This is a genomic window from Guyparkeria halopsychrophila (assembly GCF_044582135.1).
Classification (GTDB): Bacteria; Pseudomonadota; Gammaproteobacteria; order Halothiobacillales; family Halothiobacillaceae; genus Guyparkeria.
The window spans coordinates 1-196,761 of record NZ_JBDODP010000002.1 but is presented as its reverse complement, the minus strand read 5'-3'; the positions used below and the strand labels follow the sequence as shown (position 1 = coordinate 196,761).

190 protein-coding genes, 5 tRNA genes, 1 other RNA gene and 1 CRISPR repeat array are annotated in these 196,761 nt (G+C 64.6%); of the genes, 91 read left to right on the top strand and 105 right to left on the bottom strand.

What is annotated here, in order from left to right; all coding sequences use genetic code 11:
- From flgA to flgN, 3 genes are all read left to right on the top strand, one after another.
- Positions 1-579: flagellar basal body P-ring formation chaperone FlgA (gene flgA, locus ABGV18_RS01965; protein ID WP_396584575.1), on the top strand; the 579-nt coding region annotated here is incomplete at its 5' end.
- A 183-nt stretch (positions 580-762) separates the two neighbouring features.
- A complete protein-coding gene (gene flgM / locus ABGV18_RS01960) occupies positions 763-1,080 on the top strand; it encodes a flagellar biosynthesis anti-sigma factor FlgM (RefSeq protein WP_396581046.1) in 318 nt (105 codons plus the stop codon).
- Positions 1,081-1,239: 159 nt separating this feature from the next.
- Positions 1,240-1,737 (top strand): flagellar export chaperone FlgN, encoded by a 498-nt coding sequence (flgN, locus tag ABGV18_RS01955; protein ID WP_396584574.1) that lies wholly within the window; start codon positions 1,240-1,242, stop codon positions 1,735-1,737.
- Positions 1,738-1,741: 4 nt separating this feature from the next.
- Here flgN and rsmD read toward each other — a convergent pair whose 3' ends face one another.
- Positions 1,742-2,347: a 16S rRNA (guanine(966)-N(2))-methyltransferase RsmD gene (rsmD, locus tag ABGV18_RS01950; protein ID WP_396584573.1), complete on the bottom strand. Its 606-nt coding sequence runs from the start codon at positions 2,345-2,347 to the stop codon at positions 1,742-1,744.
- 175 nt (positions 2,348-2,522) lie between these two features.
- Between rsmD and ftsY the strand changes: the two genes are divergently transcribed.
- The 4 genes from ftsY (at position 2,523) to rpoH (ending at position 6,679) form a co-directional block, all read left to right on the top strand.
- The gene (gene ftsY / locus ABGV18_RS01945) at positions 2,523-3,767 is read left to right on the top strand and encodes a signal recognition particle-docking protein FtsY (RefSeq protein ID WP_396584572.1); all 1,245 of its coding nucleotides are present in this window, start codon (positions 2,523-2,525) and stop codon (positions 3,765-3,767) included.
- Between the two features lie 237 nt (positions 3,768-4,004).
- The gene (locus ABGV18_RS01940; protein ID WP_396584571.1) at positions 4,005-4,676 is read left to right on the top strand and encodes an ATP-binding cassette domain-containing protein; all 672 of its coding nucleotides are present in this window, start codon (positions 4,005-4,007) and stop codon (positions 4,674-4,676) included.
- On the top strand, positions 4,673-5,635 hold the full coding sequence (locus tag ABGV18_RS01935) for a permease-like cell division protein FtsX (protein WP_396584570.1): 963 nt from the start codon (positions 4,673-4,675) through the stop codon (positions 5,633-5,635). Before ABGV18_RS01940 ends, ABGV18_RS01935 begins: the two co-directional genes overlap by 4 nt.
- Positions 5,636-5,794: 159 nt before the next feature.
- Positions 5,795-6,679: an RNA polymerase sigma factor RpoH gene (gene rpoH, locus ABGV18_RS01930; RefSeq protein ID WP_396584569.1), complete on the top strand. Its 885-nt coding sequence runs from the start codon at positions 5,795-5,797 to the stop codon at positions 6,677-6,679.
- Between the two features lie 257 nt (positions 6,680-6,936).
- On the opposite strand, the gene ccoS is transcribed toward rpoH, so the two are convergent.
- The 9 genes from ccoS to ABGV18_RS01885 form a co-directional block, all read right to left on the bottom strand.
- Positions 6,937-7,191, bottom strand: coding sequence for a cbb3-type cytochrome oxidase assembly protein CcoS (gene ccoS / locus ABGV18_RS01925; protein WP_396584568.1), 255 nt, complete (start codon positions 7,189-7,191; stop codon positions 6,937-6,939).
- Positions 7,192-7,324: 133 nt separating this feature from the next.
- Entirely contained in the window at positions 7,325-8,239 is a 915-nt protein-coding gene (gene htpX / locus ABGV18_RS01920) for a protease HtpX (protein ID WP_396584567.1), read from the bottom strand.
- Positions 8,240-8,535: 296 nt separating this feature from the next.
- Positions 8,536-10,770, bottom strand: a complete 2,235-nt coding sequence (parC, locus tag ABGV18_RS01915; protein ID WP_396584566.1) for a DNA topoisomerase IV subunit A — start codon at positions 10,768-10,770, stop codon at positions 8,536-8,538.
- A 65-nt stretch (positions 10,771-10,835) separates the two neighbouring features.
- On the bottom strand, positions 10,836-11,933 hold the full coding sequence (lptG, locus tag ABGV18_RS01910) for an LPS export ABC transporter permease LptG (protein WP_396584565.1): 1,098 nt from the start codon (positions 11,931-11,933) through the stop codon (positions 10,836-10,838).
- Complete coding sequence (gene lptF, locus ABGV18_RS01905) at positions 11,920-13,011, bottom strand: LPS export ABC transporter permease LptF (RefSeq protein ID WP_396581056.1); 1,092 nt, start codon at positions 13,009-13,011, stop codon at positions 11,920-11,922. Before lptF ends, lptG begins: the two co-directional genes overlap by 14 nt.
- 4 nt (positions 13,012-13,015) lie before the next feature.
- Positions 13,016-14,464 (bottom strand): prephenate-dependent tRNA uridine(34) hydroxylase TrhP, encoded by a 1,449-nt coding sequence (gene trhP / locus ABGV18_RS01900; RefSeq protein ID WP_396584564.1) that lies wholly within the window; start codon positions 14,462-14,464, stop codon positions 13,016-13,018.
- 122 nt (positions 14,465-14,586) lie between these two features.
- Entirely contained in the window at positions 14,587-15,204 is a 618-nt protein-coding gene (locus tag ABGV18_RS01895) for a pyridoxamine 5'-phosphate oxidase family protein (RefSeq protein ID WP_396584563.1), read from the bottom strand.
- A gap of 62 nt (positions 15,205-15,266) precedes the next feature.
- Positions 15,267-15,818, bottom strand: coding sequence for a DsrE family protein (locus ABGV18_RS01890; protein WP_396584562.1), 552 nt, complete (start codon positions 15,816-15,818; stop codon positions 15,267-15,269).
- 210 nt (positions 15,819-16,028) lie between these two features.
- On the bottom strand, positions 16,029-16,448 hold the full coding sequence (locus ABGV18_RS01885) for a hypothetical protein (RefSeq protein WP_396584561.1): 420 nt from the start codon (positions 16,446-16,448) through the stop codon (positions 16,029-16,031).
- Between the two features lie 396 nt (positions 16,449-16,844).
- On the opposite strand from ABGV18_RS01885, the gene hemB reads away from it, so the two are divergent.
- Positions 16,845-17,843 carry a porphobilinogen synthase gene (gene hemB / locus ABGV18_RS01880; protein ID WP_396584560.1) on the top strand — a complete coding sequence of 333 codons (999 nt, stop codon included), beginning with the start codon at positions 16,845-16,847 and terminating at the stop codon, positions 17,841-17,843.
- 48 nt (positions 17,844-17,891) lie between these two features.
- Here hemB and ABGV18_RS01875 read toward each other — a convergent pair whose 3' ends face one another.
- The 4 genes from ABGV18_RS01875 to ABGV18_RS01860 form a co-directional block, all read right to left on the bottom strand.
- Positions 17,892-18,521 (bottom strand): DUF2238 domain-containing protein, encoded by a 630-nt coding sequence (locus ABGV18_RS01875; protein ID WP_396584559.1) that lies wholly within the window; start codon positions 18,519-18,521, stop codon positions 17,892-17,894.
- Entirely contained in the window at positions 18,521-18,958 is a 438-nt protein-coding gene (locus ABGV18_RS01870; RefSeq protein WP_396584558.1) for a VOC family protein, read from the bottom strand. The genes ABGV18_RS01875 and ABGV18_RS01870 overlap by 1 nt, the downstream gene beginning before the upstream one ends.
- Positions 18,959-18,982: 24 nt before the next feature.
- Positions 18,983-19,972 carry a DUF697 domain-containing protein gene (locus ABGV18_RS01865; protein WP_396584557.1) on the bottom strand — a complete coding sequence of 330 codons (990 nt, stop codon included), beginning with the start codon at positions 19,970-19,972 and terminating at the stop codon, positions 18,983-18,985.
- A 74-nt stretch (positions 19,973-20,046) separates the two neighbouring features.
- Positions 20,047-21,414 carry a YcjX family protein gene (locus tag ABGV18_RS01860; protein ID WP_396584556.1) on the bottom strand — a complete coding sequence of 456 codons (1,368 nt, stop codon included), beginning with the start codon at positions 21,412-21,414 and terminating at the stop codon, positions 20,047-20,049.
- Between the two features lie 252 nt (positions 21,415-21,666).
- On the opposite strand from ABGV18_RS01860, the gene ABGV18_RS01855 reads away from it, so the two are divergent.
- Positions 21,667-22,698, top strand: coding sequence for a cation diffusion facilitator family transporter (locus tag ABGV18_RS01855; protein ID WP_396584555.1), 1,032 nt, complete (start codon positions 21,667-21,669; stop codon positions 22,696-22,698).
- Positions 22,699-22,879: 181 nt separating this feature from the next.
- Here the strand turns inward: ABGV18_RS01855 and ABGV18_RS01850 are convergent, their stop codons facing one another.
- Positions 22,880-24,502, bottom strand: a complete 1,623-nt coding sequence (locus tag ABGV18_RS01850) for a methyl-accepting chemotaxis protein (protein WP_396584554.1) — start codon at positions 24,500-24,502, stop codon at positions 22,880-22,882.
- 280 nt (positions 24,503-24,782) lie between these two features.
- Here ABGV18_RS01850 and ABGV18_RS01845 point away from each other — a divergent pair, with 280 nt between their 5' ends.
- The 3 genes from ABGV18_RS01845 to dusA all read left to right on the top strand — a co-directional run bounded on the left by ABGV18_RS01845 (position 24,783) and on the right by dusA (position 26,810).
- Positions 24,783-24,917 carry a hypothetical protein gene (locus ABGV18_RS01845; protein ID WP_396581068.1) on the top strand — a complete coding sequence of 45 codons (135 nt, stop codon included), beginning with the start codon at positions 24,783-24,785 and terminating at the stop codon, positions 24,915-24,917.
- 102 nt (positions 24,918-25,019) lie between these two features.
- Entirely contained in the window at positions 25,020-25,748 is a 729-nt protein-coding gene (locus ABGV18_RS01840) for a sulfite exporter TauE/SafE family protein (protein WP_396581069.1), read from the top strand.
- Positions 25,749-25,802: 54 nt separating this feature from the next.
- Positions 25,803-26,810, top strand: a complete 1,008-nt coding sequence (gene dusA, locus ABGV18_RS01835) for a tRNA dihydrouridine(20/20a) synthase DusA (RefSeq protein WP_396581070.1) — start codon at positions 25,803-25,805, stop codon at positions 26,808-26,810.
- Here dusA and ABGV18_RS01830 read toward each other — a convergent pair.
- Together ABGV18_RS01830 and ABGV18_RS01825 are read right to left on the bottom strand one after the other, a co-directional pair.
- On the bottom strand, positions 26,807-27,334 hold the full coding sequence (locus ABGV18_RS01830) for a hypothetical protein (protein WP_396581071.1): 528 nt from the start codon (positions 27,332-27,334) through the stop codon (positions 26,807-26,809). The two genes, dusA and ABGV18_RS01830, sit on opposite strands and share 4 nt — an antisense overlap.
- A 4-nt stretch (positions 27,335-27,338) precedes the next feature.
- The gene (locus tag ABGV18_RS01825) at positions 27,339-28,004 is read right to left on the bottom strand and encodes a lytic transglycosylase domain-containing protein (RefSeq protein WP_396581072.1); all 666 of its coding nucleotides are present in this window, start codon (positions 28,002-28,004) and stop codon (positions 27,339-27,341) included.
- A gap of 25 nt (positions 28,005-28,029) precedes the next feature.
- Here ABGV18_RS01825 and ABGV18_RS01820 point away from each other — a divergent pair, with 25 nt between their 5' ends.
- The 5 genes from ABGV18_RS01820 to ABGV18_RS01800 all read left to right on the top strand — a co-directional run bounded on the left by ABGV18_RS01820 (position 28,030) and on the right by ABGV18_RS01800 (position 32,149).
- A complete protein-coding gene (locus ABGV18_RS01820) occupies positions 28,030-28,440 on the top strand; it encodes a DUF1249 domain-containing protein (protein ID WP_396581073.1) in 411 nt (136 codons plus the stop codon).
- Positions 28,441-28,548: 108 nt separating this feature from the next.
- Positions 28,549-28,624 (top strand) — tRNA-Gly (locus tag ABGV18_RS01815).
- Positions 28,625-28,630: 6 nt separating this feature from the next.
- Positions 28,631-28,704, top strand: a tRNA-Cys gene (locus tag ABGV18_RS01810).
- A gap of 113 nt (positions 28,705-28,817) precedes the next feature.
- Positions 28,818-29,894 (top strand): lysylphosphatidylglycerol synthase transmembrane domain-containing protein, encoded by a 1,077-nt coding sequence (locus ABGV18_RS01805; protein ID WP_396581074.1) that lies wholly within the window; start codon positions 28,818-28,820, stop codon positions 29,892-29,894.
- Positions 29,891-32,149: a glycosyltransferase gene (locus ABGV18_RS01800; protein WP_396584553.1), complete on the top strand. Its 2,259-nt coding sequence runs from the start codon at positions 29,891-29,893 to the stop codon at positions 32,147-32,149. The genes ABGV18_RS01805 and ABGV18_RS01800 overlap by 4 nt, the downstream gene beginning before the upstream one ends.
- A gap of 41 nt (positions 32,150-32,190) precedes the next feature.
- On the opposite strand, the gene sohB is transcribed toward ABGV18_RS01800, so the two are convergent.
- The gene (gene sohB / locus ABGV18_RS01795) at positions 32,191-33,282 is read right to left on the bottom strand and encodes a protease SohB (protein ID WP_396584580.1); all 1,092 of its coding nucleotides are present in this window, start codon (positions 33,280-33,282) and stop codon (positions 32,191-32,193) included.
- Positions 33,283-33,420: 138 nt separating this feature from the next.
- Between sohB and ABGV18_RS01790 the strand changes: the two genes are divergently transcribed.
- Entirely contained in the window at positions 33,421-33,654 is a 234-nt protein-coding gene (locus tag ABGV18_RS01790) for a DUF2789 domain-containing protein (protein ID WP_396584552.1), read from the top strand.
- A gap of 118 nt (positions 33,655-33,772) precedes the next feature.
- On the opposite strand, the gene ABGV18_RS01785 is transcribed toward ABGV18_RS01790, so the two are convergent.
- The gene (locus ABGV18_RS01785) at positions 33,773-35,020 is read right to left on the bottom strand and encodes a PatB family C-S lyase (protein ID WP_396584551.1); all 1,248 of its coding nucleotides are present in this window, start codon (positions 35,018-35,020) and stop codon (positions 33,773-33,775) included.
- Positions 35,005-37,134, bottom strand: a complete 2,130-nt coding sequence (ovoA, locus tag ABGV18_RS01780; RefSeq protein ID WP_396584550.1) for a 5-histidylcysteine sulfoxide synthase — start codon at positions 37,132-37,134, stop codon at positions 35,005-35,007. Before ovoA ends, ABGV18_RS01785 begins: the two co-directional genes overlap by 16 nt.
- 249 nt (positions 37,135-37,383) lie before the next feature.
- On the opposite strand from ovoA, the gene ABGV18_RS01775 reads away from it, so the two are divergent.
- Both ABGV18_RS01775 and ABGV18_RS01770 read left to right on the top strand, forming a co-directional pair.
- Positions 37,384-37,839, top strand: coding sequence for a methyltransferase family protein (locus ABGV18_RS01775; protein ID WP_396581080.1), 456 nt, complete (start codon positions 37,384-37,386; stop codon positions 37,837-37,839).
- Positions 37,840-38,070: 231 nt separating this feature from the next.
- Positions 38,071-42,063 carry an EAL domain-containing protein gene (locus tag ABGV18_RS01770; protein ID WP_396584549.1) on the top strand — a complete coding sequence of 1,331 codons (3,993 nt, stop codon included), beginning with the start codon at positions 38,071-38,073 and terminating at the stop codon, positions 42,061-42,063.
- Positions 42,064-42,153: 90 nt separating this feature from the next.
- Here the strand turns inward: ABGV18_RS01770 and ABGV18_RS01765 are convergent.
- From ABGV18_RS01765 to ABGV18_RS01735, 7 genes are all read right to left on the bottom strand, one after another.
- Positions 42,154-42,230 (bottom strand) — tRNA-Arg (locus ABGV18_RS01765).
- 76 nt (positions 42,231-42,306) lie between these two features.
- The gene (pgm, locus tag ABGV18_RS01760) at positions 42,307-43,944 is read right to left on the bottom strand and encodes a phosphoglucomutase (alpha-D-glucose-1,6-bisphosphate-dependent) (RefSeq protein WP_396584548.1); all 1,638 of its coding nucleotides are present in this window, start codon (positions 43,942-43,944) and stop codon (positions 42,307-42,309) included.
- 108 nt (positions 43,945-44,052) lie between these two features.
- Positions 44,053-45,018, bottom strand: coding sequence for a bifunctional enoyl-CoA hydratase/phosphate acetyltransferase (locus ABGV18_RS01755; protein WP_396584547.1), 966 nt, complete (start codon positions 45,016-45,018; stop codon positions 44,053-44,055).
- A gap of 54 nt (positions 45,019-45,072) precedes the next feature.
- Entirely contained in the window at positions 45,073-45,681 is a 609-nt protein-coding gene (scpB, locus tag ABGV18_RS01750) for an SMC-Scp complex subunit ScpB (protein ID WP_396584546.1), read from the bottom strand.
- Positions 45,678-46,538 carry a segregation/condensation protein A gene (locus ABGV18_RS01745; RefSeq protein ID WP_396584545.1) on the bottom strand — a complete coding sequence of 287 codons (861 nt, stop codon included), beginning with the start codon at positions 46,536-46,538 and terminating at the stop codon, positions 45,678-45,680. The genes scpB and ABGV18_RS01745 overlap by 4 nt, the downstream gene beginning before the upstream one ends.
- Entirely contained in the window at positions 46,528-47,184 is a 657-nt protein-coding gene (locus ABGV18_RS01740) for a site-2 protease family protein (RefSeq protein WP_396584544.1), read from the bottom strand. The genes ABGV18_RS01745 and ABGV18_RS01740 overlap by 11 nt, the downstream gene beginning before the upstream one ends.
- Positions 47,185-47,191: 7 nt before the next feature.
- On the bottom strand, positions 47,192-47,809 hold the full coding sequence (locus tag ABGV18_RS01735; protein ID WP_396584579.1) for an L-threonylcarbamoyladenylate synthase: 618 nt from the start codon (positions 47,807-47,809) through the stop codon (positions 47,192-47,194).
- Between the two features lie 188 nt (positions 47,810-47,997).
- Here ABGV18_RS01735 and ABGV18_RS01730 point away from each other — a divergent pair, with 188 nt between their 5' ends.
- The 4 genes from ABGV18_RS01730 (at position 47,998) to ABGV18_RS01715 (ending at position 50,604) form a co-directional block, all read left to right on the top strand.
- Positions 47,998-48,576, top strand: a complete 579-nt coding sequence (locus ABGV18_RS01730; protein WP_396584543.1) for a septation protein A — start codon at positions 47,998-48,000, stop codon at positions 48,574-48,576.
- Positions 48,577-48,621: 45 nt separating this feature from the next.
- Positions 48,622-48,927: a YciI family protein gene (locus tag ABGV18_RS01725; protein ID WP_396584542.1), complete on the top strand. Its 306-nt coding sequence runs from the start codon at positions 48,622-48,624 to the stop codon at positions 48,925-48,927.
- A 64-nt stretch (positions 48,928-48,991) separates the two neighbouring features.
- The gene (locus tag ABGV18_RS01720) at positions 48,992-50,074 is read left to right on the top strand and encodes a peptidylprolyl isomerase (protein WP_396584541.1); all 1,083 of its coding nucleotides are present in this window, start codon (positions 48,992-48,994) and stop codon (positions 50,072-50,074) included.
- Positions 50,075-50,115: 41 nt separating this feature from the next.
- Positions 50,116-50,604, top strand: coding sequence for a cyclic nucleotide-binding domain-containing protein (locus tag ABGV18_RS01715; RefSeq protein ID WP_396584540.1), 489 nt, complete (start codon positions 50,116-50,118; stop codon positions 50,602-50,604).
- A gap of 95 nt (positions 50,605-50,699) precedes the next feature.
- Here the strand turns inward: ABGV18_RS01715 and ABGV18_RS01710 are convergent, their stop codons facing one another.
- The 12 genes from ABGV18_RS01710 to hrcA form a co-directional block, all read right to left on the bottom strand.
- Positions 50,700-51,974, bottom strand: coding sequence for an HDOD domain-containing protein (locus ABGV18_RS01710; RefSeq protein ID WP_396584539.1), 1,275 nt, complete (start codon positions 51,972-51,974; stop codon positions 50,700-50,702).
- A gap of 74 nt (positions 51,975-52,048) precedes the next feature.
- A complete protein-coding gene (pnp, locus tag ABGV18_RS01705) occupies positions 52,049-54,133 on the bottom strand; it encodes a polyribonucleotide nucleotidyltransferase (protein WP_396584538.1) in 2,085 nt (694 codons plus the stop codon).
- A 115-nt stretch (positions 54,134-54,248) separates the two neighbouring features.
- Positions 54,249-54,518, bottom strand: a complete 270-nt coding sequence (rpsO, locus tag ABGV18_RS01700) for a 30S ribosomal protein S15 (RefSeq protein WP_396584537.1) — start codon at positions 54,516-54,518, stop codon at positions 54,249-54,251.
- Between the two features lie 113 nt (positions 54,519-54,631).
- Positions 54,632-55,564 carry a tRNA pseudouridine(55) synthase TruB gene (truB, locus tag ABGV18_RS01695; RefSeq protein ID WP_396584536.1) on the bottom strand — a complete coding sequence of 311 codons (933 nt, stop codon included), beginning with the start codon at positions 55,562-55,564 and terminating at the stop codon, positions 54,632-54,634.
- A gap of 18 nt (positions 55,565-55,582) precedes the next feature.
- Positions 55,583-56,017: a 30S ribosome-binding factor RbfA gene (rbfA, locus tag ABGV18_RS01690; protein WP_396584535.1), complete on the bottom strand. Its 435-nt coding sequence runs from the start codon at positions 56,015-56,017 to the stop codon at positions 55,583-55,585.
- Positions 56,018-56,027: 10 nt separating this feature from the next.
- Positions 56,028-58,673 carry a translation initiation factor IF-2 gene (gene infB, locus ABGV18_RS01685; RefSeq protein WP_396584534.1) on the bottom strand — a complete coding sequence of 882 codons (2,646 nt, stop codon included), beginning with the start codon at positions 58,671-58,673 and terminating at the stop codon, positions 56,028-56,030.
- Positions 58,674-58,762: 89 nt separating this feature from the next.
- Positions 58,763-60,256: a transcription termination factor NusA gene (nusA, locus tag ABGV18_RS01680; protein ID WP_396584533.1), complete on the bottom strand. Its 1,494-nt coding sequence runs from the start codon at positions 60,254-60,256 to the stop codon at positions 58,763-58,765.
- An 18-nt stretch (positions 60,257-60,274) separates the two neighbouring features.
- Positions 60,275-60,787 carry a ribosome maturation factor RimP gene (gene rimP, locus ABGV18_RS01675; protein ID WP_396584532.1) on the bottom strand — a complete coding sequence of 171 codons (513 nt, stop codon included), beginning with the start codon at positions 60,785-60,787 and terminating at the stop codon, positions 60,275-60,277.
- Positions 60,788-61,145: 358 nt separating this feature from the next.
- Positions 61,146-62,282, bottom strand: a complete 1,137-nt coding sequence (dnaJ, locus tag ABGV18_RS01670) for a molecular chaperone DnaJ (protein ID WP_396584531.1) — start codon at positions 62,280-62,282, stop codon at positions 61,146-61,148.
- A 205-nt stretch (positions 62,283-62,487) separates the two neighbouring features.
- Entirely contained in the window at positions 62,488-64,413 is a 1,926-nt protein-coding gene (gene dnaK / locus ABGV18_RS01665; RefSeq protein WP_396584530.1) for a molecular chaperone DnaK, read from the bottom strand.
- A gap of 150 nt (positions 64,414-64,563) precedes the next feature.
- Positions 64,564-65,124 carry a nucleotide exchange factor GrpE gene (gene grpE, locus ABGV18_RS01660; protein WP_396584529.1) on the bottom strand — a complete coding sequence of 187 codons (561 nt, stop codon included), beginning with the start codon at positions 65,122-65,124 and terminating at the stop codon, positions 64,564-64,566.
- A gap of 185 nt (positions 65,125-65,309) precedes the next feature.
- The gene (gene hrcA / locus ABGV18_RS01655) at positions 65,310-66,359 is read right to left on the bottom strand and encodes a heat-inducible transcriptional repressor HrcA (RefSeq protein ID WP_396584528.1); all 1,050 of its coding nucleotides are present in this window, start codon (positions 66,357-66,359) and stop codon (positions 65,310-65,312) included.
- A gap of 256 nt (positions 66,360-66,615) precedes the next feature.
- Between hrcA and ABGV18_RS01650 the strand changes: the two genes are divergently transcribed.
- From ABGV18_RS01650 to recN, 3 genes are all read left to right on the top strand, one after another.
- The gene (locus tag ABGV18_RS01650) at positions 66,616-66,942 is read left to right on the top strand and encodes an SMR family transporter (protein ID WP_396584527.1); all 327 of its coding nucleotides are present in this window, start codon (positions 66,616-66,618) and stop codon (positions 66,940-66,942) included.
- A 28-nt stretch (positions 66,943-66,970) separates the two neighbouring features.
- The gene (locus ABGV18_RS01645) at positions 66,971-67,888 is read left to right on the top strand and encodes an NAD(+)/NADH kinase (RefSeq protein WP_396584526.1); all 918 of its coding nucleotides are present in this window, start codon (positions 66,971-66,973) and stop codon (positions 67,886-67,888) included.
- Between the two features lie 187 nt (positions 67,889-68,075).
- Complete coding sequence (gene recN, locus ABGV18_RS01640; RefSeq protein WP_396584525.1) at positions 68,076-69,764, top strand: DNA repair protein RecN; 1,689 nt, start codon at positions 68,076-68,078, stop codon at positions 69,762-69,764.
- A gap of 102 nt (positions 69,765-69,866) precedes the next feature.
- Here recN and fur read toward each other — a convergent pair whose 3' ends face one another.
- Positions 69,867-70,283 (bottom strand): ferric iron uptake transcriptional regulator, encoded by a 417-nt coding sequence (fur, locus tag ABGV18_RS01635; protein ID WP_396584524.1) that lies wholly within the window; start codon positions 70,281-70,283, stop codon positions 69,867-69,869.
- A 512-nt stretch (positions 70,284-70,795) separates the two neighbouring features.
- On the opposite strand from fur, the gene ABGV18_RS01630 reads away from it, so the two are divergent.
- A complete protein-coding gene (locus tag ABGV18_RS01630; RefSeq protein ID WP_396584523.1) occupies positions 70,796-71,317 on the top strand; it encodes an outer membrane protein assembly factor BamE domain-containing protein in 522 nt (173 codons plus the stop codon).
- Positions 71,318-71,391: 74 nt separating this feature from the next.
- Here ABGV18_RS01630 and ABGV18_RS01625 read toward each other — a convergent pair whose 3' ends face one another.
- The 3 genes from ABGV18_RS01625 to ABGV18_RS01615 all read right to left on the bottom strand — a co-directional run bounded on the left by ABGV18_RS01625 (position 71,392) and on the right by ABGV18_RS01615 (position 73,671).
- Positions 71,392-71,730 carry an RnfH family protein gene (locus tag ABGV18_RS01625; protein ID WP_396584578.1) on the bottom strand — a complete coding sequence of 113 codons (339 nt, stop codon included), beginning with the start codon at positions 71,728-71,730 and terminating at the stop codon, positions 71,392-71,394.
- A gap of 35 nt (positions 71,731-71,765) precedes the next feature.
- Positions 71,766-72,230 (bottom strand): type II toxin-antitoxin system RatA family toxin, encoded by a 465-nt coding sequence (locus ABGV18_RS01620; RefSeq protein WP_396584522.1) that lies wholly within the window; start codon positions 72,228-72,230, stop codon positions 71,766-71,768.
- Positions 72,231-72,309: 79 nt separating this feature from the next.
- The gene (locus tag ABGV18_RS01615; protein ID WP_396584521.1) at positions 72,310-73,671 is read right to left on the bottom strand and encodes a sodium-dependent transporter; all 1,362 of its coding nucleotides are present in this window, start codon (positions 73,669-73,671) and stop codon (positions 72,310-72,312) included.
- Positions 73,672-73,847: 176 nt separating this feature from the next.
- Here ABGV18_RS01615 and smpB point away from each other — a divergent pair, with 176 nt between their 5' ends.
- Positions 73,848-74,327 carry an SsrA-binding protein SmpB gene (gene smpB / locus ABGV18_RS01610; RefSeq protein WP_396584520.1) on the top strand — a complete coding sequence of 160 codons (480 nt, stop codon included), beginning with the start codon at positions 73,848-73,850 and terminating at the stop codon, positions 74,325-74,327.
- Positions 74,328-74,529: 202 nt separating this feature from the next.
- Here smpB and hda read toward each other — a convergent pair whose 3' ends face one another.
- From hda to ABGV18_RS01595, 3 genes are all read right to left on the bottom strand, one after another.
- Positions 74,530-75,225, bottom strand: coding sequence for a DnaA regulatory inactivator Hda (gene hda / locus ABGV18_RS01605; protein ID WP_396584519.1), 696 nt, complete (start codon positions 75,223-75,225; stop codon positions 74,530-74,532).
- Between the two features lie 5 nt (positions 75,226-75,230).
- Positions 75,231-76,307: an AI-2E family transporter gene (locus ABGV18_RS01600; protein ID WP_396584518.1), complete on the bottom strand. Its 1,077-nt coding sequence runs from the start codon at positions 76,305-76,307 to the stop codon at positions 75,231-75,233.
- 67 nt (positions 76,308-76,374) lie between these two features.
- A complete protein-coding gene (locus ABGV18_RS01595) occupies positions 76,375-79,305 on the bottom strand; it encodes an insulinase family protein (RefSeq protein ID WP_396584517.1) in 2,931 nt (976 codons plus the stop codon).
- Between the two features lie 145 nt (positions 79,306-79,450).
- On the opposite strand from ABGV18_RS01595, the gene ABGV18_RS01590 reads away from it, so the two are divergent.
- From ABGV18_RS01590 to ABGV18_RS01530, 13 genes are all read left to right on the top strand, one after another.
- Positions 79,451-79,537: transfer RNA gene (locus tag ABGV18_RS01590), tRNA-Leu, on the top strand.
- A 257-nt stretch (positions 79,538-79,794) separates the two neighbouring features.
- Positions 79,795-81,276 (top strand): F0F1 ATP synthase subunit beta, encoded by a 1,482-nt coding sequence (gene atpD, locus ABGV18_RS01585; RefSeq protein WP_449728404.1) that lies wholly within the window; start codon positions 79,795-79,797, stop codon positions 81,274-81,276.
- Positions 81,266-81,655 carry a F0F1 ATP synthase subunit epsilon gene (locus ABGV18_RS01580; RefSeq protein ID WP_396581115.1) on the top strand — a complete coding sequence of 130 codons (390 nt, stop codon included), beginning with the start codon at positions 81,266-81,268 and terminating at the stop codon, positions 81,653-81,655. Before atpD ends, ABGV18_RS01580 begins: the two co-directional genes overlap by 11 nt.
- Entirely contained in the window at positions 81,648-82,025 is a 378-nt protein-coding gene (locus ABGV18_RS01575) for an AtpZ/AtpI family protein (RefSeq protein WP_396584516.1), read from the top strand. The genes ABGV18_RS01580 and ABGV18_RS01575 overlap by 8 nt, the downstream gene beginning before the upstream one ends.
- Positions 82,018-82,332, top strand: coding sequence for an N-ATPase subunit AtpR (locus tag ABGV18_RS01570; protein WP_396581117.1), 315 nt, complete (start codon positions 82,018-82,020; stop codon positions 82,330-82,332). Before ABGV18_RS01575 ends, ABGV18_RS01570 begins: the two co-directional genes overlap by 8 nt.
- Before the next feature lie 2 nt (positions 82,333-82,334).
- Positions 82,335-83,030, top strand: a complete 696-nt coding sequence (locus ABGV18_RS01565) for a F0F1 ATP synthase subunit A (protein WP_396584515.1) — start codon at positions 82,335-82,337, stop codon at positions 83,028-83,030.
- A 25-nt stretch (positions 83,031-83,055) separates the two neighbouring features.
- A complete protein-coding gene (locus ABGV18_RS01560; RefSeq protein ID WP_396584514.1) occupies positions 83,056-83,334 on the top strand; it encodes a F0F1 ATP synthase subunit C in 279 nt (92 codons plus the stop codon).
- Positions 83,335-83,337: 3 nt separating this feature from the next.
- On the top strand, positions 83,338-84,168 hold the full coding sequence (locus ABGV18_RS01555) for a F0F1 ATP synthase subunit delta (RefSeq protein WP_396584513.1): 831 nt from the start codon (positions 83,338-83,340) through the stop codon (positions 84,166-84,168).
- Entirely contained in the window at positions 84,165-85,739 is a 1,575-nt protein-coding gene (locus ABGV18_RS01550; protein ID WP_396584512.1) for an alternate F1F0 ATPase, F1 subunit alpha, read from the top strand. Before ABGV18_RS01555 ends, ABGV18_RS01550 begins: the two co-directional genes overlap by 4 nt.
- Positions 85,736-86,614: a F0F1 ATP synthase subunit gamma gene (locus tag ABGV18_RS01545; protein ID WP_396584511.1), complete on the top strand. Its 879-nt coding sequence runs from the start codon at positions 85,736-85,738 to the stop codon at positions 86,612-86,614. The genes ABGV18_RS01550 and ABGV18_RS01545 overlap by 4 nt, the downstream gene beginning before the upstream one ends.
- A 218-nt stretch (positions 86,615-86,832) precedes the next feature.
- Positions 86,833-87,753 carry a 30S ribosomal protein S6--L-glutamate ligase gene (gene rimK, locus ABGV18_RS01540; protein ID WP_396584510.1) on the top strand — a complete coding sequence of 307 codons (921 nt, stop codon included), beginning with the start codon at positions 86,833-86,835 and terminating at the stop codon, positions 87,751-87,753.
- A 4-nt stretch (positions 87,754-87,757) separates the two neighbouring features.
- Entirely contained in the window at positions 87,758-88,792 is a 1,035-nt protein-coding gene (locus ABGV18_RS01535) for a succinylglutamate desuccinylase/aspartoacylase family protein (RefSeq protein ID WP_396584509.1), read from the top strand.
- 9 nt (positions 88,793-88,801) lie between these two features.
- Positions 88,802-89,263 (top strand): putative ATP-dependent zinc protease, encoded by a 462-nt coding sequence (locus tag ABGV18_RS01530; protein WP_396584508.1) that lies wholly within the window; start codon positions 88,802-88,804, stop codon positions 89,261-89,263.
- Here ABGV18_RS01530 and ABGV18_RS01525 read toward each other — a convergent pair.
- The gene (locus ABGV18_RS01525; protein WP_396584507.1) at positions 89,260-89,694 is read right to left on the bottom strand and encodes a CBS domain-containing protein; all 435 of its coding nucleotides are present in this window, start codon (positions 89,692-89,694) and stop codon (positions 89,260-89,262) included. The two genes, ABGV18_RS01530 and ABGV18_RS01525, sit on opposite strands and share 4 nt — an antisense overlap.
- Positions 89,675-90,895, bottom strand: a complete 1,221-nt coding sequence (locus ABGV18_RS01520) for a cation:proton antiporter domain-containing protein (RefSeq protein WP_396584506.1) — start codon at positions 90,893-90,895, stop codon at positions 89,675-89,677. The genes ABGV18_RS01525 and ABGV18_RS01520 overlap by 20 nt, the downstream gene beginning before the upstream one ends.
- Positions 90,896-90,994: 99 nt before the next feature.
- Here ABGV18_RS01520 and ABGV18_RS01515 point away from each other — a divergent pair, with 99 nt between their 5' ends.
- Both ABGV18_RS01515 and ABGV18_RS01510 read left to right on the top strand, forming a co-directional pair.
- Entirely contained in the window at positions 90,995-91,228 is a 234-nt protein-coding gene (locus tag ABGV18_RS01515; RefSeq protein ID WP_396584505.1) for a hypothetical protein, read from the top strand.
- A gap of 167 nt (positions 91,229-91,395) precedes the next feature.
- Positions 91,396-91,545, top strand: a complete 150-nt coding sequence (locus ABGV18_RS01510) for an entericidin A/B family lipoprotein (protein ID WP_396584504.1) — start codon at positions 91,396-91,398, stop codon at positions 91,543-91,545.
- Between the two features lie 3 nt (positions 91,546-91,548).
- Here the strand turns inward: ABGV18_RS01510 and ABGV18_RS01505 are convergent, their stop codons facing one another.
- Entirely contained in the window at positions 91,549-92,529 is a 981-nt protein-coding gene (locus ABGV18_RS01505; protein ID WP_396584503.1) for an alpha/beta fold hydrolase, read from the bottom strand.
- Positions 92,530-92,670: 141 nt separating this feature from the next.
- Between ABGV18_RS01505 and ABGV18_RS01500 the strand changes: the two genes are divergently transcribed.
- Positions 92,671-93,207, top strand: coding sequence for a macro domain-containing protein (locus ABGV18_RS01500; RefSeq protein ID WP_396584502.1), 537 nt, complete (start codon positions 92,671-92,673; stop codon positions 93,205-93,207).
- A 293-nt stretch (positions 93,208-93,500) separates the two neighbouring features.
- A complete protein-coding gene (locus ABGV18_RS01495) occupies positions 93,501-94,049 on the top strand; it encodes a DJ-1/PfpI/YhbO family deglycase/protease (protein WP_396584501.1) in 549 nt (182 codons plus the stop codon).
- 60 nt (positions 94,050-94,109) lie between these two features.
- Here ABGV18_RS01495 and ABGV18_RS01490 read toward each other — a convergent pair whose 3' ends face one another.
- The gene (locus ABGV18_RS01490) at positions 94,110-95,453 is read right to left on the bottom strand and encodes a DUF2254 domain-containing protein (RefSeq protein WP_396584500.1); all 1,344 of its coding nucleotides are present in this window, start codon (positions 95,451-95,453) and stop codon (positions 94,110-94,112) included.
- A gap of 203 nt (positions 95,454-95,656) precedes the next feature.
- On the opposite strand from ABGV18_RS01490, the gene ilvD reads away from it, so the two are divergent.
- Both ilvD and ABGV18_RS01480 read left to right on the top strand, forming a co-directional pair.
- Entirely contained in the window at positions 95,657-97,345 is a 1,689-nt protein-coding gene (gene ilvD, locus ABGV18_RS01485) for a dihydroxy-acid dehydratase (RefSeq protein WP_396584499.1), read from the top strand.
- A 19-nt stretch (positions 97,346-97,364) separates the two neighbouring features.
- A complete protein-coding gene (locus ABGV18_RS01480) occupies positions 97,365-97,805 on the top strand; it encodes a YtoQ family protein (protein WP_396584498.1) in 441 nt (146 codons plus the stop codon).
- A gap of 207 nt (positions 97,806-98,012) precedes the next feature.
- Positions 98,013-100,175: direct repeats of the CRISPR family, unit length 28 nt; unit sequence GAAACACCCCCGCTCGCGCGGGGAAGAC.
- A 50-nt stretch (positions 100,176-100,225) separates the two neighbouring features.
- Here ABGV18_RS01480 and cas2e read toward each other — a convergent pair.
- From cas2e to cas3, 8 genes are read right to left on the bottom strand one after another with little or no spacing between them, the layout of a single operon-like run.
- Positions 100,226-100,510, bottom strand: a complete 285-nt coding sequence (gene cas2e, locus ABGV18_RS01475) for a type I-E CRISPR-associated endoribonuclease Cas2e (RefSeq protein WP_396582806.1) — start codon at positions 100,508-100,510, stop codon at positions 100,226-100,228.
- Entirely contained in the window at positions 100,488-101,363 is an 876-nt protein-coding gene (cas1e, locus tag ABGV18_RS01470) for a type I-E CRISPR-associated endonuclease Cas1e (RefSeq protein ID WP_396582807.1), read from the bottom strand. The genes cas2e and cas1e overlap by 23 nt, the downstream gene beginning before the upstream one ends.
- A gap of 6 nt (positions 101,364-101,369) precedes the next feature.
- On the bottom strand, positions 101,370-102,068 hold the full coding sequence (cas5e, locus tag ABGV18_RS01465; RefSeq protein WP_396582808.1) for a type I-E CRISPR-associated protein Cas5/CasD: 699 nt from the start codon (positions 102,066-102,068) through the stop codon (positions 101,370-101,372).
- A 17-nt stretch (positions 102,069-102,085) separates the two neighbouring features.
- Positions 102,086-103,177 (bottom strand): type I-E CRISPR-associated protein Cas7/Cse4/CasC, encoded by a 1,092-nt coding sequence (cas7e, locus tag ABGV18_RS01460; protein ID WP_396582810.1) that lies wholly within the window; start codon positions 103,175-103,177, stop codon positions 102,086-102,088.
- Positions 103,178-103,213: 36 nt separating this feature from the next.
- Positions 103,214-103,870, bottom strand: a complete 657-nt coding sequence (gene cas6e / locus ABGV18_RS01455) for a type I-E CRISPR-associated protein Cas6/Cse3/CasE (protein ID WP_396582811.1) — start codon at positions 103,868-103,870, stop codon at positions 103,214-103,216.
- Positions 103,867-104,430: a type I-E CRISPR-associated protein Cse2/CasB gene (gene casB, locus ABGV18_RS01450; RefSeq protein WP_396582812.1), complete on the bottom strand. Its 564-nt coding sequence runs from the start codon at positions 104,428-104,430 to the stop codon at positions 103,867-103,869. Before casB ends, cas6e begins: the two co-directional genes overlap by 4 nt.
- A complete protein-coding gene (casA, locus tag ABGV18_RS01445) occupies positions 104,427-106,028 on the bottom strand; it encodes a type I-E CRISPR-associated protein Cse1/CasA (protein WP_396582813.1) in 1,602 nt (533 codons plus the stop codon). The genes casB and casA overlap by 4 nt, the downstream gene beginning before the upstream one ends.
- A gap of 6 nt (positions 106,029-106,034) precedes the next feature.
- A complete protein-coding gene (gene cas3, locus ABGV18_RS01440; protein WP_396582815.1) occupies positions 106,035-108,641 on the bottom strand; it encodes a CRISPR-associated helicase Cas3' in 2,607 nt (868 codons plus the stop codon).
- Between the two features lie 691 nt (positions 108,642-109,332).
- Between cas3 and ABGV18_RS01435 the strand changes: the two genes are divergently transcribed.
- Positions 109,333-110,121, top strand: coding sequence for a coiled-coil domain-containing protein (locus tag ABGV18_RS01435; RefSeq protein ID WP_396582845.1), 789 nt, complete (start codon positions 109,333-109,335; stop codon positions 110,119-110,121).
- A 486-nt stretch (positions 110,122-110,607) separates the two neighbouring features.
- On the opposite strand, the gene ABGV18_RS01430 is transcribed toward ABGV18_RS01435, so the two are convergent.
- The 3 genes from ABGV18_RS01430 to ABGV18_RS01420 are packed head-to-tail and all read right to left on the bottom strand — an operon-like array spanning position 110,608 to position 112,207.
- The gene (locus ABGV18_RS01430) at positions 110,608-111,321 is read right to left on the bottom strand and encodes a hypothetical protein (RefSeq protein WP_396582846.1); all 714 of its coding nucleotides are present in this window, start codon (positions 111,319-111,321) and stop codon (positions 110,608-110,610) included.
- A gap of 37 nt (positions 111,322-111,358) precedes the next feature.
- Positions 111,359-112,033: a hypothetical protein gene (locus ABGV18_RS01425; RefSeq protein ID WP_396584497.1), complete on the bottom strand. Its 675-nt coding sequence runs from the start codon at positions 112,031-112,033 to the stop codon at positions 111,359-111,361.
- A gap of 48 nt (positions 112,034-112,081) precedes the next feature.
- A complete protein-coding gene (locus tag ABGV18_RS01420) occupies positions 112,082-112,207 on the bottom strand; it encodes a hypothetical protein (protein ID WP_396584496.1) in 126 nt (41 codons plus the stop codon).
- 297 nt (positions 112,208-112,504) lie between these two features.
- Between ABGV18_RS01420 and ABGV18_RS01415 the strand changes: the two genes are divergently transcribed.
- Complete coding sequence (locus ABGV18_RS01415; RefSeq protein ID WP_396584495.1) at positions 112,505-114,109, top strand: hypothetical protein; 1,605 nt, start codon at positions 112,505-112,507, stop codon at positions 114,107-114,109.
- Positions 114,110-114,542: 433 nt separating this feature from the next.
- On the opposite strand, the gene ABGV18_RS01410 is transcribed toward ABGV18_RS01415, so the two are convergent.
- The 7 genes from ABGV18_RS01410 to icd form a co-directional block, all read right to left on the bottom strand.
- A complete protein-coding gene (locus ABGV18_RS01410) occupies positions 114,543-116,156 on the bottom strand; it encodes a DUF3987 domain-containing protein (protein WP_396584494.1) in 1,614 nt (537 codons plus the stop codon).
- On the bottom strand, positions 116,153-116,632 hold the full coding sequence (locus ABGV18_RS01405) for a hypothetical protein (RefSeq protein WP_396584493.1): 480 nt from the start codon (positions 116,630-116,632) through the stop codon (positions 116,153-116,155). Before ABGV18_RS01405 ends, ABGV18_RS01410 begins: the two co-directional genes overlap by 4 nt.
- 274 nt (positions 116,633-116,906) lie before the next feature.
- A complete protein-coding gene (locus ABGV18_RS01400) occupies positions 116,907-117,119 on the bottom strand; it encodes an AlpA family phage regulatory protein (RefSeq protein WP_396584492.1) in 213 nt (70 codons plus the stop codon).
- A gap of 721 nt (positions 117,120-117,840) precedes the next feature.
- On the bottom strand, positions 117,841-119,058 hold the full coding sequence (locus tag ABGV18_RS01395) for a phage integrase central domain-containing protein (RefSeq protein ID WP_396584491.1): 1,218 nt from the start codon (positions 119,056-119,058) through the stop codon (positions 117,841-117,843).
- A gap of 202 nt (positions 119,059-119,260) precedes the next feature.
- Positions 119,261-119,337, bottom strand: a tRNA-Arg gene (locus tag ABGV18_RS01390).
- 51 nt (positions 119,338-119,388) lie between these two features.
- Positions 119,389-119,577, bottom strand: coding sequence for a CPXCG motif-containing cysteine-rich protein (locus tag ABGV18_RS01385; RefSeq protein WP_396584490.1), 189 nt, complete (start codon positions 119,575-119,577; stop codon positions 119,389-119,391).
- 115 nt (positions 119,578-119,692) lie between these two features.
- On the bottom strand, positions 119,693-120,949 hold the full coding sequence (gene icd / locus ABGV18_RS01380; protein WP_396584489.1) for an NADP-dependent isocitrate dehydrogenase: 1,257 nt from the start codon (positions 120,947-120,949) through the stop codon (positions 119,693-119,695).
- A gap of 311 nt (positions 120,950-121,260) precedes the next feature.
- On the opposite strand from icd, the gene ABGV18_RS01375 reads away from it, so the two are divergent.
- The 3 genes from ABGV18_RS01375 (at position 121,261) to ABGV18_RS01365 (ending at position 123,811) form a co-directional block, all read left to right on the top strand.
- The gene (locus ABGV18_RS01375; protein WP_396584488.1) at positions 121,261-121,551 is read left to right on the top strand and encodes a co-chaperone GroES; all 291 of its coding nucleotides are present in this window, start codon (positions 121,261-121,263) and stop codon (positions 121,549-121,551) included.
- Between the two features lie 63 nt (positions 121,552-121,614).
- Positions 121,615-123,258, top strand: a complete 1,644-nt coding sequence (groL, locus tag ABGV18_RS01370; RefSeq protein ID WP_396584487.1) for a chaperonin GroEL — start codon at positions 121,615-121,617, stop codon at positions 123,256-123,258.
- Positions 123,259-123,367: 109 nt separating this feature from the next.
- Positions 123,368-123,811 (top strand): deaminase, encoded by a 444-nt coding sequence (locus ABGV18_RS01365; protein ID WP_396584486.1) that lies wholly within the window; start codon positions 123,368-123,370, stop codon positions 123,809-123,811.
- Positions 123,812-123,835: 24 nt separating this feature from the next.
- On the opposite strand, the gene ABGV18_RS01360 is transcribed toward ABGV18_RS01365, so the two are convergent.
- Together ABGV18_RS01360 and ABGV18_RS01355 are read right to left on the bottom strand one after the other, a co-directional pair.
- Complete coding sequence (locus tag ABGV18_RS01360) at positions 123,836-124,378, bottom strand: TIGR00645 family protein (RefSeq protein ID WP_396584485.1); 543 nt, start codon at positions 124,376-124,378, stop codon at positions 123,836-123,838.
- Positions 124,379-124,456: 78 nt separating this feature from the next.
- On the bottom strand, positions 124,457-125,467 hold the full coding sequence (locus ABGV18_RS01355; protein WP_396584484.1) for an NAD-dependent epimerase/dehydratase family protein: 1,011 nt from the start codon (positions 125,465-125,467) through the stop codon (positions 124,457-124,459).
- Between the two features lie 125 nt (positions 125,468-125,592).
- On the opposite strand from ABGV18_RS01355, the gene hemG reads away from it, so the two are divergent.
- Complete coding sequence (gene hemG, locus ABGV18_RS01350; RefSeq protein ID WP_396584483.1) at positions 125,593-127,014, top strand: protoporphyrinogen oxidase; 1,422 nt, start codon at positions 125,593-125,595, stop codon at positions 127,012-127,014.
- Between the two features lie 36 nt (positions 127,015-127,050).
- Here the strand turns inward: hemG and ABGV18_RS01345 are convergent, their stop codons facing one another.
- Entirely contained in the window at positions 127,051-127,566 is a 516-nt protein-coding gene (locus ABGV18_RS01345; RefSeq protein WP_396584482.1) for an FxsA family protein, read from the bottom strand.
- A 302-nt stretch (positions 127,567-127,868) separates the two neighbouring features.
- On the opposite strand from ABGV18_RS01345, the gene ABGV18_RS01340 reads away from it, so the two are divergent.
- From ABGV18_RS01340 to prmA, 6 genes are all read left to right on the top strand, one after another.
- The gene (locus ABGV18_RS01340) at positions 127,869-128,204 is read left to right on the top strand and encodes a divalent cation tolerance protein CutA (RefSeq protein ID WP_396584481.1); all 336 of its coding nucleotides are present in this window, start codon (positions 127,869-127,871) and stop codon (positions 128,202-128,204) included.
- The gene (dsbD, locus tag ABGV18_RS01335) at positions 128,183-130,537 is read left to right on the top strand and encodes a protein-disulfide reductase DsbD (RefSeq protein ID WP_396584480.1); all 2,355 of its coding nucleotides are present in this window, start codon (positions 128,183-128,185) and stop codon (positions 130,535-130,537) included. The genes ABGV18_RS01340 and dsbD overlap by 22 nt, the downstream gene beginning before the upstream one ends.
- A gap of 324 nt (positions 130,538-130,861) precedes the next feature.
- Positions 130,862-131,323, top strand: a complete 462-nt coding sequence (gene aroQ, locus ABGV18_RS01330) for a type II 3-dehydroquinate dehydratase (protein WP_396584479.1) — start codon at positions 130,862-130,864, stop codon at positions 131,321-131,323.
- 29 nt (positions 131,324-131,352) lie between these two features.
- A complete protein-coding gene (accB, locus tag ABGV18_RS01325) occupies positions 131,353-131,802 on the top strand; it encodes an acetyl-CoA carboxylase biotin carboxyl carrier protein (protein WP_396584478.1) in 450 nt (149 codons plus the stop codon).
- A 58-nt stretch (positions 131,803-131,860) separates the two neighbouring features.
- Positions 131,861-133,204, top strand: a complete 1,344-nt coding sequence (gene accC, locus ABGV18_RS01320; protein ID WP_396584477.1) for an acetyl-CoA carboxylase biotin carboxylase subunit — start codon at positions 131,861-131,863, stop codon at positions 133,202-133,204.
- Complete coding sequence (prmA, locus tag ABGV18_RS01315) at positions 133,204-134,103, top strand: 50S ribosomal protein L11 methyltransferase (RefSeq protein WP_396584476.1); 900 nt, start codon at positions 133,204-133,206, stop codon at positions 134,101-134,103. The genes accC and prmA overlap by 1 nt, the downstream gene beginning before the upstream one ends.
- A gap of 5 nt (positions 134,104-134,108) precedes the next feature.
- Here prmA and ABGV18_RS01310 read toward each other — a convergent pair whose 3' ends face one another.
- From ABGV18_RS01310 to ABGV18_RS01290, 5 genes are read right to left on the bottom strand one after another with little or no spacing between them, the layout of a single operon-like run.
- Positions 134,109-135,008 (bottom strand): ion channel, encoded by a 900-nt coding sequence (locus ABGV18_RS01310; protein WP_396584475.1) that lies wholly within the window; start codon positions 135,006-135,008, stop codon positions 134,109-134,111.
- Positions 134,998-136,188 carry an FAD-dependent oxidoreductase gene (locus ABGV18_RS01305; protein ID WP_396584474.1) on the bottom strand — a complete coding sequence of 397 codons (1,191 nt, stop codon included), beginning with the start codon at positions 136,186-136,188 and terminating at the stop codon, positions 134,998-135,000. Before ABGV18_RS01305 ends, ABGV18_RS01310 begins: the two co-directional genes overlap by 11 nt.
- Positions 136,188-137,411 (bottom strand): FAD-dependent monooxygenase, encoded by a 1,224-nt coding sequence (locus tag ABGV18_RS01300; protein ID WP_396584473.1) that lies wholly within the window; start codon positions 137,409-137,411, stop codon positions 136,188-136,190. Before ABGV18_RS01300 ends, ABGV18_RS01305 begins: the two co-directional genes overlap by 1 nt.
- A 32-nt stretch (positions 137,412-137,443) precedes the next feature.
- Positions 137,444-138,796 (bottom strand): aminopeptidase P N-terminal domain-containing protein, encoded by a 1,353-nt coding sequence (locus ABGV18_RS01295; RefSeq protein ID WP_396584472.1) that lies wholly within the window; start codon positions 138,794-138,796, stop codon positions 137,444-137,446.
- A 36-nt stretch (positions 138,797-138,832) separates the two neighbouring features.
- Positions 138,833-139,381, bottom strand: coding sequence for a UPF0149 family protein (locus ABGV18_RS01290; RefSeq protein ID WP_396584471.1), 549 nt, complete (start codon positions 139,379-139,381; stop codon positions 138,833-138,835).
- A gap of 209 nt (positions 139,382-139,590) precedes the next feature.
- Between ABGV18_RS01290 and ABGV18_RS01285 the strand changes: the two genes are divergently transcribed.
- From ABGV18_RS01285 to ABGV18_RS01265, 5 genes are all read left to right on the top strand, one after another.
- Entirely contained in the window at positions 139,591-139,809 is a 219-nt protein-coding gene (locus tag ABGV18_RS01285) for a hypothetical protein (RefSeq protein ID WP_396584470.1), read from the top strand.
- A 3-nt stretch (positions 139,810-139,812) separates the two neighbouring features.
- Positions 139,813-140,115, top strand: coding sequence for a cell division protein ZapA (locus ABGV18_RS01280; protein WP_396584469.1), 303 nt, complete (start codon positions 139,813-139,815; stop codon positions 140,113-140,115).
- 102 nt (positions 140,116-140,217) lie between these two features.
- A non-coding RNA gene (gene ssrS, locus ABGV18_RS01275) (6S RNA) lies at positions 140,218-140,402 on the top strand.
- A 99-nt stretch (positions 140,403-140,501) separates the two neighbouring features.
- Complete coding sequence (locus tag ABGV18_RS01270) at positions 140,502-141,116, top strand: 5-formyltetrahydrofolate cyclo-ligase (protein WP_396584468.1); 615 nt, start codon at positions 140,502-140,504, stop codon at positions 141,114-141,116.
- Positions 141,117-141,145: 29 nt separating this feature from the next.
- Complete coding sequence (locus ABGV18_RS01265) at positions 141,146-141,607, top strand: EVE domain-containing protein (RefSeq protein WP_396584467.1); 462 nt, start codon at positions 141,146-141,148, stop codon at positions 141,605-141,607.
- A gap of 73 nt (positions 141,608-141,680) precedes the next feature.
- On the opposite strand, the gene ilvA is transcribed toward ABGV18_RS01265, so the two are convergent.
- Positions 141,681-143,204 (bottom strand): threonine ammonia-lyase, biosynthetic, encoded by a 1,524-nt coding sequence (gene ilvA / locus ABGV18_RS01260; RefSeq protein ID WP_449728390.1) that lies wholly within the window; start codon positions 143,202-143,204, stop codon positions 141,681-141,683.
- Positions 143,205-143,379: 175 nt separating this feature from the next.
- On the opposite strand from ilvA, the gene rpiA reads away from it, so the two are divergent.
- From rpiA to aroE, 5 genes are all read left to right on the top strand, one after another.
- The gene (gene rpiA, locus ABGV18_RS01255) at positions 143,380-144,045 is read left to right on the top strand and encodes a ribose-5-phosphate isomerase RpiA (RefSeq protein WP_396584466.1); all 666 of its coding nucleotides are present in this window, start codon (positions 143,380-143,382) and stop codon (positions 144,043-144,045) included.
- A gap of 9 nt (positions 144,046-144,054) precedes the next feature.
- Positions 144,055-144,567 (top strand): putative ATP-dependent zinc protease, encoded by a 513-nt coding sequence (locus ABGV18_RS01250; RefSeq protein WP_396584465.1) that lies wholly within the window; start codon positions 144,055-144,057, stop codon positions 144,565-144,567.
- Positions 144,568-144,662: 95 nt separating this feature from the next.
- Positions 144,663-146,237: an inactive transglutaminase family protein gene (locus tag ABGV18_RS01245; RefSeq protein ID WP_396584464.1), complete on the top strand. Its 1,575-nt coding sequence runs from the start codon at positions 144,663-144,665 to the stop codon at positions 146,235-146,237.
- Positions 146,237-147,217 (top strand): alpha-L-glutamate ligase-like protein, encoded by a 981-nt coding sequence (locus tag ABGV18_RS01240; protein ID WP_396584463.1) that lies wholly within the window; start codon positions 146,237-146,239, stop codon positions 147,215-147,217. Before ABGV18_RS01245 ends, ABGV18_RS01240 begins: the two co-directional genes overlap by 1 nt.
- A gap of 11 nt (positions 147,218-147,228) precedes the next feature.
- Positions 147,229-148,104 carry a shikimate dehydrogenase gene (gene aroE / locus ABGV18_RS01235; protein ID WP_396584462.1) on the top strand — a complete coding sequence of 292 codons (876 nt, stop codon included), beginning with the start codon at positions 147,229-147,231 and terminating at the stop codon, positions 148,102-148,104.
- Positions 148,105-148,203: 99 nt separating this feature from the next.
- On the opposite strand, the gene ABGV18_RS01230 is transcribed toward aroE, so the two are convergent.
- The 22 genes from ABGV18_RS01230 to rsmI all read right to left on the bottom strand — a co-directional run bounded on the left by ABGV18_RS01230 (position 148,204) and on the right by rsmI (position 168,745).
- The gene (locus tag ABGV18_RS01230; protein ID WP_396584461.1) at positions 148,204-148,644 is read right to left on the bottom strand and encodes a DUF2802 domain-containing protein; all 441 of its coding nucleotides are present in this window, start codon (positions 148,642-148,644) and stop codon (positions 148,204-148,206) included.
- Positions 148,641-149,132 (bottom strand): chemotaxis protein CheW, encoded by a 492-nt coding sequence (locus ABGV18_RS01225; protein WP_396584460.1) that lies wholly within the window; start codon positions 149,130-149,132, stop codon positions 148,641-148,643. Before ABGV18_RS01225 ends, ABGV18_RS01230 begins: the two co-directional genes overlap by 4 nt.
- A 36-nt stretch (positions 149,133-149,168) precedes the next feature.
- Positions 149,169-150,071, bottom strand: a complete 903-nt coding sequence (locus ABGV18_RS01220) for a chemotaxis protein CheW (protein WP_396584459.1) — start codon at positions 150,069-150,071, stop codon at positions 149,169-149,171.
- Positions 150,071-150,907, bottom strand: a complete 837-nt coding sequence (locus tag ABGV18_RS01215) for a ParA family protein (protein ID WP_396582161.1) — start codon at positions 150,905-150,907, stop codon at positions 150,071-150,073. Before ABGV18_RS01215 ends, ABGV18_RS01220 begins: the two co-directional genes overlap by 1 nt.
- Positions 150,904-151,980: a chemotaxis-specific protein-glutamate methyltransferase CheB gene (locus tag ABGV18_RS01210; RefSeq protein ID WP_396584458.1), complete on the bottom strand. Its 1,077-nt coding sequence runs from the start codon at positions 151,978-151,980 to the stop codon at positions 150,904-150,906. Before ABGV18_RS01210 ends, ABGV18_RS01215 begins: the two co-directional genes overlap by 4 nt.
- A 3-nt stretch (positions 151,981-151,983) precedes the next feature.
- Positions 151,984-154,119 carry a chemotaxis protein CheA gene (locus ABGV18_RS01205; RefSeq protein WP_396582159.1) on the bottom strand — a complete coding sequence of 712 codons (2,136 nt, stop codon included), beginning with the start codon at positions 154,117-154,119 and terminating at the stop codon, positions 151,984-151,986.
- Between the two features lie 92 nt (positions 154,120-154,211).
- Complete coding sequence (locus ABGV18_RS01200) at positions 154,212-154,982, bottom strand: protein phosphatase CheZ (protein ID WP_396582158.1); 771 nt, start codon at positions 154,980-154,982, stop codon at positions 154,212-154,214.
- A gap of 9 nt (positions 154,983-154,991) precedes the next feature.
- Positions 154,992-155,378 (bottom strand): chemotaxis response regulator CheY, encoded by a 387-nt coding sequence (locus ABGV18_RS01195; RefSeq protein ID WP_396582157.1) that lies wholly within the window; start codon positions 155,376-155,378, stop codon positions 154,992-154,994.
- A 113-nt stretch (positions 155,379-155,491) separates the two neighbouring features.
- The gene (locus tag ABGV18_RS01190) at positions 155,492-156,214 is read right to left on the bottom strand and encodes an RNA polymerase sigma factor FliA (protein WP_396584457.1); all 723 of its coding nucleotides are present in this window, start codon (positions 156,212-156,214) and stop codon (positions 155,492-155,494) included.
- On the bottom strand, positions 156,211-157,104 hold the full coding sequence (locus tag ABGV18_RS01185; RefSeq protein WP_396584456.1) for a P-loop NTPase: 894 nt from the start codon (positions 157,102-157,104) through the stop codon (positions 156,211-156,213). The genes ABGV18_RS01190 and ABGV18_RS01185 overlap by 4 nt, the downstream gene beginning before the upstream one ends.
- Entirely contained in the window at positions 157,101-158,630 is a 1,530-nt protein-coding gene (flhF, locus tag ABGV18_RS01180) for a flagellar biosynthesis protein FlhF (protein ID WP_396584455.1), read from the bottom strand. The genes ABGV18_RS01185 and flhF overlap by 4 nt, the downstream gene beginning before the upstream one ends.
- A 43-nt stretch (positions 158,631-158,673) precedes the next feature.
- A complete protein-coding gene (gene flhA, locus ABGV18_RS01175) occupies positions 158,674-160,704 on the bottom strand; it encodes a flagellar biosynthesis protein FlhA (RefSeq protein ID WP_396584576.1) in 2,031 nt (676 codons plus the stop codon).
- Positions 160,705-160,847: 143 nt separating this feature from the next.
- A complete protein-coding gene (gene flhB / locus ABGV18_RS01170) occupies positions 160,848-161,987 on the bottom strand; it encodes a flagellar biosynthesis protein FlhB (RefSeq protein ID WP_396584454.1) in 1,140 nt (379 codons plus the stop codon).
- 4 nt (positions 161,988-161,991) lie between these two features.
- On the bottom strand, positions 161,992-162,762 hold the full coding sequence (gene fliR / locus ABGV18_RS01165; RefSeq protein WP_396584453.1) for a flagellar biosynthetic protein FliR: 771 nt from the start codon (positions 162,760-162,762) through the stop codon (positions 161,992-161,994).
- 10 nt (positions 162,763-162,772) lie between these two features.
- Entirely contained in the window at positions 162,773-163,042 is a 270-nt protein-coding gene (gene fliQ / locus ABGV18_RS01160) for a flagellar biosynthesis protein FliQ (RefSeq protein ID WP_396582150.1), read from the bottom strand.
- A gap of 313 nt (positions 163,043-163,355) precedes the next feature.
- Complete coding sequence (gene fliP, locus ABGV18_RS01155; RefSeq protein ID WP_396582149.1) at positions 163,356-164,120, bottom strand: flagellar type III secretion system pore protein FliP; 765 nt, start codon at positions 164,118-164,120, stop codon at positions 163,356-163,358.
- Positions 164,113-164,559 carry a flagellar biosynthetic protein FliO gene (gene fliO / locus ABGV18_RS01150; protein ID WP_396582148.1) on the bottom strand — a complete coding sequence of 149 codons (447 nt, stop codon included), beginning with the start codon at positions 164,557-164,559 and terminating at the stop codon, positions 164,113-164,115. Before fliO ends, fliP begins: the two co-directional genes overlap by 8 nt.
- Positions 164,559-164,975, bottom strand: coding sequence for a flagellar motor switch protein FliN (gene fliN, locus ABGV18_RS01145; RefSeq protein WP_396582146.1), 417 nt, complete (start codon positions 164,973-164,975; stop codon positions 164,559-164,561). The genes fliO and fliN overlap by 1 nt, the downstream gene beginning before the upstream one ends.
- Positions 164,968-166,020, bottom strand: coding sequence for a flagellar motor switch protein FliM (fliM, locus tag ABGV18_RS01140; protein WP_396582144.1), 1,053 nt, complete (start codon positions 166,018-166,020; stop codon positions 164,968-164,970). The genes fliN and fliM overlap by 8 nt, the downstream gene beginning before the upstream one ends.
- 57 nt (positions 166,021-166,077) lie before the next feature.
- Complete coding sequence (locus ABGV18_RS01135; protein WP_396582143.1) at positions 166,078-166,602, bottom strand: flagellar basal body-associated FliL family protein; 525 nt, start codon at positions 166,600-166,602, stop codon at positions 166,078-166,080.
- Positions 166,603-166,737: 135 nt separating this feature from the next.
- Positions 166,738-167,682: a GGDEF domain-containing protein gene (locus tag ABGV18_RS01130; RefSeq protein WP_396582142.1), complete on the bottom strand. Its 945-nt coding sequence runs from the start codon at positions 167,680-167,682 to the stop codon at positions 166,738-166,740.
- A gap of 163 nt (positions 167,683-167,845) precedes the next feature.
- The gene (rsmI, locus tag ABGV18_RS01125; protein WP_396584452.1) at positions 167,846-168,745 is read right to left on the bottom strand and encodes a 16S rRNA (cytidine(1402)-2'-O)-methyltransferase; all 900 of its coding nucleotides are present in this window, start codon (positions 168,743-168,745) and stop codon (positions 167,846-167,848) included.
- Positions 168,746-168,883: 138 nt separating this feature from the next.
- On the opposite strand from rsmI, the gene ABGV18_RS01120 reads away from it, so the two are divergent.
- The 12 genes from ABGV18_RS01120 (at position 168,884) to folE2 (ending at position 181,624) form a co-directional block, all read left to right on the top strand.
- Positions 168,884-170,833 carry a penicillin-binding protein activator gene (locus tag ABGV18_RS01120; RefSeq protein WP_396584451.1) on the top strand — a complete coding sequence of 650 codons (1,950 nt, stop codon included), beginning with the start codon at positions 168,884-168,886 and terminating at the stop codon, positions 170,831-170,833.
- A 6-nt stretch (positions 170,834-170,839) separates the two neighbouring features.
- Positions 170,840-171,286, top strand: a complete 447-nt coding sequence (locus ABGV18_RS01115; RefSeq protein WP_396582138.1) for a YraN family protein — start codon at positions 170,840-170,842, stop codon at positions 171,284-171,286.
- Positions 171,287-171,359: 73 nt separating this feature from the next.
- Positions 171,360-171,923 carry a hypothetical protein gene (locus tag ABGV18_RS01110; protein ID WP_396582137.1) on the top strand — a complete coding sequence of 188 codons (564 nt, stop codon included), beginning with the start codon at positions 171,360-171,362 and terminating at the stop codon, positions 171,921-171,923.
- Between the two features lie 5 nt (positions 171,924-171,928).
- The gene (locus ABGV18_RS01105; protein ID WP_396584450.1) at positions 171,929-173,332 is read left to right on the top strand and encodes an FAD-linked oxidase C-terminal domain-containing protein; all 1,404 of its coding nucleotides are present in this window, start codon (positions 171,929-171,931) and stop codon (positions 173,330-173,332) included.
- Positions 173,333-173,405: 73 nt separating this feature from the next.
- Complete coding sequence (locus ABGV18_RS01100) at positions 173,406-174,227, top strand: cytochrome C assembly family protein (protein WP_396582134.1); 822 nt, start codon at positions 173,406-173,408, stop codon at positions 174,225-174,227.
- 169 nt (positions 174,228-174,396) lie between these two features.
- Positions 174,397-175,671 (top strand): CNNM domain-containing protein, encoded by a 1,275-nt coding sequence (locus ABGV18_RS01095; protein WP_396584449.1) that lies wholly within the window; start codon positions 174,397-174,399, stop codon positions 175,669-175,671.
- Between the two features lie 6 nt (positions 175,672-175,677).
- Positions 175,678-177,060, top strand: coding sequence for a DNA repair protein RadA (gene radA / locus ABGV18_RS01090; protein WP_396582132.1), 1,383 nt, complete (start codon positions 175,678-175,680; stop codon positions 177,058-177,060).
- 121 nt (positions 177,061-177,181) lie between these two features.
- Positions 177,182-177,463: an exodeoxyribonuclease VII small subunit gene (locus ABGV18_RS01085; RefSeq protein ID WP_396582131.1), complete on the top strand. Its 282-nt coding sequence runs from the start codon at positions 177,182-177,184 to the stop codon at positions 177,461-177,463.
- A gap of 62 nt (positions 177,464-177,525) precedes the next feature.
- Positions 177,526-178,434, top strand: a complete 909-nt coding sequence (locus ABGV18_RS01080; protein WP_396582174.1) for a polyprenyl synthetase family protein — start codon at positions 177,526-177,528, stop codon at positions 178,432-178,434.
- On the top strand, positions 178,434-180,350 hold the full coding sequence (gene dxs, locus ABGV18_RS01075) for a 1-deoxy-D-xylulose-5-phosphate synthase (protein WP_396584448.1): 1,917 nt from the start codon (positions 178,434-178,436) through the stop codon (positions 180,348-180,350). Before ABGV18_RS01080 ends, dxs begins: the two co-directional genes overlap by 1 nt.
- Complete coding sequence (queD, locus tag ABGV18_RS01070; protein ID WP_396582129.1) at positions 180,347-180,748, top strand: 6-carboxytetrahydropterin synthase QueD; 402 nt, start codon at positions 180,347-180,349, stop codon at positions 180,746-180,748. The genes dxs and queD overlap by 4 nt, the downstream gene beginning before the upstream one ends.
- An 87-nt stretch (positions 180,749-180,835) precedes the next feature.
- Positions 180,836-181,624: a GTP cyclohydrolase FolE2 gene (gene folE2 / locus ABGV18_RS01065; RefSeq protein ID WP_396582128.1), complete on the top strand. Its 789-nt coding sequence runs from the start codon at positions 180,836-180,838 to the stop codon at positions 181,622-181,624.
- A 142-nt stretch (positions 181,625-181,766) separates the two neighbouring features.
- Here folE2 and bamC read toward each other — a convergent pair whose 3' ends face one another.
- Positions 181,767-182,882, bottom strand: a complete 1,116-nt coding sequence (gene bamC, locus ABGV18_RS01060) for an outer membrane protein assembly factor BamC (protein WP_396582127.1) — start codon at positions 182,880-182,882, stop codon at positions 181,767-181,769.
- Positions 182,883-182,923: 41 nt separating this feature from the next.
- Positions 182,924-183,841: a 4-hydroxy-tetrahydrodipicolinate synthase gene (dapA, locus tag ABGV18_RS01055; protein WP_396584447.1), complete on the bottom strand. Its 918-nt coding sequence runs from the start codon at positions 183,839-183,841 to the stop codon at positions 182,924-182,926.
- Between the two features lie 271 nt (positions 183,842-184,112).
- Here dapA and ABGV18_RS01050 point away from each other — a divergent pair, with 271 nt between their 5' ends.
- The 3 genes from ABGV18_RS01050 to ABGV18_RS01040 all read left to right on the top strand — a co-directional run bounded on the left by ABGV18_RS01050 (position 184,113) and on the right by ABGV18_RS01040 (position 187,148).
- On the top strand, positions 184,113-184,616 hold the full coding sequence (locus ABGV18_RS01050; RefSeq protein WP_396584446.1) for a redoxin domain-containing protein: 504 nt from the start codon (positions 184,113-184,115) through the stop codon (positions 184,614-184,616).
- 305 nt (positions 184,617-184,921) lie between these two features.
- The gene (locus ABGV18_RS01045) at positions 184,922-186,349 is read left to right on the top strand and encodes a PhoH family protein (RefSeq protein WP_396584445.1); all 1,428 of its coding nucleotides are present in this window, start codon (positions 184,922-184,924) and stop codon (positions 186,347-186,349) included.
- Positions 186,350-186,578: 229 nt separating this feature from the next.
- The gene (locus ABGV18_RS01040) at positions 186,579-187,148 is read left to right on the top strand and encodes a DUF302 domain-containing protein (protein ID WP_396584444.1); all 570 of its coding nucleotides are present in this window, start codon (positions 186,579-186,581) and stop codon (positions 187,146-187,148) included.
- Between the two features lie 301 nt (positions 187,149-187,449).
- On the opposite strand, the gene ABGV18_RS01035 is transcribed toward ABGV18_RS01040, so the two are convergent.
- Positions 187,450-188,403, bottom strand: a complete 954-nt coding sequence (locus tag ABGV18_RS01035) for a LysR family transcriptional regulator (RefSeq protein WP_396582122.1) — start codon at positions 188,401-188,403, stop codon at positions 187,450-187,452.
- A 233-nt stretch (positions 188,404-188,636) separates the two neighbouring features.
- Between ABGV18_RS01035 and ABGV18_RS01030 the strand changes: the two genes are divergently transcribed.
- Entirely contained in the window at positions 188,637-189,161 is a 525-nt protein-coding gene (locus tag ABGV18_RS01030; protein WP_396584443.1) for a DUF4124 domain-containing protein, read from the top strand.
- Positions 189,162-189,334: 173 nt separating this feature from the next.
- On the top strand, positions 189,335-191,041 hold the full coding sequence (locus ABGV18_RS01025; RefSeq protein WP_396584442.1) for a proline--tRNA ligase: 1,707 nt from the start codon (positions 189,335-189,337) through the stop codon (positions 191,039-191,041).
- An 83-nt stretch (positions 191,042-191,124) separates the two neighbouring features.
- Here ABGV18_RS01025 and ABGV18_RS01020 read toward each other — a convergent pair whose 3' ends face one another.
- From ABGV18_RS01020 to ABGV18_RS01010, 3 genes are read right to left on the bottom strand one after another with little or no spacing between them, the layout of a single operon-like run.
- Positions 191,125-191,913, bottom strand: coding sequence for an HlyD family efflux transporter periplasmic adaptor subunit (locus ABGV18_RS01020; RefSeq protein ID WP_396584441.1), 789 nt, complete (start codon positions 191,911-191,913; stop codon positions 191,125-191,127).
- A complete protein-coding gene (locus ABGV18_RS01015; protein WP_396582118.1) occupies positions 191,910-193,379 on the bottom strand; it encodes a TolC family protein in 1,470 nt (489 codons plus the stop codon). The genes ABGV18_RS01020 and ABGV18_RS01015 overlap by 4 nt, the downstream gene beginning before the upstream one ends.
- Before the next feature lie 51 nt (positions 193,380-193,430).
- Positions 193,431-193,961 carry a thioredoxin family protein gene (locus ABGV18_RS01010; RefSeq protein ID WP_396582117.1) on the bottom strand — a complete coding sequence of 177 codons (531 nt, stop codon included), beginning with the start codon at positions 193,959-193,961 and terminating at the stop codon, positions 193,431-193,433.
- A gap of 325 nt (positions 193,962-194,286) precedes the next feature.
- Between ABGV18_RS01010 and wrbA the strand changes: the two genes are divergently transcribed.
- From wrbA to ABGV18_RS00990, 4 genes are all read left to right on the top strand, one after another.
- Positions 194,287-194,847: an NAD(P)H:quinone oxidoreductase gene (gene wrbA, locus ABGV18_RS01005; RefSeq protein ID WP_396582116.1), complete on the top strand. Its 561-nt coding sequence runs from the start codon at positions 194,287-194,289 to the stop codon at positions 194,845-194,847.
- A complete protein-coding gene (locus ABGV18_RS01000) occupies positions 194,847-195,281 on the top strand; it encodes a DUF2069 domain-containing protein (RefSeq protein ID WP_396582115.1) in 435 nt (144 codons plus the stop codon). Before wrbA ends, ABGV18_RS01000 begins: the two co-directional genes overlap by 1 nt.
- A gap of 2 nt (positions 195,282-195,283) precedes the next feature.
- A complete protein-coding gene (gene galU, locus ABGV18_RS00995; RefSeq protein WP_396582114.1) occupies positions 195,284-196,105 on the top strand; it encodes a UTP--glucose-1-phosphate uridylyltransferase GalU in 822 nt (273 codons plus the stop codon).
- Positions 196,106-196,207: 102 nt separating this feature from the next.
- Positions 196,208-196,690, top strand: a complete 483-nt coding sequence (locus ABGV18_RS00990) for an FKBP-type peptidyl-prolyl cis-trans isomerase (RefSeq protein WP_396582113.1) — start codon at positions 196,208-196,210, stop codon at positions 196,688-196,690.
- Positions 196,691-196,761 lie beyond the last annotated feature (71 nt).

The window sequence follows — 196,761 nt, the reverse complement described above, 5'->3', positions numbered from 1 at the left end:
GAGGGCGGCAACGGTCAGGTCACCCTGCGAGCCGGGCGTCTCGACCCGAGGCTGCGCCTGGGTGTGTGCGACCAGGCACTGGAAATCAACGAGGGGCGCCCGCTCAATCTCAATCGCGGGCACCAGACGGTAAAGGTCAGTTGCCACGGCAACTCGCCCTGGCGCATCTACGTTCCGGTCGAACTCACCCGGCGCCAGCAGGCGGTGGTCGCCGCCCGACCACTGGCTGCCGGTAACGTGCTCAGCCTCGAGGATCTCGATGTGGCAACCGTGGATGCCAACCGCGCCCGACGCCAGTACTACACCGATCCCGCGGAACTTGTCGGCATGAGGGCGACCCAACCGCTACAGTCGGGTCAATTGGTGACCGCGCATAACCTGGGCATCAACGCCGTGGTCGAGCGGGGCGATTTCGTCTCCATCCAGGTCGGCCATGGCGGGTTCGTGGTGGGCTCGACCGGCGAGGCGCAGGCGCGCGCGGGCGTGGGCCAGCGAGTCAAGGTGAAAAACACCGGCTCGGGCATGGTGATCGAAACGGTCGTCATCGACAGTCGCACCGTCGAGGCGATCGGCCACTAAACCGACGACACAAAATCGACGATGATGGCCCGCTTTCAAAAGTATTTAAGTCGGCGCTAAAGTTTTTCGCCAACCGGCCGATGTTCAAGGGCGACAAGACATTTTGAGTTAACCTAGACGCCTGCCAGCCGGGCCCGTGCCAAGGCGCGGACACATTGTCCGAGACAGGAAGGATCAAGCACCATGGCAAACGAAATCAACGGCTTTGGCCCGCGCAATCTGGGCCCGAATGCGTCGCTGGACTCATCCCGCAACCGGGCCGAGTCCAAGGGCGCGAGCCAGCAAGCAACCGGCAACGCGACGACGGGCATCAAGGAGGATGACGCCGTGACTCTCTCCAGTGGGGCTTCCCAGCTCCAGGAAATGGGCCAGGCGTTGGCCGAATCCGCCCCCTTCGATCAGGGCAAGGTCGATCGCATCAAGGACCTGATCAGTCAAGGCGAGTACCAGGTCGATTCCGGTCGCATCGCCGAGAAGCTGCGCCAATTCGAGACGCTGTAATCGCCTAGGCGATCAGGGCGTCGGCTGAACCCGGCACAAGACACCCCGGCGGGATGACCCGAACCGGGGTGCTTCTATTGGGCGCGGACAATTCGTATGCTCACGCTGACTCCACGGCATCCATGAACATCAGGCAGGAACGCCAAGCAGGCTCTCAAAATGACCCAATTCGATACCCGCGCGCCCGCCGATAGAAACACCTCGTCCACCGACTGGCTGGCCGACATGCTCAAGCCGGCCCGGGCCCTGCTTGACGACCACCAGGCACTCGACGCCCTGCTGCGACGTCAGGAAACCCCGTCACTCGACGAGTTCGACCAGGTCTTTGCCCAGATCCGTGACCACAATCAGGCACTGGCCGAGGCCGAGCAGGCTCGACTGGAGTGGTTGGCGGCCGCAGGCGAGACCGACACGCAAACGGCACTGGAACGCGAGGACGCGTCGGCCCGCGCCACCTGGGAAGAACTGAAGGACATCGCCCGCCGCTTCCGTGACCTCTCGGAGGCCAACCTGATGGCGCTGCGGCGCATCGATCATTTCCTCGGTGAACGGATCGACTTCCTGATCCAGCGCGACGAGCCGGCCGGCTCGCTCTACACCGCCGGCGGCACCGAGCGCAACGCCGGCAATCGTGGCCGAACGCTGGGCGACGCCTGAGAGATCAAGCCTCTCGCTCGAGCAATAGCGAGCGGCTCTCACCCGCCCGCGTTTCGCGGCTCACGACAAACCCATCCGGAAGCCTCAGGGACTCGAGCGCCGCCCCCTCGACAAACACCCGCGCATCCTCGGCCAGCCAGGACGCGTCAGCCAGGGCATCCAGTGCCCCCTGCAGCAAATCCGGCTGACGGAACGGCGGGTCGAGAAAGACCAGATCGATCGGCCCGTCCAGCGTTTCGGGCACCGAAGCCAACCAATGCCGGGCATTCATGGCCCACACCGAGAATCGTTCCGGCGAGGCATCGAGGCGGGCCAGGTTCTCTTCCAGTGCCCCGGCCACCCGCGCCGATCGCTCGACGAATCCCACCCAGGCCGCCCCTCGTGAAAGTGCCTCGATGCCCAGCACGCCGCTGCCGGCAAACAGGTCGAGCACGCGCCATCCCGGCACGCTCTGCCCCAACCAGTTGAACAGCGTCTCGCGCACGCGGTCGGGTGTGGGGCGCAAGTCACGCGCCGATGGAAAGCGCAGGCGCCGGGACCGCCATTCCCCGCCGATAACGCGCACCTGCTCGCCGCGCGCCGGACCTCGCCCCTTGGGGGTACTGGGCATGAAGACTCTCCTTGCCGATCACTGATGGATGATGGGCCGAAGCCCTTTGGCCGCTGCCGGTGGCCCGTGACCGGGGCCGCCGAGCAATGGCTGCATGATAAACTCCGTTGGCGCCACGCGGGGCACCGCTGCGCCCTGCCAATCATCGGCCGCGAACCCAGGTACCATCGATTCCATGTTCGGATTTCTCAAACGCAAGAAGCGCAAGAACGAAGCCGCCGAGGTCCAAGACGAAGCCTCCCAGGAGAGCACCGCGGCCACCAAGGCCGGTGACGCCACCCCTGCCCCGGCCGAACCGACTGCCGACACCAACCTGTCGGCCCCGCCCGCACCTGAGCCGCCGCCCGAAATGGCCCGACCGGCCAAGCCCGCCGTGGCCGACGAAGAACCGGCTGCCGAGCCAGAACCGAATGGTGACAGCCTGCGTCAGGAATCCGTCGCCCAGCCGGCACCCCCCAGCAAAGCGCCCGCCGTGGCGACCTCCAAGCCGGAGCAATCCGGCTCGCTGTTCAGTCGACTGGCCAAGACCCGGTCGGGGCTGACCGAGGGGCTGGGCGATCTGTTCCTCGGCAAGAAACAGATCGACGATGATCTGATCGAGGAACTGGAAACGCGGTTGATCATGGCCGACGTGGGTCAGGCGACGACGGCAGCCCTGATCGCCGAGTTGACCGACGAGGTCAGCCGCAAGCACGTCAACGATCCCGAGCACCTGTTCGAAACCCTCCACCGCCTGATGGTCGAGCGCCTTGAGGCGGCTCAGCCAGCCGAGCCACCGGCACGCCGGCAACCGGGGCGGCCACACGTGATGGTGGTCTGCGGCATCAACGGCGGCGGCAAGACCACCAGCATCGGCAAACTCGCGCATCGCTTCAAGGCCGAGGGTCGTGACGTGACACTGGCCGCTGCGGACACCTTCCGCGCCGCCGCGGTCGAGCAACTGATCAGTTGGGGCGAGCGCAATAATGTGCGCGTGATCGGCGAGCCGGGCCGCGGCGATCCCGCCTCGGTCGCCTTCGACGCCGTGAGCTCGGCCAAGGCGCGCAGCAGCGACCTGTTGATCGTCGACACCGCCGGGCGGTTGCACACACAATCGGGCCTCATGGACGAACTCGGCAAGCTGATCCGCGTGATCTCCAAGGCCGAACCCGAGGCCCCCGACGAGGTGCTGCTGGTGATTGATGCGAGCATCGGTCAGAACGCACTGGTGCAGGCCCGGCAGTTCAACCAGGCCGTGAAGCTCACCGGCCTGATCGTCACCAAGCTCGACGGCACGGCTAAGGGCGGCATCGTGTTCGCGATCGCCGACGAACTCGGCCTGCCGATTCATTTCATCGGCGTGGGCGAGAAGGCCGAGGACCTGCGCCCATTCGAGCCGCGCGCCTTCGTCGATGCCCTGCTCGACCGTCAACCGGACTGAGGCACGGGCGCCTCCAAAACCGTCATGAGCAAGTTCGAGTGCCAGTTCAGAGTGCAAGGAGCCGCGCAGTGAGCGACGAGACATATCAAATTGATAGGCGGATGCAGGCCATCCGTGGCCTGCCTGCTTCGCACGCGCCCCGCACGCCCCGCTTTGCTCCCCGCAAAGCGGTAGGAGCGAACGAGCACGCGACGCCGCAATCGAACGGCGCAATAGGTTTTCGAGGTGCCCGCTGTAATGATTGAGTTCGCCAATGTATCCCGCCGCTACGCCAACGGACAATTCGGCCTGCAGGACATCAACTTCCGTCTGCCCGCCGGTCGAATGGCGTTTCTTACCGGCCATTCCGGGGCCGGCAAGTCGACACTGCTGCGCCTGATACCGGCGCTCGACCGCCCCACCTCGGGCAAGGTGCTGATCGGCGGCTACGATCTCAACAAGATGGGACGGCACCAGTACCCAAAGCTGCGCCGGCAGATCGGCGTGGTGTTCCAGGACCATCACCTGCTGACCGACCGGCCCGTGTACGACAACGTCGCCCTGCCACTGCAGGTCTCCGGCTATTTGCCCGGTGACGTCCGGCGGCGCGTCGATGCCGCGCTCGACAAGGTCGGGCTGCTGGGCCGGCAACGCGCCCGGATCGAGGAGCTCTCCGGCGGCGAGCAACAGCGGGTCAACATCGCCCGGGCGCTGGTCAACCGGCCACGCATTCTCTTGGCCGACGAACCCACCGGTAACCTCGACCCCGAGCTGTCACGCGACATCTTCGACCGCTTCTTCGAATTTCACGCCGTCGGCGTGACCGTGCTGATCGCCAGTCACGACATCGAGCTGCTCAAGCAATACCCCGTGCCGCGTATCGCCCTCAACGAAGGGCGCATCAGCGCCTTCGAGGAGGCCGAATCATGAGCGGGCCGACAACCAGCGACGCTCGCGGCAACAGCGAGAAAAGCCGCCGCCCACTCGCGGCCTGGCGGCGCCATCATCGCCAGTGCCTGCGCGGCGCCTTTGCGCGACTGATCCGCCGCCCGGTCGGCGCCTGGGCAACCATCCTGGTACTGGGCGTGGTGCTCAGCCTGCCGGCCCTGGTGATGACCCTTGGCCACCAGGTCGAGCGACTGGGCGCCATCTGGATGAGCGATGCCGCCCGCATGGACATCTACCTCGCCACCGATACCGACGAGGACGCACGCGGGACGCTACGCGACTGGCTCGACCGACAGGCCACCGTGGCCGAGCAGCGCGTCATCCCGCCCGCGGAGGGTCTGGCGGCACTGACCGAACGACTGCACATCGATGGCATGGACGCACTCGAGTCCAATCCGTTGCCCTGGGTGATCGAACTGACCTTGAGCGACGCGCGCACCGACACCCGCCTGGCCTTGGCCGAGGGGCTTCGCGCGCAGCCGGCCGTGGCCGAGTTTTCCTCCGGGGACGACTGGATCCAGCGCCTTGAGCAGATCCGCGCGTTCTTCGATGAATTGGGCTGGTGGCTCCTGGTCCTGCTGGGCCTGACCGTGGTGTTCGTCGTCAGCAACACCCTACGACTGGAACTGCACGAGCGACGCCGCGAGATCGCCCTGATCGCGCTGATCGGTGGCACAGAACGCTACATGCTGCGCCCCCTGCTCTACGACGGCACGCTGAGTGGCCTGCTCGGCGGGGTGGTGGCCAGTGGGCTGGTCGGCGTCGCCCTTTCGGTCACCTCCGGCCCGATCGAGAAGTTCGCCGCCTCCTACGGCGCGGCCATCTCACCCCAGATCGATCCCGCGCTGGTCCTGCTCCTGATGACCGCCGGCGCCCTACTCGGCTGGCTGTCGGCCCAGGTGATCGGCCGTTTCTATATCGGTCGCCTGAGCACGCCATGATTTTTTTCGATCGGTGCATTAACCTGTTTAGCCTAGACGTCGTCCAAGGGAACTTGGTCCGCGCTTAGCACTCTCATTCCGCGAGTGCTAAAATAAGAGGCTACGACACGATTGGGATACTTGCAGCGAGGCGAGCGAATGCAGACAGCAGGCAACCAGATGACAGATAGCAAATCACGGGCTCTCCCCCCGTCCGCCGGCATGACCATGCCGGTGATCGGCGATTCGTTATCGCAGTACCTCAACGAGGTGCGCCGTCTGCCCGTCATCTCCGTCGAAGAAGAACAGGCGCTGGGCCATCGACTGAAGGAAACCGGTGACATCGAGGCGGCCCAAAAGCTCGTGCTCGGTCACCTGCGTTTCGTCGTGCACATCGCTCGCGGTTACCGGGGCTACGGCCTGCCGTTGGCCGACCTGATCCAGGAAGGCAACATCGGCCTGATGAAGGCGGTCAAGCGCTTCGACCCGGAGCAGAAGGTCCGCCTGGTGACCTTCGCCGTGCACTGGATCCGCGCCGAGATCCACGAGTACATCCTCAAGAACTGGCGGATCGTCAAGGTGGCCACCACCAAGGCGCAGCGCAAGCTGTTCTTCAAGATGCGCCAGATGAAGAACTCAATCGGCTGGCTGAGCAAGTCGGAAGCCGAGGCGATGGCTGAAGAGCTCGACGTGCCCGAGCGCGAGGTAATGACGATGGAGGCCCGGCTTTACGGGCGCGACATGGGCCTCGACACCCCGGCATACGATGGCTCGGAAGATGGCGACGGCCCGTCCTACGAGCAGGTCATGGTCGATCAGGACGCGCTCTCGGTCGAAGACATCGCCTCGCAGCGCGATGACAATGATCGGGTCGACGCGATGACCGCCGCGCTCTCGACGCTCGACGACCGCAGCCGGGACATCCTCTCCCGTCGCTGGCTGGACGAGCCCAAGGCGACCTTGCAGACGCTGGCCGACGAGTACGGCGTCTCGGCCGAGCGTATTCGGCAGATCGAGACCGCCGCGCTCAAGAAGCTGCGCACGGCCCTGCCCCAGCCGGCCTGACCCTCAGTCTGGCCTGGTCGGAAACAAAAAAGCCACCGCAAGGTGGCTTTTTTCGTTGCTGATCCGGCGCGTTGTCGCGCAGACGATCAGCCCAAGAAGATGACGCTCAGGAAGCTCAGCCAGGAGAACGCGATTAGGCCGATGATGAACGTGAAGGCGAAGTTGTCGAAGCTGAAGAATTCTTTCATGTCAGGTTCCTCTCGTTGATGGCCGTATCGTAAACCAGCTTTTGGCGGATGTCACTAGTCACGTCAGGGTTATTCCCTGCCTGACCGGGACGGTTTGGCCGAATTCTCGTGATCCGCCTGACCATCCCTCCGAGGCTCGGTGCGCTCCGCTTCCTCCGACGACTGGTTGGTCGGAATCTTCGGGTCGTCATCGTCCATGAGAATGCGATGTGCCGGGCCTTCCAGGTCCTCGTACTGGTTGTTCCGGATCGCCCAGAACGCAGCCCAGACCAGACCGGCAACCACCAACATGCTCAGCGGTACGAACAGAAACAGGACTTCCATCACGTTGCTCCATCGGGGTGTCGTTACGGGGCGCCTATCTCGGCTGCCAAACGACAAGAAGGCCCGCGCGTGGCGGGCCTTCGATTGTCACCCGCCGTCAGCGGGGTTTCAAATCGCGATCACGGGTTGGTGATCAGGCGACCTGCGCGCGACCGCTGGCCGCGCGCAGGGCCGCGATCCGCTCGTCGAGCGGCGGATGCGACATGAACAGCCGACCAAACTTGCCGCCACGGCCGAAGATGCCGAAGGCCTGCATCTGCGCCGGCATGTCCGACGGGCGATCGTAGTTAAGCTTCAGGCGCTCGAGCGCGGCGATCATCTTGTCGCGGCCGGCCAGACGAGCCCCGGCGTCGTCGGCACGGAACTCGCGCTGACGCGAGAACCACATCACGATGGTGCTCGCCAGGATGCCGAAGATGATCTCGGCGACGATGGTGGTGACGAAAAAGCCGATGCCCGGCCCCTCTTCGTTCTTGAGGATCATGCGATCAACGAAGAAGCCGACGATGCGGGCGAAGAAGATCACGAAGGTGTTCACCACCCCCTGGATCAGGGCCAGGGTGATCATGTCGCCGTTGGCGATGTGACCGACCTCGTGACCCAGCACGGCCTCGGCCTCGTCGCGGGTCATGCTGGAGAGCAGCCCCGTGGAGACGGCCACCAGCGCCTTGTTGCGGCTTGCGCCGGTGGCAAAGGCGTTGATCTCAGGCGAATCGTAGATGGCCACCTCGGGCATGCCGATCCCTGCCTCGCGGGCCTGGCGCTGGACGGTCTCGACCAGCCAGCGCTCGCCCTCGGAGCTCGGCTTTTCGATCACCTTCGCGCCGACGCTCTTCTTGGCGAGCCACTTGGACATCAACAGGGAGATCAGCGAACCGCCGAAACCGAACACCGCGGCCAGCACCAGCGTGGACGTCAGGTTGATGGTACCCGCCTGGTAATCCATCGTCCGGCCGAGGCCAAAGACGCTGGAAATCACGAACCAGACGATCATCAGCACGACGATCACGGCCAGGTTAGTCAGCAGGAACAAGCCGATGCGTTTCATCTCTACCTCAGGTATGAGTGGTTGGTCGTCTACAGGTGGATCCAGCGCTCACGCGCCGGCACCGAGCGCCATGACGGCGCGCGTTGAAGCCTAACCCAATCTGGGGTGCCGTGGTGGGTTTTTCAAGCGCCTTTCGCAACGCCGAGCTACTGGTTAGGCAATCTCTGCAGGCATCAATCGTGTGGCTGCCAAGAGGCACACCAGAGGCGATGCCGATTCATGCCCGCGCCGCACCCGCGGTCGGGCGTCAGCTCGATGGGATCAACGCAACCGGCCAGCGGTTCCTGCTCGACCAGTCAACCGTTCGCCGTGGCGGCCGCCATGGCGTCGACGCGGGTCAGCCCCCGCGGCAGGCTGCGCCCCCGGGCGGCGCGCTTGCCGCGATACAGCGCCAGATCGGCCGGCTTGATGGTCATACTGCGCGCCCCGGCGGTCACGCGCAGACCGTCGTCCTCGCCCAGGGCGGCCACGGCGACGATCTCGGCACCCGTCTTCAGTGACACGAGCTTGTTGCCCTTGCCCTTGGCCAGCACCGGCAGTTCGTCGGCATCCACGACGAGCACATGCCCGTCACTAGTCGCCACCGCGAGATAAGCAAAGGCCTTGCTCGGCAGCACCGGCTGCCCGGGGACGGCGCCCTTGGGCAGGGAGAAGACCTTCTTGCCCGCTCGCTGGCGCCCCACCAGATCACCCAGCGAGGTGACGAAACCGAACCCAGCGGGCGACCAGAGGACCACCTGCTGCTCGGGCTCGCCCATCGCCACCGCGGTGAAATGCGCCCCGGACGGCGGCGTGACTCGCCCGGTCACTGGCTCACCCTGTCCTCGCGCCGAAGGCAAGGTGTGGGTGGCCAACGTATAGGCGCGACCGGTGTCGTCAAAGACCACCGTCGGCTGGGTCGAGCGCCCAGCGATGTGCGCCTGGTAGCCATCGCCCGACTTGTACGACAACGATTCGGGGTCCACGTCATGGCCCTTGGCCGCCCGAATCCAGCCGTTATGGCTCAGGACCACGGTCACCGGCTCGGCGGTCATCAGGCGGGTCTCGTCGAGCGGCTGGGCCGATTCGCGCGTGACCAGCCGCGAGCGGCGCACATCGCCGTATTCCTTCGCATCATGGACCAGCTCGTCGCGCATCAGACCGCGCAGCGCCTGCTCGTCGGCCAGCAACGTGCGGATGCCCTCGGCTTCCTCGGCCAGCTCGGCCTGCTCCTTCTTGACCGCGATCTCCTCGATCTTGGCCAGTTGCCGCAGGCGGATCTCGAGAATCGAGTTGGCCTGCAGTTCGGTCAGCTCGAAGCGAGCGATCAGCTCGGCCTTGGGATCCTCGGCCTCGCGGATGATCGCGATCACCTCGTCGATATTGAGGAAGGCGATCAACAGGCCGACGAGGATCTCCAGGCGCCGCTCGATCTTGGCCAGCCGCCATTCGAGCCGACGACGCAGCGTCGTCTGGCGGAAGGCGAGCCACTCGGTCAGCATCTCGCGGAGATTGAGCACGCGCGGCCGACCGTCGGCGGTGATCACGTTCATGTTGATCCGGTAGCTCTTCTCCAGATCGGTGGTCGCGAACAGGTGCGCCATCAGCGCCTCGACGTCGACCTGCCGGCTGCGCGGCACGATCACCAGCCGTGTCGGCGACTCGTGATCCGACTCGTCACGCAAGTCGGTGACCAGCGGCAGTTTCTTGGCATGCATCTGCCCGGCGATCTGCTCGAGGATCTTGCTACCCGAGACCTGGAATGGCAGCGCGGTGACCACGATCTGCCCGGATTCCATCTCGTAGCGGGCGCGCTGGCGCACGTTACCGGTACCCGTCTCGTACATCTTGCGGATGTCCTCGGACGGCGTGATGATCTCGCCCTCGGTGGGGAAGTCCGGTCCCTTCACGTGCTTGCACAGCGCCGCGACGTCGGCCTCGGGATGCTTGATTAGCGCCACGCAGGCGTTGACCACTTCCCTGAGGTTGTGCGGCGGGATGTCGGTGGACAGGCCCACGGCAATACCGGTCGAGCCGTTCAGGAGCACGTTGGGCAGGCGCGCGGGCAACAGCGACGGTTCGGTGAGCGTGCCGTCGAAGTTGTCGACCCAGTCGACCGTGCCCTGGTCGGCCTCGGCCAGCAGGGTCTGGGCGTAGCGGGTCAGGCGCGACTCGGTGTAGCGCATCGCGGCGAACGACTTGGGATCGTCCGGTGAGCCGAAATTGCCCTGCCCGTCGATCAGCGGGTAACGATACGAGAACGGCTGGGCCATCAGCACCATGGCCTCGTAGCAGGCCGAGTCCCCATGCGGGTGGTACTTGCCGAGCACGTCGCCCACGGTGCGCGCGGATTTCTTGTGCTTGGCAAGCGCCGAGAGCCCCAGCTCGCTCATGGCGTAGACGATGCGCCGCTGCACCGGCTTCAAGCCATCGGCCACGTGCGGCAGCGCCCGGTCGAGAATGACGTACATGGCGTAGTTGAGATACGCCTTTTCCGTGAAGGCGCCGATCGACTGGCGCTCGAATTCGTTGCTGCTCTGATCTTCGAACATGCGAGTCCCTTGTGTGCCTCGTAAAGTCGTCGTGCCTCGTAGGCCTCTCGCGGATCGCCCGCCCGTCAGTCGGTCGCCCGGCGGGCGCGAGGGGTGGCCCGATACAATGCCAGCACCCCGGCAATCGAAAACAGGGCCGGCGGCAAAGTCGTGCTCAAAATAGGTGAAATATCGTAGGCCGGCGCCAACGCCGAGACGATCTGGGTCAGCGTCATGTAGGCCACGCCCAGCAGAATGGCGATGAACAGCCAGCGGCCCGCCGAGCCGCCCCGCTGGGCGACGAACACGAACGGCAGGGTCACCAGCAGCATCGCCAGCACCGAGATCGGCTGCACCACGCGTGACCACATCGCCGTGGCATACACCGAGGCATCCAACTGGTTGCGCTCGAGATAGGCGACATACTCGGACAGTTGCATGATGTTCATGTAGCGCGGGTTGAGCGCGGCGATCTCGAGCACCTCGCGGTCGACCAGGCGCATCTCGTCCTCATCCCGTTGCTCGACGCTCACCGGTTTGGCGGGATCGTCGACCGACAGTCGCGTGTCGACCACGTTCTCCAGCCGCCAGCGGTCATCGCCCAGGCTTTCGCCACGCGTGGCCTCAAGCACCCGCTGCGGTCGGCCATCCTCCCCCAGCTCGAACACCCGCAGGCCCAGCAAGTGACCGTCCACCAGCGCACGCTCGACGTTCACGATCCGATCGCCTTCACGCAACCAGAAACCGCTGGCAAGATCCGTACTCACCTGCTTTTCCGTGGCCGCCGCCCGCATTTCGCTGGCCGCCGCCTGCCCCCAGGCACCGATGGTCTCGCCCATCACCGTACCCAAGGCGGCCAGAATGATCCCCGCAATCAAGACCGGGCGGGCCAGGCGCAACAGCGACATGCCGGTCGCCCGCATGACCGTCAACTCGGAATGGGCCGCCAGCGCCCCGAGGCTCAGCAGCCCACCGACCAGCACCGTCACCGGAAAGAGCTCGTAGAGATAGCCCGGCATGCTCATCACCACGAACCGCAACGCATGGAAGGTGGTGTAGCCCGGGCCGATCTTGCTGAACTCGTCGATCATGCCGAAGACGAGGATCAGCACGCCGAAGGCCGCCGAGGCCCCCAGCCCGCCGATCACGACACTACGAATCAGGTAACGATCAAGCGTATTCACGGCGTCCCTTCCACAGGCTGCGCAATCGTCCCCAGCCACCACGCGCCGACCAGAACAGCGCGCCCCACAGCAACAGGAAACCGCCGTGCGCCAGGGCAACGGCCCCGACCAACCCATAATGGCTGGCCTCGATACCATCGGAGGCCAGCGGCACGACATTGAAATACAGGGCGTAGAGCAGGAACGCCCAGAACAGGCGCCCGTAACGCCCGCTGCGCGGCGGCGCCTGCGCCAGCGGGATCGCGATCAGCACCAGCACCAGGGCGATGATGCCCTGCGAGAGGCGTTCGAACAGCTCGGCATGATCGTTCGGGTTGCCGGAAGCCCACAACGATCCTGATGAGCGCACGCTCGCCTCGCCGCCCTCCATCTCGGACTGCCCCGGCAGGCGCATCAGGTGGCGTTCGTAGTCGAGCCGGTTCCAGTCGGCCGTGCCGACGGTCCCGCCGATGCGCCGACCGTCCTCGAGGGCGATATAGCGCTGGCCGTCCTCCTCGACCATCACGCCCGTCGGCGCGCTCTCGACCGCGATCGATCCATCCTCGGCCCGGTCGAACAGGAAGATACGCTGGTAGCCGCCGTTTTCGGACGAGCCCACGTAGGCGACCAGCCGGCCCTCGTTGGCCTCGATGAACCGCCCGACCGGCACCTGCTGACCGATGTAGTCCGACTGCGCGCCCTCGACCATGCGATCACGCGCCTCCTGGGCCATCGGCCAGCCGAACAGCGCGATCCAGCCAGCCAGCAGCGCCAGCGGGATGCCGACGGGCAGCAACGCCCCCGTGATCCGCCACAGGCCGAAGCCGCTCGAGCGCATGATGGTCTGCTCGCTGTCGCGATTGAGCCGCCCGAGCGCGAACATCAGGCCGATGAACGTCGCCACCGGGATGACGTACATCAGCATCTTGACCAGGTTGAAGCCCAGCAGGTTCGGCACCAGGGCGGCCGGCAGGGTGCCCTCGGCGGCCAGCGACAACGCGCGGGCCAACAGGTTGGTGGCCATGATCAGCATCAGCACGGTGGTCACCGCGCCGATGGAGATAAGCGCCTCGCGACGCAGGTAACCGCCGAGTCGCACGCCGTCAACCGGCCAGGTTGCGGGCAATCAGCCCGTAGCGCAGCCGATCGCCGAAGCCTTGTGCCCCGTCGGGCAGGCGCAGGCGCACTTGCCAACCACTGCCGGGCGCCTCGTCGAGCGGCTTGCCCTCCAGCGTCTGCATCTCGACGAGCTGCTCGGCCCGGTTACCGTCCGGCAGCAGGAAGGTGATCTCGTCGCCCACCTTGATCTTGTTCTTGATCTCAACCTGCGCCCAGTCGCCATCGACTTCGCTGATCTCACCGACGAACTGCTGCTGACGGCTCTTGGAGACGCCCTCGATGTAGTTCTGGTATTCCTGCGTGTGGTGGCGCTTGTAGAAACCATCGGTGTAGCCGCGATTGGCGAGGTTGTCGAGATCGGCGATCAACTCCTCGTTGAACGGTCGGCCGGCCATGGCGTCGTCGATCGCCTGACGGTAGACCTGCGCGGTACGGGCGACGTAGTAGTGCGACTTGGTGCGCCCCTCGATCTTGAGACAGTCGACGCCGATGTCGACCAGGGCCTGGATGTGCTCGACGGCCCGCAGGTCGCGCGAATTGAGGATGTAGGTGCCGTGCTCGTCCTCCTCGATCGGCATCTGCTCGCCGGGGCGGTTCTTCTCCTCGAGCAGATAGACCTGATCGGCCAGCGGGTGGCGCTCCTGGTCACCCATCGCCCCGTCCGTCATCGGGTTGGCGGCATTGAGCGCATCCAGCGAGATGGGCTGCTCCTGGGGCTTCTCCTGGGGCTTCTCGTCCTTCTCTTTGGCCGGTTCCGGGCGCACCACGCCCGAGATGTCCTCGCTGGCCCCCTGCGGGGTGTATTCCCAGCGGCAGGCGTTGGTGCAGGTGCCCTGGTTCGGGTCGCGGTGGTTGAAGTAGCCCGAGAGCAGGCAGCGCCCCGAATAGGCGATGCACAGCGCGCCGTGGACGAACACCTCGAGCTCCATGTCCGGGCATTTCTCCCGGATCTCGCGGATCTCGTCGAGCGACAATTCGCGCGAGAGGATCACGCGGGTCACACCGATCGATCCCCAGAACTTCACCGTGGCCCAGTTGACCGTGTTGGCCTGTACCGACAGGTGGATGGGCATCTCGGGGAAGGCCTCGCGCACCATCATGATCAGGCCGGGGTCGGCCATGATGAAGGCATCGGGCTTCATCGCGACGATGGGTTCCATGTCACGGATGAAGGTCTTCAACTTGCTGTTATGCGGCGAGAGGTTGACCGTGACGAAGAACTGCTTACCGGCGGCGTGCGCCTCCTCGATGCCGATGCGCAGGTTGTCCTCGAGAAAGTCGTTGTTGCGAGTGCGCAGGCTGTAGCGCGGCAAACCGGCGTAAACGGCATCCGCGCCGTAGGCGAAGGCGTAGCGCATCGACTTGATCGTCCCGGCCGGGGAAAGCAGCTCGGGCGCCTTTCGGGTGGCGCCGGAGGGGGAAGCCTGGGTCATGAAGGGGCTCCGAGATTGCGGAAATTCGTGTGTGGCGCGCGATTCTAACAGGTTGATGAACAAGGCCCGTCTACGCGTCATGTCCTGGCGCGACCGGTCAGACCCGTCACATGGCGAGTTGTTCAGTAGAGCGTGCGGGCCTGGCGTTCGTCGAGCCCGGCGTCGTAGGCGTCGCCATCGATACTCGACTCGGGCACGCCGGCGAGCATCTCGCCGGCCGTCGGGGTGCCTTGCGCCAGCTCCCGGCTGTCCGGATCCCACAGGCGAGCCCGCAGCAACGCCCGCGCGCACTGGAAGAACACGGTCTCGATCTCGACCACGATCACGCATTGCGGCGGCTTGCCCTTCATGGCAGCCCGTTCCATCAAGGCCGGGTCGGTGGTGATCCGGGCCCGGCCATTGACCCGTAAGGTCTCGCTCTTGCCGGGCACCAGGAACAGCAATCCGACGCGTGGATCGTCGATCAGGTTGCGCAGGCTGTCGATGCGGTTGTTGCCACGTCGCTCGGGCAGCGCCAGATGCCGATCATCGAGTATTTGCACGAACCCCGCCGGATCGCCGCGCGGGGAGCAGTCAAGACCGTCCGGCCCCTCGCTCGCCATCACGTAGAACGGCGAGGCCTCGATCAAGCGGCGGTAGACCGGCACGAGGCGGTCGACCTCCTTCTTGATCGCCGCCTCGCCGGGCGTATCGAACAGGGACTCGAGCTGGTCGAGCGACTGGATCTGGTGCGGGTCCAAACGGCTGTCCTCGGGACGATTGATGTGCCCCAAGGATACGGCATAACACCCGACTCAGACCGTCAACGCATCGACTCGATCGATTGGGTCCTCAGGAACACCTCGGGCTTGATCACCGCGTAGCCCTGCTGCTGGTAATGGACCAAGTCGGTGAACGCCGAGGGCACCAGGGTAATGAAGTCCTGGAAATCCTCGCGGTCGTAGCCGTAATCCTCGGCCGCCAGACCGCAGACGTGGAAGTCCACTCCCAGATTGGCGTAATAGCGCATCCGGGCGACCGCATTCTCGTACTTCGCCTCGTTCTTCTTCGCCACCGTGACGATCTCGGTACCGTGGATAACGACCACGATATCCATGTCCATGATCGGGTCCATGTTGTACGGACTGGCCTGCAGCGGATTGATCAGGGAACGCACCCAGTACATGGCGGCGTCGATCTTGGCCGGATCGTCCAGGTAGAAGTCGTAAACCACCCGGGGCGGCTCGTAGTCGGGCGTGACAACCTTCGCCTGCGCCCAGACGGCCGACGAACCCAGTGCCGCAAAAGCCAGGACCAACCACATCAGGAGAGCCGGCATCGCGAGATGCCAAGCGGGGAGGATCGTGCGTTTCATGACGGTCACCTCTCGTCGTGCCGGACCACGCGTTCGAGATGCCGACATGGCACCAGCGAGCAGAGGAAGGTCCGGATGTCCCCAGACAGACGCTGCGCGATTCGATGGGATATCTCCTCGCACACGCAGCGCCTCCCTACGTTCAAGCGTAGGCCATCATTCGCGCCACGTTGACAGGAAAACAGCGCCTTGCGATTCGTTTGTGCGCTTTCAGTCCTCGCGACGCGCGCAGACCGGGGTGTCGTTGGGATGCTCGGCCGCTCGCACCACCCGGTCGACAAACTCGCCCACTTCATCCGGGCTAAGGGCCGATAGCATCCGGCTCATGATCGATGGGGCGATCGGGGCAAAGCTCGACTGGCCGTTCTCCAGCGTCACCCACACCCCCGCAGAGATAGTCGCCTCCGCCCGGCCGTCGCGAAACAGCTCGGCCTCGGCCGCCTGCGTTTCCTCCTCGTACCATTCCTCGATCCGGTCGGTCAGCGCATCCGGAATGTCGTCGGGAATCGAGATGGTGGTGGCCTCCTCGGCCATCGGGTCGCGCGCCACGCTCACCGCCAGCCCCTCGGCCTCGAGCCGCTTGACGAACCCCGCGCCGCGATCCGGCGTCAGAAACGTGAAATCGTACATGCCACCTCCCGCAGCTTGGTGATCCCGATCGATCCAGCCCCGGCCGCATGGACGGGCCGATGGGACAGAACGTGTCGGGTTGCTATCCTAAGGAAGGTCTGCACGAATAGCCAACGCCTCTGCGGGTCGCCAGGCGTCCAGATGCAAGGCGCAGTGCGCCGCCCAATGGCCGTCGCCATTGGCAAGCGCTGCAACACCGCAGATGGGCGCCTGGCGGCCCGCCCGAAGGGGCTTGCCGGCTTGCCCGCCCTCGGTGTTGCCGATTCTTGCCGGGCAATGAGCCCGACTTCGAATCGGCGCCTTGATGGCGAACAAGCCGGTAAGCCAGAGGCATTGGCTATTCGTGCAGACCTTCCCTAACGGCCTTTCATCGACAAACGCCACCCGGAGCCCGACATGACGTTCTCGCGCGCCTATCCTGCCCATCGACCGCGCCGCATGCGCCGCGATGCCTTCAGCCGTCGCCTGATGCAGGAGAACACCGTTTCCAGCAACGACCTGATCCTGCCGGTGTTCGTGCTCGAGGACCCGAACGGGCGCGAGCCGGTCGATTCCATGCCAGGTGTCGAACGTCTTGGCATCGAGCACCTCTCGCGGCTGGCCGAACAGGCCCTGGAACTGGACATCCCGGTGCTCGCCCTCTTCCCGGTCACCCCGCCGGAGGCCAAGTCCTTGCACGCCGAGGCGGCCTACGACCCGGACGGCCTGGTCCAGCGCACCGTGCGGGCACTCAAGCAGCGCTTCCCGGAACTGGGGATCATGACCGACGTCGCCCTCGACCCCTACACCACCCACGGGCAGGACGGCATCATCGATGCCAACGGCTACGTGCTCAACGACGAGACCGTCGAGGTGCTGATCCGCCAGGCCGAGTCCCACGCCGCCGCCGGTGCCGACATCGTCGCCCCCTCGGACATGATGGACGGGCGCATCGGCGCGATCCGCGAGAACCTCGAGGCCCAGGGCCACATCCACACCCGCATCATGGCCTACAGTGCCAAGTACGCATCACACTTCTACGGCCCGTTCCGCGACGCGGTCGGCTCGGCGACCAACCTCGGCAAGGCCGACAAGACCACCTACCAGATGGACCCGGCCAACGGACAAGAGGCCATCCACGAGGTGTCCGCCGATCTCGCCGAGGGCGCCGATATGGTGATGGTCAAGCCGGGCATGCCGTATCTCGACGTCGTCTACCGGGTCAAGCAGCGCCTTGAGGTGCCCACCTTTGCCTACCACGTCTCCGGCGAGTACGCGATGCTCAAGGCCGCCGCCGAACGCGGCTGGCTCGACTGGGACAAGTGCATCATGGAGACGATGGTCAGCTTCAAGCGTGCCGGCGCCGATGGCGTGCTCACCTACGCGGCCATGGACATCGCCCGGCAGCTCAAGTAACGAATCGCCTCGACCGGCGGGGCAGCGCAGAAACTTGGCCGAGACGCCTTATCCGCCGGACGCCGACAGGCGCGCGATCTGCCGGTCATGCCAGCGGGCGAAGGCGGTGATCGCCACCCCTGCCCCGATCAGCGCGAAGGCCATGTCGGACTGGGCATCCCAGGGATCGCCCTGCGTGCCGAGGAACTCGACCGCCCCACCCCCGGCGACCACCGCCACGCCCCACTCGATCAGCTCGTAGACGGCGGATACGGTCATCGCCACGCAGATCGAGAGAAAGCCGATCACCCACGGCCCGCGGGCAAAACGCCCACGAATCAGGACCTCACGGGCCAGCAACGCCGGCACCAGTCCCTGGAAGAAATGCCCGATCTTGTCGTAGGGATTGCGGGAAAGATCGAACCAGGTCTGGATCTCGAAGCCCAGCGGCACGCGGGCGTAGCTGTAGGCCCCACCGTAGATCAGCACCAGGGCATGCAGGAAAACCAGCCCGTAGAGCAGCGGGGTGAGTGGGAATGGCTTACGGGTGAACCACAGGATCGGCAGCGCGATCGCCGCCGGGGCGACTTCGAGCAGCCAGGTGGCGCGGTCATGGGGGTCGATGCGCGAGAGCAGCAGGGCGACGAGTACCAGCACGGTCCCGCCGATCAGCAGCCACCGCCCTTTCTCCGCCTCCATCACTCGGCCTGCCCCTTCGCCAGTGACACGTTACCCGCCGCATCCAACCCCCAGAGCGGGTTATGGGCCACCTCCCAGAGATGACCGTCCGGGTCGGCGAAATAGCCGGAGTAGCCGCCCCAGAACACCGCCTCGCCCGGCTTTACCAGCCGCCCGCCCGCTCCTTCGGCTTGGGCAAGGACCTCATCGACCTCCTGGGGCGAGCGCACATTGTGCGCGAGTGCCATACCGGCAAAGCCGTTGCCCTCGGCCGCCACCCCGGCGTCCGCTGCCAGGTCATCGCGCGGATAGAGCGCCAGAACGATACCGTTGAGCTGGAAGAAGACGATCTGCTCCTCAACCCCACCGGCCGTCCAGCCGAGGCCTTGTTCGTAGAAGACTCGCGAGCGGGTCAGGTCCGCCACGCCCAGGGTGATCACGCTCAAACGCTGTTCCATCCCCTGCCCTCCCCGGGATTCTTGCTATCGGGCCGATGTAGACCGCTCACGGATGGCGCCGAGAATCAGCTTCGCCAGGTTGCGGTCGACCAGCGGCTTGTGCTCGGGGGCGATGCGCGAGGCACGCATCGCCTGCCGGCCGATACGCAGGGAATACAGCGCCACGGCCACGCCCTGCCCGGCTCGGGCGCCAAGATTGACCATCAAATTGGCCGCCCAGCCCTCGCTGGCCGAGTCGAGCACGGTCTCGGTGGCCGAGGCGAAGGCCATGTTCTGCAGGATCATGCGGTAGAGGCGCCAGCGCGCCGGAAACGAGAGCGTCAGACCATAGATGCGGGCGATGGCATTGACCATTCGCGCATTGCGCCAGGCGACCAGCAACAGGTCGAGCGCAGGGTAGGGACTGGCGGCGATGAACAGGCCGGTACGCACCACTTCGCGATGGATCAACGCACGGGCCCGGGCATCCTGATCGGCGTAGGCGCGCTCGAGCGCCACCACCAGTTCGGTGGCGTGACTGCCGGCATCGATGCCCAGCAGGGACTCCTCGAAGGTCCGTCGCTGCGGGTTGTCCGCCAGCAGGTATTCGGCCGCTTCGCGCAGCTCGACCACGGACTCGCCCATCTCGCCGTCGCGTTCGGCCTGCGCCAGTCGGCGATTCAGCCGGGTGATGGCATCGATCTGGTGGCGCTGGTGCCAGGCCCGCCAGACCAACACGAGCCCGACGCCGCCGACGCCCACACCGATGGCGAAGATCACCCAACCCAGCGCCGGGTGCGCGGCATGGGCCCACCAAATCGCCTGCAACCAGTTGATGGTGAGCCAGGTGACCGCGACCACGCCCAGCAGCGTCGTGATCCAGGGAAAGCCCGGGCGGGGTTCGAGCAGGTCGGCAATCGCCTCGTCCGACTCCTCGCCGTAGAGGGCCTCGGTATCCACATCCGGCACCGCATCCCCTTGCGCGTGGATGCGAGTGGCCAGGTGGCCGCCTGGCGGCGGGTGCTCATCACTCATTGAAGGGCTCCGGAGACTGTCTTGCTGTGGGTCGGCGTCATGGCGGCAGAGGACGTGGAGTCACCTCTCATGGCTCAGGACTCGCCGATCAGGAAATCGAGCAGGGCATCGACGCGTCGGCCGGGAAAGGCACGCGCCCGATCCAGCCCGGCAGGCGGTGCCAGCGTGGGCAGGTCGTCGATGGCCAGATCCAGATCATGCGGCATCTGTTCGGGAATCGCCGGTGGGGTGAAGGCGATCTTCTGCCGCGAGCTCTTGTCGGTGCCCACCAGCATGGGTCGACCGCGGGCATCTTCGCGCGGCTGGGCGGCGGTCACCGCCGAAACGGCGAACAGGCGCAGTTCGATGTGCTTGCCCGCCAACTGCTGGGTCAGTTCAAACAGGTAGCTGTCGAGCAGACGGGTCAGGCGCGCCTGATCGGCCGGCAACAGGTGATCGATCTGCGTGGCGACGATCGCGACCCGGCGGATGCGACGCGCGAACAGATTGCTCAACCAGTGCCCGTCGCGGTAACGAAATGGCTCGAGAATCGACTCGAGCGCCGCGCGCATGTCCTCCAGGGCCGGCCGGCCGCTACGCAGCGCGCCGAGCACATCGACTAGGATCACCTGCGCATCCAGTCGACCGAAATGGGATTCGAAGAACGGCCGCGCGATCCGGTCACGGTAATAGACGAAGTGACGCTGGCAGACCTCGCCCCACGACCCTTCCGGGTAGGCATCTGCCGGATCGACGGCCACGCCGGGCAGGGGCAGAAACGGCATGGCATCCGGATCGAAGCCCTCGCCCGGCATCAACCACCGACCGGGCAGGTTGCGCGACAGTCGGTGCGGCGGCAGGCGACTGTCGGCCAGCATCATCGACCAACGGCCGGCCAGCGTGGCCAACCGGGCCGGATCGAGCGGCGCCGCCGGGTCGATTGCCTGCAATTCCTCGAGCAATCCCGGTGCGATCTCCCGACGCGGGCTGTGTGCCAGCCAGTCCCGCCAATGCGCGCTGTACTCGGCGAACGACCAGTCGAGCAGAGACAGGTCGAGCAGCCACTCGCCCGGGTAGTCGAACAACTCCAGGCAGCGCCGCCGAGACCTCAGGGAGTACCAGCGCCGCTCGTAATCCAGTGTCAGGCGGGCGATCGACCAGTCGCGGGTGGATTCGGGCCAGGTCGGCGGATGGCCAGTCAGCGCGGTCAGGGCATGGTCGTAATCGAAGGCACGCTCGATCTCGCGATGCCAGCGGCCATGGCGAATGGCGGCCAGCCCGGCCTGCTCCGACACCGCGCCGCGCCGGGCATTCTCCAGGTGATTGATGATGGCGGTAATCAGGGTCGACTTGCCGGCACCGGACAGCCCGGTAATGCCGATGCGCGTGACCGGGCAACCGGCAGGTGGCGGCGAGGACGTTTGCTGCGTCCCTGACTTTGGGGCCGTAGGTTTTGGAGCCATCGATGGAGACATCCCGGCGAACGAAGGGTGTGACGATGGTAGACGAGCCGGCCAAAGCACCCAAGTCCGGCGCACCGCGGGGCAGTTCGGCCCTGCCAACACAGACGCCCTGCAACGACGGGCTGGCGGTCCGCGCCGGGGTGCATTAAAATGGGACCAATTCAGTTCGGTATTAGTCTTGACTAACTTTCCCGCCGGCCCGACGAGCCGCCGGTGGCAAGGCCGCACCCCCGACAAGGCGACGATTCCCCGATGTCCAATCCACACGCCAAGCTGCTGCGCATGGTCACCACCGCCTCGGTGACGCTGGCCCTGACGTTGATCGCGCTCAAGCTCGCGGCGACCATCACCACCAATTCGGTGAGCATGCTGGCCTCGCTGATCGATTCGACCATGGACTTGCTGGCCTCGCTGGTCACGCTGGTGGCGGTGCGCATCGCGTTGCAGCCACCCGACGAGGACCATCGCTACGGTCACGGCAAGGCCGAACCGCTGGCCGCCCTGGCCCAGGCGACCTTTATCGCCGGCTCCGGTGTGTTCCTGCTGATCGAGGCCCTGCAACGCCTGATTCGCCCGCAGGAGATCGATGCGGTCAACTGGGGCGTGGCAGTGATGATCTTCTCGATGGTGGCAACCCTCGCCCTGATCACCTTCCAGCGCTACGTGATCATCAAGACGCGCTCACCGGCCATCAAGGCCGACGCCGCGCACTACAGCATGGACTTCCTGGTCAATGCCTCGACCATCGCCGTGCTGATTCTCGCCGGCTACGGCCTGACCTGGATCGACCCGGTCTTCGGCGCCCTGGTGGGTGTTTTCGTTCTTTATAGCGCCTGGAAAGTCGGCCGGGAGGCGCTCGATCACCTGATGGACCGCGAGGTGCTCGACGGCACCGAGATGCGCATCGCCCAGATCGCCACCACCCACCCGTCCGTACATGCCGTCGACCAGATCCGCACCCGGCTGGCGGGACAGACCATGATCATCCAGCTGTACCTCTACCTGGACAATCACATCGACCTCGACCGCGCCCACCAGATCGGCGACGAGGTCGAGACCAAGCTGCTGCGCACCTTCCCCGGCGCCGACGTGATGATCCACGAGGAGCCCCTGTCGGCGTGGGAGCCGGGGCGCGGGCCGTCGCCGCAATTGCGCATCGAACCACTCACCTCCCGCCGACCGCGTGCCGGCCACTGCGAGACCTGCCGAGATCTGACCGACACCCGGCCCAGCCTCTGGCGACGGGTGCCATTCGTTCGACGCCTGGGCCGCGGGCCCCTCTGATCGTCAAGCCGCGGCTACGGGTCGACGGCAGCCCCTGAGCCCAACCACAGAGCACGGCATTACCTCAATCGTTGATCGGCCCGCCCCTCAGGCGTGACCACCGACACGGTCCCACGGACACAGCTACGAAAAAGGCCGGCAACACGTGCCGGCCTTCGTTCGTGGTGCCGCCGATATCGCGTCAGGTCTTGAAGCGATTGACCAGGCCATCCAGGTTTGCCGACAACCGGGTGAGATCGCCGCCAGCGGTGGATACCTGCTGCGAGGCATCGTCGAGCTCCTCGCTCTTGGCGCGAATGCGCTCGAGGTTGCGGTTGACCTCCTCGACCGTGGCCGACTGCTCCTCGGCGGCGGTCGCGATCTGCATGGTCATCTCGTTGATGTGATTGACGTGGCGCACCACCGCGTCCAGCGACTCGTCGGTCTCGTTGACCGCATCGAGCGTGGCCTTGCCCTGGGTCTGGCTGACTTCCATCGCCTCGACGGTCCGATGCGCCCGATCACGCAGGCCGTCGATGATGCCCTTGATCTCCTCGGTGGACTGCTGCGTGCGGCTGGCGAGGTTGCGCACCTCCTCGGCCACGACCGCGAAGCCTCGGCCCTGCTCGCCGGCGCGGGCCGCCTCGATCGCCGCATTCAGCGCCAAGAGGTTGGTCTGCTCGGCCACGCCCTGGATGACATCCAGCACCTTGCCGATGTCCTTGGTCTGCGACTCGAGCTCGCCGATCGATTCGGCGGTATTGCGCATCGAGCCCATCAGCTCATGCACGGTATCCATCGAGCGCTTGAGTGCCTGTTGACCGTTGTGCGTGACCTCTTCGGTCTCGTTGGAGGCACTGGCGGTCTGATTGGTGTTCTCGGCGATCTCGCGCGTGGTGGCGGTCAGTTCCTCGATCGCCGAGGCCACCATCTGGGTCTGCTCGTTCTGCTCGTGCGTGCTCTCGCGCGACTGGCGCGTGATCATCGACATTTCCTCGGCCGAGGCCGCGAGCTGGCCAGTGGAGTCGGTGATCTCGTGGACCAGGTTGTGGATGCGCTCGACGAACCGATTGAAGCCGCGCGATAGCTTGGCGAACTCGTCGTTGCCGGTCACCGGCAGGCGACGGGTCAGATCGCCCTCGCCCTCGGCGATGTCCTCCATCGCGCGAAGCACGTGATGGATGCGTCGGGTGAAGGTGGCCATCACCAGCACCAACAGGAAGATCCCCAAGGCAAGTGCCACGGCCCCGATGAACAACGTCGCTGCGCGCGCCTCGATCATGTGCGTCTCGGCCGCCTCGGTACGCGCATCCTCCCTCTCCTTGGCCGTCGCGATCAGCGCCTGGATGTTCTTGCGGATCTGCTGCCAGTCGGGATGCTCGTCCTGCACCAGTATCTGTTGGGCGCGCTCGATGTTGCCGGCATTGACCTGATCGAACACCGCCAGGCGAGCCGCCATCACCCGCTGCCAGCGGGTCTCGATGTCATCCAGCAAGCCCTGGGCCTCGGCATTGCCCTTGGACGTCAGTGATCGCGCCTCGGCCAATGCCGCGCGAACGACCTCGTCGGTCATGCGGGTGACCTTGATTGCGGCCTCCAGATTGGGACGGAAGACCTTGTTGCGGGTCGCCACGCCACCCAGCAGGCCATTGCTCATGATGTCCTGCAACGCCGCGACGCGGGCGTTGTCCTGTTGCTGAACCTGCAAATACCGCTCGGAGATGGAATCCATCTGGAACAGCGCGTAGCCGAGCGCACCGATGAACAGTACGGCGGACACGGCAAACGCCAGCAGGATCTTGGTGGTGTTGTTCAACCGGTTCATTACGACTCCTTGAGACCGAGGGCTTGCGAGAATGTGATTCGATCGGCTTTTCGGCCGAGGCCGGCCACTCTTTAGCCAACCCATGCAAATAAGCGAAACCATATAAAAGCCGGCCGCAGCGCCATTTCAGCGGGGGCGAATTTGAAGACGCCGGAGAGTACACTGCGCGTGCGTCGGGCCGACTCACGATTTGTGATGCGCCCATAAGCAGAGATTGCGACGGAAGAGCTACCATGGCCGACGCGATGCCCGCTGCCGACAACCTGCAAATTGATTGGCCATGGTGAACGCACAACGGGCACAGCAAGTGGGTGTGCGCACACAGAAACAGGCGATGAAGAGGCAGGAACAGGCAATGGCGCCGTTGATCGGCTCGATCGGTCAGGGCGGCGCTCAGATCACCACCTGCGCCTGATCCGGGCCCGCCATTGGCAGCGCCGCTGGAGCGGTAGGCCAAGGGTTCCGTCATCCCCGGCCCCGCCGGGGATTGTTCGTTGCCAGCCCGAGAGAAGGTCCCGTGGACGACATCACCCTGCTTCAGTTGCTGCTGGCCAACCTCGCCATTTTCGCCGGCGCGTTCCTGCAAGGACTGGCCGGTTACGGCATCGGCACCCTGTCGGCACCGTTGCTGTTTCTGATCAGCCCGCTGTTCCTGCCCGGGCCGCTGATTCTCAACGCGGTGTTGCTGACCATCCTGATCCTGTGGCGCAGTCGATCGAGCTTGAGCTTCCGCCCGGTGCGTTTCGCCATCGGCGGCGACATCGCCGGCACCCTATTGGCGGTGGTCACGTTGGCCTTTCTGAGCGCGCGGGGCTTCGAACTGGCCTTCGGCATCCTGATCCTGCTGGCCGTGCTGTTGAGCGTGGTCGGCCTTCACCCGGCCCTCAATCCGCGCAATAGCGTGATGGCCGGGGCCGCGTCGGGCTACATGGGCACCATCACCGCGGTGGGTGGGCCGCCGATCGCCCTGATCTACCAAAACCAGCATGGCCCATTGGTGCGCGCCAATCTCTCGGCCTTCTTCCTGTTCGCCAGTCTGGCCAGTGCCGTGGCGCTGTTCTTCAGTGGTTTTATCGGTTCACGCGAATGGTGGCTGTTCGCGACCCTCCTGCCGGGTACGCTCGCGGGGTTCCTTGTCTCGGGCCACCTGGTCAATCGCATCCCGTTCGGCGCCTTGCGGCCGATCATCCTCGGCATCGCGGCGATTGCGGGTGTGAGCGCGATCATCAAGGCCCTGCTGCCCTGACGTCAGGCGCCACCACCGCTACAATGCCGCTCCCTGCGAGAATCACATGCCGTCATGACCGATCCGATCCCACCAACCGCCAACGCCACAACGCAGCCGCCTAACCCCTGGCGCTTCTGCATTGCCCCGATGCTCGACTGGACTGACAGGAACTATCGCTTCCTGGCCCGGCAACTGAGCCGACATGCGCGGCTGTACACGGAAATGGTCACCACCGGCGCCCTGCTCCACGGCGATATCGAACGCCACCTGCGCTTTGATGCCAGCGAGCACCCGGTCGCCCTGCAACTGGGCGGCTCCGATCCGCAGGCCCTGGCAACGGCGGCACGGCTCGGGGCCGAGTGGGGCTATGACGAGATCAATCTCAATGTCGGCTGCCCCAGCGACCGGGTGCAGAACGGGGCATTTGGCGCCTGCCTGATGGCGCAGCCGGCGCTCGTGGCCGACTGTATTGCCGCCATGCGCGACGCGGTCGACGTACCGGTGACGGTCAAGAGTCGCATCGGCATCGACCACCAGGAAACCTATGAGGAATTCCGTGAATTCGTCGACATCGTCGCGGACCAGGGTGGTGCCGAGGTGTTTATCGTCCACAGCCGCAAGGCGTGGCTGGCCGGGCTTTCGCCCAAGCAGAATCGCGACGTGCCGCCGCTGCGGCCCGAATTCGCCACGCGGCTCAAGCAGGAGCGACCGGATCTGACCGTGGTACTGAACGGTGGACTGACGGAGGTCGAGTCGATGCAGGGCGCACTGGACGAGGTCGATGGCGTGATGGTCGGCCGGGCGGCCTACCAGAACGTCGGCCTGCTCGCCGATATCGATGCTGCCCTGTTCGACGACGGGGAGACCACCGACCGGCTGGCTGCCCTACTGGCGTATCGAGAATACGCGGCAGCCGAGATCGCCCGCGGCACGCGCCTGCCCACGCTGATCAAGCCGATACTCACGCTGTTCCAGGGACGCCCCGGTGCCCGCGCCTACCGTCGCCACCTGAGCGAACAGTCACCGCGACGCGCCGATGACCCCAGCGTCATCGACGAGGCGATCGAGCTACTGCGCTAACCCCGCCGCTGCTGGCAAACCGTTAGCCCGTCCAACTCGAACGCACTGCCAAAGCCGTTGACGTAACGCCCTGCTCCCAGATGAAAGCCGAGCAGGTGAAAATCCCCCAGCCCGCACAACAGCTCGACGGTCTTGCCGTGACGGTCCCGCAGGCGGGCCGTGACCTCGGCAAACCGGGATGCCTCGCGGTCGACCGACTCGACCTGCGCCGTCCATTGGGCACGCTCGCGGGCGAAGGGGTTGCGGGTGGCCGACTGGTCGGCCAGCAGGGCGACACGCGCCTCGCGCCCCTCCAGCAGGGGTCGCGTGTGGGCGGCGAACTCGCTGGCGAGTACCCAGAAGGCCCCGTCGTGATGGACGAAAGGCAGGCTGCCGATCTCCGGTGCGGTCCCCGGTGGCGATTCCCTATCGACGGCCACGGCCAGCACGAGGGCCGACTGCCCCGCCAGAAACGCCGCCAACCGCTCCTCCTCTGCCGCCAGATCAGGCGGCTCCGGGCGGTTGGGTCGCTGGTCGGACGGCATCGTCTTACCCGGCGCCGGCATAGGCCGCCTGTAGCTGCATGACCCGTTTGACGTAGGTGCGCGTCTCCTTGTACGGCGGAATCCCGCCGTAACGCTTCACCGCACCCTCGCCGGCATTGTAGGCCGCCACCGCCAGCTCGCGGTCGCCCCGGAACATCTGGAGCAGCAGCGCGAGGTAGGCGACGCCGCCGGCGATGTTGTCCTCGGGATTGAAACGGTCGACCACCTCGAATCGCGCCGCCGTCGCCGGCATCAGTTGCATCAGCCCGCCGGCCCCCTTGGGGGAGACCGCATCCGCTCGAAAGGCGCTCTCGGCGTGGATCACGGCGCGAATCAACGTGGGGTCGACACCGTACAGGCCGGCGAACCGGTTGACCGGCGCGGCATAGCGATCGTGCACCAGCCGCGGCATGGCGCGGTAGCCGTCCTGCCAGCCCTTCGGCTTGGTCGCCTCGTTCTTGCGCCACAAGGCGTAGGGTTCATCGGCCGACTGCTGCGGCACGTTGGTCAGGTGCACCACGCCCTGGGCATCGCGGTACTTGTAGACATCCGCCCCGGCGGTGCCCACGGCCAACACCGAAGCAAGCAGTCCCAGCCACGCCAACGACATGCCGGCACGCGCCAGGCCGACCACGGTCAAAGTCGGTGGGACCTCAGCATTCCTATTCACGCAGAGCTTCCTTACACTGACGGACATGAACCTCAACACCGGCGGCACTCCTCATTCCATCGAACGCGATCCATTTGATCAGCTGATGGATCTCTACGAGCAGAACTATATCCTGATTCGCCGCCTGCTCGGCGACCTGCGGCGACTTGCACCGGGCGATGAATTCACCCTGGGTTTCTCGGTGATCGCTCGGGTTACCGAGCGGGGCCGCTTCACCCTGGAGATGACATTCACCGACCACGAGGTGCTCGATTCGCGCCAGCGGCCGGTGACCCTGCGCGTGCGCATCTACCTCGATGCCCGCTCGGCTGAACTGCACGACCCGCGCCACCCGGCCTCTTGCCTGCAGGCCGACCGGAGCGAGTGTAACCAAGCACGCCAATCGCGCAACCGCATGTTGCAACGTTGGTTACTGGCCCGACTGCGTCGTCATTGACGCAACCCCGGCGATGAGGCCGGTTGCCCCGACCGGAACACTCAATACGACGCAACGACGCACGACTTGACACGAGGGCGGTTCCTGATGAAAATTGCGCCCCCTCAAGCGGGAATAGCTCAGCTGGTAGAGCACAACCTTGCCAAGGTTGGGGTCGCCGGTTCGAATCCGGTTTCCCGCTCCAGATTTCGGCTGGATGGCAGAGTGGCTATGCACCGGATTGCAAATCCGTTCACCCCGGTTCGACTCCGGGTCCAGCCTCCAACACTGACGTATGTCACGGACAACCCGCCTCGCGCGGGTTTTTCTGTGCCCGGCGCAACCGGCCCGGCCGATAATGCCGTCGTCCGACACGTTTTCCCCGGCACCGCCTTCCAATGACCGACCCCCACCGCCAGTCCGAACGCTTCGAGATCCAGGACGAGCCGGCCTTTCGTGGCCGCCGACTGCTGTGGTTCGCTGTACTGTTCATCGGGCTCAGCGCCGCCGGCATCTGGGCGGTCTACTTGCAGGTCGCCGGTCACGAGATTCACTGGGATGCACGCCTGCTCGGCTGGCAACTGGTGCTGGCTAGCCTGGCGTTATTGCTGGTCTACTTTGCCGCGGACGGCCTGCGCCTGTGGTTCACCCTGCGCGCGCTGGGCCACTCCATCCCGTTGCCGGCCATGGCGCGGCTGGTGTTTCTCAACATCTTCGTCTCGAACATCACGCCGCTGGCCACCGGCGGCGGGGTGGCCCAGGTCTGGTTCATGCGCCGGCGCGGCGTGCCGGTGGGCACCGGGCTGACAGCCACCACCATTCGCACCGCCCTCGCGGTGCTGTTCATCTTCGGCGCCACGCCGATCCTGCTGGTGACACTCCCGGGAGCGGAAGGCGCGGCACAGAGCGACTCGCTGGTAATCACATTGAGCGTATCAGTGGCGCTTTACCTGATTTTTTTCATGGTCCTGGTCATGCGCAGCAACTGGCTGTTGCGCCCGATGCTGAGCGCGCTCAAGGCGCTGCGAGGCCTGCACATGATCAGCCCGCAACGACATCACCGCTGGCGCCATCGGTTGGTGCGCGAATTACAGCGATTTGCTCACGGATTCGTGCGTTATTTCCAGGGAAGCCGGCTCGACATCGCCGCCTCGTTCGTCTTCACGGCGATCTTTCTGCTGGCCCTGTTCTCGTTCCCCGCCCTGCTCTTCTGGTCCCTGGGTTACGGGTTCGACTACTGGCTGGTCATCGGTCGCATGGTGATGACCACCTTCGTGATGTATTTCTCGCCCACGCCGGGTGCCGCAGGCATTGCCGAGGGCGTGTTCGCCTATTTCTTCCGTGACGTGGTCACCGCCTCGCACCTGGTGCTGGTGACCGTGGCCTGGCGAGCGCTGACGATCTATCTGGGCATGCTGATCGGGCTGATTGTCACCCAGCGAGAAATCACGGCCAGCCGGCGAGGAACCGCGTGAGCCGCCTGTCGCGATCATTGACACCGCGTCGTCTCAAGCTGGCCTTCTATCTGACGCTGACCGCCATCCTCCTGCTGGTCGGCTACCGGGTCTACCTATCGATCTTCGAGACCACCTACCACGCGGTCCACGCCGAGCAGATCGAGCGTGTTCAGGACCTGGCAGATAACCAGACAAATGACGAGTTGCATTTCGCCGTCGTCGGCAATATCAACAACTCGGTCGGCCTGTTCGAGCGCAAGATGATCCCGCGGCTCAATCGCGCCGGGCTCGACTTCGTGGTCTCGGCCGGCAACGCCGTCAGTGGCGGCGGCGAGGACAAGTATCGCGCCCTGTACCGCACGCTCTCGCACCTGGAGATGCCCTACCTGCTGACGGTGGGCGAGAAGGAGAGCGGTGCCTTCGGCTCGTTCAATTACTACGAGCACTTCGGCCCGTACTTCTTCGGCTTTCGCGCCGGCGGCAGCCAGTTCCTGTTCCTCGACAGCACCGACTCGGACACCTATCCGTTCCAACTTCACTGGCTCAAGGAGCAGCTGCGCGATCCGTCAGCCACGTATCGCTTCGTGTTCATCGGCCACCCGATGTTCCGCACTACAGAGAAAAGCCCGCTCGATTCCGACGATCAGTACCTGACCGACGAGACCTTCCGCGACCGGCTTCACGCGCTGTTCCGCGCGCATGACGTCGACGCGGTGTTTTCCAGCAACCTGCACCTGTTCGATGAACAGCAACGCGACGGGGTCCGCTACGTGGTCACCGGCGGGGCCGGCGGACTGGTACTCAACAACGAGACCAGCTTCTATCACTACGTCGACGTGAAGAGTGCCGATGGCGAGGTGACGATCACGGTCGAGCGGCTCGATATCGGCCAGCACCAGGTGTTCAAGACGCTCGAGAGCCTATGGTTCTTCATCCACTCGCTCTTCTACGTCGGCCACCTCAATTTCCTGCTGGTGCTCGGCCTGCTGATCCTGCTGGCAATCAAGCTCTACAGCACGATCTTCGTCGAGCGCGACTACTACCGGAACTACGACCTGGACACCTCGCCGTGGACCGGCCGACCGCTGACCATCGCCATGGTGACCAACAACTATCTGCCGTTCATCGGTGGGGTGCCCATCTCCATCGATCGACTGCACCGGGGATTGGCGCAGTTGAGTCATCGCGTGCGGATCATCGCGCCCAGCTACGCCCGCCAGGATGACCGGGAGACCGACGTGGTCCGCGTCCCCTCGCTGCTGAGCATGGGGCATAAGGGCGAGTTCCGGCTGGCCAATCCGCTCTCGCCGCGCATTCGCCGGGGACTGAAAGACTTTTCACCCGACCTGATCCACATCCACCACCCATTCTGGCTTGGCTGGGCGGCGCAATGGCATGCTCGACGGCTGAAGGTGCCGACGGTATTTACCTATCACACCCGCCTGGAACACTACTCGCACTTCGTGCCGCTGCCGGGCCCGCTGTTCCGCAACCTGATCGCACACACCGCCATCCGGCGGTTCGCTAATCGCTGCGACGGGGTGATCGTGCCGACCGAGTCGGCCGAGGAATACCTGCGGGTGATCGGGGTCACCGCTCCCATCTACGTGCACCCGACCGGAATCGACTTCGACCGATTCCAAACCGACGAACCCGCAGCCGTCGAAGCCCTACGCCTCAAACACGGCATTGGGCCGGACGAGCGCGTGCTGGTGAGTGTTTCAAGGCTTTCCCGCGAGAAGAACATCGACTTTCTGATCGCGGCGATGGACGAGTTGCGCTGCCGCAGCGCCCAGCCATTTCGCTGCCTGATCATCGGTGATGGTGACGAACGCGAGCGCCTGCAGGAACGCATCGACGCACTCGATCTGGCCGAGGTGATCACGCTGGTCGGGGCGGTTTCACCCGACGAGATGGCGCACTATTACCAACTGGGGGACGCGTTCGTGTTCGCCTCCAAGTCGGAAACCCAGGGGATGGTCATTCTCGAGGCGATGGCGGCAGGCCTGCCGGTGGTCGCCGTGCGATCGAGCGGCATCGACGACGTGGTCAACCACGAGAGCAACGGCTTCAAGACCGCCGAGGACATCGACCGCTGGACCACGGCCGCCCAACGACTGATCGAAGACGATACCTTGCGCGCGACCATGGCCGACCAGGCCGTCAGCACCGCACGGCGTCACGCCATCGACCACTTCGCCCGTGACGTGAGCGAAACCTATATCCAGATCCTAGCCCAGTTCCAAGCCAATCGACAAGGATCTGGCAAGTAACGAACTGTCCCTCCGGCTACTGACCGTCTGACCCGCGCGGCTCAGAGCGGGTGTCGCCATTCGCTCAGCAATGACTGGGCCGAGGCGCTCAGGCGACCGAGCAGGCCACGCTTTTTCATCGGCTGGGTGATCTCGAAGGCGTCGCCCTGATTCGCGGCCTCGAGGATCCAGTCGTCGCTGGTGCCGATGTCGTCGATCAGACCCAGCTCAAGCGCATCCTCACCGTACCAGTGCTCACCGGTGGCGAGTTTCTCCAGGTCCAGTTTCGGGCGATAGCGATTGAGGAATTGCTTGAACAGCACGTGTGTCTGCTCGAGCTCCTCGCGGAATTTCTCCCGCCCGGCCTCGGTGTTCTCGCCCAGCAAGGTCAGGGTGCGCTTGTGCTGCCCGGCGGTATGCAGCTCGACATCGATGTCGTTGCGCTTGAGCAGGCGATGGATGTTGGGCATCTGAGCCACCACACCGATCGAACCGACAATGGCGAACGGCGCGGCGACGATGCGATTGGCCACGGCCGCCATCATGTAGCCCCCGCTGGCCGCGACGCGATCGACCACCGCGATCAACTCGATTTCCGCTTTGCGCAGTCGCGCCAGCTGGGCGGCGGCCAGACCGTATCCCGGCACCACGCCACCGGGGCTGTCCAGCACCAGCAGCACGCGATCACGACCCGGCTCGGCTGCCTGCAACACGGCGCTGACCTCCTCGCGCAGGGCCTCGACCGCCGAGGCGCGGATGTCGCCGTGGAAACGCAGCACGAAGGTTCGGGTCGCCGAGTCTCCCGTCTCGCCCTCCTCATTGCGTTCCTCGGTGGCCGCCGGCTTGTCCTCGGTAACGGCGGGCGCCTTGTGATCGTCCTTTTGCTTGCCACCGGGCAACCGCTGGCGCAGCTCGGCCCACTTGGCCTTCCACCCAGCGTCGGGCTTTTCCAGCGCCTCGCGCAACTGCTTGCTGCGTGACTCGATCTCGTCGTTGAGACGACGGATCTTCAGCGGCTTGAGCCGACTCTCACCGGCCTGCGAGTTGCGCGCCTGCGCCACGACCGAAACCAGCGCCGCCACGACAAAGACCACGGCAACGACCAATGTCAGCGTCTTGAGAAGAAACAGGAAATATTCGGGCCACATGGACAATTCACTCTGGGCAAAGGGGTCAAGTATAGACACGCAAATCTCCCCCGGAAAAAGCGACTAGAATCCAGGCGGGACTTGGGACAATTCACGCGGGAACCCCGCACGCAAGATCGGCACCGACCCGATGGAGGAAATCGCATGCAGCCACCGTTTCACCCCTTGAGTGAACTGTTCGAACAGCTCGGCCTGGATGCCAGCGAAAACGAAATCGAGGCATTCATCGACCGCCACTCCCCCCTGCCAAGCGAGGTGGTGCTGAGCGACGCGCCATTCTGGAACGACAACCAGCGCCACTTTTTGCGCGAGTCGCTGGCCGATGACGCCGACTGGGCGGAGGCCGTCGATCACCTCGATGCGCGACTGCGCGACTAGCACGAATTTGATGCCGTTCTGGCCGAGCGAGTTACCCGAGCTCGTTGTTGCGCCGTCTTGACGTGGCCGGCGGCACGCTGGCGACCTCACGCCTTGATCACGAACGACTCGCCAGACGTTAGGCGGGACCCCGCCCCGCGACTCGCTTTCCCCAAGCCGCGCGCAGTTGTGCCATGGCGCGATCGATAATGCGCGTCGGCGCGGCTAGATTGATGCGCATGTAGCCGCGCCCCGGCTCACCGAAAATAATGCCCTGGCTCAGGCCCAATCCCGCCTCGTCGATGAAAAATCGCTGCAACGCCGTGTCGCCGGGATCGGTCGCCGCGTCGGACAACCCCATTCCCCGGCAGTCCAGCCACAGCAGGTAGGTCGCCTCGGGCCACATCGGCTCGATCGGCAGATCGGCCACCGCCTCGATCACCCGATCCCGGTTGCTCGCGACATGCGCCATCAACTCGGCCGGCCACTTCGCCCCATGGGTGTAGGCAGCCTTGAGCGCGGTCAGGCCGAATACCGAGCCCTCGCCCAGATGCATGCCGCGACGCTCGCGATCGAAACGCTTGCGGATCTCGGCGTCGGGGATCACGGCATAACCCCCGCCGATCCCGGCGGTATTGAAGGTCTTGCCCGGCGCGGTGACCGTAAACCAGCGACAACCGGCCGAGTCTGCCACCCGAGCAAAGGGGGTGTGCCGGATGCCCGGGTAGGTCAGGTCCATGTGGATCTCGTCGCTGATCACCATCACGTCGTGGCGCGAGCAGATAGCGGCCACCTCGCCAAGCTCCGCTTCGTTCCAGGCACGCCCACCCGGGTTGTGCGGATTGCAGAGCAGCAGCATCTCAGCCTCACGGGCCTGCGCCTCCAGCGCCTCGAAATCCATGCCGTAGCCGCGGATACCATCCGGCGATACCTGCTCGACCAGCGGGTTCTCGACCCGTTCGCGCCCCTGGTCGCGCACCACCTGGAAGAACGGGAAGTACACCGGCGGTTGGATGATCACGCGCGCCCCCGGCGAGGTGAAGGCGCGAATGGCCATCGCCATCGCCGGCACCACGCCGGGCACGGGCACGATCGTCTCGGCACCGACCTGCCAGTCGTGCTGACCGGCCAGCCAGCCGGTGATCGCCTCGAGGTGTCCCTCGCTCGGCTTGGCATAGCCGAAGGCGCCGTCGGCGAGCCGCTCGGCGAGTGCGTCGGTGACGAAATCGGGCGCCGGGAAGTCCATGTCCGCCACCCACAGCGGGATCACGTCGTCGCGGCCGAAGATTTCGGCGCGCCGGTCGTACTTCTCGCAGCCGGACCCGGGGTACTGGGCCAAGCGGGTGAAGTCGGTAGAGGGGGCGTCGGCACTCATCGGCGCGCCCATACAGTCACCTGACTGACCGTATGCTGGTAGCGCCGGACCGTGTCACGGATCACGAACGGGATCTCCGCCGGCTCACCCACCAACTCGAAGTTCGGCTCCAGGCGCTTGATCAGCGTGTCGAATGTGCTGACGGGACGGCCGTCCTCGACGAATCCACCCAGCCAGCGATCGCGCGGCGTGCAGTCCTCGAGCCAGGTGTAGGGCGAGGCGATCAGCAGCAGGCCGCCGGGATTGATGCGCCCGGCGATGTCGTCGAGGAACTTGCCCGGGTCGTAGAGCCGGTCGATCAGGTTGCCCGCCAGCACCAGGTCGTAGCCGGCAAAGTGCGGTTTCATGTTGCAGGCGTCCTGCTGCCAGAACGCGATGTTGTCGCGCGATTCGAGCCCGAGCCCGGCCAATGAGGCGGCACGATCCTCGGTCAGTTCACCCTCGGTGGGCAGCGCGTAGGCGATCTGCCCCTCGTCGAGCATCGCCTGGGCGATCTGGATGAAACGCGCCGAGAAATCCAGACCGGTGACCGACTCGAAATGCGGCGCGAGCTCGAAGGTCGCCCGCCCGGTAGCACAGCCGATATCCAACGCCGCCCCATGAGCGCGCCCCTCCATCTCGCGCAGTGCGTACTCGGCCAACGCGCGCGGAAAGCTGGCGACACCGAAGTACGAACGGCCGAAGTGGAAATCGCAGTATTGCGCCAGCTGGGCGTCGGTCTCGTAGTAGCCCTCGTCCCTGCTGGCCGGCGGGCGTACCGGTTCACCCTCGACGTAGCGGAAACCGGCGTGCTGGAAGAAGTGCCGGCGGAAGGCGTAGCGGGCGTCGCGCGTCGCCTCGTTGCCGGTCGATATCCAGGAGCCGCCCTTGATCAGGTTGTGCTGGTTGTCGAAGGTCGGCACCGAGAAATCGTCGTAGATCGGGTGCGGCTCGAAGCCCTCGAAGGCATCGATCGGCGTCTCGGTCCATTGCCAGACGTTGCCGATCACATCGAAGAAGTCGCCCTGGGCGAAGCGGTCGACCGGGCAGGCCGAGGCCCAGTACTCGAGATTGATGTTGCCCGGCGCCCGCTCACCCCACTCCGGCTCGTCCGGCACACCGGACACCTGGCGCAGGCGCTCGTACTCGGGCTCGGTGGGCAGACGGATGGACCGGCCCGTGGTCTCGGACAGCCAGTTGCAGAACGCCTTGGCCTCGAGGTAGTTGACGTCCACCGGCCAGTCCCACGGCATCTCGATCTCGTGGGTCATGGCCCGGTAGGCAAAGCCCTCCCCGCGCGGCACCCAGAAGTTCGGGTGACGGGCTGCGCGAAATTCGAGCCAGCGCCGCCCCTCCTCGGTCCACCATTCGGGCGTCTCGTAACCGCCGGCCTCGACGAAGGCGAGGAATTCGGCGTTGGAAACCTGCATGCGGCTGGCCTGAAACGATTTCACCCGCGTCTCCAGCCGCCCGTATTCGTTGTCCCAGCCGTACAGGGGCGCGTCATGCGGCTTGCCCTGCACCACCGTGCCGCCGGCCACCTCGAGCAACTCGTTGGCAGGCGCGGCAGCAGGCGCCGCGGCCGCGGTATCGCAAACCGGCCAGTCGTCGTGCGGCCGTACCCACGTGAGATCGAGCTGGCGAATCAACACCGACGAGGTCTCCAGGTGAATGCGCTCGTGCTCGATGCCCATGAAGATCGACCAGACGGGGGGATCGTCCCAGCGCACCGGCGGCGTCCAGTCGAGCTCGGAGATCAACTGATCGACGCGCTCACGCACCTTGCGACGATACTCGCGCACCCGGTCGACCGACGGCCAGTCGTAGTGCGCATCGTTGAGGTCATCCCAACTCATCTCGTCGACGCCGATGGCGAACATGCCTTCGAGCGGGGGATCGATGCGCGTGGTCGCCTTCGCCGTAACCAACTTGTTGATGTAGAAGGTGGCCGGATGGCCGAAATAGAAGATCAGCGGGTGACGCAGGGGCTCGGGCCGCTCGTAGAAGGCCTGGTCATCGGTAAGCACCTCGAACAGCTTCTCGTAGGTGTCCATCGTGCGATGGAAATACGCGCGTACCGCCTCACGCTTGCTCTCGGCATCCGGTCCGGTCAGCAATACCGAGCGGCTCTTGAGTCTGGACAACATGGCGATCCTCTCTAGGGGAAGGTTTTTAGCCGTATTTTTTAGCCGTATTCGCTGGACCTCCCGCGGACCCGAACCGGGGCCAGCGGGTTCTTGGTCAGGGAAGGTCTGAACGAATCTGAACGAGTCTGATACGGACTTTAGGCCATCGCCCGCAACGTATAAACCACGCGCGCGCCACGTGATGTCATTCCCAGCACGACCAAACTAGACTGCGCCAAGGCAGTCCTCTCCATTCTCAAAGGCCCAACCATGCTCACCAAGCTGATTCCACCACCCGTCGCCCTGCTGATCGGCATCGCCCTCGCGTATGCCCTCGCGGCGGGCTGGCCGAGCGCAACGCTCGACTGGCCCTGGCTACACTGGCTCGCCTGGGCGTTTTTCATTACCGGCGGCATGTTGATGCTGGCCGCGGTGTTCTCCCTGTGGCAGGCGCACACCACCATCAACCCGATTCACCCCGAACGCAGCCGCCACCTGGTCACCAGCGGCATCTATCGCCTCAGTCGCAACCCGATCTACCTCGGTGACGCCCTGTTGCTGGCCGGGGTGGTCAGCTGGTTCGGCCACCCGGCCGGGCTTGTCGTGATCGGCGCGTTCGTTTGGTTCCTCGACCGCCTTCAGGTCCGCGGTGAAGAGCGGGCCCTGACGCAACGATTCGGCGCCGGCTATTCCGCCTATCGAGCCCGTACCCGACGTTGGATTTAAACCGCCGGGCCACGACTGATACGCTTCAAACGAATAACCCAGTAAAAAAGTTTGATTTATGTTCAAGCGGGCTGACAATTAGCATGATTCAACATTGGCCGTGCCTCCTGAACAATGGGCAACTGCCTGGGGAGGGATGACCCGAGCCAAGGCATACGCACCAAAAACCGGCCCAACTACCCAACGGTGCACTTCCTCGCCCTGATGACGCCCACCACCGACAGCCCACTATTGACCAAATCCTACCTGCTGATGGTGGTAGCCGCGTGCCTGACGATCGGCACGATGGGCCTGCTCGCGCCACTACTGATCACCGATCCGGGCCCATTGGGCCTGCCCCTGCCTCGAGAAACCGCCCTGGCTGCCCTGCTGGCCGGCCTGGGTCTTGGTGCGCATCTGCAGGGCTGGCGGGGGATGCATACCGCATCCGGCGCCGGCCTTCTGCTCCTGGTCGGCTACAGCCTCGCCGTCAATGGCATCCATCTGCCGACCTCCGTGGGGCCCACTCAGAACGACAGCGACCACCTCTCCATCGAGGCGGCCCTGCTGCTGGTCGCCATTGCCAGTTGCCTGATGATCCCCGGCAGCTCGCGTCTGGCGCGACGCCCCTGGCGCTGGGTCGGCACACTCATGCTGTTCCTCGGCGGCATCTCGGTGCTCTGGATGCTGCTGGGCAACTCGCCCTGGCTGCAATTTCACACAACGGCCGCCTGGGTGGCCGTGCTATTCACCCTGCTGTTCGGCGGCGCAATGCTGCTCGCCAGCCGCCTGCGCCAAACTGACCTCAGGGAATTGGGCCCGCTCGCGGTGACGGCCGGCCTGATCGGTTCGCTGCTCGCGGCCCTGGCGTGGCACGAGCTGTCGCTAATCCACAATCGCGACCTGCGGGCAATGGGCGAGGCCCAGCTCGACCAGGTCGAAAGCGTCTGTCATCAGGTGCTCACCGACCGCGTACAAACACTGGGGCGTCTGGCCGAACGCTGGCAACTGATCGGCCGACTGCCCACGGCCGCTTCGCTCCGTGAGCGCGAGGCTCAATCCTACCTACGCGACATGGAGAGCCTGCAGGTCCTCGCCATGCTGGACGATCGACAGCAGGCCGTGTGGCAATCGAACCGCGGGCCCAGCGGCCGCGACCTGCTCGACCAATTGCTCTCGCAACCGGAGACCCGGGACTGGCTCTCCGAACCTCGACCCTCACCCCGATTGCTTCTGCTGGCCGACACCCCGTCCCACGGCAGCAGCACCGTTCTGGTTGCCGTGCCCATGGTCAATCCGCAGCGGCATGAACAGCAGTTTCTCGCCCTGCTCGATTTCAACCACGTGATCGAAAAGGCGAGGCGCCCGACCAGCCGTCCGCTGGCCGTACATCTCGATTTCGCCGATGGCACCCACATCGATCTCCGCAGCGACCCGGTGCACCATGATCACCAAGTAGTGCTTGCCCAACGGGAAGCGACGCTGCCCTTCGGCCCGAACGTGACCGCCACCAGTTACCTCGAGGAAGGGCAAGAACCGGCCATCGCCGCTGTGCTGCCGTCGGCGGTCGCCCTGATCGGTCTCGCGATCACACACCTGGTCGTGCTGCTGCTGGCGCTGGGGCGCAGTCGGCTCGAGCAGACGCGCCGGCTGTCAACGGCGAGACGCGAGCTTGAATCACAGCAGATCATCCAGCAGATGATCCTGCACTCGGAGTCGCTCGAACACACGCTGGTCTCGGTGTGCGAGTTGATGGAGGAGCATGATCCCGACTCGCGCTGCTCGATCATGCTCAGTGACGAGGCCGGCGAGAACCTGCACCTGGCCGCCGCGCCCAGCCTCAATGCCGCCTACCGGGCGGCCATGACCATGATCCCGATCACCACCGACTTCGGCACCAGCGGCACGTCGGCCCACCGCCGGGAGCCGGTGTTCACCGAAGATATCGCTCAGGACGAGCGCTGGGCCGGTTTTGCCGAACTGGCCATCGACAATGGCCTGCGTTCCTGCTGGTCCTATCCCCTGATCGCCTCCGACGGCGAGGTGCTCGGCACCTTTGCCAGCTACCGTAGCGTGCCGGGAACCCCCTCGCAGGCCCATCGCCGCCAGATTGCCCGGGCGGCAGACCTGGTTTCGCTGGCCATCGAGCGTCACCGCGATCGCATCGCCCTCGAGGAGAACGAGCAACGCTATCGCTCGCTGTTCGCCTACAACCCGGACGCGGTCTTCTCGTTGGACAACCACGGGCGGCTGCAGACGTTCAATCACACCACCGAAACCATGCTCAATCGCTCCTGCGACGAGCTGTCGGGGCAGTCGCTGATCGAACTGATCGACGCGTCCGAGCGGGTCGCGGTCCAGCAGGCAATCGAGCGTACCGTTCGCGGCCGGACCCAGGTCACCGAACTGACCGTCACGCACGACGATGCCACCCGACATGAATTCGACGTCACCTTCCTGCCAATCGTGATCAACGGCCAGATCGAGGCGGCCTACGGCATTGCCAAGGACGTCACGCTGCGCAAGGGCCAGGAGCGACGCCTGCGCACGCTCGAACGCAGTGTCGAGGCGAGCATGCACGGCGTCATCATTGCCGATGCGAGGCAGCCCGACCTGCCGATCGTCTACGCGAACGCCGCCTTTTGCCAGATCACCGGCTACCGTGCCGAGGAGGTACTGGGGCGCAACTGCCGCTTCCTGCAGGGCGAACAGACCGACCCCGCCACCGTCGAACAGGTTCGCCATGCACTGGCCGCGAAAGAGCCCGTGCGCGTGCTGCTACGAAACTATCGCAAGGACGGCAGCCAGTTCTGGAACGAGTTGCATATTTCACCGGTCGAGGACGAGCATGGCGAGGTCACGCACTTCGTCGGACTGCAAAACGATGTCTCCGCCCACAAGTCCTACCAGGCGCAATTGGCCTTCAATGCCACCCATGACGCCCTCACGGGCCTGGGCAATCGCGGCCTGTTCGAGGACCGCCTGCGACAGGCCATCGAGATGACCCGCCGGCGCGCCACCCGCGTCGCAGTGCTGTTCATCGACCTCGACGAATTCAAGCCGATCAACGACAGCCTCGGTCACGCCGTCGGCGACAAGATCCTGGTCGAAGTGGCACGCCGGCTCGAAGACCAAATGCGGGCGGAGGACACGTTCGCCCGGTTCGGTGGCGACGAGTTCATCGCTCTGCTCGCCGATATCGACGGCGAAGACGCGGCCCTGCTGGTTGCCGAACGACTGCTGCCGGAGATCAGTCGCCCCTATCGCATCGACGAGCACGAACTGTACTTGAGTGCGAGTATCGGCATCGCCATCAGCGAACCGGACATGAGAAATCCCGGCACCCTGATCCAGCAGGCCGACATGGCCATGTACCGGGCCAAGCAACAGGGACACAACACCTGCCAGCTCTTCAACGAGGAGATCAACAGTCAAGTCCGTCAGCGGGTGGGCCTGCGCAATGACCTGCAGGAGGCACTGGAACACGGTGACTTCCAGGTCTTTTATCAACCCCTGATATTGGCCGCGGAGTGCCGCATCGCCGGGTTCGAGGCCCTGTTGCGCTGGCACCACCCGACCCACGGCTGGATCTCGCCGGCCACCTTCATTCCGCTCGCCGAGGAAACCGGCCAGGTCATCCCGCTGAGCGAGTGGGTCCTCGAACGCGCCTGTCGCGACATGAAGACCCTGATCGACCTTGGCATGGCGGAAGGCCGGGTGGCGATCAACCTCTCGCCGGTGCAGTTCAATCGCCCCAACTTCCTCGCCACCATTCGGCGGGTGCTCGAGCTCAGCGGGCTGCCGGCCAATCGGCTGGAACTCGAACTGACCGAGGGCATCTTGATGAACGAAACCGAGACGGCCATTGAGACCCTGCAGCAACTGCGTGACAGCGCCATCACGGTCTCGATCGACGATTTCGGTACCGGCTTTTCCAGCCTGAGCTATCTCAAGCACCTGCCGATCGACAAGCTCAAGATCGACCGCAGTTTCATCAACGGCGTGGAGCACAGTGCCGACGACGCCGCGATCGTGCAGGGGGTGATCTCGATGGCCCACCACCTGGGCATCAAGGTGGTCGCCGAGGGCATCGAGACCGAGGCCCAGCGCGACATCCTGGTGGGTTGGGGTTGCGACATCCTGCAGGGCTACCTGTTCGCCAAGCCCATGCCGCTCGACGACCTCACCCACTGTCTGATCAACAACCGTCAGATCTGCGATCACCTCGAGACGGCCCAATCGTAGACGCCAGTTCGGCCGGGGCCACCCACGAAAACGCCCCCGGAGCAGCGCTCGCGGGGGCGTTTTCGTGGCGACAGGTAACCGCCTTATGTCTGGTGCGCCCGACAGGATTCGAACCTGTGACCTTCGGCTTCGGAGGCCGACACTCTATCCAGCTGAGCTACGGGCGCGTTTCTGGTGAAGGCATCCTCACCAAGCAAGGGCGGCATGATAGCGGCTTGGCCGCGTCACGTCCATGGGCCGCCCTTAACCGTTTAACGCATCGCCGACGACCTGTTCGGCCTGGGCGAAGATTTCCTCGAGGTGGCCGGGGTCCCGGAAGCTCTCGGCGTAGATCTTGTAGATCGGCTCGGTCCCGGACGGGCGGGCGGCAAACCAGCCATTGGCCGTCTCCACCTTGAGCCCGCCAATCGGCGCCTGGTTGCCCGGGGCCTGGGTGCGGATACCGGTGACCGACTCGCCGGCCAGGGTGTTGATCGCGAGCTGGCTCGGGTCGAGTGCCTTGAAGCGCTCCTTCTGCTCGGCGCTCAGCTCGGCATCGCGACGGGCGTAGAACGGCTGCCCAAAGCGGTCGATCAGGCGATTGAAGCGTGCCCAGACGTCCTCCCCGGTCACCGCAAGGATCTCGGCGGCCAGCAGCCCCATGGTCAACCCGTCCTTGTCGGTGTTCCAGACCTCGCCGTTGCGGGCCAGGAAGGTCGCCCCGGCGGATTCCTCGCCACCAAAACCCAACCAGCCGTCGGTCAGTCCCGGCTGGAACCACTTGATGCCCACCGGCGTCTCGTAGACCTCGCGTCCCAGTCCACCGGCGACACGATCGATCATCGAGCTCGACACGATGGTCTTGCCCACCTTGAGATCGTCGCGCCAGTCGGGCCGATGGCCGAACAGGTAATCGATCGCCACGGACAGGAAATGGTTGGGATTGATCAACCCGCCCTCGGGGCTGACGATGCCATGGCGGTCGGCATCGGTGTCGTTGCCGAAGGCGACATCGAAGCGATCCTTGATCTTGAGCAGGTCCGCCATCGCGTACGGCGAGGAGCAGTCCATGCGGATCTTGCCGTCGTGATCCAGCGGGATGAAGCGGAAATCGGGCTCGATCTGGCGATTGACGACGGTCAGATCGAGACCGTAGTACTCGGCGATCGGCTCCCAGTAGGGCAGCCCGGCCCCGCCCATCGGATCGACACCGATCGAGACACCGGCCCGGGCGATCGCCTGCATGTCCACGACCGTGTCGAGTGCCTCGACGTAGGGGCGGATAAAATCGACGCCCTGGGCGGCATCGCCCTTGATCGCCCGATCGAACGGCTGGCGGGAGATGGCCTGCCAGTCGGCCAGCAACTCGTTGGCGCGACGCTCGATCCAGCCGGTGGCCTCGGTATCCGCCGGGCCACCGTGAGGCGGGTTGTACTTGAAGCCGCCGTCACCGGGCGGGTTGTGCGACGGAGTCAGGATGATGCCATCACAACGCGACGCGCCGCGACGATTGGCCGCGACGATCGCCTGGGAAATCACCGGCGTGGGGGTCGGGGCATTGTCGTGCTGATAGCGGAACGACACGCCGGCGGCCGCCAACACCTCGACGCAGGTCATGAATGCCGGCCAGGCCAGTGCGTGCGTGTCGATGCCAATCAGGATGGGCCCGTCGATACCCTGACTGCGGCGGTACTCGACCAGTGCGGCGGTCACCGCGGCAATGTGGCCCTCGTTGAACGAGCCGGTCAGGCTCGAGCCGCGATGCCCCGAGGTGCCGAAGGTAATGCGCTGCGACGGGTCGTCCACCAACGGGGCGTTCTGGTAGTAGGCACTGATCAGACGCGGCACGTCGACAAGAAAATCACGGGGCGGGGTCTGGCCGGCAAGTTCGTGCAATGGCATGGGTGAAAGTCCTTCGGCTGTACGGGCTTTGACGTCGTGAAACGTGAAACGTGGAAGCGGTCGAAACGGCTGGCATCGATGCCGGCCCCGCTCGAGGCCGGCCGAGTATCAATGCGGCGGGTGACCACAACCGCCGGCCTCGAACGGCGGCAGCGGGTCGACCCGCGCCTGACGATGGGCCGCCACGCGGGCCAGGGCCAGCGAGGCGATCCGCACCTCCTCGGGATCGGCCCGCGAGGTCAGCACCACCGGCACGCAGGCACCCAGCACGATGCCGGCAAAGCGCGCCCCGGCCAGATACTCGAGATCCTTGTAGAGGATATTGCCTGAGACCAGATCCGGAACCAACAGGATATCGGCGTGGCCCGCGACCGGGCTGATCAGGCCCTTGATGCGCGCCGATTCGGCCGAGATCGCCGTGTCGAAGGCCAACGGCCCGTCAATCTGCGCATGCGCGATCTGGCCGCGCTCGCCCATCTTGGCCAAGCAGGCCGCATCCAGGGTCGAGGGAATGGCCGGATTTACCATCTCGATTGCCGACAGAGCCGCCACCCGGGCCCGTTTATTGCCCAGCCACCAGGTCAGATTGACCGCATTCTGCAGGATCTCGGCCTTGGCGCGCACGTCCGGCTGGATATTGATCGCCGCATCCGTGATGAACAGCAGCTTGTGGTAGCTCGCCATCTCGGCCATGAACACGTGCGATATCCGCGGGCCGCGCCGCAGTTCCCGGATGATCGGCCGCAGGAACACGTCGCTGTGAATCGCCCCTTTCATCAGCAGGCTGACCCGGCCGGACTCGACCGCATCGACCGCCGCTCGCGCCGCCTGTTCCGGACCGGGCGCGTCGATGACCGGAAAGGCCACGCCCTGCTCGGCCATCAACGCCTCGATACGCGCGGCCCGACCGATCAGTACCGGCTCGATCAGGCCGGCCTCGGCCGCGTGATGGGCGGCCTCGACAATGTGCGCCTCGTCGGCACCGACCACCGCCGTCGGGGCCGGCGGCAGGGCGCGCGCCTGCTCGATCAGCTGATCGAGACTGCGGATCTCATCGGCGGAATGTTGTGTCATGACCTTTCCCTGTCGCGGTTTGCGCGCCGATGTTCAATCGGGCGGCACAGCGGTTCACACATCGATATCGTCCTGACCGGCGAAACGTTCGAAATCCGGCAGCTCCGCGAGCGAATTCAGGCCGAAGTCGCCGAGAAACTCGCGCGTGGTTCCCAGCATCTCCGGCCGTCCCGGGCTGTCCTTGACGCCGAGACTCCGCACCCAGCCGCGTTCGGCCAGTTGCTTGAGGATCTGCGGATTGACCGCCACACCACGCGCCGCCTCGATCTCGCCACGGGTGATCGGCTGGCGCCAGGCGATCAGCGCCAGCGTCTCCAGTGCCGCGCGGCTGAGCTTCGGCACCCTTCCCGGGTCGCCGGCCTTGAGATACGGTGCGACAGCGGCGGTGGCAACCAAGTGCCAGACGCGGCGCCCACCGACCTCTCGGTTGGCCAACTCGATAAAGCGATGCGATTGCCAACGCTTAGCCACGCGTACCAGCGCGGCCTCAAGTAACTCGGGGGCCGTCTCCTGCCCCACCATGGTGCTCAGCGCCTCAAGCGACAGAGGCTCGTCGACCGTAAGCAACAAGGCCTCGACCAGTTCGACCAACCCCTCGGGGGGCTCGCTACCCGAGGACACGGGCGTATCGGCGTGGTCCGAGGGGGGCGCCTTCTCGGTCATCGGGGCATCTCCTCTTCAACGGCCGGCTCGGGGGTCTTGCCGGCCAGGCGAAACAATGTCACGGGCCCAAAGGGGCTTTCCTGCGACCAGTCGAGTGCGTGGGTGCGAGCGAGTTCCAGCACGGCCACCGTGGTCACCGCGACCCCCATGCGCCCTTCCTCGACATGGAAGACCTCGGACAGTTCGCAGCTCGGCCGTTCGGCCAGGGCAACGAGAATCTCGGTCATCCGCTGGCGGATGCTCAGGGCCTCGGCCCGCACGTGATGGGCACGTCGGACGCTACCTTCACGCATCAGCCCCTGCATCGCCGCGATCAAGCCGGCAAGATCGGCCGGCACCGCCGGGGCCGGCAGGCGATCGGGCGGCTCGGTCGACAGGTCGAACCAGTCGCGCCCCCGCCGTGGTTGCTCGTCGAGCAGGCCCGCCGCCCGAGTGGTGCGCTCGTACTCGAGCAGCCGCTCGACCAGCTCGGCGCGCGGGTCGAGTGGCTCCTCCTCGTCGTCATCGCGCGGTTCGGGGGGCAGGAGCATGCGTGACTTGATCTCGGTCAGCCAGGCGGCCATCAGCAGGTACTCGGCCGCCAGTTCGATCGCCATCGACTTCATCAGAGCAAGATAGTCGAGGTACTGCTCGGTGACCCGCGCGACCGGGATCTCGAGGATGTCGATGTTGTGCTTGCGAATCAGGTAGAGCAGCAGATCGAGCGGCCCTTCGAACTGTTCCAGCCAGATCGCCAGTGCGTCTGCCGGGATGTAGAGATCCAGCGGCAATTGCTCGAGCGGCTCGCCGGACACCCGCGGCGTGGCGTCGACCCAGCGTCGCGAGTCGCTTTGTGGAATACGGCCCTCAGAAGACATGAATCAATGCGTTGAACCAGCCGAGCAGCGTGCCCATGATCGGCAGCAGGATCGCCGAAAGCACCCCGCTGACCAACAGCACCACCACGATCGGCAAGCCCCACGACTCGAAGCGTGACAACTGATCGCCCCAACTCGCCGGCAGCACCGCCACCAGCATTCGCCCGCCGTCGAGCGGCAGGATCGGCAACAGGTTGAACACGGCAAGTATCAGGTTGATGAAGATCCCCACCTGCCCCATCAGGGCCAACGCTTCGGCAAACCGCATGCCGCCGTCCAGTCCTTTCAACGCCAGCACGGTGACCAGCGCCCAGCCGAGTGCCATCAAGATATTGACCCCGGGCCCGGCGGCCGCGACCAGGAACATGCCGCGGCGCGGGTCGCGCAGACGGGCGGCGTTGATCGGCACCGGCTTGGCCCAACCGAAGACGAACGGGGTGAACAGGTACATCAGCAGCGGCACGACGAGCGTGCCCAACCAGTCGATGTGGGGAATCGGATTGAGCGTCAGGCGCCCGGCCCGCTTGGCGGTGGGATCACCCAGCGCGTTGGCGACATAGCCGTGCGCCGCTTCATGCACGGTCACCGCCAGCAGGATCGGCAGGATGCCGATCGCGATCTTCTGCAGGAACGAGAGCTCGAGCACGTCCGACTCAGTCCGCCAGTTCGGGCGGTACGCCGCCGAGGCCTTCGCGCTGGACGTCGAAATTCTCGCCGGTCAGGTCGAGCACCGTGCCCGGTATCTGTTCGAGAAAGCCTGCGCCGGCGATCAGGTCGACCTGGTTGGTGACCGCGGTCGGGAACAGCTCCGGATCGTCCAGCGGCTCATCAAGGTCCGGGATCACCAGCGAGGCGCTCAGGATCGGTGCGTCCAGGGACTCGAGGATGCCGCGCAGGACCACGTGGGACGGGACTCGCAGGCCGATCGAGCGTTTCTTCTCGTGCTGCAATCGCCGGGGGACCTCGCGCGTGGCCGGCAGAATGAAGGTGTAGGGGCCAGGGATGTGGCTCTTGAGAAAACGGAACTGGACATTATCTACCTTGGCATAGACGCCCAGCTCGGATAGATCGCGCACCGACAGGGTCATATGATGGATGCCGTCGTCACGCCGGATCCGCCCAATGCGCTCGATCGCGTTCTTGTCTTCCAGGCGGCAGGCAAGCGCGTAGCCCGAGTCGGTCGGTACGACCACGATCTGTCCCCGGGCAATCGCCTCGGCGGCCTGCTTGACGAAGCGTGGCTGGGGGGTCTCGGGATGGATGTCGAGCACTCTGGTCATGGATGCCCCTCATGGCGTCGGATGGCAATGTTGGCGGGCCCGGTCAGTCGGGCGGGAGAGCGAGCAGCCGAGCGGCTCGCTCCGCGCGCCCTCGGGCCCATGTTAGTGTACTGCAAGCGGCTTGCGGGCACGTCCTGCCAGCCTCGACTACCAGGCTCCTTACCGTTACGCGAGAGACGATGAAATTCCTGTTCGACTTCTTCCCTATCCTGCTGTTCTTTGGTGCCTACCACCTGCAGGGTATCTACGTGGCCACCGCGGTGGCCATGATCGCCTCGGTGGTACAGATCGCCGCCGGGTGGCTGATATGGCGCAAGGTCGAACGAATGCACTGGGTTTCGGCCGGCCTGATCGTCCTGTTCGGCGGCATGACGCTGATCCTGCACAACCCGCTGTTCATCATGTGGAAGCCCACCATCCTCAACTGGCTGTTCGCGCTGGTGTTCCTCGGCAGTGCATTCATCGGCAAGAAGCCGCTGGTCCAGCGCATGATGGAGCACGTCATCCAGGTCCCCAAGGCCATCTGGCACCGAGTCAACTGGGCCTGGGTGGGCTTTTTCCTGATTTCGGGCGTGGCCAACATCCTGGTCGCCTACCAGTTTTCCGAGGCGTTCTGGGTCAACTTCAAGCTGTTCGGCTTGATGGGCATGACCTTCGTGTTCATGATCCTGCAGGGGCTCTATCTCGGCCTGTACGCCGAACGACCGGCCGAGGTCGAGACAGAATCCGGCCCGCAGGATGGTGACGAACGCCCCTGACCGCCGCCCGGATGGCCCCTGATAGCGACGGAGGACGCACCGCCAATGCAATGGTTTATGATCATGGCCAATGACGTGGCCGACAGCGCCCCGCTGCGGGCAAAGCACCGCGACGCGCACCGCGCGCGCATCGAGTCGATGATCAATGAGGGTCGAATCCTTACTGCCGGCCCTCTGCCGATCGACCCGGCCGCCCCGGACCGCGGGCTGTCGGGCAGCCTGATCGTCGCGGCCTTCGAGAACCTCAAGGCGGCCCGTGCCTGGGCCGAGGCCGACCCGTTTCAGGCCGGCGGCGTGTATGCCTCGGTCGACGTGCGCCCCTACAAACCAATTTTCGGCGCCACCGGCTAACGTCGGTTTGGTGCCCCGTCACAACCAAAAACGAACCAGACCAAGAAACCACAGGATACTTATCATGGATAGCAAACTGACCACCGACCGCATCCCCCACCGTCGCCACCGGCTGGCGATCGCGCTGAGCGCGGGCCTGCTGATCAGTGCCGGCGCAATGACCGGTTGCAGCGACGACCGCCCGCAGTCCGCCGAGAAGACCCCGCTGGGGCAGCAGGGCAACTCGTCCGACGCGTTCGCCACCATCGAGGGCGGCGAAGTGATCGCGCGCATCAATGGCTCCCCGCTCTACCGCGAGAACCTCGAGGTGGTGAAGGAAAACCTGGGCGCCGAGGTGCCCGAGGAACGCCTGGTCAGCCGCATGGTCGAGTTGCGACTGCTGGCCAACCGCGCCCGTGAACAGGGGCTGGACAGCGCCCCGCGCACCCAGGCACGCGTGCAGAACGCGATCGACAACCAGCTCGCCAACGCCTATCTCATGGACTTCATGACCGAGATCGAAGTGGACGACGCGGAGGTTGAGGCGGCCTACGAACGCCAGATGGAAGCCTTGGGCGAGGAAACCCAGTACCGCGCCATGCACATCCTGGTCGAGGACGAGGAGACCGCTCGCGAGCTGATCGCGGAGCTCGACCAGGACGGGGACTTCGCTGAACTGGCCCAGGAGCACTCCAAGGACACCGGTTCGGGTGAATCTGGCGGTGATCTGGGCTGGTTCTCCCTCGACCAGATGGTCGAACCCTTCGCCGAGGCCGTCGGTGCTCTGGAGCCGGGTCAGCGTGCAGACAACCCGGTCGAGACGCAGTTTGGCTGGCACATCATCCGGCTCGAAGAAACCCGACCTTTGCCCAAGCCGACGCTTGAGCAGATGCGTCCGGAGTTGGAAGATCAGGCCCGGCGTGATGCCATCAACGACATGATTGCCGAGCTGCGTGAATCGGCCAATGTCGAAATTCTCACCAGCGACGTGCGTTCGATGGTCGAGCGCGATGACGATCAGGCCGAGGCCAACGATGAGGCCGGCTCCACGGAAGAGACCGCGGAAGAGACTGCGGAAGACGCCGAGAACGGCGATGATGCCGAGGGCGCCGACGACGCGGCCGACATCGGCAACCTCCCGGCCGAGCCGCTCAAGGCCATGCCCTGAACCGGGCTACGCCCATCCGTCAAACGGCAACAGGAAAGACCATGACGAAAGAAGTCGTAAACGGCGAGGAGCTCAAGCAGACCGCGTTGGGCCAGGAACTCAACGACGATCAGTGCCGCTTGCTCGCCAACGTTTGCACGCGTCGCGAGATAGGTAACGGCGAGATCCTGTTCGAGGAAGGCCATAGCAGCGACACGCTGTTCGTCGTCGTCCAGGGGCGGTTCGCGGTCAGCCGCGATACCGGCCGCGGATTTTCCGACACGCTGCACCTGCTCGAGACCGGGCAACTGGCGGGCGAGTCGGGCTTTCTCGACGGGACGCCGCACAGCGCGACCCTCCGCGCCGTCGGCGACGCGCACGTGGTCATGCTTGACCGCGCCCATCTCGAGGCCTTGTTGGTCGACCACCCGATCCTCGTCTACAAGGTGATGCGCGCGATCGTGCACAGCGTGCGCGAAATCATTCGACGCATGAACCGTCAGCACAGCGAGCTGTTGAGCTACATCAACCCGAGCATCGGCCGGTTCTGAGAAACCTCGACACAGTCGACCGCGGATAGTAAAGAAGGGCCGTGATCATCGATCACGGCCCTCTCACTTTTCGGGGGGAGAACCGCGGCTGGGTGTCAGGGCCCGCCCAACGCCTCCCTCAGCGCCTCGTCCCAACGCACGGCATCGAGATAGCAGTTCGGGGCAACCTCGTTGAGTGACGAGATCGCGGTCTCGCCATCGGCCTCGAGCCATTGGCCCTTCTCGTAAAAACGGACGTACTCGAGCAATTCACCGAGACTGCCCTGCCCTTCCAACAGCGCCTTGGCGATGTCGTCGGTCAATGGCAACTCGTCGATCAACTGGGCCAGCGGCTGGTTGTAGAAGGCATCGAGATTCGAGAACAGACCGACGAGGAAGGCGGTCGGTGGGTTCGCCAGGTGGCTCTGTTCCGCCAGCAATTCGGCAAACCGCGCCCGGATCATGGTGTTGTGGATCAGGGCCGGCGGCTTGCCATCCACGCCCGTGAGCGCGGACAGGTAGACCAGGCTGCGCACCGCCTTCAGCCCCAACAAGCGCACCGCCTCCTCGACCGAATCGACCTGCCGACGCAGGCCGATGGCAGCCGAGTTGACCAGCCGCAATAGCCGGTAACTCAAGGCCAGATCGGTATTGATGCGCTCGACGATCTCGCCCATCAAGGCCTCGTCGTCCTGCAGGAGGATCAAGAGCCCCATCAGGTTCGCCTTGGAGGCCCGCACGGTCGGCCGGACCACCATCTCCGGGCGGGAGACGAAATGCCCCTGGAAGTAATCCACCCCGGCCTCGCGCAGGCGATCGTAGACCTCCCACTCCTCGACCTTTTCGGCAATGACCTTGACCCCGACTTGGCGCGCCACAGGCAGTGCCGCGATGATCCGGTCTACCCCCACCGCCAGGACGTCGAACTTGACGTAATGGCACTCGGCCACGCAGGGCTGGTCGATCGATTCGGGCGCAAAATCATCCAGCGCGACCCGGTAGCCGGCCTTCTTCAGGCGCTTGATGGCCTCGGCGGTCCGTTCATCGCAATCGACCGTCTCGAGGACTTCCAGAACCACCGACGGGGCCACGATGCCCTCCAGCACGTCACTGAAGAGCATCTTCCCCGGGACATTGATGAACGCCTGCTTGCCCCCGACCAGGCTATCGAGACCGATTTCACTCAGGGCGTTGAGTACGGTCGATGCCGTGGCCTGGTTGGAATTGCCGATTCGAGCCACCTGGTCGGCATCCGCCGCCCGATAGAGCAGTTCGTACCCGATGGTGTTGAGATCGGCATCGACGATCGGTTGGCGCGCGAGGCGCACCGACTGGACGATCCGCTGGGCCGTCTCCTCGCTGGGGGGATTGTTTTGATCGGGATTTGCCATGGCGTGCTACGGCTTGTCGCGTGGGCGCCCGGCGTATCGAATCACGGGCTTGATCACATCATACCGCAGCCGACCTATGCGGAGAAGCGCATGGTCAGGCGCAGACGTCCCTGCCGATCGACCTCGAGCAGTTTGACCTTCACTTCGTCGCCCTCGTTGACGATGTCGGTGACTTTCTCAACCCGGCCCTCCGCCATCTCGGAGATGTGCAGCAGGCCGTCCTTGCCCGGAGCGATGTTGACGAAGGCGCCGAAATCGACCACGCGCACCACCTTGCCGTGAAAGATCTTGCCCACCTCGAGTTCCGCGGTCAGCTCCTCGACCCGGCGACGGGCTTCCTCGGCGGCCTCGCCATTGGGCGCGGCGATGGTGACCAACCCGTCCTCGCTGATGTCGATCTGGGTTTCGGTCTCCTTCGTCAGCGCCTGGATGGTCGAGCCGCCCTTGCCGATCAGATCGCCCTTGCGCTCCGGGTTGATGCGCACGGTGATAAAGCGGGGTGCGTGCGAGGACAGGTCGGTGCGAGCCTCGGCCAGCGCCTCGCTCATGCAGCCGAGGATATGGGTGCGGCCGGCACGCGCCTCGCGCAGGGCCTCTTCCATGATCTCGCGGTTGATGCCCTCGATCTTGATGTCCATCTGCAGGGCATTCACACCCTCGGCAGTGCCCGCCACCTTGAAGTCCATATCACCGAGGTGATCCTCGTCACCGAGGATGTCGGTGAGCACCACGAACTGCTCGCCTTCCTTGATCAGGCCCATGGCGATCCCGGCCACCGGCGCCTTCACCGGCACACCGGCATCCATCATGGCGAGCGAGGCGCCACAGACGGAGGCCATCGAGGACGAACCGTTGGACTCGGTGATCTCGGAGACGACCCGGATCGTGTACGGGAACTCCGCGGCCGGCGGCAAGGCGGCCATGACGCCGCGGCGCGCGAGGTTGCCGTGACCGATTTCGCGGCGCTTGGGCATGCCGAACCGGCCGGTCTCCCCCACACAGAACGGCGGAAAGTTGTAATGGAACAGGAACGGTTCCTTGCGCTCGCCACCCACCGCATCGATCATTTGCGCGTCACGCGCCGTACCCAACGTGGTCACCACCATCGCCTGGGTCTCGCCACGGGTGAACAGCGCCGAGCCATGGGCACGCGGCAGAAAGCCGGTGCGAATGCTGATCGGTCGGACGGTGCGGGTATCGCGCCCGTCGATGCGCGGCTTGCCGGCAAGGATGTCGCCACGGACCACGGCGGACTCGATGCCCTTCACCAGCCCGTCGACCGTCTTCTCGGTGACCGGTGGTTCGGCCGATTCATCGACGAAACGCTCGCGGATCTCGCCGCGCAACTGCCCCAGACGCCCGCCGCGCTCGGCCTTGTCGGCGATCTGGTAGGCGGCTTCGATCTCGGCGCGGAAGGCCGACTCGATCTCGGTGGCCAGCGCCGAATTGTCGGCCGGCGGGGTCCATTCCATGGTCGGACGACCCGCCTCGGCGGCCAGGGCCTCGATCGCCTGGATGGCCGCGTGCATCTGCTCATGACCAAACATGACCGCATCGAGCATGACATCTTCGGGCAACTGATCGGCCTGTGACTCGACCATCAGCACGGCCTTGTCGGTACCGGCCACCACGAGATCCAGACGCGACTCGGTCAGTTGCGCGGGGCTGGGGTTGAGCACGAACTCACCATTGATGTGGCCGACCCGCGCGGCACCGATCGGACCGGCGAACGGCGCCCCGGAGAGCGACAGCGCGGCCGACGCACCGATCAGTGCCGGGATCTCGGAGTCGACCTCGGGGTCCAACGAGAGCACCTGGGCGATGACCTGCGTCTCATGGGTGAAGCCCTTCGCGAACAGCGGGCGCACCGGCCGGTCGATCAGGCGCGCGACCAGGGTTTCCCCCTCGGTCGAACGCCCCTCGCGGCGGAAGAAGCTGCCTGGCACCCGCCCGGCGGCGTAGAACTTTTCCTGGTATTCGATCGTCAGGGGCAGGAAATCCTTGGACGGATCCGCGGTCGGCGCGACCACGGCGGTGACCAGCACCACCGTCTCGCCCATGGTGACCATGACCGCCCCGCTGGCCTGCCGGGCGATTTCGCCGGTCTCCAGGGTGACGGTGTGTTGACCGTACTCGAAGGATTGCTTGCTCACTGCCACGCTTGGCTCCTGACGTATCAAATGTGTTCGATGGGCGACGAGACGATCGGCTGACCACCTCGCAAACAAAAAACCCGCCGCAATGCGACGGGTTTCAAGTGTAACCGGGATGCGCTTACTTGCGCAGGCCCAGCTTCTTGATCAAGTCCTGGTAGCGGGTCAGGCTCTTGGACTTGAGGTAGTCGAGCATCTTGCGACGCTGGTTGACCAGCTTGAGCAGGCCACGACGCGAGTGGTGATCCTGCTTGTGGGTCGCGAAATGCTCGGTCAGGTGCGTGATCCGCTGGGTCAGCAGCGCGACCTGAACTTCCGGGGAACCGGTGTCGTTCGCGTCTTTGCCGAACTCGGTAACGATATCGGCGGTGGTCTTTTCGTTCAGGGACATGGGAACTCTCCTATCTGCCTGGGTGAAGCTTTTGAAGTCCATCGTGGGTCAGTAGCTCAGGCGTATCCCCTGAAACCACCGTCCCGCAATGCGTTTGGGCGCTTGCACGCCCCTTACAACGCCGCGAACAATCGTCGCGGCGCGGTTCGCCCGTCATCCAGCACTTCCCCCATACCCAGGAAAAGGTCGTCAGGTGCATAGAGTCGAAACCACCCGGTTTGTGGCGCGTTGGGCACAAACACCGGATGACCATGGCGAATTGGGTCAACGCTCGAGGCGTCCAGCATCACGACTGGATACGCACCAAGCGCCGAATCGATCGGGAGAATAACACGGTCCAAACCGTCTGGGGCCTCGAGCCCGCCTTCGGCGGCGATCGCCTCGAGGTCCTCTAGCCGGTAGGTCGGCTGCTCGTCCATCGACCAGGGGCCGAGGCCGATGCGGCGCAGCTCGATCACCACCGCGCCGCAGCCAAGCGCCTCGCCGATATCCTCGACCAGGGTGCGAATGTAGGCACCCTTGCTCGAGTGCACCCGCAGCGTGAATTCGGTGGCCGAGAGGGATTCCAGCGTGATCTCGTGAAAGTCGATGGGGCGCGCCTTGCGCTCGACGGTCTTGCCCTCGCGCGCCAGCTCGTACAGGCGCCGGCCCTCGTGCTTGAGCGCCGAGTGCATCGGCGGCACCTGCTCGACACGGCCCCGAAAACGGCCCAGCACCGCTTCCATCGCATCGTTATCGATGGCCGGAACCTCGCGCGTCTCGATCACCTCGCCCTCGAGATCACCACTGTCGGTCCGCGTGCCCAGCCGGCCGGTCACCCGGTAGGTCTTGTCGGCATCGAGCAGCAATCCGGAGATGCGCGTCGCCTGGCCGAAGCAGACCGGCAACAGGCCGGAGGCCGCCGGATCGAGACTGCCGGTGTGACCGGCCTTGGCGGCATCGAACAGCCGCCGAACGCGTTGCAGCGCCTGGTTCGAACTCGAGCCCAGCGGCTTGTCGAACAAGACGATGCCATTGATCTCGCGACCGCGACGCTTGCGTGCCATACGACTGACGGACCCGGCTTAGCGCCGGCCGTCTTCCTCGGACTCGTCTCGATCGACACCATTCTCGTCGGTGCCATCGTCCTCGGCGTCGCCATCCTTGTCACGCACGGCGCGAATCAGGGCATCCATCTGCATGCCCTGCTCGATCGAGTTATCGAAGATGAAGGTCAGTTGCGGGACGATGCGCAGGCGCATCCGGTGACCCAGTTCGCCACGCAGGAAACCGGCCGCCTCGTTGAGCCATTGCTCGGCGATCGGCTGCTCATCGGCATTGAGTACGCTGTAGAAGATGCGCGCATGGGCAAGATCCCGCGAGACCTCGCAGTCCGTGACCGTCAACATGGTCAACGGCGCATTCGCCCCGCCGTCCACGCCGGAATCACGGATCAGTTCGGCGATCTCGCGCTTGATCTGGCCGGCCACTCGTTTGTGGCGCTGAAAACCCTGTGCCATAACGTTCGCCTTAAAGGGTCCGCTGGACCTCGAAGCGCTCGAAGACCTCGATCTGGTCGCCGACCTTGACGTCGTTGTAGTTCTTCACGCCGATGCCGCACTCCATACCGGCACGCACTTCCTGGGCATCGTCCTTGAAGCGGCGCAGCGACTCGAGCTCGCCCTCGTAGATGACCACGTTGTCGCGCAGTACGCGAATCGGGTTGTTTCGCTTGACCAGACCCTCGGTGACCATACAGCCCGCGATCGCGCCCAGCTTCGGCGAGCGGAACACGTCGCGCACCTCGGCCAGACCGACGAACTTCTCCTGGGTCTCGGTGCCCAGCAGGCCGGTCATGGCCGCCCTGACGTCGTCGAGCATCTCGTAGATGACCGAGTAGTAGCGTATCTCGACATCCTGCTCGCCGGCCGTCTTGCGAGCGGCGGCATCGGCACGCACGTTAAAGCCGATCACGATCGCGCTCGACGTGGCGGCGAGGTTGACGTCGGACTCGTTGATCCCGCCCACGCCGCTCATCAGGACGTTGACCTTGACGTCGTCGGTCGACAGCTTCTGCAGGCTGTCGCGGATGGCCTCGGCGGAGCCCTGCACGTCGGCCTTGACCAGCACGTTCAGGGACTCGACCTCGCCTTCCTTCATCTGGTCGAACAGGTTCTCGAGCTTCGCCGCCTGCTGGGCCGCCAGGCGCGAATCGCGCTGCCTGGCCTCGCGGAACTCGGCGATTTCACGCGCCTTCTTCTCGTCCTCGATCACGACCAGTTCATCCCCGGCTTCCGGCGTGCCGGAAAGACCCAGCACGACCACCGGGATGGACGGGCCGGCCGATTTGACCTGTTGCCCGGTCTCGTCGAGCAGGGCACGCACTCGGCCGTATTCCTTACCCACGACCACGGTATCGCCCTTCTTGAGGGTGCCGCTCTGAACCAAGATGGTCGCGACCGGGCCGCGCCCCTTCTCCAGGGAGGACTCGACCACGGTACCGATGGCGTGGCCTTCGACCGGCGCCTTGAGCTCTTGGAGCTCGGCCTGCAGAAGAATCGCTTCGAGCAACTGGTCGATCCCTTCACCGGTGTGCGCGGAGACATGCACGAACTGCGTGTCGCCACCCCACTCCTCGGAGATCACTTCTTCCTGCGAGAGCTCGGAGCGGACCCGCTCGGGGTCGGCGCCATCCTTGTCGATCTTGTTGACGGCCACCACCATCGGCACGTTGCCGGCGCGGGCGTGGTGGATCGCCTCTTTCGTTTGTGGCATGACGCCGTCATCGGCCGCAACGACCAGCACGACCACGTCCGTGGCGCTCGCGCCACGGGCACGCATGGCGGTGAACGCCTCGTGACCCGGGGTATCGAGGAAGGTGACCGTGCCGCGCGGCGTGTCGACGTGATAGGCACCCACGTGCTGGGTGATGCCACCGGCCTCGCCCGCGGTCACTTTGGCGCGACGGATGTAGTCAAGCAGCGAGGTCTTGCCGTGGTCGACGTGACCCATCACGGTCACGACCGGCGGACGGGACATGGCCTCGCCCTGCTCGACCTGCTCGAGCGCCTCGTCCTCGATCGCGCTTTCCGACTCGGCGTGCGGCGTATGCCCCATCTCCTCGACCACGAGGATCGCGGTGTCCTGATCGAGCACCTGGTTGATGGTGGCCATCACGCCCATGTTGAACAGGACCTTGACCACATCGACGCCCTTGACGGCCATGCGCTGGGCCAGTTCCTCGACCGAGATCGACTCGGGCACGTTGACGTCGCGGACAACCGGGGCGGTCGGCTTCTCGAAGGTGTGACGAGTGGCCACGGCCGTCTTGGAGGCGATGCCTTTCTTGCCTTTCTTGCGCCGACGACCAGCGCCGGCACCCAGATGCAGTTCTTCACGGGCGCTCTCGCGGGCATGCCGGCCCTTGCCGCCATGTTTGCCACGCTTGGGACGTTCCTCCTCGGTCGAGACCGGGATGCCCGGCGCTTCTTCCGGCATCGCGACAATACGCAGACGGGACTTACGTTTGCCGTCATCCTTGCCTTCACCGTCGCCACTCGCAGCCTCCTCGGCGGGAGCGGTCTGCTCGGCGGGAGCGCTCTCCTCGGCAGCCGGCTCTTCGCTCGGCTTTTCCTCGGTAACGGGCTCGGCCGCCGGTTCGGCGGGTTCGGCAGCGACCTGCTCCGGCTCTGGCTCGACAGGTGCCTCTTGGCTCTCGGCCGGCTCGGCCTCGGCGGTCGTGCTCAGCGCCTGTTCGACCGACGGCGCGGTCTCGGTGGCCGCCTGCTCTTCGACCGGTGCCGCCTGGGTCATTTCCTCGGCCAAGTGTTCGGCCTGCTCGGCCTCTTCGGTCGGCTCGACCTCGTCACGCGAGACATAGGTCTTGCGGCGACGGTATTCGACCGCGACGGTCTTGCTGCCACGGCCACCGCCGCCGACCTTGATTTCCTGCTGGGAGCGACGCTTGAGCGTGATGCGCGAGGAAGGCGCTTTCGCCTCCCCTTCACCCGACGAACGCGACTTGCGCAGATGGGCCAGCAGCTTCATCTTGTCGTCGTCACTGACACTGGCATCCACGGAGGCGACCGTCACGCCCGCTTCAGCCAGTTGCTCAAGCAGCCGTTCAGGGGTGGCGCCTACCACTTTTGCCAAATCTTTAACCGTGACCTCGGACATTAACGACTCCTGTGGTCCTGCAAACTATCAAATAGGGATTTCACGCCTCGGCACCTGCCGATGGCGACGGGTCGGGCTTCGCCGACCGATCAAGCGAACCAGGGTGCGCGTGCGGCCATGATCAGCCGCCCGGCAAGCTCCTCGTCCACGCCTTCGTATTCCGTCAACTCATCAATGGAAAGTTCGGCAATATCTTCCGAGTCCTTGATGTTGTTCTCGCGCAGGTTGGCGGCCAGTTCGGTCGTCATCCCGTCGAGCTCCTCGAGGGTCAGTGCCTCGCCGGAGGATTCGGTTTCTTCCTCGGTCTCGCTGCCACCGGCAATCGCCATGGTCAGCAAAGCGTCGCGAGCGCGGTTGCGCAGCTCGTCGACGATGCCTTCGTCGAAGCCCTCGACCTCGAGCAACTCCTCGGTCGGCACGTAGGCGATTTCCTCGATGGTCGTGAAACCAGCCTCAACCAGCACCTCGCCCACTTCCTGATCGACATCGAGCGCTGCCATGAACTGCTCGACGATCCGGCGCGTCTCGGTTTCGCCCTTCTCGATCGCCTGCTCTTCGCTCATGACATTGATCTGCCAGCGCGTCAGCTGGCTCGCGAGACGGACGTTCTGGCCACCGCGGCCGATCGCCTTGGAGAGGTTCTCCTCGCTGACCGCCACGTCCATGCTGCCGGTGTCCTCGTCGACGACGATCGAGACGACCTCGGCTGGCGACATCGCGTTGATGACGAACTGGGCCGGGTTCTCGTCCCAGACGATGATATCAATCCGCTCACCGGAGAGCTCGTTGGTCACCGACTGGACTCGCGAACCACGCATGCCCACGCAGGTACCCACCGGGTCGATGCGCGGATCGTTGGAGAGCACCGCGATCTTGGCGCGCAGGCCCGGATCGCGGGCGGCGTTGACGATCTCGATCAACCCCTGGGAGATCTCCGGCACCTCGAGCTTGAACAGCTCGATCAGGAATTCCGGCGCCGTGCGGGACACGAAGATCTGCGGCCCGCGCGGCTCGTGGCGCACGTCGGTGACGTAACCACGCAGGCGATCGCCGGGACGGACGGCCTCGCGACCGATCATCTCGTCGCGCGGGATCATCGCCTCGGCGTTGCCACCCAGATCCAGGATGACGTTGCCGCGATCGATGCGCTTGACCAGCCCCATGATCAGGCTGCCCTTGCGATCTTCGTAGGCTTCGACTACCTGGCGGCGCTCGGCCTCGCGCACCTTCTGCACGATCACCTGCTTGGCGGCCTGAGCAGCGATCCGGCCAAACTCGGCCGATTCGATCTCTTCCTCGATGTGGTCGTCCACCTGCACGTCGGGCTCATCCATCTGGGCGGCCTCGAGAATGATCTCGCGCTCGGGGTGCTCGGAGGTTTCACCCTCGACCACCATCCATCGACGGAAGGTACGGTAGCTACCGTCTTCCCGGTCGATCTCGACACGGGTCTCGATGTCACCGCCGTGGCGCTTGCGCGCTGCCTGAGCAAGCGCCGCCTCGATCGCCTCGAAGATCACGTCGCGGTCGACGCCCTTCTCGTTGGACACCGAATCGACGACAAAAAGGATTTCTTTGTTCATGTTGCTAGCCAGATCGCTCTATTTCCGCGCCGTGCGCCGCTTCTGACGCTTGTTGCGGCCACGCTTGGTGTTGTCGGCAAACTCGTAGACCAGGTGGGCCTTCTCGGCCTCCTCGAAACGGAAGACCAAGTCGCCTACCTCGTCGACGAGGACCGAAATGTCCTCGCCATCGACGCCCTGAATGACGCCTTCGAACTTCTTCTGCTGCGCTACCGGCTTATACAGCCGCAGGCGCACGCGGTGCCCGACAAAGCGGGCGAAATCCTCGGTGCGAAACATCGGCCGCTCGACGCCCGGCGAGGAAACCTCGAGCCGGTAGGCGCTCTGGAACGGGTCCTCGACGTCGAGCACACCCGCCAGGGCGTGGCTGACCTCGGCACAGTGTTCGAGCGTCATGCCATCCGCGTGGTCGATGTAGACACGCAGCAGGCCAGCCGGGCCGCCGCGGAACTCGCCGCCGACCCACTCGAAGCCAAGGTCCTCGACCACTGGTTTGAGCATGTCTTCGATCGCCGCCGGGATTCTCTGCACGTCTGCCTGCACCCTCTGCTGGTTACGCCCGCCCTTTTCGCAAGACCGGGAGCCGGAAAAATAAAAAAGCCCCATATGGGGCCCGGCATCACGACTTAAAGCCAATGTTCGCGGGAACCGGAATATAAAGACAACGCCCACCAAAGTCAATCCGATACCGGGATGCCCACGGGGTTGGCGGTCGGCCATCGTGACCCTTCACGCTGCTTGCGCGGCGGCCCGGATACCGAGCTGGAATCCACACCCGGACCCGGCCGAGAGACCAGGCATTTGCCCCGGATGCGAATGGCCCCTTATCGGTGGGCGCGTCCCGAGGCAGGCAGGAACGGCACCCATCGGCACCGTCCCGACGATACGGTCACTCGCCTCGCAGATCGTCGAAGAACCGCTTGACCGAATCGAGGAACGAGTGCTGCCGCGGCCGATGCTTCTTGGCCACGCCGTCGCCGCTGCCCAGCGACCGCTCGAAGGCCTCGAGGAGTTCGCGCTGCTCGTCGTTGAGCTTGACCGGCGTCTCGACGTGGACGGTCACCAGCAGGTCGCCCTGCGTGCCACCACGCACCGGACGCACCCCCTTGCCGCGCAGACGGAACACCTTGCCGGTCTGCGTCTCGATGGGGATCTTGAGGCTGACCTTGCCATCGAGCGTCGGCACCTCGATTTCGCCACCAAGTGCCGCGGTGGTAAAGCTGATCGGCATGTCGCAGAGCAGATCGGCATCGTCGCGCCGGAACAGCGGGTGCGGCTTGATGTCGATCAGGATGTACAGATCGCCCGGCGGACCGCCCTTCTCGCCCGGCGCGCCCTCGCCCGAATGGCGGATGCGGTCGCCGGAGTCGACCCCGGCCGGGATCTTGACCGAGAGGGTCTTCTGCGTCTCGATACGACCCGTGCCACCACAGTCGGTGCAGGGGTCCTCGATCTTCTGACCCTCGCCACCGCAGTCCGGGCACGGCTGCTGGATGGAGAAGAAACCCTGCTGGATGCGCACCGCCCCCTGACCGCCACAGGTCGAACAGGTGGTCTTACCGGTGCCCGGCTTGGCGCCGCTCCCGTCACAGGTCTCGCAGGGCTCGGTGGTCGGAATGCGGATCTCGACGGTGGTGCCGCGCACCGCTTCCTCGAGCGAGAGCCTGAGGTTGTACTGCAGGTCGGCCCCGCGCCGGGCGCCACCACGGGCGCGCCCGCCGCCGAAGATGTCACCGAAGACGTCACCGAAGATATCGGCAAAGCCGGCGCCACCGCCACCGAATCCACCGGCAGCCTGTCCATCGACGCCGGCGTGACCGAACTGATCATAAGCGGAGCGCTTCTGTGGGTCGGCGAGCACCTCGTAGGCCTCCTTGGCCTCCTTGAACAGCGTCTCGGCCTGCTCGTCGCCCGGATTGCGGTCCGGGTGATGCTTCATCGCCAGACGGCGGTAGGCCTTCTTCAGTTCGTCGGCCGAGGCATTCTTGCTGACCCCCAGCACCTCGTAGTAGTCACGTTTTGCCATGGTCGATCTCTTGGGCTGTCTTCGTTTTTGCCCGCTCGGCAGCGCCGCGCGGGACTGAATACGGTGACAGGCCGCACCGCGAAAGCGGCCGACCCGTCTTGGAAAGCTGTGTGCCACGCCACCGGATCACGGCGACCGGGTCGCGAGGCACAAAAAATCATCCACCCCGAAGGGCGGATGATTCACTGGTCAGGCTGTCGACGACTTACTTCTTATCGTCGTCCTTGACCTCTTCGAACTCGGCGTCGACGACATCGTCGTCCTGCTTCGCCTGTCCGCCGTCGGCTTGACCACCGGCATCGCCGCCGCCCTGGGCCGCCTGCGCCTTCTGCATGACGGCGGCGGAGGCCTGGGAGAGGGCCTCGATCTTGGCGTCGATCTCGGCCTTGTCGTCGCCCTTCATTGACGCGCGCAACTCGGCGATGGCGTCCTCGACCGGCTTCTTGTCCTCGTCGGTCAGCGCGTCACCGGCGTCGGTCATCGCCTTCTCGATGGTGTGGATGATGCCATCACCCTGGTTGCGCGCCTCGACCAGCTCCTTCTGCTTCTTGTCTTCGTCGGCGTGCGCGGCGGCATCGTCCACCATGCGCTGGACTTCGTCCTCGGACAGGCCGGAGCTCGCCTTGATCTCGATCTTCTGCTCGCGACCGGTGCCCTTGTCCTTGGCCGAGACGTGCAGGATGCCGTTGGCATCGATGTCGAAGGTGACCTCGATCTGCGGCTGACCGCGCGGCGCCGGCGGGATCTCGGTGAGATCGAAGCGACCCAGCGACTTGTTGCCCGAGGACATCTCGCGCTCACCCTGCAGCACGTGCACGGTGACAGCAGTTTGGTTGTCGTCGGCAGTCGAGAACGTCTGGCTCGCCTTGGTCGGGATAGTGGTGTTCTTCTCGATCAGCTTGGTCATCACGCCGCCCATGGTCTCGATACCCAGCGACAGCGGGGTGACATCGAGCAGCAGCACATCGTTGACGCCGCCGGAAAGTACGCCGCCCTGAATTGCCGCACCGATGGCCACGGCCTCGTCCGGGTTGACGTCCTTGCGCGGGTCTTTGCCGAAGAACTCGGCGACGGTGTCACGCACCTTCGGCATGCGGGTCTGACCGCCGACCAGGATCACGTCATCAATGTCCGAGGCCGAAACGCCGGCATCCTTGAGCGCCATCTTGCAGGGATCGATGGTGCGCGTGACCAGTTCATCGACCAAGGATTCGAGCTTGGCCCGCGTGATCTTGATGTTCATGTGCTTCGGACCGCTCTGATCCGCCGTGATGTACGGCAGGTTCACGTCGGTCTGCTCGGTCGAGGACAGTTCGATCTTCGCCTTCTCGGCGGACTCTTTCAGACGCTGCATGGCAAGCGCGTCATTGGAGAGATCGACGCCCTGCTCCTTCTTGAACTCGTCGACCAGGTGATCGATCAGGCGGTTGTCGAAGTCTTCACCACCCAGGAAGGTGTCGCCGTTGGTCGACAGGACCTCGAACTGCTTCTCGCCGTCGATGTCGGCCACCTCGATGATCGACACGTCGAAGGTGCCGCCACCCAGGTCGTACACCGCGATTTTGCGATCGCCACTTTCCTTCTTGTCCATGCCGTAGGCGAGCGCCGCCGCGGTGGGCTCGTTGATGATGCGCTTGACGTCGAGGCCGGCGATCTTGCCGGCATCCTTGGTCGCCTGACGCTGGTTGTCGTTGAAGTAGGCCGGCACAGTGATGACCGCTTCGGTCACCTCTTCACCGAGGTACGCCTCGACGTCCTTCTTGATCTTCATCAGGACGCGCGCGGAAACCTCCGGTGGGGCCATCTTCTTGTCGTTGACCTGGACCCAGGCATCGCCGTTGTCGGCCTTGACGATCTTGTAGGGCATCAGCTTGATGTCCTTCTGGACCGCCTTCTCGTCGAAGCTGCGGCCGATCAGACGCTTGACCGCGTAAAGCGTGTTTTCCGGGTTGGTGACGGCCTGGCGCTTGGCCGGCTGACCGACGAGGATCTCGCCGTCATTGGCGTAGGCGACCACCGACGGGGTGGTGCGCGCGCCCTCGGCGTTCTCGATTACCTTGCCGGTCTTGCCATCCATGATCGCGACGCAGGAGTTGGTCGTCCCCAGGTCGATACCGATTACCTTGCCCATAAATAGTGTCTCCAGTCGTTCTGTCGTGAATGCGAAATTTGGTTGGCGTGGCCCGCCGCCTCGATGGATACCGGGCCCGCTCTTGTGCTTGGATTTGCGGGCGGGCGGTGATTTTTCAAGACACCCGCAGCAAATCCGCCCTCGAAACCCTTACTTGGGCTTCGAGACCACCACCAGCGCCGGGCGCACGATGCGGTCCTTGAGCAGGTAGCCCTTCTGCATCACGTCGACGACCTGGTCCGGTTCGCCGTCGTGCGGTTGCAGGCTCATGGCCTGGTGGTGATCCGGGTTGAATCGTTCGCCGATCGGGTGGACGGCCTGGACGCCGAATTTCTCCAGGGTCTGGATCAGCATCTTGAGGGTCATCTCGTCACCCTCCTTGATCTTCTCCAGCGTCGCGTTTTCCTTGTCGGCCGCCTGGATACCCAGTTCCAGCGAATCGACAACCGGCAAGAGCCCCTCGACGAAGCGCTCCAGGGCGAACTTGCGGGCCGACTCGATATCGCGCTCGGCACGGTGACGCACGTTCTGCATCTCCGCGGCGATGCGCAGGACTTCCTCGTCCTTCTCGGCGAGTTGCGCCTTGAGTTGCTCGACCTCGCTCTGCTCGCTGGCCTCACCCGCTTGGGCTTGGGCCTGGGGACCACCCTCGACGGGCTGCTCCGGCTGTTCCTGGTTCATGTCGTCTTGATCGACCGGCTTGTCCGTCATCGAAACTCTCCTGAAAAGCGGATGGAAACTGGCGGTGAAACCGTTGGCTGAAAACGGCGCCCCCGTATCGCAGGGCGCCGCTGCAAACCAACGGCTTCGATTGATGCCCGGAGTCTTGGGGCATCCGCCATCTTTTCAAGGGGAAAGCATCCGGCCGTGGGAAACGGCGTTTCGGATGAAAGCGCTTACTGGCGAGACAACGCGCTCGACAACAGCCGCGAGGTGACATCGACGATCGAGATCACCCGGTCGTAGGGCATGCGCTTGGGACCGATCACGCCCAGCACGCCGACCACCTCGTCGCCGACGCCATAGGACGCCCCCACCACGCCGCATTCGTCGAACGTGGGCGAGCCGGACTCGCGGCCGATGAAGATCTTCACGCCCCGGGCGCGTTCGCATTGGTCGAGCAGGGAGACCAGTTCGCGCTTCTCGGCGAAGGCATTGAACAGCCGCCGCATGCGATCGACATCGCCCAGTTCATCGATGCCCATCAGGTTGACCTGGCCGGCCACGGCCAGGCCGGCCTCGTCCTCGACCGCCTCGACGGCGGATTCGGCCAGGGTGATGGCCTCGGAAAGATTGCCTTCGATCTGCGCGCGCGTGCTCTTGAGCTCGGCGACCAGCGTCTCGCGCAACCCCTGGATGGACTGGCCGTTGAGCCGCTCGTTGAGGAAATTGGCGAAGCGCGTCAGCTCGCCCTGGCTGTAGGGCTTTTCGGGATGGATGATGCGGTTCTGCACCCCACCGTCGTTGGTGACCAGCACCATCAGCACTCGGCCGGGCGACAGCGAGACGAAATCGATCTGGCGAAACAGCGCGCGGGCCCGCGACGGGATGGTGACCACCCCGGCGAACTGCGTCAGACTCGAGAGCAGATTGGAGGCGGTATCCGCCATGTGCTGCGGATCATCATCGGCCGCCTCGCGCAGGATGCGCTCCAGGCGACGGGCATCCACCGGCGCCTTGCCGGGCGTGGTCAGCAACGAGTCGACAAACAGGCGATAGGCCAGCTCGGTAGGCACGCGCCCAGAGGAGGTATGCGGGGCGCGCACCAGCCCGAGGTCCTCGAGATCGGCCATGACATTACGCACCGTGGCCGGACTGAGGTTGAGATCGGACATGCGGGCGAGCGAGCGCGACCCGATCGGCGCGCCCTCGTCGGTGTAGCGATCGATCAGCACCCGCAGCAGGGTCTGTGCCCGCTCGGGAAGCTCACTCCAGGCGTCAGTCATACGCAGACTTGGGAACCTCTGGTTGAGGGAAGGTCGGTATCGGATTCGTGCCGACCTTCCTTAGCGGCAATCGCGGCAGGCCGCTAGAATCGATTTCCAAACTAGCACCCGCCCAACGAGAGTGCCAAGCGGACCGCACCGCAGTCAGATTCAAACGCAGGTTCCTTTGCTAGACTGGGCCCACTTTCGCATCCCGTCGGCCAAGCGCCAGCTCTCGACGGACGCGACCCATCGGATTCGAGGATAACAACACGGCATGAACGCCTGGCTTCTCTTGTTGGCCGCCGGCCTGTTGGAAATCATCTGGGCGACCGGACTGCGCTTTACCGACGGCTTTTCCCGGCTACTGCCCACGGTCGCGGTGCTCGTCATCGCCTGGTTGAGCTTCTACCTGTTGGCCGTGGCCATGCGCGATATCCCGATGGGCACCGCCTACGCGATCTGGACGGGGATCGGCGCCACCGGGGTGGCCATGATCGGCATCCTCTGGTTCAAGGAACCGGCATCGCTCGCGCGGCTGGGTTTCATCGCCATGATCGTCATTGGCATCATCGGGCTGAAATGGTCCTCGGGCAATCATTGATTCCTCAGGCAGCAAGAGCGCATACGCCATGAAACCTTCCTCCTCGTCACCCACCGAACCGCCGGACGAAGCCCCCGCGTTCTCGCGCCTGGGCATCATCCTCAAGCCTGACGGCGGCGATGCGCTTGCCGAGGTCTACCGCAACCTGGTGGCTGTGGTTGAGGCACATGGCGTCGACTGGGCGCTGGAGGAAGACGCCGAAAACCCGGTGCCGTCGATCAAGGCGACCCGCTTTTCGCGTGATCGGATCGACCGCGATCTGATCGTGGTAATCGGCGGCGACGGCACCATGCTTAACGCGGCGCGTTCACTGTGCCTGCACGACGTGCCGATCCTGGGCGTCAACCTCGGTCGGCTGGGCTTTCTCGCCGACGTCAGCCCGGTCGAGGTGCAGCGCCACCTCTCGGCCATCCTCAAGGGGCGCTACAGTGACGAGCGCCGCTTTCTGCTGCAGGGCAGCCTGATGCGCAACGACACGCGCATCATGGAATCGGTGGCGCTCAACGACATCACCTTCAAGATGCGCGACCCGGCCCGGATGGTCGAGTTCGAGATGTGCATCGACGGCACGCTGGTCAACCAGCAACGCTCCGACGGTGTGGTCGTCTGCACGCCGACCGGCTCGACGGCCTATGCCCTCTCTGCCGGTGGCCCGCTGATCGCCCCCGACCTGCACGCGGTCGGGATCGTCTCGATCTGTCCGCACACGCTGAGCTACCGCCCGATCGTGGTCGATGCCCGTCACCTGATCGAGATCCGCCCGGTGGAAGGGTCGCGCGGCGGCGGCGTGGTCAGCTTCGACGGCCAGCTCAACCAGCCGCTGGAACACGGCGACGTGCTGGCCATCTCGAAGTACGAACACGATATCCGCCTGATCCACCCGGCCGGTCACGACCACTACTCCCTGTTGCGCGACAAGCTCTGCTGGAGCGAGCAGAAGTTCTAGCCCGGATATTTCATGAAATCCACAGGCCCTCGCTTGTCTCTTGTCCGTCCAAAGAATTTTCCTCAGTCGGCCGTAATCACCGATACGCTGCTCTTTCGGAAGATCCCTTGTACGACCAATATACTGCGCGATCATCGCGCGGCTTCATGAAACATCCGGGCTAACCGGGCAAAGGAATCCGCCTGACATGCTGACCACCCTTTCGATCCGCCAGATCGCCCTGATCGACCAGCTCGAGCTCGATTTCGCCGCCGGCATGACCGCGCTCACCGGCGAAACCGGCGCGGGCAAGTCGATACTGATCGACGCGATCGGACTGTTGCTGGGCGACCGCGCCAACATGAACCTGCTGCGGGCGGGCTGCGATCAGGGCGAGGTCACCGGCGAGTTCCTGTTGCCGGTGGACGGCCCGGCGGCCCGCTGGCTCGATGAGCAGGAACTGGGCGAGGAACCGGAAGGCGAAAGTCTGCCGCTGATCGTGCGCCGGGTTCTGTCTCGCGACGGGCGCTCCAAGGCGTGGATCAACGGCCGCCCCGTGCCGGGGCAGACGCTCAAGGGCATCGGCCGGCACCTGATCGACATCCATGGTCAGCACCAGAACCAGCGGCTGATGCAGGCCAAGACCCAGCTCGCCCTGCTCGATCATTTTTGCGACTTGAAGGGGTCAGTCGATGAACTCGGACGCCTGAGTCGACAGATACATGGCGACGAAGACCGACTCGCCAGCCACCAGGCCGAACAGGCCTCGCGGGCCGACCGGCTCGCCTTCCTGGCATTCCAGCTCGAGGAGATCGAGCGGGTCGATCCGCAGCCCGACGAGTTCAACCAGTTGCACGCCGAGCTCAAGCGCCTTTCGAGGCTAGACGAGTGGCGGCAGGTCCTGGCCGAGCAGATGGCCGCGTTGTTCGACGACGACGGCAATGCCCACGATCGCATCGGCGCGGCCGAACAGTCACTCTCGCGGATCGCCGATCTCGACGAAGCACTCGGGCCGGTCATCGAGACCCTGCAATCCGCCGAGATCCAGATCGCCGAGGCCGTCGACACGTTGCGCGACCGGCTGGAATCCTCGGACGCCGACCCGGAGCGCCTGGCCACGGTCGAGGCCCGGCTCGATGCCCTGCACGAACTGGCGCGCAAGCATCGCGTCGCCCCGGAGATGTTCGAGCAACACGTCGCGGATCTGCGCGAGGAATACGAGCAACTCCAGCACGCCGGCAGCACGCTGGGCGAGGTCGAGGCCCGACTGGCCGAGAATCGCGCCGCCTACGACAAGCTCGCCGCCGAGGTCAGCAAGACACGTCAGGCCGGCGCACGCAAGCTGGCCGAGCGCCTCAGGGCCTCCATCCGCGAACTGGGCATGCCCAACGGCGAATTTGAGGTGCGGCTCACCAACCCCGAGACATTGGCCGAGCGACGCGGCGAGCGCGGCATCGACGAGGTGGTTTTCCTGATCAGCGCCAACCGCGGCCAGCCGGTCGCCCCACTCGACCAGATCGCCTCGGGCGGCGAACTGGCACGCGTGAGCCTGGCCCTCAAGACGCTGACCGCCGGCGACGACCCGGTGGGCACCTTTATCTTCGACGAGGTCGACACCGGCATCGGCGGGGCCACCGCGGCAATCGTGGGTGCCCACTTGCGCGCGCTGGGTGAGTCGCGCCAGGTGCTGTGCGTCACGCACCTGCCGCAGGTCGCCGCGCACGGACACCACCAGGCACGGATCGAGAAGGACGAACAGGCCGACTCGACCCGCACCTGGGTGCGCGGCCTGGATGCCGACGAGCGCGTCGAGGAACTCGCGCGCATGCTCGGCGGCCGCGAGGTAACCGAGCAGACGCGGGCACATGCCCGCGAGTTGTTGGCGAGTTCGGCCTGACCGACCGGCCCCCGTTCGCGAACCCAGAACGCGGGGATAAAAACGCACGACGCCCACCCGGGAAGCCCGAGCGGGCGTCGTCGCAACGCGATCGAGAGTCGCTTACCTCTTGCCGGTCGCCTTGCGGCTGATGCCGTAGATCACCAGCGAGTAGTCGGTCAGATCGAAATCGAACTGGTCGGCGATCATGGCGATCCGCTCCTGGATGATCGGGTCGTGAAATTCCTCAACCTGCCCGGTCTTCACGCAGACCAAGTGGTCGTGATCGCCCTTGGAAATCAGCTCGAACACCGACTTGCCACCTTCGAACTGGTGGCGCTTGAGAATATCCGCCGTCTCGAACTGGGTGAGCACACGATAGACGGTCGCCAGACCAATCTCCTCGCCGCGGGCGAGCAGTTCCTTGTAAACGTCCTCCGCGCTCATGTGCCAATCCGCGTTGGACTCGATGATCTCGAGGATCTTCACCCGTGGCAAGGTGACCTTCAGGCCGGCCTTCTTGAGTTCGCTGGAATCCAAAACTTCTACCCTCGATTGCGTGTACTCGCGAGATTGTAACCGAAGATACCGTACGAACCGGAGCACTATGCGGATAATCGAGTCCTGCGATCTCGCAGGCTGGCATCACCTGCTAGGCAAGCTCTGCACGAATCCGATAGCACTCTGTCCTGGCGAGCCGTTCGTGACCAAGACGCGTCGGCGGCGTGCCGGTGGCCACGTCAAGACGGCGAAACACCAAGCATGGGCGACCCGGAACGGCGTGCCAGTGGCACGCCGCAGCCCGGGAAGTGCCGAGCCACGCGAGGCCGGACCGGCTCGACAAGCCCCGCAGGGCGCGCCTTGAGCCGGGCATCGACGGCGTTGTCGTCCTTGGAAAGAGAATGACTCTTCCGCGGCGGACGAGCGCCTTGCACCTGCCCGGCTCAAGACGCGCAGAGCGATATCCGATCCGTGCAGAGCTTCCCTATACGGCGTATGATTGGACGCATTCGAATCACTATCCAGACCATCAGGAACAGGTTTCCAGGATCATGCTGCGCCAATTTCTCACGCTTTCGCTCGTCGCCACCCTGCTAGCCGGCTGCTCGTCGGTCTACGTTCCCAGCTTTATCCAGGTCTACCAGCCGGATGTCCAGCAGGGCAATATCTACGAGGAGGAGCAGATCGAGCGGCTGGGCGAGGGCATGCCCCAATCTCAGGTGCGCGCGATCCTCGGCACCCCGAGCCTCAACGACATCTTCCATCAGGGCCAGCGTGACACCTACGTCTACTACGACAAGCGCGGCAAGCAGGAAGCCTTCCGTCACACGCTGGTAATCGAATACGACTCGACCGGCCGCGTCGATGCCATCCGCCGTGACGGCATGGACCTGGCCGAGGCGCCGTCGATGAACAGCGCCGAGCTGCCCGACGAGGCCGAGGCCGCCTCGCCGAGGAATATCTCTCCGAGTCCGGGACCCGGCTCGGAGGGTGGCGACAGCCCCTACGATATGGAAACGCAGGACGACGATCAGCCCCTGCCGACGACCCCGCCGGCGCAGGATCCGCTCTAAGGCCGAACGCAAAAGCCCACCGCTGCATGTCCACTCATCGGTGACAGCGGCAAACGATTGAACCGGCGAGAGGCCTACTCCGCCGGTTTTTTCGTGTCGGACGCGGTTTTATCCGCCTTGTCATCCGCCTTGGATGGCGCCGCTTTACGCCCGGCTCGAGCCCCATCGTTCCTGGCCCTGGCCCCATCCTTTTGGGCGCGCTGACGACGCGCCGCCTTGGGATCGGCGATCAGCGGGCGGTAGATCTCGACGCGATCCCACTCGCGCAAGACCTGCGACAGCGGCGCGACCTTGGCGAACACGCCGACCTTCTGTTTTGACAGGTCGATCTCGGGAAAGCGTTCCAAAATCCCACTGCGACGGATCGCCTCTTCGACGGTCGCCCCCTCGGCGACATCCACCTCGAGCAGCATCTGAATGTCCGGACGGGCGTAGGCCACCTCGACCTTCACGCCCCGTCTCCGCCACCCGACGAATCGCGTGGGTAGACCTCGAAGGCCCGCTTGCGAAACGAGCCGACGAGGTTCTTGACGATCTCGCGGAACACCGGCCCGATCGCGCGTTCGAGCAACCAGTTGGAGAACTCGAAACGCATGTCGAGGGTCACCCGCGAACCGCCATCGGGCAGATCCTCGAACTCCCAGAACCCATCCAGATGACGGAACGGCCCGTCAACCAGGGTGACCACGATGCGTGAACCCGGCTCGTTGTGATTGCGCGTGACGAAGGTCTTGCGGATCGCGCCCTTCTTCAGGGTGATGCTGGCCTCGACCTCGTCACCCGTTGCCTGGATGATGCGCGTCTGCTCGCACCAGGGGAGAAAGTCGGGATAGGCGTCGATGTCGTTGACCAGCGCGTACATCTGTAGCGCGGAGAACGGTACATCGACCTGTCGCTCGATGGTGGTGCTCATACCGGGGAAGGCCCGCCCTTAATGGTGGTCGGATAGGGATTCTAGCAAAATCGCCGCCCCGTCACGGATCACACCCGAGTCAGCCGAACAGACCCAGCCCATTGAGGAACACCAGCGCCACGCCCAGCGGGGCGACGATCGCCGCCAGCCACCACCATAGCCGATACCGCCAGCCGGCCAGCCCCAGTTCCTCGGCCGAATCCGCGCGTGGCATCCGCCAGGCGGCGAAGAGCGCGATCAGCATGCCGCCGGCCGGCAGCAAGATGTTGGCGGTGGTGAATTCGAGCAGTCCGAAGACGTTCTTGCCGAACAGGGTGAGATCACCGAGCAGGTTGAACGACAGGGCCGCCAGTACACCCAGCGACCAAGTCGCCACGCCCACGGCGATCGCCGAATGCAGGCGGCGGATGCCGAAGCGCTCCCAGAGATAGGACACCGCCGGCTCGACCAGCGAGATCGCCGAGGTCCAGGCCGCGATCGACACCAGCACGAACAACACGATGGCAAGCCAGTAGCCCCACTCCATCTGCCCGAGCGCCAACGGCAGGGTCTGGAAGATCAGCCCGGCCCCCTGCTCCGGGCTCATGCCGTTGGAGAACACGATCGGGAAGATCACCATGCCGGCGAGCAGGGCGATGCCGGTATCCAGAACGATGATCCAGATGCCGGCGCGCACGATCGAGGTGCCCCGGGGCATGTACGAGCCGTACACCATGATCGCGCCCATGCCGAGACTCAGCGTGAAGAAGGCGTGCCCGAGGGCAACCAGGAAGGTCTCGGCGTTCACCCGCGAGAAGTCCGGCGCGAACATGAACTCCATGGCGGGCGCGAACCCCGGGGTGCCGATGTTGTAGCCGAACAGCAGCACCAGGATCACGATGAGCAACGGCATCATGATCCGCGTGGCCAGTTCCAGCCCACCGCGCACGCCACGCGCCACCACCGCCACGGTCATCACCATGGCCACCGTGTGCCAAAACAGCAAAGTCCCTGGATTGCCGACCAGGCCGTCGAACAGCCCCTTGACGGTTTCCGACGAGGCACCGACGAAGGCACCGTTCGCGGCCTTCTCGACATAGGACAGCGCCCAGCCCATGACCACCGAATAGAAACTCAGGATGAGAAACCCGGTGAGCACGCCCATCCAACCGATCACCTGCCAGCCGCGGCTCACGCCGGCTTGGTCGGCGAGCTTGCCCATGCCGATGATCGGGTTGGAACGGGCACGACGCCCGAGCATCACTTCACTGATCAGGATCGGCGTGGCGACGATCAGCAGGCAGGCCAGGTAGATCATCACGAACGCCCCGCCGCCGTTGTCGCCCATGATGTAGGGAAACTTCCAGATGTTGCCCAGGCCGACGGCCGAGCCCGCCGAGGCAAGGATGAAGGCCAGACGGCCACTCCATTCCGGATGGTTCTCGAGATGTTGTGCGGACACCGGACTTCCTCTTCGGTTTGGACGGGCGGGGTTCCTCTCCCAAGGCCCACGCGACGGAACCACGCGAGCCGCTGAAAAACTACCACCATGCCGCCATCACGGCCAAGCCGCTGACAAAAGCGCCGAGACTGCCCACAGGCACCGGGTGGCCGCCCACATGCTGCTAGAATGCGGGGATGAGCAAGAACAACAAGCCCACCACCGGCCAGTCCACCATCGCGCTGAACAAGAAGGCGAAGTTCGACTTCTTCCTCGGCGATCGCATCGAGGCCGGATTGGTACTCGAGGGCTGGGAAGTCAAGGCCCTGCGCGCGGGCAAGGCCCAGATCGCCGACGCGCACGTCATCATCAAGGACGGCGAGGCCTGGCTGCTGGGCGCGGTGATCACCCCGCTGCTCCAGGCCTCCAGCCACGTCCGTCCCGACCCGACGCGCACCCGCAAGCTGCTGCTCCACGAGCAGGAGCTCGCCCGTCTGATCGGTCAGGTCGAGCGCAAGGGGTTCACGATCGTGCCCACCGCGATGTACTTCAAGCGCGGCAGGGCCAAGCTCGAAATCGCCCTCGGTGAGGGCAAGAAGGCCCACGACAAGCGCGCGACCATGAAGGACCGCGATTGGCAGCGTGACAAGCAGCGCATCGTCCGCCACAGCATGTAGCGGACCTCTACACGATTCGATAACGTCTCTGCGAAACCGCCCTTTCCGGGGCTTGAGGATTTGCCCGCACGCAGCAAAGCCATCACTCGACGGGCCGCAAGCCCGTCTTCGCTCCGGCGCCTTGATTGCGAACAAATCCTCAAGCCAGAAACGTCACCGAATCGTGCAGAGGCCCGCTGGCGGGGCAACAACCAATAGGCGCTCAGTCCTCCTCGACCAGCACCTCGCGCAGGAACGGGATGGTCAGCCGGCGCTTGGCGATCATCGACTCGCGATCCAGGCGACCGAGCGCGTCCAGCAATGTCCCGACGTCACGCGGCAGATGACCCAGCATCCACTGCGCCGTGCCATGCGGCATTTCCAGCCCCCGCGCCTGCGCGCGAGCCCGAAGCAGCTCGATCTTCTCACCGTCACCCGGCAGGTGAACGGTCATCACTGCCCCCCAGGCCAGCCGCGAGGCCAGATCCGGCAGGTTCACCGGTAACTCGGTTGGCGGATGCGAGGCCGTCAACAGCAGCGGCACGCCGGCTTCGCGCGCCCGGTTGATGAGGTCGAACAGCATGAATTCCCCCTCGGCCTGACCGATCACGGCATCGACATCGTCGATCACCGCCAGGGCGAAGGCCTCGATCTGCTCACTTGCCGCGGCCAGTTGCCCACCCAGCTGGCGCAACGGCCAGTAGGCGGCCGGACGCCCCATCGAACCGGCGTGGTAGCAGGTCGCCTGCGCCAGATGCGACTTGCCCGCCCCGGACGGCCCGTGGATCAGCACCTGCGCCTCACCAGCGCCGGTCGCCTGCTCGGCCAGGGTCGCCTTGAGCAACAGGTTCTCGTTGCCGATGAAACCCTCGAAACTCGTCGGGGTGACCAGATCGAGCGCCAGCGGGATTTGCTGCATCCGGCTCAGCCCCCGGATCTGTCTTTGCCCGGTGGTAAGGCCCGCTCGTTGCCTCCGCGGTAGAAACGGCTTTTTTGATAGTTGTCCAGCGCGTGCTTACCCAGCACGATCAGCACCGCCGAGACCGGCAGCGCGAGCAGGATGCCAAAAAAGCCGAACAACTGACCACCGGCCATCACGGCAAAGATCACGGCGACCGGGTGCATGCAGATCTCGTTGCCGACGAAACGCGGCTGCCAGACAACGGTCTCCAGCACCTGCCCGATAGCGAACACGCCCAGCACGAGCAGCAACGGCAAGAGACCGTCGGCCTGGATGTACATCGCGATCAGGGCCAGCAATACGCCGATGATGGTGCCCAGGTACGGCACGAAACTCACCAGCCCGGCAAATAGGCCGATCGCGATGCCGGTACTCAGCCCGATCAGGGTCAGACCGATTGAGTAGGTCACCCCATTGGCGATCATCACGGCCAGCTGACCGCGCAGGAAATTACCCAACATTCGGTCGGACTCGCGCGCCAGCTGCACCACGACGGCACTCCTGGTTCGCGGTAACAGGCGCTCGATCCGGTCGACCACCATCGGCCAGTCACGCAGCAGATAGAAGCCGACCACCGGGATCAGCAGGAAATTCATCACCGCTAGCATCACGGCCGTGCCGGATCCGAAGACGGCCCTCACCCCCTCGGCCGTCGCCTTGCCCACGGTCTCCTTGTTGTCCATGAGCATCTCGCGCAACTGCCCCGGATCCAGCGCCAGCCCGAGCCTCTCGTTGAACCAGGGAATGATCCGGTTCTGCAACGCATCCATAAACTCGGGGAAAACGCGCACCAAGCGGCCGCTCTGCTCGATGAGCACCGGCAAGAGCGCGATCAGGGTAAGCACCAGCAGCAACCCGCCGACGGTGAAGACCGCCGAGGCCCCCAGCATGCGTGAGACGCCTCGTCGCTCCAGCTTCGTCACCAGCGGATTGAACAGGTAGGCGATGATGAAACCCACCACGAAAGGACTGAGAATGGGCAACAGGAAGTAGGCGAGCAGCAGGCTTGCCGCCACCCCGATCCAGATCATCCAGCGCATCCGTCCCACTCCCTGCCCTGATTCGTTACGATTCACCACTCACTCCCGCCCTAGGGCATGACTCGGCTCAGATGCGCTCGATCCGCAGATCCAGCGCCTTGAGGTCCTCTTCGCGTGTCGGACCGGCAAGCACACCGACCGACGCCGTTTCGGGCTTGAGGTAGGTTTCCGCCACCCGCTTGAGATCGTCCTGGGTGACATCGAGCACCCGTGCCCGAATCTCGCGCAGGTCGTCCACGGTTCGGCCGTGCAGCGAATCCATGAACGCCTTCTTCGCCTCGCCGGCCGGGGAACCCGGCTTGTCGATCGAGGCGATCACGCCAAAGATCGCCTCCTCGACGGTGCGATCCTCGTGAGTATTGTCCACCACCCAGTCGACTGCCCGATCGAAGTCCTCGAGCGTCTCGGCCAGGCGCGGATCGCGATAGGAGAAGAAGCGGAAACTGCCGGATTCGGAATCGAAGCCGGCCCCGCCACCGTAGGCCCCGCCCTTCTCGCGGATGGCCGTGTGCAAAAAGCCGTTGCGCATGAAACCGCCCAGCACGGCCAATGCGGCCGCGTCCGGGTGCTTGGGCGGCACGCAGGCATGTGCCTTGGCGCAGTAGTTGACCGCGAGGTTGCCGATCCAGGCCTCGCGCACCTGTTCCTCGTGACGCCCCAGCGCGAACGGTTGGTCCGTCTGCCCCTGGTGCATGTGCGGGCGCAGGGCCTGGGCCATCTCGGCAAAGTGACGCCGCTCGGTGACCACGTTGTAGTGACGCAGCCCGCCCTTGAGCTTCTCGTGCAGCCGCGCCAGTCGCTCGGCCAGATCGTAACGGGAGGCCAACTGCTCAAGCCCGTCATCCATCGACTTGATGCGGCGCACGGCCGAGACCCCGGCGGTGTCGTGACGCATGGCTGCACGGGCCGACATGCCCGAGGTGGCCAGCAGCATGGCGTGAACGTGACCACGACCGGAGACGCCCTGCTCGGTGCCAAAGCGCATCTGGCTGACCAGATCGCGAATGCGATCTATTTCATCGAAGCGCGCGGCATCGAGATGCTGGTGGAACAAGTCGACCATCGCATCGGCATTGCGCACCAGCGCCTTGCCCGACAGCAGCCAGAACCCACTGGTCTTGTGGACATCATCGATACCTGCACGCACCGAGGCGCCCGAGGAGAAGCCGCCGCTCCTGGCGGTGACCGCCTCGGCCATGGCGACGTAGTCACGATCACCCGCCCCCATCTCGGTGAGCAAACCGGCATAGACCGGCATCAGTTCAAGTTCGTCCCGATCCAGGTCCGGCAGGTCGATCGCCAGTTGCAGGTAGCACAGGCCGTTGGTACTGCGGTTGTACCACCGCTGGCTCGACGGCTGGTGAACGAACTGCTCGGGCTGCGGGATGTCGATGTCCTCGGGGATATCCTCGCGGGTCACCGTCGGCAGGATCGACAGGTCGCCCTCCACGGCCTGACGATCGGCCAGGGCCTTGGCCTGACCGACGATGCGCTGTTTATCCTCTTCGGTGAGCGTGTCCTGCATGGCCGCCAGCCGGGCCTTCTCCGCGGCCAGCTGGCGCGCGGAGAGCTCGGTGTCCGGCTTGAGCACCAACCGCACGCGGTGCGGGTTGTCCAGCAGCAGGCGACGGACCAGGTTGGGTATGAACTGCGGGTCGGCGGCCTTGGCACGCAGGCGCTCGAGGGCCGGCTCGAGATCGAGCAGGTTGATCGGATCGCTGTCGTGGATCGCCGCCGGCAACGCCTGAACGATCAGGTGCAGGCCGTAGGGGAAACCATCGCCGGTGATCTCGCGCTGCTCGAGCTCGAGCTGATGGAGCACCGACTCGACCATGTCGGGGTCGACGCCCTTTTCCACCACCCCGGTCAGTGTGTCGAGGATCAGCTTTTCCACGGCCTCGGCGCGGTCGGCCTCGCTGCCCTCGAGCCCCGCGACGAACACCATCTGGCGCTGCGAATCCTCCAGCCCCAGCACCGGAGACGGCGAGGCGCCCAGATCGGTGGTTTCCAGCGCGCGCAGAAGCGGCGAGGCGCTGTTTTCCAGCAGCACGCCTTCGAGCAATTGCGCCTCGAGACGCGCGTCAAGATCGGCGCTCTCGTCCAGCATCCAGCCGACGTTGACGTGGGTCTTCTCGGCGGTGTCGTCTTCGTCGAGCGGGTAGACGTCCTCGACCTGTTTCGGGCCGGCGAAGATCGGCTGGAGCGGTACGGCCGAATCGGGATCGATCTTCTCGAAGCGCGCCAACGCCCGCTCTTCGAACTGGCGTTGCAGCCGCTCGACCGGCTGGTTGCCATAGGTCATGAAGACGGCGTTAGACGGGTGATAGAAGCGCTTGTAGAACGCCACCATCTGCTCGTAGGTCAGATCCGGGATCAGCGCAGGGTCGCCACCCGAGTTGTGGTGATAGGTGGTATCCGGGAACAGTTCACGCGAGAGTGTCTCCCAGAGCACGGAGGTCGAGTCGCTCATCGCGCCCTTCATCTCGTTGAACACCACGCCCTTGAAGGTCAACGGCGTGCTCGGATCGTCCCACTGCTCGAATTCGACCCGGTGGCCCTCCTGGCAGAAATCGAGCTCGTCGATACGCGAGAAAAACGTCGCGTCGAGATAGATGTCGAGCAGGTTGTAGAAGTCCTTCTCGTTGCAGGAGGCGAAGGGGTAAGCCGTCCAGTCACTCGAGGTGAAGGCGTTCATGAAGGTGTTGAGCGACCGGCGAATCATCATGAAGAACGGGTCGCGCACCGGAAAACGCTCCGAGCCACACAGCGCGGTGTGCTCGAGGATATGCGCCACGCCGGTGGAATCTTCCGGCACCGTGCGCAGACCGACCAGGAACACGTTCTGATCGTCGTCGGTGGCCAGGTGGTAGTGCCGGGCGCCGGTCTTGTCGTGCCGGTACTCGTCGACGGTCAGATTGAGCGCCTTGATGGGGACCGAGCGTACCAGGCTGAAAGCAGGATGGTGACCATTGGCGTTGGGACCGTTGGCTTCTGACATGATCGCGGGTGACTCCGGGCAGTGCTGAATGAATCGAACGCGTGAGTGTAACGCACCTGATCGCCCGTGCATGCGGTTCGCCGGCACCGCCGAAAGGCGATAGAATGCCCGCCGCCGGGCACCCTCTGCCCGGCCGAGTCCCATCGCGGGTGTGGTGGAATTGGTAGACACAGCAGACTTAAAATCTGCAGGCCGAAAGGCCGTGCCGGTTCGAGTCCGGCCACCCGCACCAATCAGATGACGCCGACATGTCTCCGCACGCGCCGCGGAAACCGCCTCGTCAACGCGTATCCGGCCGCGCCACCAAGCGGGCCAAAGGTCAGTCTGGCCACACCCTCTCGCTCCGCCCTCACCTATTCCTGATGACCCGCGCCCCGGCAAGGGGGTTTGCCTTGTCCCACGGAGGCCAGGCAGAACGGCTGTGATGCCGACCGCTATTGCCTACCCTTGTGGAAGATCGATCAGCCCGATCGAGGGAGTCAGCATCCGATGAGTCAAACAGTCGAAGGCGTCGTCGTCTCGGTCCGCGGCAGCGTGGTGGAGGCAAGCTTCGAGGAAAACCTGCCGCCCATCAATACGATCCTGCGCACCGGCGCGGAGAAGGACATCGTGGTCGAGGTGCTGATGCAGGTCAGCGCGCATCGCGTGCGCGGCGTAGCGCTGACCCCGACCCAGGGCTTGAGCCGCGGGATGGCGGTGACCAGCACCGGCGAACCGCTGAAGGCCCCCGTGGGGCGAGAGGGGTTGTCGCGGATGTTCAATGTCTTCGGCGACGTGATCGACCGTGGCCCGCAGCCCCAGGGGATGCAGTGGCGCTCCATCCATCACCCACCACCGCCGCTGGCACGTCGCTCCACCCGCTCGGAGATCTTCGAGACCGGCATCAAAATCATCGACGTGCTGATGCCGCTGGAGCGCGGCGGCAAGGCCGGGCTTTTCGGCGGCGCCGGCGTGGGCAAGACCGTGCTCCTCACCGAGATGATTCACAACATGGTCGAGCACCAGGAGGGGGTCAGCATCTTCTGCGGCGTGGGCGAACGCTGCCGCGAGGGTGAGGAGCTCTATCGGGAGATGAAGGAGGCCGGGGTGTTGTCGGACATGGCCATGGTCTTCGGCCAGATGAACGAGCCCCCTGGCAGCCGGTTCCGCGTCGGGCATGCCGCCCTGACCATGGCGGAGTATTTCCGCGACGACGAGCGCCGCGACGTCTTGCTGCTGATGGACAACATCTTTCGCTTCATCCAGGCCGGCTCCGAGGTCTCCGGCCTGATGGGGCAAATGCCCTCGCGGCTAGGCTATCAACCCACCATGGGCACGGAACTGGCGGAGCTCGAGGAACGCATCGCCAACACTGACTCCGGCGCCATCACCTCCATCCAGGCGGTCTATGTGCCGGCAGACGACTTCACCGACCCGGCAGCCGTGCATACCTTCTCCCACCTGTCCGCCTCGATCGTGCTCTCGCGAAAACGCGCGGCGGAGGGGCTCTACCCGGCCGCCGACCCGCTGCAGTCACGATCGAAGATGGCCACCCCCAGCGTGATCGGCGAACGTCACTACCGGCTGGGCCGGGAGGTGCGCCGCACCCTGGCCCAGTACGCGGAACTCAAGGACATCATCGCCATGCTCGGGCTGGAACAGCTTTCGCCGGAGGATCGCAAGATCGTGGCCCGGGCTCGGCGACTGGAGCGCTTTCTCACCCAACCGTTTTTCACCACCGAACAGTTCACCGGGCAACCGGGGAAACTGGTCAGCCTGGATGAGTCGCTGGATGGCTGCGAACGCATTCTCGCCGACGAGTTCATGGATCTGCCGGAGAGTGCGCTGTACATGATCGGAACGGTCGACGAGGCCCACGAGAAGAACCGGCAGCGCTCCTCATCCGACAGCGACAGCGACAGCGACAGCGATGACGATAGCGATTCGACCACCACGGAGGATGCTCGTGCCAACGACCTCAATGAGGCTTAGGATTCTGCTGCCGTTCGAGGTTTTCCTGGAACGCGACACGGTCTCCCGTGTGGTGGCCGAGAGCCGCTCGGGATCGTTCGGCATCCTGCCGCGGCGGCTGGATTGCGTGGCCGCGCTGGAACCCGGGATATTGACCTTCGAAACGCCGGGCGACGGCGAGATCTATGTGGCGGTGGATGAAGGCATACTGGTCAAGACGGGCAGCGAGGTGCGTGTTTCGGTGCGCAACGCCTTGAGCGGCAAGGACCTTCGGCACCTTCGCGAGGCCGTCGAACAACAGTTCATGACCTTGAGCGAACAGGAGCGAGACGTCCGCTCGGTGATGACAAAACTGGAGAGCGGTCTGATCCGACGACTGGCGGAGTTCCACCATGACTGACAAGCGCGATCGCGACCACCAAGAGAACCGGAACCACGAGAACCGGAATCACGGCAATGCATTCAGCCGAACGGTCGGCGCCAAGGCGGTACGCAAGCTGACCGCCCAGCGGGACACCACCCACGGCGTCTGGTTCGGCCTGGGCATGATGGGCCTGGTCGGCTGGTCGGTGGCCGTGCCCACCCTGCTGGGGACAATGCTGGGCCTGTGGCTGGACGAACACCATCCCGCGCCGTTTTCCTGGACGCTGGCGCTTCTGGTGGCCGGACTGGTGCTCGGCTGCCTGAATGCCTGGCGCTGGGTGGCCAAGGAAGACAAGGCGATTCAGCAGACACGGGCAAACGGCGATGGGGGAGACGGCGATGAATGACATCCTGATATGGCTACTGGCATGCCTCGCCGGCATCGCGCTGGGTCTGTTCTTCTTCGGCGGCCTCTGGTGGACGGTGCGCCGAAGCGCCTCGTCGCGGCACCCGGCCCGCCTGTTCGTTTCCAGCTTTCTGGTTCGCATGATGGCGGCCGTTGGCGGCTTCTATTTGATAGCGGCGGACGGTGACTGGCGGCGAGTTATTGCCTCGCTGCTGGGGTTCTTGATCGCGCGTTGGCTGGTACTCCGGTGGACGCGTCCCGGCAGCGCAGCCGAATCACCGGCAACCCAACCCGGACAGGGGGGCTGAGGATGCTTCTGAGTCCCGACGGCATCCTGTTCTGGGAATACGGCTGGCTCAAGCTCAACGCCACGATCGCATTCACTTGGGCCACCATGCTCCTGCTGGTGGCGGGGAGCTGGCTGGTCACCTCTCGACTGTCGACCGGCGAGACGCGCTCACGTTGGCAGAACCTGCTCGAGGTGGTGGTGATCCAGATCGAGACACAGGTCACGGACGTCGGCCTCGACGAGCCACGCCAGTACCTGGGCTTTCTCGGCACGCTGTTTCTTTTCATCGCGATCTGCGCCTTGTTGACGATGATCCCCGGCTACCAGTCGCCCACCGCGTCACTGTCGACCACCGTGGCGCTCGCCCTGAGCGTGTTCGTGGCCGTGCCCTTTTACGGCATTTCGGAACGGGGGCTGACGAGCTACCTGCGCTCCTACGCCCGCCCCACGCCGATCATGCTGCCGTTCAACGTTATCGGCGAGCTCTCTCGAACGCTGGCACTGGCGGTGCGCCTGTTCGGCAACATGATGAGCGGGGCCATGATCATCGGCATCCTCCTGACCATCACCCCGTTTCTCTTTCCGATCGTGATGGCTGCGCTCGGCTTGCTAACGGGAATGGTTCAGGCCTATATCTTCTTCATCTTGGCCACCGTCTACATCGCCGCCGCCACGCGGGTACGTCGAGTGGAAACCGCCGACCAATCCAGCCAATGACCATCACCGCAGGAGCAAAGACCCCATGGACAGCATGACCATTATCGCGGTGGCTTCCATCGTCACCGCCGGGCTCACGCTGGGTATCGGCGTGTTGGGCCCCTCTCTCGGCGAGGGACGGGCGGTTGCCAATGCCCTGACCTCGCTTGCGCAACAGCCGGACTCCGCCCAGGCGATCACCCGGACGCTGTTCGTGGGCCTGGCGATGATCGAGTCCACCGCGATCTACTGCTTCGTGGTCTCGATGATCCTGATCTTTGCCAATCCCTTCTGGAACCACTTCCTCGCGGCGAGCGGTGGCTGATCCATGTTAATTGACTGGTACACAGTCGGGGCCCAGATAATCAACTTCGTGATCCTGGTCTGGCTGCTCAAGCGCTTTCTGTATCGACCGATACTCCGCGCGATCGATGCCCGCGAAGCGCGCATTGCCGCGGACCTGTCCGATGCAAAGAAAACCCGTGCCGAGGCCGAACGCGAGCGCGAGAAGTTCGAAAACAAGAACGTGGACCTGGAGCGCCAGCGCGATGAACGGCTCGAGGAGGTGACCAGAGAGGCGAGCCAAAAGCGCCATCGCTTGATGGATGCCGCGCGACGGGCCGCCGAGCAATTGCGCGCCAAGCAGATCGAGGCGTTGCGCCGCGAGCAGGACAGCCTGAGCCAGGACATGGTGCGCAAGGCGCGTGCCGAGGTGCTGGCCATCAGTCGACAGGCGCTGGAGGACCTGGCCAATCAAAGCCTGGAATCGGCCATGACCGACGTGTTTCTCGGCCGCCTGCAGGACCTGGACGAATCGGATCGACGCGAATTGGCCGACGACTTGGCCGGCTCCAATGAGGCGATCAGGCTGCGCAGCGCTTTCCCCCTGCCCGAGGCGCAGCAGACGCGATTACGTGAGGCCCTCACCGAGGCAATGGACACGCAGATCTCCATCCGCTTCGAGACAGCCCCCGAGATCATCGGCGGGATCGAGCTGGTCGGCAGCGGACACAAGCTCGGCTGGAGCATCGAGGAATACCTGCATGCCCTGGAGCACCACCTGGTCGAACGCATTGAGGCGCATGTCCGCGAGGCGGGCAGCTCGTCGAGAAAACCCAGTGACCGCCAGTCGGGCGCGTCCGAGGATGCGTCCGAATGACCGATACCCGCGACGGCCTCCGGCATGCCCTGAACCAGGGGTTTGACGCCCTAGAGGAGGCACGGGAATCCTTCGAGGCGCGGATGCCCGTGCGCGAAGTCGGCCGAGTCATCAGTGTCTCCACCGGCATCGCGCGGGTCAGCGGTCTGCCCAACGTGGGCTACGAGGAGTTGCTGGTGTTCCCGGGAGGGATCTTCGGCATTGCCTTCAATCTCGACGAACAGGAAATCGGCGTGGTGCTCTTGGGAGAGTACCGTCACCTGCAGGCAGGCGACGAGGTCCAACGCACGGGACGGGTCATGGATGTGCCGGTGGGCGAGACCATGATCGGGCGGGTGGTCGACCCGCTCGGTCGGCCGCTCGACGAGGGACACCCCCCGCAAGCCAGCCGACGCATGCCGATCGAGCGAACGGCACCAGCGATCATGGATCGCGCCGCCGTCTCGGTCCCGCTGCAGACGGGCCTCAAAGTGATCGACGCCTTGATTCCCATCGGCCGGGGGCAGCGTGAACTGATTCTCGGCGATCGTCAGACCGGCAAGACCAGCATCGCGATCGACACCATCCTCAACCAGCGCGGCAAGGACGTGTTTTGCGTCTATTGCGCGATCGGACAACGCACCGCCTCGGTGGCCAAGGCCGTGGCCACATTGCAGGCCCACGGGGCGATGGAATACACCACCGTGGTGGTGACCGAGGGCAACCAAGCGCCCGGTCTGGCCTACATCGCGCCTTACGCGGCGACCACCATCGCCGAACACCTGATGACCGATGGCCAGGACGTGCTGATCGTCTACGACGACCTGACCCAGCACGCGCGCGCCTACCGCGAGCTGTCGCTGCTGCTGCGCCGACCGCCGGGACGCGAGGCCTTTCCGGGAGACATCTTCTACATCCATTCGCGCCTGTTGGAACGGGCCACGCACCTGCGCTCGGAGGAAGGCGGCGGATCCCTCACCGCCTTGCCGATCATCGAAACCGAGGCCCAGGACATTTCCGCCTACATCCCCACCAACCTGATCTCGATCACCGACGGCCAGATCTTCCTCTCGCCCTCCCTGTTCGAGCTAGGCATGCTGCCGGCTGTCGATGTCGGCAAGTCGGTGTCCCGCGTGGGCGGCAAGGCGCAACGCAAGGCATTGCGGGAAGTGGCAGGCGATCTCAAGCTGGCCTATGCGCAGTTCGAAGAACTGGAGAGCTTCGCCCGTTTCGGCGCGCGCCTGGACGAGGAAACGCGCCGGGTGATCGAGCATGGCCGACGCATCCGCGCCTGCCTGAAACAGCCCGAGGCCCAACCCGTGCCACTCGCCGAACAGATCGTGCTCATGGTGGCCCTGAGTGAGCAGCTGTTCGACGAAATCCCGCTGGCCAAGATGCCCGAGGCGGAAGGACGGGTCCGATCCATTGTGGCCGACCTGGACGAGCCCCTTCGGGACTCCCTGGCCGCTGGCACCTCCCTCTCCGAGGCGCAGCGGGCATCGATCATCGAGACCGCGCGTGGGGCATTGCAGCCATTCCTCGGCGAGAAAGACGAGGACGCAGGCGACGACCAGTCGGAGTCGCGGCTATGACCGGCCATACCGTGGATCTGCGCCGCAAGATCGACAACGCCAAGGACCTGCATGCGGTGGTGCAGACCATGAAGGCCATGGCGGCATCAAGCATCGGGCAATTCGAGCAGTCCGTTGAGTCGGTGGGCGATTACTACCGCACCGTCTCCCTGGGATTGACGGCCTGCCTGCGCCAGCGAAACGCCATGGCCTCCCCGCCCGCGGAACGCCGGAACGAACCGCGCCCACTGATCGCAGTCGTCTTCGGCTCCGATCAGGGTCTGGCCGGGCAGTTCAACGAGAAGATCGCCGACTTCGCGCTCGAGCATCTACGCGGCCGGGAAGCGTCCCTGCACCTGTGGGCCGTTGGCGAGCGGGTGGAGGGTCGATTGACGGAGGCCGGCCTGGCGATCAGCGGGCGCTTCGACGTGCCCAATGCCGTCAAGGCCATTCCTCCCCTGGTGGGGCGGATACTAATAGCCAACGAAACACAGCTGGTACAGGCCGAGCATGCCGACATGCAGCTCTTCTACAATCAACCCGCCTCAGGCGCCGTGTTCGAGCCGGTCCGTCAGCGCCTACTGCCCCTGGATCGCTTCTGGATCGCGTCCCTAATCGAGACCCTGTGGCCCACCGACAACCTGCCGGAAGTGGTGGGCGACGGCCGCGTGACGCTGCAGGCCCTGGTGAGGGAATACCTGTTCGTCTCGCTGTTTCGTGCCTGTGCCGAATCCCTCGCCAGCGAGAACGCCAGCCGTCTGGCGGCCATGCAGCGCGCGGACAAGAATATCGAGGAATTGCTGGAGCAGTTGAGCACCTCATTCCATCGGCAACGCCAGAGCGCCATCGATGCCGAGCTGTTCGACCTGATCGCGAGCTTCGAGGCCCTAGAGTAGGAAAGGCCCAGACCCACCGCCCGGTTGGCCCGGCGGCGAAAACGCTTGGACCAGGAGACGGCGGAGGCCAGACTTGGCTCACCTTCTGCCCTTTGCTTGCGAATCCCGGATATCCCGACCCCCGGCCGATTTCCGCTGCCAACCACGCGGGTTTTCTCCTACAGTTGGGTTATCGCTCGCCACCGAACCCTTCTAAAACGAAACAACCGGATGCCTGCATGAAAATCGCCATTCTCTCGCGCAACCCCAAGCTGTATTCGACGCAACGCCTGGTCGAGGCCGCCACCGAGCGTGGTCACGAGGTGCGGGTGCTCGACGTGCTGCGCTGTTACATGAACATCACCTCGAACAAGCCCAAGGTGCACTACAAGGGCGAGACGCTCGACAACTTCGACGCGGTCATCCCGCGCATCGGAGCGTCGGTGACCTTCTACGGCGCCTCGGTGCTGCGCCAGTTCGAGATGCTGGGCACCTTCCCGCTCAACGAGTCGGTCGCGATCAGTCGCTCGCGCGACAAGCTGCGCTCGCTGCAACTGCTGTCGCGCAAGGGCATCGGCCTGCCGGTCACCGGGTTCGCCCACCGGCCGGACGACGTCGAGGACCTGATCAAGATGGTCGGCGGTGCGCCACTGGTGATCAAGCTCCTTGAGGGCACGCAGGGCATTGGCGTGGTGCTGGCCGAGACCAACCAGGCCGCCGAAAGCGTCATCGAGGCCTTCATGGGGCTGAAGGCCAACATCCTGGTGCAGGAATACATCAAGGAGGCCGGCGGTGCCGACATCCGCTGCTTCGTCATCGGCGACAAGGTGGTCGCCGCGATGAAGCGCCAGGGCAAGGAGGGCGAGTTCCGCTCCAACCTGCACCGTGGCGGGTCGGCCAGCCTGATCCGCATTACCCCGGAGGAGCGCTCCACCGCCGTGCGGGCCGCCAAGACCATGGGGCTGAACGTCGCCGGTGTCGACCTGCTTCGCTCGAACCACGGCCCGGTGGTCATGGAGGTCAACTCCTCGCCGGGGCTGGAGGGCATCGAGGCGGCCACCGGCAAGGACATCGCCGGGACACAGATCCAGTTCATCGAGAAAAAGCTGGCCGAGCGTCGCTCCGGCAGCAGCCTGACACGCACCCGCGGGCGGGGCTGATCGCATGCGCGAGGCCTTCGAGATCGCCGGTCACAGCATCGCCCCGGGCGAGCGAGCCCTGGTGGACCTGCCCATGCCCAAGCTCAGCTCGCGCACCAGCCTGAACATGCCGGTCCACGTGCTTCACGGCCGACGGGACGGCCCCACCCTGTTCATCTGCGCGGCCCTCCATGGCGACGAACTCAACGGCGTGGAGATCATCCGCCGTGTCCTGAAAACACGCTCGCTGGGTCGGCTGCGCGGCACCCTGATCGCCGTGCCCGTGGTCAATGCCTATGGCCTGATCCACGAGAGCCGCTACCTGCCCGACCGACGCGATCTCAACCGGTCGTTCCCAGGCTCGGATCAGGGGTCCCTGGCCGCCCGTCTGGCCAACCTGTTCCTCGAGGAAGTGGTCTCCCGTTGCAGCCATGGCATCGACCTGCATACCGGCGCCATTCACCGCCCCAATCTGCCGCAGATTCGCGCCGACCTGGACGATGATGAAACGCTGCATCTGGCGCGCGCGTTCGGTGTGCCAGTCCTGCTGAACGCCTCGCTGCGGGATGGCTCGCTGCGGGGCGCCGCCGGCGACTTGGGCATCCCCACCCTGCTCTACGAGGCCGGTGAGGCCCTGCGCTTTGACGAGGTCTCCATCCGCGCGGGGGTGGCCGGGGTACTCAACGTGATGCGCAAACTGGAGATGCTGCCACCCTCCAAACGCAAAACAGACAAATGGCGTGAACCCGTCGTGTCCCGGCGCAGTGCCTGGGTACGCGCCCCGGAAAGCGGCATGCTCAGCACCGTGCTGCCGCTGGGCGCGCAGGTAGCGAAGGATGAAACACTGGGTTATATCGCTGACCCCTACAGCGGCCAGCGCGAGGCCATCGTCTCGAATACCGATGGAATCATCATCGGCCGGCTGGAACTTCCGCTCGTCCACGAGGGCGACGCCGTCTACCACATTGCCCGCTTCGAGACGGACGCGGGCAATGTGGCCTTGCAGGTCGGCCACTTCCACGCCGATCACGCCGATGACAAGGATGCCGTCGAGAACTAAGGACCAGAAATGAACGACAACGACCGCGACAGGCTGCGAAGGCTCGGCTGGCGCGAATGGATCGCCCTGCCCGACCTGAACATCCCGCGCATCAAGGCCAAGGTGGATACCGGGGCGCGCACGTCCTGCCTGCATGCCTTTTTCATCGAGCCCTTCCGTCGCGCCAACCGCGACTGGGTGCGCCTGTCCGTGCACCCAGTCCAGCGAGACGCCCAAACCGTGGTTCATTGCGAGGCCGAGCTACTCGACCAGCGGCTGATCTCGGATTCCGGCGGGCACCGCGAGAATCGCTACGTCATCGCCACCCGGGCGGTGATCGGCGGCGAGGAACAGACCATGGAGCTGACCCTGACCGACCGTGACAGCATGCGCTTTCGCATGCTGCTGGGGCGCAAGGCATTGGAAGACCGCTTTCTGGTCGACCCGGCCGCGTCCTACCTCAGCGGAAAGCCCAAGCTACCCAAGGGTTAGTCGCGTCGATCGATCGCCTGGCGCAGCAGATCCGCGACCCGGATCACCCCCAGCAGCCGCCGGTCGGCGTCGACCACCGGGATGTCCTCGACCCGCCGCTCCATGTGGTGGTGGAACACCTCGCTGATTCGCTCGTCCGGTTGCATACAGAGCACGTGATCGTCCATGTGTTCGCGCACGACGCCCGTGGTCACCCGCTCGACCAGTTGCCGCCGGCTGTGAGTGGGCCGCAGATGGGCGAGCAGCAGGCCCGCCAGCCGACGAAACCCCAGGTGACCACAGACCTGCCCGTCCGCGTCGATCACGTAGATGTCGCGCACCTCCGGGTGTTCGAGAAACCGGGTCGCGGCCTCCGGCAGCGAGGCTTCCGGCGACAGGGTTACCGCCTCTACCGGATGTGCCTTCAACCAGTCACTTGCCTTCATTGTCATGCTCCCCGTCGTGTCCACCATTGGCCTCGTTGAGTTCACCGGCCCGCCTCAGACCGAACCGCGCGGCAAACGCCCCGATCGATTCGGTCAGCAGCGTGCTTGCCGTGATGATGTTGATCGCCAGGATCGCCACCTCGGCAAAGCGCGGCTGCCCCTCGAGCATCAGCGCCATGCCCACGGCCACGCCACCCTGCGGCAGCATGCCCAGGCCGACGTTGTTCGCGATCGCCGGCGGCGCCCCACCCAGGCGAGCGCCGATCCATGAACCGATGACCTGCCCTGCCCCACGCAGCACGAAGAACAGCAGGATCAGCCAGCCGTGCTCGACCACGACAGACAGATCGAAGTACAACCCGGCGAAGGTGAAGAACAGGACGAACACCATCTCCTCGAGCTGCTCGACCGGCTCGAACAGGCGTTCGGCATGGGCCCCGCCGAACCAACGCGCGGTAAAACCCAGCGTCATGGCCGCCAGCAGTCCGGAAAAATGCCAGGCCTCCGCCAGTCCGACCAGCAGGATGATGGCGCCGATGAGTGCAACCAGGCGCAACTCGTGTTCGTGCAGCAGGCGGCTGATCCGCTCGATCAGCCAGCCGCCGACCCCACCGATCACCAGCGCCGCGACCAGTTCCCACGCCAACAGCGGCAAGGCCGACGCCAGGCCGTCAGCGGCGAGCAGGGCCAGTGCGACGGAGAAGATCACCACGCCCAGGGCATCGTCCATCGCGACCATGCCCAGCAGCGCCGTGGTCAACGGCCCGCTCGCCCGATATTGATGGATGATCGCGACGATGGCAGCGGGTGCGGTGATGGTTGCCAGAGCAGCGAGCACCAGCGGCGCCCCCCAAACCGGCAGATCCGGCACGCTCACGCCCAGCCAGACGAACCCGGCGAACACCAGCAGGAACGCACCGGCGACCTTGCCGACGGTCGCCGTGATGATCGATACGCCCAGGCGACGCAGTTGTCCGATCGTGGCCGCCCCGCCGATCAGGTAGGCGACGATGCCCAGGGCGATCGCCACCAGCGGCTGGGTCCAGCGGGCGGTATCCAGCCCGAGGTGATCGCCCAGCAGATCCGGCGAGAACAGCATCCCGATCAGGATGTAGCCGACCACCCGCGGCACCCCGAAGAAATGGCTCCCCAGGGTGCCGAAGGCCAAACCGGCCAGCAACAGGACGCCTATTAGCAGTATTTCCACGCCATCTCCTTGCCTACTCATCCGAATCGACGCAACCGGATGGGGAACCTTGTCGCCGTTGCACTATCCTAAGGACTATCCGAATGGATCGGCAACGACATGATCTTCGGCTCAAACCTCCGAGACCTCGCCGATTCGCTCGGAGCATTCGAAGAGAACAAATGGAACAGGTACGGAATCATGATTCACATCTTTCTCAAACGCATTGCAATGCTGCTTGCCTTGGCAGGCTCTCTCACGCTGCTGGCCGGCTGCAACACGATGGAAGGCTTGGGCCAGGATACCCAGGAGCTGGGTGACTCGATCGAAGGCGAAGCCCAAGATCACGATTGACGCCTTCCACCATCCGGGCGCATCGAGGCCACGCCCGACACGGCGTGGCTTTTTTGATGACACTTGCCCCGGCGCGGCAATGCAGAACGCGGCGGCATCGATCGAACACGTGCCGACGATGCCCCCGCTCAACATGACCGCCTGACACCTCACACGGAGATCCAGCCATGATCACTCGACTCATCAGCATCACCTTTCTTGCCGGCCTGCTGGCCCTGACCGCCGGCTGCAACACCATGGAAGGCCTCGGCGAGGACGTCAGGAACCTCGGCAGCGCCATCGAAGGCTCGGCCAACGAAAACAAGAACGAGGACTGATAATCAGGGGATGCGGTCGGCCTCCTGGCCGGCGGGCCGCGATACGCTCCATGTCAGCGCCTGGGTGAATTGCCCTGACACTTCCTCCCACGGGAAGTGCACGCACCCCGTTAGCACCTCGATCCGCGACAGCGACAGGTTCGCCTGCAGGGCCGCGAGGCTCTCGGGCATCAACAGGTCGTCCCGACAGCCGATAAAATCAATCGGGATGTTCCATTCCCGGATCGTCGCGTAGTCGACCGGATTGGCCCGGTACGCCCGCCAGCCCTCGATGTTCAATGTCGCGGAGAAGTCCGAGGCATCGAACTGCTCGGCATACCGCTGGCCCTGCGCGTAATCGAGAAAGTAGCTGGGTAACGCGCGTTCTATCTGATGACGCGCCCTCGTCGCCGGGTCGTCGCTTACGCCCGTTTGCTGCTGCCAGGCCCGCTCGTCATCCCAGGCCTCGCCCAATTCCCTAGCCCGGCGCCGATCGATCTGCACCACCACATCACGCATCGCGCGGCGTTCCGGATCGACGGGATTGAGCAGCACCAGATGGTTAACCGCGTCTGGATGAGCGCGCGTGTAGAGCAGCGCCATCAGCGCACCCCAGGAATGCCCCAGCAGTACCACCGGGCCCTCGCCGACCAATGACTGCCGCAAGCCTTCGATCTGGGCCACCCAGGCATCCAGCAGGGCCTGCCCCGTCAGCGCGTCTCCACTAACCGCATTCTCCCCCACCCCGAGCATGTCCATGATCGCGGTCCGATAGCCCAGCTCGGCGAGTCGATGCTGCACCGGCTCGAGGTTCCAGCTGGAAAAGCCCGGCCCGCCACCCAGCACGATCGCCACCGGCGCCTGCGTATCGCCGAGCGCGTGGTAACTGATTTCCCGTTCGTCCAGCACGAAGGTCTGCGCCGACGTGGTGAATTCGGCCCGAGCGGCAAGCGGCAACAGCAGCAGACAGCAGACGATCGGACAGAGCGTCAACAGACGTCGCATCGTGTGATTCCTTCGCGGGGTCCGGCTCAAGCGTAGTGCAACCTCGGTCAACTGCCGCTCCCTGACGGTTGTTCGGGTATTGCCTACACTTTCGATGTCGGCTTGGAGCAGACCCGAGCAACGATCAATCGAGGCATCCCGATGACATCACGAACCATCGTAGGCGTCACCATCGAGTGCATCCAGGGCGATATCGTCGACCAGCTGGACATGGACGCGGTGGTCAATGCGGCCAACGTGCAACTCGCGCCCGGCGGTGGCGTGGCCGGGGCCATTCACCGGGTCGCCGGACCGGGGCTGGCCCGCGAATGCGCCCCACTCGCGCCCATCCGCCCCGGGGAGGCGGTGATCAGCGGCGGCCACGACCTGCCCAACCCGCACGTGATCCACTGCCTCGGGCCGGTCTACGGCATGGACGAGCCGGCCGACGAACTGCTGGCCGCCTGCTATCGCAATGCGCTGGCCCGGGCCGAAGAGACGGGCCTGGGGAGCGTGGCCTTTCCCTCCATTTCCACCGGCGCCTTCGGCTATCCAGTAGAACCGGCCGCGAAAATAGCGATCGACACGGTGGTCGACGCCGCGCCGTCGTTGAAAACGGTACAGCGCCTGCGCTTCGTGCTGCACAGCGAATCCGACCTCGGCATTTACGGGCGTGCCCTGGAGGGGTCAAGCGTGTGATTCGGGCCACGCATTCTCGCGGCTGTCGGAGAGCGAAAACGGACGGCCCGAGGGCGTGAGCGTGCGTGCGAGACCTGGCGCAGGTTAGCTGTGCCGACAACCGCGCGGGATGCGAGGGAGAACGCGTTTCAGACCGTGCTGACCGAGCACGGCAACCAACCACCCGCCGACGGTCGTGAAACACCGGAGCAGATGCATCAGGGCCGCGTGACGATGAACTGACTCGCCGCCGGGTGTCTTCTACCCTCCTGCTCCATGCCCCGTTTATGCAACCATTGTCGAGGAGGCAACCCATGGCAGAAACACTGACAGGAAAACGCGTCGCGTTGCTCGTGGCCGACGGCTTCGAGCAGGTCGAGCTGACCGAACCCAAGCGCGCACTGGAACAAGCCGGCGCGACCGCCCAGATCGTCTCGCCGGCCGATGGCCGGGTGAAAGGCTGGCAACACACCGAGTGGGGCGATACCTTCGATGTCGATGTACCGCTGGATTCGGCCAGCGAGTCGAACTTCGACGCTCTGGTGTTGCCCGGCGGGGTGATGAACCCCGACGCGTTGCGCCAGAATAAGAAGGCCGTCAGCTTCGTGCGGAGCTTCTTCGATCAGCACAAGCCCGTGGCCGCGATCTGCCATGGCGGCTGGACACTGGTCGAGGCCGACGTGCTGCAGGGCCGGCGCGTGACCTCCTACCCCAGCATCCAGACCGACCTGAAGAACGCTGGCGCCGTCTGGGTCGACGAGGAGGTCGTGGTCGACAACGGTCTGGTGACCAGCCGCAACCCCAACGATCTGCCGGCATTCAATGCCAAGTTGATCGAAGAGGTAGCTGAAGGCCGGCACTGACCGCCTCCCCGATCCACCACCAGGCCCGGCAGATCGCCGGGCTTTCGTCCGTTTGGGCAGTCAATTTTCCTGCGCCGAGGCCTCGAGCGCCTGCTTGACTGCCCGATAGCTCTGATCCAGCACCTCGCGATCCTCTTGCTCGGGGAAGCTCTGCCATGCCCCGCGCCGGATCATGTCGGCATGCCGCAAGAGCGCGGCCCGATCGGCCGGTCGATGGGCGAAGGCCGTGATCAGCTCGAGCGTATCCATCAGGCGAATGCTCACCGCCACGTTGGCTCGCCCGTGTTGCCGAATCTGGTCGAACCCCGCGTCGAGTATCGTCGGGAAACTCGGAGACGGAGCAATCACCCGCAACTGCCCCTTGCTGTCCTGGCGATACGGAGACGGCATTTCTCGCGTGGCCAAGCGGCAAAACGCCGAACCGAGACGATCGACACAGGCGATAGCGGTGAATGGATCGTTGATCCCCGGTGACAGCGCCCGCACGGCAATCTCCACCAGCTCAAAGAGGGCAGACTCGATATCCTGGCCGGGTGTGCGCTGATTGCCCAGGGCAAAGGCCGCGTTGACCTCCCGGGCAAACTCGTCGCCACGCGGGCCAGCGGGCCAGACCCGCAGCAAGGAACGACCGGCCACCACGTAGTGGCCCGGAGGACACTCGAGACGAATGACCACGTCCTCCCGCACAGCAAGGGCCATCAGGGCACTCGCGTCGACGAATTGCACGTAACCGTCACCCGATGCGCCAACCGGCTCGCCCTCGCGGCTCAGCAGTCGCAAGAAGGCAGCGCCCGGAATCTCCGCGGACTTCCCCGCGGGTCCCTGGCCGATAGTCTCGGGGAACAGGCTCTCCAACACATCGATCAACTCGCTGCCCACTCGCGCGATGACCTGGTTCGCCTGGATGGAAATGGCCACGTGGTGGATGAAGTAGATCAGCATACCCAGGCTGATCACGGCCAGCAGTACACCCAGGGTGACCGATAGCTGCGGGACGAAGGCGTATGCATCGCTACGGCGAATGGTCAGCACCACCAGCACGCAATAGAGAAACGTGGCGACGTAAGTCCCGAGCACGATCTGGGTCGGAGGATCGCGCATGAAGCTGCGTAGCAGACGCGGGCCCAGTTGTGACGAAGCCAGGGAAAGCGTCACGAGAGTCATGGAGAACACGACCCCGGCCATCGTGGCCATCGACCCGGCGATAATGCCCAGCACCGCGCTGGCGCCTTCCGGCCCACCCGTGAATGACCAGCCGATGGCCAGCCAGCCCTCGACCACCGTGAGACGATCGACGCGGCCGGCCACTGCCGCCAGGGCCACGGCCCCGGCCACCAGCATCCCCGGGATGAACCAGAAACTGGAGCGCAAAGCCTCCCAGTACTTGAACATCTGCACTTTCATGATGATGGCACCTCAAGCCTTTACTGGTTCATTCCCGGAGCGCCCTAATCGGCAAGCCGGGGCGGTCGGCGCGCGCTCAGACCAGCGCGACGCTTGATCGTGCGCCGACAGTCCTGTTATAGCATCCGCCGTGTGACACACCGCCATGCCAGTCGTGCCGAGTCCTTGCTAAGGTGTCCCCAGCAACCTTGAGGAGCAACCGCATGACCGATCCCGCCAGCGATCCGCGCCGCCGTCATTCCGCCCCGGTAGTCGACGGCATCAACAAGTCTGCCAGTCGGGCGATGCTGCGCGCAGTGGGCTTCAGCGACGCCGATTTCAAAAAACCACAGGTCGGCGTCGCCTCGACCTGGAGCCAGGTCACCCCCTGTAACGCCCATATCGACAAGCTTGCAGACGCCGCCCGCAGCGGCGCGGACGCCGCCGGCGGCAAGGGCGTGATCTTCAATACCATCACCATCTCCGACGGCATCGCCAATGGCACCGAGGGCATGAAGTATTCGCTGGTCTCGCGCGAGGTGATCGCCGATTCCATCGAGACGGTCGCCGGTTGCGAGGGGTTCGACGGGCTGGTGGCGATCGGCGGCTGCGACAAGAACATGCCCGGCTGCCTGATCGGCATGGCGCGCCTCAATCGACCGTCGGTGTTCGTCTACGGCGGCACCATCCTGCCGGGCAAATGCCACACCGACATCGTCTCGGTGTTCGAGGCCGTCGGCGCCTACACCCAGGGCGAGATCGACCTGCCACGCCTGGAAGACATCGAGAAGACCGCCATCCCCGGCCCGGGCTCCTGCGGTGGCATGTACACCGCCAACACCATGGCCTCGGCGATCGAGGCGCTCGGCATGAGCCTGCCGGGCAGTTCGGCGCAGAACGCGGTCTCCGAGGAGAAGCGCGCCGACAGCGAGGCGGCCGGCGCGGCGGTGCTCGACTTGTTGGACAAGGACATCAAACCGCGCGACATCATGACCCGCAAGGCCTTCGAGAACGCCATCACGGTAACGATCGCCCTGGGCGGCTCGACCAACGCCGTACTGCACTTGCTGGCGATGGCGAACGTGGTCGACGTGCCGCTCACCCTCGACGACTTCACCGAGATCGGCCGGCGCGTACCGGTGCTCGCCGACCTGCGCCCCTCCGGGCACTACATGATGAGCGAGCTGGTCGAGATCGGCGGCATCCTGCCGCTGATGAAGATGCTGCTCGATGCGGGGCTGTTGCACGGCGACTGCCTGACCGTGACCGGCCGCACGTTGGCAGAGAATCTTCGTGAGGTGGCGCCCTACCCCAGCGAGCAGGAAATCATCGCGCCACTGGATGCCCCGCGGAAGGCGGACAGTCACCTGCGGGTGCTCAAGGGCAACCTCGCCCCGGAAGGCGCGGTGGCCAAGATCACCGGCAAGGAAGGCACGCGCTTTTCCGGCACCGCGCGGGTGTTCGGCTCCGAGGAGGAGGCCCAGGCACGCATTCTCGATGGCACCGTCGCCGCCGGCGACGTGGTGGTCATCCGCTACGAAGGGCCGCGCGGCGGGCCGGGCATGCGCGAGATGCTCTCGCCCACCTCGGCGATCATGGGCCGCGGACTGGGCAAGGAAGTGGCATTGATCACCGACGGGCGCTTCTCGGGTGGCAGCCACGGTTTCGTCGTCGGCCACATCACGCCCGAGGCCTTCGACGGCGGGCCGATCGCGCTGGTCGAGGACGGCGACACCATCACCATCGACGCGGTGGCCGACACCATCGAGGTGCACGTCGACAACGACGAACTCGAACGCCGCCGCGCCAACTGGCAGCGCCCCGCGCCCAACTACCCGCGCGGCGTGCTGGCCAAATACGCGAAGAACGTGAGCTCGGCCTCCACCGGCGCGGTCACCGACCTGCCCGATTGAATCGACCCAGGAGATATCGATGAGCCTTACCGTTTACCTGTCAGGGGAAATCCACACCGACTGGCGCGAACAGATCGAGCAAGGCGCACGCGATGCCGGTCTGGATATCACCTTCACCCGCCCGGTCACCGATCACGCCGCCAGCGACGCCGCCGGCGACCTGCTCGGCGAGGAGTCCAAACAGTTCTGGCGCGACCACAAGTCCGCCCAGGTCAACGCCATCCGCATCAAGACGCTGATCGAGCAGGCCGACGTGGTCGTGGTGCGCTTCGGCGACAAGTACAAGCAATGGAACGCCGCCTTCGACGCCGGCTACACCGCGGCGCTGGGCACGCCCTACATCACCCTGCACGACGAGGACATCATCCACCCGCTCAAGGAAGTCGACGCCGCCGCCATGGCCTGGGCGACCACGCCCGAACAGGTGGTCGGCATTCTCAAGCACGTGGTGCGCGACTGAAACCTTTCAGCCGTCAGGGAAGGTTCTGGTGCCCAAGGCAGGCCCCACATAAATACATTAACTTATTGAAAATAAAATATAAAAAAATGATTAATTTGACTCAGTCCCCACTATGGTCCCCACTATTGTCGACGCCAGCGCTAGCGGCGCCGATAAAAAGAAACACCTCGCCCAATACATCATGCAGGCAGCGGGGCGATCGGTCGCTAGGCGCCCCCGCTCGCGCGGGGAAGACGACCACGGCGCGAAGCTAGCCTCGAACGTGGTGGAAACACCCCTGCTCGCGCGGGGAAGACCAAGGCCGACCGAGGCGAAGGCAATACGCACCCGAAACACCCCCGCTCGCGCGGGGAAGACAGCTTCATGTCGGCCACAACGGCGCTCAAGTCGGAAACACCCCCGCTCGCGCGGGGAAGACCCGTTGACGTTGGCCTCGACGGTGATCGGGCCAGAAACACCCCCGCTCGCGCGGGGAAGACTTGAGCACGGCATGGGCGTTGTCGGCCCGGTCGGAAACACCCCCGCTCGCGCGGGGAAGACTATAGCCGGGACCTTGCGTGACACGTCGACCAGGAAACACCCCCGCTCGCGCGGGGAAGACCTGACGCAAACCGAGACGTCGCTCTGGGGCCGGGAAACACCCCCGCTCGCGCGGGGAAGACGACACTTCCGACAACAAGACCTTCGAGGCCACAGAAACACCCCCGCTCGCGCGGGGAAGACTCCATCGTAAACTCGGCAGCGGCCCCGGCCTCGGAAACACCCCCGCTCGCGCGGGGAAGACTCCACCCCCTCGGCTTCGCGGCGTAGTCGGTCGGAAACACCCCCGCTCGCGCGGGGAAGACCTAACCAGCCCGGCCTGGGTGCGGCCTGCCGGAGAAACACCCCCGCTCGCGCGGGGAAGACCGCTGATCTGAGAACGAAGGCTCTCGAGTGAGGGAAACACCCCCGCTCGCGCGGGGAAGACAGCGTGACTGGCGTGCCCTCGATAACTCCCGTGGAAACACCCCCGCTCGCGCGGGGAAGACTGTTCTTCCAGCTCGCTAATGCTCAAACGCTTAGAAACACCCCCGCTCGCGCGGGGAAGACGCCGCTGATGCTTTTGAGGATGCCACTAATATGGAAACACCCCCGCTCGCGCGGGGAAGACTGCTCCCGCCGGCAGACGATGCAGCCGATCTGGGAAACACCCCCGCTCGCGCGGGGAAGACAATCTCCATCTCGATCATGGTGACTACCTCACGGAAACACCCCCGCTCGCGCGGGGAAGACTTCAGCCGCCAGCGCTCGGTGACCGCGCCGGAGGAAACACCCCCGCTCGCGCGGGGAAGACGCATACGTCGGGAGCATCGCGTAATGAGTAGGAGAAACACCCCCGCTCGCGCGGGGAAGACCCGATGGTCGGGGTCTGCCCAGGCTTCGCGGTGGAAACACCCCCGCTCGCGCGGGGAAGACCAAAGTGCTCGCCCAGCTCGTCAACCACATACAGAAACACCCCCGCTCGCGCGGGGAAGACGCATGATTTGGGCAGGAAGCCCGTTTTGCTTAGGAAACACCCCCGCTCGCGCGGGGAAGACGCCGTCAACCCGAGGATGAGCAACGGGGCATCGGAAACACCCCCGCTCGCGCGGGGAAGACTCAACAACTTCAACCGCATGTACGATCGCCGGGGAAACACCCCCGCTCGCGCGGGGAAGACCAATGTCGGTGAATGCTACCCACGACTGCTTGGGAAACACCCCCGCTCGCGCGGGGAAGACGGATGCACGTCGATCATGCCGCTTTCCGCCCGGGAAACACCCCCGCTCGCGCGGGGAAGACTGGCCGCGCCGTCAATATCGACTTCGATATCCAGAAACACCCCCGCTCGCGCGGGGAAGACACATACTGCGGAAAAACTGACCGGGCGTGAGGGGAAACACCCCCGCTCGCGCGGGGAAGACGCCAGGCCGCGGCGAGCGAACCGGCCAAGAAGGGAAACACCCCCGCTCGCGCGGGGAAGACTGGTGCATTGGTTGCGCGCATTAGGCGGCACCAGAAACACCCCCGCTCGCGCGGGGAAGACTCCCGCCTCCGATCCTCGATCGAACGGGTTTAAGAAACACCCCCGCTCGCGCGGGGAAGACGCCTTTTCGGCGGACATGATCCGATCGTATCGGGAAACACCCCCGCTCGCGCGGGGAAGACCTTGGGGCGGTAGACGACAGTCAGGAACGAGCGGAAACACCCCCGCTCGCGCGGGGAAGACTACCCGATAATCCGGCTCCGGCCCATCCGGTGAGAAACACCCCCGCTCGCGCGGGGAAGACGCGCGGTCAGAGTGGGACGATTACAAGCGTCGAGAAACACCCCCGCTCGCGCGGGGAAGACAGCAATATAGTGTTAAAGAGCCAATAGCCCAACTCAAGATATTGGGATTTTCAGGATTTCAGGGTTTCGACGACCAGAGGTAGCCCGCTAAGCTTCACCAAATCCTTCCTGGTCGGTCCAATCGTACGGATCTCATGCCCCGGGGGCTCAGGGATCGACCGAAAGATCATCACCCCCGATTCTGGTGGGCAGTGATCGACGAGATAGTCGACCACGGTCTTCGACACAGCATCCCTGATGCCGGATACGAAGACGTTGGGGCGTGGTTCACTGAACCAGAGCTTCATCCGCCCCCTGACAGCTGGCGGCAGATCATTGGCGATGACCACGACCACGCTTTCTCCCTCCCAGCAGTGTTTCGATATCCCGTTCGACCTGGTCGAGCAAGTCAATCTCCACGGCCCGCCGACGAAACTCGGCGGATACTTCGTGCTTGTCGTAACGACCTGCCGTCTGCCGGGTCATTTGGAACGCCAGATCGATGCTCAGGTGCTCCTTGTAAAGGTCCGCCAGGTCATAAACCAAAGGCAGGGGGCTCCCCGAGTGGATGAACCCGATTTGAGGAAGGTAGCCCAGTGCGTGCACGCTGGAGCAGAGGATTCCATAGAGCGCGGCGTTGCAGGCGGTGAGGATTCGGTTCGTCGTGTCACTGAGCTGGAACTTGCCCGGCGTGAAACGCCTGCCCTTCCAGCCCACCTGGTAGAACTCGGCCTTCTCCCGGTAAAGGGCACGAACCCGGTGCCCCTCCATCCCCATCATCGCCGACAGGGTCTTTTCACTCAGGTCGGTATCGGGAAAACGCCGCTGGAACATCGCTCGAGCGACTTCCAGAGACTTCTTCGGATCGGCGGCCAGCTCCACCTGCCGCTTGATGTTGCGGGCATCGGAGGTGGGTACGAAGCCGGCCGCGTAGAAGAGCAGCGAGTCCTCGCCGACCCAGCTGATCGAGCAATTGGCTGCCACGGCGGTCTTAACCGCTTCGTGGGTCACTGTCGAACCGGGGCCGAGAAGAAGCGTGTTCAGGGTGGCTACCGGTAGGGGTATGACCTGTCCGTCCGCATCAATCCACTTCACGCTGCTGTCATCGACCTCGAGACGCCCCCGCTCCAGGTAGATGAAGGGGTACTTGTCCTTGACTCGGGGCAACGATTCCCGGCTCACCTTGACGATCAGTCGGTTGCGAGCCACCGCTGACTACTCCGTCATCCACTGCACGGTCACTCGCCGGTCTCGATAGCGCTTGTCTTCACCGAACTGGACAGGCACGTCGTTGAGGGTCATCACCTCGTCTCCCTCATGCTCTCCTTCCAGCACCCGGAAAGCAGGAGCCCTGCCCTTAGCTCTTGCCAGTTCACGGGCTGCGGAAAGGGTCTCGTCATGAGTCGCGTGGATGCCCTGGAAGATCATTTCCGTCGGCACGAAGCTCTTCCTGCCAAGAAAGACATCCCATCGAGGCTCGACGAGTGCTTTGGCGATGGTCTCGGCAAGGTCGTCGGGCAAGCTCAGCACGACAGCGAATGCCATGTCCTGAATGGCATACCGGTAGGTCATCTTGATTGCTGTGCTGGAGGCCGTGCCATCCGCTTTCTTGGGGATCAGAAGACTTTCCCATGGATCGCTGCCGTCATACCCGCTGCCGACCATGTGGAAGTCGCGCATCAGCGGAGGCCGTGGTGCCGGCCGGCCCTGTTCATCCGCGCGGGGGTAGGCTTCCACCTGCATATCACTCGATGCGATGCGGGAGAGCAGTTTGTGCTGCTCTCCCGCCGCCCCCAGTGCACAGCAGATCAAACCGGTCACACCGGATCGGGTCGGGAAATCGAGGGTGTCCCGACGACCGAAGCGGGAATCATGACCCCACGACTGCAGGGGGGCCTCCAGCCACAAGAGCATGTTTCGACCCCCCATCCTCAGGCCTCCTCCACGGGAGCGGCATCCTCCACATGGCCCTTCAGTGCACCGACAAGATCATCAATGCTGAAATCCTCCCGATCACCCCAGCGATAATCACCCAGCTTCCCGTAGAGGGAGCCGAGCATCTTTTCCCGGCTGTCGATGAAACCGTCCAGCTCCCGAAGGCTCGGCTCGAGATAGCCCTGACCTTGCGCACGGACGGGCCGGTCGAACGGCACCTGGAGTCGTTGCCCCTTGCGGACCAGAACCCGAGCGTAATCCCAAGGACTGGCCCCGGACATGGTCGTCTGACGCGCATCGGGCACGGCAATGAACAGTGCCTTGACGAATGACTCCACTGCATCGGCAAGGTTATCGGCCGGAATCTGCTCTGCCAGTTGCCCGAGGTCGAGGCTCACGTACCGGTAATACGTTGCTGAATTAAACTCGAGGCTTCCCATGTGGGCCGAGCCGCTCTCGTGCTCGGCCTCTTCATCGGGGTCGGCGTAATCATCGAGAGCGGTGAAAAACTCCACTTCGTTGGCCACTTTGTGGGTAGAGATGGCATGGGCAAAAGAGGACGCTGCTTCGACGTTCATGTCGGGCAGCTTGGCGACCATGCGGCCAAAGAGTGCGATGTCCAGGGCGTTGAGGTGCTTCAGGCTCCGATCCTGGTCAAGAACCTTCTTCGCCTCTTTCCAGAGTGTCTTTTCCTTCACGCCAGAGGTATCGAAGTCGATAGAGTTGCCGTATCGGGCCAACGCCTCGACCTCGTTGTCACCAATGAACAACAAGGTGTCCTTGGTAAGGATTTCCGCAACACGATCCGAAAACGCCTCGGCCGCCTGCTCATCCGCACCGTGTGCCTTGCAGGCCGGCACCAGAAGCTCCTTGACTTTCTTGGTACGTGTCCCGGCCTTGGCACCCAAGTCTCGCAGCGCCAGCCTCACCTGGCGTTTCCAACACTGAGAACTAACCCGTGCCCGGGTCACTCCGCCGATGTTGGCGGTTTTCGGTGCGCCCACGTCATCCCGGTTCAGGCAGGTCACCGGAAACGATTGGAGAATGTGAAACTCGATACGAGTGTTCTTGAGGGAGTTGTTTTCCATGACTTCTTCCTTTCTCGATTGCTGGTGCCCGCCCCCTCAGGAGCCGAACGGATTGTCGATCACCGGTCTGATCTGGAGGAGGCCGCAGCCGAAGGTACGCCCCCGCCCGATGCCGCGAGCGAAGCTCTCACGGAACCGCGCCCCATCCGTGACTTCAAGCAGACCGGTCAGCTGGGCCTGAGACAGCGTGATGTGGTTTCCATGTTTTCCTTTGAATTGCTGGACATTCACCTGCCCGACCTGAAGTGATTGCGCAGGGGCCGAGAACCCCCAGTTCTCTGCGCTGCGCTCGACGAACCACTTCTCGATGGCATCCCGTCCCTTGATGGGTACGCGCTTGCCGGCGCTCGTGACCGTCGGATTGACGACCACTTCGAATCGATACCGGGGATGGCGCAGAAAGTCCTCGGGAATGGGCCGCGATTCGACTTCACCGAAGGCTTCCCCGTGCCGAATCACACCTTGGGCCGGGGCCCGGTCGGAAAGGGTAAGAATGGTTCTTCCCAGGCGGTTGCCGCCCTTATCGGCGTACACGATTCCGCTGGGGTCGTGTCCGCGCTTTTCCGATTCGGTTCTTATATCGTCGAACAGGCTGTACACGACTCGGTGCAGCGAGTAGGGATCGGTAATGGCGAGTTTCCGGATGGCTCGCCGGTCCAGTCGAAGAACACTGGCGTATAGCGCGTCTGTCATGAGCCCCTCTCTTCCTTGAAATGGCCCCGGAAGAAATCTTGCGCCCACCGGGCCCGGGTCCGCTCGCCATGGCGATGAAACCAGCTCAGTTCATTGAGCAGGCGGCCGTAGTCGAGCCTCGCGCCCAGACGGGACTGCACCAGTGTGAGGATCGGTCGTAGCACCTCGCAGGCCTCTTCCGTGGAGTCACAGGCGAGCAGACGACGCAACCGGGCGCGAGCTGGCGCACTCTCCTTGCCATCCGGGTAGCTGTGGGCAAGGCCGGCTCCAATCGAAAGCACGCCATTCTGTTCGGCATGGGCCCGCATCATCGCTGCGCCGACGGTCACAAAAGGCAGTCGCTGATCCCGGTACTCCAGGTCGATGCCAAAATCCGCGAGCACTTCCCAGACCTGGTACTCCGTAGCGGGGTTGTCCGCCCGCCGGAACCGTGCCGCGATACCCTTGTCATTGCGGGCCCTGTCGAGCAGGTAAGCTACGAAACGGTGCCCTCGACTGGACTCGTGCCCACTCGTCTTGCTCCGGGTCGCCTCCTCGGTGGTTTGATTCTCCATCATCATGCCCCTTGGATCGTGGGTTGTTGTCGTTCGGTAGTCTCGAGATAACCAGCGGGCGCATTTGGCCGTCGGTTTGCCCAGGCCTCCAATTGCCGAGCTGTTTCCCTCGGTGCGTACAGGTCGAACACCTTGTGAGCGTGCTGCACAAAGCGGTGTCTCAATGCCTCTCGGGCCTGCGACTCGCGCTCCCCTTGCTCGCAGTTATCGACGAGAGTCTGGAAATCCCGCTCACAGAACTGCCAGAAGAGATTTGAGGCTAGCGCCGCTTGCGCACCGGCATACTCAGGCGTGGCATGAAGGTCTGCAAAATAGTTGCGCACACAGCCGTATACGGTGCTTGCGAGCTTATCCATTCCCTTCATTTCAAGATCGAGGTGGTCGAGCCAGACCGTGCCGAGGTCATCCCCGTCAATCCAGACTGTCGATTCGAGAAAGTCGTCGTCCTGCTTGGCCGACTGATCGCCCGATGTACTGCTGACCCGAATTCCACCTGTCCAGACGCACAGTCGCTCTTTCCGCTGACTCATTCGTTGAACGCCGACTCGAAGCGCCATGTTCTCGAAGCCAGCTGTACTTCCACTTTCCAGGAACGAGAGAAAGGCAGGAAGCTCTCTCCAAGGGCGTTTTTCCAGGTTCACGTATTTCGCTTTCGGCAGCTTGTCGCTCTGATCGAGCATCAGGGTGGGCTCGAACCAGCCCTCGCTGACCTTGGGATACTGAATGCCATCGAGGTAATAGATACCGCCTTCCTTGAGGTAGACAAACCGCGAGACCCCGACCAGACATCCCTGGTAACTTTCCCTGATGGCCTTGGCCCGCGCGTCCTGCTCGTGAGCGGGCATGGCTTCCCAGGCAGGACGCCCCACTCCTTCTGTCCACCGGTTCGCCTTTTCAATCTGTGCCTTGGTCAGCATATTCAGCCAGACATCCTTTCGCAGGTCTCCGGTCACCACGAGCCCGTGCAGCTGACCCACGAATCCTCCAAGACCGGGGCCTGCAGGCGCGCTGTGCTTGTCACTGAGTACGGTGCCGGCAAGGGATGTCATTCCTCCCTCGACCCGCTTCCCGGCAAAGGCGAAGTTCATCAGGGTCAGGACGAAGAGGGCCTGTTCACCCGAATCCAGCTCCTTTCCCAGCATGGTGTGGGAGAGCATCGAGTTGTTGTCCGAGGGAAGATCCGGGTAGAAGCCGGCACCGAAGGGCTTCGGTGCGCCTTTCTGTATTTCTTGCTTCCTCTGCCCGGGCGTCTTGGCCTTCTTCAATCGAGCTTCCGTCCGGGTGGCGACCAGTGACTCCACCGCTGGCATCTGCAGGAAGGGAGCTTCACCGAACAAAAAGAAGCGGTCACGCCATTTTTCCAGGTAGGCATGGCAGTTCGATGCCAGCCCCTCGGGCCCCATCTTTCGCCAATCGTCCTCGTCTTCGGGCGTGCAGGCGGCCTGGGCAATGGCAAGGAGCAGCTTCATGACGGCCAACTTGTGAATCGGATTGCCACCCAGTGCGCGGATGTCCGTACGGGAGAAAACCTCTCCGAGCCCCACCCTGCCGTGGTCCGCGACCGGGATCCACGGCTCGTCGATCAGGTTGTATTCATTACTCATGTTGATTCAGTCCTTTCTCCGTTCGGCCTGATAGCCCAGATCGTGGCGATAGAAGGTCCGGTACTTCTCTTTGGCCGCTTGACCGTCAAGCCCGACCACTTCCCGCGCATCGTTCACCAATCCAATCCGCAACGACGAGGTTTCCGCTTCCGGATGGCCGAGATAGAAGCAGTTTCCCAGTCCGTACCGCTCCAACAGCCGCACCGGCAGCGCCCGAGGGGCCTGATGCTCGGCCACTCGCACTTTCTGTCGCGCCATTTGCACGCTCAGAACCCGCCAGTCACGCCTTTGCAGAACGTGGCGGTCCCATGGAATCCGATGGCGGCTGCCGTCAAGCAGGGTAACGACCGTCTCACGCGTCTCGGAATGCGAGAAAATATCGCTCAACAGGAGCACCTCGGTGGACTCCATGTCGCTATAACGCGTCCCCGCCTTGTCCTCGGATTGCGTCTTGCCACCGAGTGAAAGGGCTCCCCGGGCAAGCCGTCTCATGGTCGAGATGCCCGTCTTCCGCCGATTCCCTTCGTGCAGCTCATGAAGTAATCGGGCCATCGTCCCGGTTTCTTCCCGAGGCTGATAGGTGGCATCGATCATCGGCCGGATGTCGTCAGGCAGACTGACCTGCTCAAGGCCCTCCCAGGTGCCAAGGCTTCGGCACAGGACATAGGCGTCGTATACGGACTCAGTGGAATCAAACGCCTTCGGCGGATTCTGGATCGCATCAGTCAGGGTGGGGGCCAGCATTGCCGCCTCGCATCGACTCCCGACGGGACGTGGCGTCCCTTCGTGGCGCCATAGACGACCCAGCCGCTGGAACAGCATATCGGTTGGACAGAATCGGGTGACCATAAAATCGGCATCGATATCCAGGGACTGTTCCAGCACTTGTGTGCCAACGAGGATGCAGCCGGACTGCCGCGACACACCTCGACCATCCCGCCCGAAACGGCCAACCCAGTCATCCTCGAGGCTTTCCCGATCGGCCACGGTGAAGCGAGAGTGCAGAAGGCCGACTTCGATGCAGGCCTCCCGGCCGCGCGCCGAGAGCACCCGGAAACGCTCCTGGGCCTCGGCTACGGTGTTCTCGATCCACAGGATGTGCTGCCCGTCGGACGCACGTTGCAGTGCGTCCTCGATGACCGGAGCCTCTTCCCCATGCCAGGCAAGCCCAACCGGTCGGCTCGGTGGTCTTTCGAGCGGGATCTCCGCACGGTCACCGGCGCCCGGGGCACCGGTCACCAGCGGATAATCGTCCCGAAGCGCCTCTTCACCGAATAACTGATTGCGTCGTGACCGGGACAAGGTTGCTGTCAGGATGATGACCGTGCATCCCGCCTCACGGAGAAAGGCGACCAGCTCATCGAGCAATGTCCCCGTGTATGCGTCGTAGGTGTGAACCTCGTCGAGAATCACCACCTTGCCCGCCAGGCCGAACGCCCGAACGAAACCATGCTTGACGTTCATCACGGCCATCAATGCCTGGTCGAGGGTGCCCACCGCGAACGGGAATAACAGTCCGCGCTTCGCTTGGCTGAACCAGGAGCCACCCGGGCGCCCCTCCTCACCCATTTCCGACTCCACCAGCCAGGCCCCGCTGTGAAGAAGCATGGCATGTGCCATGGGATCACCCGGCTCCAAGACCTTTTCAAGAAAACGCCGGAGTCGGCCATGAATCCGGTTGGAGGTCAGCTGGGTCGGGAGCGCAAAATAGATACCGGTTGCCTTGCCGGCGGCCAGCTGTCGGTAGGCTGCATACAAGGCCGCCTCCGTCTTGCCCATTCCCATCGGAGCTTCGAGCAGATACACGCCCGGACCTTCGACCGCATCTGCAAGCCGGACCTGTGCCTGATTGGCGCTGAAGGGAAATATGTCCTCGAATGCCAGCCCCTTTTTGATGGAGAACGGTATGAAACCTGAGTCATGAACGGCCTGATCCACCCTTCCTTCCCACGAATCTGACGGATCATCGAAGTGTTGACCGGAGCCAATCCAGTCCGCGACTGTGGTCAGGCCCGCAAGAACGCGGGCCTGAACGGGATTGACGTGCTCCGGCCAGTCAGAGGCCATCCTCTCCTTGAGCGCCTCGACCAGCGCTTCGCGCTCACATTGCCAAGCCTGACCGCCAAACGACTCTTCATCTCCAGACCGGCCCTCGACCTGGGGTGAATAGCCGTGATGCTGGCCGAGGATTTCCGGAATAGGTGACGACGCTCCCATGCTGGCTGCGGCACACTGGCTAACGCCGGCATGCCCACCCCAGTTTCTCTCGATGTCGGGAGAAACGCCTGCGACGGCTCCAGCCAAGTCAGGACCCACCCCGCAAGCGGGATCGAGTGCGCGCAGGATCTTGGCAACAAACGTTGGTGAAACTTTTCCTATGTCATGAGCACCCGCCACCAAACAGGCCCCGGGCGGAAACAACAGCTCTCTTAACTCCCTCGGAAACATTTCCTCAAGCCGCGCGGCCACCGCCCCGACTGCCAGACAATGATCCAAAACACTGCGCCCGGCACACGTACGCCCCAATCGATCTGTGTAAGTTTTCGCAGGGCACTGGGAGAAGATCCCATGAGGGACCTCCACAGCTACGCTATTTTTACCCCTTCGGCGCATATCCCTAATCCTTTCACGCTCGCCGTCAAACTATTCCGGCTTCACCTCACGGTCCGCTGAAACGGGAGACTCTTTACATTTTTTCTTCTGGTTGAAAGACGATCCCTGCCATGTAGGACACCAAGACCCCGCCTCGTTGTTCACAACAATGCACTTTAATAAACGAATGCCCTCCTCAGTTCACGTGCCTAGGTGTTCGGGTAAACACAACCGACCGATGAGGCGGTCGCTCGATGTTAAGCCGGGACGTGCTGGATCTGGCGATGATGATCCACTCCTAGGGGAGCATCGCGGCCGTGACAGGCAAAAGGTCCAGACGGTATATGGGGAAGCCCCGTCGCCGCATTGGCTCCCGTCGCCAAGCGACTCCTTCGGGACAAGGCAGACCGGAACGAGTGCTGCGACGTCTTTCAGATCACACTAAACGCCTCGTGTACGTGCTCGCCAACTTGCAACAAAGCACTCGCCTGGAGCCCATGCCCCCGGACCACTGTATCAACCGCTCCGGACCAGGAATTGTCCTCCGGGCGCTGATACCAGCGCCCCCCCAACCGGGGCTGACTTGTCGAGTCATGGCTGCATCCTCGTCAAAAACGTGTGGTTGACATAACTGCACGGACTTGCCGAACCCGCCCGAGCGTGGTACATCAAAACCGGACGGGATCGACGCAAACAGACGGGGGGTCACATTATGGCTGGCAGCATGTATTGGGCATCCCTGGCCGGGGCCAGGGCCGATAGCCTCCAAGAATGGATGAACTTCGCGACCGAACAGGAAAACCGCGCCAGAGAACAAGAACAACGCGCCGACGAGGAAGAAGCCCGCGCTAAGGCACTTGTACAGCAAGTCAGTCGTTTTCAGCACCTTCTGGGCGAATGGCAAAACGAAGCCGTCACGTGGAGAGCCAAGCATCGCGTGCTGGAGGTCTACCTCCAACCATATCTGGACTCGGGAGCAATCAAGATTCCCGCTTACCCGGAAGGCCTTCGTTTTCTGGAAGACGTGGCAGAAGAAGCTGCCGCAGACATCAACGCCCCCGCCGAAGTTGGAAAGCGCGTGAAACAGCAGGCAAGAAAGGAGATCAATGCCGAGCAGGAAAGACAGAGACAAGCGCAAGAAAGGCACGACGCGCACCGGGAACAACAGCTAAAAGAAAAGGCTCCAGACGATCAAACCGGAGAGGAAAAGGCTTTCCTCCAGCACCGAAAGCATCTTCGCCGCCAGGAAGAAGAACGAATCCGGCGTGCCGAAGAACACGCACGATCCCTGCAGGAGTTTCAGGAAAGACTGGAGCAGGAACGCATTGCAAAAAGGAAAGAGGAGGAGCAGCAAGTCCGGAAAAAGACCAAGCGATGGACAGTTCTTTTTATCGTTTTCTTCCTGGGCCTGACGGCAGTGCAGTTCCTTTACGCAAGTAACGTTGATGTCCTTGGATTTCTTACTGGTCAATGGAACAACCTGATGTCGATCGTTGGTTAGCAACCAAAGACGAATCGGAAAGAACACACGGGAGGGCGCGTTATGTATGTGGAAGCAGCACACTCTACGCCAGGCTGGCCGAAGCCAAGGCAGACGCTCTCAGCGAATGGATGTAATACGCCAACGAGCAGAAAAACCGAGCCGATCCCATCGAGAGTTGGCCGGGCAGTCCTTGTGGCGAAACCAGATCACCCGGTGATTGCCACCGACGTGGTGGCGATCGAATCTCCACAGGTTGCAGTTCTTTCAGCCGCGCCGTGATGGGCGATCCGGATCTGAGCTTGTAGGCTCGACCCACCCGCGCCGTGTTGGCCGGGGCGATCACTTCGGCCGAGACCACGCCGCGCCGGTATGCCTTGAAGCGGCACAGGTAGGCCAGGGCAAAGTCGCCTTCCATCTTCTAGATGTAAAGCGTGTCCCCCGGCTCAAATGCCGTGATCGGCTTGCGTTGGTAGTTCGCTTCTCGCATGGCGATCTCCCTTCCTATCAGTCGTAAAAGCAGGACTTGAACACTTGGATGTCTTGGTCTGCCTGCTTCACGCATTTGATCCGTTTCATCATGCACGCCTTGAAATCGGACATGGAGGTCATGTCTTGCTTGCACTGATCGGACGCCTCCAAGACGGCGTTCTTGAAAGCCTGGACGCGCTGCTGCTCGGCATGGTCGACGGTCGGACTGATGCCGACCGCTTCGGCTATCGCATCGGCCGAGCCCTTGAGCGTGAACGTGGTGTCCTTGTAGCCACCCGTGCCCAGGTGGTAGCGGACGATCAGCTTGGAGCCTTCCATGATCTCGACCAGCACCGGCGCAATGCCCTCGTCGGGGTCGCCGTGCCACATCGAGAAGTTGACCCACTTGGGCTCCCACTTGTAGACATCACCGGAGTCCCCGAGCTTTTTCAGCAAGGCATCCAGTTTCTTTTCATCCTCCAGATCGTGCGGCTCGTGCTTGTCGACCCGGAAGATAGGCGGATCGCGCCAATCAACCTGATCGACCATCCGCTCGGAGAGTGCGAAGTTGCCCCAGACCTCCCCGCCAGGGGCGATCCGGTAGATGGTAAAGGAGTTGCCAAGGTCGTTCGTGACCGTGGCCTTCTTCTTCACTTCGTCGGTCATGGCGTCCGTGTGGGACTCCACAGTCCAGCCGGCCAGTGCGGCCGATTGGACGGCCAGGCCGAGAAACAGAATCAGAAATCGCATGGTGTCACCTCATGGCGTGGCGCGGAATCGCGCCGGTTCAGTCGTCAAAGCAGGACTTGAATCCCTCGATGTCGTGCTCGGCCTTGTGCGCTTTCTCGCATTCATCGACCTTCTGAAGGCAGGCCCGAAGGATCTCCATGTCCACGCTTTGATCCTCGGTGGCTTCGAGGCCCCTGGCTTTGCATGTGTCTGACGCCTCCATCCAAGCGTTACCGAACGCCACCACCTTGTTCACGGTCTTTTGCCGCTCCGTCGCGAGCGTCGCCTCCTTCTCTTGCCTTGCCCGAATGGCATCCGGGTCGAAGTCGACCGGGACGTAATGCCCGAATGACCAGTCTGGCCCCATGATCCCGCCGGTACCATTACGGGTTGATACGAAGGTCCACTCGGCCTCGTCGTACTCGTTGTAGAACGCGACTTTCTTGGGTTTGCCGCTCTTGAAGGTCTCGACCTTGATGTAGCTGAACTCATCAGTCCGATCGTGTTCGCGATCGGGGCCAACCCACGTCCGCAGCGTCTTGCCGTCAATCGTCATGTACGGGGTCGGTTGGTCGGCCGGAAGCGGATAGCCATCCAGGAAGACGTTGCCCTTATAGGTGCCGTTAAACGGGTTGGTCGGGCTTTCCGGTGCATCCGGGCCGCCACAGGCGGTCAGCCCCCCAGTCAGGGCAATGATGGCGGCCAGGGCGAAAACGTGGGTGCGCTTCAACATGAGGTGTCTCCTTTTTTGCACTTGCTGATGATGACTCAGGGGCCTTGTTCAAAAGACCACCCATAGGTAATACAGGGCCAGCCCGATCAATCCGATTTGGACGATCTTGGCCAGGATATAGATCGTCACATCCATGATATTGGCGGTGTTCCAGCCGTTGTTCTCTGTGTTCATGGCACTACCCCCCTATTCAACGTAATTGATGACCAGTTCCGGAAGCGGCTCCGTCTGTGGCGCTCCGACCAGACCCCCATCTCCTTGTGAGTGATAAGGACGATCTCATCGATGACTTGAGAAACATCGACATCGGCCGGAACGCGAGGATTTGCTACTGAATCCATACCCTGGAACCTAATTAGCGACACTTTCTTTTAATCCACTAACGTCTAACCTACTATATGTTAGCCCAACAAACGACGTTGCTTTGCTCCATCCCGGAGTGCATCGCTGGCACCGATGCTAGGAGGCACCATGCCTAAAACTGCGATTGTCCGCATCGGCACAACCACTCGTAGCGGCCACGCGGGACAACGTCTGCACGATACCCGCGGACAGATCCCCGACTATGTTGACCCGAAGCTCTGCCACCTCAACACCACTCCGATTCCCGTTCCAAGATCACCCGACCTCGCCAAAAAATGCGAACACCGACGACTCGTTCGATATAAACGCGGAGAGCTGAGACGACGACCTGGACCGATTCGGTCAGACGGTATCGTGGCTGTTCGCGGCATTGTTGCGTTCTCGAGTGATGCCCAATCCGAAATCCAATCATTACCGGTCACCGAACAGGATCGGCGCTACGTTCAGACCGCCGAGGCGATTGCTGAGCGCTTGACGACAACCGTCGCCGGCCTGGTAGTGCATCGAGACGAGTCTGCACCCCACGCTCACTTCACTTTGCACGGTGTCGGTCTGGATGGCCAACCTGTGAGCCGACGCATGAATCGGCAAGCCCTGCGGGAAATACAAGACATCGCAATCGAGCCTTATGCCGATCTGGGTTTTGAGCGTGGCCGTTCCAAGCGGGCACGCATCGCGGACGGAGAAAGTCCTTCGGCGTGGGTGCACCGCTCGGTAAGCGAGCTGCACCGGGATCTGCCCGCCGAACTCGAGTCTGCGCGCAATGAGCGGGACAGAGCCATTGCTCGCGCAGAGGAAGCAGAGGCCATGGCCGATGCTGAGGTCGCGCAAGCTCTGCAGCGAGTCGAACAAGCTGAAGCGCAAGCCGAAACTGAAATAGAGCATCATCGGCAGCAAACCACTATGGCCCGACGTCGGCTCGACCAAGCTCTTGCCACCGCCGACGAGGCCGAGCAGCAAGTCAACGAGCTACGCCAACGCTTAAGGGAGTACGAGTCCCGCGCCAAAGAGGCCGAGCAGCGATTGGCCAAATTGCAGTCAGAGCACATCGAGCTTGAACCACCGAGACGGATCGAGCGTGTAACCGGGCGCGAAAAACGACATCTGCTCGGCGAATGCATCGAAACCAAACAAGCACTCGTCTACCCCGCCCGCAAAGTGCAGGCAGCGTTCAAAGAAGCCGAGAAGTTGCGTCAAGCAGCGGAAGCACGCGCGCTAGCGGCTGAGGAGAAAGTCCGAGAAGAGAAACGGACGAGAAGCAAATTGCTTGCCGGATGGTCCACGGTCATGCCCACCAGCCAAGAGCCATCACATGCCGACCTTGCAAGCGGATCTTTCCGACAATTGCACGGCCTGATATCCGTTGAGGGGGAACAAACTATTGGCGCGCCCCCTCAAGAGGCAACACCACATCAAATCGCGACTGCGCTGTACCTTGCGGGGTGTGACGCTGATTGGGAGCGATTGGCCTTCAACGTCTCAGACGACGTTGCTGCAGAAATCATCCGGAAGGCTACCGAGGACGGGCGACTCGATCACATCGAATTCCACACTCCTGGCCGCCGCCACCGCCAAATGCGCATGGTCAGTCACAAGATGGAGCAACACGGCGGAGCGAGAACTATGAAGCGCCCGGAAGACGAGGTGAGCGACATGACCCCGGAGGATCACGCCCCAATTTACCCGCACAAAGACCGAGGCCTCAATATGTAACCCCCCCTCGAAGGGATGAAATTGGGTCGCGTCGGTCATGTCGCCGCCTCCAACGCCAGGGTCAGCAAGTAGGCACGCATCGATCGTCTCCCACATGTGGTCGTCGGCCACAGTTCCATCGTGGATTCAGCTGAGAGCGTCCCGCAGGTTGGCCCGATCTACGGCCCCCTTGCGCTCGCAACCGGCAGAGGCGGACCACGTCCGATCTACCCTTCGGTCTGAATTCCCTGGGTGATACGTTGACCGCAAGACTTCCGGCTTTGTCCGCTTCGGTTCGGATCGTGAGCAGGTAAATAAGAGCCTGCTTGTGTCGGCTAATCAGCCATACATCGTCATCGGTCAAGCGATGTCCCCGGGCCGCGCGTGAACCCGTCTTCCTCGAGCAAAATCGCGATCCTGCGACCGGCTAGGGTCGTGATGATGTCGGCGGCTCTCATACCACCGCCTCGTCATCATTTCCCTGTGTGGTCTGCGAACCATGCGAATGATGCGAAACATGGGCGCTGGTGCGGGTTTCGGGGGTCGCAAACCTTTGCGAATCATGCGAACCATGGGGAGCTTGATCGGTGTCCGCCTGCCCTTGTGTCGCATGGTTCGCGGACATTCGCATCGGCGCGGATGCGGTGCTGGTGCCATGTATCGCATGGTTCGCATCTTTCGCAGGCCGGGAATACTCTTTCACGGTGCTGATGCCGTTGTCCTTCGGTCGTTCCCGTTGCTCGATCTGCCCGTCGGCGAGTAGGTCCTCGAGGGCGGCGGTCAGGTCTGATGCCTTGATCCGGTTGGCGAACAGTCGGCGCTGAATCTCCGTCCTGGTGATCCATCGCTCGACCGCGATGCCGTCAAGGATCTTCTGCTTGTGTTCGCGGCGCTTCTCCGACTGGATACGCTGGGTCATGTCCGACCCGAAGATGAACCCGACCGATTCCCGGTGGAACCGTGACCAGGCGAGCGCTGCTCGCATGTGGTCGACACCGATCACGGCGGTCTGGTCGGTCATGGCGAACAGTCCCGCCAGCCGCATGGTGATCGGCGCCCGGCGCTCGAGAACCGAGGTAATGATCGGCGTGGAGCCGTCGCGCCGCCGCAGGTCCGGATAGGCCTCCCGGTACATTTCCCGGGCCTCGTCGGAGAGCGTGATCGGCGCGGCGTACTTGGTACGCGGGTAGTCCCCTCGGGCGAACTTGATCACGTCCCTGGTGCGAACCGCGAGGCGTTGAACCACCTCGTCGGGCGTGGGCTCGGGGAAAGCCACCAGCCGGGTGCGCTCGGCGAAGATGATCAGGAACCGATTCATCAGGCCGTTGTGTGCCGCCGTAGCGTCCATGCGTGCCCTCAGCTCGAACGGCGTGATCGCTCCGTGAACGCAGACGTGTGGCTCGGTTGCCCAGATGCTAGCGGACTTGGTGGCCGGCTGGATTGATCCGCCATCGAACAGGTCGCGGATGATCGGGCTCAGGGTGTTGCCCTCCCGCTTGCCTTGCGCGAGCAGCTTGGCAAACTCCGCCTCGATGATCAGCAGGCGCTTGTCGTCGATGGGGGCGTGCTCGGTCTTGCCGGTCGTGAAACCGTCATGAACCTGTGCCGCCAGCCCCTCGCCCGTCGACAGACCACCGGAGTGAACCCGGCCGGCGAAAAGTTCCGGCGTGACCACGGCGCCCTCGTCATCGGCACTAGGCACGTGATCGCTGTCCATCATCTCGCCGACGGCGCGGCGGATGCGCTTCACCAGTGCCCAGCTCTCGCCCTTGGCTGCGACCATGGATCGACCGACGTGCAAGCCGTTGATCAGTAGCGGGTGGGTCTGGTCGCCCACGCTGATGAAGTGATGCCGACCGGCCGCAGCGGACAGCCAGGTCAGGAAGGTCAGGGCTACGCTCACCCGGTTCGGTTCCCGTCCGGTAGTGGCCGCCTCTGCCACCTCGCCGACGAGACCGTGGAACATCGCCGGGTCAGCCTTCGGCGGTGCGATGGTGTAGTCCCGGTCGTCGACCTCTGCCTCGAGAGGATTTACCGTTAAGGCTTCGGCTTGATCTGCGATGCTCATCTCTGAAAGCCTCCCGCCTGAACCGTGTTCTGGATTCGCGCCTCGGCTTGCATCAGTGCCTCGAAGTCGGCGTCGTCAATCCATCCCTCGCGCCGGATCTGAGCGGCGGCGAGTGCGACGGTGATCACGTCCACGGCCAAGGCCTGGAGCGCAGCCCAAGGGCTGAACCTTGGGCCTTTGTGCGGCGACCGGTTGGCATCGTTGCGGGCGTGTCGCAGGTGCTCGGGGATCAGGTCGATCAGTTCGAGCCCAAGGCCCCGCCGGATCTCATCGAAAGAACAGCCGGCCCGGCAGTGCATCAGCACGCGGCCATCGTCGGTCTCGGAGACCAGAAGGCTCGGACGCTTGTCTTTGTGCGCAGGACAAGCGCAAGTCATGGCGCGGACGAGACCGGGTGCAGGTTTCGCCTCCTTAGCCACGGCGACGTGGGCCAGAACTTTATCGAAGGGAGCGAGGTGATGCTGAAATGGTGTCATGTAGCCACCTCCCCCGCCACAGTCGGCGCCAAGGTGTACTCTACGACGCGATGAGGATTCGCAGCGGCGTCGTGTTCCTCTCTCCACGATCTCTCGACCCGGTGGAGTCGCTCCTGCAGTTCAAGCACCCGGTCGGCCGAGCGCAGCAAATGGTGCTGGTGCAGATAGTAAAGAACGCGGGCCAGCTGCGCCTTACGGCTTAGGACGGCGTTGTTGCTATGGCCGAAAGTATCGGTTGCCGGCCCAGCCCTATTCTCACGTACGGAGGCATTTTTCATTTCGACACCTCCTCACGTTCCTGCAGAAATTCCTCGAGGGTGGACAGCCGCCAGCCGGACGCTTGCGGCGTCAAACGTAGGGGCTTCGGCAGATCGCCGGAGTCGATCAGCCGATACAGACTCGAACGGCCGATCCCGAGGTATTCGGCTGCATCACGTGGCCGGACGATCGGGTCGCCAATTGTGAGGGTCTGACTGTTCACTCGCATGACTCGTGCCTCCCGTCTGCCGGTCCATTGGCTGCCCACACTCAAGATGTCGAACCTGTCAGCCACGGCAGTAACTGACCAAGGCACGGCAAGGGGTCCGAGGGGAATGGGGCGAAGGGTCGAACGCACGGCATGGCATTCAACTTCTGACCGTCGCCGCAGGCGCGACAAGTCGATGGCGGGGCACGAACAAGTGATCATTTTCAGTCATCCTCGTGTTGTAACGACGGATCACTGACGGTTTGGCATCGTTGGCAGTACGGCGGTTTAAGGGACAATCTAAGCGGGTTGCATTGGATGCAATAGGGGTTGTATCGTCCTTAACTGCCCGGCGCTAACCGGGCTAGCCCGTTTACCAATCGGGTGGTTTGAAACAAACTAGGTATACATGCCATCCCATCAGCGATGGATTTACAGGCCCCGGGTGGAGCAAACACCCGGGGCCTTCTTTATTGCTGAATCCGAAGATCCAACGCGACCTAAGCTATTACAACCTTACCCAAGAAACAAAACTTTTCCGCTTTTTCCCCTTTTTTTTCAGTACCTTATGTGCAATTTCGGTATTACCATTTTTGCAAACGCACCGCAATTGACGGAGTGGATGTAATACCACCACCCCTAAGATATTGATTTAACTTAATATTGTTTTCGATAAACCAAAGAAATCATTGATAGAAAATATCAGCACCTGGCTGCTATTACAGGGCCTTCTAATCCGCAATCATCGCCTTGCCACAGTGACGGACTGCCGCAGCTTTCCAAGATAGTCCGCCCACTCCTGCAACATCTGCCGCCGATCTTCAATGAAGTCAGCGCGGTTATAGGCTCTCCCGAGCGGATCACGGGGCGCGTGTGCCAATTGCAGCTCGATGATGTGGGCGGGCCAACGCAGGCGCTCGGCAAGCATGGTGCGGGCGGTCGCCCGACAGCCGTGGGCACTGATCTCGTCTTTCGAGAAACCCATGCGGCGGAAGGCCGCGTTCAGCGTGTTTTCACTGATCGGCTTGGCCGCACTGCGCAGGCCGGGGAATGCCAGGGCGCGATGCCCTGTCCAGTGATGCAGGTCCTTGAGGATGGCGAGGGCCTGCCGTGGCAAGGGCACTAGGTGATCGGCCCGCATCTTCATCTTCGCGGCGGGAATGCTCCACAGACCGGCGTCGAGGTCGACTTCTGCCCACTCCATGTTCCGCAACTCTCCAGGGCGGACCATCAGCATCGGCAACAATTGAAGCGCGGCCTTTGTCGACGGCTGCCCGGCGTGGGCGTCAATTGCCCGTAGCACTTCCCCGAGTCGGTCGAGGTCGAGCACGGCGGCGCGGTGATGGACGGGTGCCCGCTCTTTCAGTGCGTGGGCGAGGCTGGCGGCCGGATCATGCTTTGCCCAGCCGTTAGCGATGCAGAAGGCGAACAGCCGGGATAAGTCCTGCCGGCAGCGCGGGGCGACCTCGGTTGTGCCCGCCTGCTCTGCCTTGCGCAGCACCTCCAGGACCTCGGGCGAGGTGATCTCGTCGACTGGGCGCTTGCCTAGCTTGGGCAACAGGTAGCGTCGCCATCGGCCGGTCAGCTTCTCCCGGTAACCGTCTGTCCACTGCCGGCCGGCCGCCCATTCCTCGAACACGCGCTCGAGCGTCCGGGAGCTGCCTTCCTTCTCTGCCTTGGCCGCCTCGACTTGCTGGCGGCGATGCTCGATCGGGTCGACTCCATCCGCCAGCATGGCGCGGAACGCGTCACGGCGTCGACGTGCTTCCGCCAAGGTCATTCCCGGCAGCTTGCCTAGCGTGGTGTCTCTGCTCCTGCCTTGGAACTTGTAGCGGAACACCCATGCCCGACCGTTCGCCCTGACTCGCAGATACAGCCCACCGCCGTCGAATAGCTTGAAGGCGCGGCCTTCGAACTTCGCTCGTCGCACGTCGAGTGCGGATAGTTGGTTGATGCGCATGCCCGCGCCCTCGTCTTTCACCCGGTGGGGACCGGTGTCGGCTTGGTTAGTCCCCACCCCATCGGATGGTCCCCACCTTGGTCCCCACCCTTCATGCTACATCAGTGGGGACCGGCTGGAACATCGCGGGACAGGGTATCAACGACAAACCCCGCCATAATGCGGGGTCCTGGGCTAGCGGGGAATCGCTGAAAAAGGAAGATGGCGCCCAAGGCAGGATTTGAACCTGCGACCTACCGCTTAGGAGGCGGTTGCTCTATCCAGCTGAGCTACATGGGCAATCGGAAGGCGGCGAGATGGTAACACGCGCGCCGAACCGCCCTCCACCGCTCATTCGTTCTCCTGGTGCAGTTCCAGGGTCGGGCCTTCGGCGGTCCACTTGATGGTGACCACGATCGGCTGGCAGCAGACACTGCAATCTTCGACGGTGGTCTGCTCACCGGCACTGGTGTCGATCGAGAAGTCGACCGGCTCACCGCAGTAGGGGCAGGTGGCACTGGCTTCGACAAGTGGTTCCATGGCACGCCTCCTGGGGAAGAACGCGGGCCCGTTTGCCCGCCCCAGAAGCGTAGCAGGCGCCCCCGGAATCACCCGGACGCGCCTGCCCTTTTCCCAATCGTTGTCGGGACGACGATCAGCCCATCTGGCGGATCAGCTCCTCGCCGAAGGCCTTGCAGCCGACCTGGTTGGGCTTGTCCATCAGGCGGGCGAGATCGCCGGTGACGTTGCCACTGGCGATCGCGCCTTCCATGGCCTTGATGACGGCATCGGCGGCCTCGGTCCAGCCGAGGTGGCGCAGCATCATCTCGGCCGACAGGATCACCGACGACGGATTGGCGAGGTCCTTGCCGGCGATGTCCGGCGCGGTGCCGTGGGTGGCCTCGAACATGGCGACGGTGTCGGAGAGGTTCGCGCCCGGCGCAATGCCGATGCCGCCGACCTGTGCGGCCAGCGCATCCGAGACGTAGTCACCGTTGAGGTTGAGGGTGGCGACCACGTCGTACTCCTCCGGCACCAGCAGGATCTGCTGCAGGAAGGCATCCGCGATCGAGTCCTTGATGACGATGTCGCGGCCGGTGTTGGGGTTCTTCAATTTCATCCACGGGCCGCCGTCGAGTGGCTCGGCGCCGAACTCATCCTTGGCCAGCTCGTAGCCCCAGTTCTTGAAGGCCCCTTCCGTGAATTTCATGATGTTGCCCTTGTGCACCAGGGTGACCGACTCGCGGTCGTTGGCGATCGCGTACTCGATCGCGCGGCGCACCAGGCGCTTGGTGCCGTCCTCGGAGACCGGCTTGATGCCGATACCCGAGCTCTCCGGGAAACGGATGTTCTCGACATTCATTTCCTGGGTCAGGAAATCGATCACCTTCTTCACTTCCGGGGTGCCGGCGGCCCACTCGATGCCGGCGTAGATGTCCTCGGAGTTCTCGCGGAAGATGACCATGTCGGTCTTCTCCGGGTGCTTGACCGGGCTGGGCGTGCCGGTGAAGTAGCGCACCGGGCGCAGGCAGACGTACAGGTCGAGCTTCTGGCGCAGGGCGACGTTGAGCGAGCGAAAGCCGCCACCGACCGGCGTGGTCAGCGGGCCCTTGATGGAGACCACAAAATCGCGGATCGCCTCCATGGTCTCGGCGGGCAGGCCGCTGCCTTCCGGGTAGACTTCGGTCGACTTCTCGCCGGCGTAGACCTCCATCCAGGCGATCTGGCGCTTGCCGCCGTAGGCCTTCTCGACCGCCGCGTCGATGACCTTTTTCATCACCGGCGTGACGTCGACACCGATGCCGTCACCCACGATGAACGGGATGATCGGCCGGTCGGGGACGGTCAGCGTGCCGTCGGCGGTGACGGTGATCTTGTCGCCTTCGGGGATGGTGATCTTGTCGAAGCCCATGTGTTCTCTCCTGGCTGGATTCGCATGTCGCAGGCCGTCTTGGTGCGCCTGCTTGGTTGGCCGGCATTATACCGATTCACGTGATCCCACCGAGGTACGCCGCCAACCCGCACCCCACCGGCGCGTCTCGCGCCGCGCAAGCCGCCAACTTTTTTTTCTTCCCCACCTCTTGAATTCGCCGGGGCCGTTCCTAGTATTGGCACTCGAGCCGGGCGAGTGCTAACAGCGGCGTTTCCGCCGCGTTTCCCCGCCCCGGCGCGAACAAACACCGTCGAAAATCCTTTTTCTATGTCAACGCATGGAGTGACCGCATGAAAATCCGTCCTTTGCACGATCGTGTGCTGGTAAAGCGCGAAGAAGAAGAACGCAAGACCGCCTCTGGCATCGTTCTGCCGGACTCGGCTTCCGAGAAGCCCAACCGAGGCGAAATCATCGCCGCTGGCCCGGGCAAGTCGAATGACAAGGGCGAAGTCCGCCCGATGGGCGTGAAGGTCGGTGACACCGTCCTGTTCAGCCAGTACGCCGGCGCCAAGGTGAAGGTCGAGGGCGACGAGCTGCTGATGATGGGCGAAGACGACATCCTCGCCGTCATCGAAGACTGAGTTGCCCGCGGAAAGAGCTAACGCTTTCCCCCGGAATCGAATCAATCAAGGAGCATATTGAATATGTCTGCCAAAGAAATCCGCTTTTCTACCAGCGCCCGTGACCGCATGCTGCGTGGCGTCAACCTGCTTGCCGACGCGGTCAAGGTAACCCTGGGTCCGAAGGGTCGTAACGTCGTTATCGAGAAGAGCTTCGGCGCCCCGGCCGTGACCAAGGACGGCGTTTCCGTCGCCCGCGAGATCGAGCTGGAAGACAAGTTCGAGAACATGGGCGCGCAGATGGTCAAGGAAGTCTCTTCCCAGACCGCCGACGTCGCCGGTGACGGCACCACCACCGCGACCGTGCTCGCCGCCGCCATCGTGCGTGAAGGCGTCAAGGCCGTGGCTGCCGGCATGAACCCGATGGATCTCAAGCGCGGCATCGACAAGGCCGTTGAGGCCTCCGTTGCCGAGCTGCGCAACCTGTCCAAGCCCTGCACCGACAACAAGGCGATCGCCCAGGTTGCCACCATCTCCGCGAACTCCGACAAGAACGTCGGCGAGATCATCGCGGAAGCCATGGAGCGTGTCGGCAAGGACGGCGTCATCACTGTCGAGGAAGGCTCGGGCTTCGAGAACGAGCTGGAAGTGGTCGAAGGCATGCAGTTCGACCGCGGCTACCTGTCGCCCTACTTCGTCAACAACCAGAAGCAGATGAACGTCGAGCTCGAGGACCCGGTCATCCTGATGCACGACAAGAAGATCTCGAACATCCGAGAGCTCCTGCCGGCACTGGAAAGCGCATCCCAAGCCAACAAGCCGCTGCTGATCGTCGCCGAAGACATCGAAGGCGAGGCACTGGCCACGCTGGTCATCAACTCGATGCGCGGCATCGTGAAAGTCGCTGCCGTCAAGGCACCCGGCTTCGGCGACCGTCGCAAGGCCATGCTGCAGGATCTGGCCATCGTCACCGGCGGCCAGGTGATCTCCGATGAAGTGGGCCTGACCCTCGAGAAGACCACCATGGAAGACATGGGCTCGGCCAAGCGCGTGGTGATCACCAAAGAAAACACCACGATCATCAACGGCTCTGGCACGAAGGACGACATCGACACCCGCGTCGAGCAGATCCGTACCCAGATCGAGAACACCTCCTCCGAGTACGACAAGGAGAAGCTCCAGGAGCGGATCGCCAAACTGGCCGGCGGCGTTGCCGTCATCAAGGTTGGCGCTGCGACCGAAGTCGAGATGAAGGAAAAGAAGGACCGTGTCGACGACGCACTGCACGCGACCCGTGCCGCAGTCGAAGAAGGCATCGTCCCGGGCGGTGGTGTTGCCCTGATCCGCGCACTGGGCAGCCTCGGCGAGCTCAAGGGCGACAACGTCGACCAGCAGACCGGCATCTCCATCGCCCTGCGCGCCATGGAAGATCCGCTGCGCTTCATCGTGGCCAACTCCGGTGGCGAGCCGTCGGTCGTGGTCCAGGGTGTCCGTGAAGGCAAGGGCAACTACGGCTACAACGCCTCCAACGGCGAGTACGGCGACATGGTCGAGATGGGCATCCTCGATCCGACCAAGGTCACCCGTACCGCGCTGCAGAACGCGGCCTCGGTTGCCGGCCTGATGATCACCACCGAGTGCATGATCGCCGACATCCCGAGCAAGGATGGCGGTGGCGCCCCGCCGGCCGACATGAGCGGCATGGGCGGCATGCCCGGCATGATGTAAGAACGGTCGCTCCGGTCGATTCGGCCGGACACCGCTTCAACGAAACCCCGCCAATGGCGGGGTTTTTTTGTATCTTGAAGGTACCGACTCTCCAATGGAGGCCCGAACCATGAGCCACGATCCCTTTCTCGATGCGGCACTCGAGGAGGCCCGCACCGGCCGCGACGAGGGCGGCATCCCCATCGGCGCGGTGCTGGTGCACAACGGTGAGATCGTCGGGTACGGCCACAACCGCCGCGTCCAGGAAGGCAGCGTCATCCGGCACGGAGAGATGGATGCGCTGGAAAAGGCCGGCCGCCGGTCGGCCGACTTCTATCGGGGATGCACGCTCTACACCACGCTGTCCCCCTGCCCAATGTGCGCGGGAGCGATTCTGCTCTACGGGATACCGCGCGTGGTAATCGGCGAAAACCAAACCTTTCTTGGCGAGGAGCGTTGGTTACGCGAGCACGGTATGGAGGTGAGGGTGATGAACGATCAGCGCTGCATCGAGCTGATGCAGCGGTTCATCGAAGAGCATCCGACCCTCTGGAACGAGGACATCGGGGAGTGACGAGAGTCGTCGGGGCAGGCCGGGTCAGTGTCCCTTGCCCTGGAGCCGATCCATCAAGGCATAGAGCACGCCGGACAGGACGAAGGTCAGGTGGATACCCACCATCCAGCCAAGATCCCGGTTCGACAGGTTGTCGACGTTCATGAAGGACTTGAGCAACTCGATCCCCGAGATCGCGACGATCGAACCGATCACCTTGATCTTGAGATCGGTGAAGCTGATGTGTCCCATCCACTCGGGCCGATCACGGTGACTGTGGAGGTCCTCCATCTTGGAGACGAAGTTCTCGTAGCCCGAGAAGATGATGATGATCAAAAGATTCATGATCAGGGCCACATCGACCAGGGTGAGCACCCCGATGATGACCTCCGACTCCTCGAGCGTGAAGGCGTGGCTGCCCAGGTGCCACAGCTCGCCGCCAAACTTGATCAGCAACAGCAGCATCGCCGCAACTAGTCCCATGTAGACCGGGGCCAGGATCCAGCGGCTGCCGAACAGGAAATGCTCGAAATAGTGCTCGGCGTTGCTCGAGCGGCGCGGGGTGGGGGTTGGTTTTTCCGATTCCACGGCTGGACCTCGATCAGGGTTCAAACGGTAAAACGCCCCGAAAACACGGGGCGTGGTCGTGGCTATCCTACCACCGGCTCAACCGCGGTGGGGCACACTCTTGCCACGGCCATTCCTTCCTGGGGCGAGATATCCCGGGGCGACATCCTCGAGCCGGGTGGGCTCGCGCCGGCACTCCGGCGAGCAGGTGTTGGCCCGCTGCAGGGAATCCAGATTGTCGCGACTGAAGGGCGTGCCCGGCAGCCACTCCATCACGCGCGCCTGGAGGCGCGACAGCCACATCGGCAGGCCGACCACCCAGCGCGGATGCCCGCCGGTCGCCGCGGCGTAGCGCACCAGTTCGCCCAGCGCGTAATCGTGCGGGCCGCAGAGGTCATAGCGCGCGTCGTTGGCCTGGGGGTCGTCGATCGACTCGACGAATCGCCGCACCACGTCACCCACGTAGACGGGCGAGAAGCGCGCACCCGCGCAGGCCAGCGGGAAGACGCCCGGCATCAGCTTCGCCAGCCCGGCAAAGCGGTTGAGGAAGGAGTCACCCGGGCCGAAGATCACCGAGGGGCGGAAGCTGGTGACCGCCATATCGTGCTTGCGACCGAAGCGGTGCACCCAGTTCTCCGCCTTGCCCTTGCTGCGTTGGTAGTGACTGACGCCCTCTTCCTCGTCTGCCCCCAGCGCGCTCATGTGCAGGTAACGCGGCACGCCCGCATCGGCAGCGGCGCGCAGGGCGGCCTTGGTCAGCTTGATGTGTACCCGCTCGAAGCCCTTGCCGTTGTGCCGGCGCTCGTTGAGGATGCCGACTAGGTTGACCAGCAGATCCGCGCCCTCGAGCAGTTCGGCCAGTTCCGGGGAGCCACGATGGGTCGCCAGATCGGACCGGGCCGGGGGGTTCATGTCAACCAGCACCACACTCGGCCATAGCCCCATGTCGCGGTGACGCGCGGCGTGACGGCTTGGCACCACCACTTCCCAGCCACGCTGGGAGAGTGCGCGCACCAGGTGCCGGCCCACGAAACCGGTCCCGCCCAATACCACGGCCCGGGGGAGGCCCTCGGGTCCACTGCTGCCGCCAACGGCGTGCGATTCGTCCATAACGTCCCTGACAGTGCATCTGCCGAAATTGATCGAACCGGTAGAGTACACTCGAGCCCCGAACAGACATAGCAACACAGGGCACGGCAAACACACGGCCTAGCCCAGCCACGCCACGAGATGCCATGACAGCAAGCGACCACGACGCCTCCGACAAGACGCCATCGACCGACACGCTGATCATCGGCGCCGGCGCCAGCGGGCTGGCTGCCGGCTGGGCGCTGGCGCGGGCCGGCCAGCGGGTCACCGTGCTCGAGGCGGGCGACATGCCCGGCGGCAATATCCAGAGCCGCCGCGACGAGGAATGGCAGATCGAGATCGGGCCGAACACCCTGATGGTCAAGCCGCCGCTTTATCGGCTACTCAAGGACCTGGACCTGACCGACGAGGCGATCTTCGCCGGCGAGGCGGGCAAGAAGCGTTATATCGCCAAGGGCAAGCAAATGCTCGCCCTGCCGACCCATCCGCTCAATGCCCCATTCAATCCGCTGCTCGGACCGCGCAGCATCGGCCGCATCCTGCGCGAGCCCTGGGTGCGTCGCGGTACCGGCGAGGAAACCCTGGCGCAATTCGTTGAGCGCCGCCTGGGCCGGAACATCCTCGACTATCTGGTCGACCCGTTCGTCTCCGGCGTCTACGCCGGCGATCCGGCCCGACTGTCCGTCCAGGCCGCCATGCCGAAACTCGCTGCCATGGAACGTGAGCATGGCTCGCTGATCCGCGGCGGGTTTGCCGCCATGAAGCGGGCGAAACAGGAACGCCGCGAGGGCAACGAGCCCATGCCGCGCGAATGGCGGGGCAAGCTGATCAGCTTCCCCGGCGGCATCCAGACACTCACCGACCGGCTCGCCGCCGAGATCGATGCAACCGCCGGCGGCACGATCGCCTGTGGCCGACGGGTACAAGCCGTCCAGGCGAACGATGGGGGTTGGCGGGCGACCGATCAGGACGGCTCGAGCTGGCAGGCAAAAAGGCTCGTACTGGCCACGCCGGCACATGTCAGCGCCTCACTGCTACGCCCCCTGGATGCCCTGCTGGCCGAGCCGCTCGACGAGATCGTCTACCCGCCGGTCGCGGCCGTCGCCCTGGGCTTTCCCCCCGGGGTGCTGGCCCATCCGCTTGACGGCTTTGGCGTACTGATTCCCCGCCGCGAACGCCGACGGACCCTGGGCGCGCTGTTCTCCTCGACCCTGTTCCCCAACCGCACCCCGCATGGCCACAAGCTGATCAACGCCTTTATCGGCGGGCGCCAGGATCCCGAGGCGCTGGACATGAGCGACGCCAAACTGGTCCGCCAGGTCACCAACGACCTCGGTGATCTGCTTGGTATCGAGGGTCAGCCGGTCTGGCAACGAGTCAGCCGCTGGCCACGTGCGATTCCGCAATACGAACTGGGCCACCTGGCCCGGATCGAGCGCCTCGATCAGGCACTCGATCACCACCCGGGCCTGTCGTTGATCGGCAACTGGCGCGAGGGTATCGCCGTGGGCGACTGCCTCGAGAACGGTCAGGCACTGGCCAGGCGGATTCTCGACGGCGAGAAGTGAGCGGCGAAACGCGGCACGCGGATACCCGGCCCTGCTCTACCTGCGATCGCGGTCGCGATCGAGTCGCCGCGGGTCACGCGGCTCATCCCGCCTGATGTCGTCCGGATCGGCGTCGTAGACATTGCCGTCCTCATCGGGGCTACCCGGGCCACCCGGGCCACCCGGACCGCTGCCGAACCCACCACGCTCGACCACGATCTGCTGCATCTTCCCGGCCAGCCAGGCACCGAACGCCAGGCGACGCAGAAACGGCGTGACCAGCACCAACCCCAGCAGGTCGGTCAACGGCCCCGGCAACAGCAGCATCAGCCCGCCGAGGAAATTGGCCGCCACGCCCAGCCCGTCGATCTGTCCCCGACCGGTGGCGGCGACATCACGTTGAGCGCGCGCCATCGCATTGGGACCGGCGGTGCGCATCAACCACACGCCCCAGATGCCGGTAGCGACGATCCACAGCAGCGTGACGAGAAACCCCATGGCCGCGCCCATCGCGATCAGGAGCACCAGCTCCAGGAGGGGCAGAAAGAGGATGAATCCGGACAGTTTTCGCATGACTTCTCGGGGTTGAGATGGATTTGTTTGCCGTCTACCGATTGCGGCGCTAGGCTTGCCGTCGACAGCCGGTTGGACTTCGCCGCGGCGAATACACCAAGACAAGGACCCAAGGTCGGAGACAGGCCACCACTCGCGCTTCAATACCTTGAGTCAACGGGCAGCCAGGCCTTCGGGGCCGATCACGGCTTAAGTATAGGCACCACCCGGCGGAACTCACTGCCGATCAATTGGACCAAGGCCGACCCGGCTGAAGCCGGTCACGACAAAAACCGATTCATCGACCCGACGCAATCACGATAATGACGATCGAGCAAAGCACAATAGCACTGGTCATCACGACACTGGACGACCCCAGCGCGGCCGACGAGTTCAGCGCGCGCCTGCTGGCCGAGAGGCTGGTGGCCTGCGTGAATGTCGTCGGCCCGGTCCGCTCGGCCTACCACTGGCAGGGCGAACTGTGCCGCGACGAGGAATACCAGCTTCACATGAAGACCAGCCTCGACCGCATCGACGATCTCAAGGATGCGATCGAGCACTATCACCCCTACGACTGCCCCGAGGTAGTCATCCTGCCGGCCGAGAGCAGCCAGTCTTACTCAGCATGGGTTCAGCAATGCGTTCAAACCACTTCCTGACCGCCCCCTGGGTGTGGATCGTCACCTTCCTGCTCGTCACCGTTGCCCTCGCCTGGCAGACGGCGGCAAATGCCCAGCCCGAGTTGCTGGGGCCAGAAGAGGCCTTCGGCGTCGAGGCCCGCGAAGACAATGGCGAGCTGCGCCTCGATTTCCGCGTAGTCGAGGGCTACTACCTCTACCAGGACAAACTGAAGATCCGCGGCGGCGATGGCATTGAACTGGGCGAACCGCGACTGCCCGAGGCGTTGATCGAAGACGACCCGGTCTTTGGCGAGACGGCGGTCTACAAGGAAGACTTCACCGCCCGCGTACCGGTGGACTCCGCCCCCGGCGGCGAGGCGACCGTCACGGTCGAGTACCAGGGCTGCTCGGACATCCATGGGGTCTGCTACCCGCCGGAAACCCACGAACTGCGCGTCGACCTGCCACAGACGGACGCCAGCGCGTCGGCAGATGTCACGTCCGATACTGCCGGCGCCAACTCGCGCGACGGCGGCATCAGCCTGGGCGGCTTCTTCGGTGGCAGCAGCAATGAGCCGATGGACCCCGAAGAGGCGTTCGTCCCCGAGGTGATCGTCGACGACGGGAGCGTATTCGTCCGCTTCGACATCACGCCCGAGTACTACCTGTACCGCGGTCGCACCAAGGCAGCCGTCAGTGAAGAGGCGGAAATTCGTGCCGCGTTCATCGGTGAGGGCGAGCGCAAGGACGATCCCAATTTCGGCACCGTCTGGGTCTTCCATGATCAGTTGGAGACCGAACTGTCGATCGACGCCGATGCCCCCTACACCCTGGTGATCGGCTACCAGGGCTGCGCGGACATGGGCCTGTGCTACCCGCCAATGGAAAAGGCCTGGCGGATCGATCCGGCCACCGACAGCGCCGAGCGCCTCGACGAGGTGCCGGGCGATGCCGGAGAACTCACACCGCTGGAAGACATGCCGGCGCTCGGCGAGGATCGCAGCGAGGCACCGGCCGGCAGCGGTTCCTCGACCGACGCCGAGACCCAGGCAGCCACCCCAGTGGGCTCGGAAACCGACATGATCACCCAGCGCCTGATCGACGGTAACCCCTGGGCGATCGTGCTGGGCTTTTTGATCTTCGGTCTGCTGCTCGCGTTCACGCCCTGCGTCTTCCCGATGATCCCGATCCTCTCGGGCATCATCGCCGGTCAGGGTGAGCACATCACCACCCGCAAGGCCTTCGTGCTCTCGGTGATCTACGTGCTCGCGATGGCCGTCACCTACACGGTGGCGGGTGTATTGGCCGGCATGTTCGGCGCCAACCTGCAGGCCGCCTTCCAGAACCCCTGGGTACTGAGCGTCTTCGCCGCGATCTTCGTCGCGCTGGCCCTGTCGATGTTCGGCTTTTTCGAGCTGCAACTGCCCTCCTCGATCCAGTCGCGCATCATGCAGGCACAAAACCGACAGCAGGGCGGCACGCTGACCGGGGTGGCCGTGATGGGCTTCCTCTCGGCCCTGATCGTTGGCCCCTGCATGGCCCCCCCGCTGGCCGGTGCCCTGATCTACATCGGCCAGACGGGCGATGCCGTTGTCGGCGGCCTGGCGTTGTTTGCCCTGTCGATCGGCATGGGCCTGCCACTGATCCTCGTCGGTACGCTTGGCGGCAAGTACATGCCAAAGGCCGGCGGCTGGATGGACGCGGTCAAGGCCGTGTTCGGCGTGGTGCTGCTGGGCGTGGCGATCTGGATGCTCGAACGCTTCCTGCCCGCGGCCATCACCCAGCTGATGTGGGCCGTGCTGTTGATCGCCTCGGCGGTCTACATGGGCGCGACCGAATCGCTGCGTGAAGCCGCCTCGGGCTGGCTGCGCCTGTGGAAGTCGATCGGACTGGTGCTTCTTCTCTGGGGCGCCCTGATGCTGATCGGCGTCGCCGCCGGGGCCAAGGGCACACCATTGGCGCCACTGGCCGGCCTGTCGCTGGGTGGTGGCGGCGAGGTCGCCGAGCTCGAGTTCCGCATGGTCGACGACGAGGCCGAGCTGGACGAGGCACTCGCACAGGCCAAGGCGGCCGGCCAGCCGGTGATGCTCGATTTCTATGCCGACTGGTGCATCTCCTGCAAGGAAATGGAACACAACACCTTCAGCGATCCGCGCGTGATCGACGCGCTGAGCGGCTTTCTGGTGTTGCAGGCCGATGTCACCGCCAACAATGCCGATCACAAGGCGTTACTAAAACGATTCGACCTGTACGGCCCGCCGGGGATCATCTTCTGGGATGCCTCGGGTGAACGGGTGCGTCAGCACTGGGTCGTTGGGTATCAGCCGCCCGACGAGTTCCTCGGCCATGTCACGGCGGTCTCGAACCGCTGATCACGGCCGTCTCGAACCGCTGATCGTTCTTGAGCCCCGCCCGCCGCGGGGCTCTCTGCATTAGGGACGGTCTGCACGAATCCGGCACCGGCCTGGACCCGGCGAGTCGCCGGAACTGGACGTTGCGCCGTCTTGACGTGGTTTTTGAGCTCGGATTCGATCCCCTCCCGGATAACTTCGTGAAAAATCCGCCAATAGGTGCCGATTGGCAAAAAAACGACGGCCAAAAACGTGACTTCGGCACCCCCAACCGGCACAATGCGGGAAAATCACCGAACCCGACGGGAACACGGTCATTCCGCCCGTCGACGAGAGCGAGTCTCCATGAAACGGATCCTGGTACTCAACGGCCCCAACCTCAACCGCCTCGGCACGCGGGAGCCCGAACGCTACGGGCGGTGGACGCTGGCCGATATCGGCAGCCGTCTCGACCAGGCCGCCCAGCGGCTTGGCGAGGGACGGGGCGTCGCACTGGAACACTTCCAGAGCAATCACGAGGGCGAGGCCATCGACCGGCTGCACCGTGCGGCCGACGATGGGCTGGACGGGGTGCTGATCAACCCCGGCGCCTGGACCCACACCAGCATTGCCCTGCGGGATGCCCTGCTCGCCATCGACCGACCGTTCATCGAGATCCACCTCTCCAATATTCATGCCCGCGAGCCGTTCCGGCAGCACTCCTATTTCTCGGATGTGGCCGTGGGCAGCATCGTCGGGCTGGGGGCGCTGGGCTATGAACTGGCCCTGACCGCCCTGATCGCTCATCTGGACAGTCCGTCCGCCTGATTTGCACGCATAACGAAAGAGACCCCCTCATGGATATTCGCAAGGTCAAGAAGCTGATCGAACTGCTCGAGGAATCGGGCGTCGCCGAAATCGAGATCAAGGAGGGCGAGGAGTCGGTGCGCATCTCGCGCCAACCCCCCCAACAACCGCAGATGATGCACGCCGCCGCGCCGGCGTACGCCCCACAACCGGGCGCCCCGGCTCCGTCAGGCGAACCGGCACCCAGCGAGGCGCCGGAGGCGCGCGGCAAGACCATCAATTCACCGATGGTGGGCACCTTCTATCGTGCCTCGTCGCCCGATTCGAGCGCCTTCGTCGAGGTGGGTACCACCGTGAACAAGGGCGACACCATCTGCATCATCGAGGCGATGAAGATGTTCAACCAGATCGAGGCCGAGGTCGATGGCACGATCAAGGAAATCCTGGTGGAAAATGGCCAGCCGGTGGAATACGACCAGCCGCTGTTCGTGATCGAGTAAGGCACCGCCTGCCCGACGCACATCCAGCCGCTTTCGCCTTCCCAGGAGTTTCCCCAAGATGCTGAACAAGGTCCTGATCGCCAACCGCGGCGAGATCGCGCTGCGCATTCTGCGCGCCTGCCGCGAGCTCGACATCGCCACGGTGGCCGTCCATTCCACTGCCGACCGTGAACTCAAGCACGTCCGCCTGGCCGACGAGTCGGTCTGCATCGGCGGGCCCCGGTCCAACGAGTCCTATCTGAACGTGCCGGCACTGATTGCCGCCGCCGAGCTGACCGACTCCTCGGCCATCCACCCCGGTTACGGCTTTCTCTCCGAGAACGCCGACTTTGCCGAGCGGGTCGAGGAATCCGGCTTTATCTTCATCGGCCCCACCGCCGAATCCATCCGCATGATGGGCGACAAGGTCACCGCCAAGGAAACCATGCGCGCCGCCGGGGTGCCCTGCGTGCCCGGCTCGGAAGGCGCGCTGACTGACGACCCCGAGGAGAACCATCGACTGGGCCGCGAGGTCGGCTACCCGGTGATCATCAAGGCGGCCGGTGGTGGGGGTGGCCGCGGCATGCGCGTCGTGCATACCGAGGCGCACCTGCACCACGCCATCGAGATGACCAAGAGCGAAGCGGGCGCGGCCTTCGGCAACCCCGAGGTCTACATGGAGAAGTTCCTCGAGCATCCCCGCCACATCGAGGTGCAAATACTCTCCGACGGCCAGGGCAACGCCATCCATTTGGGCGAGCGCGACTGCTCGATGCAGCGCCGCCACCAGAAGGTGATCGAGGAAGCCCCGGCGCCCGGCATTACTGCCGAGCAACGCGCCGAGATCGGCGCGGTCTGCGTCGCGGCCTGCAAGCGCATGAACTACCGCGGCGCGGGCACCTTCGAATTCCTCTACGAGAACGGCGAGTTCTACTTCATTGAGATGAACACCCGCCTGCAGGTCGAGCACCCGGTCACCGAGATGGTCACCGGCATCGATCTGGTCAAGGAGCAATTGGCGATCGCCGCGGGCGTGCCATTGCAACTGACGCAGGACCAGGTGGAATTCCGTGGTCACGCGGTCGAGTGCCGCATCAATGCCGAGGACCCGGCCACCTTCGCCCCCAGCCCCGGCAAGATCACCAACCTGCACTTCCCGGGCGGTCTGGGCGTGCGGGTCGACTCGCACATCTACAACGGCTACTCGGTGCCACCGTTCTACGACTCGATGATCGGCAAGCTGATCACCCACGCCGGTGATCGCGAGGCGGCCATCCGTCGCATGCACGGGGCGCTCGAGGAAATGCTGATCGACGGCATCAAGACCAACATCCCGCTGCACCGCGAGCTGATGTTGGACGCGAACTTCATCGCCGGTGGCATGGACATCCACTTCCTGCACAAGCGCCTCGGGATTTCCTGATGGCCGACGAGTGGCAGCACCTCTGGCTGGAGGTGCCTCGCGACGACGTCGAGGCGGTCGAGGACGCCCTGCTGGCCGCCGGCGCGCTGTCGGTCACCCTGGAGGAGCTCGGTGACGAGCCGGTGCTCGAACCGCAGCCGGGCGAGTCGCCGCTGTGGGCCGAGACCCGCGTGGTCGGCCTGTTCGAGGGGGACGTTTCGCCGGCCACTATCGTCGGCACGTTGCACGGGCTGCTGCGCCCCGCGCTGCTCGATCGACTGGGTCACTCGGTGTTCGACGAGGATGACTGGGTGCGCCGCACCCAGGCCGACTTTGCCGCCATGCCGATCGGTGAGCGGCTGGTGATCGAGCCGGCCTGGGAGGAAAGCTCGGCAACGGATGACCGCCTGCCGATCCGGCTCGACCCGGGACTCGCCTTCGGCACGGGCAAGCACGAGACCACGCGCCTGTGCCTCGAATGGCTGGAATCGCAGGAGATCACCGGGCAACACTGGCTGGATGCCGGCTGCGGTTCGGGGATTCTCGCCATCGCCGCCCTGCGCCTGGGCGCGGCCCAGGTCGACGGTACCGACATCGACCCGCAGGCACTGACCGCGAGCCGTGGCAATGCCGAACTCAACGACCTCGAACCCTCCCGCCTGTCGCTATACCTGGCCGAGGAGTATCCCGCCGACCGGCAGGTCGACGGGCTGCTGGCAAACATCCTCGCCCCCACCCTGATCGCACTCGCCCCGATGCTGAGCCGCCACCTCAAGCCGGGCGCACGCTTCGCGCTATCTGGCATTCTCGGCCACCAGGCCGATGCCGTGGCCGCGGCCTGGACGGCCGCCGGCAACCAGGTCACCACCTTCCGTGAGTTGGGTGACTGGGCCCTGGTGGCAGGTCACCGACCGAGCTAAGACGACTACCTTCCCGGTGGTTCGTGATCCGTTCCGTCGCCGGCACCACGAGCCTCTTGATCCTGTCGCGCGTCGCGATCGTGCTCCAGCAAGCTCTCGATCCGGTCAAGCCGACGCAGGATCTGCGTTTCGATGCGCTCCTCATCCTCGCTGCTCGCCTCCATTCTCAGACCGACCAGAAAGGCGGCGGTCGAGGCACTGATCAGGGCCAGCCAGACGACGGCAATGCCGACGAACACAAATCCCATCGTGCGGGCGGCGTCGGTCTGCGGCACCAGATCCCCGTAGCCGACCGTCGATAACGTGACCAGCGCCCACCAGACCCCGTCACCGAAATCCTCAAAGGTCTCGGGATCGAGCACCGGCATCAACGACCCCGCAAGCACCAGCAGAAAGGCCGTCATCAAACCGATGGCGAAGAACACGTGCCGGCCCAACTCGCGGAAGTAACGACGTCCCAATCGAAGCGCCGTAATCAAGACCAGCAAAACACGCAGCAACCTCAAGCCCAGCATGAACGCCACGGCTTCGAGCACGACCAATGGCAGGCCAAGGGCGACCACACTCACCAGCAACCAGTTGGTTTTCAAGTAGAAGGCCTTGTCCTTGACCAGGGCGAGCAGAATCAGCTGTTCGACCAGGAAAAACCCCCAGATGAGCAAGTCGATCCAGAACCCCTGTCCCACCTCAACCTGGCCGGTGTATTCGAGATACCACTGCACCGGAATCCACAGGGAAATCAGCAACAGGGGCAACTCGAGGCGGACGGCCCAACGCTGGGCCACGTGATTTTCGTAATCGGACACACCGGCAATGCCAAGCAGCCGAGTGAACCGCACCCCCCAGCTGATCAGGCGCCTCGCCGTGTGCTTTTCGGTTGACTCGACAAAGGGTCTATCCGCCAAGGCGCTGACCTCCCGCCATCCGAGTCATCCAGCGACGCAACGGCGGTACGCCGGCCACCAGTTGGGTCGCGGCCGTGCGTGCGGCGACTGTCAGGGGGTCACGGCGACGATAGCCCCAGTCGAAACCATCCATGAGTGACTGGACCAACTGATTGTCCGCGCGACGACGTCGCTCGTAGGCGCGTGCCAGTCGCGTATCCCCCATGCCTCGATCGCCCATGGAGGCGACGACCGCCATCAGCGCCTCGACGTCGGCAAAGCCGAGATTCGCCCCCTGACCCGCCAACGGGTGGATCGAATGCGCCGCATCGCCGACCAGCAATACCCGATCGGCCCAGTAGCGGTGGGCATGCAACCGACGGATCGGGAACCACGCCTGCCCCGCCACCCGCGTGATCTCGCCGAGCTCGTCCGGAAACGCGGCCATCGCCGCGTCGCGCAGTGCCTCGGGCGACAGCCCGTGCCGGGCGCGCACCCGCTCGGGAGTGTCGTACCAGACCAGCGAGCCGCGCGAGCCGGCCAGCGGCAGGAAGGCCTGCGGGCCGTCCGGGGTGAATCGCTGCCAGGTGATGTCCTGCTGCGGGTAGCCGGTCTCGACCGAGAGGATCTGCGCGGCGACCGGGTAATCGCGACTGCTTGCACCGATACCCGACGTCTCGCGCACCCAGGAGCGTTGCCCGTCGGCACCGATCACCAGGTCGGCGCGCAACTCCCGACCATCGTCCAGGGTCAGGCTCACGTCACGATCGCGCACCTCGAGCCGCTGGGGCTCGCTACCGGTAAGGCATTCGACGTTGTCGAATGCGCCCAACCGCGACCACAACGCCAGCTGCACCCGACGGTTCTCGACGATGTAACCAAGATACGGCCGACCCACCTCGACGGCATCGAAGGTCAGATCACCCGGCCCGGCGGCATCGAAGACACGCATGCGCCGGTAGAGCGCGGCACGCTCGGCGCGGATGGCCGCCCACGCCCCCAGCCGATCGAGCAAGGCGATGCTCGCCGGGGCCAGCGCCGAGACCCGCAGGTCGAAGGGATCGTCACCACCGAGCGACGCAGGCGGCTCACGCTCGATCAGGGCAACCTCAAGCTCCTGCTGCGCCAACGCCAGCGCGGCGGCGGCACCGACCATGCCGCCGCCGACGACGATCACGTCCACCTGGCGTACGGCGGCCATCAGGCGATCCCCCGCGTGGCGCGCACCAGGCGATTCTTGAGCGGCAGCAGGCCGTCGAACAGGGACAGTGTTCCGCCACGCAGGTGGCCCAACCCCGGCAGATCCAGCGAGAAACCACGCACCAGACCATCGGTCAATCCGATGGTGCGCCGGTAGTCGGCCAGGCGCAGCGCACGATAATGCGCCAGTCGGGCCGGATCACCCGGATCAACGGCCGCGCCGCGGTCGGCCCGCAGCACCCGCGCGAGATCGCGGATGTCACGCAGACACAGATTAAAGCCCTGACCAGCGACCGGATGCAGGGCGTGAGCGGCGTTACCCAACACCACCAGTCGATCGGCGACCGGCTCGTTGGCCGTCACCAGGTTGAGCGGGTACTGCGCCCGGGGGGTGGGCGCCGAGAAGCCACCCAGACGATGGCCGAAGGTCGCGTCCACCGCCTGGGCGAAGGCCGCGTCATCCAGCCCTCCCAGCCGTTCGGCCTCGTCACGCCGTGCCACCCAGACCAATGAGACCCGCCCACCGGCGGCCGGCAGCACCGCCAGCGGGCCGCCGGTGGTGAAACACTCGAACGCCACCCCGCCGTGCGGGCGGGCCGGCATGGCCGTCGCCACTGTAGCGACCTGGCCGTACTCGCGACGGCTGACATCCATCTCGGCCTGCTCGCGCACGGCGGAATCCGCGCCGTCTGCCGCGACCACCAACCGCGCACGTCGCGTCACGAGTCCCTCGTCATCATGGCGGATCTCGACGGTCACGCCGTCGGCGTCGGTGTGATGGCGCTCATAGCGTGCCGGGCGGTGGTAACGGATTTCACCCTCGCCCGTCGGCGGACCGGCGAGCAGGGATTCCAGGCGCTCGCCCAGCGCACGGTTGGGCATGACGTAACCCAGGGCCTCGACCCCGGCCGACCGGGCGGTAATGCGGCTCAGGCCGAAATGGCCCCGATCGAAGACCCGCACCTCGCGGATGCGTTCGGCGGCCGCGGCCAACGGCGCATCGATCAGGCCGAGCGTGTCCAGGTACTGCCAGCCGGCATCGGCTACTGCAGTCAACCGCCGGTCGAAGCTGGCCGACTCGTCGGGGCGTCGCGGCTCGATCACCTCGACCGACCAGCCATCGGCGGCCAGGGCACGCGCCAGCACGCCGCCGACCATCCCGCCACCGACGATCATCACGTCGGTGTCGAATGCCTCCTCGTGCACGGCCGAATGGCGGGTCATGATCCGGTTCACTCCAGGGTCTGTTCCAGAATCTATTCGAGCGGCTGACTGACGGGGTCGCGCCGCCCGGCGAACAGGGCCTCGATCTCGTCGATCTGCTTGGGAACACCTCGGGTGAGCACCTCGAAGCCCTCTTCGGTGACCAGCACGTCATCCTCGATGCGAATGCCGATACCACGGTATTCCGCGGGCGCACCCGATTGCGGATCGATGTACAACCCCGGCTCGACGGTCATCACCATGCCCGGCTCGAGCTCGCGCCAGTCGCCATCGACACGATAGCCGCCCACGTCATGCACGTCCGAGCCCAGCCAGTGACCGGTGCGATGCATGAAGTAGCTGCGATAGCTCCCCGCCTCGATTGCCTCGTCGACCGGCCCCTCGATCAGCCCCAGCTCGATCAACCCTCCCGTGATCACGCGCACGGCCGCCTGATGCGGGGCATCGAAGGACACGCCGGGGGCGATCGCCTCGATGGCGGCCAGTTGCGCGTCGAGCACCACTTGATAAAGCGCGCGCTGGGGCTTACTGAAGGTGCCGCTGACCGGCCAGGTGCGCGTGATATCACCGGCGTAGTAGTCGACCTCCGCGCCGGCATCGATCAGCACCAGGTCGCCGTCCTTGAGCTCGGCGACATTGGCCCGGTAGTGCAGCACGCAGGCGTTTTCGCCCCCGGCGACGATCGGGGCGAACGACGGCTCGCCGTGGGCGCTGGCAAAGACCTTCTGCAGGATCGCGGCGATCTCGAATTCGAACAGCCCGGCATGCACGCCACGGGCGGCGGCCAAATGCGCCTCGACCGATACCGCGGCCGCACGACGCAGCCGGTCGATCTCCTGCGGCGACTTGACCAGGCGTTGCTCGTGGATCGGCCCGGCGACATCCTTGATCGTTTGTGGCGGCTGAACACCGGCTCGCGCGCCCCGGCGCAGCTCATCGAACCAACCCAGGGCCTGTAGTACCCAATCGTGCTCGTCGAACGGCAGGTGGAGCCGGCTGTACCCCTTGAGCAATTCGGGCAGGCGGTCGTCGATCTCGTCGATAGCGAATGCCTGATCGATCCCCAGCGCGGCCGGCGCCCGCTCGAGGCCCAATTGCGGACCTTCCCAGCGCTCGCGCTCGGGGTCACGCGGATGGACGAAGGCGATCACCTCGCCCTCGGCACGCTTGGGACAGAGCACCAACAGGGCGTCGGGTTCGGCCAGGCCGGTGAGGTAGTAGAAGTCGCTCGACTGGCGGAAGGGCCATGGATTGTCGTGATTGCGCTGCTGCTCCACGGCCGCCGGCACGATGGCGGCACTGCGCTTGCCAATGGCCTTGATCAGGCGCTTGCGGCGGCGCTGATATTCACGGCGCTCGGTTGGAGAAGGGCCGATCAATTGCATCTGGTGGCTCGTCGTTTGGGGTGTGTCGTCGGGCCGTTACTGCAGGCGCTGCGAGCCGGCCGTCTCGGGGATCGGCGGGTGCAATTGCAGGTACATCACCAGCAACGCGGAGCTCAGATACTCCTCGATCTGATGAATGTCGAAGGCGTCGTCCTCGGTCTTGACCGACTCGGGGTCGAGTTGGGCGATATCACCCAGATCGTCAAACACCTCGCGGGCATCGTCCCCGAGCGCCCGGCGGGCCGGACCGTTCTCGATCGCGTAGCCGTAAAGGACGCCCTGGGCGAAATCGATCAAGCCTTCGACCTGCGTCTTAAGGCTCGTTTCCTCGTCGGGGAGCACCAGATCGAGGCCGAGGTTGTCGGCCGTGGTGACCTGCTCGACCAGGCGTTGGTAGAGCTCCGAAAGCACGGTCGGCGCCACCTGTGGTGGCTGGTCTTCCTCGACCAACTCGGTCAGCCAGCGCGACTCCTCGGCCGGGCCGCCACCGATCCACATGCCGATCAGCACCCCGTGCGCCTCGGCAGGATTGGCCAGCGCGCCGATGGAGTCGAGGGCCTGCTGAAATCGTTGATATTCGGTCATTGCGCGTCTCGTTGCGTATTCGCCCGTTCTTGTAGCTTGTAGCCTGTCGTCTAGGTGACCACATTGTCACCGCTATGCCAGGCAAATGATAGACTGCCGCCGGAGATCCGGGTGGTTGCCCGCCTGCCTAACGGGGCTGCGGCCCACCCGTCATTCCGCCCGGCATCCCAACGGATGCCATGGGGCGATTCACGCGGAGATTCGACACCATGGCCGAAGGGCTTGCCGACAAGATCGAACGACTGCTCGCCGCCGCGGAGCGGGCCCATGCCGAGCGCAGCGAAATGCGCGTGCAGGCGGCCTCACTGGGCGAGGAAAACCGGGAACTGCGCCGACTGATCGAGCACAGCCACGACCGGATCGAGGAACTGGCAGGTCAGTTGCGGCGTCTTGAAGACCAGGCCGCCGAGACCCAACGCGAGGATTGACCCATGAGCCAGCCGAACCACCCCGTCACCGTTAGGGTGATGGAAAAGGATTACCGCATCGTCTGCCCGCCCGACGAGCAGGGCATGCTGCTGCGCACGGCCGAGTACCTCAACGACGAAATGGCCGAGATCCGCCGGACCAGCAAGGTGCTGAGCACCGAGCGGATCGCCGTGCTCGCCGCACTGAACATCACCCGCCAGCTGCTTGATGGACGGCAGATCGAGCTGCCGGAGGATCTCGACAACGGCGAGCTGGCCGGGCGGATCGATCGCCTGCTCGAGGCCATGGAGCGCGACTCGGCCTGACGCGTATCCAACCGCCGACACGAACGTCACCCGACGGTGCAATTTCAGAGGATTCGTGAAGATTCCCTTGAAAGCCGTCGCCACCGGACCTAGCATGAAGGCAGTCTTCTGGGACGTTCGCCAGGTTGCGCTCAATCCCTTGAGCCTTAATTTGCGACACAGGGGGTGACAAGCGGTTCTGTGCGCATGTCCGCTTTGGCGGAAAGCCTGATGAGCCGGGCGGAGCCCCCGACTTGAACCGATACGGTTCAAGGTCGAAGCGCCGCCAGCGGCGCCCTGGAAGACACCTCACACGGATAGGTCTGCACGAACACGATCCGCTGTTCACGAATGGCTCGACGAGCCGGGATGGCATCGAGTTCGTGCAGGCCTTTTTTGCTTAGATCATGCTGAAGCCCGATAAAGCCACCCTGAGAAAAGCCCTGCGCTCGCGCCGAAAGGCGTTGGGCGGCTTTCCCCGGTTCCTGGCCATTCGCCAACTGGAAGCCCGACTCGAACGCCTGACACGTGGCCTTTCCCTCACGGCAGTGGCCGCCTACTGCGCCTTCGACGGCGAGCCCGAGCTCGACGGCTGGCTGCAGCGCCATCGCGGCCAGATCTGGCTGCCACGCGTCCTGCCCGACCACCGACTCGCCTTCCATCACGCCGACCCATTGACCGCCTGCTCGCAGCGGCGGATGCCGCGCCAGCGTACCAATCGCTTTGGCATCACCGAGTCGGCCGATCCGCGCCAACGGGGCATCAACAGCCTCGACGCCCTACTGATTCCGCTGGTGGGCTTCGATGCCCGTGGTAACCGCCTCGGCATGGGGGCCGGTTTCTACGACCGCGCGCTGGCCCAGCGTCGTGGCCGCCGGCCACTGGCGATCGGCGTGGCCTTCGGTTGCCAGGAAGTCGAATGGTTGCCGGTCGACCCCTGGGACCAGCCGCTGGACTACATAGTGACCGACACCGGGGTGATCGATGCCCGCGCCTCGACGGGACGAACCGAGTCGTCCTGACCCCGATTAACGTTCCACAGGAGACAGTCATGGCCTACTGGCTGATGAAATCCGAGCCCGACGCCTTTTCCATCGACGACCTTGAGCGCGTCGGCACGGAACCCTGGGACGGCATCCGCAACTACCAGGTGCGCAACATGATCCGCGACCAGATGCAGCCGGGCGACCGCGCGTTCTTCTACCACTCGAATACCAAGGTGCCGGGCATCGTCGGCATCATGGACATCGTCAGCGAGGCACGGCCAGACCACACCGCCTTCGACCCCGACGAAAAATACTTCGACCCCAAGTCCGACCCGGACAAGCCGCGCTGGCTCCTGGTCGACGTCAAGTACGTCCGCCATACCCAGCGCGTGATCCCGCTGACCGAACTCAAGGCCGACCCGGCTATCGAGGACATGCCGCTGGTACGCCGCGGCAACCGCCTGTCGATCATGCCGGTAACCGGGGAGCAATGGGATCACATCCTCTCGCTGGAGGATCAGGGCTGATCTCGCCGACAGTCCGTAAAGAGAAAAACCGCGCCGAGGCGCGGTTTTCTTTTGGCATCCGACGTCTTGGGCCTTACGCCAGGAAGAGCGGGTAGACCGGGTTGTCGCTCTCGGGCCAGTAGGGATAACGCAAGGCTTCGAGATAGGCGGTCAACTCGCCGACCTCCGCCTCGGGCACCTGGATGCCCACCAGCACCCGGCCGTAGTCGGCGCCGTGATTGCGGTAATGGAACAGGCTGATGTTCCAGCGCGCCCCGAGGTGGGAGAGGAATTTCATCAGGGCGCCGGGACGCTCGGGAAACTCGAAGCGGAACAGCCGTTCATCACGGATGTCCCCGGCATGCCCACCGACCATGTGCCGGCCGTGGAGCTTGGCCATTTCGTTGTCGGTCAGGTCGATCGCGGGCAGCTCGGCGGACTTGAGTTGCTCGAACACCCGCTGCCGGTCGGCCTGCTCCGCGAGTTTGATGCCCACGAAGATATGCGCGCGGTCGGCATCCGCGTAACGGTAATTGAACTCGGTGATCTGACGTCTGCCCAACAGTTTGCAGAAGGCGAGGAAGGCACCCGGACGCTCCGGGATGGTCACCGCGTACAGGGCCTCGCGGTGCTCGCCGATCTCGGCGCGTTCGGCCACGAAGCGCAGCCGGTCGAAATTCATGTTCGCCCCGGAGGCAATCGCCACCAGCGTCTCACCGGAGAGATTGCGCTCGCGGGCATAACGCTTGAGGCCCGCGGTGGCCAGCGCCCCGGCCGCCTCGTTGATGCTGCGGGTGTCATCGAAGATGTCCTTGATCGCCGCGGCCATTTCGTCGGTATCGACGGTGACCACCTCGTCGACCGCCTCGCGGGCGACCTCGAAGGGATACTGGCCGATCTGGCGCACGGCCACGCCATCGGCAAACAGCCCCACCTGATCGAGGATCACGCGCTCGTCGGCGGCCAGTGCCGCGGCCAGGCAAGCGGCATCCGTCGGTTCGACACCGATCACGCGAATCTCCGGGCGCAGGGCCTTGACGTAGGCGGCCACGCCGGCGATCAGGCCACCGCCCCCGACCGGCACGAAGATCGCGTGAATGGGATCGGGATGGTGGCGCAGGATCTCGGCCCCCACGGTGCCCTGCCCGGCAATGATGTCCGGGTCGTCGTAGGGCGGGATGTAGGTGAGCCCCTCGGATTCGATCAGCGTCTTGGCGTGCGCGTAGGCATCGTCGAAGGCATCGCCGACCAGCACCGCCTCGGCCCCACGCCGACGCACGGCATCGACCTTGATCGCCGGGGTGGTCTCGGGCATCACGATCACGGCGCGCAGCCCGAGCGTCTGGGCCGCCAGCGCCACGCCCTGGGCATGGTTGCCCGCCGAGGCGGCAATTACGCCGCCACCGATGCGGTCCTCGCGCCAGAGCTTGTGGATCTTGTGATAGGCGCCGCGCAGCTTGAAGGAGAACACCGGCTGCATGTCCTCGCGCTTGAGGAGCACCCGGTTACCGATACGTTCGGAAAGCTGGATGGCCGGCTCGAGTGGCGACTCGATGGCCACGTCATAGACCCGGGCCTTGAGAATCTCGTCGAGATAGTCGCGCAACAGGGGCGTCAAGTCCGCACCTCGTGTTAATTGATTGGGTGCCGCTATTCGGCTATTCGGGGGCATTGCCCGCCAAACGGTGCTAGTGATATAGGATAGGAGGTTATCAGAAACCCTGACCACCCTCGGACCCCACGGCATTACGCCGCTCTGGTGGGTCCCGACCCCGACTAGAGTGAGACTGAAAATGAGCAACACCGAACAAGGCAAGAAACTCGCCGCCGCCGCGGCCATCGAATACGTCCCGGCCGGCAGCGTCGTTGGCGTGGGTACCGGCTCGACGGTCAACTACTTCATCGACGAGCTGGCCAAGATCAAGAATCGCATCGAAGGCGCGGTCTCCAGCTCCGAAACCAGCACGCAGCGACTGAAGGACCACGGCATCGAGGTATTCGACCTCAACAGCGTCGACTCCGTGCCGGTCTACATCGACGGCGCCGACGAAGCCAACGAGAACCTGCAGCTGATCAAGGGCGGCGGTGGCGCGCTGACCCGCGAGAAGATCATCGCGCAGCTGGCAAAGAAGTTCATTTGCATCGCCGACGAGACCAAGCTGGTCGACGTGCTGGGCGATTTCCCGCTGCCAGTCGAAGTAATCCCGATGGCCCGCAGCATGATCGCCCGCGAACTGGTCAAGCGCGGTGGTCAACCGGTCTATCGCGATGGCTTTGTTACCGACAACGGCAACCAGATCCTCGACGTGCACAACCTGCGCATCATGGAGCCGGCCAAGCTCGAAGCAGAACTCAACGATCTGCCCGGCGTCGTAACCGTCGGCATTTTCGCCCTCCGGCCGGCCGACGTGCTGATCCTCGGCACCGCCGACGGGGACATTCGCAAGATCGACGGATAACTGTTCCTGATGCACACACGCAATCTCCTGACCCGCACCAGCCATGTGCTTGCGGCCGCGCTGCTGACCCTCGCCATCGTCGCCCCGGCCCAGGCCGCGGACAAGGACATCTTCGGCTACGTCGAGGACATCAAGGTGATGGAACTCGGCTGGGTGATGAAGGCCAAGCTGGACACCGGCGCGACCACCTCCTCGATCGACGCCCGAGCGGTCGAACCCTTCGAGAGGGACGACGAGGAATGGGTCCGCTTCAAGGTGGTCGACCGCGACACCGGTACCGAGAAATGGCTCGAGCGACCGGTCGAGCGCAAGGTAAAGATCAAGCGCCACGAAGGAAAGCCGGATACCCGCTATGTGGTGGACCTGACCCTCTGCGTCGACAACATGGAGATCGAGGAAGAAGTCACTCTCAACAACCGCGACGGTTTCAACTACCCGGTGCTGGTCGGGCGCAATCACATGGCCGGCCGGATCATCGTCGACCCGGCTGAACGGTTCACCGACGACCCAGACTGCAAGTAACTCGCAATCTCTCGGCCGGCCGCATGCCGGCCGTTTCATTCCGGTTGGCTGACCTCCCCCAGCCGCCGCTGCCCATCGGAGTCCAGCCCACCATCATGAGACGCATCCACCTGCTGTTCGTCGTCCTGTTGCTGACCCTGGTGGGCCTGTCGGTGGCGTATTACAAGTACAGCGCCCTGGGCTTCCCCCTCACGCCGGACCGGGAGACGGAGACCTGGACGGTGGAGGCACAGATCGAGGTAAACCCGGGCACGGCCCCGGCCTCGGTCCGGTTCGCCCTGCCCAGCGATCCGCCCCACTACACCCTCCTGGATGAAGGCTTTGTTTCGCGTGGCTGGGGCCTGACCACCCAGTCGAGCGATCGGCAACGCGAGGCGGTCTGGACCAAGCGCAGCCCGGAAGGCAACCAGACCCTGTACTACCAGGCAACGGTCTACCGCGATCAGGAGGAGATCCAGCCCTCACCCTACCCCGGCCCGGCGGCGGCACCGACGCTCGAGGAGCCGCTCAAGTCGGCCGCCGAGTCGTTCGTCGAGGAAATCCGTGCCGGATCGGCCGATATCCAGACCTTCGCGACCCTGCTGGTCAAGGAGGTCAACGCCAGTCGACCGAACGAGAACATCGCCGCGTTCCTCAAACCGGACGCCACCGAGACCGAACGCACCCGCTTGGCAATCAGTCTGCTGGCAATCGCCCGCATCCCGGCGCGCATGTCCCATGGCGTCATGCTGACCGACGAGGGACGCAACCTCGGGCCGACCACCTGGCTCGAGGTCCACAACTCGAGGCGCTGGGTCCCCATCGATCCACGATCGGGCGCGGTGGGCTATCCACGCCAGTTCCTGGTCTGGTGGCACGGGGACCAGCCGGCGCTGATTACCTCGGGCCTGCAGGATGTGGAGCTCACCTTCGCAACCACGCGCAACCTCCGTGATGCCGTCGAGACCGCCCAACTGCAATCGTCGATCGCCGAATCACGGCTGATGGACTTCTCGCTACTCGATCTGCCGATCGATGCCCAGAACACCTACCGCGTACTCTTGCTGGTGCCGTTGGGCGCGCTGATCATCGTGTTGTTGCGCAACCTGATCGGCATTCGCACCTTCGGCACGTTCATGCCGGTACTGATCGCGCTGTCGTTCCGCGAGACACAATTAGTCGGTGGCGTGGTGCTATTCACCCTGATCGTCGCGCTTGGTTTGGCGATCCGCTTCTACCTCGAACGCCTCAAGCTACTTCTGGTACCGCGACTGGCTGCGGTGGTGATCGTCGTGATCCTGTTGATGGTGCTGATCAGCATCGTCTCGCACCGCCTCGGCCTGGATATCGGCCTGTCGGTCGGGCTGTTCCCGATGGTGATCCTGGCGATGACCATCGAGCGGGTGTCGATCGTCTGGGAGGAGCACGGTGCCGGTGACGCCCTGGCACAGGCGACCGGGTCACTGGTGGTAGCGGCACTGGCCTACCTTGTGATGGTCAACACCTACGTGACCCATCTGTTCTTCGTCTTCCCCGAGCTTTTGCTGGTGGTGCTGGCGTTCACGCTCCTGGTGGGTCGCTATACCGGTTACCGGCTCACGGAGCTGTTCCGTTTCCGCGCCTTCAAAACGCTGGCACAGGCCCGTCGCCCCGATCCACCCACGAACGATCGCTCCGGGGACAATCGCTGATGGCCATCAACTGGCCGATTTCGCCCCGCCGGCTCAAAGAGTTGGGGGTGCTGGGCATGAACCAGCGCAACGGCGAATTCATCGCCGAGATGAACGCGCGCCGCTATTACCCGCTGGTCGACGACAAGCTCCTGACCAAGGAGCTGGCCGAGGAGGCCGGGCTCCATGTACCGAAGCTTTACGGGGTGATCAGCACGACCCACGAAATCAAGCAATTGGCCAAACTGGTGGGCATACACGAGGATTTCGTGATTAAACCAGCCAACGGGGCTGGGGGCGACGGCATCCTTGTGATCGACGGCAAGCAGTCGCACGAACCGCTGATCTACCGGAAGAGCTCAGGGATGGCCATCGGGATGGATGCGATGGCTCTGCACATCTCCAACATTTTGGCCGGTGCCTACAGTCTGGGCGGGCGCCCCGATGTTGCGATGATCGAATATCGGGTCCAGTTCTCCCCCTTGTTCGAGAAGATCAGTTTCCAGGGCGTGCCGGACATCCGCACCATCGTCTACCGTGGCTATCCGGTCATGGCGATGGTCCGCCTGCCGACCACCCAGTCCGACGGCAAGGCCAACCTCCATCAGGGGGCCATCGGTGCCGGCGTCGACATGGCCGGCGGGCGAACACTCGACGGGGTTGCCCACAACCAGCACGTCACCCACCACCCGGATACGCGCGAACCCATCAGCGGGGTGGACATTCCCGGCTGGCAATCGTTGCTGGAAATGGCGGCGAAATGCAGCGACATGACCGGGCTGGGCTACCTCGGCGTGGACGTGGTGCTCGACCGGGATCTTGGCCCCTTGATCCTCGAGCTCAATGCCCGTCCGGGCCTCTCCATCCAGGTTGCAAACGGCGAGGGTTTGCGTCACCGTATCGAGCGAATCGATCGGCACGTCGATCATCTGTTGCGCGACGAAACGCCAGCCGAACGCGCCGCCTGGTCGCGCGAGCATCTCGCCCCAATGAACCTGTGACACAGACCTCAATGGCCCCCAACACGCCCCTGTTGTACGCCGTGATCGGCAACCCGATCGAGCACTCGCGCTCGCCCCTGATCCACCGGGCCTTCGCTCGGCAATTGGGCATCGACCTGACCTACGAAAAGATCTGGGCGCCGATCGACGGCTTCGAGGAAACGGTCACCGCCTTCATCAAACGCGGTGGTCGCGGCATGAACGTCACCGTGCCGTTCAAGCTGCAGGCCTTCGATCTCGCCGATCGGCACAGCGAGCGAGCCCAGCGGGCCCTGGCGGCCAATACCCTGGTGTTCCCCGAGAGCGCGGACGAGCCCATTTACGCCGAGAACACCGATGGGGTCGGCCTGGTGAATGACCTGGCCTTCCACGACGTCGATGTCGCCGGCGGTCGAGTGCTGATTTTGGGGGCCGGTGGCGCCACGCGTGGTGTGCTCGCCCCCTTGCTTCACGAGGCCCCGCAGGAGCTGGTGATCGCCAACCGCAATCCCGATCGCGCCCACGGACTGGTCGAGGAATTCAGCGATGCCGCCGGCGACTGCCTGCTCTCCGGTTGTCCGCTGGCAGAAATCGAGGAAAGCCGCTTCGACCTGATCATCAACGCCACGCCGGCGAGCCTGAGCGCCCAGCTGCCGCCCCTGCCGGATGGGCTGATCGGCGCGGGCACGGCGGCCTACGACATGGCCTACGGGGCCGAACCGACCGTGTTCATGGAATGGGCCGAGGCACGTGGAGCGCGGGCGCTCGACGGCCTGGGCATGCTGGTCGAGCAGGCGGCCGAGAGCTTCGCCATCTGGCACGGCAAACGCCCGGATACCGCACCCGTGCGTGAGCAGTTGCGCCAGGCAATCCGCGAGGCTGCCGCCGAGCGCGCCGCCGAGGACTGATCGACATTCGGCTGCCACGACGACAAAGGCCCGCCGATTCGGCGGGCCTTTTGCATTTCTGATGATTGGCTGCCGATTCGGGCAGGGAGGGCGGGCGAGTCAGGGCGAGAAGTGCCGATCTTCCTCGGGACGGTTGACCCGCATCAACAGACGCGCCTCGCTCTCCGACAGACCGAAGTCCTCGATCAGTTCATCGACACTTACCCGCCCCTGCGAGGCCAACCGCAAGGCGTGCCCGAAGCCGGGCTCATCGTCGTCCGAGGCGACGGCATCGATCCGGGCGTTGAGCTGGGTGATGCGCTCGCCCAGCGTCTCGACACGCTCGTCGATCTGATCGATGTGCCGCCCGAAACCCGCCAGCGCAGACTCAAGGCCACGATGCTCGCGCTCGAGGCGCTCCATCTGAGCCTGAAACCATCGTTCACGCGTGAACTGGGCCCGCTTGAGACCTCGGTGCAGGGACAGCGTGACCAGCAGGACGACCAGGCCCAGGATCAGCGCGGCGGCGGCAAGCCAGAGGGGCGGAGGCGATACGATCATGTCGCAGCGATGTCGGAGAGGCTCTTCATGTCGACAAGGATAATCAATTTCTCATCCTGGGGCACGATGCCGAGGATATGACGGGCGCGATCATCGGCCACGGCCATCATGGCCTGATCGACCGCCGTCTGCGGCAGGGCGATCACTTCGGCCACACTATCGACCACCAGACCGACGATCTCCCCCGAGGCCACCTCGATGACCATGATGCGGCTGTTCTCGTCCCAGGCCTTGTCTTCAAGGCCAAAGAAGATGCGCGCGTCGACCACGGTGACCACGTTACCGCGCAGATTGATAATGCCGATAATGGCATCCGGCGCCCCCGGGATGGGGGTGATTTCGGCATCCCGCAGGACCTCCTGAACGTCAAGCACATTCAGGGCGTAGGTTTCGTCGTCGACCGTGAAGTTGACCCAGCGCGACAACGGCCCCTGGTCCTGCGCCTCGAATTCCTCGTCGTACTCTTCCGGGGTCCGGGTCTTTTGCATCGCTTGATTCATCATCTGTTTCACCTCTTGGATCGCCTACCGGGACGCCTTCAGGGCCGCCCGCAGGCCAACCACGTCAAGTACGGCCACGCCCGCCGCCGAAGCCGTGCCGGCAAGCCACGGCCGGCGAGTCGTTCGCTGTGCCTCACTGCGCCACTCCACGGACTTCTCGTGCAGTTCGGGCGGTTGCTCGACACGCTCGCCGGCCACTCCCCACAAGCCGCCCTTGCCCAACAGAAGCACCTCGGTCTCGGCATCGGCGGAGCCCTGCCTGCCCAGGAGCGATGCCAACGACAGGATCAACCGAGGGCGTCCGTCAACGGACAAGGCACCGGCCACCTGGGGGGGCGCCCCTGGCACCGGATCAAGGGCCGGGTCGGGGTGACGCGATTCGATGGCATCAACGGGGATCGCCATCGTCATCCCGCCGATACGCAGCCAGCCCCAGGGGCTGTCCGAAGGACTATCCTCCGCCGCCTGGCTCGATTCGGTGGTGTCGGCCTTTGTGGTGTCTGACTCGGGCGGTGATTCAGCCAGGGTGGCCGGCTCGGGGGCGGTGGTCGGCGCCTCCTGATCCGCCACCTCGAGAGCGGCCGGCTCCGGCACACCCGTCTCGCCAGCGACTGCGCCCATCTCCTCGGACTCGACCGACGCCATCGATGGTTCAACATCGGCGGCGTGAGGGGCCTCGACGGCCGCGGCCCGCTCGGATGGGGCGTTTTCCGGTACCGCCACCGGACTCTCGTCGACCGGCGGCTCGCTGGCAGCTGGCGACTCCGGCACATTGATCACCTTGAGACCGGGGGACTTGCGCGGCGCGCTGCTTTCCGCTGCGTCATCGGCGTCGGGGTCACGCAGCAGACCATCAAGATAGGCCGTGATTGCAGCGTCCTGGTCGACGATCGCTCGCCGGCTGTCAGTCTGTTTTTCGGCGGCCATCAGCGGGACTCCTGCAGACGGGCACCGCTGGCACCCAGTTCGGCAGCCGGAGCCATCGCCTGACCACCGACATGGGCCTCCAGCCAGTGAAGAAATTGTCGATACGCCTCGCTCCCGCGGGCGTCGGGGTGAATCATCGGCAAGGGCTTGCCCTGGCGACTTGCCTCGCGGAACTGGGTGTCGACCGGGATAACGTCGGTCCAGACATCGTCGTGGTAACGATCATGCAGGAGGCGCAGCGTGTCGTGCGAGGCACGCGTACGGCGGTCGAACATGGTCGGCAGGATCACGTATTCCAGCCGGTCACGCCGCGATCGCTGCACCATCGCCAGGGTACGCAGCATCCGCTCGAGCCCCTTGAGGGCCAGAAACTCGGTCTGGACCGGCACGATCAGGAATTCCGCCAGCGCCAGGGCGTTGACCATGGTCACACCCAGGATCGGTGGGCAGTCGATCAGGACGTAGTCGTAATCGTCACGGATCCGGTCGATCGAGCGCTTGAGCACCAGTCCCATGCCGTCACGCATGCCCAGCTGTCGATCCAGGGTTGCCAGGGCCGTCGAGGCGGGCATCAGGCTGATGCCGTCGAACGCCGTGGGATGCACCACGCGCGCCGGGTCGAGCCGCTGACCTTCGGCGGCCGACTTGAACAGCGAGTAGACGCTCGCCCCCGGTGCCTCGGGCTCCATGCCGAAGTAGACCGTCATCGAGCCGTGCGGGTCGAGATCGACCAGCAACACCCGCTTGCCCTCGCGGGCCAAGTGGCCGGCCAGGCTCACGCTCGTGGTGGTCTTGCCCACCCCGCCCTTCTGATTGGCAACTGCCCAGATTTTCATCGCAACGCCCCTCCGATGGCCGCGCCGATCTGCCCCAACGGCAGGATCGATTCGGCCAGGTTTGCCTTGGCCACGGCCGCCGGCATCCCGTAGATGACACTGGTGGCCTGATCCTGTGCCCAGACATGACCGCGCGCCGCGGTGATCTGACGGGCCCCTTCGGCGCCGTCGTCTCCCATACCGGTCAACACGACCGCCAGCAAATCGTCACCGGCAACACGGGCGGCCGAGGAGAACGCCAGGGTCACACTGGGTCGGTAATGTTCCTCGGCCACCGGATCACGCAGGTTGAGTTTGTAGGCGCCAGGCCGACCAGCCAACTCCCCGTGCCGGCCGCCCGGAATGACATAGGCCGTGCCCGGACGCAGCATCTCGCCGTCGGATGCCTCGACCACCCGAATCGGCATGGAGTCGTTCAGCCGCTGGGCGAACGGGCCGGTGAAGGCGCCAGGCATGTGCTGGGCAATCACGATCGGCACGGAGAAGTCCGCCGGCAGCTTGCCGAGGACCGCCGGCACCGCCGCAGGGCCCCCGGTCGAGGCACCGATCACCACCAGCCCCTGGCGACTGAGAAACCCACTCGGCGTGCCGCGGCCGCCACGGTGGCGCCAGTCGGCGGCAGCCGGGGTCGTTTCGTGGCGCACGCTGCCGGGAGAGGATGCCGATCCCCGCTGCGAGCGCAGGGCCAGCATCCGCACCCGTGAACATAACCGCCGCCCGGAGCGGGCCAGCGTATCCTCTGGGTCATCGCCGTTCTTGGGGAAGAAATCGACCGCGCCAGCATCGATCGCGTCCAGCGTGGCCTCGGCACCAGCCTTGGTCAGGGCCGAAAGCATCAGGATCGGGGTCGGGCAGCGTTCGGCAATTTGCCGCACCGCCGAGATGCCATCCATGATCGGCATCTCGACGTCCATGGTGATGATGTCGGGCTTGAGTTCGCAGGCCTTGAGCACGGCCTGGCGACCATTGGACGCCTCGCCCACGACCTCGAGCCGCGGGTCGCTGGAGAAGACCTCCCGCAAGGCGCGGCGAAAGAATACCGAGTCGTCGACGATCAGAAGGCGTATCGGCATCGGTCAGGCCACCGAGCGCAGGCGTTGACGCCCGCGTCCCGTGTTGCGTCGCACCATGCCGGGCAGGTCGAGGATCAGGGCGATGTGCCCGTCACCCGTGATGGTCGCACCGGCAAAACCGTCGACCACGCGCAGCAGCTCGCCCAGCGGCTTGATTACGACTTCTTCCTGACCGATCACCGAGTCGACCACCAGGGCCATCAGTTGCGCGCCGTGCTGGACCATGACCACCTGGTCGGTCTCGCAGCGCGTACCCGGTGTCTCGCCACGCAAGGCCAGCCACTCGGTCATGCGGAACAGCGGCACGGCGCGATCCCGAACGGTGATGGTCGATTGACCGTCGACCACGTTCACTTCCTTGTCGGCCATCTCGAAGATCTCGTTGACCACCGACAGCGGAATGGCGTACTTGCGACCGGAGACGATCACCATCAGCGTCGGCAGGATGGCCAGCGTCAGCGGCACCTTGATGTTGATCTGCGTGCCTTCGCCCTGCGCCGAATCGATACTGATGGTGCCCGAGAGCTTGGTGATCGCGGTCTTGACCACGTCCATGCCCACACCGCGGCCGGAGATATCCGAGATCTGCTCCTTGGTGGAAAACCCCGGATGCAGTATCAGCTCGAAGCATTCCTGGTCGGTGAGGCGCTCGGCGGTCTCGGCATCGACGATCCCTTTCTCAACGCCCTTGCGACGCAACACCTCGGCATCCATCCCCGCACCGTCGTCCTGGATGGACAGGCGAATGTGATCGCCTTCCTGCGCCGCTGACAGCAACACGGTGCCGGCGCGATCCTTACCATTGGCCTCGCGGTCGTCCGGCATCTCGATGCCGTGGTCGACGGCATTGCGCACCAGGTGAATCAGGGGATCGGCCAGCGCCTCGACCAGGTTCTTGTCGAGATCGGTGTCCTCGCCCTCGAGCTCCAGGTTGACCTCCTTGCCCAAGGTGCGCGCAGTATCCCGCACCACCCGTGGGAAGCGACCGAAGACCTTCTTGACCGGCTGCATGCGGGTCTTCATCACCGCCCCTTGCAGGTCGGAGGTCACCATGTCGAGCGTGGCGATTACCGAGGAAATCTCCTCGTTCTCGAAGGTCGTCTTGAGGGTGTTCATGCGGTTGCGCACCAACACCAACTCCCCCACCAGGTTCATGATGCTGTCGAGTCGCTCGGTATCCACACGCACGGTGGTTTCCACCGGCGCCTTGTGGGCTTCTGCCGCCTTGGGGTTGCCCGGCGTTGTATTGCCCTGGGAGTCACTCTGGGGCTTGGCATCGGGCTTGGCCGGCACAGTGGCGGGCTTGGCGGCCGATTGGGGCGGCGCCGGCTTCGAAGCGGGAGCGGCGGGTTCAGCCGGCTTTTCGTCCGCTTCAGGCGCAGTCACCGTCGGCCCCTTGCCCTTGCCGTAAAGCTCGTCGAGCACCGCCTCGAACTCCTCGTCGGTGATCTCGTCGGAATCCGCGGCGCCAGCCGCCTTCTCGGAGACGGCCGCATCCGCTTCTGCCGCCGGGGCCTGAAACTGGCCCTTACCGTGAAGCTCATCGAGCAGGCTCTCGAACTCATCGTCGCTGATCAGGTCCTCACCTGCGTCACTGCTAGCCGCCGGTGCCTCGGATTCGGCCGCGTCCAGGTCGGCCAGCATGCGGTCAAAGGCGTCGTCCTCATCGGCCACTGCCATCGGCTCGTCGGCCGGGGCGTCGTCACTCGGGGCCGGCTCGGCAGGTGTGGTGGGAGTCGGTGCCGCTACGTCCTGATGCCCCAGTGCTTCAATCTCTTTGAGAAATGCTTTCGAGACGGCCTCCGGATACTGACCGCCGCGCAGGGAGTCGAACATGCGATTGAGCAGGTCGATTACCTGCAGCATCACGTCCATGATCCGGCTGTTCATGGTGATTTCGTGATTGCGCAGCAGGTTGAAGATGTCCTCGGCGCGGTGACAGACTTCCACCAATGGATGGACCTCGAGGAAGCCGGCCCCGCCCTTGATCGTATGGAAGGCGCGGAACACCGAGTTGAGCCGGTCCGCGTCATCGGGCGATTGCTCCAGCTCGATCAGCTGTTGATCGAGCCCGTTGAGCAGTTCACCGGCCTCAATCAGGAAATCCTGCAACAGCTCGTTGTCGGCTTCGAATGCCATGCTTGCCTCTCATTCGCTCTGTGACGCCCCAGCGCGGAGCGCCACGTTCCTGCCCGGCCCGCTAGGCGGGGCATTTCCCTCGACCGACCGGGTCAGAAACCCAGGCTGGCGAGTAGATCGTCGACGTCGTCCTGGTTCTTGACCACGTTGTCGCCGGCGCTGGGCAGTTGCGGCCCGACGCCATCCTCGGCACGCTCGGCCGGGGCCGACTTGCCGTCTTCTGCCTTGGCGCCACGAACCGGGGCGGTAATCTGCAACAGCCCGACCAACTTTTCCTCAAGCTGCTCGAGCAGGTCGATCACCCGCATCAGGAGCTGACCGGACAGATCCTGGAACTCCTGGGCCATCATGATCTCGGTGAGCTGACCCTTGAGTCGCTCGCCACAGGTCGTGGCCGAGTCCAGGTAGCGGGACATCGACTCGACCACTCCCCCCAGGCGAGCGTTATCGGCTTCGCTGGCGGCGACTTTAGCCAGTTCGTCCTTGAGACGCTGCGAGCGATCGACGATCTGCTCGGCCGTAGGCGTGGCGTCCTCGGTGATCGACAAGGTGCGGGTCGCGGCCTGTTCGGTCAGGGTGATCACGTAGCGCAGGCGGTCCCGCGCGTCCGGCATCTCGTCCTCGGCCAGCACCCCGAGCCGTTCGTCCTCGGCAAAGCTCTTGAGGGTGTCGTGGACCTCGCGCGTCATCCGACCGACCTCGTCGAAGATGTTGCCCGAGTAGGCGGCGGTGAGCTCACCGATCAGCTGGGCCTCTGCCGGCGTGTCCTCGTTCTCGATCGCCTCGACCAAGGCGCGGGCGTCGGCCAATCGCTTCTCACGGCCGACCACCGGCTGAAATTCATGCTCTCGTGCTTGAGTCATTCCGCGCCCCTATGATTCGACGCGTTCGAAGATCTTGTCGATCTTGGCCTTGAGCGTGGCCCCGTTGAACGGCTTGACGATGTAGCCGTTCACGCCCTCCTGGGCGGCGAGCACGATCTGCTCGCGCTTGGCCTCGGCGGTCACCATGAGCACCGGCAGACTGACGAGCTCCGGGTCGGCACGGACCGCCCGCAACAGGTCGATGCCGGTCATTCCCGGCATGTTCCAGTCGGTCACGAGGAAATCGAAATTGCCCTGCTTGAGCAGTGGCAATGCCGTCTGGCCATCGTCGGCCTCCTCGAGGTTCGTGAAGCCAAGCTCCTTGAGGAGGTTCTTGATGATCCGACGCATCGTGGAGAAGTCGTCAACCACGAGGATCTTCATGTTTCGGTCCATTTTCGCCCCTGGGATCGTGTGTCAGTACCAGGCAGATTGCCTTGTTCGAACGTGGGTATGAGGTTCTATCGGCGCCAACCGGAAAAGATTGAGCCCTTTCCGCACCCGACCTGCTATTTCCAGGCGTTCATCGCGGTCTTGAGCCGCATGATCGCCTTGTTGTGAATCTGGCAGACGCGCGATTCACTCACGCCGAGCACCGCGCCGATCTCTTTCTGATTGAGTTCCTCGACATAGTACAGGGACATCACCAGTCTTTCCCGCTCGGGTAGTTCATCGATGCAACCGGCCAGGTCGCGCTGAAAATGCCCCTCGGCCAGTGCCTCGTCGGGTTGCTGGCTGTTGAGATCGGCGATGTCGAAGGTCTCGTTTTCCCCCTCGCCACCGTGATCCAGCGAGCCCACGTGCACCGAGGAGGAATCGCTGATGGCGGCGTGGTATTCGTCGAGGGTGATGCCCATGCGCTCACAGACCTCGGCATCTCGGGCCTCGCGACCGGTGTCGGACTCGATGGCGGCTACCGTCTGCGCGATTTCCCGCTGGCGACGGTAGACCGAGCGCGGTGCCCAGTCGTTGCGGCGCACCTCGTCGAGCATCGCGCCGCGAATGCGCAAGCCGGCGTAGGTCTCGAACGAAGCGCCCTTGTCGCCATCGAACAGGCGGGCGGCATCGAGCAGCCCGACCATGCCCGCCTGAATCAGATCCTCGGCCTGGACGTGGGAGGGCAGACGCCCGAGCAGGTGAAAGGCCACCCGCTTGACCAGATCAGCGTGCTTGGCCACCAGGGCCTCGGTCGATCCGGCCTGAACGTTCTGATACATGGCGCGTGCATTCATAACAGGTTCTCGGGGTCCAGCTCGGCGTTGTTCACCAGTCGCTCGACGAAAAACTGCAACTGCCCCTTCGGCCCGCGTGGCACCGGCCACTGGTTGACCTTGTCCGCCATCGCCGTGAATGCCTGGGTCGACTTGGCACCGCCGTAAAGCTGAACGACGGTCTTCTGACGCTGCACGGCCCGACGCAGGTAATCGTCGAACGGCACCGACCCCATGTGGGTGAGCGTCACGTCGAGGAATCGCTTGGCGGCCACCGAAAGCTTCTCGAACAGACGTCGCCCTTCGGCGGCATCACGCACCATGTTGGCCACCACGTGGAAGCGGGTCACGTCATGTTCGCGCGAGAGCACCTTGATGACTGCGTAGGCATCGGTGATCGAGGCCGGCTCGTCACAGACCACCACCACGACCTCGCTGGCGGCCTCGGCGAAGCGCACCACCGAGTCGGCGATGCCCGCGGCCGAGTCGACCACCAGGGTGTCGACCGGCCAGCGCAGGCCGGAGAAGGCCGAGATCAGCCCGGCGTTCTCGGCGGCCGTCAGGCCGGCCATGCTGGCCACCCCGCTGGCCGCCGGCAGGATGCCGATGCCCTCGGGGCCTTCGAGCATGATTTCGTCGAGGGTCGCCTTGCCGGCAAGCACATGGGACAAATTGCCCCGCGACTGTAGACCAAGCAGAACGTCGACGTTCCCGAGTCCCAGGTCGGCATCCATCAGCACCACCCGCTCGCCGCTGCGCGCGAGTGCCACGGACAGATTGACCGAGACATTGGTCTTGCCCACGCCACCCTTGCCGCTGGTCACGGCGATCACCCGCACCGGGCGATTGGCATTGGCGTGGCGCGCCCCGTCGGCCTGGTCGTGGCCGCTAATGGCGGGCTGGGTTGTCATCCGGCTTGATTGAGCATCCACAGCGGATCATCCCGGTCGGTGTGTTCGAGTTGTGACTGGCCCATTTCCAGGGCCTGCTTGATCAGATCGGCCGCCTTCGGGAACCAGAGGTCTTCCGGGACGCGCTGCCCAACACCCGCGCAAACCAGCGGCAGACGACGCGGCTCGCCGTCGACACCGGCCAGCGGGCGCACCAGGGCAGCCAAGCCGCCGCCGAGCAGGACGGTCTCATCGAGTTTGGTCAGCACCGTGCCGTGCAAAGGCAGCCCGGCGAAGCGTTTCTTGACGTCCTCGAGTGCCGGGTACTGGGCATTGGCCGAGAGCACCAGCAGCAGCTTGACCGCCTCGCCCGCGCCCATCAGGGCCTCGAGTTTCTGCATCATACGAAAGTCGCGCTGCGACATCCCGGAGGTGTCAATCAGCACCAGGTGCCGATCGGACACGGCCTCGAGCAATTGCGCCAGATGCGTTTCGTCACGCGCGATATGCAGCGGCACATTAAGGATACGCGCGTAGTTGCGCAACTGCTCCTGGGCGCCGATGCGAAAGCGATCGGTGCTGATCAGCGCCACCGAGTCGCGCCCACGGTGCAGCACCGCGCGGGCGGCCAGCTTGGCCAGCGTGGTGGTCTTGCCCACGCCGGTCGGGCCGACGAAGGCATAGACGCCACCGGCTTCGACCGGGTCCTCGGCACGATGCTCGAGCTGCTCGCCCAGCATCTTGAGTGCCTCGACGAAGGCGCGGTCGGGCTTGGCCTGGGCCGCGGCACGACCAAGATCACGTGCCAGCCCGGTCGGCAGCCCGATATCCTGCAGCCGCTGGACGGTCGAGACCTCGGCGGGGTGCGCCTGGCTGAAACGATGCCACTCCATTACCGACAGTTGCCGTTCGAACAGGTCTCGCAACTGCGCCACCTCCTCGGTCAGCGTCGACAGCTGGCCCTCGGCCGCACCCTGATCCTCGACCAGCCAGTCCCAGTGGGACGGGGTTCGTTTGCTCGAGCGGGCAACCGGCTCATCGGCAACCTCTGTCGCAACGGACTCGGCGGACGCGCCGGCCTGCTGCTCGCTCCAGGCGGCCAGCGCCTCGGAGAACGCGGCGCGGTCGTCGTCGGTCTCGCCCGGGGACGAGGCAGCATTGCCGGCGCCGGCCGACGCGGTCGAACCAGCCGATTCCGCTCGCCGGCTACGCTCGGCAAGCATCTCGGCGGTGGTCTTGGGCGCGGTATCGCCGGCCTCGTCCCGCTCGGACTCGGCCGCAGTCGGCTGCGCCGGACGCGGCGCTTGTTCCGGCGCGGCGCGCTCGGCCTTGACCGCTGGCCGCTCCGAGGCCCCGGCAATCCGGCTGGCCGACTGCTGGGCGGCTGCCAGCTGGATCGCCTTCTCGTCGAAGTCCATCGCGGCAATCACCTCCACCCCGCCGGAGACCGGCTTGTTGGAGAGGATGACCGCCTCGTCACCGAACACGCGCCGCACCTGGCGCATGGCCTCACGCATGTCACTGGCGATGATTCGCTTGATTTTCATGTATCCACCAGACCCTTAGCGGTTGGGTTGTGCGGTCGAGTTGTCAGCCATCGTTCTGGTTGCCGACGCTCGCCACCACGCGTATTTCCTTGTTGTCCGGTATCTCGTGATAGCTCAGCACGCTGAGCGTCGGGATCGAATGCCGGACCATGCGCGAGAGCCAGCTGCGAATCTGTGGAGCCACCAGGAGAATGGCCGGATTGCCACTCTGCTCCTGACGCTCGGCCGCATCCTTGAGCGACTTGTGCAGCCGCTCGGCCAGGCCGGGCTCGATTCCGGGGGCCTGATTCCCGCGCTGGGTACTATTAAGCAAGAGCTGTTCCAACTGTGGATCCAGCGTGATCACCGGCACGATCGGCGCCAAGCCATTGATGTGTTGGACGATCATCCGGCCCAGCGCCATGCGCACGCTCTCCGTCAATTCCCCGACGTCCTGGGTGCGCTGCCCCTGGATCGTCAAGGTTTCGGCAATCGTGCGGATATCGCGGATCGGAATCCGCTCGGAAAGCAGCTGCCCGAGCACCTCGACAATGGTCGTCATCGGCAGGGTCTTGGGCACCAGATCCTCAACCAACTTGGGCGAGTTCTGCTTGAGCGTGTCGAGCAACTGCTGCGCCTGCTCGTAGCCGAACAGGTCGGCGGCGTTGTCGCCGAGGATCTGCGACAGGTGGGTCGCCACCACGGTGGCCGGATCGACCACGGTATAGCCCAGCGCCTGCGCCTCCTCCTTCTGGCCGCGGTCGATCCAGTAGGCCTTCAGGCCGAAGGCCGGGTCGGTGGTCTGGATACCCTTGATGTCGCCGGAGACCTGGCCCGGATTGATCGCCATATCGCGGTCGGGGAAGATCTCGGCGGTGCCGATCGGCACGCCGTTGAGGCTGATGCGGTACTCGTTGGGCTTGAGATCGAGGTTGTCACGGATGTGAACGGTCGAGATCAGGAAGCCCAGGTCCTGCGACAGCTTCTTGCGCACACCCTTGATGCGCGGCATCAGCTGGCCACCCTGGTTACGGTCGACCAGTGGGATCAGGCCGTAGCCCACCTCCAGGCCAATCAGGTCCACCGGCGGCACATCGTCCCAGGTCAGCTCCTTGACCTCAGGTTTGGCCTCCGCCGGGGCGGCCTCGGCCACTGCCTTCTCAGCGGCCTCGGTCGCCTGGCGACGCGACACCAGCCAGGCGCCACCACCGGCCAAGGCGGCCAGGCCGAGGAAGGCGACGTTGGGCATCCCCGGCACCAGGCCAAGGCCGGCCATCAGGCCCGCGGCCACACCCAGCACCCGGGGATCGGAGAACATCTGTCTCTGAACCTGCTGACCCATGTCCTCCTTCGAGGCGGTGACCCGCGTGACGATAATCGCCGTGGCAGTCGAGATCAGCAGGGAAGGGATAGTGGCGACCAGCCCGTCACCGATGGTCAGCAGGACGTAGGTCTCGGCGGCGTTGCCGAACGGCATGCCGTGCTGTGCGACACCGATCAGCAATCCGCCGATCACGTTGATGAACACGATCAGGATGCCGGCGATGGCATCGCCGCGCACGAACTTCGAGGCACCATCCATCGAGCCGTAGAAATCGGCCTCCGAGGCAATTTCCTCGCGCCGATCCCGCGCCTGTTCCTGGTTGAGAATGCCCGCGTTGAGGTCGGCGTCGATCGCCATCTGCTTGCCGGGCAGCGAATCGAGCGTAAAGCGTGCGGATACCTCGGACACCCGCCCGGCGCCTTTCGTGATCACCACGAAGTTGATCACCATCAAAATGATGAACACCACCAGGCCGACGGCGTAGTTGCCGCCGATGACGAAGTTGCCGAACGCCTCGATCACGCTGCCGGCCGCGCCCGGCCCCTCGTGACCGTTGAGCAGCACCACGCGGGTGGAGGCGACATTGAGCGCCAGTCGCAGCAGGGTCGCGATCAGGATGACGGTCGGGAAGATGGCGAAATCCAGCGGCTTGCCCACGTAGAGCACCACCATCAGGATGATCAGCGACAACGTGATGTTGAAAGTGAACAGGGCGTCCAGACCCAGCGGCGGCAGCGGCACGATCACCATCGCCAGCAGCATGATGATCATGACCGGCGGCCCGATCCCCTGCCCGCGATACTGACGCAGGGTGTTGCCCAGGCGGGCGAAGCTGAAATTGTTCGGGCTGGGTTTCATCTGGACGCGTTCTTCTTGGCTGCGGTTGCGTTGGGATTCATCGATCGAGCGGGTCGTCAGTCGGTTGCCGGCACGTCGAAGCCGTCAGGCACCTCGGGATCCGGACGCCCCGGCGTCTGTCCGGTGCCGCGAGCGGCCTCCTTGAGCTGGTAGACGTAGGCCAGCACCTGGGCCACCGCGGTGTAGAGCGCGGCGGGGATCACCTCGTCGATCTCGACATGCGTATACAAGGCCCGTGCCAATGGCGGGGCCTCGAATATCTCGACCCCGTGGGATGCGGCGATCTTGCGCAGGTTGAGCGCCATCTCGTCGACCCCCTTGGCCACCACGATCGGCGCCCCCACGCCCTCGGCGTCGTACTTGAGCGCCACCGCGTAGTGGGTCGGGTTGGTGACCACCACGTCGGCCTCGGGAACCGCCTCCATCATCCGGCGCTGCGACATCTGCATCTGGGTCTGGCGGATACGCTGCTTGATCTCGGGCCGGCCCTCGGTGTCCTTGTGCTCGTCCCTGACCTCCTGAAAGGTCATGCGCTGCTGCTTGTTGTGTTGCCAGATCTGGAAGGGCACATCGACCAACGCCACCAGCAGCAGCCCAAACGAGACGGCGAGAAAGCCCCAGCCGATCAGCCAACCGGCGTGGGCCAGGGCGGCATCGAACGGCTGCAGGCCGAGGCTCATGAAATGCGCATCGAAGGCAAAGAACACCGCCACGGCGATGGCGGCAATCAAGACGAACTTGGCGAAGGTCTTGCCCAGCTCCATCAGCGCCTTGACGCCGAAAATCCGCTTGAGCCCCGCGATGGGATCCATCTTGGACAACTTCGGCGCCATCGCCTGGGTGGAGAAATTCCAGCCCCCCACGGCAATCGAGGCGACCACGGCCAGCACGACCGTGGCGAAGAAGATCGGCACGAAGGCGAGAAAACCGTTGGCAAACGCGTTGGCCAGCCGCGAGAACATCGCCGCCTGATCGAAGACATCGGCGCGCGAAATGATGAACGAGTCACGCACGACCTCGGCCAGCCCCAGCATCATCTGGCCGCCGAACACCAGGAATACCGCGGCGGACCCGACGGTCAGCAGGAAGGAGTTGAGTTCACGCGAACGGGCGACCTGCCCTTTCTCGCGGGCGTCGCGCAGGCGTTTCTCGCTGGGTTCTTCGGTCTTTTCCTGGCCGTTCTCGTTCTCCGCCACCAACTCACCTCAGGATTTCCGTGATCAGCACGAACGACTGATGCACGAACTGTTCCACGTTCGGGAACCAGAGGGGGGCGGCAAGGAACAGGAGGAAAAAGCCGATCATCAGGGTGGCCGGGAAACCCACCGAGAAGATGTTCATCTGCGGCGCGGCGCGCGTGATCACGCCCATGGCGAGGTTCACCATCAGCAGCGTGGTCACCACCGGCAAGGCGACCAGCACCGCGTTGATGTACATCTGCTGACCGAACCAGGCGATCGCGCGGAAGTCCTCGGCCGTCAAACCGACGGGCGATACCGGCAGGATGGTGAACGAGTCCGCCAGCATCTTGACGATCATCGCCGGCACGTTGAGTGCCACCATCAGCAGGGTGACCACGATGGTCAGAAACTGCGAGATCAACGGCACGCTCACGCCGTTCTGCGGATCGACCGTCTGGGCGAAACCCAGACCCATGCTCATGGCGATCGATTCGCCGGCCACCACGAAGGCGGAGATCACCAAGTTAAGGATGAAGCCCATCGCCACGCCGATCAGCACCTGCTGGACGATCATGGTGAACCCCGCGATCGAGAGCGGATCGACCGGCGGGATCTCGGGCACCATCGGCGTGATCACCAAGGTCACCGCCAGCGCGATCAGCAGTCGGATACGCATCGGCAAGGACTGCGAGCCGAAGATTGGCGCGACCATGAGCATTGCCCCGACCCGCACCAGCACCCACAGATAGGTGGCGGTCCAGCCGAGAATCTGCTCGCTCGCCAGCTCCAAACCGCGTTCCTCAGGCGATCAGCGAGGGGATGTTGTGAAACAGCCGCTCGGTGAAATCGACGATCACCTGCAACATCCACGGTGCGGCCAGAAGGATAGCGACCACCACCGCGATCATCTTCGGGATGAAGCTCAAGGTCATCTCGTTGATCTGGGTCGCCGCCTGGAACATGCCGATCAACAGACCGACCGCGAGTGCGGTGAGCAGGATAGGCATGGCCAGGTAGAGGATGACCATCAGGGCCTGGCGGGTGAGATCGATAACGGTATCGGGACTCATAGGCACCTCGAAAAATCGTCGTGAGCCGCCCGAGTGCAAGGAGCCGCTGGCATACGCCTGCTTCGCATCCAGCGAGCGACGAGACATATCAGTTGGATAGGCAGACATAGGCCATCCATGGCCTGTGCTCTTCGAGCGCACGTCGTGCGCCTCGATTCGCTCCCGGCGACTCGACAGGAGCGAGCGACGGAATGGCCGGGATGCCATTCGGGACGCAAGCCTCGCTTGCGCCCGCGAGGGACATGGATGTCCCGAGTCCGCACGTGACGCAGCCATCGGGTGGCGCAACAGGTTTTTCGAGCTGCCTGCATGGTCAGCCTCCCATGTAGAAGCTTGACGCGAGCGTGCCCATCAACAGGGCCCATCCGTCAACCAGCACGAACAGCATGATCTTGAAAGGCAGCGAGACGATCATCGGCGAGAGCATCATCATGCCCATCGACATCAGCACCGAGGCGACCACCAGATCGATGATCAGGAACGGGATGAAGATCAGGAAGCCGATCTGGAAGGCGGTCTTGAGTTCGGAGGTGACGAAGGCGGCCATCAGCACCGTCAGGGGCACATCGTCGGGCGTCTCGAAGTCCGGGTAGTCACCGATCTCCTGGTAGAGCGCGATATCGGTCTCGCGGGTCTGGTTGAGCATGAAGGTGCGCAACGGCTGCGCGGCGCGGTCGATCGCCTCCATGGCGCCGATCTCCTCGGCCATGTACGGGCCGACGCCCTCGTCGTAGGCAGTCTGAAACACCGGCGCCATGATGAACAGCGTCAGGAAGAGCGCCAGACCGAGCAGGATCTGGTTGGAGGGCGTCTGGACGGTACCCAGTGCCTGGCGCAACAGCGCCAGCACGATGATGATCCGCGTGAATGAGGTCATCATCAGCAACAGTGACGGCAGCAGGGTGAGCACCGTCATCAGGGCGAGGATCTGCAGCGTCAGGCTGTACTGCGTGCCGCCGTCCTCACTTTCGGTCAAGGTCACCGCCGGCAGACCCGGCTCGGCGAACACGGGAGCACTCGCGCCGAACAGGCCGAAGGCCAGCATCAGGAGGGGAAGCCCGCCTAGCAGTCTAGCCATCGTTCGAGCTCCCCTTGCCACTCTGGCCACGCTTGCCGAAGCGGGCGGCCAGCTGTTCCTGGAAGGCCTCGCCGAAGCTCGGGTTCTGACCGTCGCGCCGACGGGGCTCGAGTGGTGGATCGACCCAGCCCAGCGACTCGATCGCGCCCTGGCTCACACCGACCAGCATCTGCCGATCGCCCACCGCCACCAGCAGGATGCGCTCGCGCGGGCCAATCGACATCTGGGTGAGCACATGCATCGGGTAATTTCCCGCCCGACCATCCAGCCGGCCGACCCGCTTGACCACCCACACCAGCGCAAACATCAGCACCAGCACCAGGATCAGGCTGACCACCAGCTTGAGCAGGTAGCTCGGCGCCAGCGGGTCAATGGCCTCCGCCGCCCGGAGCGGACCGGCCATGACCAACAGCATCAGGGAAAGGAGTAAGCGCATCATCAACGCAGCTTGCGCAGACGTTCGGCCGGACTGATCACGTCGGTCAGGCGAATACCGAACTTCTCGTTGATCACCACCACCTCGCCACGCGCGATCAGCGTGCCGTTGACCAGCACGTCCAGCGGCTCGCCGGCCAGCCGGTCGAGCTCGACGATCGACCCCTGGTTCAACTGGAGCAGGTTGCGGATGTTGATCGCGGTCCGGCCGATTTCCATGGAGATATTGACCGGCACGTCCATGATGACGTCGAAGTTCAACGGGTTCTCGTCATCGTCGGCATGACCACCCTCGCTGAACTGCTCCATGTCGACCGCCTCGGCCTGGTTATCAGCGCCCTGATCGTCCTCCGTGTCGCCCTGTTCGGCCATGGCCGCCGCCCAATCGTCATCGGGGGACTTATTGGATTCTTCAGCCATCGTCTTTATCTCCTTTTTGGTTCACTCCGGGAATCTGCGCCCGGAGGATCTCGTTGGGATGCGCGGCCCGCTCGAGCCGCTCGGGGACCGGCTCCTCGACGCGGATCGCCTTGTTGCCTTTGAAAACCCCCATCCTGCCGCGGTAAAGCGGCAAGCCGTCGGAAGCGAGCGTGGAATACTCCGGCATCTCAAAGGGAATGACCTGGCCGACTTCCATGTTGGCGACATCCTTGAGCGACATGCGCACATCGGCCAGATGCGCGGTCATCTCGACCTCGGCAAAACCCAGCTCTCGCTTGAGCGCCTTGGTCCAGCGTTCGTCGACTTCCAGCCGGTCGCCCTGCATGCCGCCGTCGAGCAGATCGCGGATCGGCTCGATCATCGAGTAGGGCACCACGAAGTCGAACTTGCCCGAGCCGCCCTCGACCTCAAGGCGGAAGCTCGACACCACCACCACCTCGGTTGCCGAGACGATGTTCGCCAGCTGCGGATTCATCTCGTGGCTGACGGTCTCGAACAGGATCGGATAGATACCCGCCCAGGCGTTCTGCATTTCCTCGGTCGCCTGCTCGAGCACCCGCTTGATGACCCGCAGCTCGGTGGGCGTGAAGTCTCGCCCCTCGATCTTGGCGTGCATGCCAAAACCGCCGAAGAAATTATCGACCAGCGAGAACACCAGCCGCGACTCCATCATGAACATCCCCAGGCCCTTGAGCGGACGCACGTGCATCAGCGTCATCGAGGTGGGGACGAACAGGGTGTGGATGTACTCCGAGAACTTGCTCATCTCCACGCCCTCGATCGAGATCTCGACCGAACGGCGCAACATGGAGACCAGCCGGATGCGCAGGCTGCGCGCGAAACGCTCGTTGAGCATCTCCAGGGTCGGCAGTCGGCCCCGGACGATGCGCTCCTGGGTGGTGAGGTCGTACGACTTGGCCTGAGTGGGATCCCCGACCCCCTGCTCGGTCTCGACGTCGCCCTCGTCGACGCCGTTCAACAGCGCGTCGATCTCGTCCTGGGAGAGGATATCGGCTTCAGACATAAGCGCCTCGCGCCTGTTGGCCCTGTGTCTCCGACCCCGGGGTGATCACCCGGCGCATCACTGCATCAGGAGCTTGGTGAAATAGACGTTCTCGATCGGTTGCTCGAGATCGCTGGCATCTTCGAAGATCCGGTTGATCTCGTCGGTCAACGTCTCCTGCAGTGCCTCCTTGCCCGCACGGGTACGCAGTTCGGCCGAGTCGACGTCACTTAGCACGAGCATCACGTCATTGACGACCCGCGAGCGCTGCGTCTTGATCAGCTCCTCGACCTTCGGATCGCGGGTAACCAGGTCGAGCTGCACCTGCAGCACATTGGCGTCATTGGGCTTGCTCAGGTTGACCGTGATCGGATCGCCCAGCGGAACCGTGATCGGCGGGCCCTTGGGCTCCTCGACTTCCTCGCTCTGCTCGGTCGTTTCGTCCCCCTCGCCGGCCGGCTTGTCGTCGCCGCCAGTGAGCAACAGGGTCGTCACCACCGCTCCGATCGCCAGGATCACGACGATCAACACCGCCAACAAGATCACAACCAGCTTGTTGCCGCCCTTCTTTTTTTCCGGGGCTTCCTCGTCGCCTTCGGCCATTACCCATACCTCGTTAATTTTCCGGAGTGTGCCCTTTGCTGGGCCCCGTCTTGCTTAAACGTCCGCGATTCTCACGTGTTTGGCGGTGTTTTGCCACTCCCCTGCCCGAACTTGGCGGATGCCAGGCGCGTCTGCTTAGGCCAGGCGATCCAAAGGACGGCTCGCCCCGGTCGACTCGGCATTGCCGTACAACGCCTGGTCGGTGCGGCGGAACCAGTCGTCCGCGTCTTCTCCCTTTTGGAACTGGGCCATCCCGATGCGGGCCTTGAGCGGCACCCATTCACCGCCGGGTTCCCGCAGCGGATGATCACGGAACCAGTCGAGCAAGCGCGTACCCAGACGCTGCGCCCCCCGATTCGGGGTTTCAGGCAGGATCACCATAAATTCGTCCCCGCCGAGGCGATAGGCGCTATCGGTCTCGCGCAGGCAGCGATCGAGTCCCTCGGCCACGCGGGCCAGCGCCCGGTCACCCACGTCATGGCCGTAGGTATCGTTGATCGCCTTGAAGCGTGTCATGTCCAGGATCAAGAGACTTGCCTGGCCGCCATATCGCGCCACTCGGGCATGAACCGCCTTGAGTTCCAGGTCGAAGGCACGCCGGTTCTTGAGCCCGGTCAGCGCGTCGTGTTCGGCGGCGATCAGGGCGTGCTCGAGCATGCGCAGATTACGCAACGGGTAGGCGACCACGGTCAGCATCTCGCGCAGCTGCGCCAACTCCTCCTCTCCAACCGGCCGGCGGCTGTGCAGCCGCAGCCGACCGAAGGGACGATCATCGAGCGTCAAGGCAACCGGGATGGTGTGCTCGGACGGCTCGCAGACTGAGCCACAATAACGCTCGTCATCCACCTGCCAGGAAATTGACGTCACCGACAGCAGCGCCTCGACATGCGTGCGGATCGTATCGAGCGCCGCGGCGACGTTCACGCACCGCAACAACGACCCAAGCAGCGCCTGCCCTCGTTCGCTGGGAGCCTCGACGGTCGACAGGCGCAGGAACGGCGTTCGCTGAGAGACGGCGCCGGCAAGAGCGGACGGCGGCTGGCCGCAAAGTGTTTCATCGCTGGTGAGGTAATAGGCCATGCGGTTAAACCCCTGTGTATGGACCTCAATATGGGCCATCGGTTTGGACCGTCGCGGCGGCGAAAACCACTCGCCGCGTCGATGCTCACGGGGTTATGCAGCATGTGTGCCAATCATGGTTCCTCGCCTCGGCCAAACCCACCGGATGCCCGGCACGTGGCGGTCAGGATTCCTTGCGCCGCGCCAGCACCTCGGCGTAGACCGCGTTCCGAGCCAGCGAGGTCGTCCGTGAAACCACCCGGGCGATGGTCTTGGGTGCGACACCTTCCTCGATCAGCGCCGAGATCAGCGCCTCTGCCTCGGCCGACGACGGATCCGCCTGCTTGGCTGCCGGGGCCACCAGGAATACGAATTCGCCCCGTGCCGGGATCTCGCCGCTGGCCAGCCGATCGGTGAGTTCGTCGAGCGAACCATGGGCAAATTGTTCGAAGCGCTTGGTTACCTCGCGGGCCAGCACGGCCGGCCGCGCCCCACCCAAGTGCTCAGCGGCTGCGGCCACGCTCTTGATGATCCGGTGGGGCGCCTCGTAGAACACCAGGGTCGCCTCGATATCGGCAAGCCAATCGAGGCGATCTCGCCGCGCCTTGCCCTGAGCCGGCAAAAAGCCCTCGAACCAGAATGGACGGGCCGGCAGGCCGGCGGCCGACAGGGCCGCGATCACCGCCGACGCCCCGGGTACCGGCACCACCGGCACCCCCGCATCGACCAGCACACGAACCAGCACCTCGCCCGGGTCGCTGATCGCCGGCGTGCCCGCATCACTGATCAGGGCCGCGGATTGGCCCTCCCCCAGCCGTCGACTGATGGCCTCGCTCGCGCCACGCTCGTTGTGTTCGTGTAGCGCAACTAGCTCCTTGCGCACCCCGAGGTGGTCGAGCAACACCCGCGCATGCCGTGTGTCCTCGCAGGCAATGAAATCCACTCCCTTGAGAACCGACACGGCCCGCTCGCTGATATCGGCGAGATTGCCAATCGGCGTGGCGACCACGTAGAGATGACCGGGCTCGACCCAACGACTGCCCGTTTCGGCCACTGGCCGCGACCCCGCATTCGAACTGGACATTTGGTTATACTCACTCACGAATTTTCGTTTTCCCCGACCCGGCTCGAACGAACCACCGCCCCGGTGGTCCACCTCGACCGGAAGTCAGAATCGAACTCCCCGGATTTCATCCGGGTCACGTTACCGGAGACGGACCACATGCCGACACGCCCAAGCCCGCTCGCACACCCCGCCACGCGGCTGGCCCTGTTGGCCACCCTGCTGACCCTGGGGATGACCTTGGGCGGCTGCGCCCAGATGGCCCCCTCGCCGCAGGACGGCCAGCGTCAGGCCGCCCAGGCAGAGGTCGACCAGGCCATCAGCGCCCAGGACCCCGCGGCACTCGCCCGGGCACGGATGGCGCTGTCGCAGACCCTCTCCGGGGCCGCCCGCGCCGAGCAGCAACTCAACGCGCTGGAAACGGCGATCGACGCCCACCAACTGGAACTGGCCCGCGAACTCTATCAGCAGGCCGACACCCAGGCTCGCTGGGATGCCATCAATTCACGCCGGGCGGCCATTGCGCGCGGACTGGGCGAATGGAGTGCCGGCGACCCCGAGCAGGCCCGGCGCACCATTCACCGCATTCCGCTGCCACTGGATTCGGACAGTGAACGACGCCGACTGATCCTGCTAGGCGCACTCGAGGCGGAGCTCGGCAACCCGCTGACCGCCGCCCGCTACTACGACGCGGTTGACGACCGGCTCGACGAAAAAGCACGTGAAACGAACCACGCCCGTCTCTGGAACCTGCTGACCGAGGTACCAGCCGACCAACTGCAGCGCGAGGCCGAAGGCACCGGCAGTCGCCAGTTTGCCGGCTGGCTGGAACTGGCATTGACCTACCGCCAGCAACCCGGACAGATCGATAGCTGGATTGCCAGCCACCGGGAGCACCCGGCCATCGAGAGCGGCCTGGTGGAAATGCTCGGTGCCACCGAGCCCTTGGTTCAACTGACGGCGCCGGCCAAGACGGGCCCGGTCGCGGTCCTTCTGCCGGAGGGCGACCGCTATGCGGGCATCACCCGCGAGATCCGTGCCGGCATCGACTACGCCCGCGAGAACGGCGCACTCGGAGGCCGGGACGTGCTCTTCTTTGACTCGGGCAGCGACCGAATCGGCGCCAAGGTCGCAATCGAACAGGCTCGGCGGGCCGGGGTCGCCGTGATCATCGGCCCGCTCCTCAAGGAACAACTGGGCGCCCTGGCTGGACTTCCGCCCGGTGGCCCGCTGGCGATCGCCCTCAATTCGCCACCGGCCGGCGAATCCCTGCCCCGCGGCGTGATCAGCTTCTCCTTGTCGCCGGAACTGGATGCCGCCGCCGTCGCTCGGCGCATGTGGACCGACGGCCACCGGCGCGCGGCCATCTTCTCGGCCGGCCATCACTTGGGCGAGCGCACCCGCGAGGCATTCGCCAATGAGTTCCAGCTACTCGGCGGCGAAGTGGTCGATCGCGCCCGCTTCGCCTCCGGCCAGACGGATTTCTCCAGCGAACTGCGCAGCTTGCTGCGAGTCCGCACGAAATCCAATGACGGGCCGTTTCAACCCATCATCCGCGGCGACCTCGACGCCATCTTCCTCGCCGCCAGTGGCGACGAACTGGCCCTGGTGGTACCCCAACTCGACTATTTCGGTGCCGACGACCTGCCGCGCTACGGCCTGGGCCTGGCCTACAACGGCAACCCGGATCGGCGCGGCGATGCCGACAAGAACGGCGTGATCATCCCGATCGCCCCGCTGTTGCTCGCCGGCACGGCCGGTCCCGAGAATCCATTGCGCATCATCTACGAACGCGCTCAACTGGCCGGCCCACTGCCCCGCCTGTTCGCCTTCGGTGCGGATGCGGCGGCCCTGGCCGGACGAATGGAGATGCTATTGCAGGGCGGGACGCTCGACGGGCTGACCGGCGAGCTGTCGGTCACGCCCACCGGATTGGTCGAGCGCCAGCCGCGTTGGGGCCAATTCCGCCAAGGGCTGATTCAGCCCGTCGACCCCACACCAAGTCCGACCCTACCCGGTTCGCTTACCAGCCCGACGCGGCTGCCGGGGACCACACCGCCAGTCGGTCAGAATGCCGACGGCTACGACCAACCAGCGTCGACGTCCTGACCCCTGATGAAAGGCCGCGGCATGGATGCCCTGCGACGATGGTGGCGCAACGGCGATAATCTCGAGGCGCGACGACGCGATGACAAGGCCGACGGCCAGCCCCACCGGCAACGGCTCGGACAGCAGGCCGAGACCTTGGCCCTGCGTCACCTCGAGCGGGCCGGTCTCAAACGTTTGCGTCGCAACGCGCGTGCCGGGCGAGGCGAAATCGATCTGATCCTGCGAGATGGCGACACCCTGGTCTTCGTCGAGGTCCGCGCTCGCGAAGACGGGGCGCTGGTATCCGCCGCCGAAAGCCTCTCGGCACGCAAGTGCGCCAAGGTGCGCGAGACGGCGGAACGCCTGATCGCCAGTCAACCAGCGTGGCAGGGGCTCTACTGTCGCTTCGACGTGGTGGCAGTCACGACGCGAGGCGCACACAATCACATCGACTGGCTGCCCGATGCCTTCTAGGCAAGCTCTGCACCGTCTTTCTCCTACACAATGCAATGAATCATTCAGCTACTACTCCACGGACTCGACGCCCATGAGCGACATCCTCGACGGCCTGAAACGACGCATCGACAATGATCTGGCCGAGATCGGCCAGCTACTGGAGGCCGGGGCACCCCAGGCGCTGGAATCTGCCGGCGTCATTCTGACCGCGGTGCTCAATGGCCAGCGTGTCTTCGCTTGTGGCTCGCGCGAACGTAACGACATGGCGCACTATTTCGCCCGCCTGATGACCGGGCAACTGGAGCACCCGCGACCGGGCCTGCCCGTGCTGGCACTGTCCGAATACCCGGGTGGCAAGGAGCCGTTCGCCCGCTCCATCCGCGCACTCGGAGCCCAGAACGACGTCCTGTTCGCGATCAGCTGCAACGCGGTCGACGGCATCCTGCCGGCCCTGCGGGCGGCCCACGAGCGCGACATGCAAGTGGTACTGCTCTCGGCCGGCTCCGAGGAGGTGATCGCCCCCCACCTGCATAGCCAGGATCGGCTGATCTGCATCCCCACGGAGCGCCCGGGCATTGCCTACGAAACACAGATCAAGTGCATCCACGCGTTGGTCGACCTGGTCGACCGCCAGCTACTCGGCCTGACCGACTGATCCCCATGAGCGGACTCGAAATCTTCCTCGACCAGCTCGCCGCCGCCCTGCCCGGCGACCGCATCCTCTCGGATGCCGGCTCGACCTGGGCCTACGGCATGGACAACAGCCGCGTGCACCATGCCCCGGCGGTCGTGGTCTTTCCCGAGACCCACGACGAGGTGGCCGAGGTGATGCGTTTGGCCTATGCCCATCGCATACCGGTGACCACGCGCGGACGCGGCACGGGCACCGCCGGCGGCTCGGTACCAGTCCTCGGGGGCGTGGTCCTGGTTACCGACCGCATGACCCGGGTGCTGGACTTTCGCCCCGAGGATCGACTGATCGTGGTCCAGACGGGGCTGATCAATGCCGAACTGCAACGCATCGTCGGCGAGAAGGGCTTTTTCTGGCCCCCCGACCCCACCAGCAATGCCCTGTGCACCATCGGCGGCAACCTCGGTTGCAATGCCGCCGGCCCGCACGCGGTCAAGTACGGCACCACCCGCGAGAATGTCCTCGGCCTGCGGGCGGTCGACGGTCGGGGGCGAACCATCAAGGCCGGCTCGCAGACCACCAAGGGGGTGGTCGGGCACGACCTGACCCGGTTGCTGATCGGCTGCGAGGGCACACTGGGCGTGATCACCGAGGCGACACTCAAGCTCACGCCGCTGCCGGAAACCCGACGCCTGCTGCGCGCCTTCTACCCGGACATGCATGCCGCCTCGGCGGCGGTCTCCCGCGTGATGGCCCAGCCGGCCACCCCGGCGGCGATCGAGTTCATCGACGGCAATGCCCTCGACCTGCTGCGCAAGAACTCGGCGGTCGATATCCCGGCGACCGCCGGGGCCATGCTGATGATCGAGGTCGACGGCGACCAGAGCGGTATCGACGCGACGGTCGAGCGGGTGGTCGCGGCGGCAAGCGCGGCCGATGCCGATATCGCCGTCGCGCAAACGGCCGAGGAACAGGCGCGACTGTGGGCCGCCCGTAAGGCGCTCTCGCCCACCCTGCGCCAGGTTGCGCCGAAGAAGATCAACGAGGACGTGGTCGTGCCGGTCTCACGCATTCCGCGACTGATCGAGACCCTGGATGACATCGCCACCCGGCACGCCATCACCATCGTCAGTTTCGGCCACGCCGGCAACGGCAACATCCACGTCAACCTGCTGGTCGACCCGGACGACCCGACGCAGATGGCCGGTGCCGAGCAGGCCCTGGACGAGGTGTTCGACGCGGTCCTGTGCCTGGACGGCACGCTCTCGGGCGAGCACGGCATCGGCCTGGTCAAGCGCGAGTTCGTCGCCCGCGAGATCCCACCGGATTCGCTCGACCTGATGCGCGGCATCAAGGCCGTCTTCGACCCGGCGGGCATTCTCAATCCGCACAAGAAACTGCCCGACCGACCCGACGAGGATTTGCCACACTGACTCTGTGGCAGACTGTGTCGTCGATCGACACGAACCCGCCCTGCGGCCCCCGATTCCAGGAGGAGCGTCCCCCGTGGACCACAGCGTGACCTTTCTCGCCATCGCGACCATCGCCGGCTTTGTCCTTGCCACCGTTTTCCTGCTGGTGGACCAGTGGCCACGGCTCGAGCGGGTATCCTTCCGCCTGCCCGGACTGCTGCTCGCCGTGGCGGCGCTGATCGGTCAAGGCGCCCTGCTCTATCAATTGGGGTTCCAGTCGGAACCGGCCGCACTCAACCTGAGCGTGCTCAACTCGCTGGCCGCGGTGTTCGGCCTGGCCAGCGCGATCACGGTGATCAGCGCCTTCCGCGAACGGCTCGATGGGATCGCGGTGGTGCTGCTGCCGGTCACGGCCCTGACGGTCTTTCTCACCGTGTTCGTGCCGGAATCGAACGTGCCCATCCGCACCGGCGAGTTCGCCCTGGATGCCCACATCCTGATCTCGCTGTCGGCCTACGCCCTGCTGACCCTCGCTGCCCTGCAGGGCGTGATGCTGCTGATCCAGCACCAGGCCCTGCATGGCCACAACCCGGCCGGCTGGGTCCGGCGACTGCCGCCGATGGAGTCGGTCGAGCAGTTGATGTTCCGCTTCATCGTGATCGGCTTTCTGCTGCTCACCATGGCGTTGATCACCGGTTTTCTGTTCCTGGAGAACATCCTTGCCCAGCACCTGGTGCACAAGACCGTGCTCTCGGTGATCGCCTGGGTGGTCTTCGCCGTGCTGCTGGTCGGGCGACACATCGCCGGCTGGCGCGGTCGTACCGCGGTACAATGGACCCTGGCGGGTTTCATCCTGATGGGCCTGGCCTATTTCGGCACCAAGATCGTGCTCGAGTGGATCCTCAACCTCCAGTGAGCCGATCAGTGACTCGATCACCCGCTCGAAACGAGCCATCGCCGCGCGATTAGGCGGGCCTCGGATCGAACGCCCTTACGCTTGATGCCCCCACCTTGTCGAGCCGGCTCGAAATGCCGGGGGCGTCGACGTACACTTCCCGCTGGTTCAATCACAAGCGTCACCTCTCTTGAACGAAATACCCTTAGGTTATCTGTTCGCGGCCCTCGCCGTGCTCATCGTCCTGTCCGCATTCTTCTCCAGCTCGGAGACCGCCCTGATGGCGCTCAACCGCTACCGGTTGCGCCACCTGGCCAAGCAGGGCCACCGGGGTGCACTACGGGCATCAAAGCTGCTCGAGCAACCCGACCGGCTGATCGGCCTGATCCTGCTGGGCAACAACTTCGTCAACATCCTGGCCTCGTCCATCGCCACGGTGATCGGCCTGCGGTTGTTCGGTGATTCCGGGATCGCCATTGCCACCGGGGCGATGACCTTCCTGTTGCTGATCTTCGGCGAGGTCGCACCCAAGACCGCCGCTGCGGTCTTTCCGGAGCGATTCGCCTTCCCGGCCTCGTTCGTCTACACGTTCCTGATCCGCCCGCTGCGGCCGGTGATCTGGCTGATCAACTGGATGGCCAACAGCCTGCTGTCGATCTTCGGCCTGCACCCGAGCGGCGCCGGATCAAACGCCCTGACACGCGCCGAGCTGCACACGATCGTGCGCGAATCCGGGCAGCGCCTGCCGGATTTGGACCAGACCATGCTGCTCTCGGTCCTCGAACTGGGCCAGGCCAGCGTCGAGGACATCATGATCCCGCGCGCCGAGATCGTCGGCATCGACATCACCCAGGACTGGGATCACATCCTCGACCAGTTGATTCACGCGCAGTACTCGCGCCTGCCCGTGTTCGAGGGGTCGGTCGAACACACCATCGGCATCATCAACGTCCGGCGACTGATCGGGCCGCTGATCGATCAGAGCCTGACGCTCTCGCGTCTCAAGCGCCGGCTGGCCGAACCCTACTATGTCCCCGAGGGCACGCCACTAACGACCCAGCTCCTGAACTTCCAGCGTCAGGAGCGTCGCTCGGCGTTGGTGGTCGACGAGTACGGCGACATCCAGGGCCTGGTCACGCTCGAGGACATCCTCGAAGAGATCGTGGGCGAGTTCACCACCTCGCCCGACTCGGATCACGAAGGGATCACCCTGCAGGACGATGGCCGCTATATCGTGCGCGGCAACCTGCCGATCCGCGAGATCAACCGCGAGCTCGAGGTCGATCTGCCTACCGACGAGGCCAGCACGCTCAACGGCCTGGTGATCGAGCAGCTCGAATCCCTGCCGACCGTGGGTGCCGCCGTCGAGTTACCCGACGCCCATATCGAGGTACGCACGGTCAGAAAGCGCGCGGTCGATACCGCCCTGATCACTACCTTCAAACGCGACGACAGCGGGATCTAAGGCCCCATGGCGAAGAAGAGCCAGACCGCCTTCGTCTGCCGCGAGTGTGGCGCCGACCACCCCAAGTGGGCCGGTCGCTGCACCGATTGCGGCGCGTGGAACAGCCTCGCCGAAATGCGCCTGCCGGGCGGCAAGTCGCCCACACGCGAGGTGGCCGGCTACGCCGGCGAGGCCGCGCGCATCACCGCCATCGGTGAGGTCGAGGTCTCCGAGACCCCGCGCGAGTCCAGCGGCCTGGGCGAGCTCGACCGGGTTCTGGGTGGCGGATTGGTCCCCGGCTCGGTGGTGCTGCTCGGTGGCGATCCGGGCATCGGCAAGTCCACCCTGCTGCTGCAGACGGTCCTGGGCCTGCAGGATCGCCTCGAGTGCCTGTACGTCACCGGCGAGGAATCCCTGCAGCAGGTCGCCCTGCGCGCTCGCCGGCTGGGTACCGACCTCGCCGGGCGGGCCGGCGAGCTGACGCTGTTGAGCGAGACCCGCATCGAGTCGATCCTTGCGGCCTGCTCGAAATCGCTGCCCGGGCTGATGGTGGTCGACTCCATCCAGACGCTCTACACCGAGGAGCTCTCCGCCGCCCCGGGCTCGGTCTCGCAACTGCGCGAGGCCACCGCCCAGCTGGTGCGCTTCGCCAAGCGACATGACGTGATCGTGCTGATCGTGGGCCACGTCACCAAGGAAGGGGCGCTCGCCGGCCCCCGCGTGCTCGAGCACATGGTCGACACGGTGCTCTACTTCGAGGGCGATCCGGGCGCGCGCTTTCGCGTCATCCGCGCGGTCAAGAACCGCTTCGGCGCGGCCAACGAGGTGGGCGTGTTCGGCATGACCGACCATGGCCTCAAACCGGTCTCGAACCCGTCGGCGATCTTCCTCTCCCGCCACGAGAAGCCCGTGCCGGGCAGCGTGGTGATGGTCACTCGCGAAGGCACCCGCCCGATGCTGGTCGAGGTCCAGGCGCTGGTGGCCGATCACCCCGGCGGCGGCTCGCGCCGGCTTACCGTCGGTCTCGACCAGAACCGGTTGGCGATGCTGCTCGCCGTACTGCATCGCCACGGCCAGGTCGCGCTGTTCGACCAGGACGTGTTTCTCAACGTGGTCGGTGGCGTGCGCGTCAACGAGACCGCCTCCGATCTGGCCAGCCTGATCGCGATGTTGTCGAGCTTTCGCGACCGCCCGCTGCCGCAGGGGCTGGTGATCTTCGGCGAGGTCGGGCTGGCCGGTGAGATCCGCCCGGTCCCGGGCGGCCCGGAGCGACTGACCGAGGCGGCCAAGCACGGCTTTACCCGCGCGATCGTGCCGCGCGGCAACAAGCCGTCCAAACCAATCGACGGCCTGGAAGTCATCGCCGTGGCGCATCTCGACCAGGCCATCGAGGCGGTCGACACCTTCTGAATCCGCACCGATCCGATCGACCGCTTTGGTTACTTCCCCTCGCTCCCGCAGGGACACGCTCGATTCGTGCAGAGGTTCCCTACGACGATATAATCGAGCCCAGCTATCCGAGAGGCTTCCCATGGATTCTTCCCCCGCATCCAAGACCATCCGTTCGCAAACCGTCGAGAACGGCGATCCGTCCGCGATCACGCGCTACGAGCAGGCCCTGACCGAGCTTGAGCAGATCGTGGCTCGCCTGGAGACCGGCGAGCAGAACCTCGAGCAGTCGCTCAAGGACTACGAACGCGGCGTCGAACTCGAACGCCAGTGCCAGCGGGCCCTCGACGAGGCCGAGCGGCGGGTGGCGGCAATCAACGACCCGGAAGCGGATGAGTCCGGACGCGACGAGCGCTCGTCCTGACGCCCGTGACCCACGCCCCGCACAGCAGCACCCTGGCCGCCCCGGATGGTTTCGACACCTGGCTGACCGCCTTTCGCGACCAGGTGGAGGTGCGCCTGACGTCCGCGCTTGACCGCCAACTCGCCGACACCCCGCCTCGACTGGCCGGCGCCCTGCGGCACGCCAGCCTCGACGGCGGCAAGCGCTTTCGCCCGGCCCTGGTCTTTCTCGGCAGCCTGATTGGCCGCCCGTGGCCCGAGACGGACGAGGCGCGATTCGACGGCCTGTGGCCGGCCGCCATCGCCGTCGAACTCGTGCATGTCTACTCGCTGGTCCACGATGACCTGCCGAGCATGGATGACGACGACCTGCGCCGCGGGCGCCCCACCCTGCACCGCGCCTTCGACGAGGCCACCGCGATCCTCGCCGGGGACGCCCTGCAGAGCCTAGCCTTCACGACACTGGCCGAGGCGCAAGCCGACCCCGCGACCCGACTCGACTGGACCCGCCGCCTCGCCGCGGCGATCGGCCCGGCGGGCATGGTCGGCGGCCAGGCGATCGACCTGGACCTTGCCGGGCAGGCGGGTGACGACGATGCCCCGGATCTGGCCCAACTGGCCGACCTGCACGATCGCAAGACCGGCGCACTGATCCGCGCCTCGCTGGGTTTAGGCGCCCGCTGGGCGGGCCTGCCGGAACGCCAACTCCGGCTGGTCGACGACTTCGGGCGCCTGCTGGGCCGGGCCTTCCAGATCCAGGACGACATCCTTGATGTCACCGGTTCGGCCGAAGACCTGGGCAAGACCCCGGGCAAGGATGCCGCGGCGGACAAGTGCTCCTACGTCACCGTCGCGGGACTCGACGGCGCACGTCGCGAGCTCGACGACACCGTGCGCCACGCCCACGCCGTGCTGTGGGAACTGGCCACCCTCGGAGCCGACGGCCAGGCGTTGAGCGCCTGCCTCGATTTCGTCACCCGGCGGCGCTACTGATGCCGCTCTCCCCCCGCCAGACACACCTGCTCGACGTGATCGAACGGCCAGCCGACCTTCGGGCGCTCTCCCGCGGCTCGCTCGCGGCGCTCGCCGAGGAGATGCGCCATGCGCTGCTCGAGCAGGTCGAGGCGACCGGTGGGCACCTAGCCGCCAACCTCGGTGTGGTCGAACTCACGCTGGCCCTCCACCGGGTCTTCGACACACCCTACGACCGGCTGGTCTGGGATGTCGGCCACCAGACCTACCTGCACAAGATGCTCACCGGTCGCCGCGCCTGGATGAGCCAATTGCGCCAGCACGGCGGCCCTGCCGGCTTCACCCGGCGGGCGGAAAGCGAATACGACCCCTTTGGTGCGGGCCATTCCAGCACCTCGATCAGCGCGGCGCTCGGCATGGCGCTGGCCGCCGAACGCAAGGGCGAGGACCGCCAGGCAGTCGCGATCATCGGCGATGGCGCCATGACGGCCGGGCAGGCCTTCGAGGCGCTCAATCACGCCGGCGACCGGCAGGCCAATCTGCTGGTCATCCTCAACGACAACGAGATGAGCATCTCGGCGAATGTCGGCGCGCTGAACCAGCACCTGACCCGGCTGCGCAGCAATCCGGTCATCGAGCGATTCCGCCATTCCGGCGAGGAAATACTCGCGCAGGCCGGCCCGTTGGGCGAATTGCTGGAATCGACCCGCGCCGGGCTGCGGGACGGCATGCACCACCTGCTGGGCACCTCGAGCCTGTTCGAGGAACTGGGCTTTCGCTACTTCGGCCCGATCGACGGTCACGATCTCGACACCCTGCTCGATACCCTCACCAATCTGCGCGAACAGCGCGGGCCGCGCCTGCTGCACGTGGTCACCCAGAAGGGTCGCGGCCTGGCGCCGGCCGAGCGCGACCCGGTCGGTTTTCACGGCGTGGGACGCAATGGCGTGAGCCGGGCGATGTCACCCTCGACCGAAAAGCCAAAAAAGCCGGTCGCCCCGTCAACCTGGACCGAGCTCGCCGCCGCACGACTCGAACACCACGCCGAATACGACCAGCGCGTGGTCGCGATCACCCCCGCCATGATCGAGGGCTCCGGTCTCAAGGGGTTTGCCGCCCGCTTCCCGGAACGCCTGTACGACGTCGGCATCGCCGAACAACACGCCGTCACACTGGCCGGCGGGCTGGCCACCGAGGGTTTGCGCCCGGTGGTCGCCATCTACTCGACCTTCCTGCAACGCGCCTGGGACCAGGTGATCCACGATATCGCCCTGCAGGACCTGCCCGTCACCTTCCTGGTAGATCGCGCCGGCCTGGTGGGACCGGACGGCCCCACCCACGCGGGCAGCTTCGATCTGTCCCTGGGGATGAGCGTGCCGAATCTCGCCGTCGCCGTCCCGGCCCATGCGCGCGATCTGGCTGCGGCCATCGACTGGGCCTTGGCGCACGACGGTCCTTGCCTGATTCGCTACCCGCGGGATCAGTGCCCGGATGACCTTGGCGGCCAGCCATTGGGCGAAGCCGCCACGACGCCGCACCTCTTGCATCGCGGCACAGCGGACGCGCCTCGGCGGGTGTTGTTGATCGGCATCGGCGCGATGGTCGAACGATTGGTCCCGATCAGCGAGACCCTGGATGCCACGCTGGTCAACCTGCGCTGGGCCCGCCCGCTGGCGACCGAACGCCTTGCCGCGCTGGCCGCGGAGCATGACGCCGTAGTCACTGTCGAGGAAGGCAGCCGCATCGGTGGGGTGGGCAGCGAGTTGCTGCTGGCGCTGGCCGAGCACGGCGTGAATCGCCCCGGTCTGCGTTTGGGGCTAGAAGACCGTTTCATCGAGCATGGCACCCGCGAGGAGTGTCTCGCCGACACCGGGCTTGATTCTCGTTCGATCGCCACTAATATCGCCGCATTTCTGGACAAGGTGAGCGCCACATGAGCAACCCGTCTTCCCTGCCGTCAGGGGGCAGTTACACCCTGACCACCGAGGTGGAATTCGCCGCCGCCCACCGGTTGCACGGCTATGACGGCAACTGCTCCCAGCTGCACGGTCACAACTGGCGGGTGGTGATCGAGGTCACCGGTCAGCGGCTCGACCGCGTCGGCATGGTGGTGGATTTCAAGGCCATCCGGACTCGCGCACGCGAGATCGCCAAGGAGCTCGATCACGCCTACCTCAACGAGGTGCCGCCCTTCGACACGGTCAATCCCACCGCCGAACATCTGGCCGCCTACTTCCACCAGGCCCTGGCCACGACCTTCGACACCGACACTTACGGGGTCTCGGCCGTCACGGTCTGGGAAAACGCGCGCTCGGCGGTCACCTTCCGTCCCTGAGCCGCCCCGGCGAAGCGCGCAACGGCGTGCTAGAGTCAGGCCCCGAAACGGCACCGCCCACCCACTCACACAGCGTTTGAACTGCCCATGAACAGCCACGACATGCCCGATGTCCAGTCCAGCCACGATGCACGCGATATCGCGATCGACCAGGTGGGCATCAAGGCGATTCGTCATCCCATGACGTTCCTCGACCTCGGACAGGAACACGCGACCGTCGCCGAGTGCCAACTGACCGTCGGGCTGCCGGCCGACAAGAAGGGCACCCACATGTCGCGCTTCGTGGCGCTGCTCAACGAGGGGCCGCTGCGGCTCTCCGTGGACAACCTGGCCGAATGGACCGAGGCGATGATCGATCGACTGGAGGCACTCTCCGGCGAGGCGCACTTCTCGTTCCCCTACTTCATCGCCAAGGATGCCCCCGTCAGTGGCCAGGGCGCGATGATGGACTACGACGTCACCCTGATCGGGCGCGTCGAGCACGGCCGGGCACACATCGGCCTGAAGCTCGTGATCCCCGTTACCAGCCTGTGCCCCTGCTCGAAGGAGATCTCGGCCTACGGCGCGCACAACCAGCGCTCTCACATCACGGTCGAGACGGAAATCAGCGATCCGGCGCTCTCGTTGCGCGATCTCATCACCGCGGTCGAGGCCGAGGGCTCCTGCCCCTTGTGGGGGCTGCTCAAGCGTCCGGACGAGAAGTACATCACCGAGTACGCCTTCGACAACCCGAAGTTCGTCGAGGACATGGTGCGCGACGTCGCCAACGCCCTGGAAGGCTATCCGGGTCTCAACGGATTTTCGATCAGCGTCGAGAACTTCGAGTCGATCCACAACCACTCGGCCTGGGCCGTGATCCATCGCCCCGGGCGATGAACCAGCCATAACCCGGTCGACAAACCGGCACTGACCCGACGGCTCGCACCGCGAACCGTCTCGGCAACCGAAAAAAGCCCCGTCTCGACGAGACGGGGCTTTCTTGTGGGTCGCGGCCGGGCCCTCGACGGGCCCGCCGGGGTTACTCGAGTTCCGCGTTGATCTTGGAGAGGATCACGGCCCGATCCTGCGGCAGGGTGCCGCCGGCCACGTTGATGCGCTCGATGCGCACGTCGGTGCCGCCGTCACGCCGCGGCTCGACCTTGAGGGTCAGGTGCAGGGTCATGTCGGCGTCCTTGTCGATGGTCACGCCGCGCATCACGATGCCCTCGTAGAGGCCCTGCGGGTAGCTATGCTTGACCTCGATCTCGCCCTCGTCCTGATCGCGCGAGACCGGGTCGAAACCGAGGCGATCCAGCGCCAGGCCAACGCGGTTCCAGGCACGCGGAAAGGATTGGCTGACCTCGATGTAGCGATCCTCGGGCTCGTCGCCGGTGATCACCTTGGAGCGGGCAGAGAACGTCTGTCCGACCAGGGCACGGGATTCCTCGGCATCGTTGCCCGAGAGATACGCCGCCAGCCGCGACATGGTCTCGGCGGTCATGGCCGAGGAATCGACCGGGTTGCTGTACTCGAAGGTGGTGCTTTCGTCACCCGGCACCAGCGGCTCGTCGCCGGTCAGCTCGCGTTTCTGCCCGGTGACGAACACCAGGGTCTCGTTCTCGCCCTCACCCCGCTCGATGCGCAGGCGCACCTTCTCGATGGAATCCGGCTTGAACAGCGTGTCCCGGGCGATCTTGAGGAAGCTCATGATGTTGAAACCGCCCCCATCGTTGCTGGCCACGCCGGTCCAGTCCGTCTCGATCAGGCCGACGCCCGGCTCCAGCCGACGGATGGAATAGCCCTCGTCGCGCAGAAAGCCCTGCAACTTCGGCCAGACGGAGTCGGGATTGGTGCCCACGACCAGGTAGCGGCTACCCGGCTCGCCGGCCACCCGGATGTCGGTGCCCGTGGCCAGCACGCCACCGTCCTGGTTGCGCGACATCTGCTCGGCCCGGGCCGAGGCGATCTCCGGCAGGGCGACCGAACCGCCGGCGGCCGGGGCGGAAAACGCCGGCGGCACTTCCAGTTGCGCGGCGCGGTCGGCCTCGCGGTCATCGTCGCCGCCGATGAACGGAATGCTGGAGCAACCGCTGATCAGGCCCGTGGCCGCTAGTGCGGCAAAGGTCAACATCCGGGAGGGGGTGGGGTATCGCATGCCTGTTCGGTTCCAGTGTCTTGTTTGAGTGTCGGGTGTTTTCAGAGTGAGAGCGATTCGGGTGAATCGGACGAGAGGCAGCCGGCCTCGTTGAGCGCCTGCTCAAGCCCCGCATGGCAGTAGCCATCCAGCGGCGTCAGTGGCAAACGCAATGTCGGTCCGATCAGGCCCATGCGGTGCAAGGCCCATTTGACCGGAATCGGATTGGTCTGACAAAAGAGTTCGCGATGCAGTGGTGCCAGACGGGTGTCGAGCGATTCGGTCGCCTCGTCGTCACCGGCGAGCGCCGCCTCGGCCATTTGCGCCATCAGCGTCGGCGCGACGTTGGCAGTCACCGAGATGCTGCCTTGGCCACCCGCGAGCATACAGGCCGCCCCCAGATTGTCCTCGCCACTGTAGACGGCGAAGTCGGCCGGCCGGCGCTGGATAATGTCTCGCATGCGCTCGATCGAGCCGGTGGCCTCCTTGATGCCGACGATGTTCCGGTGCTCGGCCAGCGACAAGGTCGTGTCCGGTGCCATGTCCACCGCCGTCCGGCCGGGAACGTTGTAGAGAATCATCGGCAGGTCGACCACATCGGCGATCGCCCGGAAGTGCTGCTTGAGGCCTTCCTGGGTGGGCTTGTTGTAGTACGGGGTGACGGAGAGATGCGCATCCGCACCCGCGGATCGAGCCCCCCTAGCCAGGGCGAGCGCCTCGCGGGTGGAGTTCGCGCCGGTACCGGCAATCACCCGGATGCGGCCGGCGGCCAGATCCACGACGGCCCTGATCACGGCGATATGCTCTTCGTAGTCGAGGGTCGCTGACTCGCCCGTGGTGCCGACCGCAACGATCGCGTGCGTGCCGGCGGCGATGTGCCACTCGATCAGGCGTTTGAGACCGACATAATCCACTGCGCCGTCTTCATGCAATGGGGTGACCAGGGCCACCATGCTGCCGGTAATCGTATTCGCCGCCATGTCGCCTCGCGTGTTTGTGTCGCCTACGGATCGGTAGATCGCGGCTGTCGCGCCCGTTGACAACCATGCGGGAGGTCTTCGAATGGGCGGAGCCAAACTCGCATAGTACCGGCAGTTATCCGCCAGTGACAAGCCGTAGCCATCGCGGCTCAACACCCCGTCGTCACAGCCCGCACGGGTCTTTGGACGGCTGCTATATTGATCTCAGGAGCCAACCGCCGGATACCCGCTTTCATCACATCGTCACAGCCGAGGAGTTCCATCGAACCCAATGAGTACCCAGAGCCGCGCCACGCCCTCCCCCGAACCCCGTCAGGGCCAACCAGCACCGGACTTCACCGGCCAGACCACCGACGGCGAAACGCTGGGGTTAGCGGACTTTCGTGGCACCCCGCTGGTCCTCTACTTCTACCCGCGTGACAACACCCCCGGCTGCACCACCGAGGCACGCGATTTCCAGGCGGCCCTGCCCGCCTTCACGGCTGCTGGCGCCCGGGTCGTGGGCGTGTCGAACGATGATGCGACCAGCCACCGCAAGTTCTGCGACAAGCAGGGCATCGAATTCCCGTTGATCGCCGACACGGACCGTTCGATCAGCCAGGCCTTCAACGTCCTGCGCATGAAGAACATGTTCGGCAAACGCTTCGAAGGTATCGAGCGCAGCACCTTTCTCATCGACGCCGACGGCGTGATCCAGCAGGCCTGGCGCAAGGTCAAGGTACCGGGTCACGTCGAGGCGGTACTGCAGGCCGTTAGGGAAGGCCTGCATGAATAGCCAACGCCTCTGCGAGTCGCCAGGCGTCCAGATGCTAGGCGCGGTGCGCCGCCCAATGGCCGTCGCCATTGGCAAGCGCTGCAACACCGCCGATGGGCGCCTGGCGGCTCGCCCTGCGGGGCTTGCCGGCTTGCCCGTCCTCGGTGTTGCCGATTCTCGACGGGCAACGAGCCCGCCTTCGAATCGGCGCCTTGATGGCGAACAAGCCGGTAAGCCAGAGGCATTGGGTATTCGTGCAGGCCTTTCCCAAGGCACTCTGACGACGATCGGCCGCCCTCCAAAAACCACAGGGACCTTCTGACGCGATGATCAACACCACCCGCAAGCACCGCTGCCTGTTCATCCTCGACACCAACGTGCTGATGCACGACCCCACCGCCCTCTACCGCTTCATGGAACACGACATCTACTTGCCGATGATCGTGCTCGAGGAACTCGACGCCGGCAAGAAGGGCCAGTCCGAGACGGCGCGCAACGTCCGACAGGTTAGTCGGTTCCTCGACGACATGTTGGCCGACGTGGACATCGCCACGATCAACCAGGGCCTGTCGATCCATACCGTCTTGCACGGCCAGTCGGAAAGCAGCGTGACGCCGACCGGGCGGCTGTTCCTGCAAACGCGCGAGGAGAGCAACGAACTGCCGATCAGCCTGCCGGGCAGCCGCGCGGACAACCAGATCCTCGGCATCACCCTGGCCTTGCAGGAGCGAATCACCGACCGCGAGGTGATCCTGGTCTCCAAGGACATCAACCTCCGGATCAAGGCGACCGCGGTCGGGCTGAAGGCCGAGGACTACCACAACGACCAGGTCCTCGATGACGTCTCGCTGCTGCACACCGGCCACCAGATACTTGGCCCGGACTTCTGGGAGGCGCACGGCGAGGCGCTCGAATCCTGGCAGGACGAAGGCCGCGTGTTCTATCGCGTCCACGGGGCCGACACCGCAGAGTGGTATCCGAACCTCTACCTGCGACTCGAGGCCCCGGCGCCCTTTACCGCCGTGGTGCGCCAGGTCGAGCCCGACGGCACCGCCGTGCTCGAGAGCGTCACCAATTACCAGCAGGAGCGACACTCGGTCTGGGGGATCACCGCCCGCAACCCGGAACAGAGCTTTGCCCTCAACGCCCTGATGGACCCCGAGGTGGATTTCGTCAGCCTGCTCGGCCAGGCCGGCACCGGCAAGACCCTGCTGACGCTGGCCGCCGCGCTGACCCAGGTCCTGGAACAGAAGCTATACACCGAGATCGTCATGACCCGCGTGACCATCCCGGTCGGTGAGGACATCGGTTTTCTGCCCGGCACCGAGGAAGAGAAGATGACGCCGTGGATGGGTGCGTTGATGGACAACCTCGAGGTTCTCGCCAAGACCGATGGCGGAAGCGGAGGCTCATGGGAACGCGCAGCGACCAACGACCTGCTCCAGTCGCGCATCAAGATCCGTTCGCTCAACTTCATGCGCGGCCGGACTTTCCAGAACAAGCTCGTCATCATCGACGAGGCACAGAACCTAACGGCCAAGCAGATGCGCACCCTGATCACCCGTGCCGGGCCGGGCACCAAGATGGTCTGCCTGGGCAACATCGCCCAGATCGACACTCCCTATCTCACCGAGACCAGTTCGGGACTGACCTTCGTGGTCGACCGCTTCCGCGGCTGGCCCCACGGGGCGCATGTGACGCTAACTCGCGGCGAACGCTCACGCTTGGCCGAATTTGCCGCCGAGGTACTCTGAAGGTCCGAAAGAAACGACCCCAAATCGGCCGACACGGACCTCTCGCCCGCGTTGTTACGGGCGATTTCCGTAGCATCAAACCGCGACATGACAGGGCTGGATAGCCAAATTAAGCCCCTTTATCAGGAGTAAATTAATCAAGTTTGTAAGCATGTACTAATGCGCAGATAATCAGGGTTGTCGAGGCCACCTGGCTTCAAGACGAAAAATTACTCAGGGAGAGTCACCCATGCGCAATTTCCTCAAGGTATCGATCCTCGGTGCCGTCATCATGACGCTGTCCGGCTGCGGCTTCATGTCCGTCAAGGACGACCTCGATCCGCAGGCGATGGACGTCTACAGCGAGATGTACGACAAGTTCGTCGAAAGCGGCGGCGATCTGGGCGCGGCCACGGTCTGGCATATGGAAGTCGCCGAAGGCCTGACGCCGGACGACATCAAGATGAGCATCGAATCTGCGGCCGTCGGCTCCGGCCTGGCGAACGTGGGCGAAATGCCCCTGTCCAAGCAGCTCGAGCTCGAGACCGGCGAAGAGCAGAAGTACATGAACATCTATCAGTACTGCAGCCCGCAGATCGCCCGCAAGGCCGTCGACTTCAGCCCGTACTTCTCGGCCTACCTGCCCTGCCGCATCTCCGTGGTCGAGGACGACGAGGGTCGCTACCACCTCTACAGCCTGAACATGGACATGTTCGTTCACGGCGGCAAGGAAATGCCGGAAGAGTTCAAGCAAGACGCCATGCACGTCCGTGACACGATAATGAAGATGATGAAAGCAGGTGCCAGCGGCGGCTTCTAAGCCCCGTTCATCCGATCGCCCCTCGGGGCGGTTCATCCAGCCCGGCCGGGTCCGCCCGCGCCGGGTTTTTTGCGTGCGCGCCAACTTCAGGTAATACCACACCGTTGACGATGACCGTCCTCTTTGTCTCGACAACGCCGGACTGAATGCTACCGGACGAGAGCCCACCACGAGCACGCTCGCCCCCACCCATCCATGCTCCAGCTCTGGTTTCTCGGGACTCACACAATAAAAAACGCCCGGAGACGGCGGCATCCGGGCGTGTTCACGATTAAGTTGACTCGAACCGGATTCAGCCGAATCAGGCCTCCTCGCCGTTGGCCGTGTGCTGGATCACCTCCAGGTCATGCATCGGCGTGCTGTCACGGCAGTAATGACGCGAAAACTCCAGCAACTGCTCCATCGCCGGCAGGCGGAACTTGTGGCGCTGGCGCACGAAGGAGAAGTCGCGATACAGCCGCGGCTTAAGGGGCACGGCCGTCAGCAGGCCAAGCTTGAGCTCCTTGCTGATGCCCGCCGATGACATGATCGACAGCCCCATGCCAGCCTCGACGGCCCCCTTGATCGCCTCGGGGCTGCCCAGTTCCATGCAAACGTCCCAACCTTCGGCCAATCCCTGCTCGTTCATGTAGGAGAGGATCACCTCGCGGGTGCCCGAGCCTTCCTCACGGCAGATAAAGGGGTACTTCGCCAGCTTCTGCACCGGCACGCCCTCCTCGCCGTAACTGGCAAGCTCGTGCTCCGGCGGCATGATCACCACCAGCTCGTCACGGCGGCAGGTCTCGACCAGCAGGTTCTTGTTGGTGACGCTGCCCTCGACCAAGGCCAGGTCGACGACGTTGTGCTCGACCATCGAGACCACGGCTTCGGTGTTCCCCACCTTCAGGCGCACGGACAGATCGGGATGCTCCTGGCGGAAATTACCCAACAGGGCGGGCAGCATGTTCTCGGCCACCGTCATGCTCGCACCGATATTGAGCGCCCCGCCGATCTCGCCGGTCATCTCCTTGACCCGTCGGTCCATCTCGTCATAGAGCTCGAATATCCGTTCGGAAATCTCGTAAACCGTGTGCCCGACGTCGGTGAGCGTCACGCGGTTGTGCGTTCGATCGAACAGGCGGGTATCGAAATGCTCTTCGAGCTGCCGAACCTGGAACGTCACCGCCGGCTGCGTCATGTGCAGCGCCTCGGCTGCCTTGGTAAAGCTCAGCAGGCGGGCAACGGTATTGAAAACCTTGAGGCGACGGTCGGCCATTGGTTCAGTCTCTGTTCCGGTGAGCGATAAAGGTGCGCGATAAACTGGGCAGAGAGTGTATCAAGCCACCTTGTGCTTTGCGACCAACGCCCAGTCGCAACGAGCACGGCACGAACGGCTCGTCGAGGGCTTTTCAGGGCCGATCAGGCGGTTTATGCTCAAGCAGGCAATGCTTCTGTTCGATCAGGGGCTGACTCGTCACTGGATCGTCCATCACTTCGGGACCCGACATCATGCAAGGAATCGCAGCACATCCCCGTTCCCCGGCCCGCTACGGCACAGGGACCGGTCGTGTCATCATCACGTCGGCAACAGCTCTGGCCGTTGCCTTCATGCTGGCCCTGACGGCGAGCCCCACCCAGGCAGCCACGGTCTACAAGTCGGTCGACGAGCGCGGCAATGTGCAGTTCTCGCAGACCCCACCCAAGGACCGGCCCTCGGAGGTCCTCGAGGCCGGCGGCGCGGACCCCGCCCCCAGCACGTCGACGTTTGCATCCGAGAACAAGGAGACACCAGCGGCGTACGATGATCGCGCCAGCGACCCCGCTACCGAGGTCAAGGTGGTCGATCGGGAAAAGGCGCGGGAGACATGCCGTCAAGCGCGGGAGCAGCACGAAGCGGTGGCCAACAGCGGCAACCAGCTGATGCTCCAGGACGAAGACGGCAAGTATCAGCCGATGAGTGAGGCCCAGCGCACCGAGCGACTCGAGCGACTCGATGCCATCATCGAAGAGGCCTGCAGCGCCGCCGAGGAATAACCCCTCCCGTTCGTTGCAGACAACGGCCGCCGCGAGCGGCCGTTGTCGTTTCCAGATCCTTTCCGCTCGATTCTCTCGACGCCCCGGCGCCCGGCTCGGTACAATCTCGGCCTGCCACGAGCCGGCGATACGACATACCGGCCTCCCCGATTTCCAACACGAACGAGACCCTAATGCGCGCCAGCCACTTCGCCATCAACACCATGAAGGAAACCCCGGCCGAAGCGGAGATCGTCAGCCACCAGCTGATGCTGCGCGCCGGGATGCTCAAGAAGCTGGCCTCGGGGCTCTACACGTGGTCGCCGCTGGGTCTGAAGGTCCTGCGTCGCGTCGAGACGATCGTGCGCGAAGAGATGGATGCCGCCGGGGCGCTGGAGCTCCTGATGCCGGCGGTGCAACCCGCCGAGCTGTGGGAAGAATCGGGTCGTTGGCAGCAGTACGGCCCCGAGCTGCTGCGCCTGACCGACCGGCACGGGCGTGATTTCTGCTTCGGGCCCACCCATGAGGAAGTGATCACCGACTACGCTCGCCGCGAGCTCAAGAGCTACCGCCAGCTGCCGGTCAACTTCTACCAGATCCAGACGAAATTCCGCGACGAGATCCGCCCGCGCTTCGGTGTCATGCGTGCCCGCGAGTTCATCATGAAGGATGCCTACTCCTTCCACGCCGATGCCGAATCGCTGGAGCAGACCTACCAGCTGATGTACGCCGCCTACAGCCGCATCCTCGATCGGCTGGGGCTCGCCTGGCGCGCGGTGGTCGCCGACACCGGCTCGATCGGCGGCAACGCCTCGCACGAATTCCACGTGCTGGCCGACTCCGGCGAGGATGCGATCGCCTACGCCGCCGATGGCGACTACGCCGCGAACGTCGAGATGGCCCCGACCTTCCCGACCAAGCAGCCCCGTCAGGAGCCGACCGAGACCATGGCCGAGGTGGCCACGCCGGGCGCACGGACCATCGACGAGGTAGCCAGCGCACTCAAGCTACCGGCCTCGCGCACGGTCAAGACCCTGCTGGTCACCGGCACCGAGTCACCGGCCGTCGCGCTGGTCCTGCGCGGCGACCACTCCCTCAACGACATCAAGGCGACCAAGCACCCGGCCATTGCCGAGCCGCTGACCTTCGTCGACGAGGCCGAGGCACCGAAACTGACCGGCGCCGCGGTGGGTTCGATTGGCCCAGTCGGCCTCGACATCCCGGTGATAGCCGACCACGCGGCGGCTGCCCTGGCCGATTTCGCCTGCGGGGCAAACAAGAACGGCTATCACCTCACCGGCGTGAACTGGGCGCGCGACCTGCCCGAGCCGGAAACCGCCGACCTGCGCGACGCGGTTGCCGGCGACCCGGCCCCGGACGACCAGGGCAAACTCGACATCTGCCGCGGCATCGAGGTGGGCCACGTCTTCCAGCTGGGCGACAAGTACAGCCGGGCGATGAACTGCGAGGTGCTCGGCGAGGACGGCAAGCCGATCACCGCGCTGATGGGCTGCTACGGCATCGGCGTCTCGCGCATCGTTGCCGCCGCGATCGAGCAGAACTTCGACGAGCGCGGCATCCGCTGGCCCCAGCCCATCGCGCCGTTCACGGTCGTCATCGTGCCAATCGGCGCGAACAAGGATGCCAGCGTGATGGAGCGTGCCGAGTCCATCTACGCGGATCTGCGCGCACGCGGCATCGAGACCATCCTCGACGACCGCGGCATGCGTCCGGGCGCGGCCTTCGCCGATTGGGAACTGATCGGCATCCCGTTGCGCGTGGTGGTCAGCCCGCGCAGTCTGGCCGCCGGTCAGCTCGAGGTGCGCCGTCGCGATGCCGAGGCCAACGAGGATATCGCCGCCGACGGCCTGTTCGACTGGCTGGATGCACAACTGGCCTGAGTGACCAACGCCGGCTTAAAACAAAACGGGGCGGGATGATTCATCCCGCCCCGTTTCTTTAATTATCCAACCAGCATTCGGATTCAGTCGTCGGGCAGCTCCAGCGAGACCGACTGACCGGCCCGCCAGCCGTCCCCCCGTTCCACACGCACCGCCAACTCGTACTGGACCGGCCCCTCGCCATCGCTACGCACGCGAATGGCATCGACCGTTCCGGTCCGCCGTTCACCGCCCCGGGCAACCGTGATCTCATCACCCAGCGCCAGCGAACCCAGCTCATCGGCGCTAACCCGCGCCGTGGCCAACAACTGGTCCGCCCGCGCGATCTCGATCAGGGTCGGCGGCGTCAATTGCGGCGAGACCACCTCGCCCACCGCGGCATCCACCGACAGGATCTGCGCGTCGAACGGCGCCTCCAGCCGGGCCTGGTCACGCTCCCATGCCCGGAGTGCGGCCTGTGCGCGCACCCGGTCGCGCTCGCCCTCGGCCTGCTCGCGGGCAATCACCGCCAGGGCGCGCTCGGAATCCGAGCCGACCGTCCGGTCATAGAGCGCCTGGACCCGTTCGGCGTCCAGTGCCGCCTCGTCGGCGGCCAGGCTCAACCCCTCGATCTGCGCGGCGACCATGCGGTGGCGCTGATCGAACGGCGTGGCATCCAGCGCCAGCAGCAGCGCGCCTGCCTCGACCCGTTCGCCGGCCCGCACCGGCACCGATTCCACCACCCCGGCAACCGGTGTCGACAGCGCCACCCGGTCAGCGAAATTCAGCTGCCCCTCGACCTCGGCGGCCCAGACGGGCCCCGCAAGGCCGGCGGCCAACAACGCCACCGGCACGGTGAGACGACGCATCCAGCCCGACTCGATCTGTTTCATGAGGTTTCCTCCGTGGTGGTTTCGCCGCCGTTCTCGTCGAGCTCCCTCCCCGCCTGCCCCATCAGCACCGCTGCCAACGGCTGATCGGTCAGCAGGGCCAGCTCGGCCCAGCGCATGGCCAGGGCGTAAGTGGTCTGCATGCGCTCGAGTTTTGCCATCGACATCTCCGCCATGGCATCGCCCAGGTCGGCCGCCTTTTCCATCTGGTAAAGCGTCTGGTTGCGCATGAAGTTGAGCTCGGCGTAATTATCCAGCGCATCGATGCGCTGCTGCCCGATCGACTGGTTCACCCGGATCATCTCCACCAGTTCGGTGGCGTAGCGGCGGATATCGGCCTCGCGCTCGGCCATGCGGGCGACCACGTCCATGCGCTCGGCCTGTGCCGCGGCGATCTCGGCGTTGCGCGCGCCACCCCGGAACAGTGGGAACTCCAGGTAGACGCCGGCACGGAACGGGTCGCGGGTGGCCCCTTCGCGGGTGTAGTAATCGGCGTTGATCTCGCCGTGGACGCTGGGCAGGTTGCCCGAACGCGCCGCGGCCAGGTCGGACTTGCTGCCGTCGTGCAGGTGGCGCAGGGCGTTGAGGGCGAGATCCTCGTCAATTGCCGTCTCGATCAGGTCACCCACCGCCGGCACCTCTCGTTCGAACAGTGGATCCAGGTCGGGGGCCTCGAGCTCGCGCGGCAACTGTCCGGGACGGCCAGCGATCTCGGCCAGGTGGCGGCGGGTCAGGCGTCGATCGGCATCCGCCCGGGCACGCTGCAGCATCACCGCCTGATAATCGCGCTCGAACACCGCGATGTCGTAGTCGGAGGTCTGACCCAGCTCGCGCCGGTCGCGGGCGCGGTCGTAGCGAATGAACAGGATCGCCATGCGCTCGTTGAGTGCCTGGTAGCGCTGATCGGCGAGCAGGACATCGAAGTAAGCCCGCAGCAGTGCCAGCCGCTGGCGTTTCTGCTCATCCATCAGGGACAGCCGTGCGCCGACCAGGCGGGACTCGGCGGCGTCTTCGCGGTCCTGCTGCCGGCCGAAGTCGAACAGCTTCTGCCGCAGGGACAGCCCCGCCCGGTGATCATCGTGCTGATCGTTCTCGACCGCGAGAGCGCCCGGTTCGATATAGCGCAGTCGTCCATCGACCGTCACCTGCGGTCGATTGGACGAGCGGATCATCTGCTGTTCGGCGCGCCGACGTTCGTAACGTGCCCGGGCGCCAACCACGCCGTACTGGTTGTCCAGCGGCAGGGCCAGCATCTGCTCGAACGTGAAGGAGTCCGGCAACGGCTCGGGACTGACCAGCCCCTGCTCGTCAACAGGCGGCGGTGGCGGCAAGGTATCCGCCGCTATCGCCCCTGAGAGCGCCGAACCGACGAGCAAGCACGCGACCACCGATGCCACGGCGATCGGCCGTGATCGGTCGCCTGGCCGACCAGCCGGCCGATTCGTGCCGAAAAGTTGCCGATTACTCATGCTCGATGCCTCCCTGCCAGATCGTCACACCGCCCCAGGCGGCCGCAACGATCACTGCTGCTTCTTGTACTTGAAGAAGTTCATGCCCGGCTCCTTGTAGGCACCGGAGGCGAAGAACGCCATCAATTGCCGGAATTCCTCGGGCGACTGTGTCGGGCCGGTGTAGCGCAGCGCCGGCTCGCCCTCGGTGTCGAAGAAGATCATCACCGGCGTAGCGCGAACGCGGTACTTCTTGAAGGCAAAATCCTTCTCCTTGAGCTGCTCGCCGTCAGGCGCGGTGATCATCACGTCACCCTCGATGTCGATGCTGACCGTGACGAAGTGCTCCTTGATGTACGCCTGCACCTCGGGGTCGGTGAACACCTGGGTCTTCATCCGATGACAGAACGGACACTCGTCCATTTCGAAGAACGCAAACACCCCGGCCTTGCCCTCATCACGGGCGGCCTCGACATCCGCCTGCAGGTCCTTGAACGGGTCGTCCCAGAAGCCCTCGAGTTCCTGTGCGTAACTGGCCGGGGAGAGCACCAATCCCAGGGCGAGCACCAGCGCTGCCCCCAAAGCGAAAATTGGGGTAATCATCGGGGCAGTCCCCCGGGTTGCCATCGTCCGCATTTGCATTACATGACTCGAATTCATTGCCGCGCCCTCTCCGTGTTACCAAGTCTCGGGCCCACATGCACCCAGACAGATAGTCGGCTATCAGTCTAGTCGATCCGACCGCATTTCAATATGCCCGCGTGGGCTGCCGGTTACCTATCAAACGATTGGGCAGACGCTCATGCGGCCGGGACGACCTTGGGGGCATCCGACAAGCCGCTGCCGCCCCCTCCTGACCGAGGTTATTGCTAAACTGCCGAAGCGACAACGACTGACGTCTGGGCCCGACCACCCCTTTGGAAACCGCGTGGATATCCTGATTCTCTACTACAGCCGCACCGGCAATACCGAATCGCTCGCTCGCCAGGCCGCGCGGGGCGTGGAACAGGTCGAGGGCGCCGAGGCCCGCCTGCGGCGCATCCCCTGCCCCGACGGACACCAACCGACCGACGGCGACCCCGAGGTGAGCATCGAAGACCTGCGCGAATGCCGCGGGCTGCTCCTGGGCAGCCCGACCTACTTCGGCGGCATGGCCTCGGCGGTCAAGCGTTTCCTCGAGGACACCAGCGGGCTTTGGTTCCGTGGCGAGCTGGCCGGTCGACCGGCCGGTGTGTTCACCTCAACCGGCTCGATGCACGGCGGCCAAGAAACCACGCTGCTGTCGATGATCGTGCCGCTCATCCATCACGGCATGCTGATCACCGGCATCCCCTACCAGCAACCGGAATTGGCGCACACCCAGACCGGCGGCACCCCTTACGGCGCGAGCCACACGGCCAACGGCCACCCCCGGCTCAGCCGCGATGAGCGCGAACTCACTCGGGCGCTAGGGGTCCGTGTCGCCACGATCGCCCGGCAACTGACCTGATGTTTGCCGGTCACACCAGCGAAGGTTTGCCGATCTGGCCACTGCGCCTGATGCTACTCGGGCTGGTCGGCGTGGTCGCGGGATATGTCGGTCTGTGGTTCGCCGGTCGCGCCGAGATCCGGCCGCAGGGCCTGACCACCGTCCTGATGCTGCTGCCGGCGATCGTCGTGTTGCCCGGCCTCTGGCGCGGGCATTACAAGACCATGATCTGGGCGGCGCTGGTCGCCCTGTTCTACCTTCTGATATCGGCCACCGATGCCGGGGCAGTTGCCACCGATCGCGGCTGGCACCTGTGGGTCGCCGTGGCCTCGACGCTGGCCTTCCTGGCCGCCTGGTGGCACAGCATCAAGCGCCGCCAGCATCTGAAAGCCCGAGGCACCACGGCCTCTAGCCGACGATCTCCCGAACAATCACGCAACAATCCAGAGGACTGACGATGATCGACAAGTGTCTGTTTCCCGCCGCCGGGTACGGCACCCGGTTCCTCCCGGCCACCAAGGTCATGCCCAAGGAGATGCTGCCGATTCTCGATCGCCCGCTGATCCAGTACGGCGTCGAGGAGGCCTTTGAGGCCGGCATGACCCAGATGGCCATGGTGACCGGGCGCGGCAAGCGGGCGCTGGAGGATCACTTCGACGTCAACTACGAGCTCGAGCACCAAATCCGCGGCACCAAGAAGGAATCGCTGCTCGCCTCGATCGATCGACTGATCGACAACTGCACGTTCTCCTACACCCGCCAACTGGAAATGCTCGGCCTGGGGCACGCGATCCTGACCGGCGAGCGCCTGATCGGTCACGAACCGTTCGGCGTGGTGCTGGCCGACGACCTGTGTGTCGGCTCGCCGGTCGGCATCATGGCGCAGATGGCCACCATCTACGAGCGGCACCAGTGCTCGGTGATCGCCGTCGAGGAGGTCCCCGAACACGACATCCACAAGTACGGCATCATCGGCGGCACGCCCATCGATGACGACGTCATGCGGGTCACGGACATGGTGGAAAAGCCCAGCGCCGAAGACGCGCCGGGCAATCTCGCCATCATCGGTCGCTACATCCTCACCCCGGACATCTTCGACATCCTGCGGGACACTCCCCCGGGCACCGGCGGCGAGATACAGATCACCGACGCCTTGCGCGAACAGGCCGAACAAGGCAAGGTAATCGCGTACCGGTTCAAGGGACGGCGTTTCGACTGCGGCAGCCCGTCGGGCTTCGTCGCCGCCACTAACCACTTTTATCACCTGAGCACGCGCTAGGGCCTTTACCCGCGCGTCCGGGGAACCTCTCGTCCATCCTGACGTCGCAGTAGGAATCGGGAGCACCCCCGACATTCACAGCCGTCCACGCGAGGCAAATCAATGCAAGTTCAAAACGACCACGTCGTTTCCATCGACTACACCCTGAAGAATGATGCCGGAGAAGTCATGGACAGCTCCGAGCAGACCGGCCCGATGGCCTACCTGCACGGCCACCAGAACATTATCCCGGGCCTGGAAAAGGCGCTGGACGACAAGGCGGTCGGTGACAACCTGTCTGTCTCGATCGAGCCGGCCGATGCCTATGGCGAGCGCAATGAGGAAATGATCCAGACCGTGCCGCGTTCCATGTTCCAGGGCGTCGACGAGATCGAGCCGGGCATGCGCTTCCAGGCTCAGACCGAAGGTGGCGTCACCGTGGTGACCATCAAGGAAGTCAACGGTGACGAGATCACCCTCGACGGCAACCACGAACTCGCCGGCGAGACCCTGCACTTCGACGTCGAGATCAAGGACGTGCGCCCGGCCTCCGAAGAGGAGATCGAGCACGGTCACGTCCACGGTCCGGACGGTCACGAGCACTGATCGACCGCCGATCGGCGCGAGCGGGATGTCCCGCCCGGCCATTGAGCCGGACATTAAAAAGGCAGCGTGTC

Bases quoted from the DNA above. Each gene is read 5' to 3' on its own strand.
- flgM (WP_396581046.1), top strand. From the start codon at position 763: ATGGCAAACGAAATCAACGGCTTTGGCCCGCGCAATCTGGGCCCGAAT.
- flgN (WP_396584574.1), top strand. From the start codon at position 1,240: ATGACCCAATTCGATACCCGCGCGCCCGCCGATAGAAACACCTCGTCC.
- rsmD (WP_396584573.1), bottom strand. From the start codon at position 2,347: ATGCCCAGTACCCCCAAGGGGCGAGGTCCGGCGCGCGGCGAGCAGGTG.
- ftsY (WP_396584572.1), top strand. From the start codon at position 2,523: ATGTTCGGATTTCTCAAACGCAAGAAGCGCAAGAACGAAGCCGCCGAG.
- ABGV18_RS01940 (WP_396584571.1), top strand. From the start codon at position 4,005: ATGATTGAGTTCGCCAATGTATCCCGCCGCTACGCCAACGGACAATTC.
- ABGV18_RS01935 (WP_396584570.1), top strand. From the start codon at position 4,673: ATGAGCGGGCCGACAACCAGCGACGCTCGCGGCAACAGCGAGAAAAGC.
- rpoH (WP_396584569.1), top strand. From the start codon at position 5,795: ATGACAGATAGCAAATCACGGGCTCTCCCCCCGTCCGCCGGCATGACC.
- ccoS (WP_396584568.1), bottom strand. From the start codon at position 7,191: ATGGAAGTCCTGTTTCTGTTCGTACCGCTGAGCATGTTGGTGGTTGCC.
- htpX (WP_396584567.1), bottom strand. From the start codon at position 8,239: ATGAAACGCATCGGCTTGTTCCTGCTGACTAACCTGGCCGTGATCGTC.
- parC (WP_396584566.1), bottom strand. From the start codon at position 10,770: ATGTTCGAAGATCAGAGCAGCAACGAATTCGAGCGCCAGTCGATCGGC.
- trhP (WP_396584564.1), bottom strand. From the start codon at position 14,464: ATGACCCAGGCTTCCCCCTCCGGCGCCACCCGAAAGGCGCCCGAGCTG.
- ABGV18_RS01890 (WP_396584562.1), bottom strand. From the start codon at position 15,818: ATGAAACGCACGATCCTCCCCGCTTGGCATCTCGCGATGCCGGCTCTC.
- ABGV18_RS01885 (WP_396584561.1), bottom strand. From the start codon at position 16,448: ATGTACGATTTCACGTTTCTGACGCCGGATCGCGGCGCGGGGTTCGTC.
- hemB (WP_396584560.1), top strand. From the start codon at position 16,845: ATGACGTTCTCGCGCGCCTATCCTGCCCATCGACCGCGCCGCATGCGC.
- ABGV18_RS01875 (WP_396584559.1), bottom strand. From the start codon at position 18,521: ATGGAGGCGGAGAAAGGGCGGTGGCTGCTGATCGGCGGGACCGTGCTG.
- ABGV18_RS01870 (WP_396584558.1), bottom strand. From the start codon at position 18,958: ATGGAACAGCGTTTGAGCGTGATCACCCTGGGCGTGGCGGACCTGACC.
- ABGV18_RS01865 (WP_396584557.1), bottom strand. From the start codon at position 19,972: ATGAGTGATGAGCACCCGCCGCCAGGCGGCCACCTGGCCACTCGCATC.
- ABGV18_RS01860 (WP_396584556.1), bottom strand. From the start codon at position 21,414: ATGGCTCCAAAACCTACGGCCCCAAAGTCAGGGACGCAGCAAACGTCC.
- ABGV18_RS01855 (WP_396584555.1), top strand. From the start codon at position 21,667: ATGTCCAATCCACACGCCAAGCTGCTGCGCATGGTCACCACCGCCTCG.
- ABGV18_RS01850 (WP_396584554.1), bottom strand. From the start codon at position 24,502: ATGAACCGGTTGAACAACACCACCAAGATCCTGCTGGCGTTTGCCGTG.
- ABGV18_RS01845 (WP_396581068.1), top strand. From the start codon at position 24,783: ATGGTGAACGCACAACGGGCACAGCAAGTGGGTGTGCGCACACAGAAA.
- dusA (WP_396581070.1), top strand. From the start codon at position 25,803: ATGACCGATCCGATCCCACCAACCGCCAACGCCACAACGCAGCCGCCT.
- ABGV18_RS01830 (WP_396581071.1), bottom strand. From the start codon at position 27,334: ATGCCGTCCGACCAGCGACCCAACCGCCCGGAGCCGCCTGATCTGGCG.
- ABGV18_RS01820 (WP_396581073.1), top strand. From the start codon at position 28,030: ATGAACCTCAACACCGGCGGCACTCCTCATTCCATCGAACGCGATCCA.
- ABGV18_RS01805 (WP_396581074.1), top strand. From the start codon at position 28,818: ATGACCGACCCCCACCGCCAGTCCGAACGCTTCGAGATCCAGGACGAG.
- ABGV18_RS01790 (WP_396584552.1), top strand. From the start codon at position 33,421: ATGCAGCCACCGTTTCACCCCTTGAGTGAACTGTTCGAACAGCTCGGC.
- ABGV18_RS01785 (WP_396584551.1), bottom strand. From the start codon at position 35,020: ATGGGCGCGCCGATGAGTGCCGACGCCCCCTCTACCGACTTCACCCGC.
- ovoA (WP_396584550.1), bottom strand. From the start codon at position 37,134: ATGTTGTCCAGACTCAAGAGCCGCTCGGTATTGCTGACCGGACCGGAT.
- ABGV18_RS01775 (WP_396581080.1), top strand. From the start codon at position 37,384: ATGCTCACCAAGCTGATTCCACCACCCGTCGCCCTGCTGATCGGCATC.
- pgm (WP_396584548.1), bottom strand. From the start codon at position 43,944: ATGCCATTGCACGAACTTGCCGGCCAGACCCCGCCCCGTGATTTTCTT.
- ABGV18_RS01755 (WP_396584547.1), bottom strand. From the start codon at position 45,018: ATGACACAACATTCCGCCGATGAGATCCGCAGTCTCGATCAGCTGATC.
- scpB (WP_396584546.1), bottom strand. From the start codon at position 45,681: ATGACCGAGAAGGCGCCCCCCTCGGACCACGCCGATACGCCCGTGTCC.
- ABGV18_RS01745 (WP_396584545.1), bottom strand. From the start codon at position 46,538: ATGTCTTCTGAGGGCCGTATTCCACAAAGCGACTCGCGACGCTGGGTC.
- ABGV18_RS01730 (WP_396584543.1), top strand. From the start codon at position 47,998: ATGAAATTCCTGTTCGACTTCTTCCCTATCCTGCTGTTCTTTGGTGCC.
- ABGV18_RS01725 (WP_396584542.1), top strand. From the start codon at position 48,622: ATGCAATGGTTTATGATCATGGCCAATGACGTGGCCGACAGCGCCCCG.
- ABGV18_RS01720 (WP_396584541.1), top strand. From the start codon at position 48,992: ATGGATAGCAAACTGACCACCGACCGCATCCCCCACCGTCGCCACCGG.
- ABGV18_RS01715 (WP_396584540.1), top strand. From the start codon at position 50,116: ATGACGAAAGAAGTCGTAAACGGCGAGGAGCTCAAGCAGACCGCGTTG.
- ABGV18_RS01710 (WP_396584539.1), bottom strand. From the start codon at position 51,974: ATGGCAAATCCCGATCAAAACAATCCCCCCAGCGAGGAGACGGCCCAG.
- rpsO (WP_396584537.1), bottom strand. From the start codon at position 54,518: ATGTCCCTGAACGAAAAGACCACCGCCGATATCGTTACCGAGTTCGGC.
- truB (WP_396584536.1), bottom strand. From the start codon at position 55,564: ATGGCACGCAAGCGTCGCGGTCGCGAGATCAATGGCATCGTCTTGTTC.
- rbfA (WP_396584535.1), bottom strand. From the start codon at position 56,017: ATGGCACAGGGTTTTCAGCGCCACAAACGAGTGGCCGGCCAGATCAAG.
- infB (WP_396584534.1), bottom strand. From the start codon at position 58,673: ATGTCCGAGGTCACGGTTAAAGATTTGGCAAAAGTGGTAGGCGCCACC.
- nusA (WP_396584533.1), bottom strand. From the start codon at position 60,256: ATGAACAAAGAAATCCTTTTTGTCGTCGATTCGGTGTCCAACGAGAAG.
- dnaJ (WP_396584531.1), bottom strand. From the start codon at position 62,282: ATGGCAAAACGTGACTACTACGAGGTGCTGGGGGTCAGCAAGAATGCC.
- dnaK (WP_396584530.1), bottom strand. From the start codon at position 64,413: ATGGGCAAGGTAATCGGTATCGACCTGGGGACGACCAACTCCTGCGTC.
- grpE (WP_396584529.1), bottom strand. From the start codon at position 65,124: ATGACGGACAAGCCGGTCGATCAAGACGACATGAACCAGGAACAGCCG.
- hrcA (WP_396584528.1), bottom strand. From the start codon at position 66,359: ATGACTGACGCCTGGAGTGAGCTTCCCGAGCGGGCACAGACCCTGCTG.
- ABGV18_RS01650 (WP_396584527.1), top strand. From the start codon at position 66,616: ATGAACGCCTGGCTTCTCTTGTTGGCCGCCGGCCTGTTGGAAATCATC.
- ABGV18_RS01645 (WP_396584526.1), top strand. From the start codon at position 66,971: ATGAAACCTTCCTCCTCGTCACCCACCGAACCGCCGGACGAAGCCCCC.
- recN (WP_396584525.1), top strand. From the start codon at position 68,076: ATGCTGACCACCCTTTCGATCCGCCAGATCGCCCTGATCGACCAGCTC.
- ABGV18_RS01630 (WP_396584523.1), top strand. From the start codon at position 70,796: ATGCTGCGCCAATTTCTCACGCTTTCGCTCGTCGCCACCCTGCTAGCC.
- ABGV18_RS01625 (WP_396584578.1), bottom strand. From the start codon at position 71,730: ATGCTGCTCGAGGTGGATGTCGCCGAGGGGGCGACCGTCGAAGAGGCG.
- ABGV18_RS01620 (WP_396584522.1), bottom strand. From the start codon at position 72,230: ATGAGCACCACCATCGAGCGACAGGTCGATGTACCGTTCTCCGCGCTA.
- smpB (WP_396584520.1), top strand. From the start codon at position 73,848: ATGAGCAAGAACAACAAGCCCACCACCGGCCAGTCCACCATCGCGCTG.
- hda (WP_396584519.1), bottom strand. From the start codon at position 75,225: ATGCAGCAAATCCCGCTGGCGCTCGATCTGGTCACCCCGACGAGTTTC.
- ABGV18_RS01600 (WP_396584518.1), bottom strand. From the start codon at position 76,307: ATGCGCTGGATGATCTGGATCGGGGTGGCGGCAAGCCTGCTGCTCGCC.
- ABGV18_RS01595 (WP_396584517.1), bottom strand. From the start codon at position 79,305: ATGTCAGAAGCCAACGGTCCCAACGCCAATGGTCACCATCCTGCTTTC.
- atpD (WP_449728404.1), top strand. From the start codon at position 79,795: ATGAGTCAAACAGTCGAAGGCGTCGTCGTCTCGGTCCGCGGCAGCGTG.
- ABGV18_RS01580 (WP_396581115.1), top strand. From the start codon at position 81,266: ATGAGGCTTAGGATTCTGCTGCCGTTCGAGGTTTTCCTGGAACGCGAC.
- ABGV18_RS01575 (WP_396584516.1), top strand. From the start codon at position 81,648: ATGACTGACAAGCGCGATCGCGACCACCAAGAGAACCGGAACCACGAG.
- ABGV18_RS01570 (WP_396581117.1), top strand. From the start codon at position 82,018: ATGAATGACATCCTGATATGGCTACTGGCATGCCTCGCCGGCATCGCG.
- ABGV18_RS01565 (WP_396584515.1), top strand. From the start codon at position 82,335: ATGCTTCTGAGTCCCGACGGCATCCTGTTCTGGGAATACGGCTGGCTC.
- ABGV18_RS01560 (WP_396584514.1), top strand. From the start codon at position 83,056: ATGGACAGCATGACCATTATCGCGGTGGCTTCCATCGTCACCGCCGGG.
- ABGV18_RS01555 (WP_396584513.1), top strand. From the start codon at position 83,338: ATGTTAATTGACTGGTACACAGTCGGGGCCCAGATAATCAACTTCGTG.
- ABGV18_RS01550 (WP_396584512.1), top strand. From the start codon at position 84,165: ATGACCGATACCCGCGACGGCCTCCGGCATGCCCTGAACCAGGGGTTT.
- ABGV18_RS01545 (WP_396584511.1), top strand. From the start codon at position 85,736: ATGACCGGCCATACCGTGGATCTGCGCCGCAAGATCGACAACGCCAAG.
- rimK (WP_396584510.1), top strand. From the start codon at position 86,833: ATGAAAATCGCCATTCTCTCGCGCAACCCCAAGCTGTATTCGACGCAA.
- ABGV18_RS01535 (WP_396584509.1), top strand. From the start codon at position 87,758: ATGCGCGAGGCCTTCGAGATCGCCGGTCACAGCATCGCCCCGGGCGAG.
- ABGV18_RS01530 (WP_396584508.1), top strand. From the start codon at position 88,802: ATGAACGACAACGACCGCGACAGGCTGCGAAGGCTCGGCTGGCGCGAA.
- ABGV18_RS01525 (WP_396584507.1), bottom strand. From the start codon at position 89,694: ATGACAATGAAGGCAAGTGACTGGTTGAAGGCACATCCGGTAGAGGCG.
- ABGV18_RS01515 (WP_396584505.1), top strand. From the start codon at position 90,995: ATGATCTTCGGCTCAAACCTCCGAGACCTCGCCGATTCGCTCGGAGCA.
- ABGV18_RS01510 (WP_396584504.1), top strand. From the start codon at position 91,396: ATGATCACTCGACTCATCAGCATCACCTTTCTTGCCGGCCTGCTGGCC.
- ABGV18_RS01505 (WP_396584503.1), bottom strand. From the start codon at position 92,529: ATGCGACGTCTGTTGACGCTCTGTCCGATCGTCTGCTGTCTGCTGCTG.
- ABGV18_RS01500 (WP_396584502.1), top strand. From the start codon at position 92,671: ATGACATCACGAACCATCGTAGGCGTCACCATCGAGTGCATCCAGGGC.
- ABGV18_RS01495 (WP_396584501.1), top strand. From the start codon at position 93,501: ATGGCAGAAACACTGACAGGAAAACGCGTCGCGTTGCTCGTGGCCGAC.
- ABGV18_RS01490 (WP_396584500.1), bottom strand. From the start codon at position 95,453: ATGAAAGTGCAGATGTTCAAGTACTGGGAGGCTTTGCGCTCCAGTTTC.
- ilvD (WP_396584499.1), top strand. From the start codon at position 95,657: ATGACCGATCCCGCCAGCGATCCGCGCCGCCGTCATTCCGCCCCGGTA.
- ABGV18_RS01480 (WP_396584498.1), top strand. From the start codon at position 97,365: ATGAGCCTTACCGTTTACCTGTCAGGGGAAATCCACACCGACTGGCGC.
- cas5e (WP_396582808.1), bottom strand. From the start codon at position 102,068: ATGCTCTTGTGGCTGGAGGCCCCCCTGCAGTCGTGGGGTCATGATTCC.
- cas7e (WP_396582810.1), bottom strand. From the start codon at position 103,177: ATGGAAAACAACTCCCTCAAGAACACTCGTATCGAGTTTCACATTCTC.
- cas6e (WP_396582811.1), bottom strand. From the start codon at position 103,870: ATGACAGACGCGCTATACGCCAGTGTTCTTCGACTGGACCGGCGAGCC.
- casB (WP_396582812.1), bottom strand. From the start codon at position 104,430: ATGATGATGGAGAATCAAACCACCGAGGAGGCGACCCGGAGCAAGACG.
- casA (WP_396582813.1), bottom strand. From the start codon at position 106,028: ATGAGTAATGAATACAACCTGATCGACGAGCCGTGGATCCCGGTCGCG.
- cas3 (WP_396582815.1), bottom strand. From the start codon at position 108,641: ATGCGCCGAAGGGGTAAAAATAGCGTAGCTGTGGAGGTCCCTCATGGG.
- ABGV18_RS01435 (WP_396582845.1), top strand. From the start codon at position 109,333: ATGGCTGGCAGCATGTATTGGGCATCCCTGGCCGGGGCCAGGGCCGAT.
- ABGV18_RS01430 (WP_396582846.1), bottom strand. From the start codon at position 111,321: ATGCGATTTCTGATTCTGTTTCTCGGCCTGGCCGTCCAATCGGCCGCA.
- ABGV18_RS01425 (WP_396584497.1), bottom strand. From the start codon at position 112,033: ATGTTGAAGCGCACCCACGTTTTCGCCCTGGCCGCCATCATTGCCCTG.
- ABGV18_RS01420 (WP_396584496.1), bottom strand. From the start codon at position 112,207: ATGAACACAGAGAACAACGGCTGGAACACCGCCAATATCATGGATGTG.
- ABGV18_RS01415 (WP_396584495.1), top strand. From the start codon at position 112,505: ATGCCTAAAACTGCGATTGTCCGCATCGGCACAACCACTCGTAGCGGC.
- ABGV18_RS01410 (WP_396584494.1), bottom strand. From the start codon at position 116,156: ATGAGCATCGCAGATCAAGCCGAAGCCTTAACGGTAAATCCTCTCGAG.
- ABGV18_RS01405 (WP_396584493.1), bottom strand. From the start codon at position 116,632: ATGACACCATTTCAGCATCACCTCGCTCCCTTCGATAAAGTTCTGGCC.
- ABGV18_RS01400 (WP_396584492.1), bottom strand. From the start codon at position 117,119: ATGCGAGTGAACAGTCAGACCCTCACAATTGGCGACCCGATCGTCCGG.
- ABGV18_RS01395 (WP_396584491.1), bottom strand. From the start codon at position 119,058: ATGCGCATCAACCAACTATCCGCACTCGACGTGCGACGAGCGAAGTTC.
- ABGV18_RS01385 (WP_396584490.1), bottom strand. From the start codon at position 119,577: ATGGAACCACTTGTCGAAGCCAGTGCCACCTGCCCCTACTGCGGTGAG.
- icd (WP_396584489.1), bottom strand. From the start codon at position 120,949: ATGGGCTTCGACAAGATCACCATCCCCGAAGGCGACAAGATCACCGTC.
- ABGV18_RS01375 (WP_396584488.1), top strand. From the start codon at position 121,261: ATGAAAATCCGTCCTTTGCACGATCGTGTGCTGGTAAAGCGCGAAGAA.
- groL (WP_396584487.1), top strand. From the start codon at position 121,615: ATGTCTGCCAAAGAAATCCGCTTTTCTACCAGCGCCCGTGACCGCATG.
- ABGV18_RS01365 (WP_396584486.1), top strand. From the start codon at position 123,368: ATGAGCCACGATCCCTTTCTCGATGCGGCACTCGAGGAGGCCCGCACC.
- ABGV18_RS01355 (WP_396584484.1), bottom strand. From the start codon at position 125,467: ATGGACGAATCGCACGCCGTTGGCGGCAGCAGTGGACCCGAGGGCCTC.
- hemG (WP_396584483.1), top strand. From the start codon at position 125,593: ATGACAGCAAGCGACCACGACGCCTCCGACAAGACGCCATCGACCGAC.
- ABGV18_RS01345 (WP_396584482.1), bottom strand. From the start codon at position 127,566: ATGCGAAAACTGTCCGGATTCATCCTCTTTCTGCCCCTCCTGGAGCTG.
- ABGV18_RS01340 (WP_396584481.1), top strand. From the start codon at position 127,869: ATGACGATCGAGCAAAGCACAATAGCACTGGTCATCACGACACTGGAC.
- dsbD (WP_396584480.1), top strand. From the start codon at position 128,183: ATGCGTTCAAACCACTTCCTGACCGCCCCCTGGGTGTGGATCGTCACC.
- aroQ (WP_396584479.1), top strand. From the start codon at position 130,862: ATGAAACGGATCCTGGTACTCAACGGCCCCAACCTCAACCGCCTCGGC.
- accB (WP_396584478.1), top strand. From the start codon at position 131,353: ATGGATATTCGCAAGGTCAAGAAGCTGATCGAACTGCTCGAGGAATCG.
- accC (WP_396584477.1), top strand. From the start codon at position 131,861: ATGCTGAACAAGGTCCTGATCGCCAACCGCGGCGAGATCGCGCTGCGC.
- prmA (WP_396584476.1), top strand. From the start codon at position 133,204: ATGGCCGACGAGTGGCAGCACCTCTGGCTGGAGGTGCCTCGCGACGAC.
- ABGV18_RS01305 (WP_396584474.1), bottom strand. From the start codon at position 136,188: ATGGCCGCCGTACGCCAGGTGGACGTGATCGTCGTCGGCGGCGGCATG.
- ABGV18_RS01300 (WP_396584473.1), bottom strand. From the start codon at position 137,411: ATGACCCGCCATTCGGCCGTGCACGAGGAGGCATTCGACACCGACGTG.
- ABGV18_RS01295 (WP_396584472.1), bottom strand. From the start codon at position 138,796: ATGCAATTGATCGGCCCTTCTCCAACCGAGCGCCGTGAATATCAGCGC.
- ABGV18_RS01290 (WP_396584471.1), bottom strand. From the start codon at position 139,381: ATGACCGAATATCAACGATTTCAGCAGGCCCTCGACTCCATCGGCGCG.
- ABGV18_RS01285 (WP_396584470.1), top strand. From the start codon at position 139,591: ATGGCCGAAGGGCTTGCCGACAAGATCGAACGACTGCTCGCCGCCGCG.
- ABGV18_RS01280 (WP_396584469.1), top strand. From the start codon at position 139,813: ATGAGCCAGCCGAACCACCCCGTCACCGTTAGGGTGATGGAAAAGGAT.
- ABGV18_RS01270 (WP_396584468.1), top strand. From the start codon at position 140,502: ATGCTGAAGCCCGATAAAGCCACCCTGAGAAAAGCCCTGCGCTCGCGC.
- ABGV18_RS01265 (WP_396584467.1), top strand. From the start codon at position 141,146: ATGGCCTACTGGCTGATGAAATCCGAGCCCGACGCCTTTTCCATCGAC.
- rpiA (WP_396584466.1), top strand. From the start codon at position 143,380: ATGAGCAACACCGAACAAGGCAAGAAACTCGCCGCCGCCGCGGCCATC.
- ABGV18_RS01250 (WP_396584465.1), top strand. From the start codon at position 144,055: ATGCACACACGCAATCTCCTGACCCGCACCAGCCATGTGCTTGCGGCC.
- ABGV18_RS01245 (WP_396584464.1), top strand. From the start codon at position 144,663: ATGAGACGCATCCACCTGCTGTTCGTCGTCCTGTTGCTGACCCTGGTG.
- ABGV18_RS01240 (WP_396584463.1), top strand. From the start codon at position 146,237: ATGGCCATCAACTGGCCGATTTCGCCCCGCCGGCTCAAAGAGTTGGGG.
- aroE (WP_396584462.1), top strand. From the start codon at position 147,229: ATGGCCCCCAACACGCCCCTGTTGTACGCCGTGATCGGCAACCCGATC.
- ABGV18_RS01230 (WP_396584461.1), bottom strand. From the start codon at position 148,644: ATGATCGTATCGCCTCCGCCCCTCTGGCTTGCCGCCGCCGCGCTGATC.
- ABGV18_RS01225 (WP_396584460.1), bottom strand. From the start codon at position 149,132: ATGCAAAAGACCCGGACCCCGGAAGAGTACGACGAGGAATTCGAGGCG.
- ABGV18_RS01220 (WP_396584459.1), bottom strand. From the start codon at position 150,071: ATGGCCGCCGAAAAACAGACTGACAGCCGGCGAGCGATCGTCGACCAG.
- ABGV18_RS01215 (WP_396582161.1), bottom strand. From the start codon at position 150,907: ATGAAAATCTGGGCAGTTGCCAATCAGAAGGGCGGGGTGGGCAAGACC.
- ABGV18_RS01210 (WP_396584458.1), bottom strand. From the start codon at position 151,980: ATGCCGATACGCCTTCTGATCGTCGACGACTCGGTATTCTTTCGCCGC.
- ABGV18_RS01205 (WP_396582159.1), bottom strand. From the start codon at position 154,119: ATGGCATTCGAAGCCGACAACGAGCTGTTGCAGGATTTCCTGATTGAG.
- ABGV18_RS01200 (WP_396582158.1), bottom strand. From the start codon at position 154,982: ATGACTCAAGCACGAGAGCATGAATTTCAGCCGGTGGTCGGCCGTGAG.
- ABGV18_RS01195 (WP_396582157.1), bottom strand. From the start codon at position 155,378: ATGGACCGAAACATGAAGATCCTCGTGGTTGACGACTTCTCCACGATG.
- ABGV18_RS01190 (WP_396584457.1), bottom strand. From the start codon at position 156,214: ATGAATGCACGCGCCATGTATCAGAACGTTCAGGCCGGATCGACCGAG.
- ABGV18_RS01185 (WP_396584456.1), bottom strand. From the start codon at position 157,104: ATGACAACCCAGCCCGCCATTAGCGGCCACGACCAGGCCGACGGGGCG.
- flhF (WP_396584455.1), bottom strand. From the start codon at position 158,630: ATGAAAATCAAGCGAATCATCGCCAGTGACATGCGTGAGGCCATGCGC.
- flhA (WP_396584576.1), bottom strand. From the start codon at position 160,704: ATGATCATCATGCTGCTGGCGATGGTGATCGTGCCGCTGCCGCCGCTG.
- fliQ (WP_396582150.1), bottom strand. From the start codon at position 163,042: ATGAGTCCCGATACCGTTATCGATCTCACCCGCCAGGCCCTGATGGTC.
- fliP (WP_396582149.1), bottom strand. From the start codon at position 164,120: ATGGCTAGACTGCTAGGCGGGCTTCCCCTCCTGATGCTGGCCTTCGGC.
- fliO (WP_396582148.1), bottom strand. From the start codon at position 164,559: ATGATGCGCTTACTCCTTTCCCTGATGCTGTTGGTCATGGCCGGTCCG.
- fliN (WP_396582146.1), bottom strand. From the start codon at position 164,975: ATGGCTGAAGAATCCAATAAGTCCCCCGATGACGATTGGGCGGCGGCC.
- fliM (WP_396582144.1), bottom strand. From the start codon at position 166,020: ATGTCTGAAGCCGATATCCTCTCCCAGGACGAGATCGACGCGCTGTTG.
- ABGV18_RS01135 (WP_396582143.1), bottom strand. From the start codon at position 166,602: ATGGCCGAAGGCGACGAGGAAGCCCCGGAAAAAAAGAAGGGCGGCAAC.
- ABGV18_RS01130 (WP_396582142.1), bottom strand. From the start codon at position 167,682: ATGGCCTATTACCTCACCAGCGATGAAACACTTTGCGGCCAGCCGCCG.
- rsmI (WP_396584452.1), bottom strand. From the start codon at position 168,745: ATGTCCAGTTCGAATGCGGGGTCGCGGCCAGTGGCCGAAACGGGCAGT.
- ABGV18_RS01120 (WP_396584451.1), top strand. From the start codon at position 168,884: ATGCCGACACGCCCAAGCCCGCTCGCACACCCCGCCACGCGGCTGGCC.
- ABGV18_RS01115 (WP_396582138.1), top strand. From the start codon at position 170,840: ATGAAAGGCCGCGGCATGGATGCCCTGCGACGATGGTGGCGCAACGGC.
- ABGV18_RS01110 (WP_396582137.1), top strand. From the start codon at position 171,360: ATGAGCGACATCCTCGACGGCCTGAAACGACGCATCGACAATGATCTG.
- ABGV18_RS01105 (WP_396584450.1), top strand. From the start codon at position 171,929: ATGAGCGGACTCGAAATCTTCCTCGACCAGCTCGCCGCCGCCCTGCCC.
- radA (WP_396582132.1), top strand. From the start codon at position 175,678: ATGGCGAAGAAGAGCCAGACCGCCTTCGTCTGCCGCGAGTGTGGCGCC.
- ABGV18_RS01085 (WP_396582131.1), top strand. From the start codon at position 177,182: ATGGATTCTTCCCCCGCATCCAAGACCATCCGTTCGCAAACCGTCGAG.
- dxs (WP_396584448.1), top strand. From the start codon at position 178,434: ATGCCGCTCTCCCCCCGCCAGACACACCTGCTCGACGTGATCGAACGG.
- queD (WP_396582129.1), top strand. From the start codon at position 180,347: ATGAGCAACCCGTCTTCCCTGCCGTCAGGGGGCAGTTACACCCTGACC.
- folE2 (WP_396582128.1), top strand. From the start codon at position 180,836: ATGAACAGCCACGACATGCCCGATGTCCAGTCCAGCCACGATGCACGC.
- bamC (WP_396582127.1), bottom strand. From the start codon at position 182,882: ATGCGATACCCCACCCCCTCCCGGATGTTGACCTTTGCCGCACTAGCG.
- dapA (WP_396584447.1), bottom strand. From the start codon at position 183,841: ATGGCGGCGAATACGATTACCGGCAGCATGGTGGCCCTGGTCACCCCA.
- ABGV18_RS01050 (WP_396584446.1), top strand. From the start codon at position 184,113: ATGAGTACCCAGAGCCGCGCCACGCCCTCCCCCGAACCCCGTCAGGGC.
- ABGV18_RS01045 (WP_396584445.1), top strand. From the start codon at position 184,922: ATGATCAACACCACCCGCAAGCACCGCTGCCTGTTCATCCTCGACACC.
- ABGV18_RS01040 (WP_396584444.1), top strand. From the start codon at position 186,579: ATGCGCAATTTCCTCAAGGTATCGATCCTCGGTGCCGTCATCATGACG.
- ABGV18_RS01035 (WP_396582122.1), bottom strand. From the start codon at position 188,403: ATGGCCGACCGTCGCCTCAAGGTTTTCAATACCGTTGCCCGCCTGCTG.
- ABGV18_RS01030 (WP_396584443.1), top strand. From the start codon at position 188,637: ATGCAAGGAATCGCAGCACATCCCCGTTCCCCGGCCCGCTACGGCACA.
- ABGV18_RS01025 (WP_396584442.1), top strand. From the start codon at position 189,335: ATGCGCGCCAGCCACTTCGCCATCAACACCATGAAGGAAACCCCGGCC.
- ABGV18_RS01020 (WP_396584441.1), bottom strand. From the start codon at position 191,913: ATGAAACAGATCGAGTCGGGCTGGATGCGTCGTCTCACCGTGCCGGTG.
- ABGV18_RS01015 (WP_396582118.1), bottom strand. From the start codon at position 193,379: ATGAGTAATCGGCAACTTTTCGGCACGAATCGGCCGGCTGGTCGGCCA.
- ABGV18_RS01010 (WP_396582117.1), bottom strand. From the start codon at position 193,961: ATGATTACCCCAATTTTCGCTTTGGGGGCAGCGCTGGTGCTCGCCCTG.
- ABGV18_RS01000 (WP_396582115.1), top strand. From the start codon at position 194,847: ATGTTTGCCGGTCACACCAGCGAAGGTTTGCCGATCTGGCCACTGCGC.
- galU (WP_396582114.1), top strand. From the start codon at position 195,284: ATGATCGACAAGTGTCTGTTTCCCGCCGCCGGGTACGGCACCCGGTTC.
- ABGV18_RS00990 (WP_396582113.1), top strand. From the start codon at position 196,208: ATGCAAGTTCAAAACGACCACGTCGTTTCCATCGACTACACCCTGAAG.